This is a genomic window from Eubacterium pyruvativorans (genome assembly GCF_900102225.1).
In the GTDB taxonomy this organism is placed as follows: domain Bacteria; phylum Bacillota; class Clostridia; order Peptostreptococcales; family Anaerovoracaceae; genus Aminicella; species Aminicella pyruvativorans.
The window spans coordinates 1-171997 of record NZ_FNBF01000002.1 but is presented as its reverse complement, the minus strand read 5'-3'; the positions used below and the strand labels follow the sequence as shown (position 1 = coordinate 171997).

The 171997-nt window shown below is 56.7% G+C and carries 145 protein-coding genes, 2 tRNA genes, 2 rRNA genes, 1 pseudogene and 1 riboswitch; of the genes and pseudogenes, 34 read left to right on the top strand and 116 right to left on the bottom strand.

Going from position 1 to position 171997, the window contains the following annotated elements; translation table 11 throughout:
* Nucleotides 1–208, top strand: a 208-nt coding sequence (locus BLQ24_RS01645) for an integrase core domain-containing protein (protein ID WP_143004220.1), incomplete at its 5' end; no start/stop codon positions are given.
* 377 nt (nucleotides 209–585) lie between these two features.
* On the opposite strand, the gene BLQ24_RS01640 is transcribed toward BLQ24_RS01645, so the two are convergent.
* The gene (locus BLQ24_RS01640) at nucleotides 586–2028 is read right to left on the bottom strand and encodes a 4Fe-4S dicluster domain-containing protein (RefSeq protein WP_090161987.1); all 1443 of its coding nucleotides are present in this window, start codon (nucleotides 2026–2028) and stop codon (nucleotides 586–588) included.
* 377 nt (nucleotides 2029–2405) lie between these two features.
* Between BLQ24_RS01640 and sdaAB the strand changes: the two genes are divergently transcribed.
* Both sdaAB and sdaAA read left to right on the top strand, forming a co-directional pair.
* On the top strand, nucleotides 2406–3077 hold the full coding sequence (sdaAB, locus tag BLQ24_RS01635) for an L-serine ammonia-lyase, iron-sulfur-dependent subunit beta (RefSeq protein ID WP_090161986.1): 672 nt from the start codon (nucleotides 2406–2408) through the stop codon (nucleotides 3075–3077).
* Nucleotides 3078–3125: 48 nt separating this feature from the next.
* Nucleotides 3126–4013, top strand: coding sequence for an L-serine ammonia-lyase, iron-sulfur-dependent, subunit alpha (sdaAA, locus tag BLQ24_RS01630; RefSeq protein ID WP_090161984.1), 888 nt, complete (start codon nucleotides 3126–3128; stop codon nucleotides 4011–4013).
* A 636-nt stretch (nucleotides 4014–4649) separates the two neighbouring features.
* On the opposite strand, the gene aroQ is transcribed toward sdaAA, so the two are convergent.
* From aroQ to aroF, 7 genes are all read right to left on the bottom strand, one after another.
* Nucleotides 4650–5090, bottom strand: coding sequence for a type II 3-dehydroquinate dehydratase (gene aroQ / locus BLQ24_RS01625; protein ID WP_090162006.1), 441 nt, complete (start codon nucleotides 5088–5090; stop codon nucleotides 4650–4652).
* Between the two features lie 92 nt (nucleotides 5091–5182).
* Nucleotides 5183–6325, bottom strand: a complete 1143-nt coding sequence (gene pheA, locus BLQ24_RS01620) for a prephenate dehydratase (RefSeq protein ID WP_090161982.1) — start codon at nucleotides 6323–6325, stop codon at nucleotides 5183–5185.
* A gap of 57 nt (nucleotides 6326–6382) precedes the next feature.
* Complete coding sequence (locus BLQ24_RS01615; protein WP_090161981.1) at nucleotides 6383–7393, bottom strand: chorismate synthase; 1011 nt, start codon at nucleotides 7391–7393, stop codon at nucleotides 6383–6385.
* A 39-nt stretch (nucleotides 7394–7432) separates the two neighbouring features.
* A complete protein-coding gene (gene aroA, locus BLQ24_RS01610; RefSeq protein WP_090161980.1) occupies nucleotides 7433–8671 on the bottom strand; it encodes a 3-phosphoshikimate 1-carboxyvinyltransferase in 1239 nt (412 codons plus the stop codon).
* A 24-nt stretch (nucleotides 8672–8695) separates the two neighbouring features.
* Entirely contained in the window at nucleotides 8696–9685 is a 990-nt protein-coding gene (gene aroB, locus BLQ24_RS01605; protein ID WP_090161978.1) for a 3-dehydroquinate synthase, read from the bottom strand.
* A gap of 1 nt (nucleotide 9686) precedes the next feature.
* Nucleotides 9687–10541, bottom strand: coding sequence for a prephenate dehydrogenase (locus BLQ24_RS01600; RefSeq protein WP_090161976.1), 855 nt, complete (start codon nucleotides 10539–10541; stop codon nucleotides 9687–9689).
* Nucleotides 10538–11557 carry a 3-deoxy-7-phosphoheptulonate synthase gene (gene aroF / locus BLQ24_RS01595; protein ID WP_090161974.1) on the bottom strand — a complete coding sequence of 340 codons (1020 nt, stop codon included), beginning with the start codon at nucleotides 11555–11557 and terminating at the stop codon, nucleotides 10538–10540. Before aroF ends, BLQ24_RS01600 begins: the two co-directional genes overlap by 4 nt.
* 477 nt (nucleotides 11558–12034) lie before the next feature.
* Here aroF and hisD point away from each other — a divergent pair, with 477 nt between their 5' ends.
* Nucleotides 12035–13294 (top strand): histidinol dehydrogenase, encoded by a 1260-nt coding sequence (gene hisD / locus BLQ24_RS01590; protein WP_090161971.1) that lies wholly within the window; start codon nucleotides 12035–12037, stop codon nucleotides 13292–13294.
* 4 nt (nucleotides 13295–13298) lie between these two features.
* Here the strand turns inward: hisD and BLQ24_RS01585 are convergent, their stop codons facing one another.
* The 9 genes from BLQ24_RS01585 to BLQ24_RS01545 form a co-directional block, all read right to left on the bottom strand.
* Entirely contained in the window at nucleotides 13299–14135 is an 837-nt protein-coding gene (locus tag BLQ24_RS01585; protein WP_090161969.1) for a 4Fe-4S binding protein, read from the bottom strand.
* Nucleotides 14136–14238: 103 nt separating this feature from the next.
* On the bottom strand, nucleotides 14239–15678 hold the full coding sequence (gene glmM / locus BLQ24_RS01580) for a phosphoglucosamine mutase (RefSeq protein WP_090161967.1): 1440 nt from the start codon (nucleotides 15676–15678) through the stop codon (nucleotides 14239–14241).
* Nucleotides 15679–15862: 184 nt separating this feature from the next.
* Nucleotides 15863–16075, bottom strand: coding sequence for a hypothetical protein (locus BLQ24_RS01575; RefSeq protein ID WP_090161965.1), 213 nt, complete (start codon nucleotides 16073–16075; stop codon nucleotides 15863–15865).
* Between the two features lie 315 nt (nucleotides 16076–16390).
* Nucleotides 16391–16849, bottom strand: a complete 459-nt coding sequence (locus tag BLQ24_RS01570; RefSeq protein ID WP_090161963.1) for a MarR family winged helix-turn-helix transcriptional regulator — start codon at nucleotides 16847–16849, stop codon at nucleotides 16391–16393.
* A 65-nt stretch (nucleotides 16850–16914) separates the two neighbouring features.
* Nucleotides 16915–17460 (bottom strand): glutathione peroxidase, encoded by a 546-nt coding sequence (locus BLQ24_RS01565; RefSeq protein ID WP_090161961.1) that lies wholly within the window; start codon nucleotides 17458–17460, stop codon nucleotides 16915–16917.
* A gap of 137 nt (nucleotides 17461–17597) precedes the next feature.
* Entirely contained in the window at nucleotides 17598–17870 is a 273-nt protein-coding gene (locus BLQ24_RS01560) for a cysteine-rich small domain-containing protein (protein WP_090161959.1), read from the bottom strand.
* A gap of 16 nt (nucleotides 17871–17886) precedes the next feature.
* Nucleotides 17887–18672: a C40 family peptidase gene (locus BLQ24_RS01555; RefSeq protein WP_090161957.1), complete on the bottom strand. Its 786-nt coding sequence runs from the start codon at nucleotides 18670–18672 to the stop codon at nucleotides 17887–17889.
* Between the two features lie 101 nt (nucleotides 18673–18773).
* Nucleotides 18774–19913, bottom strand: coding sequence for a cation diffusion facilitator family transporter (locus BLQ24_RS01550; protein WP_090161956.1), 1140 nt, complete (start codon nucleotides 19911–19913; stop codon nucleotides 18774–18776).
* 17 nt (nucleotides 19914–19930) lie between these two features.
* Entirely contained in the window at nucleotides 19931–22042 is a 2112-nt protein-coding gene (locus tag BLQ24_RS01545; RefSeq protein WP_090161955.1) for a CocE/NonD family hydrolase, read from the bottom strand.
* Between the two features lie 266 nt (nucleotides 22043–22308).
* On the opposite strand from BLQ24_RS01545, the gene BLQ24_RS01540 reads away from it, so the two are divergent.
* Entirely contained in the window at nucleotides 22309–23727 is a 1419-nt protein-coding gene (locus BLQ24_RS01540; protein WP_242869547.1) for an amidohydrolase, read from the top strand.
* Nucleotides 23728–23830: 103 nt separating this feature from the next.
* Here BLQ24_RS01540 and BLQ24_RS01535 read toward each other — a convergent pair whose 3' ends face one another.
* Nucleotides 23831–24022 carry a ferredoxin gene (locus tag BLQ24_RS01535; RefSeq protein ID WP_090161951.1) on the bottom strand — a complete coding sequence of 64 codons (192 nt, stop codon included), beginning with the start codon at nucleotides 24020–24022 and terminating at the stop codon, nucleotides 23831–23833.
* A 202-nt stretch (nucleotides 24023–24224) separates the two neighbouring features.
* Here BLQ24_RS01535 and BLQ24_RS01530 point away from each other — a divergent pair, with 202 nt between their 5' ends.
* Nucleotides 24225–24902 carry a Crp/Fnr family transcriptional regulator gene (locus BLQ24_RS01530; RefSeq protein ID WP_090161949.1) on the top strand — a complete coding sequence of 226 codons (678 nt, stop codon included), beginning with the start codon at nucleotides 24225–24227 and terminating at the stop codon, nucleotides 24900–24902.
* A gap of 71 nt (nucleotides 24903–24973) precedes the next feature.
* Here BLQ24_RS01530 and BLQ24_RS01525 read toward each other — a convergent pair whose 3' ends face one another.
* From BLQ24_RS01525 to BLQ24_RS01510, 4 genes are all read right to left on the bottom strand, one after another.
* Nucleotides 24974–26170, bottom strand: coding sequence for an oxygen-binding di-iron domain-containing protein (locus BLQ24_RS01525; RefSeq protein WP_090161947.1), 1197 nt, complete (start codon nucleotides 26168–26170; stop codon nucleotides 24974–24976).
* 145 nt (nucleotides 26171–26315) lie between these two features.
* Nucleotides 26316–27383 carry a VaFE repeat-containing surface-anchored protein gene (locus BLQ24_RS01520; protein ID WP_090161945.1) on the bottom strand — a complete coding sequence of 356 codons (1068 nt, stop codon included), beginning with the start codon at nucleotides 27381–27383 and terminating at the stop codon, nucleotides 26316–26318.
* A 121-nt stretch (nucleotides 27384–27504) separates the two neighbouring features.
* Nucleotides 27505–27828 (bottom strand): DUF5713 family protein, encoded by a 324-nt coding sequence (locus BLQ24_RS01515; protein WP_090161943.1) that lies wholly within the window; start codon nucleotides 27826–27828, stop codon nucleotides 27505–27507.
* A 152-nt stretch (nucleotides 27829–27980) separates the two neighbouring features.
* A complete protein-coding gene (locus tag BLQ24_RS01510) occupies nucleotides 27981–28730 on the bottom strand; it encodes a transglutaminase domain-containing protein (RefSeq protein WP_090161941.1) in 750 nt (249 codons plus the stop codon).
* A 433-nt stretch (nucleotides 28731–29163) separates the two neighbouring features.
* Between BLQ24_RS01510 and BLQ24_RS01505 the strand changes: the two genes are divergently transcribed.
* A complete protein-coding gene (locus BLQ24_RS01505) occupies nucleotides 29164–30450 on the top strand; it encodes an L-cysteine desulfidase family protein (RefSeq protein ID WP_090161939.1) in 1287 nt (428 codons plus the stop codon).
* A 134-nt stretch (nucleotides 30451–30584) separates the two neighbouring features.
* Here BLQ24_RS01505 and BLQ24_RS01500 read toward each other — a convergent pair whose 3' ends face one another.
* From BLQ24_RS01500 to BLQ24_RS01490, 3 genes are all read right to left on the bottom strand, one after another.
* A complete protein-coding gene (locus BLQ24_RS01500; protein ID WP_090161937.1) occupies nucleotides 30585–31745 on the bottom strand; it encodes a macrolide family glycosyltransferase in 1161 nt (386 codons plus the stop codon).
* Entirely contained in the window at nucleotides 31742–31963 is a 222-nt protein-coding gene (locus BLQ24_RS01495) for an AbrB/MazE/SpoVT family DNA-binding domain-containing protein (RefSeq protein WP_090161935.1), read from the bottom strand. The genes BLQ24_RS01500 and BLQ24_RS01495 overlap by 4 nt, the downstream gene beginning before the upstream one ends.
* Before the next feature lie 232 nt (nucleotides 31964–32195).
* Nucleotides 32196–32284 (bottom strand) — tRNA-Ser (locus BLQ24_RS01490).
* A 162-nt stretch (nucleotides 32285–32446) separates the two neighbouring features.
* Between BLQ24_RS01490 and BLQ24_RS01485 the strand changes: the two genes are divergently transcribed.
* Nucleotides 32447–33556 carry an aminopeptidase gene (locus BLQ24_RS01485; RefSeq protein WP_090161933.1) on the top strand — a complete coding sequence of 370 codons (1110 nt, stop codon included), beginning with the start codon at nucleotides 32447–32449 and terminating at the stop codon, nucleotides 33554–33556.
* Nucleotides 33557–33617: 61 nt separating this feature from the next.
* Nucleotides 33618–34904, top strand: coding sequence for a diaminopimelate decarboxylase family protein (locus BLQ24_RS01480; RefSeq protein WP_090161931.1), 1287 nt, complete (start codon nucleotides 33618–33620; stop codon nucleotides 34902–34904).
* Between the two features lie 98 nt (nucleotides 34905–35002).
* Here BLQ24_RS01480 and BLQ24_RS01475 read toward each other — a convergent pair whose 3' ends face one another.
* From BLQ24_RS01475 to BLQ24_RS01435, 9 genes are all read right to left on the bottom strand, one after another.
* The gene (locus tag BLQ24_RS01475; RefSeq protein WP_090161930.1) at nucleotides 35003–35881 is read right to left on the bottom strand and encodes a class II fructose-bisphosphate aldolase; all 879 of its coding nucleotides are present in this window, start codon (nucleotides 35879–35881) and stop codon (nucleotides 35003–35005) included.
* A gap of 47 nt (nucleotides 35882–35928) precedes the next feature.
* Nucleotides 35929–37137 carry an isocitrate/isopropylmalate family dehydrogenase gene (locus tag BLQ24_RS01470; RefSeq protein ID WP_336433252.1) on the bottom strand — a complete coding sequence of 403 codons (1209 nt, stop codon included), beginning with the start codon at nucleotides 37135–37137 and terminating at the stop codon, nucleotides 35929–35931.
* Nucleotide 37138: 1 nt separating this feature from the next.
* A complete protein-coding gene (locus BLQ24_RS01465; protein ID WP_090161928.1) occupies nucleotides 37139–39064 on the bottom strand; it encodes an aconitate hydratase in 1926 nt (641 codons plus the stop codon).
* Between the two features lie 29 nt (nucleotides 39065–39093).
* Complete coding sequence (locus tag BLQ24_RS01460; RefSeq protein WP_090161926.1) at nucleotides 39094–39744, bottom strand: GntR family transcriptional regulator; 651 nt, start codon at nucleotides 39742–39744, stop codon at nucleotides 39094–39096.
* Nucleotides 39744–41147, bottom strand: coding sequence for a beta/alpha barrel domain-containing protein (locus BLQ24_RS01455; RefSeq protein ID WP_090161924.1), 1404 nt, complete (start codon nucleotides 41145–41147; stop codon nucleotides 39744–39746). Before BLQ24_RS01455 ends, BLQ24_RS01460 begins: the two co-directional genes overlap by 1 nt.
* A gap of 337 nt (nucleotides 41148–41484) precedes the next feature.
* Nucleotides 41485–42789, bottom strand: a complete 1305-nt coding sequence (locus BLQ24_RS01450) for a thymidine phosphorylase (protein ID WP_090161922.1) — start codon at nucleotides 42787–42789, stop codon at nucleotides 41485–41487.
* 135 nt (nucleotides 42790–42924) lie between these two features.
* Nucleotides 42925–44121 (bottom strand): phosphopentomutase, encoded by a 1197-nt coding sequence (locus tag BLQ24_RS01445; RefSeq protein WP_090161920.1) that lies wholly within the window; start codon nucleotides 44119–44121, stop codon nucleotides 42925–42927.
* A gap of 21 nt (nucleotides 44122–44142) precedes the next feature.
* Nucleotides 44143–44859, bottom strand: a complete 717-nt coding sequence (locus BLQ24_RS01440; protein ID WP_090161918.1) for a metallophosphoesterase — start codon at nucleotides 44857–44859, stop codon at nucleotides 44143–44145.
* Nucleotides 44860–44891: 32 nt separating this feature from the next.
* A complete protein-coding gene (locus tag BLQ24_RS01435; RefSeq protein WP_090161916.1) occupies nucleotides 44892–46112 on the bottom strand; it encodes a DNA recombination protein RmuC in 1221 nt (406 codons plus the stop codon).
* Nucleotides 46113–46312: 200 nt separating this feature from the next.
* Between BLQ24_RS01435 and BLQ24_RS01430 the strand changes: the two genes are divergently transcribed.
* Both BLQ24_RS01430 and BLQ24_RS01425 read left to right on the top strand, forming a co-directional pair.
* On the top strand, nucleotides 46313–47482 hold the full coding sequence (locus BLQ24_RS01430) for a YibE/F family protein (protein WP_090161915.1): 1170 nt from the start codon (nucleotides 46313–46315) through the stop codon (nucleotides 47480–47482).
* Nucleotides 47479–48261 carry a YibE/F family protein gene (locus tag BLQ24_RS01425; protein WP_090161913.1) on the top strand — a complete coding sequence of 261 codons (783 nt, stop codon included), beginning with the start codon at nucleotides 47479–47481 and terminating at the stop codon, nucleotides 48259–48261. Before BLQ24_RS01430 ends, BLQ24_RS01425 begins: the two co-directional genes overlap by 4 nt.
* A 25-nt stretch (nucleotides 48262–48286) precedes the next feature.
* Here the strand turns inward: BLQ24_RS01425 and BLQ24_RS01420 are convergent, their stop codons facing one another.
* A complete protein-coding gene (locus BLQ24_RS01420) occupies nucleotides 48287–48970 on the bottom strand; it encodes a TetR/AcrR family transcriptional regulator (RefSeq protein ID WP_090161911.1) in 684 nt (227 codons plus the stop codon).
* A 366-nt stretch (nucleotides 48971–49336) separates the two neighbouring features.
* On the opposite strand from BLQ24_RS01420, the gene BLQ24_RS01415 reads away from it, so the two are divergent.
* Complete coding sequence (locus BLQ24_RS01415; protein ID WP_090161909.1) at nucleotides 49337–50908, top strand: M1 family metallopeptidase; 1572 nt, start codon at nucleotides 49337–49339, stop codon at nucleotides 50906–50908.
* 700 nt (nucleotides 50909–51608) lie between these two features.
* Here BLQ24_RS01415 and BLQ24_RS01410 read toward each other — a convergent pair.
* From BLQ24_RS01410 to BLQ24_RS01390, 5 genes are all read right to left on the bottom strand, one after another.
* Nucleotides 51609–52382, bottom strand: coding sequence for an acyl-CoA dehydratase activase (locus tag BLQ24_RS01410; protein WP_090161907.1), 774 nt, complete (start codon nucleotides 52380–52382; stop codon nucleotides 51609–51611).
* A 16-nt stretch (nucleotides 52383–52398) separates the two neighbouring features.
* The gene (locus BLQ24_RS01405) at nucleotides 52399–52662 is read right to left on the bottom strand and encodes a putative Se/S carrier protein (protein ID WP_090161905.1); all 264 of its coding nucleotides are present in this window, start codon (nucleotides 52660–52662) and stop codon (nucleotides 52399–52401) included.
* A gap of 26 nt (nucleotides 52663–52688) precedes the next feature.
* Entirely contained in the window at nucleotides 52689–53957 is a 1269-nt protein-coding gene (locus tag BLQ24_RS01400; protein WP_090161903.1) for a double-cubane-cluster-containing anaerobic reductase, read from the bottom strand.
* 281 nt (nucleotides 53958–54238) lie between these two features.
* Complete coding sequence (locus BLQ24_RS01395) at nucleotides 54239–55549, bottom strand: D-alanyl-D-alanine carboxypeptidase family protein (RefSeq protein WP_173452385.1); 1311 nt, start codon at nucleotides 55547–55549, stop codon at nucleotides 54239–54241.
* 73 nt (nucleotides 55550–55622) lie between these two features.
* Complete coding sequence (locus BLQ24_RS01390; protein ID WP_163439339.1) at nucleotides 55623–56810, bottom strand: shikimate kinase; 1188 nt, start codon at nucleotides 56808–56810, stop codon at nucleotides 55623–55625.
* A 262-nt stretch (nucleotides 56811–57072) separates the two neighbouring features.
* On the opposite strand from BLQ24_RS01390, the gene BLQ24_RS01385 reads away from it, so the two are divergent.
* Nucleotides 57073–58890: an AMP-binding protein gene (locus tag BLQ24_RS01385; protein ID WP_090161898.1), complete on the top strand. Its 1818-nt coding sequence runs from the start codon at nucleotides 57073–57075 to the stop codon at nucleotides 58888–58890.
* A 51-nt stretch (nucleotides 58891–58941) separates the two neighbouring features.
* Here the strand turns inward: BLQ24_RS01385 and BLQ24_RS01380 are convergent, their stop codons facing one another.
* Nucleotides 58942–59715 carry a YlmH family RNA-binding protein gene (locus tag BLQ24_RS01380; protein ID WP_143004218.1) on the bottom strand — a complete coding sequence of 258 codons (774 nt, stop codon included), beginning with the start codon at nucleotides 59713–59715 and terminating at the stop codon, nucleotides 58942–58944.
* A gap of 145 nt (nucleotides 59716–59860) precedes the next feature.
* On the opposite strand from BLQ24_RS01380, the gene BLQ24_RS01375 reads away from it, so the two are divergent.
* On the top strand, nucleotides 59861–60760 hold the full coding sequence (locus BLQ24_RS01375) for a PHP-associated domain-containing protein (RefSeq protein ID WP_090161894.1): 900 nt from the start codon (nucleotides 59861–59863) through the stop codon (nucleotides 60758–60760).
* Between the two features lie 256 nt (nucleotides 60761–61016).
* Here the strand turns inward: BLQ24_RS01375 and BLQ24_RS01370 are convergent, their stop codons facing one another.
* The 8 genes from BLQ24_RS01370 to BLQ24_RS01335 all read right to left on the bottom strand — a co-directional run bounded on the left by BLQ24_RS01370 (nucleotide 61017) and on the right by BLQ24_RS01335 (nucleotide 69786).
* On the bottom strand, nucleotides 61017–62213 hold the full coding sequence (locus BLQ24_RS01370) for a pyridoxal phosphate-dependent aminotransferase (RefSeq protein WP_090161892.1): 1197 nt from the start codon (nucleotides 62211–62213) through the stop codon (nucleotides 61017–61019).
* Between the two features lie 403 nt (nucleotides 62214–62616).
* On the bottom strand, nucleotides 62617–63927 hold the full coding sequence (gene larC, locus BLQ24_RS01365) for a nickel pincer cofactor biosynthesis protein LarC (protein ID WP_090161891.1): 1311 nt from the start codon (nucleotides 63925–63927) through the stop codon (nucleotides 62617–62619).
* Nucleotides 63927–64685, bottom strand: coding sequence for a nickel pincer cofactor biosynthesis protein LarB (larB, locus tag BLQ24_RS01360; RefSeq protein ID WP_090161889.1), 759 nt, complete (start codon nucleotides 64683–64685; stop codon nucleotides 63927–63929). The genes larC and larB overlap by 1 nt, the downstream gene beginning before the upstream one ends.
* A 2-nt stretch (nucleotides 64686–64687) precedes the next feature.
* On the bottom strand, nucleotides 64688–65533 hold the full coding sequence (gene larE, locus BLQ24_RS01355) for an ATP-dependent sacrificial sulfur transferase LarE (protein WP_090161887.1): 846 nt from the start codon (nucleotides 65531–65533) through the stop codon (nucleotides 64688–64690).
* Between the two features lie 43 nt (nucleotides 65534–65576).
* Nucleotides 65577–66329, bottom strand: coding sequence for an energy-coupling factor transporter transmembrane component T (locus BLQ24_RS01350; RefSeq protein ID WP_090161885.1), 753 nt, complete (start codon nucleotides 66327–66329; stop codon nucleotides 65577–65579).
* The gene (gene cbiM, locus BLQ24_RS01345; RefSeq protein ID WP_090161883.1) at nucleotides 66326–67321 is read right to left on the bottom strand and encodes a cobalt transporter CbiM; all 996 of its coding nucleotides are present in this window, start codon (nucleotides 67319–67321) and stop codon (nucleotides 66326–66328) included. The genes BLQ24_RS01350 and cbiM overlap by 4 nt, the downstream gene beginning before the upstream one ends.
* A gap of 16 nt (nucleotides 67322–67337) precedes the next feature.
* Nucleotides 67338–68024, bottom strand: coding sequence for an energy-coupling factor ABC transporter ATP-binding protein (locus tag BLQ24_RS01340; RefSeq protein WP_090161882.1), 687 nt, complete (start codon nucleotides 68022–68024; stop codon nucleotides 67338–67340).
* A 229-nt stretch (nucleotides 68025–68253) separates the two neighbouring features.
* The gene (locus BLQ24_RS01335; protein WP_336433251.1) at nucleotides 68254–69786 is read right to left on the bottom strand and encodes a C69 family dipeptidase; all 1533 of its coding nucleotides are present in this window, start codon (nucleotides 69784–69786) and stop codon (nucleotides 68254–68256) included.
* A 159-nt stretch (nucleotides 69787–69945) separates the two neighbouring features.
* Between BLQ24_RS01335 and BLQ24_RS01330 the strand changes: the two genes are divergently transcribed.
* The gene (locus BLQ24_RS01330) at nucleotides 69946–71112 is read left to right on the top strand and encodes a pyridoxal phosphate-dependent aminotransferase (RefSeq protein WP_090161878.1); all 1167 of its coding nucleotides are present in this window, start codon (nucleotides 69946–69948) and stop codon (nucleotides 71110–71112) included.
* Nucleotides 71113–71119: 7 nt separating this feature from the next.
* Here the strand turns inward: BLQ24_RS01330 and BLQ24_RS01325 are convergent, their stop codons facing one another.
* Nucleotides 71120–71626 carry a gamma carbonic anhydrase family protein gene (locus tag BLQ24_RS01325; RefSeq protein WP_090161876.1) on the bottom strand — a complete coding sequence of 169 codons (507 nt, stop codon included), beginning with the start codon at nucleotides 71624–71626 and terminating at the stop codon, nucleotides 71120–71122.
* A gap of 238 nt (nucleotides 71627–71864) precedes the next feature.
* Here BLQ24_RS01325 and BLQ24_RS01320 point away from each other — a divergent pair, with 238 nt between their 5' ends.
* The 3 genes from BLQ24_RS01320 (at nucleotide 71865) to trxA (ending at nucleotide 74013) form a co-directional block, all read left to right on the top strand.
* Nucleotides 71865–72557 (top strand): iron-sulfur cluster assembly scaffold protein, encoded by a 693-nt coding sequence (locus BLQ24_RS01320; RefSeq protein ID WP_090161874.1) that lies wholly within the window; start codon nucleotides 71865–71867, stop codon nucleotides 72555–72557.
* A 7-nt stretch (nucleotides 72558–72564) separates the two neighbouring features.
* Nucleotides 72565–73575 (top strand): GGGtGRT protein, encoded by a 1011-nt coding sequence (locus tag BLQ24_RS01315; RefSeq protein ID WP_090161871.1) that lies wholly within the window; start codon nucleotides 72565–72567, stop codon nucleotides 73573–73575.
* A gap of 129 nt (nucleotides 73576–73704) precedes the next feature.
* Nucleotides 73705–74013, top strand: a complete 309-nt coding sequence (gene trxA, locus BLQ24_RS01310; protein WP_090161869.1) for a thioredoxin — start codon at nucleotides 73705–73707, stop codon at nucleotides 74011–74013.
* Between the two features lie 109 nt (nucleotides 74014–74122).
* Here trxA and BLQ24_RS01305 read toward each other — a convergent pair whose 3' ends face one another.
* On the bottom strand, nucleotides 74123–75112 hold the full coding sequence (locus tag BLQ24_RS01305; RefSeq protein ID WP_090161867.1) for a LysR family transcriptional regulator: 990 nt from the start codon (nucleotides 75110–75112) through the stop codon (nucleotides 74123–74125).
* 105 nt (nucleotides 75113–75217) lie between these two features.
* On the opposite strand from BLQ24_RS01305, the gene BLQ24_RS01300 reads away from it, so the two are divergent.
* On the top strand, nucleotides 75218–75826 hold the full coding sequence (locus tag BLQ24_RS01300; RefSeq protein ID WP_090161866.1) for a chromate transporter: 609 nt from the start codon (nucleotides 75218–75220) through the stop codon (nucleotides 75824–75826).
* Nucleotides 75823–76386 carry a chromate transporter gene (locus tag BLQ24_RS01295; protein WP_090161864.1) on the top strand — a complete coding sequence of 188 codons (564 nt, stop codon included), beginning with the start codon at nucleotides 75823–75825 and terminating at the stop codon, nucleotides 76384–76386. The genes BLQ24_RS01300 and BLQ24_RS01295 overlap by 4 nt, the downstream gene beginning before the upstream one ends.
* Before the next feature lie 11 nt (nucleotides 76387–76397).
* On the opposite strand, the gene hypE is transcribed toward BLQ24_RS01295, so the two are convergent.
* The 15 genes from hypE to BLQ24_RS01220 all read right to left on the bottom strand — a co-directional run bounded on the left by hypE (nucleotide 76398) and on the right by BLQ24_RS01220 (nucleotide 94841).
* A complete protein-coding gene (gene hypE / locus BLQ24_RS01290) occupies nucleotides 76398–77402 on the bottom strand; it encodes a hydrogenase expression/formation protein HypE (protein ID WP_090161861.1) in 1005 nt (334 codons plus the stop codon).
* A 5-nt stretch (nucleotides 77403–77407) separates the two neighbouring features.
* Nucleotides 77408–78460 carry a hydrogenase formation protein HypD gene (gene hypD / locus BLQ24_RS01285; protein WP_242869546.1) on the bottom strand — a complete coding sequence of 351 codons (1053 nt, stop codon included), beginning with the start codon at nucleotides 78458–78460 and terminating at the stop codon, nucleotides 77408–77410.
* A gap of 55 nt (nucleotides 78461–78515) precedes the next feature.
* Nucleotides 78516–78725, bottom strand: coding sequence for a HypC/HybG/HupF family hydrogenase formation chaperone (locus BLQ24_RS01280; RefSeq protein ID WP_090161857.1), 210 nt, complete (start codon nucleotides 78723–78725; stop codon nucleotides 78516–78518).
* Nucleotides 78726–78742: 17 nt separating this feature from the next.
* Entirely contained in the window at nucleotides 78743–81118 is a 2376-nt protein-coding gene (gene hypF / locus BLQ24_RS01275; RefSeq protein ID WP_090161855.1) for a carbamoyltransferase HypF, read from the bottom strand.
* 39 nt (nucleotides 81119–81157) lie between these two features.
* The gene (locus BLQ24_RS01270) at nucleotides 81158–82369 is read right to left on the bottom strand and encodes a nitrogenase component 1 (RefSeq protein WP_090161853.1); all 1212 of its coding nucleotides are present in this window, start codon (nucleotides 82367–82369) and stop codon (nucleotides 81158–81160) included.
* Nucleotides 82366–83763, bottom strand: coding sequence for a nitrogenase component 1 (locus tag BLQ24_RS01265; RefSeq protein ID WP_242869545.1), 1398 nt, complete (start codon nucleotides 83761–83763; stop codon nucleotides 82366–82368). Before BLQ24_RS01265 ends, BLQ24_RS01270 begins: the two co-directional genes overlap by 4 nt.
* Nucleotides 83702–84478 carry a nucleotide-binding protein gene (locus tag BLQ24_RS01260; RefSeq protein ID WP_090161851.1) on the bottom strand — a complete coding sequence of 259 codons (777 nt, stop codon included), beginning with the start codon at nucleotides 84476–84478 and terminating at the stop codon, nucleotides 83702–83704. Before BLQ24_RS01260 ends, BLQ24_RS01265 begins: the two co-directional genes overlap by 62 nt.
* A gap of 6 nt (nucleotides 84479–84484) precedes the next feature.
* Entirely contained in the window at nucleotides 84485–84739 is a 255-nt protein-coding gene (locus tag BLQ24_RS01255) for a TM1266 family iron-only hydrogenase system putative regulator (RefSeq protein WP_090162001.1), read from the bottom strand.
* Nucleotides 84740–84938: 199 nt separating this feature from the next.
* Nucleotides 84939–86171: a [FeFe] hydrogenase H-cluster maturation GTPase HydF gene (gene hydF, locus BLQ24_RS01250; RefSeq protein WP_090161849.1), complete on the bottom strand. Its 1233-nt coding sequence runs from the start codon at nucleotides 86169–86171 to the stop codon at nucleotides 84939–84941.
* On the bottom strand, nucleotides 86158–87306 hold the full coding sequence (hydE, locus tag BLQ24_RS01245) for a [FeFe] hydrogenase H-cluster radical SAM maturase HydE (protein WP_090161847.1): 1149 nt from the start codon (nucleotides 87304–87306) through the stop codon (nucleotides 86158–86160). Before hydE ends, hydF begins: the two co-directional genes overlap by 14 nt.
* Before the next feature lie 314 nt (nucleotides 87307–87620).
* Nucleotides 87621–89354 (bottom strand): [FeFe] hydrogenase, group A, encoded by a 1734-nt coding sequence (locus BLQ24_RS01240; protein ID WP_090161845.1) that lies wholly within the window; start codon nucleotides 89352–89354, stop codon nucleotides 87621–87623.
* Nucleotides 89348–91186 (bottom strand): NAD(P)-binding protein, encoded by a 1839-nt coding sequence (locus tag BLQ24_RS01235; protein WP_090161843.1) that lies wholly within the window; start codon nucleotides 91184–91186, stop codon nucleotides 89348–89350. The genes BLQ24_RS01240 and BLQ24_RS01235 overlap by 7 nt, the downstream gene beginning before the upstream one ends.
* Nucleotides 91183–91383: a hypothetical protein gene (locus BLQ24_RS01230; protein WP_143004217.1), complete on the bottom strand. Its 201-nt coding sequence runs from the start codon at nucleotides 91381–91383 to the stop codon at nucleotides 91183–91185. Before BLQ24_RS01230 ends, BLQ24_RS01235 begins: the two co-directional genes overlap by 4 nt.
* A 224-nt stretch (nucleotides 91384–91607) precedes the next feature.
* Nucleotides 91608–94121 (bottom strand): ABC transporter permease, encoded by a 2514-nt coding sequence (locus tag BLQ24_RS01225; RefSeq protein ID WP_090161839.1) that lies wholly within the window; start codon nucleotides 94119–94121, stop codon nucleotides 91608–91610.
* Between the two features lie 12 nt (nucleotides 94122–94133).
* Nucleotides 94134–94841 carry an ABC transporter ATP-binding protein gene (locus BLQ24_RS01220; protein WP_090161837.1) on the bottom strand — a complete coding sequence of 236 codons (708 nt, stop codon included), beginning with the start codon at nucleotides 94839–94841 and terminating at the stop codon, nucleotides 94134–94136.
* A 180-nt stretch (nucleotides 94842–95021) separates the two neighbouring features.
* Here BLQ24_RS01220 and BLQ24_RS01215 point away from each other — a divergent pair, with 180 nt between their 5' ends.
* Nucleotides 95022–95681: a flavin reductase family protein gene (locus BLQ24_RS01215; protein WP_090161835.1), complete on the top strand. Its 660-nt coding sequence runs from the start codon at nucleotides 95022–95024 to the stop codon at nucleotides 95679–95681.
* A gap of 106 nt (nucleotides 95682–95787) precedes the next feature.
* Here the strand turns inward: BLQ24_RS01215 and BLQ24_RS01210 are convergent, their stop codons facing one another.
* The 5 genes from BLQ24_RS01210 to BLQ24_RS01190 form a co-directional block, all read right to left on the bottom strand.
* The gene (locus BLQ24_RS01210; protein ID WP_090161832.1) at nucleotides 95788–97200 is read right to left on the bottom strand and encodes a GntP family permease; all 1413 of its coding nucleotides are present in this window, start codon (nucleotides 97198–97200) and stop codon (nucleotides 95788–95790) included.
* A 117-nt stretch (nucleotides 97201–97317) separates the two neighbouring features.
* Nucleotides 97318–98322 carry a 4-hydroxythreonine-4-phosphate dehydrogenase PdxA gene (gene pdxA / locus BLQ24_RS01205; protein WP_336433253.1) on the bottom strand — a complete coding sequence of 335 codons (1005 nt, stop codon included), beginning with the start codon at nucleotides 98320–98322 and terminating at the stop codon, nucleotides 97318–97320.
* A 128-nt stretch (nucleotides 98323–98450) separates the two neighbouring features.
* Nucleotides 98451–99752 (bottom strand): four-carbon acid sugar kinase family protein, encoded by a 1302-nt coding sequence (locus BLQ24_RS01200; RefSeq protein WP_090161828.1) that lies wholly within the window; start codon nucleotides 99750–99752, stop codon nucleotides 98451–98453.
* Between the two features lie 20 nt (nucleotides 99753–99772).
* Nucleotides 99773–101197, bottom strand: a complete 1425-nt coding sequence (locus BLQ24_RS01195; protein ID WP_090161827.1) for a four-carbon acid sugar kinase family protein — start codon at nucleotides 101195–101197, stop codon at nucleotides 99773–99775.
* Nucleotides 101198–101266: 69 nt separating this feature from the next.
* Nucleotides 101267–102181, bottom strand: coding sequence for an NAD(P)-binding domain-containing protein (locus BLQ24_RS01190; protein ID WP_272867332.1), 915 nt, complete (start codon nucleotides 102179–102181; stop codon nucleotides 101267–101269).
* 144 nt (nucleotides 102182–102325) lie between these two features.
* Here BLQ24_RS01190 and BLQ24_RS01185 point away from each other — a divergent pair, with 144 nt between their 5' ends.
* Complete coding sequence (locus BLQ24_RS01185) at nucleotides 102326–102997, top strand: GntR family transcriptional regulator (protein ID WP_163439670.1); 672 nt, start codon at nucleotides 102326–102328, stop codon at nucleotides 102995–102997.
* 142 nt (nucleotides 102998–103139) lie between these two features.
* Here the strand turns inward: BLQ24_RS01185 and BLQ24_RS01180 are convergent, their stop codons facing one another.
* The 3 genes from BLQ24_RS01180 to BLQ24_RS01170 form a co-directional block, all read right to left on the bottom strand.
* Complete coding sequence (locus BLQ24_RS01180; protein WP_143004216.1) at nucleotides 103140–103664, bottom strand: RnfH family protein; 525 nt, start codon at nucleotides 103662–103664, stop codon at nucleotides 103140–103142.
* A 169-nt stretch (nucleotides 103665–103833) separates the two neighbouring features.
* Nucleotides 103834–104886 carry a branched-chain amino acid aminotransferase gene (locus tag BLQ24_RS01175; protein ID WP_090161818.1) on the bottom strand — a complete coding sequence of 351 codons (1053 nt, stop codon included), beginning with the start codon at nucleotides 104884–104886 and terminating at the stop codon, nucleotides 103834–103836.
* A gap of 341 nt (nucleotides 104887–105227) precedes the next feature.
* Nucleotides 105228–106529 carry an O-acetylhomoserine aminocarboxypropyltransferase/cysteine synthase family protein gene (locus BLQ24_RS01170; protein WP_090161816.1) on the bottom strand — a complete coding sequence of 434 codons (1302 nt, stop codon included), beginning with the start codon at nucleotides 106527–106529 and terminating at the stop codon, nucleotides 105228–105230.
* Nucleotides 106530–107168: 639 nt separating this feature from the next.
* Between BLQ24_RS01170 and BLQ24_RS01165 the strand changes: the two genes are divergently transcribed.
* A complete protein-coding gene (locus BLQ24_RS01165) occupies nucleotides 107169–107846 on the top strand; it encodes a GntR family transcriptional regulator (RefSeq protein WP_090161814.1) in 678 nt (225 codons plus the stop codon).
* 470 nt (nucleotides 107847–108316) lie between these two features.
* Here the strand turns inward: BLQ24_RS01165 and BLQ24_RS01160 are convergent, their stop codons facing one another.
* The 4 genes from BLQ24_RS01160 to BLQ24_RS01145 form a co-directional block, all read right to left on the bottom strand.
* The gene (locus BLQ24_RS01160; protein ID WP_090161810.1) at nucleotides 108317–109684 is read right to left on the bottom strand and encodes an APC family permease; all 1368 of its coding nucleotides are present in this window, start codon (nucleotides 109682–109684) and stop codon (nucleotides 108317–108319) included.
* 192 nt (nucleotides 109685–109876) lie between these two features.
* Nucleotides 109877–110041: riboswitch (glycine riboswitch) on the bottom strand.
* Between the two features lie 92 nt (nucleotides 110042–110133).
* Entirely contained in the window at nucleotides 110134–111480 is a 1347-nt protein-coding gene (locus tag BLQ24_RS01155) for an MATE family efflux transporter (RefSeq protein ID WP_090161809.1), read from the bottom strand.
* Between the two features lie 147 nt (nucleotides 111481–111627).
* Nucleotides 111628–113829 carry a hypothetical protein gene (locus tag BLQ24_RS01150; RefSeq protein WP_090161808.1) on the bottom strand — a complete coding sequence of 734 codons (2202 nt, stop codon included), beginning with the start codon at nucleotides 113827–113829 and terminating at the stop codon, nucleotides 111628–111630.
* A 58-nt stretch (nucleotides 113830–113887) separates the two neighbouring features.
* Nucleotides 113888–115990 carry an efflux RND transporter permease subunit gene (locus tag BLQ24_RS01145; protein ID WP_090161806.1) on the bottom strand — a complete coding sequence of 701 codons (2103 nt, stop codon included), beginning with the start codon at nucleotides 115988–115990 and terminating at the stop codon, nucleotides 113888–113890.
* Between the two features lie 274 nt (nucleotides 115991–116264).
* On the opposite strand from BLQ24_RS01145, the gene BLQ24_RS01140 reads away from it, so the two are divergent.
* Both BLQ24_RS01140 and BLQ24_RS01135 read left to right on the top strand, forming a co-directional pair.
* The gene (locus BLQ24_RS01140; protein ID WP_163440202.1) at nucleotides 116265–116891 is read left to right on the top strand and encodes a TetR/AcrR family transcriptional regulator; all 627 of its coding nucleotides are present in this window, start codon (nucleotides 116265–116267) and stop codon (nucleotides 116889–116891) included.
* Between the two features lie 89 nt (nucleotides 116892–116980).
* The gene (locus BLQ24_RS01135) at nucleotides 116981–117979 is read left to right on the top strand and encodes an asparaginase (protein ID WP_090161802.1); all 999 of its coding nucleotides are present in this window, start codon (nucleotides 116981–116983) and stop codon (nucleotides 117977–117979) included.
* Between the two features lie 121 nt (nucleotides 117980–118100).
* On the opposite strand, the gene BLQ24_RS01130 is transcribed toward BLQ24_RS01135, so the two are convergent.
* The 15 genes from BLQ24_RS01130 to BLQ24_RS01060 form a co-directional block, all read right to left on the bottom strand.
* On the bottom strand, nucleotides 118101–119468 hold the full coding sequence (locus BLQ24_RS01130; RefSeq protein WP_173558099.1) for a leucine-rich repeat domain-containing protein: 1368 nt from the start codon (nucleotides 119466–119468) through the stop codon (nucleotides 118101–118103).
* A 46-nt stretch (nucleotides 119469–119514) separates the two neighbouring features.
* Nucleotides 119515–121053 carry a 23S rRNA (uracil(1939)-C(5))-methyltransferase RlmD gene (gene rlmD, locus BLQ24_RS01125; RefSeq protein ID WP_090161798.1) on the bottom strand — a complete coding sequence of 513 codons (1539 nt, stop codon included), beginning with the start codon at nucleotides 121051–121053 and terminating at the stop codon, nucleotides 119515–119517.
* Nucleotides 120977–122725, bottom strand: a complete 1749-nt coding sequence (locus tag BLQ24_RS01120; protein WP_090161796.1) for a DEAD/DEAH box helicase — start codon at nucleotides 122723–122725, stop codon at nucleotides 120977–120979. The genes rlmD and BLQ24_RS01120 overlap by 77 nt, the downstream gene beginning before the upstream one ends.
* 222 nt (nucleotides 122726–122947) lie before the next feature.
* Nucleotides 122948–123400, bottom strand: a complete 453-nt coding sequence (locus tag BLQ24_RS01115; protein WP_090161794.1) for a V-type ATP synthase subunit K — start codon at nucleotides 123398–123400, stop codon at nucleotides 122948–122950.
* A 28-nt stretch (nucleotides 123401–123428) separates the two neighbouring features.
* Nucleotides 123429–125267, bottom strand: a complete 1839-nt coding sequence (locus tag BLQ24_RS01110) for a V-type ATP synthase subunit I (RefSeq protein ID WP_090161792.1) — start codon at nucleotides 125265–125267, stop codon at nucleotides 123429–123431.
* Nucleotides 125264–125878, bottom strand: coding sequence for a V-type ATP synthase subunit D (locus tag BLQ24_RS01105; RefSeq protein ID WP_090161790.1), 615 nt, complete (start codon nucleotides 125876–125878; stop codon nucleotides 125264–125266). Before BLQ24_RS01105 ends, BLQ24_RS01110 begins: the two co-directional genes overlap by 4 nt.
* 14 nt (nucleotides 125879–125892) lie before the next feature.
* Complete coding sequence (locus tag BLQ24_RS01100) at nucleotides 125893–127200, bottom strand: V-type ATP synthase subunit B (protein ID WP_090161788.1); 1308 nt, start codon at nucleotides 127198–127200, stop codon at nucleotides 125893–125895.
* Nucleotides 127201–127208: 8 nt separating this feature from the next.
* Nucleotides 127209–128939: a V-type ATP synthase subunit A gene (locus BLQ24_RS01095; protein WP_090161786.1), complete on the bottom strand. Its 1731-nt coding sequence runs from the start codon at nucleotides 128937–128939 to the stop codon at nucleotides 127209–127211.
* Between the two features lie 16 nt (nucleotides 128940–128955).
* Entirely contained in the window at nucleotides 128956–129414 is a 459-nt protein-coding gene (locus BLQ24_RS01090; protein ID WP_242869544.1) for a DUF2764 family protein, read from the bottom strand.
* A 78-nt stretch (nucleotides 129415–129492) separates the two neighbouring features.
* A complete protein-coding gene (locus BLQ24_RS01085; RefSeq protein ID WP_090161782.1) occupies nucleotides 129493–130053 on the bottom strand; it encodes a hypothetical protein in 561 nt (186 codons plus the stop codon).
* Between the two features lie 332 nt (nucleotides 130054–130385).
* The gene (whiA, locus tag BLQ24_RS01080) at nucleotides 130386–131372 is read right to left on the bottom strand and encodes a DNA-binding protein WhiA (protein ID WP_090161780.1); all 987 of its coding nucleotides are present in this window, start codon (nucleotides 131370–131372) and stop codon (nucleotides 130386–130388) included.
* Between the two features lie 4 nt (nucleotides 131373–131376).
* On the bottom strand, nucleotides 131377–132270 hold the full coding sequence (rapZ, locus tag BLQ24_RS01075; RefSeq protein WP_242869543.1) for an RNase adapter RapZ: 894 nt from the start codon (nucleotides 132268–132270) through the stop codon (nucleotides 131377–131379).
* 10 nt (nucleotides 132271–132280) lie between these two features.
* Complete coding sequence (locus tag BLQ24_RS01070) at nucleotides 132281–133072, bottom strand: PHP domain-containing protein (RefSeq protein WP_090161778.1); 792 nt, start codon at nucleotides 133070–133072, stop codon at nucleotides 132281–132283.
* 3 nt (nucleotides 133073–133075) lie between these two features.
* Nucleotides 133076–133951, bottom strand: coding sequence for a UDP-N-acetylmuramate dehydrogenase (gene murB / locus BLQ24_RS01065; protein ID WP_242869542.1), 876 nt, complete (start codon nucleotides 133949–133951; stop codon nucleotides 133076–133078).
* Between the two features lies 1 nt (nucleotide 133952).
* Nucleotides 133953–135353 carry an AI-2E family transporter gene (locus BLQ24_RS01060; RefSeq protein ID WP_090161774.1) on the bottom strand — a complete coding sequence of 467 codons (1401 nt, stop codon included), beginning with the start codon at nucleotides 135351–135353 and terminating at the stop codon, nucleotides 133953–133955.
* Between the two features lie 184 nt (nucleotides 135354–135537).
* Between BLQ24_RS01060 and BLQ24_RS01055 the strand changes: the two genes are divergently transcribed.
* Both BLQ24_RS01055 and BLQ24_RS01050 read left to right on the top strand, forming a co-directional pair.
* Nucleotides 135538–136578, top strand: coding sequence for a polysaccharide deacetylase family protein (locus BLQ24_RS01055; protein ID WP_090161772.1), 1041 nt, complete (start codon nucleotides 135538–135540; stop codon nucleotides 136576–136578).
* Between the two features lie 56 nt (nucleotides 136579–136634).
* Entirely contained in the window at nucleotides 136635–137228 is a 594-nt protein-coding gene (locus BLQ24_RS01050; protein ID WP_090161771.1) for a metallophosphoesterase family protein, read from the top strand.
* A 6-nt stretch (nucleotides 137229–137234) separates the two neighbouring features.
* On the opposite strand, the gene BLQ24_RS01045 is transcribed toward BLQ24_RS01050, so the two are convergent.
* The 6 genes from BLQ24_RS01045 to nifJ all read right to left on the bottom strand — a co-directional run bounded on the left by BLQ24_RS01045 (nucleotide 137235) and on the right by nifJ (nucleotide 150374).
* Nucleotides 137235–138287, bottom strand: a complete 1053-nt coding sequence (locus tag BLQ24_RS01045; protein WP_090161769.1) for a flavodoxin family protein — start codon at nucleotides 138285–138287, stop codon at nucleotides 137235–137237.
* A 45-nt stretch (nucleotides 138288–138332) separates the two neighbouring features.
* Nucleotides 138333–139361: a Rossmann-fold NAD(P)-binding domain-containing protein gene (locus tag BLQ24_RS01040; RefSeq protein ID WP_090161767.1), complete on the bottom strand. Its 1029-nt coding sequence runs from the start codon at nucleotides 139359–139361 to the stop codon at nucleotides 138333–138335.
* Nucleotides 139362–139376: 15 nt separating this feature from the next.
* On the bottom strand, nucleotides 139377–144233 hold the full coding sequence (locus BLQ24_RS01035; protein ID WP_207644934.1) for a nucleotidyl transferase family protein: 4857 nt from the start codon (nucleotides 144231–144233) through the stop codon (nucleotides 139377–139379).
* 151 nt (nucleotides 144234–144384) lie between these two features.
* Nucleotides 144385–145782, bottom strand: coding sequence for an NADPH-dependent glutamate synthase (gene gltA, locus BLQ24_RS01030; RefSeq protein WP_090161766.1), 1398 nt, complete (start codon nucleotides 145780–145782; stop codon nucleotides 144385–144387).
* Nucleotides 145775–146629, bottom strand: a complete 855-nt coding sequence (locus tag BLQ24_RS01025; protein ID WP_090161764.1) for a sulfide/dihydroorotate dehydrogenase-like FAD/NAD-binding protein — start codon at nucleotides 146627–146629, stop codon at nucleotides 145775–145777. Before BLQ24_RS01025 ends, gltA begins: the two co-directional genes overlap by 8 nt.
* Before the next feature lie 214 nt (nucleotides 146630–146843).
* Complete coding sequence (gene nifJ / locus BLQ24_RS01020) at nucleotides 146844–150374, bottom strand: pyruvate:ferredoxin (flavodoxin) oxidoreductase (protein ID WP_242869541.1); 3531 nt, start codon at nucleotides 150372–150374, stop codon at nucleotides 146844–146846.
* A gap of 411 nt (nucleotides 150375–150785) precedes the next feature.
* Here nifJ and BLQ24_RS01010 point away from each other — a divergent pair, with 411 nt between their 5' ends.
* On the top strand, nucleotides 150786–151616 hold the full coding sequence (locus tag BLQ24_RS01010) for a deoxyribonuclease IV (protein WP_090161760.1): 831 nt from the start codon (nucleotides 150786–150788) through the stop codon (nucleotides 151614–151616).
* 17 nt (nucleotides 151617–151633) lie between these two features.
* Here BLQ24_RS01010 and BLQ24_RS01005 read toward each other — a convergent pair whose 3' ends face one another.
* The gene (locus BLQ24_RS01005; RefSeq protein WP_090161758.1) at nucleotides 151634–152371 is read right to left on the bottom strand and encodes a PrsW family glutamic-type intramembrane protease; all 738 of its coding nucleotides are present in this window, start codon (nucleotides 152369–152371) and stop codon (nucleotides 151634–151636) included.
* 135 nt (nucleotides 152372–152506) lie between these two features.
* On the opposite strand from BLQ24_RS01005, the gene BLQ24_RS01000 reads away from it, so the two are divergent.
* Nucleotides 152507–152580: transfer RNA gene (locus BLQ24_RS01000), tRNA-Arg, on the top strand.
* Between the two features lie 95 nt (nucleotides 152581–152675).
* Here BLQ24_RS01000 and BLQ24_RS00995 read toward each other — a convergent pair.
* The 5 genes from BLQ24_RS00995 to BLQ24_RS00975 all read right to left on the bottom strand — a co-directional run bounded on the left by BLQ24_RS00995 (nucleotide 152676) and on the right by BLQ24_RS00975 (nucleotide 158441).
* Nucleotides 152676–153632, bottom strand: coding sequence for a tyrosine-type recombinase/integrase (locus tag BLQ24_RS00995; RefSeq protein WP_090161756.1), 957 nt, complete (start codon nucleotides 153630–153632; stop codon nucleotides 152676–152678).
* Nucleotides 153622–153939, bottom strand: a complete 318-nt coding sequence (locus BLQ24_RS00990) for a helix-turn-helix domain-containing protein (RefSeq protein WP_090161754.1) — start codon at nucleotides 153937–153939, stop codon at nucleotides 153622–153624. Before BLQ24_RS00990 ends, BLQ24_RS00995 begins: the two co-directional genes overlap by 11 nt.
* 442 nt (nucleotides 153940–154381) lie before the next feature.
* The gene (gene sfsA, locus BLQ24_RS00985; protein ID WP_090161752.1) at nucleotides 154382–155086 is read right to left on the bottom strand and encodes a DNA/RNA nuclease SfsA; all 705 of its coding nucleotides are present in this window, start codon (nucleotides 155084–155086) and stop codon (nucleotides 154382–154384) included.
* Nucleotides 155087–155111: 25 nt separating this feature from the next.
* Entirely contained in the window at nucleotides 155112–155831 is a 720-nt protein-coding gene (locus tag BLQ24_RS00980) for an ABC transporter ATP-binding protein (RefSeq protein WP_090161751.1), read from the bottom strand.
* 9 nt (nucleotides 155832–155840) lie between these two features.
* On the bottom strand, nucleotides 155841–158441 hold the full coding sequence (locus tag BLQ24_RS00975; protein ID WP_090161749.1) for an FtsX-like permease family protein: 2601 nt from the start codon (nucleotides 158439–158441) through the stop codon (nucleotides 155841–155843).
* Between the two features lie 218 nt (nucleotides 158442–158659).
* Here BLQ24_RS00975 and sstT point away from each other — a divergent pair, with 218 nt between their 5' ends.
* The 5 genes from sstT (at nucleotide 158660) to BLQ24_RS00950 (ending at nucleotide 162124) form a co-directional block, all read left to right on the top strand.
* Nucleotides 158660–159925 (top strand): serine/threonine transporter SstT, encoded by a 1266-nt coding sequence (gene sstT, locus BLQ24_RS00970; RefSeq protein WP_090161747.1) that lies wholly within the window; start codon nucleotides 158660–158662, stop codon nucleotides 159923–159925.
* Nucleotides 159926–160095: 170 nt separating this feature from the next.
* Nucleotides 160096–160299, top strand: a complete 204-nt coding sequence (locus BLQ24_RS00965) for a DUF1858 domain-containing protein (protein ID WP_173327986.1) — start codon at nucleotides 160096–160098, stop codon at nucleotides 160297–160299.
* 13 nt (nucleotides 160300–160312) lie between these two features.
* Complete coding sequence (locus BLQ24_RS00960) at nucleotides 160313–160909, top strand: hypothetical protein (protein WP_090161745.1); 597 nt, start codon at nucleotides 160313–160315, stop codon at nucleotides 160907–160909.
* 12 nt (nucleotides 160910–160921) lie between these two features.
* A complete protein-coding gene (locus BLQ24_RS00955) occupies nucleotides 160922–161491 on the top strand; it encodes a hemerythrin domain-containing protein (RefSeq protein WP_090161744.1) in 570 nt (189 codons plus the stop codon).
* 180 nt (nucleotides 161492–161671) lie between these two features.
* The gene (locus tag BLQ24_RS00950) at nucleotides 161672–162124 is read left to right on the top strand and encodes a COG2426 family protein (protein WP_090161741.1); all 453 of its coding nucleotides are present in this window, start codon (nucleotides 161672–161674) and stop codon (nucleotides 162122–162124) included.
* Nucleotides 162125–162408: 284 nt separating this feature from the next.
* Here the strand turns inward: BLQ24_RS00950 and BLQ24_RS00945 are convergent, their stop codons facing one another.
* From BLQ24_RS00945 to BLQ24_RS00895, 11 genes and pseudogenes are all read right to left on the bottom strand, one after another.
* On the bottom strand, nucleotides 162409–163431 hold the full coding sequence (locus BLQ24_RS00945) for a lipoate--protein ligase (RefSeq protein ID WP_090161739.1): 1023 nt from the start codon (nucleotides 163429–163431) through the stop codon (nucleotides 162409–162411).
* Between the two features lie 12 nt (nucleotides 163432–163443).
* Nucleotides 163444–165411: a fructose-1,6-bisphosphatase gene (locus BLQ24_RS00940; protein WP_090161737.1), complete on the bottom strand. Its 1968-nt coding sequence runs from the start codon at nucleotides 165409–165411 to the stop codon at nucleotides 163444–163446.
* Between the two features lie 33 nt (nucleotides 165412–165444).
* Nucleotides 165445–166710, bottom strand: a complete 1266-nt coding sequence (gene murA, locus BLQ24_RS00935) for a UDP-N-acetylglucosamine 1-carboxyvinyltransferase (RefSeq protein ID WP_090161735.1) — start codon at nucleotides 166708–166710, stop codon at nucleotides 165445–165447.
* A 45-nt stretch (nucleotides 166711–166755) separates the two neighbouring features.
* Nucleotides 166756–166998 (bottom strand): AbrB/MazE/SpoVT family DNA-binding domain-containing protein, encoded by a 243-nt coding sequence (locus BLQ24_RS00930; protein WP_090161733.1) that lies wholly within the window; start codon nucleotides 166996–166998, stop codon nucleotides 166756–166758.
* 199 nt (nucleotides 166999–167197) lie between these two features.
* Nucleotides 167198–167530: a hypothetical protein gene (locus tag BLQ24_RS00925; protein ID WP_090161732.1), complete on the bottom strand. Its 333-nt coding sequence runs from the start codon at nucleotides 167528–167530 to the stop codon at nucleotides 167198–167200.
* 29 nt (nucleotides 167531–167559) lie between these two features.
* Nucleotides 167560–168429, bottom strand: coding sequence for a tRNA1(Val) (adenine(37)-N6)-methyltransferase (locus tag BLQ24_RS00920; RefSeq protein ID WP_173452740.1), 870 nt, complete (start codon nucleotides 168427–168429; stop codon nucleotides 167560–167562).
* A gap of 430 nt (nucleotides 168430–168859) precedes the next feature.
* Nucleotides 168860–169645 (bottom strand): annotated as a pseudogene (locus BLQ24_RS10265) (PSP1 domain-containing protein); the annotation flags it as partial.
* 262 nt (nucleotides 169646–169907) lie between these two features.
* On the bottom strand, nucleotides 169908–170753 hold the full coding sequence (locus BLQ24_RS00910) for a DNA polymerase III subunit delta' (protein ID WP_090161728.1): 846 nt from the start codon (nucleotides 170751–170753) through the stop codon (nucleotides 169908–169910).
* 1 nt (nucleotide 170754) lies between these two features.
* The gene (gene tmk / locus BLQ24_RS00905; protein WP_090161726.1) at nucleotides 170755–171429 is read right to left on the bottom strand and encodes a dTMP kinase; all 675 of its coding nucleotides are present in this window, start codon (nucleotides 171427–171429) and stop codon (nucleotides 170755–170757) included.
* 261 nt (nucleotides 171430–171690) lie between these two features.
* A 5S ribosomal RNA gene (rrf, locus tag BLQ24_RS00900) occupies nucleotides 171691–171807 on the bottom strand.
* Nucleotides 171808–171898: 91 nt separating this feature from the next.
* A 23S ribosomal RNA gene (locus tag BLQ24_RS00895) occupies nucleotides 171899–171997 on the bottom strand; the annotation flags it as partial.

Sequence of the window (171997 nt, the reverse complement as noted above, 5' to 3'; positions counted from 1 at the left end):
TCAAAGTATGAGCAGACCAGGTTGTCCATATGACAACGCTCCAATGGAGAGGTATTTTAATACACTAAAGTCAGAGCTGATCTATCTCAGGAAGTTTTCAACTGAAGAGAGCCTATTCGTTGAAGTGAATGCATATGCGTATGGCTGGTACAATAATCAAAGACCACACTCTCATAACGGCGGGATACCACCAGCAAAAGTAGCATAAAATGAGTTACTTTATTACAATTTTACTTGACCAGTACAGTCACTCCTGGGACAACTGTGACATGCCTTAGAATGAACGGAAAAGCCGGTGATTGTGTATGATGCTTGTGGTTTGAGTAGAATAACTACGATGTTAGAATTTGGCGTGCGGGGAGCAATGTGCGGAAATAAGGATTTTCCTGTTTCCGCACCCTGAGAAACCGTGTCGTCTCCGATTTTCGACTGAACAGGCCGAAATCAGGTGCGAAATCTTGAAAAATCGAATTTTCGCACCACCAGGCCTGCCGCACAACCGTCATCTGTCCGACCGCACCACCAGGCCTTCCGCACAACCGTCATCTGTCCGGCCGCACCCTCCCCCAGGCCGCGCAACCGTCCCTACCGGTACCGCGGGAAGCTGTCCAGATCGTAGTTCTTCAGGTTTTCGGTGATCTTCCGGTCGTCGGCCTTCTCCAACAGGGCCTTCCGGTTTTTCATGGCCACCGGTCCGGAAACCTTGCTGGCCGGACCGTTGAAGCAGCCGCCCTCGCAGGCCATTCCTTCCACAAAATCCGCATTCAGCCGGCCGAAGGATGCCATGGTCAGGGTCTTGCGCAGTTCGTTGCCGCCGCTCGGACGCTCCACCTTATAGTTTCCGCCCCGGCCGGTTTCGTCCAGATACTGGAGCACTGCCGCCGCCACGCCGCCGCTGGTGGCGTATTTTTTTCCAAAGATGCTTGCCAGCTGATAATTGTCTTCTACCGGGGTGAGCTCCACTTCCTTTGCCTTCAGGATCGCCTCGATTTCCTCATACAGCAGGGCGTAATCCGCATTGCCCGGAATCTTCTGGTCTTTGATTTCGGATTTTTTTGCAATGCACGGTCCAATGAAAACGGTGACGGCGCCGGGGTGCTGGGCCTTGATCATGCGGCTCAGCTCACACATCGGACTGACCGCTGTGGAAACATACTGATCCAGCTTCGGGTAATGCATGCGGATCATATTGACGAAAGCCGGGCAGCAGGAAGTGGTGCGCATCTCGCCTTTCTGGTATGCTTCGTACCATTCCTCTGCTTCGGCAGAAGTGGTCAGGTCGCCCCCCAGACCCACTTCGAAGAAATCAGTGAATCCCACCTCTTTCAAAGCCTTGCGCCAGCTGCCCATGCCGATTTCCGGACCGTACTGTCCTTCGATGGCCGGCGCCGCCATGGCGTAAACTTCCTTTCCGGACTTCAGTGCTTCGATGACCGGCACGATGGAGTCAATGGTGCCAATAGCGCCGAACGGGCAGTGGTGCATGCAGCGGCCGCAGCGGATGCACTTTTCTTCGTCGATGCGGGACAGGCCCTGTTCGTCATAGCTGATGGCGTCCACCGGGCAGCTCTTCTTGCACGGCCGCTCCAGATGAACAATGGCGTTGTACGGGCAGGCCTTCGCACACTGGCCGCACTCCTTGCACTTGGTGGCATCGATGACGGAGCGATGAGGACCGGCCTGGATCGCACCGAACTTGCAGGAGCGGAGACATGCCTTCCCCAGACAGCTTCTGCAGTTATCTGTAACAGAATAGCTGGAGATCGGACAGTCCGCACAGGCCGGTTCAATGACCTGCATGATATTCCCCGTGTCAACTTCGGACTCCGTCTTCCCCAGGGAGAGACGAACCCGCCGTCTGACGATCTCCCTTTCCTTGTATACACAACATCTGTAGTGAGGCAGCGTACCCGGAATGATCTTCTCCGGAAGATACTCCGCCTTCTCCAGTTGTCCCTCAAAAGCCAGCTTCGCTACCTCATAAATCACCTGGTGACGCAGACCCAGAATACTCTCATCAGCCTTCATTTCAAACCCTCTCTCATGACTCAGACGATACCTTCTGCCACCGCAGACGATAGACTCTATACCCGCAACCGCTCCGAAGTATACATTATACATCGGAATCTGACAACAAATTAACATTTCTATTCTGCTTTGTAAACCCTCTTTCGCATGTTTCCAAAAATGAACAGAAGCCCCTTGAATTACTGTTTCATTCCCTTGATATCCAAACGTATTTTTGTCTTCCCGGACAGAATGCCGGGGCAGAAATCGTGACGACCGGCGGCGTTTATTTTTTGTCGACAAAACCCAACGGGACGAACCGTTCCGCCATTGATTCCCATATACACCCATGTTAAAATTCTCGCAGGATCCTGAGGAGGATAAATGGAGGTAAGATAATGAATGTATTCGACATCCTGGGGCCGGTCATGATCGGTCCGTCCAGTTCCCACACTGCCGGGGCGGCCCGTCTGGGACTGATCACCCGGCGGCTTCTGGGCACAGAGCCACGGTCGGCGGAGATCGTTTTCCACGGTTCTTTTGCCAAAACCTACAAGGGACACGGCACAGACAAGGCCGTGATCGCCGGCATCATGGACATGACACCGGACAATCCGGATCTGCGCCATTCCATGGAAATTGCTGCCGAGCGGGGCATCGATATTTCCATCACCACAGCGGAATTGGAGAATGCCCACCCGAATACGGCCCGCATCACGCTGACGGACGAAGCGGGAAATTCGGTGACGCTGCAGGGCAGCAGCATCGGCGGCGGCAATATCCGGGTGGACTATATAAACGGTATGCCGGTATCCCTCAGCGGCCAGTATCTGACGCTGATCGTTCTGCACCGGGACACGCCGGGGGTCATCGCCACGGTGACGGAACTGCTCTCCGCCCACGGGGCAAACATCTGCAGTTTCCACCTGGCCCGTCAGGAAAAGGGAGGCGTGGCGGTCATGACGATCGAGATCGACAGCAAGATCAACTGCGAACTTCCGGTACTGAAAGAAGAGCTGGAGCGGGACCCGGAGATTACAACCTGTACGGCGATGCTGCCGATCTCATAACGGCCGCAGCGGGAAACAGGGAACCAAAGTCTTGACAGGAGGAAATCGATGGAATTGAAATATGACTCTCTGGCGGCGATCCTGAAGGCCGCCGAGGATGCCGGCTGCAAGCTGTCGGAACTGGTACTCAAGGACCAGGCTGCACAGCTGGAGCGGACGGAAGAAGATGTTTATCAGCAGATGGCCGATGACTACCAGGTCATGCGGGAAGCAGTGGATTCCGGACTGGACCCGGATCTAAGAAGCACCAGCGGACTCACCGGCGGTGATGCGGCGAAGATGGCCGCCTATGTGAAGTCCGGGAAGAATCTGACCGGCTCCTTCATCGGCAGTGCCATGTACCGGGCTCTGGCGGTATCGGAGCTGAACGCCGCCATGGGACGGATTGTAGCGGCGCCGACGGCCGGAAGCTGCGGTATCGTACCGGCAGCGGTGATCACCATGCAGGAGGAATACGGCTCTTCTGAACGGGACTGCATCATGTCGCTTTTCACCGCCTCCGCCATCGGAATGGTGATCGGAAAAAACGCCTCCCTGGCGGGAGCCTCCGGCGGCTGTCAGGCAGAATGCGGATCTGCTTCTGCCATGGCGGCGGGTGCGATCGTGGAACTGGCGGGAGGCAGCCCGGCCATGATCGATTCGGCAGTGGCCATTGCACTGAAGAATATTCTCGGACTGGTCTGCGACCCGGTAGCCGGTCTGGTGGAAATCCCGTGCATCAAGCGGAATGCGGGCGGCGTCACCGGCGCCTACACTGCTGCGGAAATCGCACTGGCCGGAATCCGCAGCGCCATCCCGGGGGACGAAGCAATCCTGGCCATGAAAAAAGTCGGCGACTCCATGCCGGCGGCGTTGAAAGAGACCGCCGAGGGCGGTCTGGCGGTTACGGCGACTGCGTGCCGGCTTTGTCAGCAGGTCTTCGGAACAGAGAAGTAGAAAAAAAACAGGCTGCGCCCGGGGCGCAGCCTGTGTTTTCATAACTCGTAAGCGGTCGGCCGGGCGGGTACGGTCGGCCGGGCGGGTGCGATAATCCGATTTTCTCGATTTTCGCACCCCCTTTCGGCTGATTCAGTCCAAGAACAGGGGCGACACGATTTCACGGGGTGCGGAAACAGGAAAATCTCCAATTTCGCAGCTCACTGTCTGGCCGCAAACTTTTCTCTACGTAATTATTTTACTCAAAATGCGGCCGCAGAATACACTACCGGCTTTCTCGTCCGTTTTCCAGTCCGACTGCAGATGTCACCGGAATGGCCGACCGGAAGCCGGGTTATTTTTTGTCTAACGAATCCGAAACGTATACAATCTGCCCGCCGAGTTAGGTGCGAATTTTCCGTTTTTGCTAATATCGCACCATCGGAAGGAGCAGTAATATATTAATCAAGTTTTTCTTCCAAATTCGCACCCTGGAACACGGCCGATTGGGTGCGGATCCGGCCGAAATGCCCGTTTCCGCACTGTTTGCATTCAGTATACAGCCCCCAAGTGCCGAAACCCCCGCCGGAGATCGGTAGAATCGTGATGATTGTATACGATTTTCCGAAAACAGGGGGCGGCACAACACGGCGCAGCCTATTTCATCATTTCCAGATAATCCTTCAGGATCTTCAGGGCCTCGCCATATCCGTCAATGCCCTTCCCCATTACGGTGGCGATGGCCGCCTTTCGTATGTATGAGGTCTGACGGAAGTCCTCCCTGCGGGAGACGTCGGAGATATGAACCTCCACAGTTGGAATGCCCACCGCTTTCACAGCATCCAGGATTGCAACACTGGTGTGGGTGTATGCTCCCGGGTTGATGACAATACCGTCCGTATTCCCATAAGCTTCCTGAATGCGGTCCACCAGGTCCCCCTCATGATTGGATTGATAGAACTCCGTTTCAAAACCCAGCTCTTCTCCTGTCTTTTTCGTACGGCGGAGCAGCTCTGCGAAATCTTCTTTCCCGTAGATGTCCGGCTCCCGGATTCCCAGCATGTTGATGTTCGGCCCGTTGATGACCAGTATTTTCATCTTGATTTCTCCTTTCACGACCGGTCCCGGCTTTTCCGACCGGCCCCTCCTTTCACGACCGGTCCTGACTTTTTCGACCGGCTCCGGCCGGCCTAAGCCAGCTCCGAATAGCTTCCCAGATACCGGAAGTCCACACTCATCTGCTCCAGCTGGTTCATGAGCCGCGGGAACTCGTCTGCGTACACCGGCTCTTCGATATCGAAGTAGAACATGAACTCGAAGTTGCTGGACGGGATCGGCCGGGACTCCAGCTTCAGCAGGTTGATGCCCATGGCGTTGAAGTGGGACAGCACCTGGTACAGGCAGCCCGGTGTATGGCCCACCACCAGCATGATGCTGGTGCGGTCAGCGCCCGGGTAGATTTCCAGTTCCCGGGAAATACAGATGAACCGGGTGTAATTGTTTCCGTTGTCCTGAATCTCGCTCTCCAGGGTGCGCAGCCCGTACAGTTCCCCGTTGATCTCGGAGCCGATGGCGGCGACATCCGGGCGATCGCTTTCGGCGACTTTTTTTGCCGCTACCGCCGTATTCTCCACCTCAGTCACCACCGCCCCCGGGAATTTCTTCAGATATTCCTCACACTGGGCGATGGCCTGGGGATGGGAGAAAATTTCCCGGATGTTCTCTTTTCTGGTTCCCGGCTTGGCCAGCAGGGAATGGTTGATCTTCACCCGGACGCTGCGGACGATGTTGAAATGATATTCCATCATCAGGTCATAGACCGCATTGACGGAACCGGCGGTGGAGTTCTCGATGGGAAGAACGCCGTAATCGCATTCCCCTTTCTGGATGGCCTGGAATACGCCCCGGAAGTTCTTCTGATAAGAGATCTGGGGCATCGAGAAGAATCGGTCACAGGCCTGCTGAGAGTAAGCCCCCTCCACGCCCTGACACGCCACCTTGGCGCGGCGCGGAAATACCTTCGGGGAATAGCGGAGGGCATCCCGGATCCGGTGCACGGTTTCCGTTTCCTCGTGAAGGAACTTGTGCTGATGGTCCTTGCTCATTTCCATGATCGTGGTGAACAGAATCTTGTTATAATAGGCCAGATCCTCGTCGGAATCCCAGAGGAGCTTCTCGATTTTCTGCCGCTCCCGGACCGGGTCGAAGACACGCATCCCATGCTCCAGCTTGTATTTTGCAATGCCTTCCGCCACCCGCATTCTCTCCTGCAGGTTCTCCAGCAGGGTCCGGTCGATCCGGTCGATCTGCTCTCTGTAATCCTTTAAATCCATGTGTCTGGTTCCTTTCTGATTCTCTGTTCTGCTTTCGTCCCGGAACTTCCGCCGGGCTTACTCTTCCACTGCCATGGCCGGCTCCCGCATCATATCCAGCACCGCCAGCGCTGCCGCCGCCTCCACCACCGGCACGGCCCGGGGCACGATGCATGGGTCATGACGGCCCCGGACGGCCAGCTCGGCATCTTTCTTTTCGGACAAAGAGATACTGGCCTGGGCGGCCGGAATACTCGGAGTCGGTTTGAAGGCGCAGCGGAATACGATATCCATGCCGTCACTGATTCCCCCCAGAATGCCGCCGGCATGGTTGGTTCTGGTCTTCACGGAGCCGGATTCGTCCATGTAGAACGGATCATTATTCTCGCTTCCTCTCATCCGGGCCACAGCGAAACCGGCGCCGAACTCGATGCCCTTCACGGCCGGAATACCGAATACAATCTGGGCAATGCGGTTTTCCACGCCATCGAACATCGGATCCCCGATCCCCACAGGAACGCCGGAAATCACACACTCCACAATGCCGCCCACCGAGTCCCCGGCCGCCCGGACCTTTTCGATTTCACCGAAAGGATCCTCCCGATTCCCGCCGATCTCCAGAATCCGGGCGTTCACTGTGATTCCCCGGGACGCCAGAATCTGCCGGCAGATGCCGCCGGCAATACACAGGGGCGCCGTCAGACGGCCGGAGAAATGGCCGCCGCCGCTCACATCATTATGTCCGCCGTATTTCACATAGGCGGTGTAATCCGCATGACCCGGCCGGGGAATGTCCCGGATGTTATCGTAATCTTTGGAACGGGTGTTGGTGTTGCGGATCACCGCTGTCAGCGGTGCGCCGCAGGTCACATCATCCACCAGACCGCTGAGAAATTCGGGCTGATCCGCCTCCTTCCGGGGCGTGCTGTATTTCGTCCGCCCCGGCGCCCGGCGGTCCAGGAACTTCTGGAGTTCCTCCCGGTCGATCCGGAAGCCGGCGGGCAGACCGTCCACCGTGCAGCCGATGGCCGGAGAATGGGACTGGCCGAAAATCTGAAGTCGGATGTTCTTTCCATATGATGAAGCCATTGTATTTTCCTTTCGTGTTCACAGCATTGCGGCCAAAGCCTACAGCAGCAGGATATTGCCATCCAGATCGTTTTCCTTCATGACCCGGAAGAAAGTGGGATAGGATTTCCGCACCGCCTGCCATCCGCTGATGCCCACCTTCCCGGAAGCCGCCAGAGAAGCCGCCGCTGCAGTCATGACAATCCGGTGATCGTTGCAGCCGTCACAGGAGCCGCCGGTGAGTCCCCGGCGCCCCCGGATCCTCAGTCCGTCGGGAAGTTCCGTCACATCTGCCCCCAGGCCGCTGAGCAATTCACAGGTGGTGGCCAGCCGGTCACTTTCTTTGATCCTGAGCCGTGCCGCATTCATGATTTCTGTTGTACCTTCCGACACTGCCCCCACCAGGGCCAGGGCCGGCACCATGTCCGGAATCGGACCGGCATCCACGGTGATGCCGTGGAGAGTATCCCGGGACGGCCATGCGGTCACCGATCCCTCCGTCTCCAGATCTTCTGTGATCCTGCCGCCGAATTTCTTCAGAATCCGCACCACAGCCCGGTCACCCTGGGCGGAATCTGCATTCAGCCCGGTTACCCGGACCGGTTCCTCGCCCAGAAGGCCCATAACCAACCAGAAGGCCGCATTGGACCAGTCGCCTTCCACCCGGTACCGGGCAGGACCCCGGTATTTCTGACCGCCCTTCACAATCAGATCATTCCCCGCAGAATGAATACTGACACCGAACCGGCGGATCACATTCCGGGTCATGTCCACATATCCGGCGGACTCCAGATTCCCTTCCACAACAATTCGGCTGTCCCCCTCCAGCAGGGGCAGTGCGAAGGCCAGACCGCTGATGAACTGGGAGGACACATTCCCCGGAATATGGAATTCTCCCGGCGTCAGCTGTCCTTCCACGAGGAACGGCACATTCCCCTGGGGACTCATCCGGACCCCGTGGGCGGTGAGTTCCTCATACAGCGGCGTCAGCGGCCGCTGGGGCAGCCGGCCCTCCGGATGGAATACTCCGGTGATGCCCAGGGCTGCCACCACCGGAATCAGGAAACGGAATGTGGAACCACTCTCGCCGCAGTACAGATGGGCGGCTGCCGGCGATTCCCCGTCCCGGGTCCGGCGCTGCATGAGCGCTTCCCGGATCGCATCCAGACACCGCTTCGTGGCTTCGATGTCCTTCGAAGTTTCTTCACAGATGACCCGGCAGTCCCGGTCCGACAGCGCAGCGCAGATCAGCGCCCGGTGGGCATCCGATTTCGATGGAATGATTTGAATTTCTTTCATACGTCCCCCGTTATTTCCCGGCGGCTACAGCACCTGCCGCAGTTCCTCCAGCGTCAGCCGCCGGGTCACGCAGCGGCCGATCCGCTCCGGGATCACCAGATCGATGTACCCGGCTTCCCGTTTCTTGTCTGATAACATAATTTCATAAATCTGATCATTGGTGTACGGAATCGAAAGGTCGAAGCCGTATTCCAGCAGGAGTGCGTGGAGTCTGTCGTAAACTTCCCTGCCGCACCAGCCCTGCCGTACTGATATTTCTGTGATCCGGTCCATGCCCTTCGCCACGGCAATGCCGTGGGAGATCCGGAAGTCACTCAGTATTTCCACCGCATGAGCGATCGTATGCCCGAAATTCAGCAGATGGCGGAGCCCCAGATCGAATTCGTCCTGCCGGACGATCTCCCGCTTGATCTCCACACACCGGGTGATAATCGGCTCCGGATCCCGGTAGATCGCATTCGTATCAGTCAGAAGATCGAAGAGTTCTGAGTCCCCCAGAACGCCGTACTTCACAACCTCCCCGATGCCGTCCATCCAGGCCCGGCGGGGCAGAGTCCGGAGCAGATCCGGGTCCTGAACCACCAGCGCCGGCTGATGGAAGGCGCCCGCCAGATTCTTTCCCGCCGGCAAGTTGATGGCGGTCTTCCCGCCCACCGAGGAATCCACGGCGGACAGCAGGGTAGTGGGCACCTGAATCACTTTCACCCCCCGGAGGAAAGTGGCAGCCACGAAGCCGGCCAGATCCCCCACCACGCCGCCTCCCAGGGCTACCACGCCGTCGCTTCTGGTCAGCGGAATCTCCGCCAGCCAGTTCAGCAGTTCCAGATACATCGCGCCGCTCTTGGATTCTTCTCCCGCCGGAATGATCCGGCTTTCGGTCCGGTACCCCGCATCCTCCAGGGAGCGGAGACAGGTTTCCAGAAAGCGGGGGGCCACATTTTCATCCGTGATCACCGCCAGGGTTCCCCCCTCCTGGAATGGTTTCGTCCGTTCTCCGATTTCCGCTAATTTCATATTACCCCCGTGTCCGGCGGATCTGCTCCTCCGCCTCTACTTTCGCTTCTCTTCCTTCCGAGAGCAGCTCCCGCAGCCGGTCCCGGTCGGACCGTTCCAGAGCGTCCCGGTATTTCTCCAGTTCCCCGATCAGGGTATCCAGTTTCTGCATCAGGTTATCCCGGTTTTCCAGAAACAGCTCCGACCAGATCTTGTCATCCAGATACGCCGTCCGGGTCAGGTCCCGGAAGCTGCCGCCAGAAATGGCGCCTTCCTTACTGTCCGGGTCCGCCATCTTGATGAAAGAACTGGAGACCACATGGGACAGCTGGGATGTGTAGGCGATGACCTCGTCATGCTCCTCCGGTGTCATGACCTGAAAGCCTGTAACGCCGATCTTCCGGAGCACCGTCTCCACCCTCATCAGGAGCCGGATGTCGTTAGGGTCCTGGGGCACGATGACGAACATACTGTGCTGGAACATCTCGGCGCTGCTCTGTTTGAAGCCCCAGCCCTGGCGGCCCGCCATAGGGTGACCGCCCACATAGGTGACACCGGTTTCCTCCGCCATGCGAAACCCCACCTCGCAGACCGGCCGTTTCACACCGCAGAAATCCATGACCAGAGTCTTCCGGTTCATCTTCGGCATATTCTCCTCCAGCCATGCTGCAGCGGCCTTCGGCGGAATGACCACGAAAATGCAGTCGCAGTCCCCGATGTTCTCATCTGTCAGGTCTTCATCCACAGCGCCCTGCAGTTTCACAAAATCCCTGACCACATGATTGATCTCGCTGGCGTACACCGTAGCCCCGGCCTTCTTGAATGCCCGGGCGCAGGAGCCGCCGATAATTCCCAGTCCGACTACACCGACAATCATGCCTGCACCTCCCCGCCGAACACCGTGCTTCTCACCGCACGGAGGCTCTTCATCACATCATCGAACTGATCCGGTGTGAGGGACTGGGCCCCGTCGCTGAGCGCCCTGGACGGATCATTATGAACTTCAATCATGACGCCGTCCGCCCCGGCTGCCGCTGTGGCCAGGGCCATGGGCTTCACGAAATTCCGTTTTCCGGTGGCATGGCTCGGATCGCCGATCACCGGCAGGTGGGTCATTTCATGGAGAGCCGGAACCGCCGACAGATCATAGGTGTTGCGGGTCGCCGGCTCGAAGGTGCGGATTCCCCTCTCACAGAGAATGACCTTCTCGTTCCCCCCGGCCATAATGTATTCCGCGCTCATCAGAAGTTCTTCCAGTGTGTTGGCCAGGCCCCTCTTCAGCAAAATCGGCTTGTCGATCTCTCCCAGCGCCTTCAGCAGATCGAAATTCTGCATATTCCGGGCGCCCACCTGGATCACATCCACATCCTCATAGAGATCCAGGTACGCCTCATTCATGATCTCGGTGACGATCGGAAGACCGGTGACCTTTTTCGCTTCCAGCAGCAATTCGATGCCCTCCGCCTTCAGGCCCTGGAAAGCGTACGGCGAGGTGCGGGGCTTGAAGGCACCGCCCCGGAGCATGTCCGCTCCGGCGGCTTTCACCCGCTTCGCCACTTCCACGATCTGCTCTTCATTCTCCACCGAACACGGCCCCGCAATGGTGACGAAGTGACCGCCGCCGATCTTCACCCCGTTCACATCGATGACCGTGTCTTCCGGGTGGAACTTGCGGTTCGCCTTCTTGAACGGTTCGGACACTCGCTTCACGCTGTCCACGATATCCAGCATGTTCACCATATCCACATCAATGTGACTGGTATCCCCCACCAGCCCCAGGATCGTGTAGGTATCTCCCACGGAGACGTGCACCTTCAGTCCCTGGTCTTCAAACCATTCGATCAGATTGTCCCGCTGTTCTACCGTGGTCCCGCTCTTCAGTACTGTGATCATGTCTTACCTCCTGCTCCGGCTCCCTTTTCCGGCTCCTTCACTGGCTCCGCCGCTCCTGCGGAGGTTCCGTCTGATTATGAAAAAAACTCCGCAGCCCCGCTGCGAAGTCCCTGTTCCGTAACTTATAAACGTCTCATTTCGATGAATCATTGCAGCCTAACTACCTTCTTCTGTTGTCCGAGAAAAAGTAGTAATAATAGTATTCAGCTGCTGCAAAGCTTCTGTTCATCATGAAAACTCTCATTCCTTTCGTTTAACAATACCAATTTAACACATCCCGGATCGGAAATCCACCTTTATTTTTGTCTTTTTCACAATTCCACCCCTCCGATTTCAACGAACGCCACAAAAAATCCATCTTTGTCCCTTCTGTTCCACTGGTAATCCGCTCCGCCCGCCGCTATAATGTAGTGGTACGTCAATGACAGAAAGCCGCGGGGCACCCCCGCAGTTCATATAATACAGAAGGAGTTTACCATGGAAATACTGAAGAAAGCCCAGAAACGCACGGCGGAAGACAACCGGGCGCTGCGGAATACAGTGTCGGAAATCATCGACCGGATCACGGAGGAGGGAGATGCCGCACTGCGGGAATACAGCGAGAAATTCGACGGATTCCAGCGGGCATCCTTCCGGGTCAGCCGGGAGGAAATCGACCGGGCATACGAGATGATGACCGCGCAGGAGATTCAGGATCTGAAGGATGCGAAGGCAAACATCCGGGCCTTCGCCGAGGCCCAGCGGGGTTCCCTGACCGAAGTAAAGGATTTCAGCCCGCAGCCGGGCATTTTCCTCAGTGACCGGGTGATCCCGGTGCAGAGCTGTCTCTGCTATGTTCCGGGAGGGAGACACCCGCTGTACTCTTCGGCACTGATGCTGATCACACCGGCGCAGGTTGCGGGGGTGAAGCGGATCTGCGCCGCCTCCCCCATCGACCGGGAGACAGGCTGCATCCACTACAAGACGCTGGTGGCCATGGACATCGCCGGAGCCCACGAGATCTATGCCGTGGGAGGAGTTCAGGCCATTGCCGCCTTTTCCTACGGCACAGAGTCTATCCGGCCGGTGGATCTGATCGTGGGGCCGGGGAACCAGTATGTGGCGGAGGCGAAACGCCAGTGCTACGGTCAGGTGGGCATTGATTTTGTGGCCGGTCCCAGCGAGGTCCTGTGCATCGCCGACAGTCAGGCAGACCCGACCACCGTGGCCGCCGACCTTTTGGCCCAGGCCGAACACGATCCCAACGCCAAGGCCATCCTTCTCTCCACAGAAAGAAGTTTCGCCCTCGCCGTCATGGATGCAGTGGAGGCGGAGCTGAAGACCCTTCCTACCGGAGAAGTGGCCCGTCAGTCCTGGGACACTTACGGTGAGGTGGCACTGGTGGAATCACTGGACGAGGCGGCGGAGATCGCCAACGAAATCGCCCCGGAGCACCTGGAAATCAACGCCGCAGGGGCAGGACGCATCCTCGACTCCCTGGTCAACTACGGCTCCCTCTTCCTGGGAGGCAACACGGCGGAAGTTTTCGGTGACTACGCCAGCGGCACCAATCACACCCTGCCGACGGTGCGGGCGGCCCGGTACACCGGCGGCGTGTGGGTGGGCACATTCCTGAAGGTCTGCACCCACCAGCATATGACAAAGAACGCCTCCCGGGCGATCGCCCCGCTGGTGAAGCGGATGGCGGAAGGGGAAGGCCTCGCCGCCCACGCCCAGGCGGCGGCCCGCCGGATGTAGCCGGTTACAGGAACGTTTCCGGTTCCCGCCGGATTCCGGCATACATCGCTTCCAGCTCCTCCTTGTGATACAGGAATCCCGGATCGGCGAAGTATTTCGCCTCCTCCGGACATTTCTTCACACAGGCGCAGCACTTCATGCACTTCCCGATGATGCGGGCCGGATCTGCCGGGTCAATAGATCCCAGCGGACAGGCGGAGACACAGATCCCGCAGCGGGTGCAGGTGTCTTTCGTCTCCGGCTTCGCCGGCAGGAAGCGAATCGGTTTTCCCTCCCGGTCCCGGGGGGTGAAATAGGGACGAAGGGGCCAGCAGCCGGCCACCGGAACCGGCGCGAAGGATGGATCGTCCTCCCGGGCGGCCAGTTTCTCTGCGGCCTGCTCCGCAAACCGGCCGGCGGTCCGAAAGTCATCCCCGTCCGGCCGACCGGCCCCCAGAATCCGGGAAAAGGAATGCTCTGCCGGAAAAGCAGCGGCGGCGAAGGGGCGGAACCGGTTCTCCGTCAGCAGATTCCGGAGCTCTATCAGAGCGTCGTCATAATTCCGGTTCCCGTACATCACAACAGGAACCGCCGGCGCAGCGTTCCCCCGGAACCCGTCCCGCACATAGGGCATGATCAGGTTCGGCAGACGGCCGGCGTACACCGGCATGCCGAAAACCACCAGATCTTCCGGGCCGAATTCATATCCGCCCTCCCGCCGGGCAGCCGGCGCCGTGAAATCCAGCGTTTCCCGGCGGCTTATGCCCAGTGCCTCCCCCATGCGGTCGGCCAGAAATGATGTCATCCGTTTCGTGGTGTCCGTACAGCTGAAGTAGACGGACCAGATTTTCTGAATACCCATCCCGATTTCCTCCTGTTCTCCGGGGAGCGTACCCCGCCCCGCCGTCCATCAAAAAAAAGCAGGCTGTCTTCCGACCGCCTGCCCCATGTATTCTTCTTCCATTCTATTCCTCTACGCCGAACTTTCTGCGAATGAGCCCCGCAATATTCTCTGCAGAGGTACGGGCTTCCTCTTCCGTCTCGGCCTCCACCATGACCCGGATGACCGGTTCCGTGCCGGACTCCCTGACCAGAACCCGGCCCGAGTCGGACGCCTCCAGACGGGCTTCGATCTCCCCGATCTTCGCCTGCACTTCCGGATCGGACTGGGCCTCATCCTTGTCCTTCACCCGGACATTGATCAGGGTCTGCGGGTAAATCGTCAGCGGCGCCGCCAGCTCGCTCAGCGGTTTCTTCCGGTCCATCATGACCTGCATCAGTTTCAGACTGGTCAGGATGCCGTCGCCGGTGGTGGCGTACTTCATGAAAATGATATGGCCGGACTGCTCCCCGCCGATGCGGCAGCCGTGTTTCACCATATATTCGTGAACGTACTTGTCCCCCACGCTGGTCTTCGCATAACCAATGCCGATCTCATCGAAGGCCTTGTAGAGTCCGAAGTTGGACATGACCGTGGTGACCACGGTGTTGGAAACCAGTTTCCCCCGTTCCTTCATGTAGCGGCCGTAGATATACAGAATTCCGTCGCCGTCCACAACATTTCCCTTCTCATCCACCGCCAGGCAGCGGTCGGCGTCGCCGTCATAGGCGAAGCCCACATCCAGCTTGTTGTCCACCACGAATTTCTGCAGTCCCTGAATATGGGTGGATCCGGCATTCCGGTTGATATTCGTGCCGTTCGGCTCCGTATTGATGGCATAAACCTTGGCGCCCAGCGCCTCGAAGACTGCCGGGGCCACGCTCCAGGAGGAGCCGTTGGCACAGTCCAGACCCACCTTCATCCCCCGGAAACTGTACACGCCCAGGGAAATCAGATAGCCGATATAACGGTTCCGGCCCGCCATGTAGTCCACAGCCCGGCCGATCTGATCCTTCCTGGCGAAAGGCAGTTCATCGTACTTCTGTCCGAACACCTCCAGATGGCCGTCGATGTAATCTTCGATCAGGCCGATGGTGGCCTCATCCATCTTCCCTCCATCGCCGTTCAGAACCTTGATGCCGTTGTCGTAGAACGGATTGTGGCTGGCGGTGATCATGACACCGCAGTCGAAATCATCGGTTCTGGTGATGTAGGCCACGGACGGTGTTGTGGTGACGTGCATAGTATAGGCATCCGCCCCGGAAGCGACCATTCCCGCAATCAGGGCATATTCAAACATGTAGCTGGAGCGCCGGGTGTCCTTCCCGATGACAATCCGGGGCTTATTCTCGTCTGCCCCCCGCCAGCTCACTTCGAAATCGCCGCCGGTGCGGGCGCCCCCGTTCCTGCGGCGCAGTTCTCCGTAGTACCATCCCAGAAAACGTCCTACCTTATATGCATGGTCTGAAGTCAGACTGATATTCGCTTCTCCCCGAAAACCATCTGTGCCGAAATATTTTCCCATAATCGTACCTCTTTTCTATTCATCTCCGAACATTCTACCACACTACCGGGAAGGGAGGACAGACAAAAAATACCCGTGTGTGCTCCGGCGTGCCGCACTGCGGCATCCTGCCGGCAAAAAAAGAAAACCCGGGGCCTCCACCCCGGGATCAGAATCCATTATCTTCTGTGGTCTGTCAACAGACTTATGCAGCCATCTTCGTGCTGCTCTTCTTCTCTGCAACCGCATTCGCTTCTGCAGTGTGCGCCATAGCGTTGACAGAGGCGCTGAAACCAGCGCAGCCGATCAGCATGACAATCAGTGCGCCGATGTAGGAAACCTGCGCCAGCGGCATAGCCAGCAGTCCTACAACCAGGCAAAGTACCATCATCAGTCCACTCTTCTTCATCGTATTCATGTCATTTCCTCCCTTGGAATCATGTTTTTTACCGGGAGCAATTACCATGTCTCTCGGCTCTCTCTTTACTTCGCCTACATAATATGTTGCGGATTGTTAAAAGTCAAACAAGAAACTTTAAACCCAACTTTAAGTATAACTTACACTTGTTTCCATTCATTCAATATATGCTTAATTCTTGTTTTTTGAAACAGTTTTCAGAAAATCAGCGCGCTTGTCAATTCCCCGCAGAGGTTGAAACTCCAACGTTTTTGCCAAATTCCTCCTGATACCGAAAAAACCGGCCGGAGACCAGCCCCGCCGGTTTTTCGTTCGCTATTCTACTGTTTCTTTCTTTCCGTCCATCAGCTTATAGAGCAGCCGGAAAAGTTCTGCGGCTTCTTCCTGCGTCAGGGAACTGCCGCAGCGAATCATCTTCTCCGGCACTTCCACCGCCTTCTCCCGCAGCGCCCATCCCCGGTCCGTGAGATCGATCTCCACTACCCGGTTGTCTCTTTCGCTGCGGGTGCGGGTGATCAGGCCTTCCTTCTCCATCTTCTTCAGAAGCGGCGTCATCGTGCCGGTGTCCAGGCGGAGCGCATCCCCCAGTTCCTTCACCGTCACCGGCCGTTTCTCCCACAGCACCATCAGCGCAATATACTGGGTATAGGTGATGCCCAGTTCCGACAGAAAAGGCGTGTACTGCCGCGTAATCTGCCGGGAGGCAGCATACAAAGGGAAACAGAGCTGCCGTCCCAGTTTCAGGCAGTCGTATTTTTCATCCGGTTCTTTCAATACAGTTCACCTCGCAAAATATTATTCGTCCAATTCACTTCCCGGTCCGGCCGGCGGATCTGCGGTTACAGCAGGGAATCCACCAGCTTGTCCAGTTCTCCCATATCCCGGGTCGGCTCGAAGCGGTCCACCACATTTCCTTCCCGGTCAACGACGAACTTCGTGAAGTTCCACTTGATGTCCGGATTGTTCTTGTAATCCTTGTCGATCTTCTTCAGCAGCGCCGACATGGCCAGTGCCTTCGGACCCTTGCCGAATCCTTCGAAACCCTTCTGCTGCTTCAGCCAGGTGTACAGCGGCAGCTCGTTCTCTCCATTTACATCGGACTTGGTCATCTGCGGGAACTCCGTGTTGTAGTGCAGCGTGCAGAACTCATGAATCTCCTCGTCGGTGCCCGGCGTCTGGCCGGCAAACTGGTTGCACGGGATGTCCAGGACCTCCAGTCCCCGGTCATGGTACTTCCGGTACATCTCTTCCAGCTGTTCGTACTGCGGCGTGAAACCGCAGCCTGTAGCCGTGTTCACAACCAGAACCACCTTTCCCCGGAATGTCTCCATGGACACTTCCTGTCCTTCCATATTTCTGACCTTGAAATCATAGAATCCGCTCATATTGACCTCCTTCCCCGCTAACCCGGGGGACTGTTTTTCCTTTCCGGGCAGACAGCCTGTCCGGTTTCTTATCTATTGTGTTAAATCAAATTTAACACAATATTTCAAGCCGGTCAAGTACATTGTGCGAAATATATCTACCGATTTCCTTCCGCCAGCGCCGAAATCTCCCGGAAGCGTTCCGTAATCCTGCGGTAATTCTCCGGATGGTGGGGGAAGGTGCATTCCTTACAGTCCTTCACGCCCTTCTCTGTCCAGCGGAAGTTCCCGCCGCACCGGCTTCCCAGCGTGTACAGCGGACAGTAGCAGAACAGACAGTTGAATCCGTCGGGATCCACTCCCCTGTGGCAGGGAAAATATTCGCATTCCCGGTTTGTAAAAAACCGGAAATGCTGACAGTTATCCTTCATGATCCGGTCACCCCGATTATTTGAAAATCCGCCGAATCGTCAGAATCGGCTTTCCGTTATATCCCAGCCTGCTGATAGTAATCCCGTGGGCAGGGTCCATGGCATGAACGATCTTCCGGTTGCCGAGGTAGATGCCCACATGGCCCGGGAAACAGATAATGTCCCCCGCCTTCGCATTCTTCAGAGAAACCGGAACCCCGTAGGCCCGCTGGGTGGAGGCGCTGTGGCCCATCCGGACACCGAACCGGCTGTACACCGCCATGACGAAACCGGAGCAGTCCGCTCCACGGGTGAGACTGGATCCGCCGTAGCGATACGGATTTCCCACGAACCGCAGTGCGAATTCCGCCACGTCACCGCCGCTGGTGCCGGACAGCCGGCTGCGCTTCGGCGCATTGAATGTGCCGGTTCCATAGATAATCTTCCGGTCCACTGCCTTCCGGCTCACCCGGGAAGCAACCAGCTTCCTCGAAATCGGTTCTCCGTCCACCCGGGTCACATGATAAACCAGGGTACGGATTCCCTCTCTTCCCGCCTTCACCCTGCGGGTGGTCTTCCGGTACTTCGATGACCGGACCCGAACCGTACGATAATGGATCTTCTTCTGCAGCAGCTGTTTCTCCACCGAGGAGGTCTTCGCCGCTGCATTTTCTGACTCATCGGCAAATACCGATTCATCCAGCGTGCTCCACGCCAGCCCCGCCGTCATGAAAAGAACCAGCGCCATAACCACGGCTCTGGTCAAAAATCCACGGTGCATCCCGTTCGTTCTATTCAAATATTCTGTATTCTTAATCTTCATAAACGTTTCGCCTTTCTTCCTCCCCCAAGGTCAATGTTACGGCAAAACGCTTAACTTTTCAACTGATTTCTTAAGAAAACCGGCAATTTCCTTAAGTTTTCTTATGATTCACTGAAATCGGTGTCCATATTCCCGTTCACATCATAATCCGGGTAATGGTTCCGAACTTCCTCCAACACCTTGCGGAACAGCGCCGGGCGATCCTCCACTTCGAAACTGACCACCAGATCGAAGCGCATGGTCATCGCCTCCCGGTCCAGATAGAAACCGTGCATCTGCATGATCCCGTCATGGGACAGCACCAGATCCGTCACATCCTTCCGGATGGCGATAATTTCCGGATTTCTGGTATTCATGGAGTAGATCCCCACGCCGGTGAGAATGGTTCCGGTCTCCTGATAGACCTTCGCAGACACATCCCGGATCAGCTGGTCCAGCGCATCCGCATCCATGGAATCTGACACTTCAATGTGCACCGATCCGGTGAACCGGTCCGGTCCGTAGTTATGCAGCACCAGGTCGTACGCTCCGTAAACATCCGGGAAGCTGGTGACCACCGCCTTGATCCGGTTCGCCGTATCCCGGTCCACTCTCTGACCCAGAATTTCCGACAGTGTTTCCCGGAGCATATCGATACCGGACTTGATGATCACCACGGAAATCACTGCCGCCAGCCAGGCTTCCAGGGAGAACCCGCTGCAGAGATAGATCCCGGCCGCCGCCAGAGTGGAGGCGGAAATCACGGCATCCAGGGTGGCATCCTGTCCGGAATTCACCAGGGAAGCGGAATTGACCCGGCCCCCCACACTTTTCACGTAACGGCCCAGAATAATCTTCACAATGACTGCGGCTCCCACGATGATCAGGGAAATCACCGTATAATCCGGGGCAGAAGGATGCAGGATTTTCTTGACAGACTCCTCCAGGGATTTCATTCCGGCATACAGAACGATGACGCTGATCAGCATGGCAGACAGGTACTCGATCCTGCCGTACCCGAAAGGATGCTTGCGGTCCGCCGGTTTCCCTGCCAGCTTCGTGCCGACGATGGTAATCAGAGAAGATCCCGCATCAGACAGATTGTTTACCGCATCCATGGTGATGGCCACCGAACCGGTAATTCCCCCGATCACTGCCTTGAACGCCGCCAGAACGACGTTGGCCAGAATGCCGATGATACCGGTCCGGATAATGATTTTCTCCCGCACCAGCTGTTTCTCGCCTTCTCTGATTTCCTTCATTCCTGTTCGTCCTTTCTCTACTTCTTCAGATCCATCGTACCCGTCACAGCCGCCGTCACCGGAAGCTCGGCCCGGACACTTTCGTCCTGAATGCAGATCTCATAGTTCTTGTGCAGCAGACAGTTTACCGGGTCCTCTGTGCCGATGACCACCGCCAGCCGATGGCCGGCCTTCACTGTGTAACGCTGCGTGTTCAAATATACGTGATAGTCATGTGCTTCGCCCTTTGTCAACGAAATCCACTCCGCCGCTGTTTCCGGGGCATAGCCGGAAGCCGGATTGCAGAGATCCAGGTACGCCCGGGTAATCACCTTGTACGTTTCATGAACCGGTTCGAAAGCGATCTCGTCGAAGGCCGGAAGGCCGCCGCCGTTCGGAATGCCACCCTCCCGGACAACTTCCGTATTTACCACGTTGCGGGCGTCGTCCACAGTCTGGAAACTGTCGAACGCCTGCTCTGCCAGGTCCACCAGAAGCACCGTGGTCTTCACATCGTCCATGCGACCGGAGGCGGTGCCCAGCAAAGCGCTGAGCTTATCCGCACCGTTGACATTGCTGCCGCCGAAATCCGGCGCATCACCGGATTCCAGCGCCGCTGTGAAATCCACCCGGACGGATCCCTGAATCGTCAGATCCTCCGTCAGCGTTTCCGTCAGATAACGCTGGTTCATGGAAGAAGATTTCGTGCTCATCTGCCGGTCGAAATTTCCGGCGTCAATGCCGGCATCCGCCCAGTCCGTTCCCAGAACGGTGCTGCCTTCCTCCCGGCTTTCCAGCATCACGCTGTGTTCCGTATGCCAGGAATCCGCCTTCTCCCAGACCTGCTGATCCACATTGCTCTGCACCAGCACATTCGGCATCTCCTCCGCATCGTTTTCCACATCGTACAGATAATGGGAGAACCAACGGTTCAGGATATCATCGTAGAGCATGCCGTCAATCAGGAATCCCTGGTTCTTCTGCGGATTCGTCGGGGTCATGTGCGGGCCCTGATGCAGAAGCAGTTTCACAGTCTGTCCTGCCTGCACGAAAGTGTCATACATCATCTCGAACTGCTTCGTGGATACATTTTCGTCATTCAGACCGTGGACAATCAGCGCACTGCATTTCAGATCCGCATTCCGGGTATAATTTCCTTCCCCCCAGAATTTCTCATCATAATCGAAACCGCACTGAAGCTGATCCATGCTGAACTGCTGGTGGAAATGGGCGATCCGCTTCAGATCCGCCTCGGTGGCTTCCGGGTCATGATACTTGCTGGAGCAGAAATACGCCAGGAAACTCATGAGCATTTCCTGAGGCCAGTAACGCTGGGCACCCTGCTGATTGAGGAAACTGTACCAGTCTGCAATGCCTGCCACCGGAACGATGGTCTTCAGTCCCGGCACCCCGGTCACCGCTACCGCGAACGGCATGGTGCCCGCATAGGAGCGGCCCGTCATGGCCACATTGCCGTTGGACCAGTCCGCTTTCGTCTCGATCCGGCCGTCCGGTCCGGTATACGCTTTCCGGTCGCCGTGGAGCCATTCCACTACGCAGCGGAACGCATGGCGCTCCAGATCGGAGCCGGTATATTCAATTCCCTCGGAGCCTCTGGTGCCGTATCCTGCACTGAATACAACGGCAAACCCCCGCACCAGATAGTAATTATAGTTGTCCAGCACCTCGTAGCACATGGCGTTGTCATTTCCCTCGTCCGGATAGTACCATTCCGACGGGTCGGCCTTGGCAGCGCACTCCAGAGCAGTCATCTCCCCCTCCGGCACTCTTGGCGCCGGGGAATTCTTCAGGGAATCCATGTCAAACGGCGGATACTCGTCATTCTCTACTTCCTTCATATGGTCATAACCGTCTGCGTTGACGCCGGCACAATACGGACGGGCTTCGAAGATGGAAGCAGCCCGGTATCCGCCCTCCGCTGCGCTCCGGGGCAGCTGGACAAAAGCTTTCACCAGATCTCTTTGACCGTCTCCGTTCATATCATAGTCCGTCTCTACGTAAACGCTGTAGCGGACGATCTCCGAGGTTTCCGGGTCATAATCCTTACCGGTCTTCCCGTCTGTGAAACCGAATACCGGCTGGGCCATCCCGTTTTCGAACACCGGCTTTCTGCAAGTCTTATCATTCATGTCGCAATCCTCCTTCGCTGCTCCATTCATATAACTCAGACAAAGAACAGTATAGTAATTTTTCTGACGGTATGCAAGGCGGGAGCCGCTGCATCCGGAGATTCCCCAGGTCTTCCGCCGTTGACACGGAGCCCTCCCGCCAGTATGATGAGACAAACAACGAATAGATGAAAACAGGCGGCGGGCCATGGGGAACCGGAAGGCCGAAGCTTCTCTACGAAGCTTCTCTCCCCCATGACCGCCCAACCCTTCAAGGAGGCATACTGATGAACACAACAACCGCAGAAACGGCCGGTTTCGACCTGACCACCGCCGAAGCCCCGGTGCTGGACGGGCTGAACGAAGCCATGGAACGGTGGTTCCGGGAAAGCGCATCGTCCATTAACGATATGGCAATGATGCTTTTCGACCATCCGGAAGAACCGGACGAAGAATTCTATTCCAGCGGCCTGCACCGGGCATTCCTTCAGGAGCAGGGCTTCACCATCGAAGAAATCGATGACATGCCCACCGCTTTCATCGCATCCTGGAAACAGGGCACCGGCTCTCCCGGGCTCGGATTTCTGGCAGAATACGACGCACTGTCCGGCATGGCCCAGAAACCGGTTCCCCGGCCGGCGCCCATCGAAGGACAGTCCTGCGGCCACGGCTGCGGCCATAATCTGCTGGGCACCGCCTGCACAGCGGCCGCCTGTGCGCTGAAAGCCCATATGGAGGCGACCGGAGAGGACGGTGCCGTTTACCTCTACGGCTGCCCGGCTGAAGAAACCATGTCCGGAAAAATCATCATGGACCAGAAAGGGCTGTTCCATCGGCTGGATGCCGCCATCACCTGGCACCCCTTCACCAGAAACCGGATCAGCTACGATCACTGGCTGGCCCAGGATGTGAAACACTACCGCTTCTACGGGAAGGCGGCCCACGCCGCCGTCTGTCCCGAGAACGGCCGGAGCGCTCTGGACGCAGCGGAACTGATGGATGTGGGGGTCAATTACCTGCGGGAGCATGTGGCAAACGACGTGCGCATCCACTATAACTACGTCCATGCGGACGAACCCGCCAACATCGTCCCGGACTTCGTGGAACTGGGATACTTCATCCGTTCCGGCCTCCGAAGCCGCACGGACGATGCGTCGGAGCGGGTGGACAACTGCGCCCGGGGCGCGGCGCTGATGACCGGCACCCGGGTCGAAATCGATCTGCTGAAGAGCTGCCGGGAATTCAAAGTAAACGACGTGCTCTCAACCGTCTTCCACGACGCCATGGCGCAGATCGCTCTGCCTTCCTACACGGAAGAAGAAATCCGCTTCGCCCGGGAGATCACAGAAAATGCCTCGCTGGACAACGTCCTTCTCCGCCGGGCAAAAAAACGGGGAGACAATCTGAATGATCCTTCTCTGTTCTTCGGCCCCCTGCTTCCTCTGGAGGACGAACCGAACATCCTGTCCATCGGCACTGACGCCACCGAAGTCAGCCACCGGGTACCGACCATCATGCTGAGCGCCGCCGCCTTCTGCCGGGGTACCGCCCTGCACAGCTGGCCGGCTTCCGCCCAGGCCGGCACCTCCATCGGCCGCCGGGCCATGTTGTACGCCGCCGAAGGAATGGCGGAGGGCGCCCGGAGGCTGCTGAAAGACCCGTCTCTGCTGCGGGAGGCCTGGAAGGAGCACCGGCAGACGGAGTGACGGCGGGCCGCCCCTCACCAACAAACCCGCAGCCCCGAACGAAATGACATCGTTCGGGGCTGCGGGCTGATTTACGGCTGCGGAAATTCTCTGCAGCTTATTTCTACTCTTCTCCCTGATGAATCGCACCAACCGGGCAGCCGTCCATGGCTTCTTCCGCCGCACTCAGCTCTGCTTCCGGCACTTCGCCTTCGATGGCAACGGCCTTTCCGTCATCTCCCATGGAGAACACTGCCGGGCAGACCCCTTCACAAGCGCCGCATCCGATGCACGTATCGTCAACATAGTACTTCATTGTAAACCTCCTGTTTGAAATTCTTACTATATTTTCTATAATGTAGTGTAGATCCCCGGCAAAAATATGGATGTTGCTGCAGCAACGGATGTGGATTTTCCCACCATTTTGCCAGGCTAAATTTTATTTTCCCGGACATTCCGGCGGCGTGCACCTTCAGCGGACGCCACCGCTTTGAACCCACACCGACAGGAGGCACCTAATGGCCAACTACGAAACCATCATCCCGACCTATATCCCGATTCTGCAGAAGACACCGCTCTTCGGCACCATTGATCCCGCAGATTATCCGGAGCTTCTGGATTTTCTCCAGGCCTCTGTCCGCCGGTTCCGGAAGGGGCAGATGCTGGTGAATCTGGGGAATCCGTTCCGTCACATCGGCATTGTGCTGGAGGGCACACTGGAAGGATCCTTTGAGAACGAAAACTTCGATCAGATCAATATGAACTATTTTCAGAAGGGCGCCCTGTTCGGGGAGTCACTGGCACTGGCGAATATCGAATACAGTCCGATTCAGCTCCGCGCGCTGGAGGACAGCCTTGTGCTCTACCTGGACCCGTCGGTCATCTACCGCACCGAAGCATGGGATTCTCCGTCAAAAAAAACGATCATCGCTAATCTGGTTCGGGGGCTCTCTCTGCAGAACGTCTTCCTGAACCTGAAAATCCGCATCCACACCCAGAAGTCGATCCGGGATAAGGTTCTGATTTACCTCTATTCACTTCCTGCCGGGCCGGACGGATGGAAGACGGTGCCGTTCTCCCAGACAGCGCTGGCGGAATTCCTGGGGGTCAACCGGAGCGCCCTGGCCCGGGAACTGACAAAAATGAAAGCAGACGGCGTTCTGAAGACAGACCGCCGCCGTTTTCTCCTGTTATAGCCGGACCCCGCAGCGGTCCGGCCATCCTTCCGCCGGCTTCGGCCGCACAGCGGCGGCCGGATATCCCGGTTCTATTTTGTCTCTTCCAGCAGAGCGGAGACCAGGGCAGGAACTTTCGCGAAATCGTCCTCGTCCGGGTTCCAGCAGGATTTCACCTCCGGGTCCACAACCTTGAATCCGGCTGCGCCCAGTTTCTCCTTCAGAATCTTCACAGACTCGCCGCTCCAGCCGTAGCAGCCGAAGGCCGCCGCCTTCTTCCCCCGGAACTTCAGGGTCTTCAGGAAGGAGAGCCATCCGGCCACGCTGGTCAGCACATCGTTGACGCAGGTCGGGGAGCCGACGGCAATCGCCTTGGACTTGAAGACTTCGGTCATCAGTTCGTTCTTGTCTGTCTTGGAGATGTTGTACACCTTCACCACGGTATCTGGGCTCTGAACATGGATTTCATCCGCAATCGCATGGGCCAGTTTCGCTGTGCCCTCCCACATTGTGTCATAAGCCACTGTAATCTGATTTTCCTGGTATGCATTCGCCCATTCCGCATACTTCTCCACAATCTGCTCCGGGTGATCTCTCCACACCACACCGTGGGCCGGAGCGATGATGTCGATCGGCAGATTCAGCTTGCTGATCTCTTCCAGCTTCTTTGTGACCAGCGGCGCAAACGGGCTCAGGATATTCGCGAAATATTTCATCGCTTCCTTGTACAGTTTGGCCTGATCCGCACAGTCATTGAACATTTCTTCCACTGCGAAATGCTGACCGAAGGCGTCCATGGAGAACAGAATATTGTCCCCTGTCATGTACGTCGCCATGGAATCCGGCCAGTGGAGCATCTTCATTTCCACGAAAATCAGCTGCTTGCCGTTCCCGATGTCCAGAGTGTCTCCGGTCTTCACCGTGTGGAAATTCCAGCCCTGCTTACCGTACTGTCCTTCCAGACTCTGCACCGCCGCCGCCGTGCAGTAAACCGGGGTGCCCGGAATCTCCTTCAGCAGTGCCGCAAGTGATCCGGAGTGATCCGCTTCTCCGTGGTTCATGACGATATAGTCAATCTCGTGCAGATCGATTTCTTCCTTCAGGTTATTGACAAAATCATCCCGGTGCGGCGTCCAGACCGTATCCACCAGCACCGTCTTCTCCTCCTGAATCAGATAGGCATTCTGGCTGGAACCGTTCAGAATCGAGTATTCATCCCCGTGGAACCGTTCTAGTTCCCAATCCATATATCCGACCCAGTTCACGTTATTCTTCACAAGTTTCTTCATGACAATTCCTCTTTTCTGTATTCTCAACCTTGATGATCCCATCATACCTTCTCGCACCGTCCCTCACTGTTGCTGCAGCAACGACAGGGACAAAAAAAGAGCGCTGCATCCTGTGCAGCGCCCGCCGGCCGATCGGTTCCAGCGATTATTTTGTTACCAGAATGGTCTCCGCCCCGGAAGCCGATCCACCGGAAGAAGCCAGAACCCGCTTCTCTCCCCGCAGCCTGAGTTCGGAGAACAGGCAGAGCTTCGTACCATCTTCCATGCCTGCGGTATTCACCGGGTATTCCAGTTCCATCCGGTAACTCCCGGTCTTCGCCGTAAAATTATGCTTCACCGTCACTGTATTCCCCTGGGCATCCCGGTACGGTTCGCCCGAAGCAGCATCCATGACAATGCCGGTGAGTTCGTAGCGGGCCCCGACCGTCAGATCATTCATCTGCATCGTGTCCCGGATCAGAACCTCCGAATCCGCTGCCGCTTCCCGGCCTTCGGTGCCTTCCACCTGCGCTTCCCCTGTCATGGCCGGATCCACCGACGGCGCCAGACGCCACACCTGGTAGGAATAGCTGTAGCCGCTGTAGCGGATGAATTTCACATTCCGCCGGATCAGGGAGTCCGGGGTGTACCGATAGCAGTATCCGTCCGGATCCGACTTGTCATGATGCATCGTTCCGTTGCTGCCGATGATGGCGACGTGGCTCCAGTAGCCCCCCATTCCGGCATAGCCTTTCTTCAGCGTTGTCGCCGGTGTCAGACTGTTTCGCTTCGTGTGGAAGAAGACGATATCGCCGGGTTTCGGATCATATCCCTTGGAATGACGGATTTTCCCGGTCTTCACATTCACGGTGCCGCCTCCCACCAGCTGGAAATTCTTCGTCTTCCGGTTCTTCAGGACCCAGTCCCGGATATTCCGGACGTACGGCTTGTTCATAGCGAAAGTATATGACGGAATGCCGTATGCCTTCCGGAGCGCCCAGGACACATAGCCGGTGCAGTGATTGTAAGGCATGCCCTTGATATAGTAATCATAACGGTGGCCGTCGTAGCGGCTCAGATACTGATCATTCAGATTCCCCTGTCCCCACTGTTTCACCGTGCAGGATGCGCCGTGACTCATCCCGGTGCAGGATGCCAGCGCTATGACGACGGCCAGCACCGCCGTCAGCAGCATGGTCAAAACACGCATGCCGATCCCCTTCTCCCGTTTCATGAAATACCCCTTCCTTTCTCCTTCTGATTGCAGAACCGTCCCCTTTCGGTCCCTCTATTCTAAAACAGAAATGTCATGGATTCATGACACTTCTGTTATTCGTTCTTCCGACTTCTCCGCTCTACCAGCCTTCCCGCTCTCTCAATGCCTCTTCCAGCTCGATATCCACGCCGAACTCATTCAGAATCTGAGACACATCCGCTTCCAGGGTCTCCGCTGCCATTGACTCGATACGGCTGTCGTTTTCAATGAATTCTTCCGCAATTTCGTTGATCCTTGAAGTCATTCCATCCAGTTTCCTCTGAATCAGCGTGCTGTCCGCCTCTCCTGCCTCCAGAAAATCCACCAGCCCTGTCAGTTCCCGTTCCAGTTCTTCCACCAGACTGTCCGGATAGTAGTCGTCATCATATAAATCCTGCAGCAGTACGTAATCCTCCATCGCCATATCCGTTTCTCCTGTCGTCTTTCTAATATTATCGTATCGAATACTTACGGTAGGATTTTATCACAAAACCAGAGCGAAAAAAAGCAATTCTCCGGCGCCGCCGAAGCAGTTCCGGAGAATTAACATTTATATATTTTTAATATCGCCGATGCTTAGAGAGCCTTGGTCGTATGGCTCTTCGTCAGGAGGTAACGGTTCGAATGAGTTGTGTCGTTCCAGGTCACATCCACATTCAATGTCTTGCCGCCGATTCTGACGGTATTCCAGATGTGGCTTCCGTCTCTGTTCAGCCGGTAACCGTTCGAGATGCCAAGCCGGTCCATCGCCGCCTTGAATGCGGTGGCATATCCCATGCAGACTGCCTTTCCCTCCACCAGTGCGCCGTATGCGTTGTACCGGTTCTTCCTCGCGTAGCTGTAGTCGTATTCCGTCGCTTTCTTGATCTCGTTATTCACGACCTCGACCTGCGCTCTCTGGGAGGACTTTTTCTCTGCCTTCTTCACAATCCGGGAAACCGCATTGTCGAACTGAACCTTCGCCTTCGCCGCTTCACTGCCGCTCATGGTGTAGCCTACCTGCACTTTCGTGACATCCCCGTTGTTTTTCCGGTAGAATGCCCAGCCTCTGGCGGAACTGACGTAGAACAATTCCGGGTTTTCCAGCTGAATCTGGAAGATATACTGTCCTTCCTTCTTCGCAGCGTCTCCCGTGAAGTTCAGCTGATAGCCACTCATATCCACGGTCTTCTGCACCTTCTGCATGTTCTGCACCAGGTGTGCGTCCGCTTCTGTATCAGCGGATGCTGTGAGAACCGAACCCATGAAGACAACCGCCGCGAAGACCATCAGAACGACCAGGATGGTCATCAGATTCTGTTTTCTCTCGGCTGCTTTCTTCATCATTTCGTTTTCCTCCGGTTTCCCGTCTCTGTCTCTTTCCTTTCGACAACTATAAAATAACATTTGTTTTTACATTTGTCAAATTAAATTATCAATTTTTTAGATGATAATTTAATTTTTCATCAAATAACGTTCACTTTTCCTTTATTTAATGAATCTCAGTCCAACTATTCGCACTTTTGTCTATGTTAATTTCAGAATATTATATTTAATATCCCCAAAATCCACAGTCTGCAGTCTCGCATCCGGACGTTTTTAGGCAATAATTGAACTCTAGTACACATTTCAACCAATCGCCGTCCACTTCATACCAATCCGATTGGTTGCATCGGACAGCCGATCAGCATACAATACTGACGCGGGGTGTGTCGGACGGCATCACTGTCACTTTTTGTCCGCCGCATCTTGAAATGTCTATATAGAAGGAGCAAAAAAAATGGATGAAAAATTGTATCAGGATTATGTCAATATCCTGCGGGAAGAGCTGGTGCCAGCCATGGGCTGCACCGAACCGATTGCCATTGCCTACGCTGCCGCTCTGGCCGGGAAAACACTGGGCACTGTACCGGAAAAATTAGATGTTTGTGTCAGCGGAAACATTATTAAGAATGTAAAGAGCGTGATCGTTCCGAACACCGGCGGCATGCACGGGATTGAAGCCGCTGCGGCAGCCGGTGCTCTGCTGGGAGATGCGGACCGGGAACTGGAGGTTCTGTCCGTCATCCGGGCGGAGGACATCTCTGCACTGCGCCGTTATATGGAGGAAGCCGAAATCTGTGTTTCCCGGGCGGAAACGGACCGAGTATTCGAGATCCGGCTGACCGCTTTCTCCGGCACCCACAGCGCCGGTGTATTCATCACGGATCACCATACGAACGTGGTGGAAATCAGGAAGGATCAGCAGATTATTTTCCGGGCAGATCCGGAAGCGGAACAGAATGCGGGAAAAACAGACCACAACGTGCTGACGATCGAACACATTGTGGAATTCGCCGAAGCCGCCGATCTGAAGGATGTGTCGGAAACCCTGGAGCGACAGATCGCCTGCAACACCGCCATCGCCCGGGAGGGACTGGATCATCCGTACGGAGCCCGCATCGGCCAGATTCTTCTGGATGCCGGAGGAGACGGGGTGCAGAATCAGGCAAAAGCCTGGGCGGCGGCAGGTTCAGATGCCCGCATGAGCGGCTGCGACATGCCGGTGGTCATCAATTCCGGCAGCGGCAATCAGGGGATCACGGTCACTCTGCCGGTAGTGAAATATGCGGAGCATCTTCAGGTCAGCCACGAAAAACTGCTTCGGGCACTGATCATCGCCAACCTGACTGCCATCCGGCTGAAGGCGGGCATCGGCTGCCTGTCGGCCTACTGCGGCGCCACCACGGCAGGATGCGGCGCGGCGGCGGGCATCACATATCTTTATGGCGGCGGTCTCCGGGAAATCAGCCACACCATCGTGAACACCCTGGCCATCAACTCCGGTGTGGTCTGCGACGGTGCGAAGGCCAGCTGTGCGGCGAAAATCGCCTCCTCCATCGAGGCCGGTCTGCTGGGAATGCACATGTTCCAGCGGGGCAGCGAATTCAGGAGCGGAGACGGAATTGTGACAAAAGGCGTGGAGAACACGATCGACAACATCGGCGACCTGGCACGGAACGGCATGGCCGGCACGGACCGGGAGATCATCGACATCATGCTCAGCAGATGTCCCCGCATGGATTAATCAGAAAAAGGGTGCGCCCCGAACGATGAAAATCATTCGGGGCGCACCCTTCTCTTCTGGATATAGCGAGCAGTTTTAGCAAAAACAGCAAGAATTCCCCCTTCCTCTATAGGTGGTGGGAGTATGTCACTATGTCATATCTTTGCAATCTCTTCTAAAAACAATCTGGCCGCTGCTGCACCGCCGCAAGACCGAAAGCTTTCAGAAATCTTAGAGGCACTGTCTTTATATTCCGGTTCATATATGACCTGCCGCAATGCTTGCAGAACATCCTCTCCGGAGATCGACTTCAGCCTTACGCCTGCACCAAGCTCTTCAACTCGTTTTGCTACGGCGTCCTGTTCAGGCGTCTGCGGGAACAATACAAGAGGTACCTGAAAGTATAAGCCTTCCGAGGCGGAGTTCATTCCGCAATGAGTGATAAACGCATCGGCAACAGAGAGAACCGCCATCTGATCCACGGATTCGTAAATCTGTATGTTATCCGGGAGATCTTCATAGTGCTCCGAATTGGTTCCCATGGAGATGACGACCTGCCAGTCCGTCCGGCCCAGCTCATGGATGCAGTTTCTATAGAATTCCCTGTTCTGATTTACCGTTCCCATGGAAATATACACCAGCTTGTCAGCAGTTTTCTCCATAGGCTTAGTGACCGGCCTGATCGATGGCCCTATGAATTGATACCTGTCGGAGAAGGTTCCCGAGCACGGTTGAAAATACTTCGATGTATAAACGATCGTGTTTGTATCATTATCATTCTGCACTATATCGAGCAGACTCTTCACCGGATATCCTTTGTCTCGAAGGCGCTTCAGCTGCTTATTGATGCGCGGCATAGCCGCCAGCATTCTAACAATATCCCATGCACTCTCGTGCATATATTTTGCAGAATACTTATTGAAGGCAAAAGTCGTGGTCGATGAGACATATGGCAAACCGTGCTTCATAGCTGCGAGTTTACCCCAGAACGCTACGGAATCGGACACGACAATATCCGGCTTGATCTCCCCAATATTGCGTGTCGTCATTTCATCCAGTGCAAGTGTCGATGAAACGAGCAGCTCTGTCGCATAGACTTTGTCCTTGCCCACACGGTCCGCATTACCCTTATCTTCCATTTCAAAGTCATATCCGTCACAGCCGATGAATGTTGCGCCGGCATTCTCGATCTTCTCTCTGAACTCCTCAAAGGAAAAATACCATACCTGATGCCCGCCTTCAGTCAGCGCTTTGACGAGGCCAAGCGTGGGATTGGTATGTCCGTGTGCCGGAATACAGAACCATGCTATCTTCACCTGGTCTCACCGCCTTTATCTTCTGCAAAAGCTAAAGCAAACAGTTCCGAAAAAGCTCCTTTATTGGGGATCGCGATACCACGTTCTTCATCACCGAGGAGCAGCAATGTGTCTCCCGGTTTTATATCAAATATTTCCCTTGCTTGTTTGGGGATCACGATCTGCCCCTTTTCTCCGACAGTAGCAGTCCATGCATATTTCCCTTTTGGTGCTTTCATATTTTTGCTCCTGAATCGAACCGATAGTATGATTTATATAACAAATCATACTATCGGACGGGCAATATGTCAACCCGATGCTGATGGTGTAGCCAGGAAGAGTGAGAGACAGCCAAAAGTAAAAGACCGCCGCATTATCGCGACGATCTTTGTCATTTTATGACCAGTTTTCTGCCTCAGGGTACAAAGATTTAACGATTACCCCAAGATTGTTACAACTGTTCATGGTATATGGCGGAGACGGAGGGATTCGAACCCTCGGTACCCGTAGGTACACCGCATTTCGAGTGCGGCTCGTTATAGCCACTTCGATACGTCTCCCTGTATTTTCAAACCGGACAGCCTGCGGCGTGCCGGAACGACATGTGAAGTATATCACAGTCCCGGCTGTGTTTCAACCGGTATGCAGGTAATCCTGTCATTTCTATGTTATACTGTCCGTATATCAACACAGTCACAAAATTCAGAAAGGAGCTTCTGACTATGGATTCCAGAGACCGGAAACTGGCTGACCTGCTGATCAGCTATTCCACGAATATTCAGCCGAAAGAACGGGTGCTGATCGATTTCACCGGAGAAGAATGTGTGCCGCTGGTCCGGCAGCTTGTAAAGAAGGTTTATGCCGCCGGAGGCTACCCTTACGTGAATCAGGACGACCGGCGAATCACCCGGGAACTGCTGCTGAATGCCTCTTCCGAGCAGCTAACCTTCCGCCGGGAATATGAACTCACGCAGATGCAGGGCATGGACGCCTATATCGCTGTCCGGGCGAACGCCAATTCCAATGAATTTGCCGACGTGCCGGCAGAAAATCTGAACCTGTATTCCCGGGAAATGGATCCGGTGCTGAATTACCGCGTGGACCATACGAAATGGTGCATCCTGCGGTACCCGAACGGATCCATGGCCCAGTCCGCCGGCATGAGCACAGAGGCTTTCGAAGACTTCTATTATGATGTCTGCACGCTGGATTATGCGAAAATGGCGAAGGCCATGGACCCGCTGGTGGAACTGATGGAGAAAACCGACCGGGTGCACATCACCGGACCGGACACGGACCTGACGTTCTCGATCCGGGGGATCCCGGCGGTGAAGTGCGCCGGCGACTGCAATATCCCGGACGGTGAAGTCTATACCGCCCCGGTGCGGGAGTCCATGAACGGCGTCATCCACTATAACACCGTATCCCTGGAGCAGGGCTTTGAATATGGAGACATCCGGTTCGAAGTGAAGGACGGAAAAATCGTGAACGCCACCGCCAACGACACCGAACGGATCAACCGGATGCTGGACACCGATGAAGGCGCCCGCTATTTCGGAGAATTCTCCTTCGGTCTGAATCCGTACGTTCTGGAACCGATGAAAGATACCCTGTTCGACGAAAAGATTTCCGGCAGCTTCCACCTGACACCGGGCATGTGCTACGAGGATGCGCCGAACGGCAACAAGTCCGCAGTGCACTGGGATCTGGTCATGATCCAGCGGCCGGAATACGGCGGCGGCGAAATCTACCTGGATGACCGGCTCATCCGAAAGGACGGCCGCTTCGTGGTGCCGGAGCTGGAATGCCTGAACCCGGAAAATCTGAAATAGCCTGAAACAGCCTGAAACAACCCGAAATAACAGCCCGACGATTCCCAGACAGGAGGTACGTATGAGAATCCCGATGGACAGCAGAATACTGCATGATCTTTCCGACCACTATGACAGTTTCTATCTCTATGATGAGAAGACCATTCTTCAGCGGATACAGGCGCTCCGGGAGGCGTTTCCGGAAGTGGAATTTCTCTATTCTGTGAAATCCAACCCTCATCCGGAAGTATTGAAAACCATGCTATCCCATGGTTTCGGCACCGACGCCGCCAGCCTGGGGGAGGTGCTGGCGGCTTCCCGCTGTTACGAAGCCATCGGCGGCCATGAAATGCCGGACAGGGACCGGATCTTCTACTCCGCCCCGGGAAAATCCCGGAAAGATCTGCTGGGCGCCTGGCAATACGCCGCCATCATTGCGGACAGCCCGGGGGAGATTCGACGGATCGAGGAGATTGCCGCTGAGATGGACAAAAAAATCTCCATCGGCGTCCGGATCAATCCGGCATACACCATCGGCGGCACTGCCGGCACCGGCGCACCGGCCAAATTTGGTATCGACGAAGAGCAGTTCTTCTCCATTCTGAAGAGCAGCGGTCACCCGCACCTCCGGATTAACGGCATCCATGTGCATCTCCGCAGTCAGATGCTGAACACCGCTCTTTTGATCAACTATCATAATTATCTTTTTGACATGACAGACCGGATCGAAGCAGCCATCGGCGCTCCGCTGGACTACATCAACCTGGGCTCCGGCATCGGCATCCCGTTCACAGAGCAGGACCGGGAGGTGGACCTGTCCGTCCTTTCCGGTGCACTGAAAGAACACCTGCGGCGCCGGAAAGAAAACGGGAAAGCCGACACCCGGATCATGATTGAGTCCGGCCGGTATGCCCCTGGGAAATCCGGCTGGTATGTGACGAAAGTCATGGACCGGAAAATTTCCCGGGGGAAGACCTTCATCGTTCTGAACAGCACCATGAACGGGTTCGTCCGCCCTTCGCTGGTGGAAATGGTGCGCCATCTGACCGACGATCCGGCGCCGGCGGCCTGGGAGCCGTTCTTCACCGGTCTGGATACATTCCAGTTCCTGGCGCTCCGGTCCGGTGACGAGGAGGTCATTCCGGCCGGTGCTTCAGAAGACGGCGAAACCGTGGACCTGGTGGGCAGCCTCTGCACCGGGGTGGACGTCATCGCCTCCGATATCCGGATGCCTCATCTGGAGCCCGGGGATCTGGTGATCATCACCAACGCCGGCGCATACGCCGCCGTCATGAGCCCGATGCAATTCGCCTCCATGGAGAAACCGGCCCAGATCTTCCTGGCCGAAGACGGAACGATCCGTTCCTGATCCATCCGTCACGCCGGTGTCAAATCCGTTTTTGAAAAGGAGCTGCCGCAACTTAGTGCGACAGCTCCCTTCACTTTCATGTAAAATCCGCCGTTTCATCAATTTGCCGATACCGCCTGCGCCCGGCCGGCGGAACCGAACAGCCGCATTTTCTCCCCGGCCACCTGCTTCACCGCATCCCGGACAGGAGGCAGCATCCGGTCCAAGCCTTTTCCGGATTCGAAAGCCTCCGCCGCAGCCTTTGCCGCAGCCGTATTAATCTCCGTGAAAATATTCACCTTCGCGATGCCGCAATCCACTGCCCGGCGGAAGTCCTCCTCCGTCAGTCCGGAGCCGCCGTGGAGCACCAGGGGCACCGGCACTTCATCCCGGATCGCCGCAATGCGCCGGAAATCCAGCTTCGGCGGCAGCTTGTAGGCGCCGTGGGCATTGCCTACAGACACCGCCAGGGCGTCTGCCCCGGTTCGAGTGACATAATCCAGGGCCTGGGACGGATCCGTATAGTACCGGGTCGGATCATTCGGATCCGCTTCCAGACCCCCTTCAATTTCGCCGGCCTCTCCCAGCACCGCACCCAGTTCTGCCTCGATGGAAGCGCCCCGGGCATGGGCATAATCCGCCATCTCTGCCACCCTGGCCACATTTTCCTCGTACGCACAGGCCGAGCAGTCCAGCATCACGGAAGAAAACCCCAGCTCCAGAGCCCGGCGGAGAGTCTCCTCATGGGCGCCGTGATCCAGGTGAACCACCACCGGCACCCGCAGCCGTTCCGCTTCCGGCAGAAGCAGGGACGCCAGTTCTTCCAGAGAAAGGAACCGGAGCATCCGCTCCGCCGCCCCGATAATCACCGGGGCTTCCAGTTCCTCCGCCGCATCCAGCACACCGTGCATCATTTCCGGACTGATCACGTTGAACAGTCCCACAGCGTATTTCCCCTGTTTCGCCGGGAGCAGTACATCATTCAGATTCGCCAGCATGTTCCTTACCTCGCATTTCTATTTCTTTCTGTGTACTCCCGTGACGATTATCCCAGCTTCGACAGAAGGTAATCCGTGAACTCCGCACCGGTGGCACCGTCTTTGTGCCCGGTGATCACAACCGCCTTCTCCTTCTCAACACAGATGTCCAGAGCATTCTCGATAGCCTTCGCCTTCTCCGGGAAGCCGATATGGTTCAGCATCATGGCCGCCGCCTTGATCAGACTGGCCGGGTTCGCATAAGCACCGCGGCCGTCCTCGATCATGCGGACGGCGGAGCCGTGAATTGCCTCGAACATGGCATACTGGTCGCCGATATTGGCGCTTCCCGCCGTGCCGACGCCGCCCTGAATCTCGGCGGCCTCGTCCGTGATGATGTCCCCGTACAGATTCGGGAGAACGAAAACCTGGAAATCACTGCGGCGGGTCTTGTCCAGCAGCTTCGCCGTCATGATATCGATGTACCAGTCCTCCAGCACCAGTCCAGGATATTCGCTGGCCACCTCGTGGCAGATGCGGGAGAAATTCCCGTCGGTTTTCTTCATGATATTCGCTTTCGTGACTACTTCGATGTTCGTCTTGCCGTTCGCCACTGCATAGTCATAAGCCGCTTTCGCAATACGGCGGGTGCCCGGCTCGGTGATTACCTTGAAGTCAATGGACAGTTTCCCCGGAATTTCAATGCCCCGGCTTCCCACGGCATACTCACCCTCTGTATTCTCTCTGAAGAAGATCCAGTCGATGCCCTCTTCCGGCACACTCACCGGCCGGACATTGGCGTACAGGTCCAGAGCTCTCCGCAGCGCCACATTCGCACTTTCCAGGCTGCCCCCCTTCGGCGTGGTGGTCGGTCCCTTCAGCAGCACGTCGCACTCCCGGATTTCCTCCATGACATCATCCGGAACCGCCTTCATCTCCGCCAGACGGCGTTCGATGGTGAGGCCGTCGATCTGCTTCAGCCGGATCTTTCCTGCGGCAATTTCCTCACTCAGTACAGATTCCAGAACACGAACCGCCTGCTCCGAAATGCTTGGCCCGATGCCGTCTCCCGGGCAGATTCCGATGGTAATCACCGGCAGGGATTTGAAATCCTTTTTCTTGCCGGCACTTTCCTCCATTTTCTCGACCCGCTCCATCTGCTCCATGAGCAGGTTCCGGAACTGTCCTGTGATGTCACTCACTTCCGCCATTGCGTTCATCTCCTTTACTCCCATATCAATAATTTCCTGCACGACACCTTTCTTTCCGTCTGCCATCTTATTTCTCCTGTCCTACATAACGCAGCAGACCGCCCGCCAGCAGCATGCCTTTTTGTCTTTCTGTGAATTCTCCCTTCAAACGAATCTGCTGCTCTCCGTCCGTCAGCAGGAACGCGCCGGATTCCAATCCTTCCCGGATGCCCGTGAGTTTCAGTTCGTCTCCCTGGGAAATCCGGTCATAGTCAGCCGGATCCTCGAATGTCAGCGGCAGGATGCCGGCATTGATGAGGTTCGCCACATGAATCCGGGCAAAACTCTTCGTGATGACCGCTCTCACACCCAGGTACAACGGAACCAGCGCCGCATGCTCTCTGGAAGAACCCTGGCCGTAGTTCTCTCCGCCGATGATGAAGCTCCGGCCCGCTGCCTTCGCTCTCTCCGGGAACGTCTCATCCACGACTTCGAAGCAGAACTGAGACAGGTGCGGAATATTGGAACGGTACGGCAGAATTTTCGACCCCGCCGGCATGATGTGGTCTGTGGTGATGTTGTCTCCCACCTTCAGAATCGCCTCGGCGTCCAGTTCATCCCCCAGCGGCTCTCCCAGCGGGCATTCCTTGATATTCGGTCCCTTCAGGATTTCCACCGCATCCGCTTCCGGCCCTTCCGCCGCCGGCTCGATGACTGCAGTATCATCGATGGTGAACGCCTCCGGCATGGTGATTTCCGGCATCTCGCCCAGCAGCTGAGGATCGGTGATTTCTCCCGTCAAGGCCGCCGCCACCGCTGTCTCCGGAGACACCAGATAGACCTTGCCGTCCTTGGTTCCGGACCGGCCCAGGAAGTTGCGGTTGAACGTCCGGAGGGATACACCGCCGGAATTCGGAGAGAATCCCATGCCGATGCACGGTCCGCAGGCGCATTCCAGCACCCGGGCGCCGCTGGCGATGATATCCGACAGTGCGCCGCAGTCCGCCAGCATCCGGAGAACCTGCTTGGATCCCGGAGAAATAGAGAGGCTGACTTCCGGCCGGATGGTCTTTCCCTTCAGCAGTGCGGCGACCTTCAGCATGTCGAACAGAGAGGAATTCGTGCAGGATCCGATACATACCTGATCCACCTTTGTCCCTTTCAAAGACGCCACATCCACCACAGCGTCCGGACTGTGCGGGCAGGCAATCTTCGGCTCCAGCGTATCCAGATCGATGTCAATCACCTGGTCATACACGGCGTCCGGATCGCTGGCCAGCGGGGTCCAGTCTTCCTCCCGACCCTCTGCCTTCAGGAACGCCCGGGTCACCTCGTCCGACGGGAAAATCGAAGTGGTGGCCCCCAGCTCGGTGCCCATGTTCGTGATGGTGGCCCGCTCCGGCACGGACAGATCCCGGATCCCCGGGCCGCCCCACTCGATGATATATCCCACGCCGCCCTTCACGGAGAGAATGCGGAGAATCTCCAGGGAGATGTCCTTCGCAGTAACAAAAGGTTTCAGGTGGCCGGTCAGGTTCACCCGGATCATCTTCGGCATAGTGATGTAATACGTACCGCCGCCCATGGCGACAGCCACATCCAGTCCGCCGGCGCCCATGGCCAGCATGCCGATTCCGCCGCCGGTCGGGGTGTGGCTGTCCGATCCGATCAGCGTCTTACCCGGCTTTCCGAACCGCTCCAGATGAACCTGGTGGCAGATCCCGTTGCCCGGCCGGGAAAATTTCAGGCCGTGCTTCTTCGCCATGGACTGAATGAACCGGTGGTCATCGGCGTTCATGAAACCGGACTGCAGGGTGTTGTGGTCGATGTAGGCCACAGAAAGGTCCGTCTTCACCCGGGGCACCCCCATGGCCTCGAATTCCAGATAGGCCATGGTGCCGGTCGCATCCTGGGTCAGAGTCTGGTCAATGCGGAGACCGACTTCCGTTCCCGGCGTCATATCCCCTTCTCTCAGATGCGCCTTGATGATTTTCTGTGCAATTGTAAGTCCCATTTCTCTGCTTCCTTCCGTATTTCTATGTTCTATTTCTCTTCTTCGATGTTGCTGATGCTGTTCTGGGCGTGCTGAATATGCACCATCATCAGTGTTTCCACCTTGTCCTCGTCGTGCGTTTCCAGGGCACCCAGGATCTGAATATGTTCCTCCACCGATTCCTTCAGACGGGATTCGTGCTGCTCCAGGGATGCTTTCCGGTACCGCATGATCTTGTGGTGAAGCGGCCGCAGAATCCGCCTGAGCACCCGGCTCCGGCTGGCATCGTACAGAGCGTCATGGAACTGGGTATCCATGTCCCGGACCTTGTCCGCATCATTCTTCTGGACGTAGAATTCCGCCTGTTCCACCAGTTCCTTCATGTAGCGAAGCTCGTCCTCGGTGATGTTCTTCGCAGCCCGGCGGGCGGCCAGCACTTCCATTCTGCGCTTCACTTCGTAAGCGTCAGCCACATCCGCAGGCGTCATGCCGCAGACCACCGTGCCGTTCGGAGAATCCTCAATCAGATCCTCTTCCATCAGCCGGTTCAGCGCTTCCCGGATCGGCGTCCGGCTCACACCCAGTTCCTCGGTGAGCCGCTTCTCACTGATGACTTCCCCCCGTTTGTATGTTCCGTTCAGTATGTTCTTCTCCAGTGTCTCGAAAACCCTGTCTGCCAGGGATACCGTCTTGAATTCCATTATTTCTGCTCCTCCCTCGCTGTCACACTCTTCGATGGCATCTGGCCGCCGGTCAGCTCACGGATCTTGTCCATGATCTCTCCCTTGGAAAGGGAGGTAGTACGGCCGTCGGCATACATCTCGTCCACCCATTCTTTCATTTTCAGCACCAGAGGATCATCCTTCTGAATCTCATTCTCCCCTTCCAGGGCGAAATGCTCATTGATCCAGTATGCGATGCCGGAGGCGCCGCTGGTCTTGCTGATCACAACCCCCGGGGCCCGGTTCAGCAGCTTCTTCGTGTTGAAGATGTTGTAGATTTCCTCATCCTTCATGAGTCCGTCGGCATGAATGCCCGCCCGGGTGACATTGAAGTTTTCTCCGACGAACGGCGTCATCGGCGGAATATCGTATCCCATCTCATCCTGGAAATACCGGGCGATCTCTGTGATCACCGTCGGATCCATGCCGTCCAGGGAACCCCGGAGAGAAGCATACTCGAAGACCATGGCCTCCAGCGGAACATTTCCGGTCCGCTCTCCGATTCCCAGCATGGAGCAGTTCACGGCACAGGCGCCGTAGAGCCATGCGGTGGAGGCGTTGGTCACGGACTTGTAGAAGTCATTGTGACCGTGCCACTCCAGATATTCGCTCGGAACCCCCGCATAATGCTGCAGACCGTAGATGATCCCCGGCACACTGCGGGGCAGTGCCACCTCCGAGAACGGGATACCGTAGCCCATGGTGTCGCAGGCCCGGATCTTGACCGGGATACCCGCCTCATTGGACAGATCCATGATCTCGTTGACAAACGGCACCACGAAACCGTAGAAGTCCGCCCGGGTGATGTCCTCCAGATGGCAGCGCGGCACCACGCCGGCATCGAAGGCAGAACGGATCGTCTCCAGATAGTAATCCACTGCCTGCCGGCGGGTCATCTTCATTTTCTTAAAAATATGGTAATCACTGCAGGAAACCAGGATGCCGGTTTCCCGGATGCCCAGTTTCTTCACCATCTTGAAATCTTCCTTGTTCGCCCGGATCCATGTGGTGATCTCCGGAAACTTCAGTCCCAGATCCATGCACTTCTCGATGGCTTCCACGTCCTTCTTCGTATAGGCGAAGAACTCGGACTGGCGGATAATGCCGTAGGGTCCTCCCAGTTTGGAGAGCAGCTTATACAGATCCACAATCTGTTTCACCGAATACGGCGCCATGGACTGCTGTCCGTCACGGAACGATGTATCCGTGATCCACACATCGGTGGGCATATTCATCGGAACCCGCCGGTGGTTGAATGCGACCTTCGGTACACTCTCGTAATCATATATATCCCGATAAAGATTCGGCTCCGCTACATCCTGCAGGCTGTATTTATAACTGGCCTGCTCCAGCAGGTTCGTTTTCTCTGATGTCTCCAGCATTTCGTCACCTCACACTCCTGTCCAATCTGCATCCACTTTATCATGGTACCTATGTATACCAGTATAATATCATACCCGTATCACATGTCAACTCCATTCCCGCACGAACTTTTCTATATTTTTTGTTTATTGTATACAAAATCCACCGAGAATTCGTTCCTCTGATCAGGCACCGGACAGGGTGCGGGCCTAAATGCCTGGGTCCGCACTTCTGTTTTTCCCCATACGAAAGGCGGGGCTGCCTGCCCGAACGATCCCAATCATTCGGCAAGCAGCCCCGCCATCGTTTTATCTTCATTGTTCAGCACCAGCATACAGGTATACCATCCCCACCGGGCTACCACACCCGGTCCAGCACCATCGGAACCGGCGCCGGCTCCGTCTCTGTGATGGAGAAGGCCCCACGGAGGGAAGGCGCCAGTTCCGCAAGCCGGGAAGCATCCGACCCGAAGAGAACGGCCAGTTCCTGCCCCTTCCGGACCCGGTCTCCCCGTTTCCTGCGAAGCAGAACCCCGGCAGAAAGATCAATCTCCTCGTCTTTCATGCGCCGCCCGGCTCCGGTGTCCCGGGACACTTCTCCCACAGCCATGGCGTCGATGCGGTTCACGAATCCCTCTTCTTCCGCCCGAACCGGCAGAGCGCAGGCCGCCTCCGGAAGCAGGGACGGATCCTCCGTCACACGAACATCCCCGCCCTGGGCCAGAATCATCTCCTGCAGTTTCTTCAGACCCAGTCCCTCCGCCAGGGCCTGGCCGGCCATCTTCCGGCCGGTTTCCGCATCCGGCGCCCGGCCTCCCAGGAAGGCCATTGCACCGGTGAGTTCCAGCACCAGTTCAGTGAAGTCCGCAGGGCCGCTGCCCCGGAGGGTATCGATCGCTTCCCGGACTTCCAGGGCGTTTCCCACCGCCAGCCCCAGGGGCTGGTCCATGTCGGTGATCAGGGCCGCCATTTTCCGGCCGGCACTCCGGCCAATGGCCACCATCAGCCGGGCCAGCTCCCGGGCCTCCCCGAGATCCTTCATGAAGGCGCCGCTGCCGCACTTCACATCCAGCAGGACGGCGTCACTGCCGGACGCCAGTTTTTTGCTCATTATACTGCTGGCGATCAGACTCCTGTTCTCCACAGTGCCGGTGACATCCCGCAGAGCATATATTTTCTTGTCAGCCGGAGTGAGATTACCGGTCTGTCCGGTGACCGCAATGCCGATCCTGCGGACCCGCTCCCGGAATTCCTCTTCGCCGAGCCGGGTCCTGAATCCCGGAATTGCCTCCAGCTTGTCGATGGTTCCGCCGCTGAAACCCAGGCCCCGGCCGCTCATCTTCGCCACAGGCACCCCCAGGGCGGCGGCCAGAGGACCGGCCGCCAGCGTCGCCTTGTCTCCCACCCCGCCGGTGGAATGCTTATCCACTTTCAACCCCGGAATGTCCGAAAGATCCATGGTGTCTCCGGACCGGCGCATGGCATCAGTGAGAAGGAACGTCTCCTGATCCGTCATTCCCCGGAAGTAAACCGCCATGAGGAAGGCAGCTGTCTGATAATCCGGAACCTCACCCTCGGTGATTCCCCGGATCATTTCGTCGATTTCCCGGCGGGACAGTGCCCCGCCGTCCCGTTTCTTCGTAATACAGTCCAGAATATCCATTCGCTCAGACCCTCTTTCTGTTTCGTCAATTCATTCCTGATCCGCCAAGTCATTCCTTCATTCTGCGTCTGTCACTTCATTCTCTATCAGCACTTCATTCTCTATCGGCACTTCATTCATCACTTCATGCCCCCATCACTTCTCCGGATTCCCCCGAAGAAGCACCTCCGGAAGGAAACTGATGCCTTCCATAACCGGTTTAACCCCCAGATAGTCACAGACCGTCTGGCCCAGATCCGAGAACGTGGAACGGGTTCCCAGATTGACCCCGGGCCTGACCGGCTGCCCCGATACCAGAACCGGCACATATTCCCGGGTGTGATCGAAACCGCTGTGAATGGGATCATTGCCGTGATCTGCTGTAATGATCAGAATATCCTCCGGCAGAAGCTTTTCCCGGATCTCCGGCAGTCTGCGGTCGAAATCCATGACCGCCCTGCCGTACCCGGACGGATCCCGGCGGTGTCCGTACTTGGAATCGAAGTCCACCAGGTTCGTGAAGATCAGCCCGCCCTCCGACTCATCCATCGCCCGGAGGGTCTCGTCCACCCCGTTCTGATTGTCAGCTGTATGCACCCAGCGGGTGATGCCCTGACCGTTGAAGATATCGTGGATTTTCCCTACCGCATACACCGGAAGCCCCGCCGCCTTCACTTCATCCAGCATGGTCCGGCTGTGGGGCGACACGGCGTAGTCCCTGCGGTCGCCGGTACGGATCCGTTTCCCGTTCTCCTTCACATAAGGGCGGGCAATCACCCGGCCGCAGGCCCAGTCCCCTACCAGGAGACGCCTTGCGGTTTCGCATATCGCGTATAGGCGATCCAGCGGGATTACTGCGGTGTTGGCTGCGATCTGAAAGACACTGTCCGCCGAGGTGTAGACGATCGGCTTTCCGGTGCGCTCATGTTCGTCCCCCAGCACTTCGATGATCTCCGTTCCGGAAGCCGGGTAGTTTCCCAGCACCTCTGTCCCGATTTCCGCTTCCAGCTTGTGAATGAATGCCGGCGGAAAGCCGTCCGGGTAGGTGCGGAACGGTGTCTCCGTCCGGATCCCTGCGATTTCCCAGTGTCCGGTGATCGTGTCCTTTCCGGAGGACGCCTCTCTCATTCTGCCGTAGGCACCTTCGATCTCACCGGTGGGAACCCGCCATTTTCCGGCACCGATGCCGTCCACATTGCCCAGTCCCAGCCGGCAGAGGGACGGAATCTGAAACCCCGGGGTTCCCTCCGCCACATGGAGAAACGTGTCCGCACCGGCATCTCCGTACTGCGCCGCATCCGGCGCCTCTCCCGCACCATAGCTGTCCATGACAATCAATATGACCCTCTTCATAACGAAAGCCCCCTTTCAATTCTATTCGATCTCCTTCAGCAGCGTCGGCCGTGCATCCAGATAATCCAATGAAGTCAGCCGGTAATTCACCCCGTTCAAGCAGCCGGTGATTCCCCGGCGGAAATTCCGTTCCCCGTGAAGATGTCCGTAAACACAGGTCTTCACCCCATATTCCGACAGCAGTTTCGTGAATCCGGACGGCTGCTTCTTTTCATTGGTGGGCGGATAGTGCAGCGCACCGATGATCTCCGTTGTATCCTGTTTCCTGGCGTCAGCCAGGGACATCTCCAGCCGGAGCAGTTCCCGCTGATAGATCTTCTCGTCGTGCTCCCCGAACCCTTCGGCTCCGGGACAGTTCCATCCCCGGGTGCCGCAGATTCTGAGCCGGGTCCCCGGCACGCAGAAGGAATCATTCTGCAGGAACACCATCCGGTCTTCATCGAACATTTTTCGGATCCGCCCGATGGAAGTCCACCACAGATCATGATTTCCCTTCACCATCACCTTCCGTCCCGGCAGGGCCTCAATCCAGTGCAGGTCCTCCAGGGCTTCATCCAGTCTGAGGCCCCAGGAAAGATCCCCCGGAACAATGACAACGTCTTCCTCTCCCACCAGCTCCCGCCAGTTGCGCTCCAGACGCTGTGCATGATGCGCCCAGGCCGGTCCGAAAACATCCATGGGTTTTCGGATCCGGCTGTCGAAGGAGAGGTGAAGATCTCCGATCGCATATATTTTCATGAAAATTCTTCCCTCCGTATCAATCCGATTATCTAACGGTCCTCCGGCATTGTCAGATCCTTCAGTTTCTGCTGCATGACCCGGGTGCGGACGCCGATCAGCTGGTCCAGATTCGTACTTGTCTTCGCCAGATTGTCCTGCGCCTTCCGAAGCACTTCCTCGAACTTGCCGAACTCTGTCTTCACGGCGCTCAGTGTATTCCAGACCTCGCTGGTTCTTCGTCCGATGGCCAGCGTGCGGAATCCCATCTGCAGGCTGTTCAAGAGCGCCGCCATGGTGGCGGGACCCGCCACGTTCACCCGGTATTCCCTCTGCAGCGTCTCCAGCAGGCCCATGCGGATCACTTCCGCATACAGACCCTCCGACGGCAGGAACATCACCCCGAAATCCGTGGTGTTCGGCGGAGCGATATATTTCTCCCGGATATCCTTCGCCTCTTTCTTCACTACCTGTGCCAGGTTCTTCCTCGCTGCTTCCACCGCCCTGGGATCTGCCCGGTCATAGGCATCCAGCAATGCGGCGTAACTGTCTCCCGGGAATTTGGAGTCGATGGGCAGCCACACCCGGTTCCCGTTCTCCCCCGGCATCTTCACGGCAAATTCCACCACTTCCCGGCCGGAACTCGTTGTATTCACATTCGTATCATACTGATCCGGCGCCAGAATTTCCTCCAGAATCGCCCCCAGCTGAATTTCTCCCAGATTACCCCGAGTTTTCACATTAGAGAGCACCTTCTTCAGATCCCCCACGCCCCGAGCCAGATTCTGCATTTCTCCCAGGCCCCGGCTGACCTGCTCCAGACTCTCATTCACAGTGCGAAACGACTGGCCGATCCGCTGTTCCAGCGTCTTTTGCAGTTTCTCGTCCACGGTCTCCCGGATCTGGTCCAGCTGCCGGCTGTTCTCCCTGGTCAGATTCGCAATCTGCCAGTTCATGTTCTTATTCATTCCTTCCAGCTGGCCGCCCACACCGTTCCGCAGATTATCCAGCCGCTGTTCAACGCCGCCGGAAAACTGCTGGAACCTGGTATTCAGATCCCTTAGAGACTGATTCTGCAGTTCCGCGGACTCCTTCAGCGCCCGCCAGACCGCATTCTCGAATTCTGCCATCTCCTGGCGCTGCCGTTCTCCGGAATCATTCCGCAGCCCTTCCAGTTCCCGGCGCAGTTCCGCCATGCGCAGCAGCGACAGAATCACCCCTGCGATCAGCGCCGCCAGACCCAGCACAATCACAAAAAAACCGGTACCGTTCATATTTCCTCCTAACGAAAGCGGCCGCTGGAATCCACCCGGCCGCACAGAAATATTCTAACCTAACCATATCGAAAATACAATATTCGCAGATTCATCACAATCCGGTCATATAATGTCGGGGTTCGCCGGAAGATCTGATCTTTCTCCGGGAACCGCCCTGTCACACGGCGGAGCGAACTGAACCACAGAAAGACATTACTATGAAAATACAAACTCTGCCGGCGGGATCATCCCGCCCCGGCATTTCGATTCCCTATCCGAAGATCCTGATCTGGCTCCTCATCGTGGCCGCCGTCATGGTCGGCGCCCGGATGGATGCCGGGCTTTATTCCGGCGATATCGGCCGGGTCATCTCCGTTACAGATCACGCTGCCGGAACGAAAACCGGTGGAGATGATAATCATGATTACACGGAGCACTACTACACCCAGACACTCCGGGTCCGCCTGCTGAACGGGTCATGCCGGGGGCAGGAGGCTCTGGTCTCCAATGAATATACCCGGTCCGGGGTCTATGACACGAAGTACGCCCCGGGGAACCAGATCTTCATCGGCAGTCTGACAAAAAATAAAGCCGGTGATCTCTCCGGTACTGCGTCCGGCATGAAGCGGGACTGGCTGATTCTGGGCGTCCTCACTGCGCTGTTCGGTCTCTTCCTGCTGGTGGGCGGAAGGCGGGGGGCGCTTACCATCTTCAGTCTGATTCTGAATATGATCGCCTTCGCTTTCGTTCTCCACCTCTACACGAAAGGGTACAACATCCTGATTATGATGATTCCGCTGGTGATTTTCTTCACCTGGATGCTGCTGTTCTTCATGTACGGCAGAAACGAACGGACGAAACTGGCCTTTCTCGCCACACTGACCGCCGCATCCCTGACCACGCTGATTGCCTTCATCGCACTGAACTTCGGCGGACGGATTGACTATGACTTCATGGATTACCTGAGCCAGCCTTACAGTCAGGCGGACGCCAATATGATATTTTTGTCAGAAATTCTGGTGGGATGTCTGGGAGCCGTCATGGATGTGGTGGTCACCATCGTGGCCACAGTCAGTGAAATCGCCGACACCGGCGGCGATCTGTCTCCAAAAAGTCTGTTCCGGACCTGCCGCACCGTGGGAGATGACCTGGTGGGCACCATGATCAGCCTGATGCTGTTCACCAATATGGCCGGCGCGCTGCCGATCATTCTGCTGTCGCTCCGCAACGGCATTGCCTTCCACACGATCCTGCGGTACAACATATTCTTCGACACCGCCCGGTTCCTGACCGGAAGTATCGGTGTCGTACTGGCCATCCCGGCGGCTTCCCTGGTTGCCGTCAGACATTATCGCATGCACGCACAGAAAGGGGGCGAAAACGCATGAGCATGTTTTTCCTGGCAGGGATTCTGATCCTGCTGATCTTCCTGTCCTGCGGAGACAAAGGGGTCCGTTCCATTGTTTCCACCGCCCTCAGCCTCCTCATCATGCTGGCCGCCATATTCCTGATATACCGGGGCCTTCCGCCGGCGGCGGTGACTCTGGGAGCCTGTGCGCTGATCACCGGAGCCATTCTGTACTATCAGAACGAGCACGGAACCATGGCCCGCACCGCATTCTGCAGCGTGATGCTGGTGCTGGTGATCATGATTCCGCTGGTGTTTCTTCTGGCCCGTCAGGCAGGTGCTTACGGCTTCAACCCGGAGGAATATGAAATAACTGACTCCAACGGGTACACCCGGAACGTGGACCTCAACATGCTGCAGATCCAGATTTCCGTCATGTTCATCGCCCTGCTGGGAACGTCCATCGACAGCGCTGTGGCGGTGATTTCTTCCACCGGAGAGCTCCGGACAGCGAACCCGTCCATGGGATGGGAGCCGCTGCTCCGCTCTTCCATGAATGTGGGGAAGTCCATTCTGGCCACTTCCATCCACACGATTTTCTATGTATACATCGCAGAGTACATGACGCTGATCATTCAGTATCTGACAGATTATCCGCTCCGGTATGTGCTGAACAGCCAGTCCCTGGCCGGAGAACTGATCTCCGTTTCTGTCAGCGGCATCGGCTGCTGCCTGACGGTGCCGGTGTCCGCAGTGCTTTCTGTTTTCTTCCTGAAACGGGATGCGGCGGACCCAGAAAAAAACGGACGGCACGTATGATCCTTACGTGCCGCCCGCTCTTCGCTCAGGAGATCGGCTTCTGCATCAGATATTTCGCTGCCTTCAGCATCTTCTCCGTCTGCTCTTCGGCGCTCAGGGAATTCCCCCTGTCCTGCGCCAGTTCCCCCAGGAGCATTCTGTAATACCCCATCATCAGTTCTGTGACAATCTCGACATGCGGATCGTCCACATCCCGGTTCATCGCACCCGCCGTTTCCTGTTTGACATCCGACCGAAAATCGAAGTGATTAATCAGACTCTTCATTCTCTCCGGGTCCGGCTCATCGTCATCCTCATGCTCCGGCGCCGGGAAGATCGTCAGATACTTCCGCACAATCCGTTCGATGTCTTCACTGTGCTTTCCGAACAGCACATGGCTCGTCAGCTCCGGATTGCGGAATCCGTCACTGCAGAGCACTTCCCACACCCGGGTATAACGGGTCATCGGGTCCGTATCTTCTGTCTGTGCCTTCACTTCGTCTACATTCTCCGAAATCAGGCGCATAATGTCCATACAGGCGAACATGAGCAGTTCGTCCACGTCAGTGAAATAGTGATAGAGAGCAGCGCTGTTCACGTCTGCCCTGTTGGCGATTTTCCGGATCGTCACATGACCGATCCCGTCTTCTTCGATGAGCTGCTCCGCGCTGTGGATCATGTTCTGTGCAGCGGCGCGTCTCGTCTTTCTGTCCAGCGGTGGTCTCCCCATAATACCACTCCTCTCTGGCAGAATACTGATCTGCCGTCAGTCCCTTCCTCCACTGTCAATAGGACAGTATCCCAAAGGGTCCTGGCCTACGGCTATTATAGCATGAGATAACGCGTCAAGAACTGTTATTTATTTAACTTTTGCGAATTTTTAAAAGTATTTTAAAATAATCTGTTTTATTTTACTGCAATTCACGGATTGTATACGATATCAATTTTAATCATGATTTGAATACGATTTCTTATTTTTGGATTCAGATTCCTTATTTATTCTAAATATTCTCCTTCCATCTGGGGATTTCCTGTATAATCTACGTACGATATTTTCCCCGCTTCCCGGCCCGGCCGGGAGAAAGGAGAGCAATCCATGAAGACGATGATCCGCAGGCTTCTGACAGTGCTTCTGTCAGCCACTCTGCTGCTGGGAATCACGAACGCACCCCTGATCGGTTTTGCCGATACAGCTTCCCCGGCGGCGTCCGCTTCCGCCCCTGCTGTGCGGGCAGAGCACTACTCCATCCAGGCTTCTCTGGACACGAAGAAGAAGCTGCTCCGCCAGACTGTCACCATGCGGGTGGCTAACCACAGCGGTAATCCGCTCACCGAACTATGCATCGTGAACATCGCTGACGGATACCTCCGGTACGACCGGAAGTACTACCGGGCTGATGTGCCGAAAAGTGCGAAAACCACCGTCAGATCCATTACCGCCGGAGAAACGTCCCTCCGTTACCGGAAGGATGCGAAGGATCCCGGCGTGCTGACCGTTTCTCTGGGCGACCGGGCCGTTCCGGCAGGCGGTACCCTGGACGTCACTGTGAAAGTCACCACTTCCGTGCCGAAACGGGAAGACCGGTTCGGCTATACCGGACTGGGAAAGAAAGGAACGGTCTACAACCTCTCCTTCTGCTTCCCGTACCTCAGCGACTACCAGAACGGGAAATGGGTTCACCACCCTTACTATGACGACGGCGAGAACCGGAACAGCGCCGTGACGGATTACGACGTCACCTTCCGGGCGCCGGCATCCTACCGGGTGGCGGCCACCGGCAGCAGTGAAACAAAAAACGGCGTCACCTCCATCCAGGCCCGGAATGTCCGGGACCTGGCCATTGTCGCCTGCAACGCATTCCGGAAGGACACCTTCACCGTACAGGGCATCACCGTGAACAACTACTGGTTCCCGAACCGTTACGGAAAGACGAAGTACATGGATCTGTATCGGAAAGTCTGCCGCATGGTGGCCCGGGACAGCATCGAACTGTACACGAAACACATCGGTCCGTATCCGTATGACGAACTGGATATCACGGAAGGAATCTTCGGATTCGGGTTCGGCGGCATGGAATATCCGGGTCTTGTCATGATCAACGGAACCCAGGAATATCTGGCCAAATCCCGGGCGACCTGTGACTTCTACGCAATCCAGAACGATATCTCCCATGAAATCGGCCACCAGTGGTTCTACGCCGCCGTGGGGAACGACGAGTACCGGGAGGCGTGGCTGGACGAGGGCATGGCCAGTTTCCTGCAGAATGAGCTGTACGGCCTGAGCACTGCCCCGAGCACCGCCTATGTGGACAAAATCGAAAAGGCCCCCGGTCAGACCGCCCGCATGCGGAAAGCATTCTTCTCCGATGCCCGGCAGCAGATCCGGTACCGTCTGAAAACAAAAGAAAAAACCTACGTCAACATTCCGGCGAACCGCTTTCCAAAGGGCCTGGGGTCCACTACGATCCCGTATGGATACGGAGAAAACTTCATCAGCTACCTGTACGTAACCATGGGGGAGACGAAATTCGACGCATTCCTGCAGGATTATTACAAAACCTACATGCTCGGCCGGGCCACCACCGACGATTTCCTGCGTGTCCTGCGCCGGCACGACAACTCTAAGCAGGTGAACGGCATCATCGGATTGTTCATCCGGAAGTCGTAGCTGGATTGCGCCGGGCTGGATTGTGCCGGGCTGGATTGTGCTGGGCTGGATTGTGCCGGGCTGGATTGTATACAAATCACGATCACGTTACTGCTACAGGCCGGTGGATGACCAATACATGGCCAGATTGTATACGAATCATGATTGCATATTAGTGAAAGGTGCGGAATCGGAAGTTTTGGGTTTTTCGCACCTGAAACACGCTGGTCAAGGTGCGAAAGCCAAAATAAATCACGAATTAAATATTCCATTCCCGCATGAGGGTGCGGAAAGAGGGGAAATGCTTGTTTCCGCACCCATTGGAGCTGTAACAATATCCAGTCTTCCGAAGCAATATACCGAACACCCCAGAATGTACTGCTCCCTGTTTCCATCGCGCATGTGATTCAGACATTCGAGCGCATATCATCAGATTTTTTTGTATAACTATGCACCCCAAAAAGACTATCCATGATGATTCAATTCGCTCCAGAAACGGCAGAGTGCGGAAACAGGATTATTTTACTATTTCGCACCCGCACTGTTTCGTCTGGCGGGCCGCCGACCGGAAACAGGGGAACCGCAGGTGCGAAATCAAGAAAATAACGAATTCCGCACCTGCCCGGACGGCCGCCGCACCTGCCCCGCCCACCATTTAAAAATCAGGGGCCGCTGCTTCAAAGCAGCGGCCCCTGATTTATTCCTTCTTACGACGGGTCCGTCAACCCAGTTTCTCCTTCGCCAGCAGTGCAGCACCATAGGCACCGGCGAACCGCCCCTCCGGCTGCGGAATCACCCGGTGGTCCACTTTCTCCGACAGCCGTTCTGCGAAATAGTCGTTGGAACTCAGTCCCCCGGTGATGATCACCATATCCGACAGTTCGTTTCTCAGCATCAGTGTAGCCACCTTCTGGGCCACGCTGTCAATGACGCCGGCCGCCAGGTCTTCCCGGCTCTTTCCTTCACCCATATAATTGATGACTTCCGACTCCGCGAATACGGTGCACAGCGAGCTGATCGGAATCGGATGGCCGATCTTCGCCAGATCGAACAGTTCTTCGATGGTGACGCCCAGGCGATTTGCCATGACCTCGATGAATTTCCCGGTACCGGCCGCACACTTGTCATTCATCAGGAAATCCACGGCTTTCCCATTTACCACATTGATGAACTTCGTATCCTGACCGCCCACATCCACGATGCTGCAGTCCCGGCCCGCCAGTGCATAACCGCCCCGGCCGTGGCAGGAGATTTCCGTGATGACTTTGTCCGCATAATCCACGGAGATCCGGCCGTAACCGGTGGCCACAACCCGGGTATCTTCCAGCGACCCAAGCTGTTTCTCCAGGTCCTCCCGAATGAGTCCCGCAGTGATCTTCGAATTCCAGCCTGTGGGCAGAACCCGGAAATCCCGGTGCAGTGCGCCATTCTCTTCCGGCGTCAGCACACAGACCTTCGACGCCGTGGATCCGATATCGATTCCGATATAATTCATGTTTCTGTTCCTTCTGTCACACGACATGGATCCGTCCCCGGTCAAACGGATTGTCCAATCCTTCGATCTTCAGATATCGGAGTTTCTTCTCCTCCGCCAGCTCCCGGATCCGGGGGATCTCCTCCTCTTGGATCAGCAGGGAAACACCGCAGCAGACGGAAAGCTGCCGGGGGGTCGGGGAGATCCGGGCGTGGAGCCCGGCCTCTTTCAACGCATGGTACATGGCCGTCCCATCCGTGTGATTCTCAAATAATATATACCAGTGCATCTTCGTTACCATCGGAAATATACCCGTTCCCGAGACGGTTAATCCATCATTTCGATGAAGGCTTCCACTCTCGTCTTCAGCTGCTGCGCATCGGTCTCTGTGTAATCTGTCTCAATCTCCAGAACAGGGATTCCTTCTTCCTTCAGTTTCCGCTCTACGAAATAGCTTTCCGTGTCGTAAGTCTGGCAGAACTTCAGATGCACGTCGATGACGCCGTCCACATTGTATTCCTTCGCCAGACGCAGGATATCGTCGATTCTGCCGGTATTCGGGGTGAAGCAGGCACAGTTGATCTTCATATAGCGTTCTGCGATATGATCAATCATCTCGTCCATGGTCGTTCCGGACTCGTCCACCTGATTTTCGAAATATCTGGTGCCGGTGCAGGTTTCCTCGCAGACCACCACTGCGCCGCAGTTTTCCACCAGGCTGTGCATCTTCCAGTTCGGCACCGCCATCGGTGTGCCGGTGAACATGATGCGCTTCTTTCCCCTGGCCACATTCACACCCTGGGCTGCCCGCTGCTCCAGTTCGTCACAGAGTTCATTCACCTTCATAGTGAACCGCTCCGGATCATCGTAATACGCAATCTGGGAGATCAGCAGAACATCTGTACCGCTGATCGGCACATTCGGATTCTTTCTGAGATCATACAGTCTCTGCAGTGCCGCTCTCTTCCGGTTGATCTTCCGGATATTCTCCGCCAGATTCTCCTCCGTAACCGGGTTGCCGGTCACCTTCTCCACCACGTCCTTCAGAATGCGGACCTCGTCCGCCCATTTCTTCACATCCACCGGGCGCTTCATCTGCGGCAGGTCCATGATGTGCATCGGCACATCCTCTGCCAGAATCTCATAGGCTTTCTTCTTGCCGTCGCAGGTCGTCTCACCGATATACATATCCGCCAGACGGAAGAACGGGCAGGTGCGGGAGAAACGGGCGCCCAGACTGGCCTTGATCAGCGGGCAGGTGTTCGCCGGCAGCACCGCCTCTCCCGCCGGCACCCAGAACTGGGATCCGGCACAGAGCCCTGTGGCAATTCCGTTCGCCGCAAAAATAATCTCATCCGGCACATAAGCACAGAACGTTCCGAAGACCTTTCCGCCTTCTTCCCGGAACTTCTTCAGCTCCGCCGGACGGACCCCGTGTACCTCCGAGATGACGAAGTCAAAGTAATCCATCTTCTCCGGCCGGTTTTCCTGGGCCAGGAATGTATCTCCGATTGCCTGCGGCAGCACCTCACATAAGTTATCGTGGGATTCCACATCCATGCCGAGTTCTTCCCACATCTTTCTGTAATCCGCCATAACGATCCACCTTTCTTTCATGAAAAAGGAAACCGGCAGCGCCTGCAACCGGTCCCCGGGACAAGGTCCTCTGTATTCATACGTTCTGCCATTATTTTAACATGCCTGTACCACAGAATCAGATTGATAAATTCTATTGTGGTATGACCATAAATCAAAATTATTAATCCTTCCAGGCCGGCGGGGCACACCGGCTCTGTGCCCGTCCTCCCCGGATCCCGGCTTTTCATACAAAGAGAGGGGATGTGAAGCATCACATCCCCCCTGATCCTGCCGTCTCGCTACAGGACATATTCATTCAGATTGTTCACCACCGCATATTCTGTGAGATCTGCCAATTTCCGCGTGTCTGACCAGCGGTTGGTGTTGTTGGACGCCCCCATGATAACGGAGATGTACTGTCTGCCGTCATATTCGAAGGCACCGCAGAAGCAGCATCCGCCCAGGGTGGTGGTTCCGGTCTTGATGCCGGCGAATTCATACTCTGAATCACTGAGCATGGCATCTGTACTGTACAGAGTATACTTGATTTTCTTCTTCGATGTGCGGAAGGAATACTTCGTGGTGGTAATTGCCTTTCGGACCAGGGCCGTGGACTTGGCCTGCATCAGATAGGCACCGATCTTCGCTGTATCCTTGGCCGTGGAATAGTTCCCGACGGTATCCAGCCCGTGGGCGTTCTTGTATACAGTGGAGTAGGCGCCCAGCTGTTTGGCGCGGTTCGTCATCATTCTGGCGAAATTAGCCGTGGTGCCGCCCACGGAGATTCCCGCAGCGCAGGCCGCATCATTTGCGGACGGCAGCATCATGGCGTACAGAATGTTCTTCGCCGTGGTGACATCCCCGTTTTTCATGTACAGTCCCCATGGTGTGGCGGCCGCTTCCTTCGTGATCTTCACCTGGTCATTCCAGCCCTTGTTCTCGGCCAGCAGAATTGCGGTCATCATCTTCGTCATACTGGCCGGCTTCCGTTTCGTAGTCGGATTCTTGGAGTAGACCGCACGGCCCGTCGCCGCATCCAGCACCACGGCGGAACTGGCATTCAGATATCCCGCAGTGACCGTAATCGTCTTGGAATAATACTTGGATTCCGGAACAATTTCCGGGGCAGCCTGACTGCCGCCTTCCTGACCGCCGGTGTTCTGACTGCCGTCAGTTCCCGTGGTTTTCGTGAATGCCGCCTTCTTCGGAATGGTGATCTTCCACTTCGTGGTATAGCGGGTCTTCCACTCGGATGTGTAGGCCAGTGTGACTTTCGCACTCTCCTGATTCGCCGTATGGTATGTCTTCTTCCGAATCCACTTCCGGGCGCTGCTGTCATAATAATACAGCCGGACTTCCCGGCCGTAAGCCGGTTTCACCGTAATGGAATCCTTCAGCGTGCCGGTCCAGCTTGTCCGTTTCAGCCGGGTGCAAAGGCCCGACACTTTCGTGGACACGGCTGCCGGTGCGGCATTCTCCCCCTGCCCGGCTTCCTCCGCCCGGACGGAAGTCAGCCCCGCCGGCAGCAGCGAAAACGCCACAAAAAGGGCCGCCGCCATCGCAGTGACCCGCCTCCAGTTTCTTCGCAGATTCTCTGATCCCCTTCTCATCATTCTCCCCTTTCGTTTTCATAAATAACATCAGCGATTCCAGCGGCCTAATCCCCTGATGCCGCCGGAATGCCTAATTGAAATCCTGATTATTATCGATGAAGTAATCGCTCCACGCTTCGTAAAGATCCTTCCTGGCCTCGTAAATCTCTTCCACGGATTTCGTCTGGCTGATCGGCCGGCCTTCCGTATCCAGCTTGTCCAGGTCCCTCTTCACCCAGATAATACGGCTGTTCTGCTTCGCCAGGTTGTAGTTCTGTTTCCGCTTCACGATCCCGCCGCCGCAGGCGATCACCACCCCGGACATCTTGCAGGTTTCCCGGAGCACTTCTGTCTCCACATTCCGGAAATAGTCCTCGCCCTTGGTCCGGAAAATTTCCGGAATGGACATGCCTTCCCGCTCCACAATCAGGTCGTCCAGATCGATGAATTTCCGGTGTTCCCGCTCCGCAATGCGCCGGCCCAGGAATGTTTTCCCAGCTCCCGGCATGCCGATGAGCACCACATTCAGCAGTTCCGAACGGATGTCGTAGATGGCGGCATCGATCTCCTCGTCATCGATCACTCTGTGCTGGAACAGCTCACTGGACTTCTCCGCCTGGGCCACCAGCATGGACAGACCGCCGCAGGCCGGGATACCCCGGGTGGTGGCGTCCAGAATAAACTTCGTCTTGTTCGGATTATAAATGAGATCTACAGCGCCGCTCAGATTCGGGAAATCATCCACGTTCACCAGGGACACGCCGTTATTCGGATACATGCCCACCGGGGTTGCATTCACAATGATCTCACTGTCAAAGTGACGGTCCAAATTATCATAGTTATCTTCACCATGGCGGGAAACCACCACGATCTCAGAAGCCCCCTGATCCCTCATCACTGTCTGAACCATGGCAGAGGCACCGCCGTTTCCCAGAACCATACACTTCTTCCCCTTCAGCTCGATGTTGTTTCGTTTCAGCATGTAGCAGAAGCCGAAGTAGTCCGTATTATATCCCTTCTTCAGGCCATTTTCTTTCACAATTGTATTCACTGCGCCGATCCGGAGTGCCTCCGAAGACACTTCGTCACACAGCGTGATAACACTGCGCTTATACGGAATCGTCACATTGAAACCGTCATACTCCGGGGAGTTCACCACTTCTTTCAGTTTCTCCTCCGGGATCTCGATCAGATCATACTGATAGTCACCGAACTTGGAGTGAATCTCCGGAGAATAGCTGTATTCCAGATGCGCTCCCAGAAGTCCGTACTTACCCATAGTCAACCGCCTCCCTTCCGTCATGAATCATGCGGATTCTGCGGCATGACCCGGCCTGATGCCGGCCCCTCTCCAGCCGCAGATAGTTATATTATACCGCAGGAAACAGGCCTGTTCAACCGCACACTTTCCAGCGATGGACAAATTGTCTGACTATTCCACCCCTGAAAAATTCGGCTGTACAACCGTTTCCGGCCGTGCTAAAATACATTAGTTAAATTTTTTGAACCAAATCGGAACCCGAAGAAGGCAGGAGGATCGAATGGAGATCATGACGAACGGAAACATCCGGATCCCGCAGATGAAGCCGCAGTACGAGGCCCGCGAGCACAGGGATTTCCGGGCACTGGCCAATTACGCCGCCCTGGAGTATACGAATTCGGACGCATTTATCATAAAAACAAGGAAAGCGACGAAAACGTCGCCGGCTGAGTACCGTCACGTAACTTTCCGGGAATTCCGGGCAGAGATCAACTGGCTGGGCACCGCCATGAAGAACCGGGGCTGGACCGGCCGGCGGATCGCACTGCTGGGCGAAAACTGCTACGAATATGTTCTCGCCCACTTCAGCATCCTGGGCGGCATCGGGATTTCCGTCCCGCTGGACAAGGGATTGAAAGAAGAGGAAACGTTCTCTTCTCTGGAGCGCAGCGGCGCAAAGGTGCTGATTTTCGATGCCAAGCATCTGCCCCTGGTCCGCAGACTGCAGGAAATGAACGCTCCGGTGGAGGAATACGTCTGTATGAACGATCACACTGCAGATTTTTTGTCCATCCGGGAACTTCTGGAAGAAGGGGGGAGAGCCTTCCGGGCCGGGGACACGGACTACACTACGCTGCCCATCGATCCGGATGAAACAGCCATCATGGTCTTCACTTCCGGCACCACCAGCCGGGCGAAGGCGGTCATGCTGAGTCAGCACAATGTGCTGTATAACGTATACGCCATGCAGCGCACCACCGGGATCCGCCGGGGAGATAGGAACATGGCCTTCCTCCCGTATCACCACACCTACGGATCCGGAGGGCAGACGCTGATGATCGCCTGCGGGGCTTCCACCGCCTTCCCGGAGGGTCTGAAGTATATTCAGAAGAATATGCAGGAGTACCACGTGTCGATTTTCATCGGCGTGCCGCTGCTGATTGAGGCGATGTGGAAGCGGATCATCCGGGGAATCGAGAAAGAAGGGAAGATCGCCTCGTTCCAGAAGGGAGTCCGTCTGACCCGCCGGATGCTGAAGCTGCACATCGACCTCCGCCGCAGAGTGTTCCGGGAGATCCACGAGCAGCTGGGGGGAAATCTCCGCTTCATCTTCAGCGGTGCATCTGCCCTGGATCCCCGTATCCAGAGGGGATGGGAAACCATCGGCGTCCGGGTGATCCAGGGGTACGGCATGACGGAATCTTCCCCGGTGATCACCACGGAGGACCCGAAGAACCGCCGGGCAGGCTCCATCGGCAAAGCGCTGTACGGTGTGGATCTGGAACTGACCCGCCCGAACCGGGACGGCATCGGAGAACTGATCGTCCGATCCCCCAGTGTCATGCTGGGCTATTATGAGGACCCGGAGGAAACGGCGAAAGCGCTGGAAAACGGCTGGCTTCACACCGGAGATCTGGCACGGATCGACGAAGACGGTTTCGTCTATCTGACCGGCAGGTCCAAGAATGTAATCGTGCTGAAGAACGGAAAGAATGTGTATCCGGAGGAACTGGAGGCGCTGATCCAGAAAATCCCGTACGTCACCGAATGTCTGGTCACCGGAGAGCCGCGGCACCGGGACGGTAATCACAAGGACCTGGCCATCAAGGCGCTGATCGTCTATGATCCGGACCGGATGGCAGATGAGGCCGGCCCAGAAACAGCAGGCGCAGAAGCGTCCGGCTCTGCGGGAGGTGCCGCAGGAAATGCAAAGGGAAATCCGGAAAGTCCGGAAGCCCGGGTGAAGGCGGATATCGAAGCCATCAACCGAACCCTGCCGAATTACAAGCAGATTCTACGTCTGGAAGTGACCGACCAGCCCCTGGAGAAGACGACCACCGGAAAGATCAAACGGCAGCAGAAGCAGCAGAAGCATTAGCGACAGTAGCGACAGCAGAGGCAGCAGCGACAGCAGAGGCAGCAGGATTTTCTACAGTTTTTTCAGCAGAATGTTAATCCGGCCTTTCCGGGACGTGCCGCCCACTTCCTCCAGAATCACCTTCCCCTTGTGCCGGAGGACGATCTCCGCTCCCTCCTCCACCGGACGGTCTGTCTCCAGACACTCCATGTGATCCACGAAGACCAGGCCGCTCCGGACCGCCGCCGCCGCCCGGCCACGGGACAGGCCGAAGGCGGAGGCGATGATTCCGTCCAGTCGGAGCGAAGCCACCGTATCCCGGACCAAAGTCCCTTCCCGTACCGGAACAAGCAGTTCCTTCACCGGCAAAAGGGTCAGGCTGAGATTCGTCCTGCCGGCCTGGGAAAAGTTCTGCAGAACATAGTCCGCCACCCGGCTGAGCACCAGAATGTCCGCTCCTTCCGGCCGCACCAGAATATCGCCGATCATCTCCCGCTTCAGCCCCAGCCCCATGAGGGCTCCCAGATAATCCCCGTGACTGAGTTTCCGTCCCGTGCGGGAAGCCGCGGACCGGGCGCTGTGTTCCGCCCGGATCACTGAAAGAAGCCCGGTCACATATTCCGCCTCCATATCCGCATAATCCGGAAGGCACACCATGATCCGGCGGTCCGCATCTTCATATCCGCCCCAGAACGAGATGCCGCACCCCCGGGGCTCCCGGAAGGCGAGCCGCAGCATCGACTGCTGATGAGCATCCAGAAAGTCCGTATTGGTCACCATATTCCTGCTCAGACACTGCATGGCCCGGTCTTCCGCCATTCCCCGTATCAATTCATCGCTGTTCACCGATCGTTCACCCCTTTTATCTTTGTCCGTCCGAAATCTATCCGAAGTCTGTCCGACGTCTGTCCGAAAAAATCACAAAATAATCATCTCTTCATATTGTAGCACCCGCCATTTCAGTGTATATCATTACACAGGAGGAATTGCAATGAAATTTGATATGCATTGTCATACAGCAGAAGGTTCCATCGACGCACGGATCAGCATCCGGGATTACGCACAGCTTCTGAAGGATCAGGGATTCAGCGGAATGCTGGTGACGGACCACGACTCCTACAACGGGTATCGTCACTGGAAGCTGCACCGGGCATCCATGCCGAAGGATTTTCTGGTTCTGAAGGGCATCGAATATGACACCCGGGACGCCGGCCACTACATCGTCATCATGCCGGACGGCGTCAATCTCCGGCTCCTGGAAATGCGGGGCATGTCCGTGGAGTCCCTGATCCGGCTGGTGCACGACTACGGCGGCGTGCTGGGTCCGGCCCATCCGTTCGGAATGAAGAGTTCCAGCGCCATGTTTTATCGGAAAATGATGCGGGACACGGATCTCATGTCCCATTTCGACTTTCTGGAGGGGCTGAACGCCTGTGAAAAAGCCAGCTCCAACTCCCGGGCCCGGGATCTGGCCGAACAGTACGACCTGCCCTGCATCGGCGGCACCGACGCCCATGTGGGGAAATACGTGGGGCTGGCGTACACCATCTTCGACCGGGACATTACCTGCAACAACGACATGATCGAGAGCATCCGGGAGCGGGGCATCGTGGCCTTCGGCGGCCGGGAGCGGGAATACCGCCGCATTCACGAGAAGCGCAACCTGGCCGTGACGACCTGGAGTTTCAAGGCGTTTAACTTCACCATGGGGAAGATCCTGGCGCCGGTCCGGAACCACCGGCTGAACCAGGCTTTGGAGGACAAAAAAAATCTCCTGCAGGCGGCCGTCGTCCAGGCAGGCCACCGCAGGGAAAAGGCCGAACACGCTGCGCCGCCGGCAGAGCGATCCGGCATTTCTGCCATGACGGATCATGTCGGGCAGCGGGAGTGAAAAACCGCAAATTTTATCTGACGCACACACTTTGAGTAAAATAATTACAATCTCCAAATCCTTCCATCCAAAAGCCTGGTGCGAAAAATCGATTTTTTGATTTTCCGCACCAGGCTGAATTATGTCGCCTTTGATTTTCAGGGGAACCGGCCGGAATCGGGTGCGAAAATCGAATTTTTGTTCATGTCGCACCCGCCCGGCTTCGCGCACCGTCTTCATCGACCGCACCCGTCCGGCTTCGCGCACCGGCTTCGACTTAGAAGTACTTCGCCGCCAGCTCCCGGAATGCCGGCTCGGATTTCAGGATCATTTCATGGTCGACGCAGAATGCCAGACGGACATATCCCGGTCCGGCGAATCCGCTGCCGCCCGCCATGATGATGTGGCAGTCGATGCCGGCGTTCACGAAGGCATTGTCATCGCCGTCCGGGGCCTTGACCCACAGATAGAAGGCGCCCTGCGGCTTCACTGCTTCGAAACCTGCCTCTGTTACAATCCGATAGAGATCTTCTGCGTTCTTTTTGTAATAATCCACATCCACCTTCTCGTTCAGGCAGCGGGCCACCGCCAGCTGAATCAGGGACGGTGCATTCACAGTGCCCAGCACCCGGGTCGTCACCGCCAGGGCCGCCAGCAGTTCTTCTGCGCCGTCTGCCTCATCTCCCACAGCCAGATAGCCGATGCGCTCTCCCGGAAGGGACAGGGATTTACTGAAGGAATAGGCGACGATGGTGTCGTCGTAGAACTTCGGTGCGAACGGTACCTCCACGTCGGTATAGACCAGTTCCCGGTACGGCTCGTCGCTGATCAGGTAAATCACCGTTCCGAATTCTTCTTCCTTCTTCTTCAGGATCGCCGCCAGCTTCGTCATGGTTTCCTCGGTATAGATGACACCGGTCGGATTGTTCGGATTGTTGATGATCACGCCCTTCGTGCGCGGTGTGATCAGTTTCTCGAAAGCGTCCAGATTCGGCTGGAATCCGGTTTCCGGACTCTGGGGCACGGCCACGGTCTTCCCGTTGTAATTTCTGACATAGTTCGCATACTCCAGGAAGTACGGCGCAAATGTGATGATCTCATCCTCATCATCCAGGATAGTACGAAGCACCACATTCAGCGCATAGGCTGCGCCGGTTTCCATGACGATATTTTTTGCGGCATAGTGGGCGCCTTCCCCGCCGAAGCGCTGGTTCAGATTGTCGGCAATCGCCTGCCGGGTCAGGTCAAATCCCGCATTGGACATATATCCGTGAACCACGTGGGGATCTTCTGTATTCAGAATATCGATGATCGCCTGCTTCACCGCTTCCGGCGGATTCACATTCGGGTTGCCCAGACTGAAATCGTACACGTTCTCCGCACCTATCTCCGCTGCCAGATTCTTCCCCAGTTCGAACATCGCCCGGACTGTCTTGTTTCCCTCCATGTACGGCGCCATATGTTTCGAAATCATTTTCTGTAACCTCCTGTTATCGCATTCTCTCCTGTATTTCTTCGGTATCTGCTGTTTCTTTCCTTCAGACACCGAAATTATTATACATCACACACAAAACAATTGCATCTGTTTCGTGGCAGGAAACGAGTTTAGTGCATTGCATCGGAGAAGTGCGCCGCAGACAAAAAATACACCGCCGGAACCGTTCCGCTTTTCCAGGGGTTCCGGCGGCAATGTGACCGCTCTATTTCTGTTTTTTGTCCTTCCATACCGAAAGCAGCGCCAGGACAGCGCAGACCAGACACCAGCCGGCCCAGATCATCAGGTCCGAATAACTTCCGGCCATTGTGAAACCGATCAGAGCACCCAGCCCGAACAGTACGATGAGAGCGATATTTCCGCCCTTCCGTCCCGGTTCCGCTTACCGCAGCCGTTCCGTGCAGAACCCCAGGATCGCCTCATACACGTCTCCGAAGGCCATTTCCCGTTCCCGGGCGATCCGGATCACACTCTCATATTCCGGATAGTACATCCGTTTTCCCTCAAAGGTACAGACTTTCACGTCTGCCTCCCCCAGTCCGAACTGCACCCGGATGTTCTCCCGGTCCAGAACCGTGCGTTCCATCGCCGTCCGCCGGATGCCGATGGAGGTGGTGTGACGGAAGATGATCCGTTCCATCTCCGGAATATCCCCTTCCGTACAGATGACATTCAGCAGATAGGCCGGACGGTTTTTTTTCATGAAAACCGGGATATAGTGAACGTCCCGGGCGCCGGCCCGCAGCAGTTCATCCATAACGAACCCCAGCTGTTCTCCGGTGCTGTCGTCAATGTTGGATTCCAGCTTCCAGATCCGGCGGGAATCCGCCGGATTCTCCTCCTCTTCCGGCTGAATCAGCATCGCCCGCAGCACATTCGTGTGTTCGTACGCCCGCTTTCCGGCGCCGATCCCCGTGCGGAGCACCCGGTACCGGCCCGGCAGCCGGTCCGATGTGATGAGGGCTGCCGCGATCGCCGCACCGGTGGGCGTAATGAATTCGCCCCGCTCGTCAATCCGGGTGAAATGAAGCCCGGCTGCCTCCATAATGTTCTGGGTCGCCGGCACCGGCACCGGCAGAATGCCGTGCTGACACCGGACGGTGCCGGTGCCCTCCCCCAGGGACGGGATGATCACTTCCCGGATGCCCAGATTGTCGAAGCAGACGGCGGCCGAAACCACATCCACAATGGAATCGATCGCCCCCACCTCGTGGAAATGCACCTGGTCCGCTGCAAGCCCGTGGGCCTTTGCCTCCGCCTCCGCCACGAAGGAGAAAATGCGGAGGGCCAGCTCATGGGCGGCCGGGGTCATGTTCACCTTTGTCAAAATATCTTTCACATCCTGATAGTTCCGGTGCTCATGATGATGGTGATGGTCATGCCCGTGCATATGGTCATGCTCACGGTCGTGATGATGCTCATGGTCGTGATGGTGCTCATGGCCGTAGAGATATTCCATATCGTGATCATGATTTTCGTGAGCCTCGTCCAGAATGACGCTGAAGTCACAGCAGTCGATGCCCGCCTTCTTCACCCGGGAGATCTTCGTCTGAAATCCCTCCGCCGGAATACTGGCAAGGGCATCCTCCAGCACCTTCCGATCTGCCCCCAGATCCAGAAGCGCCGCCACGGTCATGTCACCGCTGATTCCGGCACCCGCATCCAGGTACAGGATCTTTTCACTGCTTTCCATTACTCTGCTCCTTTCACGGCCAGTCTGCTGATCTGCGTGGCAACATAACCGGCGCCGTAACCATTGTCGATATTCACCACCGTGATGCCGTTGGCACAGGAATTGATCATGGTGAGCAGGGCGGACACGCCTCCCATGCTCGCTCCGTATCCCACAGAAGTGGGAACGGCAATGACCGGGTTCCGCACCAGACCTCCCACCACGCTGGCCAGGGCCCCTTCCATGCCGGCCACCGCCACCACGGCACTGGCTCTGCGGATGTCTTCAATCCGGGCCAGAAGGCGGTGGAGGCCGCTGACCCCCACGTCATAGGCCCGGTACACATTGGTTCCGAAGTACTCGGCGGTCTGGGCAGCTTCCTCCGCCACGGGGATATCCGCTGTACCTCCGGTCAGAACGGCGATCTGCCCTTTCCGCTCCGGGCCGCCCTCCTCCGGCTCCACCTTCAGAATCCGGGACACCGGATCATAGACCGCCCGGGGCAGGGCCCGCTGCACCAGCTCCGCCTGATGCCGGGAAGCCCGGGTGCCGAAGGCCCGGCCTTCTTCCGCCACCATCCGCTCATAAATATCCGCCAGATAGGCATCCGGCTTACCCTGACAGAAGATGACCTCCGGGAACCCGGTTCGGTCTTCCCGGTCGGTATCCAGCCGGGCGAATCCCATCTCGGCGAATCCACCCTGTTCCAGAATCCGGTCCGCTTCTTCCGGCGTGAGAATCCCGTCCCGGACCTGTTCCAGTACCGTTTTTCTGTCCATCCTTATTCCTCCCGTTTCAGTGCTTCGTTCATGCTGCCGGAGCGGAAGCCCCGAAGATCCATGGACACATAGATATAACCCAGGGAACGGAATGCGGACGTGATCTCTTCCCGGAGCGCCAGCAGACGGTCCATATCCTCCGGCATCACTTCAATCCGGGCCAGATCTTCGCCGTGAACCCGGACCCGCATCTGACGAAACCCCCGGTCCATGAGAAACTGCTCCGCCCGGCCCACCTGCTTCAGCTTTTCTATGGTAATCCGCTCCCCATACGGAAAGCGGGACGCCAGGCAGGCGTAGGACGGTTTCTGCCAGGTGGCCAGGCCCAGCCCCCGGGACAGTTCCCGGATTTCCGCCTTGGTCAGACCCGCCTCCCGGAGGGGGCTTTGGATGTCCAGTTCCTCCAGCGCCCGCATGCCCGGCCGGTAATCCGCCGCATCCGATGCGTTGGTTCCGTCGCACACGAAGTTCATCCCTTCCTCCCGGGCGATGGACCGGATCTTCGAAAATTTCGCTTTCTTGCAGATATAGCAGCGGTCCGGCGGATTCTCCGAAAAGCCCTGGATGTCCACCTCCTGGGACTCGATCACCCGCTGGCGGATGCCTTCCGCTTCACAGAAAGACACCGCATCTTCCAGTTCGAAGGCCGGGAATGCGGCGGACCGGGCTGTCAGGGCCAGTACTGAATCCGTGCCCAGCGTATCATGGGCTGTTTTCAGAAGGAACGTGGAATCCACACCGCCGGAGAAGGCCACTGTCACACTACCCATCTCCCGAAGAGACGCCTTCAGACTATCATATTTCTTCCGCAAAGCGGGATCCACGATGATTTCCTCCCATGTATTCATCTAACTTTCTCCATTTCCATCAAACTTGGTAATACCATTGAAATTACAATCCCATCGCCTTTTGGCAATATACGAACCATGCAGCCATCACAGGGATCAGAAGCAGAATCGCCCCGCTCCTTCCCCGGGACCACTTCCGCCCCAGCGACGGGTATTCTCCGTTGAAGCAGCGGCAGGCCATGGCCTCCGCCGTTTCCCGGGACATCTTCTGAGATTTCAGGAAAGTAGTCCCCAGAATGCCCCCCACGCCGGCGCTGCGCCAGTCCGCCGGACGCACGGTTCTCAGATCCACCGCTTCCAGAATCCGTTCGCTGAACCGTCCCAGAAGAACCAGAAAGCGGATGGTGCTGTCCAGAGTAAACAAAAAAACATCCGGCACATGACACTGCCTGAGGGTGCCGGTCATCTCCTTCCAGCTGACGATTTCATTCAGATTCGCCAGAATCAGCACGGAGACACCGGCCCGGAGGGTCACAGTCATCAGCGCAGAAGGGTGCCCCAGAAACACCCCGGGCATCATGATCAGAGCCGTGAACCCCGCCGCCGACAGCACCGTGCCGGTCACACGGCGGACCGCTTCCGCCGGAAGGAGCGCCAGCCGCAGCAGTTCCTCCGCCAGAATGGTCAGCACGAAGAACGCATTCCGGGACAGGGCTGACAGCAGAATCGCCGTCAGCGCCGCCAGCAGCCGGGTCCAGGGGGCGGGATTCTGTGTATTATTCTTCCGGGCCCGGTCGTGTTCCCGGATGCGGGACAAAACCCGAAGCACGCCGGCGCTCATTTTCCGGTGCATCATGGGCGGGCCTTTCCCTTCGTGCCGGCGGAAATCAGTTTGAACACAATCACCAGAATCGCCACGCCGATGACCGCCGACAGAACATAGCCCGCCGCCTGGGGCATGTTTCCGACCGAATAATCTGGCAGCAGTGCATTCCAGCTGAATCCGCTGCGCATTCCCGCCGGCGTATACCCCGCTCCGGTGGAAGCGATCTCATCGGCCCCCCATTCTCCCCAGGCAGTGCCTTCCGCCAGCAGCCCCAGGGGGGTCAGAATGATCAGCCCGGCCACCAGAAGTTTCACCGGCAGGGATGTGCCGGCGGCGCCGCTGTGTGCAGGATCCCCGATCCGGACCTGATCCGGAGAGGTTTTCTCCAGGAAAGCGTATACCGCCGTTGTGTACACCACCTCTGCCAGACCGAATACGGTCAGATGTCCGATCATCATGGCCGGTACCGCAATCTCCAGTCCGTACGGGCAGTACAGTGCCTGTCCGGCGGCATTCGTAAACAGCATGGGCTGAATGCCGAATTCAATGGCTGCACAGAGGGCAGCTGCATTGATTCCTGCATAGGCGCCGATCCCCAGGCCGGCCAGTCGCCCCTTTCCAGTTCTGACCCGTCCCATGATCAGCCGGGCAGTTCCGTATCCGACAAACGGCATGACAAACGCCATGTTAAAGCAGTTGGCACCGAAACTGAGAATCCCGCCGTCACCGAAGAGCAGTGCCTGCAGCAGCAGTGCCACACTGACGGCGATACATGCCCCCCAGGGCCCCAGCAGTGCGGCGATCAGGGTGGCGCCCACCGCATGGCCGGTGGTTCCCCCGGGAATCGGGATATTGAACATCATCCCCAGAAAAGAAAACGCCGCAGCCACACCCACGGCCGGAATCTTCTCCTTCGGAATCTGCTCCCGCACTTTTCTCACAGCAATCGTCCACACCGGTACCATGGCAGCCGCCATCACCCCGCAGGTCTGGGGGCTGAGATAATTATCCGGAATATGCATGGTTCTCCTTTCTCTCTCAACCGTTCCGCTTCTCCTCTTCCGGCAGAATCCGGTGATCTGCGGTCATCCTCACCCGGATACCGTCCACCGCATCCCGGAGTGTCCGGTCGTGGGTCGCACAGATCACAATCCGGTCTCCTTCTCCCGCCGCCCGGATGTACTCCAGAAAAAATCCCTGGCACTTCTCGTCCAGACCGTTCATCGGCTCGTCCAGCACCAGAACCGCCGGATCCATGGCCAGCACCGAGGCCAGCGCCACCCGTTTCTTCTCCCCGCCGCTGAGGTGGAAGGGCGCCCGGTCCCGGACCCGGCCCAGTCCGAACATCTGAATGTATTTCTCCACCCGGTCCCGGACTTCCTCTTCCGGCAGCCCCAGCTGGGCAGGCCCGAACAGAATCTCGTCTTCCACGCTGGCACAGAACAGCTGAACCTCCGGATCCTGAAATACGAAGCCAATCTTCCGGTGAAAATCCATCCGGAACCCCGGGTCCTTCATGGTCTTCCCGCTGATCTCCCAGCCGTCGAACAGATACCGGCCTTCTGTGGGATAGTCCAGCCCCAGGAGAATCCGGAACAGGGTGGATTTCCCGCAGCCGTTCGGGCCCTCTATGGTGTACCGGTTTCCCCGCTCAAATGTGTAATTCAGATGATCCAGAACGAGACCTTCCCCGTAACTGAAACATACATTATCCAGTGTGATCATTCTGCTCCTGTTCCGATCCGGACAGTCCGGATCCTTCTCTGCTTCTGCCGCAGCACGGGCCGGCGGCAGACCTTATCTCTAAAATATACCTTATTCCGGGGTATTTTTCAATTTTTACCGCTCGCCGGGCGCACGGAAGGGCGCACAGAAAGGGCCGCCGCCGGAGGCTGATCAGCTTCTTCCGGCAGCGGCCCTGTTCTGGGATCATCTCTGTTCTGTTTTCCCTGTCCTAAGCGTCAGAGCGGGAGAACTTGTTTCTCATCTGCATACTGACGGTGAAGAGCACCTTATCCATCAGATCGTCGGTGCATTCCTGGGTGAAATCAGACATTTTCTGGTTTCTCTCCTCCAGGAACCGGCATACATTCTGCGGCTTCTCCCCTGTGAAGGCATCGTCCGATTCGTGGATGTGGCGATGGGATTCATATGCCACCTTGTTCTGATACTGCTCGATCAGATTGGCACACTGCTGGAAATGCGGGTCTGCCAGAGCGGCAATCAGCCGGTTGGACCAGTAGAAACTGTCTGTGGACACCTTCGCCGTGGTGTTCTTCATATATTCCGGTGTGTCCTCCACATTGGTGTAGAACGGCACCAGTGCATTGAACGCATTGGAACCGAAGGCCACCCACTGGAGGCAGCGGATCTCTTCCGGCATGTACGGACGAATCTGTGTGACAGACAGTACCGCATTCCGGTTGATGCCGATCGGGCGGAATTTCTCCCGCCACTCCTCCGGACCGAATCCGCCGTACGGATCGTACTCGGTGTTCTGATAGTGGCCGGAGAGTGCGTACTTCACCTCTTCAATGCTGATCTTCCGTTCCGGCACCAGACTCCACGGCATGTTGTCGGACATCGGGGTGAAATCAGCGTCCGGGCCTTCCCATGTGAAGGTATTCGGATTCAGATACCGGAGAATGAACCAGGCTCTCGGTGTATTATATGTATGGTCCGCATCGTCATGGCTGCCGAAGGCGCCCCGGGCATCGAAATCCGTGACCTTCCGCAGATCCTTCTCTTCCTTGTCCAGATCCATGGTGCGGTCCAGATGATACTTCTCGATGAATTCAATCATGTCCGAAGAGCACATATGATGCTCCCGGGCACCGAAGGCATCACTGAAATCGAAGGAATCGATTCCCTGCTGGTTCGGCATGACCACGTACTCGTCATCCGGCACCCGCTTCGCAATCCAGTGATGACCGCCGATGGTCTCCAGCCACCAGATTTCATTCACATCCTGGAACCCCACCGCATTCATCTCGTAGGTTCCGTACTGCTCCAGCAGGCTTCCCAGCCGTTCCACCCCTTCCCGGGCGGAATGAATATACGGCAGAACCAGCGTCGGCATGTCCTCTTCTCCGAAGCCGTCCGGCACCATCGGGTCCGCTCCCTGCACCATGGCATTGGATGTAATCGTTTCCGTGGCCGTCATGGAGACATTCACTTCGTTGATACCGCCCTGTCCCCAGTATCCGCCCACCTTCTGAACCGCATCCGGTGTTTCCGTGTAGCGCATCGGCTGATCCGGCAGGTCGATCTCGAAATCCGAGAGAACCGAATGATAGTGCCGCGGCTGATCTTCCGGCATGACCACTTCGAACTTCTTGAAGTTGAAATCATCGGAACCGGAATCGTCGTCCCGCGCCATAATGGTGGATCCGTCGTAACTTGCATTCTTTCCCACTAACAAAGTTGTGCAGCCCATTTCATAGCTCCTTTCTCTCCTGCAGATTTTCCAGTTATCTACCACGTCCATTATATACCGCCCCAGAATTTTCTCAACAGTCAGATTCGGGGAATATTTTTTATTTCTCCCGATTTTTTGTCGCATTATCACAGAAAAGCGATTATAATGGGATGGAAAAATGGAATTAATTCACAAGACAAGGCCGAAAACACCCCAGGAGGTATACATATGAAACCACTTTCCGAAAGAACATCCACTTTCACAGACTCCGTCATCCGCCGCATGACAAGGATCAGCAACCGGTACGGCGCCGTCAATCTATCCCAGGGATTCCCGGACTTCGATCCGCCCCGGGAGATCACCGACCGGCTGGCAGAGGTCGCCCACGAGGACTTCAACCAGTATGCCGTCACATGGGGCGCACCGAATTTCCGGCAGGCCCTGGCAGAGAAGCAGTCGAAGTTCATGGGCCGTCCCATCGATCCGGATACCGAGATCACGGTGACCTGCGGCAGCACAGAGGCCATGATGGCGGCCATGCTCACGGTGGCCGATCCGGGGGACAAAGTCATCGTTTTCTCCCCGTTCTATGAGAATTACGGCGCAGACACCATCCTGTCACTGGCAGATCCGATCTACGTTCCTCTGGTGCCGCCCACCTACGCCTTCGATCCGGAACAGCTGGAAGATGCCTTCCGGCAGGGCGCAAAGGCGCTGATTCTCTGCAATCCCTCCAACCCCTGCGGGAAAGTCTTCACCCGGGAAGAGCTGGAACTGATTGCGGATCTGGCCATCCGGTACGACGCTTACGTCATCACCGATGAAGTGTATGAACACATCGTATTCGACGGACGAAAGCACATCTATATTTCTTCTCTTCCGGGCATGGAAGAACGAACGATTTCCTGCAGCTCTTTGTCCAAGACCTACTCCGTGACCGGCTGGCGGCTCGGATACATCATCGCCCCGCCGGCCATCACAGACGTGATTAAGAAAGTCCACGACTTCCTCACGGTAGGCGCCGCTGCACCGCTGCAGGAGGCCGTCATCCCGGGGCTCCGCTTCGGCCAGAGCTACTATGACGAGTTCGCCGCCATGTATCAGCGGAAGCGGGATCTGTTCCTGGCGGGACTGGATGACATCGGCGTTCTCCACAACGTGCCCCAGGGCGCCTACTACGTCATGATGGACATCAGTGAATTCCACTACGACAGTGATCTGGAGTTCTGCGAAGACCTGGCCCGCCTGGTGGGCGTGGGTGCCGTGCCAGGGTCCAGCTTCTTCCACGAACCGGTGAATCACCTGATCCGCTTCCACTTCGCGAAGCAGGACGCCACCCTGAACGAGGCGCTGAACCGGCTGCAGGATCTCCGGAGGAAGATGCCGGTGAAGTAGCGGGCCGTTATAACTTCCGCAGCACTGCTCCTCCGGCCGCTTTCATGGCCCGGGCCTCTTCCACGTATTCTTTCGCACTGGCCCGGTTTCCTTCGATTTCTTCCGGCCGGAGATCCCGGCGGATTCTTGCAGGACTTCCGAAAGCCATGGAACCGTCCGGAATGACGGTTCCTTCGGTGACCAGGGCGCCGGCACCGATCAGGCAGTTGTTTCCGATTTTTGCGTCATTCAGCACGATGGCCCCCATGCCGATCAGGGTGTTGTCCCCCACGGTGCAGCCGTGGACGATGGCGTTATGGCCCACGGTGCAGCCCCGGCCCACATGCACCGGCCGGCCCGGCTCCGCATGCAGCACACAGTTATCCTGAATGTTGGAGCCGGCCCCGATCCGGATCTCCGAGTCTGATGCCCGGAGCACCGCATTGAACCAGACACTTCCCCCTTCTTCGATATTTACATTGCCCGAAAGCCGGGCACCTTCCGCGATGAACACGGTTTTGTCAATTGTTCCCATAGAAACTCCACCTTTCTGTTTTCCTGTTTGATTTCCCAAATCAGCGGGTTTTCCCTATTATATCACTTCCGGCATTTCTCCCGGCAGAAATTGTTTTCCCCCTTCCCCTTGCACACTCCGCTGCCCCCGTGCTACGATCAGGGGAGGCGCCGCTTCGCAGGCGGCGCGGGAAGTACGACCAATCGAAGTACGATCAACTGCCGAAAGGCTTTTTTTCAGTAACAGAAGGACGTGAAACATGGTTTACTCAACTGTTGTAGAGGAAATGTGTCCTGTGGCGAAGGGCGCATATCACGGTCCTGCACCGATTCCGGAAGAAGGAAGATGGGTTCAGGCCAAGGAAATCAAGGACATCAGCGGACTGACGCACGGCGTCGGCCGGTGTGCGCCGCAGCAGGGCGCCTGCAAACTGACACTGAACGTGAAGGACGGCATCATTGAAGAGGCGCTGGTGGAAACCATCGGCTGCAGCGGCATGACCCATTCCGCCGCCATGGCTTCCGAGATTCTGCCGGGGAAGACACTGCTGGAAGCGCTGAACACCGACCTGGTGTGTGATGCCATCAATGTGGCGATGCGGGAACTGTTCCTGCAGATCGTTTACGGCCGTTCCCAGACTGCATTCTCCGAAGGCGGTCTGCCGGTGGGCGCCGGACTGGACGACCTGGGGAAGAACCTCCGGAGCCAGATCGGAACGATGTACGGCACGAAACTAAAGGGATCCCGCTATCTGGAAATGACAGAAGGTTATGTGAACCGGATCGCACTGAACGAAGCCGACGAGATCATCGGCTATGAATTCATCAATCTCGGAAAGATGATGGACATGATCAAGGACGGAACCGGGGCCGAAGAGGCGCTGGAGAAGGCGAAAGGCCATTACGGTCAGTTCGAAGACGCTGTGAAATACATTGATCCGAGAAAGGAGTGATCGGGAAATGGCATTATTTGAAGGATATGAACGCCGGATCGGGAAGGTGGAAGGCGTACTGAAAGAATACGGCATCGCTTCGCTGGAAGAAGCAGAGAAGATCTGCAGCGACGCGGGTATCTCCCCGTATCAGATTGCGAAGGATGTGCAGCCGATCTGCTTCGAAGATGCGGGCTGGGCCTACACGGCCGGGTGCGCCATCGCCATCCGGAAGAACGTGGAAACCGCAGCGGAGGCGGCGGAAGCGATCGGACTCGGACTCCAGAGCTTTACCGTACCGGGAAGCGTTGCGGATGACCGGAAAGTCGGCATCGGCCACGGCAACCTGGGCGCCATGCTGCTCCGGGACGAGACGAAATGTTTCGCCTTCCTGGCGGGACACGAAAGTTTCGCAGCGGCGGAAGGCGCCATCGGCATTGTCAATAATGCGAACAAGGCCCGGAAAGAGCCGCTTCGGGTCATCCTGAACGGCCTGGGAAAGGATGCGGCCCAGATCATCTCCCGCATCAACGGTTTCACCTATGTTAAGACACAGTTCGACTATCACACCGGAGAACTTGCCATCGTGAAGGAAATTCCGTACTCCAAGGGCCCGCGGGCGGCGGTCCGCTGCTACGGCGCCGACGACGTCCGGGAAGGCGTCGCCATCATGCACCACGAGAAGGTGGACATCTCCATCACCGGAAACTCCACCAACCCGACCCGGTTCCAGCATCCGGTAGCCGGCACATACAAGAAAGAGTGCATCGAACAGGGCCGGAAATATTTCTCCGTGGCATCCGGCGGCGGCACCGGCCGCACCCTGCATCCGGACAACATGGCGGCGGGCCCGGCATCCTACGGCATGACCGACACCATGGGCCGCATGCACTCCGACGCACAGTTCGCCGGTTCCAGCTCCGTGCCGGCCCACGTGGAAATGATGGGCTACATCGGCATGGGCAACAACCCGATGGTGGGCTGCACCGTGGCCTGCGCCGTGGCGGTGGAGGAAGCGAAGAAGGCCGGCAGATTTTAACAAAAAGTTTTTTGTTTGGCTTCCGGATTCGGGTGTATCTATAGAGTGTCAGATAAATTTAGCACAATCTAATCCGCGGGCGGAGGCCGGAAAAGCCGCCGCCCCGGGCAAGAGATAAGGAGGCCCACTATGGCAGCACAGACAGTAACTGTAGAAGATTTCCAGAAGGAAGTTCTCGAATCCGATATCCCTGTACTCGTTGATTTCTGGGCAGAATGGTGCGGACCATGCAAGATGCTGTCCCCGACCATTGCGGAAATCGCCGATGAAGCGGACGGCTTCAAGGTCGTAGCAGTCAATGCGGACGAGGCGATGCCGCTGATGAGAAAATACAAGATTTTCTCCATTCCGACACTGATCGTCTTCAAAGGCGGTGAAGTGTACAAGCAGTCCGTCGGTGTCATCTCCAAGGAAGAGGTTCTGGATCTGCTGAAATAACAGAAAGCCCGACCGAAGAACGATTCCGAGAACATGTTAGCCAGACGAGAATAACCCGGTCAACTGACCGAATACCAATTGAATACCACACCAGGCTCCCGGCAGCGTCCTATGCAGGACCCTGCCGGGAGCTTTTCTTTTCGTTTTCTTCTTCCAGAATACGGAATAACCGGTCGGACTGGCTGGTATGGGCCGCCTCCCTCAGGCGGACACAGGTCAGCCGGGTCATCAGTTTCTCATCCGAAAGGCCCCGGATGATCCAGTCCGGCCGGGACGCCGCCACATCCCGCGCCAGGAGCGCCGAAGGCAGCACTGCCGCCCCCAGTCCGGCGGCGGCCCACTGCAGAGCGGTTCTGGCGTCGTCACAGATGCATACCACCCGGGGCTCGATGTCCCGGATGCGGAACCGGTCATGAAGAAGGGTCTCCCACCGGCGGTAGATAATCAGGGGAACGCCGGACAGTGCCTCCAGAGACAGAGGCTCCGGCAGGAAAGGGTCCGGCGCTGCAGGGTACGGCGTCATCTCATCCGGCGATGCACCGCCCTTCGGCGCCGCCCCGCCATCCCTTCCGGCTGCAATCAGCGCTGCCGGCCCCGCCACCACCATTCGTTCCTCCCCGAGCTGAATCTGCTCCAGCCCGGTTTCCGGATAAGGGGTCCTTACCAGGGCCAATTCAATCTCGAATTTCCGGATCTTCTCCAGCAGCTCGTAGGTATTCCCCTCTGTCACCCGGAACCGGAATTCCGGCCGCTCCTCCCGGAACCGGTGCAGCGCCCGGTCCAGAACCTCCGACCGGCAGGAAGAAACCATGCCGATACGGAGGGTGCCGAATTTCCCGGCCCGCAGGCCGGAAAGTTCATCCGCCGCCGCCCCGGCCAGATCCACGATCTCGGAGGCATACCGGTACAGCGTGCTCCCGGCCTGAGTAATGCGTATGTGCCGGGATCCCCGTTCAAACAGGGGCACACCATATTCTTCCTCCAGCATTTTCATCTGTTTGCTGAGAGGCGGCTGGGAAAGGTGCAGCTTCTTAGCCGCCGCCGAAATCGTGCCCTCTTCCACCACCGCCATGAAATAGCGCAGCTGTCTTATATCCATTCGATATACTTTCCCTTCTTACCAAATATTATTCATATAGTTTCTTCTATGTTATAGTAATGGACGAAAGCTGATAATGCAAGTTGACAGAGAAAGAGGCGTGAAATGGGAAAAGCAAGAGAATGCTGGGAACTGTTCCGGACCTTTGCCGGAATCGGCGCAGTGACCTTCGGCGGCGGCTATGCCATGCTGCCGATCCTCCAGCGGGAGGTTGTGGAAAAGCGGGGCTGGGCCACAGAAGAAGAACTGATGGATTACTATGCCATCGGCCAGTGCACCCCGGGCGTAATTGCGGTGAATACTGCGACGTTCATCGGCAATAAGCGATGTGGTATTGTGGGCGGTATTTTCGCCACCCTGGGTGTGGTGACTCCGTCCGTCATTATCATCACGGTGATTGCGGCATTCCTGCGGAACTTCGCTCACCTGTCGGTTGTCCGGCACGCCTTCGCGGGAATCCGGGCCTGTGTAACGGTTCTGATCTTCGACGCCGTGTGGAAACTGGGAAAGAAGTCCCTGGTGGACTACCGGAGCGTCATTCTGTTTCTGCTGGCGCTGGCGGTGAGCATGTTCACGAAACTGTCGCCGGCGCTCATCGTCATCTGCGCCGGCCTGGCGGGTTTCCTCATCGCTCCCCGCTCCACGAAATCCCTGAGCGGGAATGATTCCGCCGCTGAGAAATCTGAAACGAACCGGAAAGGAGGCCGCGCATGATTCTGATGCACCTGTTCTATGAATTCTTCAAAACCGGATTATTCTCTGTGGGAGGCGGACTGGCTACCCTTCCGTTCCTGGCAGCCATCGGCCGGAAAACCGGATGGTTCGGCACGGACGACCTGGCGAATATGGTGGCGGTCTCCGAATCCACCCCGGGGCCTCTGGGAGTCAACATGGCCACCTACGTAGGATTCACCACCATGGGCATCATCGGCAGCATCACTGCCACCCTGGGCCTCATCGCTCCGGCCATCGTGGTCATCTGCATCATTCAGAAACTGCTGGACAAATTCCGGGATTCCGCAGCCGTCCAGAAAATCTTCTACGGCCTCAGGCCGGCCAGTGTGGCGATGATCACGGCGGCGGGACTGGGCGTGGCGAAACTCAGCCTGCTGGACCTGACCCGGTACCAGCGGACCGGCTCCTGGGCGGATCTGTTCGCATGGAAGGCTGTTCTTCTGGCCGCCGTCATCCTCCCTTTGTACAAAAAATTCAAGCTGCACCCGGTCGTCTATATCGCAGGCGCAGCTGTCTCAGGCATTGTATTCGGAATGTAAAGCGGAGCGTATCAGCAGATACGGGGAAGAAGCTCGCCCCCCGGCTGGGGCAGCAGGGTTTCGCTGCCGATCTCGGTGTGGACCACCACGCTGCCCGCATGATCTTCGGTCACCTCGCCGATGACCGCCGCATTCCGGGAATACTTCCCCCGGCGCAGGACTTCCACCAGCGCCGGGGCGTTTTCTTTCGGCGTGAACACCACCATGCGGCCCTCGCAGGCCAAGTAGAGGGGCTCCAGACCCAGCATGCCGCACACGCCCCGGACCTCTTCCTGCACCGGAACGGCGGTCTGCTCCAGCCGGATGCCCACACCGGCCTGGTCGGCAATTTCATAGAGAACCGTTCCCACGCCGCCCCGGGTGGCGTCCCGGATGACGTGAATGTCCTTCGTCACTTCCAGCATGGACTCCACGGTGCCCCACAGCGGCGCACAGTCGGAAGTGACATCCGCCTGAATGCCGAATTCATTCCGGGCCAGCAGAATCGAGCAGCCGTGGCGCCCCACATCGCCGGTGACGATAATCGCATCCCCCGGCTTCGCCTTACTGCCTGCCGGAGCGGCTCCTTCCACCAGCTGTCCGATGCCCGAAGTGGTGATGTAGCAGCCGTCAGCCTGCCCTTTCCCGGCCACCTTCGTGTCGCCGGCCACGATGACCACGCCTGCTTCCTTCGCCGTCTCCGCCATGGCACGGACGATCTCCTCCAGGGAATCCACCGGAAATCCCTCTTCAATGACGAAACTGCAGGTGAGATACAGCGGTTTCGCCCCCATACAGGACAGGTCATTCACCGTTCCACAGACGGACAGCCTGCCCACATTGCCCCCCGGGTAATTCCAGGGAGATACGATGAAACCGTCGGTGGACATGGCAATCCGGCCTTTCGGCGCTTCCAGCACCGCAGCGTCATCTGCGGTCAGAAGCGGGTTGTCGAAGTATTTTTTGAAAAGATTGCCGATGAGGTCTGCCGTCTGACGGCCTCCTGCCCCATGGGCCATGGTAATGAATTCTGACATAAGCTCTATCTCCTGTTGAAATCGTATTTATAGTATGCCGAGCAGGCGCCCTCTCCGGACACCATGCAGGCGCCCACAGGATGCTCCGGTGTGCAGGCCCTGCCGAACACCGGGCACTGATCCGGCCGGCATTTCCCCTGCAGCACCTCACCGCAGCGGCAGGCCGGATTCCCGTGGCCTTTGATCTCGGGCAAATTAAATTTTTTGCGGGCGTCCCAGTCTTCGAATTCCCCCTGCAGCGCCAGACCGGAAGACGGAATGATGCCCAGCCCCCGCCACTCCGCATCCACCGGTTCCATGGTGGAACGGATGATTTCCCGGCCGGAAGCACTTCCTTCCTCTGTCACAACCCGGGGGTAACAGTTGACGAAGAATGGCCGGCCTTCCTCTGTTTTCTTCAGAATCACCGCCAGTGCAGTGATCACCTCCGGACCGGTGAATCCGCAGACAACGCCAGAAATTCCCTCCCGCATCAGTTCGTGGTAGATCCCGGTGCCGGTGATGGTGCTCACATGGCCCGGGTACAGGAAGGCATCCGCCGACCCCCGGAGAGCCCGGTAGGCGTTATCCATGGTCTTGTTGGCGGTCAGGATTGCGAAGTTCGGAATCCCCGCCTTCCGGGCGTTCCGGACCGCCAGACAGCTGGCCGGCGTGGTGGTCTCGAATCCCACGGACAGGAACACCACCTGCTCTTCCGGGTGCTCCTCTGCGTATTTCTCCGCATCCAGGGGAGAATAGACCATTTCGATTTTTGCTCCCTTCGCCCGGGCATCCGCCAGGCTCATCTCCGAACCCGGCACCCGCACCAGGTCCCCGAACGTGGCAATAGTACATCCCTTCTCCAGGGCCAGCATCAGCGCCTCATCGATATATCCTACCGGCGTCACACACACGGGACAGCCCGGTCCGGAAATGAGCCGGATATTCTCCGGCAGCATGTTCCGGATTCCCAGACGGAAAATCTCGTGGGTGTGGGTACCGCAGACCTCCATGATCCGAAGACCAGGTCCGTCGTACTGCCGGATCATTTCGGCCGCTTTCTGTATTTTCTCGTTCATATCTATTCTCCCATCCGGGCGCCGGGCTGCTCCCGCAGCCTGCCGCCTTCACCGCTTACAGAACTGCGTCCAGAATATCCTCCGCCTCTTCTTCGTCCGCACCGCTGATTTTCGCAATCGCCGCACCGGCGTGAACCATAACGAAATCACCCGGTTCCAGATCGGCGATCAGCGCCGCCGACACGGTTCTTTTCGCACCATGGGCGTCAATGACGGCCATCCCGTCTTCCACCTGTTTCACTTTCGCCGGTAATCCAACACACATATCCTTTGCCTCCTGTGTCACTGTTGTCCATTATACAATCCGTAATATGCCTGTCCCAAACTGATGCCGCCGTCATTGGGCGGAATCAGCCGGTGGGTCAGAACCCGGAACCCGGATTCTGTCAGCAGCTCCTCCGCCCGGTCCGTCAGCAGAGTGTTCTGCATGACGCCGCCGGTGAGTGCCGCCGTCCGGAGCCCGGATATTCGCTCTGCCTGCCGGCACCCTTCCAGAATCCTGCGGGCCATCCACTCATGGAACCCGTAGGCCAGCCGGCCGGGATCTTCCCCCGCCCGGCGCATCTCTCCCAGTTTCCGGAAGAATTCCGCTGCCGGAATTTCGAAGGAACCGTCTGCATCTGTCCGAATGCCCGGTTCTTCCTGCAGACCGCTTCGCCGGATCCGCTCCGCTTCCGCCGGATGCTGATCCCGCCACGCCTCCGCTCGGAACTGAAGCACCATGGCGGCTTCCCCTTCACAGGTGGAGCACCGGCGGAATCCCAGCAGAGCACTGACAGCATCGAACAGACGTCCGGCGCTGGAGGAAGAAACGCAGTTCACATGATTTCGGACCATCGTCCGGATCATTTGAAATTCCTGCTCCGAGCAGACACCCAGTTCCCGGGCCATCCCGCCGGCATCCGGCGCCCCGTCCTGATCCAGAAGTGCCGCCGCAATCCGCCAGCCCTCCCGGGAGGAAAGATCCCCGCCTGCCTGGGGGAAGCAGGAAAGATGCCCGATCCTGCGGTATCCCATCGGATCTGCGATCAGAAACTCGCCGCCCCAGACTGTTCCGTCCGGCCCGTAGCCGGTGCCGTCGAAGGAAACGCCGATCACCGGGTCTTCCCGGTCGTTCTCTGCCATACAGGAGAGAACATGGGCATAGTGATGTTGAATGGCCGTCACCGGAAGCCCGGTTTCCCGGGCGGCCAGCGAGGAATTATACCGGGGGTGCAGATCACAGATCACCTGCTCCGGCTTCTGCTCCAGCAGGTCCTCCATCCGGGATACCGCCTGCCGCAGTGCCTCCACGCTGCGCAGATCCGACAGATCCCCGATATACGGAGAAGGATAGAGCAGGTCCTCCGTTCCGATGCAGAAGGTATTTTTCAATTCTCCCCCCATGCCCAGCACGGCGCCCGTCCGGTCCGGTTTCTTCTTTCCGCCGGACAGCATCACCGGCAGCGGCGCATACCCCCGGGACCGGCGGATCATGTAGGGGCCTCCTGCCCGCCAGGCCATCACAGAATCATCCGCCCGGAGCCGGATCTTCCGGTCATTGGACAGAACGGCATCACACAGGCCGGACAGATTCTGAAGCACATCCTCGTCAGTGCGGCAGATCGGGGCGCCCTTCGGATTGGCAGACGTCATGACGAAGCAGTCTGTCATGGGCAGGCCGTCCGGATAATCGAACAGCAGCATCTGCACCGGCGCATAGGGCAGCATGACTCCCACATTGGGATTATCCGGGCAGACGGAAGGCGCCAGCCGGCCGGAATCCGGCCGTTTCCTAAGCAGCAGGATCGGTTTCTCCGGTCCCTCCATCACTTCCTCCATGCCGGGCTGAAGAATGCATTCCCGGAGGACCGTCCCCCGGTCCTTCATCATGACGGCGAAAGGCTTGAACGGCCGGGATTTCATTTTCCGCAAACGGGAAACCGCCTTTTCGTTCGCAGCGTCACAGCAGAGATGGAAGCCCCCGATTCCCTTCACGGCGAGGATGCCGCCCTCCCGGAGAATCCGGCGGGCGGCCAGAAGGGACGGCCGATCCCCCCGGGCGAGGACATTCCCGGAAGCGCCGTCCAGCAGATACAGCCGGGGGCCGCACGACGGGCAGCACACCGGCTGGGCGTGATACCTTCTGGTGGCCGGATCGGTGTATTCCGCCTCGCAGTCCGGGCACATGGGAAATTCCCCCATACTGGTCCGAACCCGGTCATAGGGCATCCGGTCCAGAATCGTCAGCCGGGGGCCGCAGGCGGTGCAGTTGATGAAGGGATGCAGATAACGGCGGTCCTTCGGATCGAACAGTTCCCGGCGGCACTTCGGGCAGGTGGCGATATCCGGGGACACGAAAATATCTCCCCGGACTTTCTCACTCTCGATAATCCGGAAGCAGGAATCTCCGGCTGCAGGTTCCGGCCGCTCTTCCTGCTTCAGAATCCGGGCCCGCTCCGGGGCATCTTCCCGGATCCTGCCGGCGAACGCAGCCACCCGTTCTTCCGGCCCTTCCGCAAAAATTTCCACATAGGGTCCCTTGTTACAGACACTGCCCGCCACACCGGTCTCCCGGGCCAGCCGGGCGATGAAGGGACGGAATCCCACCCCCTGCACAATGCCGAACACCCGGATGCGCCGCCGCTTCGTTCTGTTGTTTCCTGTGGATTTATCCATAATTTCTCTCCTGACCGCTCCCTCGTGCTCCCGCCGCAGTTATTCCTTCGCCGTACGCCATGAGGATACGATCCGGTCCTCTCCGGACTTCATGAACATCTGACCCGACACCGCATAGTGGGGCAGATCAATCCAAAGCCCCGCATAATCGCCCAGAGCCCGCCGGTACAGCGGATCCCCGCAGATGATGCCGAACCTTTTCCCGCCGGCCGCCCGGATCAGTTCGTTCTCCCCCTCCAGATGCAGGTCGCCTTCTTCCGTAAACTTGGGGTCCATCTGAAAGAAACTGCCGATCCGGATTCGTCCTGCCATCTCCGGCAGCAGCCCCCGGAAACGGCGGCGCAGCGCTTCCGCCGCCACCTGCTGATGAAGAATCAGCATTTCCATCGGTCCGTCCCGCCGAATCCGGTCCGCCACCTGCCGGATCTGTTCCTCGGTGATGCCGCCCTCGAAGGGAGCCCCGGTTCCCAGCCGGAAGGGAATGCCGGCTTTCTCCAGCGCCCGGACCGCCGAAAGGCCGGACCAGGAAACCAGCAGATTTTCCTTCACACAGGCTGCATCCATCAGGTCCGCCAGACCGGAATCCATGCCGTAGCAGGCGGCCCGTTCGTACCCTGCCTGCCGGGCCCGTTCCATGATCAGCCGGGCGCTTTCGGTTCCCGGCAGATCCAGAGGTGTAGCCCCCCAGACCCCCAGGTCCGGGGCCGGCGCATCCCCTTTCTCCCGCTGCAGCCTGCGGATGAGCCGGCCGGCGGCGCCTTCCCGGGATCCGGTCCCGTCACTCCGTCCTTCCAGTTCCTCCCGCCCCCGCTTCAGAAGTTTCAGCACCGCTTCGTACGCCTTGCGCTGCCCCGCATCGTAATTTTCCATACCAGTGGTTTCAATATAAATTGTGGGAATCCCCAGCTGTTTCTCCGCCAAACGGGAAATCGCCCCATAATCGGTTGCAATCACCGAGGGAACAGGCGTGCCGATGATGGCGATGAAATACGGGTCCAGATCCGAAGCGGCCCGGCGGATTTTCTCCAGCAGCCGGTCATCCCGCCCCAGAATCGCGTCCATATCCCGGAGTCCGGCGGAATATACGGCGCTGCTCTTCGTAAACCAGCGGGGCTCGTCGAATCCGCAGATGTTGCCGGTGCAGCCGCCGGCATCGGTGATGACGATGATGCCCCCCAGTTCGAACAGAACGGAAACCGCTCCGGACTGGTCCGGAGCCGCCGGGGACAGATAGCGATATAATCCTTTCATGCCAGCACCTCCTCCAGCCCGTTGATGAAATCTGTGAATCCCTTGAATCCGAAGGGTTCCTTCTCGCTGTTCCACTCCAGATTCGGCACACCGGGATAGTATCCGCCGGCGTCCTTCCCCACGGTGATATCCACCGGCGGCGCTTCTTCCGGCCGGTACCAGACCATGGACGGGTCAATGCCGGTGTAGATCCGGGTCTCCGGGCTCCGCCGGGCCAGACGTCCCAGGAACGGGAAATCATCCGGGGTCAGATTGGCGAAAATCGTCGGCACTTCCATGCCCATTTCCGTGAGAGATGCCGCCATTTCATAGGGATTGCCGTTCATGACCTCTCCCACGGCGAAACGGGTTCCCTTCCGGGCCGCCTTGAACCGGTCCCGGGCCGCCTTCGCCGCTTCATAGTACACCTCATCCCGGAATGTCACGCCCACCGCAGCCCCCAGCAGCTGGTACATGTGGTGGATTTTCTCCGGTGCGAACAGCCGCGGAAATTCAATATACGGCATTCCCAGCCGGTTCTGAAGATCCTCCGCCGCAAACCGGGACTCCGGGTGCAGCATCAGGTTGAAATTCGCCCGGCTCATCTCCCGGTACTCGTCCAGAGTATTCATCTCCGCCACCTGGTTCACCCTGCGGATCCCGGCCTGTTTCAGCAGAGCGATGAGATCACTCTCCGGGTCCAGAGCCGAGAAGAATCCCATCAGATTCACCATCCGGGGATCCTTCCTGCCTTCCGCCGGCTCCAGCAGCGAATAGACTGTCTGCCGGATGGCCGCCATCGGCGGTTTCCGCCCTTCCCGTTCCAGAGCGTACATATAACTCGGCACCACCGTCACACCGGTTTTCTCCCGGGCTTCCCGGCAGACCCGTTCCAGATCCGTGCCCAGCAGTGCATCCACACAGGTAATGCAGATCAGCACCACCTTCGGCCGGGGCTTCGCCGTCTCCAGAATTTCCGCCACTGCTTCCGGGATTTTCTTCAGGTGGCGGCCGGTAACCAGATCAGTTTCATCCATTAGCAGATAGAACATCCGGTCTGCATACCCTTCTTCCGCACTGAGAATGGTGGAATTCCTGCCGCAGCATCCCGGGGAAACCAGCAGCATCACCGATTCCGGAATCACCAGCCCCGCCCGTTTCACGCCGAAGCCGATGGCCCCCGGCGAATTATAAAACAGCGTTGCCGGGCTGCTGTAGATCAGATGGCAGTTCGGCACGAACGCCTCCGGAATCCGTTCCGGCCCCCGGGCAGCCAGTTCTCCGGCCGAAATACTGTAAGGTTTTTTTGTCATCGTTTCCGTCTCCATCGGTGTCTGTCTCTCCCCGGGTGAACTAAAACAGTCCTTCTTCCCGGTCCTTCTCTCCGTCTTCCAGCAGTTTCTCCGCCAGCTCATAGAACTTCCGGCTGACCGGGAGGGTCGGGTCCCCCTCGATCACAGTTTTCCCCCCATCCTCATACCGGTTGATGTCGTCAGACCGCGGGATGTCCGCCGCAATGGGAATGCCCCGCTCCTCTGCGAAATCCCGGACTTTCCTTTCTTCCTCCGGCACATTCCTGCGGTTCAGCACAATGCCCCGGACCTTCGCATAACTTCGGTCCTCGAAATTCTTCACGGCGGTATAAATGTTATTCGCCGCATAAAGCGCCATCTTCTCCCCGGAGGTGACGATCAGGATCTCTCCGGCGAACCCTTCCCGGATCGGCACGGCGAACCCGCCGCAGACCACGTCCCCCAGTACGTCGTACAGAACCACATCCGGCTTCTCCCGCTCGAACAGATGCAGGTCATCCAGCAGTTTGAAGGTGGTGATGATTCCTCTTCCCGCACATCCGAGACCGGGGGTCGGCCCCCCGGTCTCGATGCATCTGACCCCGCCGAAGCCGATCTTCATGATCTCCTCCAGCTCCGGATCCCGGTCATATTCTCTCATGTAATTCATGACCGGCGTCACGCCGACGCCGCCCAGCAGGCTGATCGTGGAGTCCGCCTTCGGATCACAGCCGATCTGAATGACCTTCTTCCCCATCGTCGCGAAGGCCGCCGCCAGATTCGACGTCACCGTGGACTTGCCGATCCCGCCTTTTCCGTAAATCGCTATTTTCAGCATCCGCTGTTACTTATCCTTCCTCAGCATTGATTTCACACTGACCGACGGAATCCGTCCCAGACTGCCCGTCAGCGCATTGATCTCATCCGCCGTGCCGTCCACCAGCAGAGAAATAACCGAAACATCCCGTTCCTTGTACGGAATACCCATTCTGGCCACCACAATGCTGCTGGACTCATGAATCACGTCATTTACCCCGTCGGCCTGCTCCAGATCTTCCACAAAAATACCGACAATGCCCAGTCTCTTCTCATCTCCCATAGCTTTCGCTCCTTTCTGAATCAGAAACACAAAAAAATCTTCCTGTCCAGAGGGCAGGAAGACCGGTTCGGCACGCCATTACTTCCTGCTCAGTGTCCGCTTCGCAGTCAGAATATGATTGTTCTATTATACCCTGTTTCCGGGGCATGCACCATGATTTTCCCGGATTTCCGGGACAAAAAAGCACCGGGGAAGCGTTCTATTTCTCCAGCCGCTTCCGCACCGCAGGAAACAAATCCAGGCTCCGCTCCAGGATGCCGTTCATCTTCGCAATGGCCACGCCGTAATTGGTCATCGGCACTCCCTGCTCCGCTGCACGGCGCATTCTGGTATGCATCTCTCGTTCATTCAGCATACAGCCGCCGCAGTGGATCACCAGCTTATAGGGCGTCAGGTCCTCCGGGAATCCGGTGCCGGCGCTGACATCGAACTGAACCGGATGGCCTGTATACTGGTTCAGCAGCCGGGGCAGTTTCTCCGTGCCGATGTCGCCGCACTGGCGGTGATGGGTACAGCCCTCGGAAATCAGCACCTTGTCCTGGGGTTTTAGTTCGTCCAGAACGGCGGCGCCCTCCGTGAGCGGTTCCAGCTCCCCTTTGTAACGGGCCATCAGAATCGAGAACGAAGTCAGCGGGATGCCCTCCGGCAGAACTTCCGCCACCTGCCGGAACGCCTGGGAATCGGTGATCACCATGCGGGGTGGACGGGTTAATTCCACCAGGGTTTCCGCCAGCCGGTCCTCCTGGGTCACAACCGCCACGGCCCGGGCATCCAGCACATCCCGGATCATCATCTGTTCCGGCAGAATCAGCCGTCCCTTCGGCGCAGCCTTGTCAATCGGGATGACCAGAACCACCGCATCCCCCGGTGACAGCAGATCCCGGACCAGAACTTTCTGATTCTCCTGCCCCTGGGCGAAATGGCCGATCCGCTCCTTCAATTCATGGATGTTTCCGCCGGTGACTGCGCTGACACGAACCAGCCGCTCTTCCGGAATATCCGCCGGCGGCTCCTTCAGGCCTCCTTCTCCCCCCTGATCCAGATCCGCCTTGTTCCAGGCAATCAGGTACGGAATCCGCCGTTCCCGGAACATTTCCATGAGTTCCCGGTCGGCGGGGCGGAGGCCTTCGGTGCCGTCCACCACCAGAACCGCCACATCAATGGATCCCAGTACCTTCCGGGTGGCCCGGACCCGTTTCTCTCCCAGCATGCCTTCATCGTCGAATCCCGGGGTATCGATGATCACCACAGGTCCCAGCGGAAGCAGCTCCATGGACTTCTTCACCGGATCCGTGGTGGTACCCTTCACATCGGACACCACCGCCAGATCCTGACCGGTCACGGCGTTGACCACGCTGGATTTTCCCGCATTCCGAAGTCCGAAAAAACCGATATGAATCCGTTCTCCGGACGATACATCATTCAGTCCCATTCTTTCTCCTCGATTCTTCTTCATTCACCTCTTCCCGGGGAGTTCTCCGAAGATCCCCCCGGTCCGTCACCACCCGGCGGCCCACCGTCCGCATCCGCATATCCAGACAGCTGCGGCACTGGGCGGATTCGTCACCCATACAGATCTTGTCATTATACAGTTCGTAATTCCGCCGGACTTCCGTGGGCGACAGGTTCGGCATGACCACATTGGCCCCGGATAGAACCCCCTTCTCCCGTCCCCGGGGATCGATGGTTCCCAGAGCGGTGGTGGCCGGCAGCAGCACGCTTGGCCAGGCCAGACGGATCACCGAAAGCAGGAAGCAGGTCAGCTCCAGCGTGCCCGCCGGCTCATCCCGGAAAGGCGTGTCCCGGTGAGGGATGAACGGGCCGATGCCGCACATTTCCGGCCGGAAGGTTTCGATGAACTTCAGATCCTCCGCCAATTCCCGGGAAGTCTGGAACGGGGAGCCCACCATGAAGCCCGCCCCCACGGCATATCCGATCTCCCGGAGCTCCCGGAGGCAGTTCATCCGGTGGCGGAAGGACATTCTTTCCGGGTGAAGCTTCCTGTAATGACCCTCGTCCGCCGTCTCATGCCGGAGCAGATACCGGTCGGCACCGGCGTCGAACAGTGCCTGGTAGCTGGCTCTCTCCCGCTCTCCGATGGAAAGGGTGATTGCGCATTCCGGATATTCCCGCCGGATCTTCCGGATCAGCGGCACCAGCACTTCGTCGGAGAAATATCCGTCTTCTCCGCCCTGGAGCACGAAGGTCCGGTATCCCAGTTCATAGCCCTCTGCGCAGCAGTCCAGAATCTGCTTCTCTGTGAGCCGGTACCGCTCCACGTTTTCGTTGCTATTCCGGATACCGCAGTAGAGGCAGTCATTTCGGCAGATATTGGTGAATTCAATGAGTCCGCGGACGAAGATTTCATCGCCGTAGATCTGCTCCGTCACCCGGCGGGCCTCCCGGGCCAGCGGGTCCCGGGCATCCTCCCGGTGATCGATCAGATACCGGTACTCTTCCTCTTCCAGGGAATGCTCCCGGATCAGTTTCCCGGTGATCCTCTTCAGTTTCTCTTCCACTTCTTCCCGTTCCTTTCCGCTTTTCAGAATACAGCAGCCAAAAAACATGAACACCCCACCGCAAGAACGATGGGGTCTTCATGTGTCTTAGTTATAGGAGCCTTGCAACGAAAAGTTGCCTGAGCTAATAAATGGATGCCTCTGTTGCAACGTGATTGTTAATGCTTTATCACGTTACCAGTATAATAACAGGACATCCCTCTCCTGTCAATCTGTTTGCACAAAAAGATTTATGAAAAATTGTTATCATTAACAACAATTTCACTGATCGTTCTTTCGTTTTATCTTTGTCCGCTCCGGTACAAAAAACCGCGCGGTACACCTCAGCGTACCACGCAGTCGTTCATGATGCAACGTCGCCGCTATTCTTCGTTCGGCATTTTCCAGCTGTGATGGTCGGTGTGAAGCAGGTGTTCACTGCGCTCAGACAGCGGTTTCCCCAGGAATTTCTCGTAGCAGTCGATAATGCTCGGATTTTCGTGAGAGAAGCGAAGAGACATCTTCCCGTCGATGTCATAAAGAATCTTTCCTCTGGACTCCGCCATTTCCACACCGTCGTGGATCGGCTGTCCGCCGCCGCCCACGCAGCCGCCCGGGCAGGCCATGACTTCCACGAAGTCGTATTCCACGTCGCCCCGCTTCAGAGCCTCCAGCAGCTTCCCGGCGTTGCCCAGTCCGCTGACCACCGCCACCCGAAGCGGCGTTCCGTTCAGATCGAAGGTCTCTTCCTTCCAGCCCTCGATGCCCCGGACATCCCGGAAAGCATCCGGATCCGGATTCTCACCGGTGACCGCATAGTATGCGGTACGCAGCGCCGCCTCCATGACGCCGCCTGTGGCGCCGAAGATCGCACCGGCTCCGCTGCCCAGTCCCAGAGGCATGTCCAGCTTCCGTTCCTTCAGATCGTGCGGATCGATGTGGGTGCTGCGGATCATCCGGTTCATTTCCCGGGTGGTCAGGGCGTAGTCCACGTCCCGGCCCGCATCGGCGTCATTGATGGTCGGAATGGCGCACTCATGCTTCTTGGCGATGCACGGCATGATGGAAACCACACAAAGCTTCGACGGCGGCACGTTCAGCATCTGGGCGTACCATGTCTTCGCAATGGCGCCGAACATCTGCTGCGGAGACTTGGACGTGGAAATCTGATCCACGAACTCCGGATAATGGGCCTTGCAGTAGCGCACCCAGCCCGGACAGCAGGAGGTGAACATCGGGAATTTCTCATGATCCTTGTTTTTCACCCGTTCCAGGAACTCATTCGCCTCTTCCATGATGGTTAGATCGGCGGAGAAATCCGTGTCGAAGATATAATCGAAGCCCACCTGATGCAGGGCGGATGCCAGCCGCTTCATGGATGCGAATTTCGGGGACAGTCCGAATGCTTCTCCCCAGGCAGCCCGGATGGACGGTGCAATCTGCACCACTGTGATGATGTCCGGATCATTGATCGCTTCATAGACCCGGTCGGTGTCATCCCGCTCATGAAGTCCGTTCACCGGGCAGTGGGTGATGCACTGTCCGCACAATGCGCAGTCGGAGTCTTCCAGCCGCAGCGTGCTTCCGGTGTCCACCGTGACCTCGTGTCCCAGATTCACAATGTCCCAGATACGGGAATCCTGTACCTTGTCGCAGAACTGCACACAGCGCATGCACTTGATGCACTTGGAATATTCCCGGATCAGCGGGAATTCCCGGTTTCCGACTTTCGTCGGGATTTTCTTCTCGAAATGAATATGGTGGATGTTCAGATCCTGGGCGATCTTCTGCAGTCCGCAGTTGCCGCTCCTGGTGCAGAGGACGCAGTTGCTGTCATGCTCGGACAGAATCAGCTCCACATTGTTTCTTCTGGCCACACGGACATTCCGATTATTCGTGTGCACCACCATACCCTCCTGCACCGTGGTGCTGCAGGCCGTCATCAGCTTCGTATACCCTTCGATCTCCACCACGCAGACCCGGCAGGCGCCGATCTCGTTCACATCCTTCAGGAAGCAAAGGGTAGGGATATAGATACCGACTTTTTTCGCAGCGTCCAGGATGGACGTTCCTTCCGGTACGGTAACCGGGCGGTTATCAATCGTAAGACTTACCATTTCTCTTCTCTGCCTCCCTTGAATGATCCATAGCCGAAGTGGTCACAGTGCAGGCAGCGTCCCGCTTCCTGACAGGCCTCTTCTTCGGTGAAACCGTATTCCATCAGATCGAAATCGTGGATTCTTTCCGACGGTTCCCGTTCTTTCATGTTGATTCTGCCGCAAGGTTCATGGTCATCCAGCCGGATCGGCGGCAGTTCAACGTCGCAGGTGATCTCGTGATTGTAACCCAGATATTCGTCGATATTGGCCGCCGCCACCTTGCCGGCAGCGATGGCGCGGATAACAGTCGCCGGTCCGGTGACGCAGTCGCCGCCGGCATAGACGCCCTCCATGTCCTTGATCTCACTGGTATCCAGCGCTTCGATCCGTCCGCCCTTCCGGATGGACACGCCGGATTCCTCCGCCAGACGGGTGTAGTCGATTCCCTGTCCGATGGCGACGATGACGATGTCGCAGGCCAGCCGGCGTTCCGGCATATCCGCATCCCGCGGGGACGGCCGTCCGCCCTTAATATCTCCCACGATCTGCGGCTGCACCCACAGTGCCGTCACCTTTCCGTTCTCGTCGGTCTCAACCCGGGTCGGCGCATGAAGTTCCACGATTTCACAGCCGTCCTGCTCTGCACCGATCAGCTCCTCCGGGAGCGCAGTCATATCATTCTTCCTTCTCCTGTAGGCAATCTGCACGCTCTCTGCCCCCAGCCGGACTGCGGAACGGGCTGCGTCCATGGCCACGTTGCCGCCGCCGATGACGACGATGCGCTTTCCGTGGTAATCCGGCTTATCGCCGTCTCCGATCCGCCGGAGGACTTCCACTGCAGAGTAGACGCCTTCCGCATCTTCCCCTTCGATACCCACCTTCCGGCCCACATGAGCGCCGATACAGATATAGATCGCATCGTAGTTCGCCTTCAGGTCCCGTACATCCACATCGCTGCCCACGCTGGTGTTGGTATGCACCTTGATGCCGGCAGACAAAATCGCATCGATTTCCTTATCCAGCACTTCCCGCGGCAGACGGTAGTTCGGAATGCCGTACCGGAGCATACCGCCCAGCTGCTTCCGCTGTTCGTAAATCGTGACGGAATGGCCCATTCTCGCCAGATAATAGGCGGCACTCAGGCCTCCCGGGCCGCCGCCGATAATGACGACCTTCTTCCCGGTCGGCTCTGCGCAGACCGGCTTCGGAATCTCTCCCTCGTGATCCACGGCATACCGCTTCAGCGCCCGGATATTGATCGGGTCATCCACCAGTGTGCGCCGGCAGCGGGTTTCACACGGATGCTCGCAGATGTATCCGCAGACCGAAGGCAGCGGGTTGTCCTTCCGGATGAGGTTGGCGGCATCCTGGTAACGTCCTTCTCTGACCAGAGAAATATATCCCGGCACATCCACGTGGGCAGGGCACAGGGAAACGCAAGGAACCGGCTCCTTCTTCACGATGGAACATCTTCCATGCTGAATATGTTCAATATAATCATCCCGGAATCCTTTCAGTCCGGTCAGCACCATGCGGGCCGCTTCAAATCCGATGGCACAATCTGAAGAAAAATAGATTCCTTCCGCTGTCTTCTCGATGACGTCCAGGGTTTCCATGGTGCCGTTCCCGTCCAGAATCTTCTGGATCTCCTCTTCCAGACGGACCAGTCCCACACGGCACGGGACACACTTTCCGCAGGACTGGGAACGACAGATGTGCAGGAAGGATACAGAAAGGTCAATCGGGCAGATTCCCGGCTGGCTGGCCTGGATCCGACGCTCCACGTCCTTGTATAATCCTTCCACCGTCTTCTGAGCTTCATCTTTCGTATAGATACTGAGTCTGCTCATTTCTCCTCCTTGATCACGATTTCAGTTTTCGATTCCGCATGCTTCTGCACCGTCTCCGGCAGAAAGAATTCCATCGTAAGCGCTGCGGCATCCGTCCGGTTTCCTGCCCGAAAGAAGGACGGAACCGGACCGGCGCTGCAGCAGTGCGTTACGAAAGCACTTCGGAAATCACCCACAATTTTCCTGAATAGCCCCATTCAGTTGACACCTATTATACCACCTACCTGAATATTTTCAATTCTCTAACAGTGTATACATAACAAGGTTTTGTATATTTTTTGCTTTTTCAAACCAAATTATATGATATTTTCTTAACAATTTCGTCGCTGCAGGTCAATTTCGCCGGGCAGGAAAAAAGGCGGACCCGCAGGTCCGCTCAGTAATAATACGCTAAATTGTTAACCTGCCCGGTAGGTTTTCTCTACTCCGCCGCCTTCAGAGATTCCGCCATCGGAATCGTCCCGATATGACGCCGCATCACCCGGCTGACCAGCACCGCAAACAGAACAGTGATGCCCCAGGCCAGCAGATAGGATACCGGCCGGATCACATCCGGAAAGGTCATGTTGTCGATCAGAATCCGTCCCATGACGAACGCCTTCAGCCAGCGTCCCGGCACAAGCCCCAGACCGCCGCCGATCACCGCCATCAGAACATTCTCCCGCAGCACATACGACGCCGTCTCCCGGGGCGTGAATCCCAGCACCCGGACCGTGGCAATTTCCCGTTTCCGTTCCGCCAGATTGATGTTCGTCAGATTGTAGATTACGATGAAGGCAAGCCCGGCACTGAATGCCACAATCAGCCAGATCAGATAGTTCAGGCAGGAAACCCCCTGGTACACACTTCTGCGGACCGGCGCCGCAGCGGAAACCGACAGGACTCCCGGGATCTTCGTGATCTGCTGCGCCAGTTTCTCCGGATCTCCGCCTTCCGACCGCACGAATACCCCGTTCGGTTTTCCCTTCCCGAACAGCCGGTCCGCCGTCCGGGGCGTCACGAAAACATAATTCCCCACATAATTGTCGAATGTCTTCCCGCCCCGAAGCGTGCGTTTTCTCCCGCTCTGGGTCTCACATGCCACAGTCTCCCCCGGCCGGATCTCCAGTTTCTCGGCAAGGCGGGCGCCGGCCAGCATGCTCCCGTCTTTCGGCAGCAGGACTGTCCGGCCGTCCCGGCTCAGTTTCCAGTACTTCTTCAGCTCCCCGGCATCCCCGGACCGGACCGAAAACACCTGCACATTCTGCATGCTTCCTTTCTGTGTCCGAAACTCCGCCACTTCCGACCGCACCGGAAGCAGAGAGGAAGACCCCTTCTTCCGTATCTCTTTCTTCACCCGGTTCAGATCCCCGGGATCCGCCGACACCATCAGGTCATACCGCTGCACACGGTCAAACTGCCATGAATCCAGGTGAATCATGGAGTCCCGGACGCCGAAACCCAGCAGAAGCAGGGCCGAGCAGCAGGCGATTCCCAGAATCATCATCAGCAGACGGGATCGGTACCGGAACATGTTGCGGACCGACACCTTCTGGAGGAAGGTGAGCCGCCGCCACAGCGGCGCAGCCCGCTCCAGAAGCACCCGCTTTCCGGCTTTCGGCGCCTTCGGCCGCATGAGAGAAGCCGGCACCTCCCCCAGTTCCCGGGCGCAGGAAACCCAGGCGGTGAGCAGGATACACGCCTCGCTGACCAGAAATGTCAGAGCGGCCAGTTCCGGCGGGAAGACATAGGGGATCGGCGCAAAATCATACAGCACGCTGTATGCCTGCCAGAATATCTTCGGAAAAAAGTATGTCCCGGGCAGGAACCCGGCGCACCAGCCCAGGAACGCCGCACTGCCCGCATAGAGGAGATACTTCGCCATAATGGACCGGCGGCCGTACCCCAGCGCCTTCATGGTGCCGATCTGGGTCCTTTCCTCTTCCACCATCCGGGTGATGGTGGTGGCCGACACCAGCATGGCAATCAGCAGAAAAAAGACTGGAAAGACCCCCGCAATCCCGTCAATGATCGATGTGTCACTGCGGAAACTCACATACCCGTTGTTCTCCGACCGGGTCAGCAGCCGGGTCACCGGCTTCCGGATCCCGGCTTTCTCCGCAAACTCCGCCTGCTGCTTCCGTGGCAGTTCCGGCACCCCGGCCCGGACCGCCGCTGCCCGTCCGGCCTCCTTCACCATCTTCCGGTACCGGTCCTCCGCCAGACGCTCCAGGTTCTTCCGCACCGTTCCCTTGTACTTCCGTGACACCCTTTCACCGGCCGCCGTGTAGGCGGTCTCCTGCTCCCGCAGCGTCAGGCTCACCTCCGTGTACGCCGGCATGCGAAAATCCTCCGCCGGGATGTATACATATCCCGCCAGCGTTCCGTTCCCCAGCGCCGATGCGCCCCGCACATCATTCAGATAGAGCGGGGAATCCGACAGTCCCACGATCCGGAAGGAACGGGTCCGGAACTGACGCCGGATGCCCCGTCGGTTCTCCTTCCCGATGCGGATCCTCTTCCCCAGATCCGCCTTCGTGAATGCCTCGTCATCCGCCAGACATTCCCCGGACTTCCGGGGCATCCTGCCGGCTTTCAGAGACGGTTTGCTGACATACTTCGGGAGGGACAAAAAAAACCAGGCATCCGTCCGCCCGCCAGTTTCCGCCAGCGCATCCAGGGTGTATCCCCCCTCCGCCCGAAGGACGAACGGCTTTCCATTCTGTCTCTGACTTTCCAGCGCCCGGACATCCGCCCCGTTGAAGCCCAGGCTGGAATACAGGCGATAGTCATAGAAATGCTGGCTGCGGAGATAATCTGCGCAGGCCCTGCCCATGGCCTCCTTCACCACCTTCAGTCCGGCGAAAAAAGCCGTGCCCAGAGCCACGATCAGGAGCAGAGCAATATACCTGCCCAGGAATGTCTGTATACTTCTGACGGTCAGTTTTCGGATCATATGCGCCTCCGTCTACCACTCTATTTTCTCCACCGGCACCGGGTCCTGATTTCTCTCATCACTTTCGATCTGGCCCGAGCGGATCCGGATGACCCTGTCAGCAGCCCGGGCAATTGCCTGGTTGTGCGTGATGACCAGGGTGGTTGTGCCGTCTTTTCGGCCCAGGTCATACAGCATCTGCAGCACCGCCTTCCCGGTCCGGTAGTCCAGTGCACCGGTGGGTTCGTCACAGAGCAGCAGTTTCGGATTCTTGGCAAGCGCCCGGGCGATGGCAACCCGCTGCTGCTCACCACCGGACAGCTGGGCCGGGAAATTATCTCTGCGTTCCGAAAGACCCACCAGTTCCAGCGCCCGGTCTGCCGGCACCGGATCGGGACACAGCATGGCAGCCATCTCCACATTCTCCAATGCTGTCAGGTTCGGAATCAGGTTATAGAACTGGAAGACGAATCCCACGTCATACCGCCGGTACTGCACCATCTCTTTCTCATTCATAGCGGAGATTTCCCGGCCGTCCAGCCAGATCTTCCCCTCCGTGATCCGGTCCATGCCCCCCAGCATATTCAGCAGTGTTGTTTTCCCGGCGCCGGAAGCCCCCAGAATCACCGTGAACTCCCCTTTCTCCACGCCGAAGCTCACATCCCGGAGCGCATCCACCCGGGCGCCGCCGGTCAGGTAGGTCTTCCATACATGTTCGAATGTGATATAACTTCTGTTCATGGTGCCGTCCTTCCCGGAAAGGATCTCTGCAGAAATCCTCTCCTGTTTCTTTCTGGATACATACAGTCTACCATACCCGGCCCGCCCCCGCCACCGGAACCGGGCAGTCTGGTCACTCTCCGGTGTACGGAAGGGACCCGGCTGTGGTAAGATAAGGATGACAGAGAAAGGAGCATCCTCATGGAGAAGAATCCGTCATACAAGAGAAAGAAAACATCCCGGCCGAAGAAAGCAGTGTCCCCCCGCCGGAATGTCCTCCAAAAACCCCATCACAAGGTTCCGTTCCCGAAGCCGGGCAACATGGTCTATCCGGCCCCGGCGGTGCTGGTCACCTGCATGGACCCGGTGACACGGGAACCCAACGTGTTCACGGCAGGATGGGCAGCAAACGTCTGTACCAATCCGCCCATGGTTTCCGTCAGCATCCGGAAGGAACGGTATTCCTACGACATGATCCGGAAATCCGGCGAATTCACCATCAACCTGACCACGAAGGATCTGGCCCGGGCTGCCGACTACTGCGGCGTCCGTTCCGGCCGCACGACCAATAAATTTCAGGACATGGGCCTCACCATCGATCCCGGCCTTTCCATTCAGGCCCCCAGCATCCGGGAGTCTCCGGTGAGCATCGAATGCCGGGTCAGCCAGATCATTCCCCTGGGTTCCCACGACATGTTCCTGGGGGAAGTGAAGGCCGTGCTGGTAGACGAGCACTACATGGATGAGAAAGAGACGTTCCACCTGGAAGACGCGGATCTTCTCTCTTACGTCCATGGAAATTACTATACACTGGGAAAGAATGTGGGCCACTTCGGCTGGTCCATCCGGAAGAAGAAATGAAAACAGCCACGATGTGAATCGCTGTCATGAAAACAGCCATGCGGGGGCGCTGCCCCTGCACGGCTGTTTTCTTTCGCTGGAAAAGCGGTCTTTTCGTATTTCGTTATTACTTCATGATGAAGCTCAGGATGATAACCTCGATGACGCCGATGGCCCATGCGATGGTGGAGTTCACAGACCAGATTCTCAGCTGATCCTTGGCTTCCGCAACCCCCAGTGTCCGGTTGACAACCCAGAAATAGGAGTCGTTGAAATAACCGAAGAACAGGGAGCCGACGCAGCAGGCCACGCAGCCCAGCAGCGGGCTTGTGCCGGCAGCCAGCAGGATCGGAGCGGAGATGGATGCCGCAGTGGTCATGGCCACAGTGCCGGAACCCTGAATGAAACGCATCGCCGTGGAAATCACCAGCGGCAGGAGAATCATCGGGATGGCAGCCTTCGCCATACCGTCAGCCATGTAGTTGCCCAGGCCGGAATCCTTGATGATCTGACCCAGCGCACCACCGCCGCCGGTAACCAGCATGATGATGCCGGCGCCCTGCATTCCCTTTTCGATTTCCGCCAGGCAGGTCGTTCTGTCCAGTCTTCTGCCCAGTGTGAAGATGGCCACAACCAGACCCAGACCCACCGCAACGATCGGCTGACCCAGGAAGATCAGAACCTGCATGAAGCCGGTGGTCTTTCCGAGTGCGGTAGCAACCGTGTTGATGAGGATCAGCAGGATCGGCAGAATCAGCGGCATGAAGGATTCCAGCGCACCCGGAACACCTTCCATGTCCATATTGAATGCCGCTTCATAATCTGGCTCGCACTTCTCCACTACCTTCACCGTTCCGTCGGACTGCTGTACCCAAGGGTACTTCCGGCCCAGGGACTTCGCATAGGCGATGCAGGCGATGGTCATCGGAATAGCCAGAACCAGGGTCAGCAGGATGAACTTGCCCACATCCACACCGAAGATACCACAGACGCCCAACGGACCCGGTGTCGGCGGAACCAGGGAGTGGGTGATGACCAGACCGGAGGCCAGGGAAACACCCAGTGCGATGACGGACTTCTTCGTCGTTTCCGACAGCGCCTTCGCAATCGGAGCCAGTACCAGGAATCCCGAGTCGCAGAAAATCGGGATCGATACCATGAATCCAGTGAAGGCGAGCGCATACTCTTCCTTTCCTTTGCCGAAAATCCGCAGGAAAGTGTACGCCATCCGCTTCGCCGCCCCGGTGACCTCGAAAATCTGACCCATCATGACGCCGAAGCCGATGATGATGCCGATGCTGCCCAGCGTACCGCCGAAGCCGGATGTGATGGAATTGACGATACCGAAAGGTTTCTCGACCCCGTCAACCTTGATCATAATCGTCGTGAGCGGCATTCCGCCGATCACACCGACCACCACCGTGGAGATAATCAGCGCCAGAAACGCCTGGATTTTCGTCTTCAGAACCATGAAAATCAGAAGAACGATACCGACAGCGAGTCCGAGAAGCATCTGATTACCGCTTAAACCGTTAACCATAATTCCCTCTCTTTCCTTATTCAGGTTTAGATTAATGATGAAAAAAATGCCGTTTTGGCTATAACCGCCGGGGCGGGAAACTGCGCATATTCTCCCGCTCCGGATGTCATACAATTGTTATTTCGTGAAGAACGGTGCGTACTTCGCCGCCAGACGGATCGCCTCGATCATGCTGACCGCACTGACGATGTTCTTCCCGGCGATATCGAAGGCTGTGCCGTGGTCCACCGAAGTCCGGAGAATCGGCATGCCGTTAGTGATGGCGATGGTCTTCTCGAAGTCCAGGGTCTTCGTGGCAATATGCCCCTGGTCATGATACAGGGACAAAACGCTGTTGAACTTTCCGGTCGCACACTGGTGGAATACGGAATCCGCACTCACCGGGCCCACCACATCGTAGCCCATCTTCTGCAGCTCTTCCACCGCCGGTGCGATCTCCTTCACTTCCTCGTCTCCGAACAGTCCGTGCTCGCCGGAATGCGGATTCAGGCCGGCCACCGCCATGGTGCCGCCCTCCACGCCCAGTCTCCGGAGCGCTTCTGTGCAGCGTTTCACGTAATCGATGATCCGGTCCTTCTTGATCATATCCAGCATCACCCGCAGGGACACGTGACGGGTCAGGAAGAAGACGCGCATGCCGTTGGTTTCGAACATGGTCAGCGGATCTTCCGTTCCGGTCAGGGCGCCGAAGATCTCCGTGTGGCCGATGTAGTGAATATCCGCCGCATGAAGCGCTTCCTTATTGATCGGGGTCGTCGCCACGGCGTCCGCTTTCCGGTCCATCGCCAGCTGAATACTCTTCTCGATATACTGGTATGCCGCTCTGCCGCACATCGGACTCACCACGCCGAAGGCGAATTCCTTCTGGTCGATATTTCCCAGATCAATCAGATTCAGCACGCCTTCCCGGTAATTCCCCTGCTCCGGTTCTTCCACCACATTCACCTTCAGATCAGCGCCGCAGATCTTCACGGCATTCTCCATGACCTGACGGTCGCCGATGACAATGCAGTCCGCTGTATCCTTCAGCTCTCCGGACGCCAGGGATTTCACAACAATTTCCGGGCCGACACCGGCAGGATCACCGATCGGCACCGCAATCAAAGGCTTTTTCATGTCTATCTTCCTTCCTACTCTGCACCGCACAACCGGCGGGCAGAGTTCACCGCTTTAATTTGCTAACTTTTAAGATACCGTAAATTTCGAAGAATGTAAAGAGTCCGTCCCCGGCGGACGGACTCTGCCGGACGCTAAATGTACAGCTTCTCCTTCAGGTATGTGATACAGCGGTTGATCGCATCGGATTTTCCCTGGCTGCCGCCCTTCGTGATGATCTGCAGTCCCTCGAATTCCCCTTTCAGGAAACTGCCGTAGGCCGCCAGAGGCAGAACCTCGTCCAGCAGCTTCAGCCCCGCCGTACCGAAGCGCTCACAGACGCTGACCGTGATGTCTCCGCCGCCGGTATACAGCCCCTTGAACAGCGGGTCTGCAGAAAAGATACTGTAGGCGATCTCCGCGAATCCGGAATTGATTACTCCGGTCAGTTCATCCAGCGTCATGCCGTACCGTCTCTGGTACGGTTCGAAATCGATCCGGTTCTCCGGGTAGATGCCGTCCCCGGTCACTGTGCAGATCTGGTTCCGGTCGCTGCTGGCCTGAATATCTGCCACCACCCGGCGGATTTCCTCCTCCCGGGTCTCTTCATCCAGCAGTTTCCTCGTTTCCACGAAACAATTGTGGGTCCGCTGGGACAGCCACAATTCCTCCATCTGGACCTTCGCCATCGGATGCACGCTGCCCATCACCACCAGAATCTTACTCTTTCCCTTCGTCTCGAACGGTTTGATCAGCTTCCGGGCCATGGTCGCCGTCATGACGCCGGAGTCCACGATCACCGCCTTCTGCCGGCTGGTGATCACCGCATCTGCGATCAGATCCAGATCTTCCTGGGTCACGGCATCCAGAGACAGAATCCGGCAGCCAGCGGAAATCATCTCATTCATCACACCGGCCAGATGGTGTTTCCCATTCATCATATTATCCATCCGGATGGTGCCGACCCGGTATTTCGTCTGCTTCTCCAGCACCTCTGTCACGTTGGAGGTCTTCACCGGCGTCTTCGGATCCACCGCAATGCCGGACTTGTGCAGAGGAATCCCGTCCACCAGCATGTATCCGCCGATGACGACCCGGGATGTGGCCGGGAAAGTCGGCACCACAATGGCCACATAATCCTTCCCCAGGCTGTCCAGCACCGCATCCGTCTCCGCTCCCAGGTTCCCCCGGAGAGTGCTGTCAATCCGATGGGAATACAGCTTCACATCCTCCTTCTTCAGCAGCTCCGTCGCCCGGTAAACCCGGTCGTATGCTTCTTCCGGCGAGATGCCCCGGCTGTCCGTCGGATAGATCACGCAGTCACATCCGTCGATGAGCGCCGGTTCCACTGCGTCCTTGTTCAGAATCGTATATACACTGTAATCCATCTTCGTCAGGAGCACGCCTGTGGCGTTTCCCCCCGTCAGATCGTCAGCGATGACGACACACTGTGCCATGTTCTTTCCTTTCTCCGTCCCTATTTCTTCAGCAATACTTCCACGGCTTCTCTGAGGGTGGTGATTTCACCCACATTCCCCGGGAAAATGACATACGGCGTCTTCGGGAACCGGCTTTCCTCGCCGGTCTGCCATACCGGAATTCCCGGCTCGATCTGCCCCAGCACATTCGCTTTCCTGACCGCCAGCGCCTTCGTTCCCACATCGCTGGAGGTAATTCCCCCCTTGGCGATGACGAACGCCGGCGTCACTTCCAGTCTGCCCACCAGGGACTGTACCGCATCGGAAATCCGCACGGACAGACGCAGCTCATCTTCCTTGTCTCCGGTATCCGCCGTGATCAGCGCACGGGTGGTGAAGCAGCAGACCGTCTTTCCGGAACGGATCGCTTCATTCTCCAGGGCAAGGCACCGGTCCACCTCTGCGGCAAACTTCGATTCGTCCTTCACCAGTGTGGCGTCCAGCTCAATGAACTGAATATCCTTCAGCTTCTTCAGCTCTTCCACCTGCTTCGTTGTCTTCTCCGTGTGGGATCCGACGACGATGATGCCGCCGTTTTCCGTCTCCTGCACCACCATCTGCTTCCGGGTCAGAAGCGGCTGATCGGAGACGCCGCCCATCACCTTCACAATGGATGCGGCGGTGCGGAACAGGAAGACCTTTCCTGCCTTCATGGCGCGATAAAGCGCGATGCAGAAGACCTTCAGATCCGGGTAATCCACCGCATTCACAATGACCTTGTTGAAGTCCTTCACCGCCATCAGCTGAGCCTGGATCTTGTCGATATTCATATCATGGATGTCTTCGTTGGAAATGCAGACCACATCCTCCGCCTTGAATGCGCCCTTCGTCTTCTCTTCAATGTATTCCGGGAAGGTGGGTGCGGTGTACCCGAAGGTCTTGTCTCTGGCGAATTCCGTTTCGTTGGCCGGCACCAGCTCCTCGCCGTATTTCACATAGTGCACGTTATTTACGGTGAAGCGGCCGCCCTCCTTGAAGAAAGGACACATGATTTCCCCGTCCACAGTCTTTCCGGTGTTCTTCTCGTAATCCTCCTTCAGAATCTTCGTTTCCAGCGGGAAGTGGCCCCGGAGCGTGGAATCGCTGCGGCTGATGAAGATATAGTCTTTTCCGCATTCCTTCGCCACTTCGTCACAGACTGCCGCAATCTCGTGATGCGCTTTCCGGGTCTGTTCCTCGGTGAATCCCCGGGAATTGGTCAGAACATAGAACAGGTTGTTCTCCTCTTCAAATCCCTGCCGGATGCTTTCCTTCTCCCAGTTCGTATATACAGAAATGTCGTGCACCGTCTGCACACCGGTCGGGTCGTCGTCCAGTACAACGATCTTCGTCCGGTTTCCGGCGATTTCCTTCTGCAGAAGTTCGTCCATTTTCGGTTCATCAATGGGCTTGAAACGATTCAGAATATCAATGCTTACTGCCATGTTTTCTCTGCTCCTCTTCTGTGCCTTCGGGCGGCCGCCCGAAAGGATTTTTCTTGTCTGTCCGGAGGACTAATCCTCCATCTTCTTCACGGTCACATCCGCCAGCTTCTCGAAATACTTCACGTAAGCCGCATGGTCGTCATTCAGGCAGCCATGCACCTTCAGTGTCTGCTGCACTTCGTAGAGCTGAGCCGTGAACGGAATCGGGCAGTCGATGGCATGGGCCGTGTTGATGACGTTGGTGATATCCTTGTGATTCACCTTGATGGTGCCGCCTGCCACGAAGTCGCGGTTCACCATTCTCGGCGCCTTGTCCTCCATGACCTGACTGCCGGCCAGACCGCCCCGGATCGCCTGGAAAACCTTCTCCGGATCCGCTCCCGCCTTGGTGGCAAAGGTCAGTGCTTCCGCCAGTACGGCGATGTTGTTGTTCACAATGATCTGGTTCGCCAGCTTCGTGATACTGCCGCTGCCGGAACCGCCGATGAGCAGGGCGGAAGAACCGTAATGGCAGAACACTTCCTTCTCCGCCAGCCGGAAATCCGCTTCGTCTCCGCCCACCATGATGGCCAGGGAACCGCGGACGGCCCCTTCCTGTCCGCCGGAAACCGGCGCATCCAGGAATCCGATGCCCATTTCCTTCAGCTTGTCATAGCACTCTCTGGAGTCCGTCGCCGTAACAGAGCTGTGATCGATGACCAGGCTGCCCTTCTTCATGTGCTGCGCCACGCCGTTTTCGCCGAAGTAAACGTCCTTTACGATAGAAGCATTCGGAAGAATGGTCAGAACGATATCGCAGGATTTGCCGATCTCCTCATAGGTGCCGCCCTTCGCCCCCAGTAATTCCAGTTCCTTCACCAGATCCTGATTCAGATCTGCTACCATCAGGTCAACGCCTGCCTTCGCCAGATGAGATGCCATCGGCTTTCCCATGATGCCCAGTCCGATAAATCCTACTTTCATGTCCCTGTCCTTTCTCGTGATGGATGAATTATGTATTCCTTCATACCCGGATATATGGTATGATCGAAATGGCCGGTATACCGGTTACAGCTTTATATGTCAATGATAATACGAACCAGTATACCGGTCAATATTTTTTCGGACCGGACTTCAGGAGCGAAATATATGGGATCACTCAATGAACAGGCGTATCAGTATCTGAAACAGATGATCACGTCCGGCGCACTGGACAGCTCGAAAGTGTACTCGGAAACCCGGCTGGCGAGACAGCTGGGGATGTCCCGGACCCCGTTCCGGGATGCCATCCAGAAGCTGGAGCAGGACCGGTACATCGATATCATTCCCAGCACCGGATTCCGGATTCACCGGCTGACAGAGAAGGATGTCATCGAAACATTCCAGACCCGTTCCAGCATCGAAGGTTACGCTTCCTACATGCTGACGAAGGAATACGAAAGTCCCCAGGCGAAAATTCTGTTTCTGGAACTGGAGAATATGATCAGCCATATGAAGCTGACCTACGAACAGGCGAAGGATGACTTCAACCCATCCATTCCCGCCTTTTTTAACTATGACCGGAAATTCCACGAAGCTGTGATCGGCTATCTGGGGAACGCCTACCTCACCAACCTTTTCGAAGGGCTGATCTATCAGATCTCCCGCATGGCCTATCTGTCCCTTTCCCACCCGGGCCGTCCGGCCACCACGATCCGGGAGCATGAGGCGATTCTTCAGACCATGCGCGCCGGCGACCTGGAGCACATCTACCGGCGGGTGCTGGAGCACATGGACACGCCCAGCCGGATCAACATGGAAGACATCCGGCAGGTGAACTGAGCTTTTCAGACAAAAAATACCAAGGGCCCCGCCCCGGACGATGATATGCCGTCGTCCGGAGCGGGGCCCCGTTTTCTGACCGGCCGCCCGAAGAGATTTTTTGTCCTTCACTTCCGGTCACCCGCGCTGCCGGCCAGCCCGGTCAGTTCCGGTCACGGGACGGCAGCCTGCTCCGCACATCCTCGTACAGACTGTCGAAGGACGCCTGCCTGCCGTCCCCGGTCAGCGTCATGGCAATTTCATGACGTTTCCCCTGCGGGTCAGTCAGAAACAGTTTTTTCAGCTTGCCGCCGGCCAGTCCCACCTCGAATTTCTCCATCTCATCGAAGCGATAGATCTCCACCCGGCGCCCCTCCTTCACCACATAATCCCGGGTCACGATGAGGCCGAAGTCTTCGTATTCCCGAGAATCCGGAGAAGCCAGCTGTTCGCAGAACTGCTCCATGTCCGGGATTTTCCCCAGTTCCTTCCGGGCAGCCCGTCTGGCCGCCTGATTCGTGATCAGCACCAATGTGCCGGCCGCCAGAAACAGACCGCCGATGGGCGGAAATTTCCAGACAATCGCCGCTCCCATCACCAGCATGGTTCCGGCGATCCACCGGCCCTGGGTCAGATCCTCCCTCTCCCGTTTCGTGAACCGCTCGAAAATCTGTCTTCCGCTCTCCATTTTCTCTCCCTTTCTCCGCTTTCTTTCCGCTTCCCTGTTCCCCAGTATACCAGTGATTCCGCCGGAATGCACCTCCTGGCAGCGCCGCATTCATGACGCCGCATACACGAAAAATCCGGGGAAGCGGTACGCCGCTTCCCCGGATTCCGATGCTCGTAAATCAATCCGATTATTTGATTTCGTGGAGCCATCCTTCCGGACCTTCGATTCTGCCCATCTGGATGCCCGTCAGGGTATCGTACAGCTTCTGCAGCCCAGGACCCATCTCGTCCATGCCGGTCGGGAACTCGATGACCTTTCCATGGTCGTTGATCTTTCCTACCGGGCAGATTACCGCAGCCGTACCAACCAGACCGCACTCTGCGAATTCCGGTACTTCGGACAGCAGAACCTCTCTGTGTTCCACCTTCATGCCCAGCATATCCTTCGCTACGACTTCCAGGGAACGACGTGTCACGGAAGGCAGAATGGATTCCGACTTCGGTGTGACGAATGTGCCGTCCTTCGTGATGAACACAACGTTCATGCCGCCCGCTTCCTCGATCTTCGTTCTTGTGGCCGGATCCAGGTAAATATTCTCTGCGAATCCTTCTTCATGTGCTCTCGTTCCGGCATACAGGGACATCGCATAGTTCAGCGCCGCCTTGATTCCGCCGGTTCCCTTCGGGGCTGCTCTGTCGAAATCAGAGATCTTCACAACAACCGGCTTCGCGCCGCCCTTGAAGTACGGGCCTACCGGCATGCAGATCATGCGGAAAGTATACTCGTCAGCCGGCTTGACACCGATTACCTCGCCGCTGCCGAAAACATACGGACGAACGTACAGCGTCGCACCGGAACCATACGGCGGAACCATGTCCAGATTCGCCTTCACCAGTTCATCCAGGCCCTTCATGAACAGTTCCTTCGGAACCGGCGGGATCTCCAGACGGGTGGCGGAGTCAATCATTCTCTCGGCATTCAGCTCCGGACGGAATGTGACGACTCTGCCGTCCTCCGTTCTGTAAGCCTTCAGACCTTCGAAGCAGGCCTGAGCATACTGCAGAACGCCGGCACACTCATTGATATGAACGGTCGGATCCGTGGTCAGCTGACCCTCATCCCACTTTCCGTCTTTCCATGTTGCAACGAAACGATACGCTGCCGGCGTGTACTCGAAACCGAGACTGCCCCAATCCATTTCCTTAGCCATCAGTAACTCTCCTTTCGACTCTATTTTCATCTGAAAATTAGTGAACAATACTAAAATAAATTCAACGTATTTAGTTATAACACCAAACTACGATAAATTCAACAGGATTAAATTGTCATTGCGTACTATTTTCCGAACACTATTATACAGTTTTTTCTGACAAAATGCAACGGCGCCGGCGTTCGGTTCTCTGACTTTTTCGAAAAAAACACACAAATGCTGCGTCAGGACTTTTCCGGCACCGGGAAAGAGACCGTTTCCCGGACGGTTTTCGTCGTTCAGGAAACGGCCTCCCTGCCCAAGGCCGTTTCCGGCCCCTATGGTATAGTGGATCGTGGCATGCTTATTGAATGGCTTCCGGTGTTTCCGGCTTATTTTGCAGCAGCGACTGCCTGGAAGGCCTGGTCCAGATCCCAGATAATGTCTTCTGCCGTTTCTGTGCCGATGGACAGCCGGATTGTATTCTGATAGATTCCCGCTGCCTCCAGTTCCTGTTCGTTCAGCTCAGCGTGGGTTGTGGTGGCCGGGTGAATCACCAGAGACTTCACGTCCGCCACATTGGCCAGCAGGGAGAAGATCTTCAGATTGTCGATGAATGTGTACGCTTCCTTCTGGCCGCCCTTGATATTAAAGGTAAAGATAGATGCGCCGCCGTTCGGGAAGTACTTCTCATACAGCGCGTGATCCGGGTGGTCCTCCAGAGAAGGATGGTTCACGGATTCAACCAGCGGCTGAGACTTCAGGTACTCGATGACCTTCTTCGTATTCTCGATATGTCTGTCCAGACGCAGAGACAGCGTCTCCAGTCCCTGCAGCAGCAGGAACGCATTGAACGGAGAAATGGCTGCGCCGGTATCTCTCAGCAGAATCGCCCTCACATAAGTGACAAAGGCTGCCGGGCCCGCCGCGCCCACAAAAGACACCCCGTGATAGCTCGCATTCGGCTCGGAGAACTGCGGATATCTGCCGCTCTTCGCCCAGTCGAAGGTTCCCCCATCTACGATAACGCCGCCCAGGGAGGAGCCGTGACCGCCGATGAATTTCGTGGCAGAATGAACCACAATATCTGCGCCGTGCTCGATCGGACGGATCAGGTACGGTGTGCCGAAGGTGTTGTCCACCACAACCGGCAGACCGTGCTTGTGGGCGATTTCGGCAATCGCATCAATGTCCGGAATATCGCTGTTCGGGTTGCCCAGGGTCTCCAGGTATACCACCTTGGTGTTTTCCCGGATCGCACCTTCCACTTCATCCAGGTTGTGCGCATCGACAAAGGTTGTATCGATGCCGTACGGACGAAGGGTGTGCTCCAGCAGGTTGGAGGAGCCGCCGTAAATGGTCTTCTGGGCGACCACATGATCCCCCGCCTGCGCCAGGGCGATCAGGGAATATGTCACCGCCGCTGCCCCGGATGCCAGTGCCAGTCCGGCCACGCCGCCTTCCAGCGCTGCGACTCTCTGCTCCAGAACCCCCTGTGTAGAGTTGGTCAGACGGCCGTAAATGTTGCCGGCATCCTTCAGGCCGAAGCGGTCTGCTGCGTGCTGGCTGTTATGGAATACATAGGATGTGGTCTGGTAGATCGGAACCGCTCTGGAATCCGTTGCCGGATCCGGGTTCTCCTGTCCTACGTGCAGCTGCAGTGTGTCAAATCCAAACTTTCTATCTGTAGTCATTTTCTTTACCTATATTGTCCTTTCGTAATGTTCCGTTCGTGACGTTCTGTTTCTTTCCGCGACGTCCTGTTCCTTTTCGTGACGTCCTGTTCCTTTCTCCGGATGCGCCCGCATCCCGCCCGGATCCCCGGGGTCCTCTCTGTTTTCGTAGCTGCCCGAGCTACATTCGTCCGAACCGGTAATTACGCCGGACCAGTGACTCGAAAATCAAACCCATTCTGTTTCTCCTTTTCTCAAGCCGCTTTCCGATATCCTTAATTCACATATGTTTAGTATGTTTATGTGCTGTAGCTATAAGATATCATCTTCATAGGATTTCGTCAACATCTTTTTCTATTTTTTTCGTTGGTTTTCACAAATCTGCAAAATTCTGTCCAAAAAAGCCGTCGGAACGTCCGGTCTCGCATCTGAACCGGCCGTTCCAACGGCATGAATATGTTGGTATGTCTGTTTACAAAATCCGTTCTGCCTCTGTCCTTCCCCGTTACCACAGCACCGGAGAAAAGTGACAATTTCATTTGGCAATAATATTGTAACTCAAGGTGGCCTCTTTGTCAAAAACTACTGTACATCCCATTTGGAAAAGCGTAATATAATAATGTCTTGAAGGAAGTATACATTATCAGTAAGGAAAGTACTATGAGAATCATCAACAAGAAACGGGCCGACGGCACCTACATATATGAGTCCCGCTACCAGCAGATCGCGGTGGAAATGGCGAAGAAAATCGCAGAGGGCTGGTATGAAGTGGGGGAGAAGATCAATGCCCGCTCCACCATCGCCACGGCTTTCAACGTTTCCCCGGAAACGGCCCGGAAAGCCATGAAAATCCTGGTGGATCTGGGAATCGTGGTCAGCCAGCAGGGCAGCGGCACCTACGTGGCCTCCCGGGAAAAGGCCCAGTTGTTTTATAACCGGTATCAGAGCACAGTGTCCATCCAGCAGATCCGCACGGAGATTACGAACTCCATCCGAAGCCAGCAGAGAGAACTGGAACGTCTGTCCCAGCTTCTGGACACACTGGCCGGACAGACGAAGCGGGACCACAGCACCATGTCCATCGTTCCCTACGACATGCGTGTGGATGAGAACTGCCGGTTCCTGGGCCGGACCATCGGTGAACTGAACATCTGGCAGCAGACCGGCGCCACCATCGTCGCCGTGAAGCGGGGAGACGAATACAAGATGTCCCCAGGTCCTTACGAAAAAATCGAAAACGGTGATGTCCTGCTGTTCGTGGGTGACGACCACTCCACCCAGCGCATGATGAACCTCTTCAATGCACCGGAGGAACTGAAGGAAACAGAAAACGAATAGCACGGGGGATGAGACGATCTCATTCCTCTTTTCTATTTCTCGGGCAGCCGGCCGATGCACATACATGGGGCAGCCGCCGAAATGTACCGGGGCGACACGTTTTGACCAGGTACGAAAACGCAGAAAAACCCATTCTCGCACCAACCCTCCGGCGAACTCCTTTTTGAAATTGTAATTAATTTACATGCATCAGATTCTTCGTATATAATCACCACTTCCGCATCCCTTTTGCACGGCACACCATGTTGTATCCCGTATACACGGCCGGCCGATGGGATGTTTTTTGTCCATCATGCTCAAACCGTATACAATCTTTCTGACAGTCGGGTGCGGCAATACGATTTTTTTCAGAATCGCACCATTCTGCCCGGCCGGGGGCGGCGACACCGCAAAAAATCGAAACAGCCCGCCCGAATCACTCCGGGCAGGCCGTCTCAATGTTGAAACAGATTGAATCTGATAATTGCAGGTTACTTTTTCTTGTTCTGCATCACGCGATAGACCGGAAGGCCCACCACCAATACCGCCAGGCTCCCCAGGGACAGCAGTGTGCTGTGCATGCCGGAGAGGAACAGCTGGTTGACGATGACGAAAACGCCGGAAGCAATGGCGATGACCGGGATCACCGGATACAGCGGAACCTTGTAGGAACGCTCTGCGTCCGGCCAGTCCTTCCGCAGCTTGATCACTGCAGCGAAGGTCAGCGTATAGAAGATCCAGATCGAGAAGATCGCCAGATCGGTCAGCATGTTGAACTGACCGCTGATGGCAAACAGTGCGCCGATCACGGCCACCAGGAGAACACTGTTCACCGGCACATCGGCACCGTTCAGCTTCACCAGCTTCGAACTGGCCGGGAAGCTTCCCGTTTCCGCCATCGCATAGCTGACCCGGGAACCTGCCAGCAGGAATCCGTTGCAGGCACCGAATACGGAAATCATGATACCCACGGCGATGAGCTTGCCGCCGATGCTGCCGAACAGCACCGTCGCAACGGCAGAAGCCGGCGCATCCAGCTTCGCCAGTTCACTGGCCGGCAGAATCTTCAGGTATGCGATGTTCACGACCAGATAAATGATCATAATGACGGAGACGCCGCCGACGATTGCCTTCGGCAGATCCTTTGCCGGGTTCTTCATCTCTCCCGCAATGGCGCCTACACCGGTCCAGCCGTCGAATGCGAACAGAACTGCAATCATCAGCTGCCCCATGACAACCACCGGATTCAGACCATCCCCCACCATCGGCTTGAACAGCGGTGCATCATTCTGCGCTTTCGCGAAGCCGAAGACGATCAGCAGGATCAGCGGCACCAGTTTGCAGATGGTGAACACGATCTGGATGTTGCCCGCAGCCTTGGAACTGGCACAATTCAGGACCGTCAGAAGCACAATGCATCCGATGGCCACCGGAACGGCCATGCTCTGGTTCCCCAGCAGCACTGCGGCCTGATTGCCGAAGGCCACAGCCAGGCCTGCCACCATGGCAGGATAGAAGATCAGCACCTGAATCCAGCCGGACAGGAATCCCACCTTGTCTCCGAAACTCTCTGTCAGATACGGCACAATCCCCCCGGTTTTCGGAATCAGAATCGCAATCTCCGAGAATGTCAATGCGCTGCACAGCGTCACGAGACCGGTGACAATCCAGGCCACCAGCCCCAGACCCGGGGCGCCTCCCGTGGCGGTGTAGATCGCCTGCGGCTTGAAGAACACGCCGGAGCCGATAACGCATCCGACGACCACCGACATGGCGGTGCCCATTCCCATGGTCTTGCGCAGTCCGTCACTTCCGACCTGCTGCGGCGCTCCGGCACCGCTCTTTTCTTTCTTCGTCATTTTTCTTCCCCCTATAACAAAAGATAATGGCTGATCCGCACGACCCGTTCCGATCCCGTGCCTTCCGGGTATAGAAAAACAGAGCAAATGCACGGAAAGAAAACCGTCCATTCACTCTGTGTCGATACCTGAAAGCGTTACTTCTCCGGTGGCCGTCCCCGCATATGCGGAAAACGACACTTTCCAAAGCACCATCTGCACCCGGTCTGTTCACCTGAAAGCTTCACAGTCTGCGGCGGATCACCCGCAGCTGCTTTCCCCATCGGTTTCCCCCGGACCCGCTGTGCATCCACATGCACCGGTGCGCCCTCTTCACGCATTCTCAGCTGGCCTCCGGAAATTTCCCGGCTGCTTCATCTGGTCGTATTGATTTTTGTATTTCTAATTGTACACTCTGTTCATGGAAAATGTCAAATATTATCATCTTTTTCTATTCGATTTTTTCCGCATTATTTCTGTACATAGTGATACACATGGCGGTACCGCACCAGAAAGAATGCCGTCACGGTCAGTGACAGGACTTCTGCTGCCGTGTTTGCATTCCAGATTCCCTCTGCACCCAGCAGGGCCGGCAGCAGGAGAACCGCCGCAATCTGGAATACCAGCGTCCGGAGGAAAGAGATAATCGCAGACACCCAGCCGTTGCCCAGAGCGGTGAAGAAGGCGGATCCGAATCCGTTCCATCCCGTCAGCAGATAGACGAAGGCATAGACCCGGAAAGCATGGATCATCAGACGGAACAGCCCCGGGTCATATCCGGCGTAGAACCTGCACATAGGATAGGCCAGGATCTGGGCCAGTCCGAACATGGAAAGAGATGCCCCCGCCAGTACCGCCATGCTTTTTCGGAAGATGTTCCGAAGTTCCGGATGATTCTGCGCCCCGTAGTTATAGCTCACAATGGCGGAGCTGCCCAGAGAATACCCCATGAATACGGCCGAGAAGATGAATCCGAGATACAGAATCGCCCCGAAGGCAGCAACCCCGTCCCTGCCGATGAACCGCATCAGCTGCCAGTTGTACAGAATGTTGATCATGGAGCGGGACATCATGGTCAGGAATTCCGAAGAACCGTTGCCGCAGGCCTCCAGCAGAAGCTTCAGATGGAACCGGACCCGGCCCGGCGGGAGGAGACGCAGCAGGCTGGTGTTCCGGCGGGCGAAGTAGATCAGAGGCAGAATGCCGCCGAGACATTCGCAGATCGTGGTAGCCAGCGCCGCCCCCGGGGCACCCCAGGAAAACACCCCCACAAACAGCCCGTCCAGGATCATATTCGCCACACCGGTGAAAACCGTCAGAACGAGTCCGAGCCTTGGTTTCTCCGCCGCATTACAGAAACTCTGGAAGGCCACCTGCAGTGTGAAGAACGGCGTGGAGCACAGATTGATCCGGGCGTAGATGATACAGGTGTCGTACATGGCATCGTCCGCCCCCATCCTCCGGGCGATGGCCGGAAGAAAGATCTGACCGATCAGCATCAGCACTGTTCCCGCCGCCAGAATGGACCAGACCAGCAGCGAGAAGGCCTGGTCCGCTTCTTTTCTTCTCTTCTCCCCCAGAAGCCGGGCCACAATGGCACTTCCTCCGGTGCCGAACATGAACCCGAACGTGCTGAGCAGCATCAGCAGGGGCATAATGAGATTCACTGCGGCGAAGGCCGTCTTCCCCGCAAAATTCGAGATAAAAAAACCGTCCACAATGTTGTAGATGGACGTAAATATCATGGTGATGACCGAAGGCATCACATAACGGAACAGTTTCCGGTACGTGAAATGATCTGATAACTGTGCGCGCATGCTTTCCTCCTGTGATTTCTGTCTCCTGCGCCGGCAGCTTTCCGTTTCCTATCATAACACAGGCTTCACAAAGCCAAAACCCCGGCCCTCCGGCCGGACGGCGAAATGCCGCCTGGTCAGAAGTCCGGGGTTCCTCCGGTAATTTTTTTACTTGTCGTTGATGCCGCTGGTCTTGTAGATGATCTTCGACTCACCGTCCATGCCGGACAACTTTCCGCCCATGAATACCGGGCGTCCGGACGCCACTGCCGCCGCCTTCAGCCGGGAGCTCATATCCGTCAGCTGGTTGTCATCCAGAGAGCTGACCAGTTTCTTGATTCCCTGATCATTGAATTTCTTCATGCCGGATGCCAGCTGGTCCGCACCCTGGCTCAGCTGATCTGCGCCGCTTCCAAGCTGGTCCGCACCGCCGGTCAGCGTGCCCACGCCGTCGTTCAGCTTCTTCGCACCGCTCTCCAGCGTTCCGATTCCGCCGTCCAGTTTCTTGATTCCCGCATAAAGCTGGGATGCGCCGGAGGAAGCAGAAGCGACGCCTGCCGTGTACTGGCTCACCGCCGCCGTGTAGGAAACGATGCTGTCCAGTGTGGATTCTGCGTTCTTCAGTCCCTTCATGGCTTCCTGCGCCTTGGAATCAGAGGCTGCCGCCATGGCGGCCAGCGCCTTCACATTCGTTCCGGCTTCCTTGGACGCCGTCTGATAATCCAGCGCCGCTGCGCCGTATTCCTTCGCAGCATCCTGATACTTCACAATGTTCTGCACCTGGCTCACATCTTCCTTGTTCTGTACTGCCAGTGCAATGGCGATGGCCGTTCCCTGAACGGTCTCCGGTGTTGCTTTGTCTCCCAGCACCTTCTGGGCCGCCCCACTGTAATTCTTCACTGCCGATGCAACGAAAGCCGCCTTCTGTGCATCCCCTGCCGCCTGGCCGATGGCCTGCTGCAGCTGGGCCTGGGACGGCTTCATGATCTTCCGGGCCGCCAGCTTGTTGTAGGCCAGGGACAAAATCCCGTTGACGGCGCTCTCATTGCCCGCCAGGGACGGTGCGCTCTTCACCACCGCCGCCTTCAGCTGGCTCTCCGCTGCTGTCACGGCGCTGCCGGAAATTCCGTTCAGCACCTGCTTATAGTTGGCCGGTGTCAGGCTCACGGATTTCATTCCCTGGGCTTTCAGCGCCGTATTCACCTGGGTCTGGACCGTGCCAAACACCTGGGATTCCAGCTGCTGTGTAGCCTGATTCAGCTTGGCATTGTTTCCTGCTAGTGTGGCCAGGCCGCCGGAAAGCTGGGCTGCACCGGCCACCAGTTTTCCGCTGCCGCTCTTCAGTTCCCGGGATCCGCTGTACAGCGCATTCGTGCCGGCCGCCAGCTCCTTCACCCCTTCCTGCAGGGAATCGGTGCCCTTCGCCAGCTTATCTGCGCCGTTGGAAAGGCGGGCGGAGCCGGAAACCAGTTTCGCCGAAGCCGCAGTCAGTTCATCCAGCCCGTCTGTGAGCTGATTCATCTTGTCCTTCACAGAGTTCGCCTTGGATGTGTCCACGTCTCCCAGGATGCCGGAGGCCGCCACACTGTAGGTGCCGTCCAGTTTGAAATTCTTCGCCTTCGCCTTCACCACAACCTTTTCCGGAATGTTGAAATCCTTAGAATGAAGGTTCAGGTTGTCTGCGAGGCCCGGGAAAGCAATTCCCACAGCCACTGTGTTGTCCCCGTCATTCACTGCCTTGCCGTTGGTGACACTGACATCTGTGAAATGGGCATTGTTCAGCACCAGACCGCTGGCCATGGTGTACGGATGGGACATGGTATATCCCTTCCCGTCCGCAGAAACCGTTTCCATCCGGTTCACATGGTAATCGAAGTGAATCTCCACATTCCCGCTCTTCCCGGCGATCTCATCCGCAGAAACTTCCTTTCCGTTCAGGTAGTAGGACACCTGAACCTCCACCGGCAGTTCCCGGTTCGTGGTTCCCTGATAACGGATGTCCTTTCCGTCTGCGTGCCATGTCAGGTTGCTTCCCTTCTTCGTGTATTTCTCGTTTCCGGATGTGTTTTCAATATTCTTCAGATCCGAACGGTCCTTCAGGTTTTTTTTGTCCTTCCCGTTCTTCAGCCATTCGTCCACATAAACCCGGGACGTATCCCCGTCGTTATTCATGATGACATAGGTGGTCTCGTCCTTGCCGGTGGTGGAGGAGGTCAGCAGGTTCGGATAATTCTTCTCCACTGCCTTCTGTGTATCCACGGTCTTCGCACGGCTCACCGGCGTGTAATGTACCGCAATGCCGGTGGTGGCTGCGACACAGACCGCCAGACCGGCGGCGCCGGCTTTTTTCATCATACTCTTCTTCATCATAATCTCCCTCCCGCTGTTTCCGGACGGCGGCGGGCCGCCGGAATCGATGCGAAATATGTTATGCAGTCTTCCCTGTGGAAGCGCTCTGCTTCAATCCTTTCGTACTGCGTATCACCAGTCCGTCCAGGGCCATCAGCAGGGACGGCAGCACCAGAATAACCGTGGCCATACTGATGATGGCGCCCCGGGCCATCATATTGCAAAGCTGGCTGATCAGGCCGACGTTGGAATACAGGCCGACGCCGAAGGTGGCGGCGAAGAATCCCAGGGCACTGACCAGAATGGACGGAATGGACGTGGCAGATGCAATTTCCACCGCCTCCCGTTTCTTCTTTCCGGCGGCCCGCTCCGTCTTGTAACGGGTGGACATCAGGATCGCATAGTCCACTGTGGATCCCAGCTGAATAGTGCTGACACAGACCGGGATGATGAACGGCAGCTTCGTGCCGGTGAATCCCGGAATGCCCAGGTTCACATAGATCGCAAACTCGATGGCAGCGATCAGAATGAACGGCAGAGACACGGACCGGAGCACCAGCAGAATGATCAGGAAGACCATGGCCATGGAAATCAGGTTGACCACCTTGAAGTCGTGGTTCGTGATCTCGATCAGGTCCTTGGTTGCCGGACCCTCGCCAATGACCTTCGCAGACTTGTCATACTGATGCACCACCCGGTTGATCTGATCGATCTGGGTGTTGCAGTTGTCTGTGGAAACCTTGTATGCGGAATTCACCAGAATCAGCTGGTGATCCTTCGCATAGAGGGACTTCGTCACCTGATCCGGCAGGAATTCCCGCGGAATCGCCGTGCCGGTCAGCGCATCCACGCCCAGCACATTCTTCACGCCGCTGATATCCTCCAGCTTCTCGGACATCGCCCGGCCGTCCTTCGGGGCCAGGTTCCGGTCTGCGATGATCATGTGGGTCGTTCCGATATCGAAATCCTTCTCCAGCTTATCATTCGCCGTCATGAACTGGATCTGGGATGCCTTCAGTCCGCTGTCATGTCCCATCATATCCGTGAAATCATAGGTTACGTTCTCATGCATATATCCGTAAATCGCCGGCAAGAATACCAGACCGAAGATCACCAGATAGATTCCGTAGCGGCTGGTGAGACCGTGAGCAATCTTCGAACAATCCGGAATCAGGGATCTGTGCCGGGTCTTCTCCAGCACCCCGCTGAAAATCAGAATCAGGGACGGCAGAACCGTGACACTGCAGATCACACCGAAGACGCAGCCCTTCGCCATAACCAGGCCCAGGTCCATGCCCATCTTATATGTCATGAAGCACAGCGCCAGGAATCCTGCCACCGTGGTGATGGAGCTGCCGGTAACCGAAACAAGGGTGGCGTCAATGGCCTGTCCCATGGCTTCCTTCCGGGAGAGCCCCCGGTCCAGATGCTCCATATAACTGTGCCAAAGGAAGATGGAATAGTCCATGGTGACCCCCAGCTGCAGCACCGCCGCAATCGCCTTCGTCACATAGGATATCTCCCCGAACACGATATTCGATCCCAGGTTGTACAGGATCGCCATCCCGATACTGGCCAGGAAAATGAACGGTACCACGAAAGAGTCCAGCAGCAGCATCATCACGGCCAGAGACAGCAGCACCGCCACCAGAATATATTTCGACTCCTCCGTCTCACACAGGTTCTTCAAATCCAGCACCATGGCCGTCATGCCGGAGACGAAACAGTCCTTCGTGCTGAGTTTCCGAATCTGGGCCACTGCGTTCATGGATTCTTCCGAAGAAGTGGACGTATCGAAGAATACCACGATCATGGACGCATTCGGATTCTTCAGATTCTCCCGGACCTTGTCCGGATACATGCTCTGGGGCACGGCCGGATTCAGGACTTCCTGCAGATTCAGAACCGAATCCACGTGATCCACTTTCCCAATCTCCGATTTCAGATGACTGACCTCGTCCGTCTTCATATTCTCCGTGACGACGATGGAAAATCCACCTTTCCCGAAATCATGAAGGAGCATATCCTGCCCCTTCATCGTCTCGATGGAGTCCGGCAGATATGTCAGCATATCATAATTAATTTTCGTCGCCTGCATACCGAAGAATGACGGAACCAGCAGAAGCAGTCCGATCACCAGAATGACATATCTGGCTTTCACCACTTTCGAACCAAATCCCATAACTTCCTCCTGTTGTTGCTTATTGAATGAATGACCAAAAGTCACCATCTGCATCATAGCACCGTACTGACCAAAGGTCAATATTTTTGAACATGGCGTTTTTAGACAACCGGGCGAATGTGTCGTACTTCATGGTATTCCAACGTTTTTCGACGACAAAAACCAATTTCTTAACGCGTTCTAAATTATTGACTGCCGGTCAGTTCGGTGCTACGATGATGGTAATGACTGGGGACAGTGCGCTCTGCCCCTCCCGAAAGGCATGGTGAAAAGTATGAGTATTCCTCTGAAAATCGGAAAAGCAGCACAGAACAAGCAAAAAAAAAGAGACGCTCTGCTCCGCAGTGCCTATGAACTGTTTACGACGGTGGGTTATCACAAGACGACGATTATGGAAATCGCCATCCGGGCCGGGGTGGCGAAGGGAACCTTCTATCTGTATTTCCATGACAAGGAGGCAATCCGGAACGCACTGATCATACAGAAATCCCGAGAACTGCTGATGGAGGCGGTGGATGCACTGCACCGGCGCAGTGCATCCGAGATGGATTTCGCCGACAAGCTGATCTACGTGTCTGACTACATCATCACCCGTCTGTCGAAGAACATCGCCCTGCTCCAGTTCATCTCGAAGAATCTCAGCTGGGGGATGTTCATGAACAGCGGCGGCGGAAACGATCCGGATGCCATGGCGTTCCACGACTTCATTGCCGGTCTTCTGACAGAAGACGGTGTACAGCTGAAGAACCCGGAACTGCTGATCTACACCACACTGGAACTGATCAACTCCACCTGCTACCACGTGATTCTCAACGGCGAGCCGGCCACCTACAGCGAGTACAAGCCGTACCTGTACCACTGCGTGCGTCTTCTGGTGGAAGATGCCATGGTGAAAGACTGATCTGCCGTTCCTTCCCGAGAGGCTGCCTTGCCCCCTGATGCGATGCTGTGTTACAATTTTCTGCGGAGCATTGCACAAGGGAGGGAGCTATGAAAAAAAGAATACTGCTGATCGGCACCGGCGGCACCATCGCCTGCAAGACCACAGAGAAAGGCCTGACACCGGCCATCACATCCGGTGAGCTGATCAGCTTCGTACCGGACACGAAAGAATTCTGCGACGTGGATACCATCCAGGTCTGCAATATCGACAGCACCGACATTACGCCCCGGGAATGGGCCCTGGTGAGCCGGGCCATCGAAGATCATTACGACCAGTATGACGGCTTCGTGATCTGCCATGGAACGGACACACTGGCCTACACGGCAGCTGCGCTGTCCTACATGATCCAGAATTCCCGGAAGCCGGTGGTGATCACCGGCGCCCAGAAACCGATCGATGTGCCGGATACCGACGCCCGGGTGAATCTTCACGATTCCCTGCTCTATGCCTCGGATCCGGAATCCCAGAACGTTTCGATTGTGTTCGGCGGTTCCGTTATCGCAGGAACCCGGGCGAAGAAGGAACGGGCGAAAAGCTACAACGCCTTCTCCAGCATCAATTATCCGAAGCTGGCTGATATCCGGGGCAACCGGATTATACGGTACATTCCGCCTCTTCATTTCAACGGCGGCGTCCAGTTCTGCCATGACATGAACGGCAGTGTCTGTGTATTCAAGCTGATCCCGGGCATCTCCAGCGATATTCTGAGCGGACTGTTCAGTCAGTTCGACTGCATCATTCTGGAGAGCTTCGGTGTGGGAGGCATCCCGGCCTATCTCATGGAGGAGTTCACCGCCCAGATGCAGGAACATCCGGAGAAACTGGCCATCATTGCCACCCAGGTGGTTCATGAGGGCAGCGATATGAACATCTACAAGGTGGGCCGCCAGGTCAAGGAAGATTACGACCTGCTGGAAACCTACGACATGACCATCGAGGCAGCGGTCACCAAGGCGAAATGGATTCTGGCCAAGGACAGAGGTCAGACCCACAGCACCATCAAGCGGGATTTCTACAGCTGCATCAACCACGACGTACTGATCTGAACGTGGAAAACTGAATACGGAAAATCGAAGCGGGGCAGTCCGGCGGACGTACAAATTCATCGTCCGCCGGCCTGCCCCGCCTTTTTTCATCTTTCCGGCCCATGCCGGTTCCATTCACTCTCTACCGTACAATGACCGACGCAACCGGGCTGGACCATGCACCGTAGTACCGCTTGCCGTGGGATACCCGGTACGCTCTGACCTTCACATAGTATGTCTTCCATTCCTGGAGCTTCGTGAACTTCTTCGAGCGGACCGTTCCCATGTCAGTGTAGGTCCAGGAGAACGCCTTCCCCTTCTGTTTCAGTCCAATCTGGTACTTCGCTCCTGCCTGCGGCACCTTCCCGTACTTCACCGTCAGTGTGGCGACGCCCCGGGTGAGGGATTTCAGCGTTACCTGGTCCGGAATCGCATCGTAATATGAAACAGCGCCGTTAAACACATTTCTGAACAGCAGCCGGCTCGACTTCGCATAGGTGTCCGCTGCACTTCCCTTCTTTCCGACAATGAGGAACCCCTTCACGGCAGATTCGTCGGTCCCTGCTTCATCGGTGGCATATCCCAGCGCCTGCAGGCCCAGACTTGTCACCGTATCCGGCACCGTCACTTCGGTCAGCGAAGTGCATCCGAAGAAGGCCGAATCGCCGATGGACGTGACCCGGTCCGAGAAGGTGACCCGGTCCAGCGCAGTGCAGCCGAAGAAAGCCTGTCCGTCGATTTTCAGTGCCGGGGCGGACCCGGTCACCTTCAGTGTTTTCAATCCCGTGCAGCCGCTGAAGGCTCCGTAGCCGATGGATGTCAGCTTCTTCGGCGCCGTGAAAGAATCGACGGTTCCGCAGCCGCTGAAGGCGAACTTTCCAATGCTCTGCACAGTGCCCGGAAATTCCGGTGTCTCCATCTTCCGGCATCCCGCAAACGCCCGGGTACCGATGGACCGGAGGCCGGAAGGCAGGGTCACCGTCTCAAGCTGGGAAGCATTCTGAAACGCCCGGGCACCCACAGCTGTCACCGTCTGGGGAATCTCATAGGAGTCCCCCTTCTTCCCGGTCGGATAGAAGATCAGCGTGGCTTTCCCTTTGTCAAACAATACACCGTCCGCTGCACTGTACTTCGTGTTCCCGGCGCTCACCGAAACGGAGGTCAGTGAACCGTCCTGCGTGCGGAACGCCTCGGAGGACACCGTTGTGACGGAAGCCGGAATCACCACAGACGTCACTTCACTGCTGGTGTCCTGAAGGAATTTGCTGTCAATCTTCGTCACCCGGCGGCCGGAAAGAATCTCCGGAATCACCACCCGCCGGGCCGTCCCCTGATAGCGGTGAACCGCAGCAGAGCCGTCTCTGTTGACACTGTAGATGTAACTTCCCTGGGTCAGATATTTCACTGCCCCGTGCACCGGCATTCCGCCGAGCAGCAGCAGTGCCGCCGCCAGAGCCCCCAGCAGAACCAGACGCCCCGGCAGACCGAACTTACGATTGAATCCCGTCATTTCATACCCCCTGTATTCATCCTTTAGCAGTTCACAGACCGGCCCCTTACGCCGGCTGTGCGTTACCGCCATTGTAACACAATAGACATACCGTCTCAATGCGTCCCGTCTGCGGGAACATGTCCACCGGCACCGCCTCCCGGAACGTATACCCCCGGGCCGTCAGATATTTCACATCCCGGGCCATGGTGGCAGGATCGCAGGACACATAGACGATCTTCTCCGGTTTCGCAGCACACACCGCCTCCAGCAGCCGCTCATCGCAGCCCGCCCGGGGCGGATCCAGCACAGCGGCCTCCACGGTTCCCAGATGGTAATGATCTCCCAGATACTTCGTCAGATCCTGCTCCGGCTGTCCCTCCGGAAGCATTCCCATGAGCTGGGGCAGAATATCTTCCGCCTTTCCGCATACGTATCGTGCATTTACGATATGATTGATCACCGCATTCCGGTTGGCATTTCGCACCGCATCTTCGTTCGATTCGATGCCCAGCACACGGATCTGGTCGTCCATGATCCGGTTCAGCCACAGCCCGATACTGCCCACGCCGCAGTACAGATCCAGCACGGTGTCTCCCACGGACAGCCCGGCAAATGCGAATACCTGATCATATAATTTCTGCATGCCCGCCGGATTCACCTGATAGAATGCCAGCGGAGAAATCTCGAAGGCCACCCCGCCGATCTCCTCGGTGATGGTCATGCTGCCGGCCAGATTCTCTACTTTCTCCCCGTAGATCTGGGAGAGGGGTCCCCGGTTCGTGCTGAGGAAAACGCTTTCCAGACTGTAGGTCACGCCGTTCGGCGCCGGCGGCAGCTGATAAATTGCCTCATCGATCATCTCCACCAGCTTCCCACCGTTCGGAATTCCCTTTCCGGCGATGACGAGGATGACCATGACTTCGCCGGTTCCGGCTGCAGTGCGGACCACCATGTGCCGCATAAGTCCGGTCTTCTTCTCCGAATCCCAGCCGGTCACATGGTCCGAGCGCATGAACGCCTTCAGTGCTTCCGCGGCAGCCCCAGCCGGCGGCGCCTGGATCCGGCAGACCGGTCCCGCATCCAGCACCTGGTGGGACCGGCCCCGCATGTATCCCACAGACGGTTCCCCGTTCCGCAGGCCGGACACAGCCATCACCGCCTTATTCCGGTAGGCCAGCGGAGAAGAAGGCAGAACCCCTTCCATTCCCGTTTCCGTTTCTTCCGCCATGCTGATGACCGGCGCCACCTGAGGATCCGGGATGCCCCCGATCCGGGTGAGCACGTCAGTCACGTGCCGGCGCTTCAGTTCCAGCTGCTTCTCATACCGGAGACGTCCCAGAGGGCATCCGCCGCAGACCCCTTCGTACGGGCAGTACTCCGGGATTCTGTCCTGAGAAGGTTCTTCCAGTTCCAGAATTTCTGAGACTGCATAATGCTTCTTCACTTTCCGGGCAATCACCCGCACCCTGTCTCCCGGCAGAGGCATCACCCCGCTTCTTCCGGACCGGGCGAATACGGTCATGCCATCAGCTGTTCTCCCGACGCCCTGACCATCTTCCGTTACGTCTTCTATAATGATCCTTACTTCCTGTCCCTTTTCCATGGAACTCCTTCTTCCTGCTTCCGCTCTTCACGCCCGTCTTCAACGTTCTCTTCGTTCCTGCCTTCCCGCCAGTACGGCCGGCTGCTCTCTCTCCCAAGTTTTTCCGCTTCGCCCCGGTTTTCCCGGCAGTGCGGCCGGCTGCTTTCGCTCCGGCGGTCCGCCGCTTCCGGTCATTCGTTCGCTCTGCCTCCTGCCGGCGGGCCTTCTTCCCGACCTTCTTCCGGTCAAAAGTCACGAACTCGTTATCCTCATCGTCCTTCCTGGCGCCGAACCTGCGGCCGGACGGGCGGGATGAACGGGACGAACGGCTGCCCCGGAAATCTTTGCCTTTCCCTTCACGCCGCCGGCGCTCCGGCCGCCCCGTCAGGATCTCGATATCTTCCCGGGCCTCCCCCATGGACTCCCGCAGGAATGCCGCAGCGATCCGAACCGGATCGGCATCCCCCAGTTCCGCACATTTGGCCCGGACCAGGTCCTCATAATCAGACAGATCCATGTCCTCGCAGAAGTGCAGCACCTTCTCCATGGTGTGGTTCGCCTTGATGGGCATGACATCTGCATAAGACGGCATGGTCTTCTCCCGGATGCGGGTGCCGCAGAAATTCTCCAGCGCCGTGATCTTCCGCATTTCCCGGGTGTTGATCAGAGACACGGCCTTCCCCTTCTTCCCGGCCCGGCCGGTGCGGCCGATGCGGTGGACGTAATACTCCATCTCCTGGGGCAGGTCGTAATTAAAAACAATGTCCACGTCGTCGATGTCCAGTCCCCGGGCCGCCACATCGGTGGCCAGAAGCAGTGATGCCGCCCCGGTGCGAAACAGTTCCATCACCCGGGTGCGCTGCTGCTGCACCAGATCTCCGTGGAGCGCCTCCGCCGAGTAACCTCTCCGCTTCAGCATCACCGTCAGCTGCTCTACCTTCCGCTTCGTGTTGCAGAAGATCAGCCCCCGCTTCGGGGACATATAGTCGATCAGCCGGCACAGGGCCTCGTCCTTCTGCCGGCTCTTCACCATATAAAAACTCTGGCGGATCGAACTCACCGTCAGTTCATCATGGGAAACCTCGATCACCCGGGCATCCCGCTGGTACTTCCGGGTCAGCTCCAGAATCTCCTCCGGCATGGTGGCGCTGAACAGGGCGGTTCTCCGGTCTTCCGGCATCGCCTGACAGATGGTTTCGATATCCTCCCGGAACCCCATGTCCAGCATCTCGTCCGCCTCATCCAGGACCAGCACCCGGAGACGGCTGAATTCCAGCGCTTTCCGGCGCATCAGATCCATGACCCGTCCCGGCGTTCCCACCACAATCTGGGCACCCTTCTCCAGGCCCCGGAGCTGCCGCACGATATCGGCGCCGCCGTACACCGGCTGCACCCGGAGTCCCTCCACATGGCTTCCCATCTTCTCCAGTTCCTGGGCGCCCTGCATGGCCAGCTCTCTCGTGGGACAAAGCACAACGCCCTGCACGGCCGCCTCCCCGGGATCCACCGCCTGGATCATCGGAATGCCGAAAGCCGCCGTCTTCCCCGTTCCGGTCTGGGCCAGGCCCACAATGTCTTCCCCGGCCAGCTCCGCCGGAATGGCCTGTTCCTGAATCGGCGTCATCTCCGTGAATCCCATTTCCCGGATGCCTGCCAGAATATCTTCTCTGATTCCACTGTCTTCGTATTTCATATGCTCTCTTTCTGTGCGGGCCTCAATTCACTTCCCGCCTCCCGTTTCTGTATCCCTGCCGGCGCCTTCAAAATTCCCGGCGCCGGAGCAGTCCCTCATTATACCATGGACCGGCCGGCGATTCCAACGAAAAAAAAATCCGCCGGCGGGACTTCCCGCCGGCGGCTCAGGCAGCGGCCGTCAGACGGCCTGCTGTATGAAATCATATTTCTCTGTTTTCGATTACTTGATGGCAGCTGTGTTCAGCAGCAGCAGGCAGAATACCAGGGTGAACAGAGCGACGGTTTCGATGACACCGACGACAATGAAGTAGTTCGCCGTACCTTTCCCGGTCGCCCCCAGCGCATCCGAAGAGGCTGCGGCAGCCTTGCCCTGGAACAGAGCAGAGAGGCCGATGGCCAGACCGCCGAAGAGGCCGATGCCCAGAGACAGCCCCGCATCGATGGTTCCGTTATTCCATGCGCTGGCGATGAAGTTCATCAGCAGGAAGCCGTAGATCGTCTGCGTCAGAGGAGCTCCGGCGAAAGCGATCATGATGAAAGGAGCCTGCTTTCCTGCGGCGTAGCACTTCTTCCAGGCACCGATGGCTGCCTGTCCCGCAAATCCAGTACCGAATGCAGATCCCGCTGCAGAAAGACCCAGTGCAGCTGCCATTCCAACAAAAGCGATGTTCATATTCCTTCTCCTTTTTCTATAATCTCACTTATTTTTTGATTTTGTCATTCTTCTTAAATGGCTCGTATGCGATACCGGTCCACTCCAGTCCTACCTGCCCGGAAAATTCCAGTACGTTCAGTCGGACGCCGTGTACCACTACCGAAAGGAAGCACATGACAATGTTCAGCGCATGCCCGATCAGCACCACGACGATGGCCAGGATGAACAATGGCCCGTGGGCCAGGCCCGCCGCAATCCCGTTGAAGCTCTGGGCAATCGCCAGACCGGCCATGCCCACAGCGAACAGACGGATGTAGGACATCACATTGCCGAAACAGCTGATTGTGTTCAGGAACGTGGTGAATGCATCAGCCAGGCCCGCCTTCAGCCCCTGGGCGAAGGTCTTGTCCGGCGCCATTCCGCCGAAGAGGACCACCAGGATGAATCCGGCCAGGATCGCTATGAAGATCGGCTTCAACATTACTTTTTGTCCGATGACCAGATACAGGGAAAGCAGGTACATGGCTACGATGGAGATCATCCATCCGATGTCGGATATCAGACTCAAGTCCTTCGACGCCAGTTTCTTCTTCACCGCCAGCAGGGTGCCCAGTTCCATCTGGATCGCACCGATGGTGAAGGAGAATTTCATGATGTTATTCTGCTGCTGTGATGCCGTCACGTTGAAGAATTCCGGGTAGTTCGCAAATCCCGGCAGAACCAGGTGCCGGAGGAAAGGCACCTTCATGGCCCCCTCCATGCCGAACCAGGTTCCTGTAATCCCGCCCCACACTATGGTGGCAATGGACAGAACACCCAGCAGGTATACCGGCGTGCTCATCTTCTTCGTCTTCACGGCGATGCCCACCGTTGCCAGCAGGATCAGCAGCCCGTATCCGCCGTCTCCGATGATCATGGCGAAGAACAAGGTGAAGAACATCAGGAACCAGAGACTGATATCCTGCTCCCGGTAACCCGGAAGAATTCCCAGGATGCTGTACAGCGGCTGGATCAATTTCGAGAGTTTATTGTACCGCAGCTTCGTCGGCACGGCCTCATCGTCCTCTGCCACATCCTCCGCAGCCCAGGCCCAGTTGTTCGCTGCCGCCGCCTTGCGGAAGGATTCGATATCCGCCGCCGGTACATAACCGGACAGCCAGACGAAATCCGCATCGCTCTCCGCCGTGGCACTGGCCGAGGAGTAATTCTCCCGGTTCTGTGCCTTCAGCATCTGATCCCGGAAACTGGCTTCGTAAACAGAAGCGTCCCGCAGGACCTCATTACAGCTTTCGGTTTCTTTCCGGCAGTCTTCGATTTCCTGCCGCAGCGCCGGAATCCCCTTCTCCGGCAGCTGGAATTCGCTGCCCCTGATCTCCGGCGGCAGGGTGCCGATCACGGCAATCGTGATCGTCTTCTCTACCGGCGCCAGCCGGATCGCCCGGATTTCTTCATCTTCCAAAATCTGTTCCCACTCCGCCTTCTCCACGCGGTAGAAGTGCAGATTGAATCCCAGATCTCTCAGTTCCTTCACAGACTCCGGTGAAAACTCGCCCCAGGGCTGAACCCGTTCGATTTCCGCCGTGTCCTGCCCGATCGTCTGGGCCAGACTTACTTTCTTCTCCAGTGCATTCAGCACACCGGAATACATCGTTTCGAACGCTTCGTCAGAAAGGATCGGTGTCTCCTCCCTTTTTTGTTTCTTCGGTGCGTATTCTGTCAGCTGCCCCGCCGTCTTCGACAGCGTTGCAAACCGCTCGACACTCGCCCGGTCTGCGCTCTTCCGTTCTGCCAGATGCAGAAGCCCCATATCCCGGAGCCCCTCCAGCATTTCTTCCTTACGGGAGACGGTGGTCACGATGTGAACCATTTTCATTTTCTCTATCATCGTGCTGCCTCCTCCAGTTTCTTCTTCGAGATCTTGCCTCTTACGACCGCAGCCGTCTGCTGGTCTCCAAGGTATACTCCGATAACCCGGATGTTCTCCTTGGCTTCCGGTATCTTCACCTTCTCGAACAGGTTCACCCGCTGGGAGGTGGAGCGGAGCTCCCTCTCCAGCAGTTCCACCTGCTTGCGAAGCGTCGATACCAGCGCATCCAGACGGGCGATTTCCCGAAGCTTGATCAGTGCAGTATCCACCCACAGAGGATAGTCGTCCACGTCATAGGGAATATCCTGAAATGTCAGTTCCTGAAAGGCAGGCAGCCTGACACCGGCGATATTCTCTGTCTTCACAATGACCGTATCCGGCTTCACCAGATGATCCAGTTTCTTCGCATCCTCGAACAGTTCGTTCTCTGCGAACACTGCAATCCAGTCGTCCAGATCCCCGATCATATTCTCACGTTCGACTTCTTTCTCTTCCAGATCGGCTTTCGTCTGCATGATGACGGACTGCAGCTGCTGTTTCTTCAGCTGCAGGGTCGGCAGATAACGCTGATACTGTTTCAGGTGATCCTTCTGCACTTTCTGTTCATTCTTAGTGAGTTTGATCGCCATCTCTGCTCCTTATTCTATTCCGTCGCTTCGTTCTCCTCCGTCCGCTTCGGCCATCTCTCCTGAATGAGGCTGGTCTTCAGTCCGGTCTCATTCGGTTCGAAGCACTCTGCGAGAATCTTCCATCCGAGATCCAGTGCGTCTTCCAGCGGAATATTCACACTCAGATCCATCAGTCTGGATTCAAAAAGCTCACCGTATTTCAGCAGTTTCTCGTCCCATTCCGTCATCAGGAATCCCATGGACTTCTTCTCGAGACTTTCCTTGTACTGGGCATACAGCTTGATCATGCCGTCCATCAGCGCCCGGTGATCGTCTCTCGTCTTTCCGTTTACATTCTGCTTCAGTCGGGACAGGGAACCGAACGGCTCGATATGTCCGTTTCTCAGGTAGAACTGACCCTCTGTAATATATCCGGTGTTGTCCGGAACCGGATGGGTGACGTCATCCCCCGGCATGGTGGTGACGCCCAGGATCGTGATGGATCCCGCTCCGTCGATATCCACAGCCTTCTCATACCGGGACGCCAGAAGCGAGTACAGGTCTCCCGGATAACCACGGTTGGAAGGAACCTGTTCCATGGTGATGGACAGCTCCTTCTGGGCATCGGCGAAGTTGGTCATATCCGTCAGCAGCACCAGAACCTTCTTCCCTTCCAGTGCGAACTGCTCCGCCACCGCCAGGGACATGTCCGGCACCAGCGTACTTTCCACTGTCGGGTCCGCAGCAGTGTGAATGAACATGACGGTGTGGCTCATGGCACCGCCCTTCTCCAGCGTATCCCGGAATTCCAGGTAATCGTCGTATTTCAGACCCATGCCCCCCAGGACGATGATGTCGACTTCCGCCTGCAGCGCAATCCGGGCCAGCAGCTGGTTGTACGGTTCTCCGGAAACGGAGAAAATCGGCAGCTTCTGGCTCTCTACCAGAGTGTTGAACACGTCGATCATCGGAATACCGGTACGGATCATATTCTTCGGCAGAATTCTCTTCGCCGGGTTGAAGGAAGGTCCGCCGATCGGAATCATGTTCTCGGTCAGTGCCGGCCCGTTATCCCGCGGAACACCCGCACCGTCGAAAATTCTCCCCAGCAGGTGGTCCGAGAAGGATACCATCATCGGCCTTCCCAGGAAGCGGACCGGGTCATTGGTGCTGACACCCTGGGCGCCGGCGAACACCTGAAGAGAAACCAGATTCCCGTCCAGCTTGATGACATTCGCATAGCTGTCACCCACCAGAGCCAGGTCGCCGTTTCTGACGCCCTCTGCCCGGACCGTTACAACGTTCCCGACAATTGATTCAATTTTCGTATATACCTTCTGCATGAGACCTCCTAATCAATCGTTCTGGCTGTATAGAAATCGGATACGCTCTTCTCCTGCGCCTCGAACTCCGGTGTCTCGAACACCGTCCCATGCCAGTCGAGGAACTTCTGTCTCAGCTCGTTGAAGAAGCTCCGGATCTCTGTCTTGTCCTCCAGATCATATTTCTGTGTCAGTATGTCATACAGCACGTCGAATTCAACCCGCTGTCTTTCCGGCGGATCTGCCGCATCGATTTCATCGAAGGAGTTCTGCTGCAGGTAAACCGCATCCAGAAGTTCCCCCTTCTGATAGTCGATATAGTCGTCTGCGGAAGTTCCCTCTTCACCGACAACCTTCATCATCTGGCTGACTTCCACGCTCTTCTTCAGAATGTCCCGGGCATTTTCCACCCGATCCATATCCACGATGCCGTCATACTTGGACCAGGATTCCACCGGATTGATGGCCGGGTACTTACGGGCGTCGGAACGCTCTCTGGACAGTCCATGGAAAGCGCCCACAACCTTCAGCGTCGCCTGGGTCACCGGTTCCTCGAAGTTGCCGCCGGCCGGGGATACGGTGCCGCCGATGGTGACGGATCCGATACTGCCGTCCCGGAGACGCACCTTTCCGGCTCTTTCGTAGAATGCTGCAATCGTGGATTCCAGGTAAGCCGGGAAAGCTTCTTCACCCGGAATTTCTTCCAGACGGCCGCTCATTTCACGCATCGCCTGAGCCCACCGGCTGGTGGAATCCGCCAGCAGCAGAACGTTGAGTCCCATCTGACGGTAATACTCCGCCAGCGTTACTGCAGTATAGCAGGATGCTTCTCTGGCGGCCACCGGCATGGAGGAGGTGTTGCAGATGATGATGGTCCGTTCCATCAGGGAACGTCCCGTGCGCGGGTCCTCCAGTTCCGGGAATTCCTTCAGGATTTCCACTACCTCGCCGGCACGTTCGCCGCAGGCGGCGACAATAACAATGTCTACCTCGCCGTTCTTCGCTTCCATGTGCTGCAGCACTGTCTTTCCGGCGCCGAACGGTCCCGGAACACAGAAGGTTCCGCCCTTCGCAATCGGCAGGAAGGTGTCGATACAGCGCAGCTTCATGACCAAAGGTTCATCCGGCCGGAGTCTCTCTTCGTAGCACTTCACCGGCTGCTTGATCGGCTGGGAGAAGATCATGGACAGTTCCTTCGTATCTCCCACACCGTTTTCGATCACACAGACAGTGGAATGAACGTTATACGTTCCCTTCTCCACAATGCTCTTCACGGTCCAGTCACTGCCCTTCAGCGTGAACGGAACCATGATGTGATGCGTGAACAGTCCTTCCGGCACGGTACCCACCGTCACGCCGGCTTCCACACTGTCGCCGGCCTTGACCAGCGGCGTAAACTCCCAGTCCCGGTCCGGAATGGCATCCAGGTACACGCCTCTTTCCAGGAAGAAGCCGCACTGCTCCGCCAGTTCCGGAAGCGGATTCTGCAGACCGTCATAAATCTGTGTCAGCAGGCCCGGTCCAAGATCAACGCTCATCAGCTCTCCGGTGAATTCCACGGGATCGCCGACCTTGATGCCATTGGACATCTCGTAAATCTGCATGCTGGCTATCCCGTTGTTCACACGAATGACTTCGCCCTTCAGTTTCGCACCGTCAACAAGAATGTAACCCACTTCATTCTTGCGGACCGGACCCTCGAACGAAACCTTCGCCATGTTTCCGTTGATACCAGCCACATATCCCTTTACAATTTCCATATCATAAATTCTCCCATTATAATCGATATACCTGCTGCTGAACGTCCCCCAGAATCCGGCGGAATTCCCGCTCTCCTCTGTCATGTTCGAAACAGCTCTTCCGCTCCAGCAATTTCAATTTCAGTGCATAACCGAACAGAACGTAATCATCGAACATGTGGAGTCCCACCAGCTGGTCCAGCTGACGGAATTCATAGTCCAGCATGATCTGTTCCGCCTCCAGCGGATTCTTCGCCGCCAGCGCCTCCTGGGCCACCTGGGAAATCTGCGGATCCTTGTCATACACTGCGCTGTACTGCTTGCCCAGACGGATGCTCCGCTGATGATTCAGTTCCTTCGCCAGCATATTGTAGAACGCCGCCCAATCCCGAAGAATTGGCGCGTCGTCTGAGAACAGCGTCAGTTCCTCCAGCACCCGGTAGGTCTGTTCACTGACTGCCGCCTGGCACATGACGAGAAATTCCTGATAACTCATCGGGAGATCTCCGTCACTGCGGAGATCCGGCAGGCTCGATATCAGATAGTAATATGAGGCCACCTAAACACCCCCTTCTTAGAAATCAAGATCTCTGAAATACGGCATCAGCATTTCTGCGATTTCCTCATCCGTGCAGTCGAAGTAGCCGGAGCCGTCCTTCGCTGCCAGGCGGAATCCCGCTTTCACGTTCTTCGACGGACGAATTTCCAGACCGCCCTTGATTTCCTTCGCCAGAGCGCTCTTCAGACCGTCGCTGACTTCCGCCACTTCTGCGGTATATCCGGACACGTCTTCTCCCGCAGCAGCGGCGCGGATCAGTTTCCCCAGCGCCTCGCCGGACAGCGTATCCCGGATTCCCTCCCGGAGAATCTTCTCATAGATCGCCTGTATTTCTTTCTTGAAAGCGAGTACCGCATCCCGCCGCGCCTGATCTGCGCTGACGGCTGCACTCTCCTTCAGGATGCCGATCTCTTTCTCGGCGGCTTCCTTCGCCCCCTCAGCCTGTTCCCTGGCTTCCGATACGATCGCATCCGCTTTCTGCCGTGCTTCCGCAAGAATCTTCTCTGCCTCTGCATTGGCAGCGTCCACACCTTCTTTCCGGATGGAGGATACTAAATCCTGAATCTGTAATTCCATAGGCTCTCTCCTTCTGTATCTCTGACACCAACAACTTTTCGACATTTCGTTCTGCGTATCCCGAACGTCCCTTTTCAGATCGCCCCATTCGCTGCGACAGAAGATACCGGATCCTGTTTCCAGGTATAACCTGTCACAATCTTAACAATCAACTATTCTTATTATTTCAGAATTATAACACTTGTCAAGAATTTCACATGGAGTATTTCTAAAAAAACAAGACCAGATAAATATCTGGTCAGATATATGATGTTATTATGCCCGAAATCAATCGATTTTAATAGTGCTATTGCAACATTTTATTGCCAATTAACAAAAATACTGTATACAATTCATTCGTGTATACAACTCCCCTCTGCATCCGACCGTCCGCCCGGTTCTATTTTGTCCGCCATCTCCACCAGACGCTTCAGCCGGTTGTTCACCCCCGACTTTTTCAGCGGCGGATCCAGCATCTCCCCCAGCTGGGTCAGGCTGGCCTCTGGATAGCGGAGTCTGAGGTCCGCCACTTCCGCCAGTTTCGGAGACAGCTTCTCGTACAGCCCGGCCTCCATGAGCTTCCGGATGGCCTCCCCCTGTTTCTGGGAGGCATCCAGGGTCCGGTCCGTGTTCGCCGTGTCACAGTTCATAATGCGCATGGTCTGGTTCATGAGGCCCTTCCGGATCCTTGTGTTCTCGAATTTCAGCATCTGGGTGCTGGCTCCCATGAGGGCCAGGGTGTCGCTGATGTACTGGGAATTCTTCATGTAGACAATCCACCGGCCCTTTCGCTCCACCACCCGGGCGGACAGGTCATCGAAGGTGTTGATCATGCGCTTCAGGTCGTTGGCCAGGTTGTGACTGGCCAGGGAGAATTCCAGGTGATACCCCTTCTCCGGATCGCTGATGGTGCCGGCCCCGATGAAAATCCCCCGCAGATAGGCTTTCCGGCAGCATTTCTTCTGGGTCAGTCCGCTGTAGATTCCGTCACTGATATAGTTGTTTCCCTCCCGCACCAGCAGGATGCCGGTTTCCCGCAGGATGGAGTCGGAGCGCTGCTCGGGTCCGATGGTCAGAATGTAGGTATGCCCCCGGGACAGTGCGCTGCCCTCGCCGATTTCCACGGCAGAATCCACCTGGAAATATTCCCGGATCAGCTGCTTGTAGTGCCGGGCCGCCGACGCCAGCTCGGTGGAAACACTGATGCGGAAGGAGCCGCCCCCCGCCAGTCCCAGGCTTCCGGCCACACGAAGAAAGCCCGCGATTTCCGCGAGCTGATCACATTTCTTCTCCGGCATGATCCGGCAGAGTTCGTTTTTCGTATCTGTGGAGAATGACATTCTGCTACCTCTTCATTTCTCTGTGCCTGAGGGTCACCCGGTATCCTTCTTCCCGGAAGATACGGGCCATCTCGTTGGCCATGACCACCGACCGGTGCTGGCCGCCGGTACATCCGAATGCGATGTTCAGATGGTACTTTCCCTCCTTCATATAGCAGGGTGCCAGCATCCCCACCAGGCTGTCGATCTGCTGGATGAAACGGCGGGTCACTTCCTGCTTCAGGACGTAGCGCCGCACCTTCTTGTTATTCCCCGTCAGTTTCCGCAGACTGGGTACATAGAACGGGTTGGGGATGAACCGCATGTCGAAGGTAACATCTGTCTCCTCCGGCACACCGTATTTATATCCGAAGGACATGAGGTTCAGCGCAAACTTCGTCTGGGTCTCCGGGTCCGACGTAAACATGTGCTCCATCTCGGCATTGAAAGCCGCCACCTTCAGACTGGTTGTGTCGATGATGACATCCGCCTGTCTGCGGAAGGGATCCAGAATCCGCCGTTCCCGCTCAATCACGTCCCGGGTTGCCGGTCCGTTCGTCAGCGGATGGCTGCGCCGGGTCTCGTTATACCGCTTCACCAGCGTATCGTCACTGGCCTCCAGATAGAGCATGGTCAGATCCACCATCTCGTTTTCCCGGAGGTACTGCAGGAGTCCGCTGATATCCCGGAGGAATTCATCACTGCGGATGTCCACCACGAAGGCAGCCCGGGTGATACTGCTGCCGCCGTAGTAGGTCAGTTCGATAAAGTTGCGGATGAGGGCGGGAGGCATATTGTCAATACAATAATACCCCCGGTCCTCAAACCAGTCTGCCGCATGGGTCTTCCCCGCTCCGGAAAGTCCGGATATGAGGACGACCCGGATCTTATCTTCCTTCATGCTCACCAAATCGGACATCCGTTATCCCTCACCTGTCCCTTCTGTCGACATTCTCTCTGCACTCTATATTCACAATCCGGGCGGGATCCAGCCCCGCCTCCAGCGCCCGCAGGATGCCGCCCTGATAGCTGCCCACCCGTTCCGGCGTGTGGGCGTCACTGGAAATGACGAAACGAACTTCCGGCACCTTCATCGCAGTCCGGATTTCCTCCGTGGTCAGATGGGTGTGCCAGGTGCTGATTTCCATCCAGGTCCCCCGCTCTCCGCAGGCACGGGCGACCTCCGCCATATCCACCGGTCCCTTGTCCCCGGGATGGGTGAGAATCCGTATATCATTCTCATAGAGCGCATTCACATACATTTCCGTCATGACCCGCCGGAGATTCGCTTTCTGTCCGGAAGGCATCAGCCCGTAGGAGGCAAACTTGTTCCCGCTGAGATGGCTGTTCGCCACACCGTAATGATACCCCGCCAACAGGAAATCGAACCGCCGGGCCAGCTCCGGCTCCACATCCAGATGGTTTCCGCCTTCCTTCAGATTCGCCTCCACGCTCTGCCAGATCCGGATATCCGGGTATTCCCGCTTCAGGGCTTCAACCTCCTGCCGCTGTTCGGAAATCCGTTCCCGCCGGATTCCGTAGAACAGGTGCCCCGGCCCGTGATCCGAAATGGCGATTTCCAGAAGGCCCTTCCGCCGCGCCTCTTCCACATTCTGCCGGACGGTTCCCTTTCCGTGGGGCTTCGGAAATCCGTGGGAGTAGATCGTATGGGTGTGGAAATCGAAGGTCATGCGGTATTCGCTGTACACATCCTTCTCCATGGGCTATTCCTCCGGTCCGCCGATGATGCGCACTTCCGGTTCCAGCAGGATGCCGGTCTGATCGAAGACCGTATTCTGAACCAGATGCATCAGATCGATAATATCCCGAGGCGTCGCTCCGCCCCGGTTGATGACAAAGCCGCAGTGCTTCTCGGACACCTGGGCGCCGCCCACCCGGGCACCTCTCAGTCCCGCGTCCTGAATCAGCTTCCCTGCGAAATGACCCGCCGGCCGTTTGAAGAAACTGCCGGCGCTGGGATACTGAAGCGGCTGCTTGCTGCTGCGCTTCTCCAGCATCTCCTTTATTCTCCTGCGGATCTTCTCCGGGTCGTCCGGTGTCAGCCGGATGCGGACGGAGGTGACAATGTCCCCGGTTTCTTCGAAAATACTGTGCCGGTAGGAAAGATCCATCTCTTCCACCGGGACAGTGCGGAGAGCGTCCCCGTCCGCCGTCACCACATCCGCAGAGACCGTCACATCCTTCATCTCGGATCCGTATGCGCCGGCATCCATGAATACGGCACCCCCCAGACTGCCCGGAATACCGGACAGATTCTCGAATCCGGCGAGCCCCGCTTCCAGTGCGGCATTCGCCGCCTGGGACATGAGAGCTGCCGCGCCGATCACCAGTTCATTCCCTTCCCGGCGGATTTCCCCGAAGGAAGGCCCCAGCTTCAGGACCGTGCCGTGAAACCCTCCTTCCCGGAACAGGGTATTGCTGCCGTTTCCCAGCATGACGAAGGGGGACCCGGATCGCCGGATCTCCCGCAGTGCCTCCGCCAGTTCTTCCGGTGTGTCCGGGATCAGCATGCAGTCCGCATTTCCCCCGGTGCGGAAGGACGTGTATATTCCCATATTGACATCTGTCAGTCTTTCCATATTATTTTTCCTCTGTATCCTCTGTGCTCTTCGTGTTCTTCTGCTCCGGCTGCTGTTTCTTCTTCCCCGGGCGCTTCCATACATAATTTCCCTTCGCAGCCTTCCAGCGGTGACGCCGCATCACGCTGTCCAGATCCACCATGCCCCAGTTCGGCTTATGATAGTTCGGATCCACCACATCCCGGGGATCCGCCCCGTAACTGTTGAATTCCAGATAATCGGTGATCTCCGACGGATATCCTTCCCGCTTCAGCGAATGGGACAGATACCGGTCCCAGTAGTATGCAATCACCGCAACGGTAGGCACGCCCAGAATCATACCCGGCACGCCGAACACACCGCCGCCCACAATGATAGCGAACATGACCCAGAAGCTGGCCAGTCCGGTGGTTCCGCCCAGAATGGCCGGCCCCAGAATATTTCCGTCGAACTGCTGCAGTACGAAGACCCAGATCAGGAAGATACCTGCCTTGATCGGATCCTGGATGCATATGATGATGGAGGACGGAATCGCCCCGATGAACGGACCGAAGAACGGAATGACATTGGTCATTCCCACGATTGTGCTGACCAGCACCGGGAACGGCAGTTTCAGCAGCAGCATGCCCACATAGCAGATGATGCCGATGATGATGGAATCGATGATCTTCCCGTTGATGAAGCCGCCGAAAGTGCGGTTGACGAAGTTCCAGAAGTCCATCACGCCGTTATACCGCTTCCGTCCGCAGGAGACCAGAATCAGCCGGCGGGATTTCGCCTTCAGGATTTCTTTCCCGTTCAGAACATAGACACAGACGATCAGGCCGATCAGCATATCCAGCATGACCTTCAGCGTGTTGATGATCCCCACGGACAGCTTGGAAATCAGACTTCCCACACCGGGCAGGAAGACATTCTCCAGTTTGGATATCCCGTAGCTGGTGCTCCGGTTGATGAATCCGTCCACAGAATCCGCCAGATCCCGGTGCCCGCTCTCCACCAGCATGTGCTTCACCCAGACCGAAAATTCGCTGACCTTCCCCGGCATCACTTCCACCAGTCCCACAATACTGTTGAAAATCTGGGGAATGAGCAGCGCCAGAAATGCAACGATCAGGCCGATCAGTACAGCCATGGAGATCACCGTACCCAGAATCCTGGCCCAGGTCATGGCCCGCTTGCCCCGGAGCCTGCGGTGCAGCCGGACATAGAAGAACCGTACGGTGCCGTTATAGACCGGACACAGCAGGTAAGCCATGATGCCGCCGATGATGAAAGGCCTGAGAATGCGCATCAGCTCGTCCACGGCGCCCCGGAAAACACCGATGTTCTTGCAGAAAAAATAAAAGCAGATAATCGCCGCACCGATCAGAAAATACCTTAATCCGCTGCGAAACGCCTCGTTCTTAAATCGCTCTTTCATATCTTCCCTCTCTCATTCCCTTCATATGTACCCAGTATTTTAGCACATTCTTCGTTCATTCTCCATCCATCGTTGACAAGACTCCGTAATGAAATTAGAATTGAGACATTGCGCCGGAAAGGCGCACGGAACATTCAAGAACTTCTCGTTCATATAGATGTAACAGAAAAAAGGAGCAGAACCCATGTCTCGCAACCATTTCAATCCCGGACGGAAATCCGGTTTCGCCGTTTCCCGAACGCTGGTGATCCTGCTGGCAGCTGCTGCACTGGTGCTGCTGGGGGTCATCCTGTACACCCAGAGAGCAGGCTTTCATGCCGGCACCATGGCCCGGAAACCGAAGAAATCCTACAGCCGCATCGCTCTTCCCCGGCGGATCATGCTGTATACCGGAGAGAAACAGACGCTGAAACCCCGGAAGCTGGATTCCGGAAAGGCGCTTCCGGAAATTTCCTGGGACACGAAGGATCCGTCCACAGCGCAAGTGACAAAGGGCAACGTGGTTTCCGCCCGAAAAGCCGGAAAGACCACTCTGACCTGGCGCACCGACAGCGGAGAAAAGCAGAATCTGACGGTTTTCGTCCGCCGGAAGCCGGCGAAAAAGGTGATCTACCTCACGTTTGACGACGGCCCGGGCGCCCGGAATACGCCGCGGCTCCTGAACCTGCTGAAGAAATACGATGCGAAAGCCACCTTCTTCCTGGTGGGAACGGAAGTGTCCGCTCACCCGGAAATCGTCCGCCGGGAATTCCGGGAAGGACACACGGTGGCCATCCACACCTACACCCATAATTACAACCAGATCTACAAGAACACCTCGGCATTCTTCCGGGACTTCGACCGGATTGAAAAGCAGCTGACCGGGATTACCGGCCAGAAACCCCGCTTCAACCGGATGCCGGGGGGCAGCAACAATGCCATCGTCTCCCGGAAAAATGCAAAGACGATCCAGCGGATTCTCCGCAAGAAGGGATATATCTGCATGGACTGGAACGCAGCCACCAACGACGCGGTGGGCATCGCCTATTCCACAGATACCATGGCCCGTTACGGCATGAAATCCATCAACGCCGTCCGGACACCCATCGTGCTGATCCACGATTCTGATATGAAAACGAAGACGGTGCCGGTTGTGAAGAAACTGCTAAAGCATTATACGAAGAAAGGATACTCCTTCGAAGCCCTGGATATGTACCATGGACCGGCGATCCAGTTCACGAAATAATCCCGGTGCCGGGGCAGCCGGGACGGAACCAATACGAAAAAAAGGAGAGATGCGTCATGAAATTACTGGTTGTCAGCGACACCCACGGAAAGACAGAAAAGGTCCGGGACGTTTACGAGAAGATTTCCGCCCAGGATTCCATCGATGCGCTGATTCACTGCGGTGATTATAAACGGGATGCGGAAGAACTGGCCCGGATCCTGGACATCCCGGTTTACGGCATCCCGGGCAACTGCGACGGCGGCTTCCGGGCAGAATTTCTCACCGTCCCGACGCCGGCCGGGAACATTCTGGTGACCCACGGCCACGGCGAACATGTGGATTACGGCCTGGAAGAACTGAACCAGCTGGCGCTGAGCCTGGACTGCCGCTGCGCCTGCTTCGGCCACACCCATGTGCCGGTTCAGGAGACTTCCGCCGAGGGCATTCTGATGGTGAATCCGGGAAGCCTTACCCGGCCCCGGGACGGCAGTTCCGACGGATCCTGCGCCGTTCTGTATGCAGAGCCGGAGGGCATCACCGCATCCATCCTTCATTATGATTCGATCATGAAGGAACCGGGAAGCACTTCAGGAGGCAGCCGGCCGCCGAAGAAAAAGGCAAGGGGCGGATTCCTCCGAAAAATCATGAATTACAGTGACGGGCAGTAATGCCCGTCATTTTAGCATGCGGGCCGCCATCCTGTCCGCCCGGCCGTCAATGCCGGGACACTTCAGAATACTGCGGGGGTCATTAGCCGTCTCCGTCAGGATGCCGTGGCCCGGTACCGGAAAATTCTTGTTCAGGCACATGGCGTCCAGAATCTGTTCTGCAACAATGTCTCCGCCGCTGTAGCCGGAGACCACCAGACCGTAGACCCGCTTCCGGCTGAAATCCTCGAAATTCTTCCGGAACAGCGCTGTCAGCCGGTTGAAGAAGGCGTTGATATTCGCACTCACCGCATCATTGTAATTCGGACAGATCAGCATGATCTCATCCGCCCGGAGAATGGCGGGATACACTTTCTCCACCATGACCCCGCCGTAGAAGCAGTCCGCCTGCTCTCCGAAGTGGAGACAGGCCTGGAAACTGCATCCCCGGCAGTCCACCACCGTGCCGTTCCGCAGGGAGATTTCCTCCAGTTCCCCCCGGCTGCCGATCCGTTCCCGGATCATCTGCCAGAGGAGAAGGGTGTTGGAGGTTTTCCGGCTGCTGGCATGGATGGCCAGGATCCGGGGCTTCCCGCCGCCTGCCGGACCGGGGAGCCGGAACTGCTCCAGCCTCCGGACCAGCCGGGCCGCACTCAGACAGTAGGCCTCCTCCACATCCACACCCTGCAGCTTCGCCTGGGTCCGGAAATTATACAGAGATCCGGTGGCTTCTACCATGGGCTTCCCCGGCAGATCCATGCCCGCCTGATTGGCGAAAAAAGCCAGTTCCCGGCCCACCTGTTTCGTGAACAGTTCTCCGGGTCCGTCCACCAGAATCCCGCCGCAGCTGCCCTCCATACAGTCCGGGTGCAGAACCAGGTGCTCCATAATCCGGCGGTATCCTTCCCCCGGTCCGCCGGCGGAAAGGGCCACACAGAACAGCACCCGTCCGTTCCGCACGCCGCAGAAATCCGCCGCATCCGCCTCTTCAAACGCTGCCCCCTCCAGGGCACGGTCCAGAATCCGGAGCAGGCGCCCGCCCCGGCCGGCGCCGCAGTCAGCCTTGATCACAGTGATCATGATTCCTCATCTCCTTCGTCCGCCGCATGATCGAACGGCTTCCGGTTATTCTTTGTCCAGTGCACACAGCCCCCGGTACGCTCCGGCCAGCCGGGCATACAGCAGCGGGCTCAGTTCCGGGTCCTCGAACTCGGTCCCCTCCGGGGTCAGCCGGTTTTTCATGCCGAAGTATGCGCCCCGGTCCCTGTCTCCCAGCCAGATGGAACTGTAATGCCATTCCCCCCGCAGCGTCAGCAGAATGGACAGCGCCGCCGAAGAGAAGGCGGGGGCGATATACGGCTTATATCCCAGTTCCCGGACCCGGAGGTTGGCGCCGGCAGCCAGGTCGGTCAGTTCCCGGGACAGCCGGTCGTCGTAAGCGGTAATGCTGTTGGCAATGACCAGATCCCGGCCATGGGGGCCGAAGGCTCTCCCCTCCGTCAGGTAGGAAGCGAAACGGGGGTCCCTCTCCGCATAGTAACAGGCTCTGGCGTTCATGACCCCCAGTCCGTACCCCCGGATCTGGTCCGGCATGAGGCCGGAGGTGCGGCGGAAGGCCGCCGCCAGGGGATCCACCGGGTCCGAGATGATGCAGGCGAGACCGGTGTAACCGGCTTTTTTTGCCAATTGGCCGTAATGGGATATGATCCCCCGGTTCGCCGCCAGCTGCGCCATGCGCACATCCCCGGACGCCCCCACTTCCGGCACCCCTTTCGAAGCACAGAACAGGAAAACGTCACAGTCGAACACATCTTCTTCGTCGACAATATCCACCGGCGGCAGCGCCCCGGCTTCTCCCTTCTCCCCCGGGAAGGGATAGCGGATCTGGTTGATCTCCATTTCCAGCCGCTCCAGGTTATTCCGGTTCAGATCGCAGATGCCCATGGAATCGATGACATCTCCGCCCAGAAGCCTGAGGCCCGTGAGCAACGTCCTGCCCACGTCCCCCAGCGCTGCGATGTTCACCCTGACCCGGTCCCCCGGCAGCGGATCCCGGGTCAGGGCGATCCGCCGACGGAGTCCGATCTCTGCCGGCAGACTGCTGACCCGCCGCCCGTCTTCCACCGGAATCCATTGATATTCTTCTTCCTGCATAGTCTCACTCCCGGGCTAATCGCCCCACTTCAGCCGGATCAGCCGCTCGATATCATTTTCAATGAACCGGGACGGCTCCACATTTTCGTCGAATTTCACTGCCACATCCATGTCCGGAATCCGCGGCGTGGTGATCACTTCACCCAGCCTCTTCAAGGTCAGACGCTTCGAATAGGTATCCTGGTAGACCTCCTGCAGCGTCTCCATAATATGCTTCGCATTCCGGAGGCAGGTGAGGGAATACTGATATTCCGCGTCCGGGTCCCCCTTCCCGATGAACTCCGGTTTCACGTACGGCATGATCAGATTGACCGAGGAACTGCGTTCACAGCCGCCGTAACCCTTCCGGCTGTCGATGCTGTCGCCGCCCACGAACGGGTAGCAGTCCCGCTCGTTGAGCCACATGCGGATCGTCGGCAGGAAGTAAGCGCTTTCCACGTTCAGACTCTGGTCCGCCATCAGGTCCATGGCCCGGCCGGTCATGACGCCGGAGAGCACCACCTTGATCTCCACCCCTGCCTTCTTCAGATAAGGGGTCAGCATGCGCATGCGGTGCCCCTTGTGCAGCAGGTCATCGATCAGGATCACCGGACGGTTGAAGGACTTGATTGTCCGGACCTGATTCATCACAGAGGAATAGTTGTGGGCCTCTGCGATTTTGAACCCTTTCACGGAACGGTTGAAATATTTTTCAATGTGCAGCGCCTTGGTCACTGTGTTCGGCACCAGCACGTCGCTCAGGGCCTTCCCGAACGGCACGGACATGTACGGCCCCCGCCGCTTCCGCTTATCATCGATGGTGGAGACGCCGTTCAGTTCCGCCACCTTGCGGATGATCTTGTTATGCACCGCACTCATGTTGAAGGACAGGATCAGGTTCCCCGGATAGATCTGATTCATCACCTTCAGCAGGTGATCGTGGGCATCTTTCAAAGCCCGCAGAACCCGGGGATCCTTGTTGAACGGGTTCTTGATAATGGTCTCCACATCCCGGAAGATGATCACCGGCGACTTCATGTCCACCGCCAGCAGCGGACGGTCCGCCTCCTCCGGCGCAATGTTCACGAATCCCTGTTTCTTCAGGGCCCGGAGCACCGGCTCGTTATATCCCGCCTCATCCACCGGGTTGTAGATCGCATAGGCATAGTCCCGGGCGATGAGTTCCGTCAGCATCTCCGTGATGGCAATCTGACTCACATTCTCGATTTCTCCGTGCCTGTCCGCATAGAAGAATCCGATGGACGCCACACTTCCCTTCGCACTCAGACGAATGTGGGCCGCCACTGCCGGGTCCTTCACTTCTTTCAGCAGATCCCGGGTTCCCACCGGGTGAACGGCCGAGAAGGCGATCATTTTTTTGTCCTTCCCCGCATTGTCGATGTACTGGGTCCAGACGTGATCCTGCTCCACATACCGGTCCACCGCATTGGTGTCATACCCCGCCCCGGTCAGCTGACTGTACAGGGGCCAGAGGCTCTCCGCCCCCCGGGGCTTGAAGGCACCGATGCCGATTTCCCGGGCCTCCAGCACATGCTTGTACGTCGGCTCCCGGAGGTACATGTCGTTGTCGTAGATGAAATTCTGGGCCACCGCATCGATCAGATTCGAAATGTCCCGGTTCAGGTCAATGTTCTCCCGGATCCGGGTGGAACTGATGTCCTCGTAGAACTTGTCCAGCTTCAGGTGGATCACATCCGCCTTGATGCCGTAGGTCTTCTGCTCCGGATCCTCCCCCTCATTTTCGCTGGATTCCCTGGCGAAGATGATGTGGTTCACCGTATGAATAGAATCCGGCATCGGCGGTGCCTTGTACGCCGACGCATTCTCCACCACGTCGGAGCCCACCGCAATGTACAGGTCCTTCCCCTCGAACACCTTCTTCAGGTATTTCACATCCTCCGGATTCGCAATATTGATGGAAATATCATCCGGGAACGGGTACATGTTCTCTTCGTTTGCCACCGACATATTCATGATCTTCCGGCGCATGAGCCGGGGCTGGGTGTGCTTGGACCAGGAGAATTCATCCAGGGCCAGATAAACGTCGAATCCCATATCCCGGATCCGGGCGGCCACTGCCTTGTGCCCGAGGCTGAACGGGTCGAACGTTCCCGGGTAGAAACAGGCCTTCCGCCGCTTCGGAAAGGCGAAACTCCCGGTCTCGAACTGATGCAGGCCGATGTACCGGTAGATGTGGTTCAGCACGGCGGCGTTACTATAAAAATCCAGATCCCCCTCCACATTCTCATTCAGCATGACCCGGATCTTCTTGCAGCAGTGCACGAACAGGAAATCCTTCTGCTCCATGGGAACCCGGGACTCCGCAAACAGCGCCCCCACATCCACGAACGCATCCCGGCTCAGCTCCCGGTTATAGTGGGAGCAGGCCTTGATCATAATATAGAGCATCCGAAGCTGCCGCTTCGCATTCTCCTCCCCGGGGAACTGGGAGGCAAAGTAATGGAAATTCCGCAGCATGACGCCGATGGTATTCACCATGGACGCCGCCACCTGAATGTTGGCCCCGAGAATATGCTGTTCCAGCGTGATAATCATCTCATCCAGCTCGCTGGGCCGGAGCATCAGCGTCAGCCGTCCCAGGAACTCCGGCACATATTTTGACACAATCGGATCCCCGGTTTCCAGGCCGTTGAAAAGTTCCACCGCCAGCTCGTTCCGCTGGGAGTAGGTCATCTCCCGGCAGATCCGGATCAGCGCCCGGCCCGCCGTATTTCTCACCGACACCGTTTCACTGACCTTCAGCAGATTGGTCAGATGCATGCCCAGATGCATCATGCTGCCCAGGTCCTTGTCATCCCGGAGATTCCGGAGCATCAGTTCGATGTTCGCCACCTTGATGATCCAGCTGGTGCCCATCTTCAGGTCCTCCAGGAACAGTGCCCCTTCACTGTCCTGGAAATTCTGGTCGTCCGCCGGCAGCCCCATGACAACGCGAAGATCCCGGTAGTACTCTTCTTCATCGTAATCCGGAAGATATTTCCGGGCGGTGCGGATCGCACCCACCAGCAGCTCCTTGATTTCCGCCTGCTGCGCCCGCCGGATGAACGGAATCACCTCCTGCCGGAAGGTCTCGTCGGTCTCCGTCCGGACATCCATCAGCGTTTTCAGCAGAATCAGTTCATGTTCGGTGCGCTCCTCCGCCGTCATGGCGGCAGGCTCAGCTTCTTCCCGGTAGTACTCTGCCAGGGTTTCCAGATAGGCCCGGCGCTCCTCTTCATCCGAACCCTTCAGCGCGGAGCGGACAAAATGTCCCATGCAGTAGCCGATCCATTTCTTGTGCTGCTCTGTGTAACGGAGCCCCGGCTCCGCAATCTGCTTCAGGTAGTCCCGGAAAAGGGAAAGGTTCGTCACTGCTTTCTTCCGGAGATGAACTCCCTCCGGCAGTTCTTTCTCATAATTCTCATTGAAATCCGAGATGATTCTTCCCATGAGATCCGCCGCCTGAAGCCGGATGTCCGCTTCCCGGTGGGACAGAAGCTCGAACAGGAATTTCAGCGTCATCGTCTTCTGCCGCTCCGTCATATAAGTGGAATATTCATCGAAAATGTTGATATAGGTGCGGACATTCTTCCACTGCCGCTCGCTTCTGGCCGCTTCAATCAGATTGCCGAAGTCGCTGTCCTTGCTGAAGATACTCATGAGGCGGATGTTGTGACTGATGGCCTCGTATTTCAGCTGGCTGACAATGTCCTCCCCCTCCAGCAGAACCTGCTCCCGCTTCGTCGGCTGCGGCGGTTCCGCCGGCTTCCTCGGACACTTTCCGAATTGCTCCGGCAGCGCCGTCTCCACCCCGAATTCCCGCATGTAATCTTCGAAGTCCTTCAGTTTCGCATAGACCTTCTGATAGCGCTGCCGTTTCGCATCGTCCACATTATCCAGCTTATTCAGAATGACATCGAAGGACTCCTTCAGTGTATAGAAATGGACTTCTTCCGTCCCGTCCTCCTTCCGGCTGCTCTTCACCCGGAAATCCGCATAGATCAGCAGCAGGGACTCCACCGACAGGTTCTCCAGTTCCAGATCCCAGACAGAATGATTCACGGCGATATGACCGATGGCCGGAAGATGCACTCTGGCGCAGTACAGGTCAGTGTAATAATAGTGCAGATACGGAACCCGCTTCCCTTCGTTCTTCTTGCAGCCGTACTTCCCGATATCATGGAGCGCAGCCGCGCCGGAAATGACCGCCAGATCCACCGGGACACCCACTTCCGCCAGCTGGTAGGCCATGTACATGGCCACGTAATGCACTCCGCCGATGTGGCCGATGGTGTTGAAAGGGGTGATCTCACAACCGATCCGCATGAATTCCAGGATGTATTCCTCCCGGAAGAGATCCAGCATCTCCAGATACTCCCGGTTCCAGTTTCCCGCCAGCACTTCCTGCCGGTTCAGAAGCCACAGATCCTTCCGGGGATCGAACGGCAGTGTCTTCCGTTCGAACTCCAGCGCCGCCCGCAGCACCTGCATCAGCAGAGCCCGGCCGGTCTCGTACTCCTCCTCATCCGGAAGCTCGGCGGTTTCCGGAAACAGCCTGGCCAGAATGTGATTGTAGCAGTAGGTCAGCCATCCTTCCTCCGGCTCGTCCTCCAGACAATCCAGGTATTTCCGGGCGGTTTCCGCCACTTCCTCCATCAGAAAGCGGCCCTGCTCCGGGGTGCCGCAGTAGGCTTCCTGGGACCGTTCCTCCTGCTCTGCCAGTTCTCCTGCAATCTGCCGCAGGGCGTCGGAGGAGAGCAGCCGTTCAATCCGCTCCTCGTCCAGATCCGCTTCTTCCAGAAAATCCGGGTCCCGCAGTTCCGTCTCCAGCATTTCTGCGATTTCTGTTCTGATTTCCCTGTTTTCGTCCATATCGCACCTCATTCCGGCAGAAAATAATGTTCTCAGAATAATTGTATCTTTCCCACATCCTGCTGTCAATCCGGGCATGACTTTCATGAACGGCACACAAAAAAAGCAGGCGGGCTGCTCCGCAGCCCGCCTTTCTCAGTGGATGGAAATCCTATTTCGCCTTGTTCTGGATGTATTCGTCGATACCTGCCGCAGCAACCTTGCCTGCGCCCATGGCCTTGATGACCGTAGCCGCACCGGTTACCGCATCTCCGCCGGCGAACACGCCCGGACGGCTGGTCATGCCGGTTTCGTCGTTGACATCGATGCCGCCCTTCTTCGTCGGCTCGATGCCCGGTGTCGTATCTCTGATCAGGCTGTTAACCCGCGTACCCAGGGACATGATGACGTAATCCACATCTTCGATGAATTCGGAACCCTCGATTGGAATCGGGCGTCTTCTGCCGGAAGCATCCGGTTCGCCCAGTTCCATCTTGATGCACTTCACACCGGTAACATTACCGTTCTCATCACCGACGATCTCCACCGGGTTCGTCAGGAAGTGGAACTTAATGCCCTCTGCCTTCGCATGTTCGAATTCCTCTGCTCTCGCCGGAACTTCCTTCTCGGAACGACGGTAGATCAGCGTGACGTCCGCACCCATTCTCTTCGCACAGCGGGAAGCGTCCATCGCCACGTTGCCTGCGCCGACGATGGCCACCTTCTTCGGACGGGAGATCGGTGTATCATAGTCGTCTCTGTATGCCTTCATCAGGTTGATTCTGGTCAGATACTCGTTCGCCGAAACAACGCCTACCAGGGATTCGCCCGGGATATTCATGAACATCGGCAGACCTGCGCCTGTGCCGACGAACACGGCCTCGAAGCCTTCCTCGTCCATCAGTTCGTCGATTGTGATCGCCTTTCCGACGATGGCATCAGTGACGAACTTGACGCCCTTCTTCTCCAGCTTCTCCACTTCAATCGCAACGATTTCCTTCGGGAGACGGAACTGCGGAATACCGTAAACCAGTACGCCGCCCACCTTGTGCAGCGCTTCGAATACAGTTACTTCGTATCCCTTGTTCACCAGGTCTCCGGCAGCGGTCAGACCCGCAGGGCCCGCACCGATCACAGCAACCTTGTGGCCGTTGGAAGCCGGCTTCTCGATCTTCTCATCTCCGTGGGTGGCGTTATGTGTGTCAGCAACGAACCGCTCCAGACGGCCGATACCCACCGGCATGCCCTTGATTCCACGGACGCACTTGCTCTCACACTGGTTCTCCTGCGGGCATACACGGCCGCAGACTGCCGGCAGAGAGTTGGTGGAGGTGATGACCTCGTAAGCGCCTTCATAATCCTTCTCTACAACCTTCGCGATGAATTCCGGAATCCGTACGTTGACCGGGCATCCGCTGACACACGGCTTGTTCTTGCAGTTCAGGCATCTCGCCGCTTCGTCCAGTGCGATCTCTTCTGTATATCCGAGGGCAACTTCTTCGAAGTTCTTGTTCCGAACATCCGGCTCCTGCTCCGGCATCGGATTCTTATCATTTCTCATGTTAGGCATTGCTTCTCACTCCTCCCGTCAGTTTGCAGATGTGTTCTCTATCGTGGGCTTCCTGTTCGGCAAATGTCTTGCCTCTCTTGATCAGAAGATCCCAGTCGATCAGGGAACCGTCGAAGTCCGGTCCGTCAACGCAGACGAACTTCGGTTCACCGCCGATGATGGCCCGGCAGCCTCCGCACATACCGGTACCGTCGATCATATAGGTGGCCAGGGAAGCCACGGAAGGAATGCCGTAATCCTGCGCAATTCCGCAGACGAACTTCATCATGATGGCCGGTCCGACCGCAACGATTTCATCGTACTTCTCACCGGAATCCAACAGTGCCTTCAGCTTATCTGTGGTGAAGCCCTTCTCACCGTATGTACCGTCGTCTGTCATCATGAAGACCCGGTCCACACCGGCACGGAACTCATCTTCCAGAATGACGATGTCCTTCGTCTTGAATCCGCAGATCATATCAACGTGAATACCGGCCTTGTGCATGCCGATTGCCAGAGGATATGCCAGCGCATTGCCGACGCCGCCGCCGACGATCGCAACCTTCTTCAGACCCTCCATGTGAGAAGGCTGACCCAGAGGCCCGACCAGATCTGCCAGGCAGTCGCCCACGTTCAGCTGAGACAGCAGAATCGATGTTCTGCCTACTGACTGAACGATGATATCAACAGTTCCCTTCTCAGCGTCATGACCCGCCATCGTAATAGGAATCCGTTCACCGTACTCATCGACTCTGAGGATGATGAACTGTCCCGGCTTCGCATGTCTCGCTACCAGTGGCGCATAGATCGTATACCAGTTGATGGTATCGTTCAGCTGCCGTTTGTTCACGATTTCAAACCTTTTCACTGTAAACTCCTCCTATAAATTTCTCGCACGATAGAGAAGATAAAAAATTAACAATCCTCTCTAAACAACAGGGGCCAATGGAAATTGGCCCCTGTTCTGTTGCCCGATCTTATTGACCCACAAATAGTTTACTACAGTCGTCAGACTCTTTCAACTCTTACCGGGTATTTCGGTCAAATTATCCTTGGCCCTCGGTTAGTTTCTCCTGAGGAGATTACTTTCCGAAGTTTTCCTCCGTGTGCTTCAGACGGTCGTAACGAGCCAGAGCATCCTTCTCTGCCTGTTCGAACAGAGCTTCCGCTCTCTCCGGGAACTTCAGAGTCAGGGAGTTGTAACGTACTTCTCCCATGATGTAGTCTCTGTAGCTCTTGGAAGCAGCCTTGGAATCAACGTGCAGCGGGTTCTCACCTGCAGCAGCCTTGTCCGGGTTGTATCTCAGCAGGTTCCAGTAACCGCACTCAACAGCATCCTTCATTTCTTCCTGAGCCTTCGCCATACCCTTCTTGATGCCGTGGTTGATGCACGGTGAGTAAGCGATGATGATGGACGGTCCGTTGTAAGCTTCCGCTTCCTTGATCGCCTTCACTGTCTGCTCCGGATCCGCACCCATAGCAACCTGTGCTACGTATACGTAACCATACTGCATGAAGATGGAAGCCATATCCTTCTTCTTCAGTGCCTTACCGGATGCTGCGAACTGTGCAACCGCACCCATCGGAGTGGACTTGGAGGACTGTCCGCCTGTGTTGGAGTAAACCTCTGTATCGAATACGAGGACATTGACGTTCATACCGGAAGCCAGTACGTGGTCCAGTCCGCCGTAACCGATATCATAGGACCAGCCGTCACCGCCGAAGATCCACATGGACGGCTTTCTCAGCATGTCTGCATTGTCAGCGATGAACTTCGCATCTGCGTTGTCCTGGCCGGCAACAGCAGCAGCCAATGCCTCACCGGTTGTCTTGGAAGCCTCAGCATCGTCGAACGCTTCAACCCAAGCCTTTGCTTCCGGTGTGCCCAGTCTCTCTGCAGCAGACTTCACTTCTTCACGTCTGGTCTGTACGGATACAGCCATACCCATACCAAACTCAGCGTTATCCTCGAACAGGGAGTTGCCCCATGCCGGGCCCTGACCCTTTTCGTTTACTGTGTACGGTGTGGACGGAGCGGAGTTACCCCAGATGGAGGAGCATCCTGTCGCGTTCGCAATGTACATTCTGTCACCGAACAGCTGTGTAACCAGCTTAGCATACGGAGATTCTCCGCAGCCCGGGCAAGCACCGTTGAACTCCAGCAGCGGCTGCTTGAACTGGGAACCCTTCACGGAATCCACCTTGAACGGCAGCTCCTTCGGTGTCACTTCCTTGAACAGCTTGTCGAACTTCGCCTGTGTTGTCGCAACCAGCTCGTCGTCTACCGGTGTCATTGTGATGGTCTTCACCGGGCAGACCTGAGCGCAGGAACCGCAGCCTGTGCAGTCCATAGCGGATACAGCGATGGTGAACTTCAGATCTTCGACGCCCTTGCCGGTCATCTTCTTCACGCCGTCAACGCCTTCCGCCTCAGCTTCTGTCATCGCGAACGGTCTGATAACCGCATGCGGGCAGACATAGGAGCAGCGGTTGCACTGTACGCACTTCTCTGCATTCCATACCGGAATATCTGTCGCAATACCACGCTTCTCGTAAGCAGCTGTACCAGCCGGGATGCTGCCGTCCTGCTGCTTCAGGAATGCGGAAACCGGAATGCTGTCGCCGTCCATAGCGCCCATCGGTACCATGACGTCGTTCAGGAAGTCTGTCATTTCCTGATCGCGGCCAACCAGCTTGACTGCTTCTGTATCGTCTACAGCATCCGCCCAGGAAGCCGGAACCTCAACCTTGTGAACCTTCGCAATACCGGCATCTACCGCTGCGCAGTTCATGTTGACGATCTTCTCACCCTTGCGGCCGTATGTCTTCTTGATTGCATCCTTCATGTACTTCTCAGCATCATCGATTGGAATGATGTTCGCAATCTTGAAGAATGCCGCCTGCAGAACGGAGTTCGTTCTTCTGGCACCCAGGCCGATTTCCTTCGCGATAGAAACAGCATCACAAGTGTAGAAGTTGATGTTGTTCTTCGCAATGTATCTCTTCACCTTGCCCGGCAGATGCTCTTCCAGCTCATCATCGCTCCATGTGCAGTTCAGCAAGAAGTTTCCGCCCGGAACAACGTCCTCAACCATGTTGTACTTCGCCAGGTATGCGCTGTTGTGGCATGCTACGAAGTTCGCCTGCTTAACGTAGTAAGTGGACTTAATCGGGGAATCACCGAAGCGCAGGTGGGAAATGGTAACACCACCGGACTTCTTGGAGTCATACTGGAAGTAAGCCTGTACCTTCTTATCTGTGTGGTCACCGATGATCTTGACACTGTTCTTGTTCGCACCAACCGTACCGTCGGAACCCAAACCCCAGAACTTGCAGGCAACTGTGCCTTCCGGAGCTGTGTTCGGATAGTGGCTCGGTGTCAGGGACAGATGTGTGACATCGTCGTTGATGGACAGCGTGAATTCCTTCTTCTCGTCTGCTGCGCCCATGTTCTCGTATACTGCGAGGATGTCGCCCGGCTGAACGTCCTTGGAACCCAGACCGTAACGGCCGCGGATTATTTCAACATTGCCGAACTTCGTTCCGTTCAGAGCAGCAACAACATCCAGGTACAGCGGTTCGCCTGTGGAACCCGGCTCCTTCGTTCTGTCCAGAACAGCGATTTCCTTCACTGTTTCCGGAATTACGTTCAGGAGGTACTTCTGGGAGAACGGTCTGTACAGGTGAACTTCCACCAGACCAACCTTCTCGCCCTTCGCTGTCAGGTGGTCGATCAGTTCCTCTGCTGCGTCGCAGACAGAACCCATAGCGACGATGACCTTCTCTGCATCCGGAGCGCCATAGTAGTTGAACGGCTTATAATCGGTACCGATCTTCTCGTTAATCATTTCCATGTACTTGTTAACGATGTCCGGTGTTTCCGCATAGTTCGTGTTCGCCGCTTCGCTGTGCTGGAAGAACGCTTCCGGCTGCTCAGCAGAACCAATTGTGTGCGGGTGGTTCGGGTTCAGCGCATGATCCTTGAATGCCTTCAGCGCATCCCAGTCAACCATTTCCTTCAGTGTTTCATAATCCCAGTAATGAATCTTCTGGTACTCGTGGGATGTTCTGAAACCATCGAAGAAGTTCAGCATCGGCAGATGACCCGCAATCGTTGCCAGGTGTGCAACAGCGGACAGGTCCATTACCTGCTGAACGCTGTTGGAAGCCAGCATAGCGAATCCTGTCTGACGTGTTGCCATAACGTCGGAATGATCACCGAAGATGGACAGCGCGTGAGTGGAAATCGCACGAGCGGATACATGGAATACTGCAGGAACCTGCTCTGCAGCAATCTTGAACATGTTCGGTACCATCAGCAGCAGACCCTGGGAAGCCGTGAACGTGGATGTCAGGGAACCAGTGGAAATGGAACCGTGAACAGCGCCTGCTGCGCCTGCTTCGGACTCCATCTCGACGATCTTCACCGGCTCGCCGAAGATGTTCTTTCTTCCTTCAGAAACCCATTCGTCCATATTCTCAGCCATCGGAGAAGATGGAGTGATCGGGTAGATGGCAGCGACCTCTGTGAACGCATATGCTACGTGCGCAGCGGCCATGTTACCATCCATGGTCTTGAGCTGTCTGGTGTCAGCTACATGCTTGTTAGCCATAATAAGCACTCCTTTCAAATTATAACCTGATTTAATAACCGCGCTTCGCCGTCACACGAAAAAAGGCAGACTTCCGCCCCTTCCGGGAACGTGCCGCTGTTAGTAAATCTTGTATACCACGCCTATATCTTACTCTCTTCCATGGGTCAAGTCAACATTGTATCCACAACTTTACAGAATACTCACGCCCCCCGCAGACCGCTGTTTTTCAATGGTTCCGTAGATTCAGAAAATTACATCAATGCTTCTTCCCGCCCGGTGCCAATCCTGCCGTTCTGCCGGACGCTCACTTTTTCAGTCTTTGTCCAAGGACAAAAAATTCCCCGGGACTTCCCGGCCGCCGGACACGATTGACAGTCCCCGCCCCGGCGGATACAATGGGTTGCGATCAGGATGAAGGAGGACAGAAACATGATTTTTGCAGGAAGTCACCTTTCCAGCGGGAAAGGATATGAGGCCATGGGACGGCATGCGCTGAAACTGGGAGAGGATACCTTCGCGTTCTTTACCCGGAATCCCCGGGGCGGCAGAGCGAAGGACATCGATCCGAAGGATGCGGCGGCGCTCCGTAAGCTGACGGCGGAGCATTCCTTCGGAACGCTGGTGGCCCATGCGCCGTATACGATGAATCTCTGCTCTGCGAAGGAGGATGTCCGGAAATTCGGCCTGGAGATGATCCGGGACGACCTGGTCCGCATGGAAATGACACCCCACAGTTATTACAATTTCCATCCGGGCAGCCACACGGGCCAGGGGGCGGAGACCGGAATCCGGCAGATCGCGGAGGCGCTGAACCTGGTGCTCCGGCCGGACCAGACCACCACGGTTCTGCTGGAAACCATGGCCGGCAAGGGCACCGAAGTGGGCCGCAGCTTTCAGGAGCTCCGGGAGATCATCGATCAGGTGGAGCTGCAGGAGAAGCTGGGCGTCTGCCTGGACACCTGCCACGTCTGGGATGCCGGTTATGATATTGCAGGGGACCCGGACGGCGTGCTGGAAGAATTCCACCGGGTGATCGGTCTCGACCGGCTGAAAGCCGTTCACTTCAACGACAGCATGAACCCCCGGGGATCCCGGAAGGACCGGCATCAGAAACTGGGACAGGGGGAAATCGGGATGGAAGCCATGCGCCGGATCGCCCTCCACCCGGCGCTGCAGGGACTGCCGTTCATCCTTGAAACGCCAAATGACGATGCGGGATATGCGGCAGAAATCCAGACGATGCGAAGCTGGTTCGCATAACCGGGGTTACCGGACTGTCAATCGATATAGGTGTCCTCCCGGGACAGTTTCTTCACTTCCCGGAAGGCGGCGATATCCAGCAGAATAATATAAATATAGAAACACAGGGCCAGAACGCTGTTCCGGGAAGATGCACAGAAATCGTACGCACCGTGAAGCAGCACCGGGACGATCATGCTCATGCGCATGTAGTGACTTCCGGCTGCCCGGTCCCCCCGGTTCCGGGCCCACCGGGCCATGCCGTAGTAGTAGCCCATATAAATCCCGAAAATGGCGTGGCCGGGTATGGACGTCACCGCCCGGACCAGCGCAACGGAAAGCCCGTAGCTGAACACATAGGAAATATTCTCTGCCGCAGCGAATCCCAGCGACACCGAAACAGCATAAACCACTGCATCGAACCGGTAGTTGAATTCCGGGGAGCACCATGTGATTTTTCGCAGAGCGAAATGTTTCACACCCTCTTCTGCGATTCCCACAACCAGAAAATACTGCAGAAAATTATACAGATAGATATTTTCTTTTCCCACCAGCGGGGTCAGAACACTGCCGATGCCGATCCCCTCCAGGAACCCCGCCGGTATCACCGTCAGCGCTCCGGCCAGCACCAGCCGGAAGATCAGTCCCTTCGGTTCCTTTTCGATGGTGTCCATCCGGTACACCTTCACCAGCAGAATGAACGGCGGAATCAGCGCCGCCATCAGCAGAATCGTCATCGGCGACAGCAGAACCGCCGGGGCATAAAACATAAACATGAACGCTCCTTCCCTTCCCTCTCCATCGGGCCTTTATTATATTACAGCCGGACGAATCGGGGCAATCCAAGTTTTTTCTATTGACAAAACCCGGAAGCAGCCCTATACTAATCAAGTACGGTAATTATACCGCATGCGCCATTAGCTCAATTGGATAGAGTGCCTGACTACGAATCAGTAGGTTGCGCGTTCGAGTCGCGCATGGCGCATTTTCTCAAGCCCTTGCAATCACTCGTTGCAGGGGTTTTGTTTTACAAATGTTTCACGAAAAAGCGGACGGTTGGGTGAGTAAATTTGCTCATTTTTACTCACTCAATTTCTGGTTAAAGTTATCAATCAGTTGTTTAGCGTTACTTAATGCTCGCTCTGACTGGTGGGTGTATATCTCAGCAGTCATGGCGATGTCTGAATGCCCCGCAAGGAACCTTGCTTCGGCAAGCGGAACACCTGCGGAGCATAAATCCGTAATGTAAGTGTGCCTGAAACAGTAGGGAGTAAATTCGCATTTACCGAACCGTTTCTCATAGGCACGCTTGAACCATTTCCAATAGGATTCAAGGGAGGATATTAGCGGTTTTGTGCAGATAACATATCTGTCACCGGAATAGTCCTTAATCATGGAGAACAGAGGCTCTGGTATAGGAATGAACCGGTCTGCTGCTTCCGTTTTGGTTCCCCGAACGTGGAGTAGTCGTTCAGACTTGTTTATGTCTTTCCCTTGAATATAAGTTGTTTCTGACGGTCTTAGCCCACACTGGAGCATCAATAGAATGAAGTTCCTGCGCTTGTCCGTTTTGCATAGTTCCATAACATTCCGCCGTTCTTCCTCAGTGAGCGCACGGCGATGATTGGTGTAGCCCTTTGGCACGTTCACAGCGTCCATTGGGTTATTTTTAATGTAACCATTGCTTCTGGCGGTTTCAAACAGTTCATGAGTTAGTATTTTTAACTTGTGAATGAAAGATTTAGATTTATCCTTGTGCAGGTTAAACATTTTCTGAAGGTCTATCGGCTTTACGTCAGATAGTTTGCGGTCTGACCTGACGTGATTCAGAACGAGTGAATAATCATAGCGTGTTTTATCCGAAACATTGACTTTGTAAACGTCGAGAAAAGTATCAACCCATTGTGAAACGGTTGGTTCGTTCTCACGTTCTAACGCCTGCTTCTTGCTCTGAATCTTGCGTTCAACTTCGGATTCTGTTTTTCCTGTTACTGAATATCGAGTGCCATTAAATGTGAATTGTTTTCTAATGCTCACGTTTCCAAAGCAGATAACGCTTAACTGATTCCAGCACTTCACGTTCTTCTGCTGTCCACTCAATCTCGACCGAATTAGTGTCTAATTCGTCAACCATGTCGAGCAATTGTTCGAGTGGAATATACATGGCATTAGCAAGTTTGCGGTACGCTTCCATGGAAGGTTTAATAACTCCTTTCCTTCCTGTAACGTTGCCGTGTTCCAGTGCGGAAATATACGATTTAGATAGTCCGCACTTCTTCGAGAATGTAACGAGTGAGATTTTGTTTGTTTTTCGGAAGTCATAAATGATGTCGCCGATTGTCATGAAAATCCCTCCTTTGTCCTTGCATTTTACCACTGCACAGGAAAAAATAAAAGAATTATTTTCCAACACGGCGGAAAATATTGTTGTCCGTAGGAACGAATTGTGGTACAATAAATAGGAAGAAAAAGATAACCCGTAGGAAAGAGAGGTAACGAAAAAATGCTCAAAAACTGTATCAAAACAATCACCGATTGTGAGGGATTTTTTCGTGTGGGTTTCAAGGAGTGAAACTGAATCTGAAGTACATCATCACATCCGCTGTATCCGCCTTTCGTAAAATTGATACAGGCGGGATAAAAGGAAAAAACAGGCCAATATTCCCCACTAATTGATAAAAGTTTATTTGTTCAATCGGGAAGAAAGAGGATCATACGTAACCTGGTACGTTCCAAATGATTTCTTTTTTTCGTATATGCGTCATTAATGCATATAATGCGTACAGCTAATACACGCTCCATCCCGCCAGCGCCTGCCGGTTCAATTGGTCCGCCTTCCGGAAATCCGGAAGCAGCTCCTCCGGACGGAGGATGCAGGGCAGAAGGAAGACGGTAACGCCGGCCCGCTCTGCCTCGTCCAGCGCCGCCCCGAAGGCGGGGTCGGTTTCCCGGTTCGGCAGGACCCGGGTGACCCGGGGCATGGCGATCACGAAGCAGATTGCGGAGCGGATTCCGGTTCCGGCGGCTTTCGTCAGTTCATGGAGATGTTTCACCCCCCGGGCAGTAGGCGCATCCGGGAAATATCCCACGCCATCCCTTTCCAGCGTACAGCCTTTCACTTCCACCAGATATTCTTCTCCGCCCCGCCGGAGATAGAAATCAATGCGGGAACTGCCCCAGGTGTATTCGGGATGAATTTCATCAAAGCCCAGGGTTTCCAGCCACTCCGCCGTCACATGGTTCGGCGCCTGGCTGTCGATGTTCACCAGACCCAGGCCCGGTTTGGTGACCGCCACCAGGTCGTAGGCGGTCTTCCGCTTCGGATTGTCCGACCGGTTCAGGAACACCTCCGCCCCGGGCAGCAGCAGCTCCCGGCAGCGGCCGGTGTTCTTCACATGAACGGTTTCCGGCCGGCCTGAGGTCTCCACATGGGCAACGAAGCGGTTCGGCCGGTCTATGAACGTTCCCCGCACAATATTTTCATACTTCATGATTTCCTCTTCATTTTCATTGTTATCATTCCGACGCCTGTCCGGCAGCCGGTGGATGAGGCTGCTCCGGATCCGTGAAGACCCCGTCCTTCATGTGAACGGTTTTCCGGCACCGGGCGGCGATTTTCGGATCGTGGGTGACGATAATGACCGCTTTCCCCATCTCCCGGTTCATTCGCTGGAAAGCTCTGATCACCGTTTCCCCCATGACCGAATCCAGATTGCCGGTCGGCTCATCCGCCAGAATCAGGTCCGGGTCATTGATCAGGGCCCGGCATATTCCGACCCGCTGCTGTTCGCCGCCGGACATTTCGTACGGATACTTCTCCGCCAGATGGGCGATGCCGAATTCCTCCATCAGAGACATGCATCGAGCCGAACGCTTGTCCTGCGGGGTTTTGTCCAGCACAGCAGGAAGCTCGATATTCTCCCGGGCTGTAAGGCTCTGCATCAGGTTATAATTCTGGTAAACGAACCCCATCTCCCGCCGGCGGATGTCTGCAATCTCCGACTCCCAGAGGTCGTCAATGTTTCTGTCCCGGAACAGATACGTGCCGGAAGATTTCTTCAATACCAGTCCCAGGATCTTCAGGAAGGTGGTCTTCCCGCAGCCCGACCGTCCCATCACCGCAATGAAATCCCCGGGGTTGACGTCGAAGGACAGCCCCCGGAGAATCGAGCCGGATGCTTCGTTGTATTCTTTTTTCAGATCACGAATCTCGATGATTTTCGATGTTTCGCTCATTCAAATTCCTCACTCTCTCCCGATAATGCGGCGAAGGTAATACCTTCGGATCAGCACAGTGATGACAACATAGATTGCGGTGACCGCCAGAGTGCCGGCACCCAGAGTCCGCAGGAACCGGCTGAAATCCGTTCCCGTGATCCGCCGGATCCGGATCATCACCAGCAGGTACGGCACGCCCAGGGCCGCGCCGGAGAACATACTGCCCAGTGCCTGGCGGTTCATCCGGCGTCCCAGCAGATTCCGGCAGAATTTCCGGCTGGCGCCCAGATCCCGGAGCAGGCGGAACTGCTGACGGAGTTCCTGCTCTTCCAGTCCATACTTCAGGAAAAACGTGAAGCAGGCTGCGATCATCAGTCCTCCCAGAAGGGCCAGATCCGAGGTGGTCCGGAAGGCCCGGACGGCGCCGGCCCGGCGGATCTCCTCGCTCCGGCTGTAGTACCGGCGGATGGAACTGTCCCACTTGCTGTCCCGCCGGTGGGAAACCGCCGCCAGTTTCTCCAGGGATCGGTTCACCCGGAGGCGGGCAGCCTTTCCCCTTGTCTGTATCAGGAAGATCCGGGTCGGTCCCTCCTTCCCGTTCTTCCCCGCTTCCAGTTTCCGGAACATCCCGTCTTCCATGACCACCAGATTCTCCTGCCGTCCGTTCTGGAAGGCGCCGGTCAGCACGGCCCGCTCTGCGGACGGGGCTTCGTGGGAGCGGAAAATCTGATCCCGGTTATAGAAATCGTACTCCTCCAGAGGCTGACCGATGCGGAACCGGTTCCTGCAGGTCAGGTACCATTCCAGCGGGTGCCCGGGCTCTGTGATGTCCTGCTGGAACACGATGTGAACCTGCTCTCCCCGGAGCCGGTCCACTTCTCCGTTTCTGTGTCCCCCCAGTTTCCGGTAGGCAGATGCCGGAATCAGCATGTGCTGTCCCTGGGGCCAGATCACCGTCATATAGTAATTGGTGAATCCGTATTCCCACTTCCAGGGTGCACCCTGGGGCGTGGTGATCCGCAGGGCCGGCACCGAGCGCACGGTAACATCCTGCTCCCGGTTCAATGCCGCCTCCAGCCGGGCTGCCTCGTCAGAATGGGCCATGTAGACAAAATCATACGGGAAGAGTCCGGATACCGGGCCTGCCGCCCGGTCGGCGCAGACCCGGGGAAGCCAGGTAGTAAAAATCAGTGTATTCAGTGTGATGAGCAGGAAAAGGAATCCTGCAGACGTCCGGAACCGGTACCGCCAGGGCATGGACACCAGAACGCCTGCGGATTTTCTTTGTCTGCTTCTTCTCCCGGCCCGGCCCAGAAGCAGCGCTCCGCCAAACCATACGACAAGTCCCGTTCCCAGTATCATCACGATCGCCGAAACGACGGACTCCTCATACTGACTGGACCCGAACATCAGGACCGAAAGGAGAAGCAGCAGGACGCCGGCGGCCAGGCCCGTTCTCCGGAAGCGGCGGGGAATCCTGTCCGGTGCCCGGGATGGCGTCAGATCCATGATGTTCCGATACTGAAGCAGATGGTAGTTAATCAGCCCGGCGATGAGCAGAAACAGCAGGAACACGCCCATGGCCAGCGCTAAGGCTCCGGCAAGCCCCGGGGACAGCAGCACCGTCCGGGACCGGTTCAGCAGACACCGCTGGATCAGTACCAGAAGGAGACTCCCACCGGCCCATCCCAGCACCAGAGTCAGGAGGATCAGGAAGAGAATCTCCATGCCGATCACCCTGCGCAGGGTGGACATCCGTACCCCCAGCGAAACGAATACGCTGTAGTTGGACATCCTGGTGCGGATATAATGGGTCAGAATCAGTGTCATCACAACCAGGGAGAACAGCGCCAGAACCGGCAGAATCCGCTGAAAGGACTCCCCGGTGACAGCACTGTAATACTCGTCATATGCCGCCCCCGCCTTCCGGTCCACCCGGTTCAGAGCCAGCACGCCGAAAATGCTGTAGAACAGGGAGGCGATCATGGTGCCGGCGGTCAGAAACAGACGGAAACTTCTCCGGTTATAGCGGAAATTCTTCCATATGATACGATAAAACTCCCGGTCATACCGCCCCGGCATGGCGGTGCGCCGGCGCACTTCCGAACGCCGCTCCGCTTCTTTCCGGTCCAGATCGTCCTTCTGCTGTTTCAATGCCCGGCGATTTCTCATGTACATCCAGAGCATGGTATCCGCCAGGACGATGAACATGGCCAGGAAGAAGCCGAACCAGGGCTGATACCCCTGAAACGACACACTCACCACCATCATCAGAATGCCTGCTCCCACCAGCAGGTGGGTGAGTCCCCGCACCGACTTTCCCAGCAGCGCCGGAATGATCCGGATGAAATACCCGGCCAGAATCCCCACCGTCAGATACATCATATAATAACCGGGAACCAGAGAAGCATACCCCTGATCCGTGTTCACTTTCGCAGGAGACATATGGAAGAGACCGGCGTAGAACTGATCCAGTCCTCCCGCATCCCGCACGGCACGAAGAAATACCGGGAGCGTCCAGTACCGGCCGCCCAGATCTGCCCACGGGAGGAAATAAATCACCCCCAGCAGCGCAAGGGGAGTGAACAATCCAAGAAGAATACGTTCTGTCTTCATTTTCGTTTTCATCGCTGCACCTGCTTTACTTTACTGTCAAAGGAAAAGGAATTGTATTCCAATATCCCTGTATCACGCAACTTTCTTAATCATCACCTAATGATTCTATCATATATTGACATCCCTCTCTACTTATTTTAGTATGAAATGGCAGACAATTCAGCATGATCTCATGTCTCTGGTTTGCTGCATCCTTGTTGTTTTGGTTTGTGGAGAGAGAGGGAAATATTATGAATGCTCTAAAATCCATTGTGCGGGTGTATAACGACACCAGTCTGATCATCCGCATCATCATCGGCCTGATTGTCGGTGCTATTCTCGGAATTTTTGCAAAAAATGCTGCCGCCATCGGGATCTTCGGCGACATGTTCGTCGGCGCTCTGAAGGCAATCGCACCGGTGCTGGTATTCGTACTGGTTATCGCAGCCCTGTGCCAGGGCTCCAGCAAGCTGGACCGCCGCTTCGGACTGGTCATCGTCCTGTATCTGTTCGGCACGGCCATGGGCGGTATCACTGCGGTTGTGGGCAGCTTCATCTTCCCGCAGAAGATCGTGTTTGCGAAGGCTGCGGAGGCAGAAACGATTCCCCAGGGATTCGGAGAAATCGTTCACAACCTGCTGATGAACATTGTAGCGAACCCGATCGCATCCATCGTGAATGCCAATTACCTGGGCATTCTGGCATGGGCTGTGGTTCTGGGTCTGGCGCTGAAGAAATTCGCATCTCCGGAAACCCAGCGGGTCATGAAGGATCTGTCCGATGCGGTTTCCCAGGGCGTACGTTATGTCATCAATCTGGCGCCGTTCGGTATCATGGGTCTGGTTTACACCAACGTATCCACCAACGGTCTGGCCATTTTCAAACAGTACGGCACACTGCTCCTGCTGCTGGTGGGCTGCATGCTGACGGCGGCGCTGATCGTCAATCCGATCATCTGTTTCGCCGTGCTGCGGAGAAACCCGTATCCGCTGCTGTGGCGCTGCATCAAGGAAAGTGCGGTGACCGCCTTCTTCACCCGGTCCTCCGCTGCGAATATCCCGGTGAACCTGGCACTCTGTGAGAAGCTGGGCCTGGACGAGGACATGTATTCCGTATCCATTCCACTGGGGTCCACCATCAACATGAACGGTGCGGCAGTCACCATCGCTGTCATGACCATGGCCGCCTGCCACACCCTGGGTGTTGAAGTTGACCTGCCAAGCGCCATTGTGCTTTGTATCCTGTCCGCACTGTCAGCCTGCGGTGCTTCCGGCGTGGCCGGCGGCTCCCTGCTGCTGATCCCGATGGCCTGCTCCCTGTTCGGCATTTCCAACGACCTGGCGATGCAGGTGGTCGGTGTCGGATTCATCGTGGGCGTTGTTCAGGACTCCCTGGAAACAGCCCTGAATTCCTCCGGCGACGTTCTGTGGACAGCTACAGCCGAATACAAGACCTGGCTGAAGAGCGGCAAATCCCTGCCGACTTTCCTGGGCGGGACGACGAAAGTAGACATCTAATACAGTCTGTTGCAGTCTGTCATCTGTTGCAGCGGCGCTGAGGCGCCGCTGTTTTTTTTTCGTAAAAACCGGAAATTGTTGCTCATGTCACAGTTCTGTTGTTTCGGTTCCGCTATACTGGGCTCACAATCAAGATAACAATGCAAGCGAAAATACAGGAGGTAACGAAAATGGCTAAGATTGAAATCACGAAGGATATGCTGGTGGGCGACATTGTCAACAACATCGAAGGTGCGGCGGGCGCACTGATGGAGTCCGGCATGCACTGTCTGGGCTGCCCGGCGTCCCAGAGCGAGTCTCTGGAGAACGCATGCATGGTGCATGGTCTGAACGTGGACGAAGTACTGGCAAAAGTGAACGCTGCCGTTCAGTAAGGAGGTCCGGACAATGAGTGCATTTCTGGGACCAATCCATTTCTGGCTGTATAACAAGATCAAGATGCAGGAAGGTCTGACCAACGCCATCTGCGGAGCGGGCGAAGAGTCCGGCTGGAAAGCCCTCTCTTCCGATGAACAGAGACAGAAGTTCACGGTGGAGGAACTCCAGCCGCTGGAGAGTCTGATCGACGTATCCAACATTCACGGCTGGCTGCAGAACCGCATCGACGAGGCGGAAACCCGTTTTGCCGCACTGGTTACCGCAATCCTCCGGGAAGAACCGGATCGCCTTCCGGACATCCGGGATGCCGCATTCCGGTTCGGCGCTGCCAACCGGAAAACAGCGGAAACCGCCATGGATGCCTACCGTCTGCTGGACGAAACGCTGCTGGACGGCATGCCGTGTGACAATGTGAATCAGGTGGTACAGAACGAATTCGACGACTACCGGTGGAACCGCACCCAGGATCTCCACGGAAAGTACTGGACGGACCCGGCAGCCGGCCCGGCGGTATACTACCAGATCCGGGAGAGTCTGATCGAAGGACTGCTGGACGGCACCGGCTTCTCCTACACCGATGAAGACGGCGCCTGCCGGATCGCATAACGAGGTGATACCATGTATTGTATTGACATCATGAAAGAAGAACACCGGAACATCAGCTATATGCTGTCCGCCATCCGGAAAGCCTGCGTCGCCATTCTGGACGGCGGAGAAGTGAACGATGGGGAGATGCGCCGGATGATCGACTTCACCCGCAGCTATGCGGACCACTACCACCACGGAAAGGAAGAGAAATTTCTCTTTCCGGAAATGGAGAGAGAACTGGGCATGATCGGCGAAAGTCTGATCCGCCACGGCATGCTGGTGGAACATGATCTGGGCCGGGCCCATGTGGCAGACTGGGAAGCCGCACTGGATCTTTACAGACAGGATCCGAAGACAGAACACAAGCTGGACATTCTGACCGGTGCCATGGGCTATGCAGATCTGCTGAACCGCCATGTGGAAAAGGAAAATAACGTGGTTTACACCTTCGCAGAGGACAAGCTCTCCGAAGCGGCGAGAACAGGAATTGACGAAAAGGCCCGGAATTTCGAGGAAGATCCGGCCTCTTCAGAGGTCCGGGAGAAGTACCTCGCCTTCCTGGATGAGATGATGAAGAAATACTCTATCTCCCGGAAATAGGGGTACTTCCGAGAAGGACTGCCTGCGGAGAAACGCTGTTGCAATACCCAACGCAGAATATCTGCGGTACCTACATACATACTCATGAAAAAAGACTGCGGGATTCCGTGGTCTTTTTTCATATTATCATCACGAATACACCCTATAATGAACAGGTATTACCACTGAAAGGAGCAGCCGATGCAAGGTGTGATCGCCGCATTTTTCATATCTATGGTCCCGATTCTGGAACTCCGGGCGGGCATCCCGGCCGGCGTCGCCGCCGGACTCAATCCCTGGCAGGCCATGCTGGTGGCTGTCGCCGGAAACATCCTTCCGGTGCCCTTCGCCCTGCTCTTCCTCCGGAAAATCCTGCGGACGCTCCGCCGAACCAGTTCCCGCCTGAACCGGATCATCGCCCGGTATGAACAGAAAACACTGACGAAGGCTGAGAAAGTACGGAAGTATGAGGCGCTGGGCCTCCTGCTCTTCGTGGCGGTTCCCCTGCCCGGCACCGGCGCCTGGACCGGCGCCGTTATCGCCTCGATCCTGGAAATCAGGCTGAAAACCGCAGTGCCCATGATTCTGCTGGGACTGCTGATCGCCGGAGTCATCGTCACAAGCATTACCTACGGCGCCTCCATGGTGCTGTGAAATGGCTGTGAAATGATTATGGTGCGAAATCGCCATTTTCTTCAAATTCGCATCTGATTTGCGGTGAACAGGGTGCGAAAAACATGATTATCTTTCATTCCGCACCCGGGACAATCCGGTCGCCTGCAATCCGCAGCCGAAAGCAAAGAAGGCAGGTGCGGAATTCGAAAAAATCGAAATTCCGCACCTGCCCGATCGAATCGTATGGTTCAACACCGCCCCAGATGGTGTAAGGCCCCTCGCACTTCCTCACGAATCCGGAAGACGCCGCCTTTCAACCGCACCTATGCGCCGGGGAACATGGTCTCCAGCACCTCTTCCTCCGTGATCGGCCCGAAGAGTTCGTTCATGGCATACTGATCCAGTACTGCCTTCACATCCTCCTTCCGGAACCGAACACCTGAAAGCGCCTGTTCCAGCTTCGTGAGCGGCGTCAAAGAAAGGAAGTCTCCGTAGAAACGGATCTCCTGAATCTCTCCGCCCCGGGCCACATTCACCTGAACTTCCAGGGAACCGCCGTCCCATCTGACCTTGTTGTGGTAGGTGAAATCAATGGTATGTCCGAATACCCATTCCCAGGTGTCATACTTCTCATCCCGCAGTTTGCGGACCGCCTGCAGGTCTTCCTTTGTCAGTTCCGACTCCACCATGAGGCTGCCGGACAGCGCATCCTTCAGGTATTTCCAGAAAGCCTCGAGATCCATGTCTCCGTGTCCCGCCTCCTGAAGGAAGTCGGCGATATTGCCGATGCGGGCCCGCACCGATTTCGCGCTCTTGGTCCGGAACTTCTCCGGATCCGCATTCAGCGCACCGGCCACCATCTCCGGATCGGAACGGAACAGCAATGTGCCGTGATGGAGCACCCGCCCGTCGTGAATGCGCTGGGCGGTGCCGGACACTTTCTTGCCGCTGACCACGATGTCGTTGCGGCCGGAGGATGCGGCATCCAGCCCCAGCGCCCGGAGTGCCTCCACAACCGGTTTCGTGAAACGCTCCATGGACAGAAGCTTCGTATCTCCTGCATCGGTGATAAAGGAATAGTTCAGGTTCCCCAGGTCATGATACACGGCGCCGCCGCCGGTCATGCGGCGGACCACATGAATGCCGTGCTCCCGGACGAATTCCTGATTGATCTCCGCCTGGGTGTTCTGATTCTGTCCCACCACGATGGTGTTGTCGTTCTGCCAGAGCATCAGGATGTCGCCTTCCTTGCAGTGTTCCATAACGTACTGCTCGAAGGCCAGATTATAGTACGGATCCGTGGATCCTGTCTCATAATATGTAACGTAATTATCGGACTTAGCCATTTTTTTATTCTCCTACTTTCGCGGCAGGCAGCTGTAATCCTCTTTCAAGATCCCGTTCCGATAGGCTTCGACCAGTTGTTTCATATCCTGAACCTGCTGCTGCAGTTCCCGGCCCTGGTCCGTGTCTATAATCAGCATTCTGCGCGGCAGTTTCTCCACCTCCCGCATTTCCGGAGAATGGAATACCTGGGTGCCGTCCTCCCGGAGCGGTGTGTATGGCTTGTGTTCTGCCAGCGCCATAAAACGGGAATTGAAGATGAATGTATAACCTGCGATGCCCGTCTGTTTCTGATATGCTTTCGATATGCCGCCGTCGATGACGTAGAGGAGGCCTCCTCCCTTCACGGCGCTCTCACCGTCCTTGATCTTTACCGGCACATGACCGTTCAGGATCTTGGACCGGGTCGGATCCAGGCCGAACTCCCGGAGAATCTTCTCACACGGAGCCTTCTCCTCCCGGAGCTTGTAGTACGGCCGTACCGGCTCCTTGTGGGAAGCCTTGTCCCGGATGAAGAGCCGCTCGAAGGTGGTCATCTTCTCTTTTCCGAACAGCGGAGAATCCTTTCCTTCCCAGAGGTACCACATCAGATCCCCCGGAATCCCGTGTTCCTGGGATTCCGCCGGGGTGAAGAACTCCTTCCGTACCTGGCTGTCCAGATACGCCATCAGAGATTTCCCGTGATACTTCTTTCCGTTGAATGTCAGCTCGGTGAATTCGCCGTCCTCCGTCATCGGGATACAGCCGTGATACAGCAGATTCCCGTTGCAGACTTCGTACAGCGCACCGTGGCTGAACAGGTAACGGATGTGGCTCTGGAGTTTTTCGGAATTCATGATGGAAGCCCGGAGCGAATCAATGACGAACTGCTCCTCTTCCGTCAGCTTGTACGGATCCTTCGGGTCCACGGTCGGCAGGTTTCTGTCCCGCATCGGCCACTCTTTCCCTTCCACGGTGACGGTGCCCTTCTCCCAGTTGATCTTGTCCAGCAGCAGACGATTCTCCATGCCGTATTCCGGATGTGCCTTGATCCGCTGCCCTTCCAGCTTGAACTGGATGATGGAAATGGCCTTGTGCATTTTCGCTGCCATCTGTTCGTCCACCGGGTCGTACTTGTTCCGGTCCAGAATGTGGGGCTTGAATGCCTCACAGTCATCATCGCCGTAGATCTCCTCGGCCATCACCGCCAGCGGGCGGAGATTGATGCCGTACCCGATCTCCAGCATATCGAAATTGTTGTAACTGATGTTCATGCGGAGGATATTGGCGATGCAGGCTCTGTGGCCGCAGGCAGCGCCGATCCAGACGATGTCATGGTTCCCCCACTGGAAATCCACATCATGATATTTCATCAGAAAGTCCATGATGAAATCCGGATGAGCACCTCTGTCGAAGATGTCACCGATGATGTGAAGCTGATCCACCGCCAGACTGCTGATCGCATCCGCCAGTTCCCGAATGAACGTCTCGGCGATGCCGCACTCCACAACGGAGGAAATAATTTCATTGTAATAATGGGCCTTGTTCTCCTCGTCGTCTGCGTGGAGAAGTTCGTCCATAGCGTAGTCCAGATACGCCGGCAGTCTGCGGCGGACCTTGGACCTGGTATATTTCGTGGAGACAGACTGACAGATGGTGACCAGACGATAGATCACGACCTTGCACCAGTCGTCGAAATTCTCTTCCGTTTTCTTCCTGCGCCTGATTTCCGCATCTGCGTTATAGATCAGTGAGGCCAGATCATACCGGTCCCGCTCACTGAGAATGCCGCTGTAATGCTCGTCGATCTTCGCCCGGATCGTACCGGAGGCACTCTTCAGCATGTGAATGAACGCCTCATGCTCTCCGTGCAGATCGCTGAGGAAATATTCGGTGCCCTTCGGCAGCGCAAGAATCGCTTTCAAGTTTATGATTTCTGCGGATGCAGCCTGTATGTTGGGATAATCCTTCGACAGGAGCTGCAGAAATTTCGTGTCCGCCATGATGTCCCCCTAATATGTCCTTCTTGTTGTTCCTTAGTCGTCCACCCGCTGAATATCTGCTCCCAGCGCACGGAACTTCTCAATGAACCGTTCATATCCCCGCTCGATATGGAAGATCTCCGAAATCTCGGTGGTTCCGGATGCCACCAGACCGGCCAGAGCCATGGCGGCCCCCGCCCGAAGGTCCGTGGCAACGACCTGAGCTCCCTCCAGGCGCTTGCTGCCCGGAATAATCGCCCGGTTGTCGTCCACCTGAATATCGGCACCCATCCGGTTCAGTTCCGCCACGTGCATGAACCGGTTTTCGAAAACCGTCTCGATGACACTGCTCTCCCCTTCTACCGTTGTCAGGAAGGCCATGAACGGCGACTGAATATCCGTCGGAAAGCCCGGGTACGGCAGGGTCTTGATGTTTGTGGACGTCAGCTCATTTCGGTCCGCCACCACGTAGAGTCCCTCGTCGCCGACCTCCACCAGAACACCGCACTCTCTGAGTTTCGCCGTGATCGGGCGGATGTGGTCCGGCACCACGTTCTTGATCAGGATCTCGCCCCGGGTGATCGCTGATGCCAGCATGTAGGTTCCCGTCTCAATCCGGTCGGGAATCACCGTGTGGTCTGCTCCGTGGAGCCGCTCCACCCCCTCGATCTTGATCTGATCGGTGCCGGCGCCCTTCACTCTGGCGCCCATTTTGTTCAGGAAGTTGGCCAGATCGACAATCTCCGGCTCTTCCGCCGCATTGATTATGTAGGTGGTTCCCTTCGCCAGAACGGCAGCCATCATGATGTTCTCGGTAGCGCCCACGCTCGGGAAATCCAGGTAGATATTCGCTCCCACCAGACCGCCTTTCGGCGCGATTGCCTCCACGGCATAATCCTTCACAATCGTCTCTGCTCCCAGGGCACGGAACCCCTTCAGATGCAGATCGATCGGCCGTGCGCCGATCGTGCAGCCGCCCGGCATATGAACCTTCGCTTCGCCGGTCTTCGCCAGAAGCGGACCCATGATGAGAAACGACGCCCTCATCTTGCTCACCAGTTCATAATTCGCCACATTCGTGGTCAGCGTACTCATGTCGATATCCAGCACATGATCTCCGGCGTCGGCAATCGTACCGCCCAGCGATTCCAGAATTTCGCGCATGACGCGCACATCCCGAAGCGCCGGCACGTCCGAGATCGTACACTTCTCGTCCGGCAGAATTCCCGCCGCCATGAGCGGCAGCACGGAATTCTTCGCCCCGCTGATTTTCACCACACCATTCAGCGGACCGCTGTTCTGAACTAAAAATTTCGCCACATTTTCCTCCAGATGCCCATGACTGCTCCCATTCAAAGAAACTGGTTAGAGTTTCTTCATCTCTTCGAGACAGTCAGCACAAACATACTTTCCCTTCACAAGCTTCACATTATCCGCATTACCGCAGAAAACACAAGTCGGCTCATACTTCTTCAGCATGATATAGGACCCGTCCACAAAGATTTCCAGTGAGTCGTTCGTTTGGATGTCAAGATTTCTCCGTAATTCCACGGGAATAACAATTCGTCCCAGAGCATCTACCGGTCTGACAATACCTGTTGCCTTCATACACATTTCTCCTTTCGTCGAATCGACGACCTTGAACTGTGATGCCGTCTTCAAAGTAATGGAACGGATCACGGCCTGACATCTATACAGCTCATAGTAATACACATTAATTATATATTTCTCGCCCACCGAACCTCATTCAGGCCCAGTGCGCTGAATATATACTATAACGCAGTTCTGTGAAGATTTTTTGATTATCCTACAACTCGTCAGAAGAATCCTTCTTCAGGAATGCCGCCATAGAAGCGACCGCCTTTCCCAGGTTGGTCACTGCGCCGATCAGGTTCCTGTTTCCCTTCACAGCCTCTGTCACATCCTGTACGGCACTCTTCACATCACCCAGAATGCTGCTCAGATCCGTGGACTTGCTGGCCGCAATCGACGTGATCGTCCCTGCATCCTCCGTTATCCGGTTCACGTTCTTCACGGTGGTAATCAGGTTCTTCACCAATACAATCAGCATGATCAGCAGAATCAGCAGAGCCAGCAGCACCAGAGCGATCAGCGCACTCTTCACGTTAATGGTAATCATTGCAAGACCTCCCGTACTATATATCATATCTATAAGAATTTCAATACATTTCCCTCTGTCCGGCACCCATAGTAATATGAAAGCATCTCCTCCGAAAAACTGCCGTCCGCCTCCCGGATTGCCATTTCGGGAAGAACTCGGAGCTCCGCACCGCCGTCCCTCACCATCTGCAGAAGCAGAAGTTTCGGTTCTTCTCCCCGTCTTCCGCTGACCAGCCGCAGCAGTTTCGGCTCCAGCCGGAGAGCCCGGCTGATGCTCAGTATATCTGCCATGCGGTTCGCCCGGTGGACCATGCAGAAGGATCCGCCGGACCGAAGCAGTTTCCCGCCCAGTTTCAAAAAAGCTTCCAGGTCCGCCGTGGTTTCCTGCCTGGCCGCCAGCCGCTCCGGCAGAGCATTCTGCCTGCCGTGCCCCTGCTTCATGTAGGGCGGATTGGAAATCACCATATCACAGGTGTTGAACATGGACCGGATCCGGTCTGCGTCGAACACACGCGAGTCTGCGTCGAATACCGTCTGATCTGCGCCGGATACTCCCTGCATTCCGCCTTTTTCCTTCCTGGAATCCAGCACGCAGGCAATATCGGCCCGGAGAATGCGTATCCGGTCGCTCAGACCGTTCATCTCCACACTCTCTCTGGCCAGTTCGCAAGCCCGGGGAAGCATCTCCACCCCGGTAATCTCGGGGATTTCCGTTTCCCGGGCCAGCAGAACGGGCATGATCCCGTTCCCGCAGCCAAGATCCACCAGGTTCCGGACCATCTTCCGTCCCTTCATCCGTTGAACGAGACGGGCCGTGAAACCGGAGAGCAGCACCGCATCGGTGCCGAAGCAGAACATCTCCGGATCCTGCCAGATGTGAAGACCCGGAAATTGGGTCTCATCCAGTCTACGACTCATTCCGTTCTCCCCCGTCCTGGTTCTTCCGTCGACGGTGACCGTTTCGGCTGCCGCTGCGGCCGGAACGGCCGCTCTTCTCTCTTCCGGATTCCTCCGGTTTCCGCTCCCGTTTTCGGTCGTCCTTCCGCCGGTCTCTGGCAGATGACCGGTTCGGGCGTTCCCTGCGCTCACGCCGGCTTCCGCCGCCGGAAGACCGGCGGCTGCCATCCGGCCGTTCCTGGCCTTCTCCCGAAGTTTCCACCCGGTCAGCCTTCTCTTTCGCTGCAGCGGCCGCTTCCAGAGCAGCCTCCGCCATCATTTTCGGACACTTTCCGCATCCGTGGGAACCGCTTCTCTCCGGCGCTTTTCCGTTCCGGCGCTTCCCCAGCCGGACGATATCTTCCTTCCCGTACTCGATGATATCGGAACCCAGCTTATCCTGACCGTTCTCGTCTTTCTCGCCGGTGTACATCCGGACACGAACGGTTCCTTTCAGAATATTGGTCTCAATGACCTTCCCCATGCCGTCTTCGGTCTTCACCCGCTCATTCACGGACGGGAGATCCTTTCCCAGCTCCAGGTAAGTGTCGTTCTCATACTTCAGGCAGCACATCAGCCGGCCGCACACCCCGCTGATTTTTGTCGGATTCAGGGACAGGTTCTGGGTCTTCGTCATCTTGATGGAAACCGGCTGGAAGTCTGTAAGCCAGGTGGCGCAGCAAAGTTCTCTGCCGCAGCACCCGATTCCCCCCAGCATCTTCGCCTCATCCCGGACACCGATCTGCCGAAGCTCGATCCGCATCTTGAACACTCCGGCCAGATCCTTCACCAGCTCCCGGAAATCCACCCGGCCGTCGGCGGTGAAGTAGAAGATAATCTTGTTATTATCGAATGTGTACTCCACATCGATCAGTTTCATTTCCAGATGGTGCTTCGCAATCTTCTCCTGACAGATCCGCATTGCATCGCCCTTCTTCGCCTCGTTTTCCTCGTGGCGCCGGATGTCCTCCTCGTCGGCGATGCGCACCACCTTCTTCAGCGGTTTTACCACATCGTTGTCGTTCACCGCCGTCACGCCCATGGAGACCGTTCCGAACTCCATGCCCCGGGCAGTCTCCACGATGACGTGTTCCTCTGCCTTCGGATCCAGACCGTTCGGATCGAAGTAGTACATCTTTCCCATTTTCTTAAAGCGGACCCCCACCACATCTGCGGTGATGTGGGGATGGGCCGGCATGGCCGGGAAATCCTCCTCCGGCGCTTCCGGCGTTTCCGGGGCTGCATTTTCCTCCGGACTGTCGCCCGCATCCGGATTTTCATTCGCCTCCGGCGCCTCCGGGGCTGCGTTCACCTCCGGATTTTCATTCACTTCCGACGCTCCACTGGTCTCCGTCACGGAGCCGGCTGCGCCGTCCGCTGCCATCTCTTCTTCCGCCGGTTTCGTCAGAACCTCCCGGTCCGCCGGCGCCATTCTATCTCTATTTTCCATTTCTTACTTCCTATCGTGCCCGTTCTGCGGCATCCTCCAGCTTCAGCAGCAGATTCTTCGCCGCATATTTATAAATACCGTTTCCCTGCACGGCCCGGCGTGCCTCCTCCACAGAGGATACACAGGACGCCGCAAGTTCCGGCGGAAAAGGCCCCGCTCCCCGGAGACATTTCCCCAGAGCGGCCTCCATTGCATCAAAAAAAGCATACGCATCCGCCCGCCTCTCCAGAGCGTCTTCCAGTTTCTTCTTCATATCATAGAAGTAGGCGCCCGCAGCAATGTCCCGGAGAATCTCCCCCGCAAGCTGCTGCATCACACCGTCCTCGCCCCGGTCCACGTCGTTCAGACGAAGGGTCACACAGCGAGACTGAATCGTATTCAGCAGTTTATCCCTGTTTTCCGAAAGCAGCATGATCACTGTGCCCGGGTACGGTTCCTCCAGTGTCTTCAGCAGGTGATTCTGGGCCCGGGAGGTCATACTGTCCGCTTCTGTGATGATCGCCAGGTTCCGTGGACCTGCCGCCGGTTTCATCATCAGATCGCCGATCAGACGGTCGATCTGCTCATCCTTCACCGAATAGATTCCCGTGTTCTTCCCCGTGGTATCACTGGGAATCACTTCATACAGATCCTCATAATTTCCATTTTCGATCTTCCGGCAGGTACTGCAGTGCCCGCATCCTGTGCCCGGCATCTCCGGACAGACCAGCGCCTTCGCCGCCGCCCGGGCGAACGCCAGTTTCGGCACATTATAGTCTCCCTCCAGAATGTACGCATGAGCCGGCATTCCGGCCCGGATGGCACGGCCCAGTTTCTCCGCTGCACTGCCGTATTTCTGAAAATCACCCAGGAGCATTCTACGCCTCCCCGCCTTCCGGGAAGTCCGCCATTTCCCCGCAGTCCGCAGCGTCCCGGCGGTCCAGCATGTCCTTCACAAAACCGACAATCCGTTCCCGGATTTCCTCCCGGTCCAGACTGCCGTCCAGCCGCCTGATCCGCTCCGGAAAATGCTCCGCCAGCTTCTGGTAGCCTTCCTGCACCCGGTAGAAGAAAGCCTCCTGCTCTGCTTCCAGCCGGTCCTGTTCCCGGCCCGTTCGGCGCGCCCGGCCTGTCTCCGGCGGCACGTCCAGCCAAAAAGTCACATCCGGCATGACCCCCCGCACAGCATGCTCGTTGATCTCCACCACCTTATACTTCAATCCCCGTCCGAAGGACTGATATGCCACGCTGGAGTCAATATAACGGTCGCAGACAACCACCTTCCCTGCAGCAAGCGCAGGCTCAATCACCTCACTGACCAGCTGTGCCCGGCTGGCGGCATAGAGCATCGCCTCAGTGACCGGATCCATCCCGGCATTTTGGCGGTCCAGAATAATGCTGCGGATTTTCTCACCGATCGGCGTTCCTCCGGGTTCCCTGACAAAAACCGACGGGATGCCCCGCTCGTCCAGATACTGCCGTAGATATTCCATCTGCGTGGATTTCCCCGAACCGTCCAGACCTTCAAAACTGATAAAAATACCCTTTTCCATATCATCTATTTCCGTCTGTACTTCTTCATGAGCTGTCGGACCAACGTGCGGGCGATTACCGCAAACGGTACACAGACCAGTATGCACAACATGAACTTCAAAACAGCCATCCCCGCCTCCAACACGTTTCTATCTGATGCTATACCGATATATTATAACACAAATGATAGGAGTGTATGCGACATTCTTCCTTCCCGAAGACGTATATCTACCCATATGCGAAGACATGAAAAAAGCAGCCCCAAAAGGCTGCTTTCGGAAAACTGGCAGCGTCCTACTTTCCCGGGCAGTCACCCGCCAAGTATCATCGGCGCTGAAGAGCTTAACTACTGTGTTCGGGATGGGAACAGGTGTAACATCTTCGCTATTGCCACCAGATATTCGTTTCGTTGAGGTGTACCCTCAAATCCGAACAACATACAAGCCTTTCTCTCTGCTTCACTTCCTCTAAGCCTTGCGATTGTCATCTCTGACCAAGCTTTCGGCCGATTAGTACCGGTCAGCTGAGTATGTCACCATACTTACACCTCCGGCCTATCTACGTGGTAGTCTCCCACGAGCCTTACCA

Coding starts and splice junctions, on each gene's coding strand:
- BLQ24_RS01640 (WP_090161987.1), bottom strand. CDS start 2,028: ATGAAGGCTGATGAGAGTATTCTGGGTCTGCGTCACCAGGTGATTTAT.
- sdaAB (WP_090161986.1), top strand. CDS start 2,406: ATGAATGTATTCGACATCCTGGGGCCGGTCATGATCGGTCCGTCCAGT.
- sdaAA (WP_090161984.1), top strand. CDS start 3,126: ATGGAATTGAAATATGACTCTCTGGCGGCGATCCTGAAGGCCGCCGAG.
- aroQ (WP_090162006.1), bottom strand. CDS start 5,090: ATGAAAATACTGGTCATCAACGGGCCGAACATCAACATGCTGGGAATC.
- pheA (WP_090161982.1), bottom strand. CDS start 6,325: ATGGATTTAAAGGATTACAGAGAGCAGATCGACCGGATCGACCGGACC.
- BLQ24_RS01615 (WP_090161981.1), bottom strand. CDS start 7,393: ATGGCTTCATCATATGGAAAGAACATCCGACTTCAGATTTTCGGCCAG.
- aroA (WP_090161980.1), bottom strand. CDS start 8,671: ATGAAAGAAATTCAAATCATTCCATCGAAATCGGATGCCCACCGGGCG.
- aroB (WP_090161978.1), bottom strand. CDS start 9,685: ATGAAATTAGCGGAAATCGGAGAACGGACGAAACCATTCCAGGAGGGG.
- BLQ24_RS01600 (WP_090161976.1), bottom strand. CDS start 10,541: ATGATTGTCGGTGTAGTCGGACTGGGAATTATCGGCGGCTCCTGCGCC.
- aroF (WP_090161974.1), bottom strand. CDS start 11,557: ATGATCACAGTACTGAAGAGCGGGACCACGGTAGAACAGCGGGACAAT.
- hisD (WP_090161971.1), top strand. CDS start 12,035: ATGGAAATACTGAAGAAAGCCCAGAAACGCACGGCGGAAGACAACCGG.
- BLQ24_RS01585 (WP_090161969.1), bottom strand. CDS start 14,135: ATGGGTATTCAGAAAATCTGGTCCGTCTACTTCAGCTGTACGGACACC.
- glmM (WP_090161967.1), bottom strand. CDS start 15,678: ATGGGAAAATATTTCGGCACAGATGGTTTTCGGGGAGAAGCGAATATC.
- BLQ24_RS01575 (WP_090161965.1), bottom strand. CDS start 16,075: ATGAATACGATGAAGAAGAGTGGACTGATGATGGTACTTTGCCTGGTT.
- BLQ24_RS01565 (WP_090161961.1), bottom strand. CDS start 17,460: ATGAGCGGATTCTATGATTTCAAGGTCAGAAATATGGAAGGACAGGAA.
- BLQ24_RS01560 (WP_090161959.1), bottom strand. CDS start 17,870: ATGAAGGATAACTGTCAGCATTTCCGGTTTTTTACAAACCGGGAATGC.
- BLQ24_RS01555 (WP_090161957.1), bottom strand. CDS start 18,672: ATGAAGATTAAGAATACAGAATATTTGAATAGAACGAACGGGATGCAC.
- BLQ24_RS01550 (WP_090161956.1), bottom strand. CDS start 19,913: ATGAAGGAAATCAGAGAAGGCGAGAAACAGCTGGTGCGGGAGAAAATC.
- BLQ24_RS01545 (WP_090161955.1), bottom strand. CDS start 22,042: ATGAATGATAAGACTTGCAGAAAGCCGGTGTTCGAAAACGGGATGGCC.
- BLQ24_RS01540 (WP_242869547.1), top strand. CDS start 22,309: ATGAACACAACAACCGCAGAAACGGCCGGTTTCGACCTGACCACCGCC.
- BLQ24_RS01535 (WP_090161951.1), bottom strand. CDS start 24,022: ATGAAGTACTATGTTGACGATACGTGCATCGGATGCGGCGCTTGTGAA.
- BLQ24_RS01530 (WP_090161949.1), top strand. CDS start 24,225: ATGGCCAACTACGAAACCATCATCCCGACCTATATCCCGATTCTGCAG.
- BLQ24_RS01525 (WP_090161947.1), bottom strand. CDS start 26,170: ATGAAGAAACTTGTGAAGAATAACGTGAACTGGGTCGGATATATGGAT.
- BLQ24_RS01520 (WP_090161945.1), bottom strand. CDS start 27,383: ATGAAACGGGAGAAGGGGATCGGCATGCGTGTTTTGACCATGCTGCTG.
- BLQ24_RS01515 (WP_090161943.1), bottom strand. CDS start 27,828: ATGGCGATGGAGGATTACGTACTGCTGCAGGATTTATATGATGACGAC.
- BLQ24_RS01510 (WP_090161941.1), bottom strand. CDS start 28,730: ATGATGAAGAAAGCAGCCGAGAGAAAACAGAATCTGATGACCATCCTG.
- BLQ24_RS01505 (WP_090161939.1), top strand. CDS start 29,164: ATGGATGAAAAATTGTATCAGGATTATGTCAATATCCTGCGGGAAGAG.
- BLQ24_RS01495 (WP_090161935.1), bottom strand. CDS start 31,963: ATGAAAGCACCAAAAGGGAAATATGCATGGACTGCTACTGTCGGAGAA.
- BLQ24_RS01485 (WP_090161933.1), top strand. CDS start 32,447: ATGGATTCCAGAGACCGGAAACTGGCTGACCTGCTGATCAGCTATTCC.
- BLQ24_RS01480 (WP_090161931.1), top strand. CDS start 33,618: ATGAGAATCCCGATGGACAGCAGAATACTGCATGATCTTTCCGACCAC.
- BLQ24_RS01475 (WP_090161930.1), bottom strand. CDS start 35,881: ATGCTGGCGAATCTGAATGATGTACTGCTCCCGGCGAAACAGGGGAAA.
- BLQ24_RS01470 (WP_336433252.1), bottom strand. CDS start 37,137: ATGGCAGACGGAAAGAAAGGTGTCGTGCAGGAAATTATTGATATGGGA.
- BLQ24_RS01465 (WP_090161928.1), bottom strand. CDS start 39,064: ATGGGACTTACAATTGCACAGAAAATCATCAAGGCGCATCTGAGAGAA.
- BLQ24_RS01460 (WP_090161926.1), bottom strand. CDS start 39,744: ATGGAATTCAAGACGGTATCCCTGGCAGACAGGGTTTTCGAGACACTG.
- BLQ24_RS01455 (WP_090161924.1), bottom strand. CDS start 41,147: ATGCTGGAGACATCAGAGAAAACGAACCTGCTGGAGCAGGCCAGTTAT.
- BLQ24_RS01450 (WP_090161922.1), bottom strand. CDS start 42,789: ATGGATATTCTGGACTGTATTACGAAGAAACGGGACGGCGGGGCACTG.
- BLQ24_RS01445 (WP_090161920.1), bottom strand. CDS start 44,121: ATGAAGAGGGTCATATTGATTGTCATGGACAGCTATGGTGCGGGAGAG.
- BLQ24_RS01440 (WP_090161918.1), bottom strand. CDS start 44,859: ATGAAAATATATGCGATCGGAGATCTTCACCTCTCCTTCGACAGCCGG.
- BLQ24_RS01435 (WP_090161916.1), bottom strand. CDS start 46,112: ATGAACGGTACCGGTTTTTTTGTGATTGTGCTGGGTCTGGCGGCGCTG.
- BLQ24_RS01430 (WP_090161915.1), top strand. CDS start 46,313: ATGAAAATACAAACTCTGCCGGCGGGATCATCCCGCCCCGGCATTTCG.
- BLQ24_RS01425 (WP_090161913.1), top strand. CDS start 47,479: ATGAGCATGTTTTTCCTGGCAGGGATTCTGATCCTGCTGATCTTCCTG.
- BLQ24_RS01420 (WP_090161911.1), bottom strand. CDS start 48,970: ATGGGGAGACCACCGCTGGACAGAAAGACGAGACGCGCCGCTGCACAG.
- BLQ24_RS01415 (WP_090161909.1), top strand. CDS start 49,337: ATGAAGACGATGATCCGCAGGCTTCTGACAGTGCTTCTGTCAGCCACT.
- BLQ24_RS01410 (WP_090161907.1), bottom strand. CDS start 52,382: ATGAATTATATCGGAATCGATATCGGATCCACGGCGTCGAAGGTCTGT.
- BLQ24_RS01405 (WP_090161905.1), bottom strand. CDS start 52,662: ATGGTAACGAAGATGCACTGGTATATATTATTTGAGAATCACACGGAT.
- BLQ24_RS01400 (WP_090161903.1), bottom strand. CDS start 53,957: ATGGCGGATTACAGAAAGATGTGGGAAGAACTCGGCATGGATGTGGAA.
- BLQ24_RS01395 (WP_173452385.1), bottom strand. CDS start 55,549: ATGAGAAGGGGATCAGAGAATCTGCGAAGAAACTGGAGGCGGGTCACT.
- BLQ24_RS01390 (WP_163439339.1), bottom strand. CDS start 56,810: ATGGGTAAGTACGGACTTCTGGGAGCGCATCTGGAATACAGCTATTCT.
- BLQ24_RS01385 (WP_090161898.1), top strand. CDS start 57,073: ATGGAGATCATGACGAACGGAAACATCCGGATCCCGCAGATGAAGCCG.
- BLQ24_RS01375 (WP_090161894.1), top strand. CDS start 59,861: ATGAAATTTGATATGCATTGTCATACAGCAGAAGGTTCCATCGACGCA.
- BLQ24_RS01370 (WP_090161892.1), bottom strand. CDS start 62,213: ATGATTTCGAAACATATGGCGCCGTACATGGAGGGAAACAAGACAGTC.
- larC (WP_090161891.1), bottom strand. CDS start 63,927: ATGGAAAGCAGTGAAAAGATCCTGTACCTGGATGCGGGTGCCGGAATC.
- larB (WP_090161889.1), bottom strand. CDS start 64,685: ATGGACAGAAAAACGGTACTGGAACAGGTCCGGGACGGGATTCTCACG.
- larE (WP_090161887.1), bottom strand. CDS start 65,533: ATGAATACATGGGAGGAAATCATCGTGGATCCCGCTTTGCGGAAGAAA.
- BLQ24_RS01350 (WP_090161885.1), bottom strand. CDS start 66,329: ATGATGCACCGGAAAATGAGCGCCGGCGTGCTTCGGGTTTTGTCCCGC.
- cbiM (WP_090161883.1), bottom strand. CDS start 67,321: ATGCATATTCCGGATAATTATCTCAGCCCCCAGACCTGCGGGGTGATG.
- BLQ24_RS01340 (WP_090161882.1), bottom strand. CDS start 68,024: ATGATCACACTGGATAATGTATGTTTCAGTTACGGGGAAGGTCTCGTT.
- BLQ24_RS01335 (WP_336433251.1), bottom strand. CDS start 69,786: ATGGACGTGGTAGATAACTGGAAAATCTGCAGGAGAGAAAGGAGCTAT.
- BLQ24_RS01330 (WP_090161878.1), top strand. CDS start 69,946: ATGAAACCACTTTCCGAAAGAACATCCACTTTCACAGACTCCGTCATC.
- BLQ24_RS01325 (WP_090161876.1), bottom strand. CDS start 71,626: ATGGGAACAATTGACAAAACCGTGTTCATCGCGGAAGGTGCCCGGCTT.
- BLQ24_RS01320 (WP_090161874.1), top strand. CDS start 71,865: ATGGTTTACTCAACTGTTGTAGAGGAAATGTGTCCTGTGGCGAAGGGC.
- BLQ24_RS01315 (WP_090161871.1), top strand. CDS start 72,565: ATGGCATTATTTGAAGGATATGAACGCCGGATCGGGAAGGTGGAAGGC.
- trxA (WP_090161869.1), top strand. CDS start 73,705: ATGGCAGCACAGACAGTAACTGTAGAAGATTTCCAGAAGGAAGTTCTC.
- BLQ24_RS01305 (WP_090161867.1), bottom strand. CDS start 75,112: ATGGATATAAGACAGCTGCGCTATTTCATGGCGGTGGTGGAAGAGGGC.
- BLQ24_RS01300 (WP_090161866.1), top strand. CDS start 75,218: ATGGGAAAAGCAAGAGAATGCTGGGAACTGTTCCGGACCTTTGCCGGA.
- BLQ24_RS01295 (WP_090161864.1), top strand. CDS start 75,823: ATGATTCTGATGCACCTGTTCTATGAATTCTTCAAAACCGGATTATTC.
- hypE (WP_090161861.1), bottom strand. CDS start 77,402: ATGTCAGAATTCATTACCATGGCCCATGGGGCAGGAGGCCGTCAGACG.
- hypD (WP_242869546.1), bottom strand. CDS start 78,460: ATGAACGAGAAAATACAGAAAGCGGCCGAAATGATCCGGCAGTACGAC.
- BLQ24_RS01280 (WP_090161857.1), bottom strand. CDS start 78,725: ATGTGTGTTGGATTACCGGCGAAAGTGAAACAGGTGGAAGACGGGATG.
- hypF (WP_090161855.1), bottom strand. CDS start 81,118: ATGGATAAATCCACAGGAAACAACAGAACGAAGCGGCGGCGCATCCGG.
- BLQ24_RS01270 (WP_090161853.1), bottom strand. CDS start 82,369: ATGAAAGGATTATATCGCTATCTGTCCCCGGCGGCTCCGGACCAGTCC.
- BLQ24_RS01265 (WP_242869545.1), bottom strand. CDS start 83,763: ATGAGCTGGCGGAGAAACTGCTGGAAGACGGAGAGAAGGACCGGGAAG.
- BLQ24_RS01260 (WP_090161851.1), bottom strand. CDS start 84,478: ATGCTGAAAATAGCGATTTACGGAAAAGGCGGGATCGGCAAGTCCACG.
- BLQ24_RS01255 (WP_090162001.1), bottom strand. CDS start 84,739: ATGGGAGATGAGAAGAGACTGGGCATTGTCGGTATTTTTGTGGAAGAT.
- hydF (WP_090161849.1), bottom strand. CDS start 86,171: ATGGGACTGAATGATGTATCGTCCGGAGAACGGATTCATATCGGTTTT.
- hydE (WP_090161847.1), bottom strand. CDS start 87,306: ATGTTTTTTGGCTGCTGTATTCTGAAAAGCGGAAAGGAACGGGAAGAA.
- BLQ24_RS01240 (WP_090161845.1), bottom strand. CDS start 89,354: ATGGTAAGTCTTACGATTGATAACCGCCCGGTTACCGTACCGGAAGGA.
- BLQ24_RS01235 (WP_090161843.1), bottom strand. CDS start 91,186: ATGAGCAGACTCAGTATCTATACGAAAGATGAAGCTCAGAAGACGGTG.
- BLQ24_RS01230 (WP_143004217.1), bottom strand. CDS start 91,383: ATGGGGCTATTCAGGAAAATTGTGGGTGATTTCCGAAGTGCTTTCGTA.
- BLQ24_RS01225 (WP_090161839.1), bottom strand. CDS start 94,121: ATGATCCGAAAACTGACCGTCAGAAGTATACAGACATTCCTGGGCAGG.
- BLQ24_RS01220 (WP_090161837.1), bottom strand. CDS start 94,841: ATGAACAGAAGTTATATCACATTCGAACATGTATGGAAGACCTACCTG.
- BLQ24_RS01215 (WP_090161835.1), top strand. CDS start 95,022: ATGGAGAAGAATCCGTCATACAAGAGAAAGAAAACATCCCGGCCGAAG.
- BLQ24_RS01210 (WP_090161832.1), bottom strand. CDS start 97,200: ATGGTTAACGGTTTAAGCGGTAATCAGATGCTTCTCGGACTCGCTGTC.
- BLQ24_RS01200 (WP_090161828.1), bottom strand. CDS start 99,752: ATGGCACAGTGTGTCGTCATCGCTGACGATCTGACGGGGGGAAACGCC.
- BLQ24_RS01195 (WP_090161827.1), bottom strand. CDS start 101,197: ATGGCAGTAAGCATTGATATTCTGAATCGTTTCAAGCCCATTGATGAA.
- BLQ24_RS01185 (WP_163439670.1), top strand. CDS start 102,326: ATGGGATCACTCAATGAACAGGCGTATCAGTATCTGAAACAGATGATC.
- BLQ24_RS01180 (WP_143004216.1), bottom strand. CDS start 103,664: ATGGAGAGCGGAAGACAGATTTTCGAGCGGTTCACGAAACGGGAGAGG.
- BLQ24_RS01175 (WP_090161818.1), bottom strand. CDS start 104,886: ATGAAAATAGAGTCGAAAGGAGAGTTACTGATGGCTAAGGAAATGGAT.
- BLQ24_RS01170 (WP_090161816.1), bottom strand. CDS start 106,529: ATGACTACAGATAGAAAGTTTGGATTTGACACACTGCAGCTGCACGTA.
- BLQ24_RS01165 (WP_090161814.1), top strand. CDS start 107,169: ATGAGAATCATCAACAAGAAACGGGCCGACGGCACCTACATATATGAG.
- BLQ24_RS01160 (WP_090161810.1), bottom strand. CDS start 109,684: ATGACGAAGAAAGAAAAGAGCGGTGCCGGAGCGCCGCAGCAGGTCGGA.
- BLQ24_RS01155 (WP_090161809.1), bottom strand. CDS start 111,480: ATGCGCGCACAGTTATCAGATCATTTCACGTACCGGAAACTGTTCCGT.
- BLQ24_RS01150 (WP_090161808.1), bottom strand. CDS start 113,829: ATGATGAAGAAGAGTATGATGAAAAAAGCCGGCGCCGCCGGTCTGGCG.
- BLQ24_RS01145 (WP_090161806.1), bottom strand. CDS start 115,990: ATGGGATTTGGTTCGAAAGTGGTGAAAGCCAGATATGTCATTCTGGTG.
- BLQ24_RS01140 (WP_163440202.1), top strand. CDS start 116,265: ATGAGTATTCCTCTGAAAATCGGAAAAGCAGCACAGAACAAGCAAAAA.
- BLQ24_RS01135 (WP_090161802.1), top strand. CDS start 116,981: ATGAAAAAAAGAATACTGCTGATCGGCACCGGCGGCACCATCGCCTGC.
- BLQ24_RS01130 (WP_173558099.1), bottom strand. CDS start 119,468: ATGACGGGATTCAATCGTAAGTTCGGTCTGCCGGGGCGTCTGGTTCTG.
- rlmD (WP_090161798.1), bottom strand. CDS start 121,053: ATGGAAAAGGGACAGGAAGTAAGGATCATTATAGAAGACGTAACGGAA.
- BLQ24_RS01120 (WP_090161796.1), bottom strand. CDS start 122,725: ATGAAATACGAAGACAGTGGAATCAGAGAAGATATTCTGGCAGGCATC.
- BLQ24_RS01115 (WP_090161794.1), bottom strand. CDS start 123,400: ATGAACATCGCTTTTGTTGGAATGGCAGCTGCACTGGGTCTTTCTGCA.
- BLQ24_RS01110 (WP_090161792.1), bottom strand. CDS start 125,267: ATGATAGAGAAAATGAAAATGGTTCACATCGTGACCACCGTCTCCCGT.
- BLQ24_RS01105 (WP_090161790.1), bottom strand. CDS start 125,878: ATGGCGATCAAACTCACTAAGAATGAACAGAAAGTGCAGAAGGATCAC.
- BLQ24_RS01100 (WP_090161788.1), bottom strand. CDS start 127,200: ATGCAGAAGGTATATACGAAAATTGAATCAATTGTCGGGAACGTTGTA.
- BLQ24_RS01095 (WP_090161786.1), bottom strand. CDS start 128,939: ATGGAAATTGTAAAGGGATATGTGGCTGGTATCAACGGAAACATGGCG.
- BLQ24_RS01090 (WP_242869544.1), bottom strand. CDS start 129,414: ATGAGTTATCAGGAATTTCTCGTCATGTGCCAGGCGGCAGTCAGTGAA.
- BLQ24_RS01085 (WP_090161782.1), bottom strand. CDS start 130,053: ATGGAATTACAGATTCAGGATTTAGTATCCTCCATCCGGAAAGAAGGT.
- whiA (WP_090161780.1), bottom strand. CDS start 131,372: ATGTCATTCTCCACAGATACGAAAAACGAACTCTGCCGGATCATGCCG.
- rapZ (WP_242869543.1), bottom strand. CDS start 132,270: ATGTCCGATTTGGTGAGCATGAAGGAAGATAAGATCCGGGTCGTCCTC.
- BLQ24_RS01070 (WP_090161778.1), bottom strand. CDS start 133,072: ATGGAGAAGGATGTGTACAGCGAATACCGCATGACCTTCGATTTCCAC.
- murB (WP_242869542.1), bottom strand. CDS start 133,951: ATGGAAAGACTGACAGATGTCAATATGGGAATATACACGTCCTTCCGC.
- BLQ24_RS01060 (WP_090161774.1), bottom strand. CDS start 135,353: ATGAAAGAGCGATTTAAGAACGAGGCGTTTCGCAGCGGATTAAGGTAT.
- BLQ24_RS01055 (WP_090161772.1), top strand. CDS start 135,538: ATGTCTCGCAACCATTTCAATCCCGGACGGAAATCCGGTTTCGCCGTT.
- BLQ24_RS01050 (WP_090161771.1), top strand. CDS start 136,635: ATGAAATTACTGGTTGTCAGCGACACCCACGGAAAGACAGAAAAGGTC.
- BLQ24_RS01045 (WP_090161769.1), bottom strand. CDS start 138,287: ATGATCACTGTGATCAAGGCTGACTGCGGCGCCGGCCGGGGCGGGCGC.
- BLQ24_RS01040 (WP_090161767.1), bottom strand. CDS start 139,361: ATGCAGGAAGAAGAATATCAATGGATTCCGGTGGAAGACGGGCGGCGG.
- BLQ24_RS01035 (WP_207644934.1), bottom strand. CDS start 144,233: ATGGACGAAAACAGGGAAATCAGAACAGAAATCGCAGAAATGCTGGAG.
- gltA (WP_090161766.1), bottom strand. CDS start 145,782: ATGCCTAACATGAGAAATGATAAGAATCCGATGCCGGAGCAGGAGCCG.
- nifJ (WP_242869541.1), bottom strand. CDS start 150,374: ATGGCTAACAAGCATGTAGCTGACACCAGACAGCTCAAGACCATGGAT.
- BLQ24_RS01010 (WP_090161760.1), top strand. CDS start 150,786: ATGATTTTTGCAGGAAGTCACCTTTCCAGCGGGAAAGGATATGAGGCC.
- BLQ24_RS01005 (WP_090161758.1), bottom strand. CDS start 152,371: ATGTTTATGTTTTATGCCCCGGCGGTTCTGCTGTCGCCGATGACGATT.
- BLQ24_RS00990 (WP_090161754.1), bottom strand. CDS start 153,939: ATGACAATCGGCGACATCATTTATGACTTCCGAAAAACAAACAAAATC.
- sfsA (WP_090161752.1), bottom strand. CDS start 155,086: ATGAAGTATGAAAATATTGTGCGGGGAACGTTCATAGACCGGCCGAAC.
- BLQ24_RS00980 (WP_090161751.1), bottom strand. CDS start 155,831: ATGAGCGAAACATCGAAAATCATCGAGATTCGTGATCTGAAAAAAGAA.
- BLQ24_RS00975 (WP_090161749.1), bottom strand. CDS start 158,441: ATGAAAACGAAAATGAAGACAGAACGTATTCTTCTTGGATTGTTCACT.
- sstT (WP_090161747.1), top strand. CDS start 158,660: ATGAATGCTCTAAAATCCATTGTGCGGGTGTATAACGACACCAGTCTG.
- BLQ24_RS00965 (WP_173327986.1), top strand. CDS start 160,096: ATGGCTAAGATTGAAATCACGAAGGATATGCTGGTGGGCGACATTGTC.
- BLQ24_RS00960 (WP_090161745.1), top strand. CDS start 160,313: ATGAGTGCATTTCTGGGACCAATCCATTTCTGGCTGTATAACAAGATC.
- BLQ24_RS00955 (WP_090161744.1), top strand. CDS start 160,922: ATGTATTGTATTGACATCATGAAAGAAGAACACCGGAACATCAGCTAT.
- BLQ24_RS00950 (WP_090161741.1), top strand. CDS start 161,672: ATGCAAGGTGTGATCGCCGCATTTTTCATATCTATGGTCCCGATTCTG.
- BLQ24_RS00945 (WP_090161739.1), bottom strand. CDS start 163,431: ATGGCTAAGTCCGATAATTACGTTACATATTATGAGACAGGATCCACG.
- BLQ24_RS00940 (WP_090161737.1), bottom strand. CDS start 165,411: ATGGCGGACACGAAATTTCTGCAGCTCCTGTCGAAGGATTATCCCAAC.
- BLQ24_RS00930 (WP_090161733.1), bottom strand. CDS start 166,998: ATGAAGGCAACAGGTATTGTCAGACCGGTAGATGCTCTGGGACGAATT.
- BLQ24_RS00925 (WP_090161732.1), bottom strand. CDS start 167,530: ATGATTACCATTAACGTGAAGAGTGCGCTGATCGCTCTGGTGCTGCTG.
- BLQ24_RS00920 (WP_173452740.1), bottom strand. CDS start 168,429: ATGAGTCGTAGACTGGATGAGACCCAATTTCCGGGTCTTCACATCTGG.
- BLQ24_RS00910 (WP_090161728.1), bottom strand. CDS start 170,753: ATGCTCCTGGGTGATTTTCAGAAATACGGCAGTGCAGCGGAGAAACTG.
- tmk (WP_090161726.1), bottom strand. CDS start 171,429: ATGGAAAAGGGTATTTTTATCAGTTTTGAAGGTCTGGACGGTTCGGGG.